The organism is Parafrankia colletiae (assembly GCF_001854655.1).
Classification (GTDB): domain Bacteria; phylum Actinomycetota; class Actinomycetes; order Frankiales; family Frankiaceae; genus Parafrankia; species Parafrankia colletiae.
In genome coordinates, this window is sequence record NZ_MBLM01000002.1 from 57,672 (window position 1) to 288,357 (window position 230,686).

General features: G+C 71.5%; 209 protein-coding genes and 7 pseudogenes (1 of these 216 running past the window's edge). 73 read left to right on the top strand and 143 right to left on the bottom strand.

All coding sequences use genetic code 11. The annotated features are described in order from the left end of the window. Together CC117_RS00315 and CC117_RS00320 are read right to left on the bottom strand one after the other, a co-directional pair. Nucleotides 1-1,699, bottom strand: partial view of a bifunctional diguanylate cyclase/phosphodiesterase gene (locus CC117_RS00315; protein ID WP_071081708.1) — the 5' portion only. Its footprint begins 245 nt before the window's first position; the window shows 1,699 of its 1,944 coding nt (coding positions 1-1,699); the start codon lies at nucleotides 1,697-1,699; its stop codon lies beyond the left edge, outside the window. A 212-nt stretch (nucleotides 1,700-1,911) separates the two neighbouring features. Beyond that, nucleotides 1,912-2,454 (bottom strand): pyridoxamine 5'-phosphate oxidase family protein, encoded by a 543-nt coding sequence (locus tag CC117_RS00320; RefSeq protein ID WP_084131143.1) that lies wholly within the window; start codon nucleotides 2,452-2,454, stop codon nucleotides 1,912-1,914. A gap of 99 nt (nucleotides 2,455-2,553) precedes the next feature. Here CC117_RS00320 and modA point away from each other — a divergent pair, with 99 nt between their 5' ends. The 4 genes from modA to CC117_RS00340 all read left to right on the top strand — a co-directional run bounded on the left by modA (nucleotide 2,554) and on the right by CC117_RS00340 (nucleotide 6,319). Then, a complete protein-coding gene (modA, locus tag CC117_RS00325; RefSeq protein ID WP_071081709.1) occupies nucleotides 2,554-3,381 on the top strand; it encodes a molybdate ABC transporter substrate-binding protein in 828 nt (275 codons plus the stop codon). 101 nt (nucleotides 3,382-3,482) lie between these two features. Next, nucleotides 3,483-4,253, top strand: a complete 771-nt coding sequence (locus CC117_RS00330) for an ABC transporter permease (protein ID WP_084131313.1) — start codon at nucleotides 3,483-3,485, stop codon at nucleotides 4,251-4,253. Continuing rightward, the gene (locus CC117_RS00335) at nucleotides 4,250-5,398 is read left to right on the top strand and encodes an ABC transporter ATP-binding protein (protein WP_071081710.1); all 1,149 of its coding nucleotides are present in this window, start codon (nucleotides 4,250-4,252) and stop codon (nucleotides 5,396-5,398) included. Before CC117_RS00330 ends, CC117_RS00335 begins: the two co-directional genes overlap by 4 nt. Nucleotides 5,399-5,539: 141 nt before the next feature. Further along, on the top strand, nucleotides 5,540-6,319 hold the full coding sequence (locus CC117_RS00340; RefSeq protein ID WP_071081711.1) for a CAP domain-containing protein: 780 nt from the start codon (nucleotides 5,540-5,542) through the stop codon (nucleotides 6,317-6,319). A 117-nt stretch (nucleotides 6,320-6,436) separates the two neighbouring features. Here CC117_RS00340 and CC117_RS00345 read toward each other — a convergent pair whose 3' ends face one another. The 4 genes from CC117_RS00345 to CC117_RS00360 form a co-directional block, all read right to left on the bottom strand. After that, complete coding sequence (locus tag CC117_RS00345) at nucleotides 6,437-6,727, bottom strand: SelT/SelW/SelH family protein (RefSeq protein ID WP_241829704.1); 291 nt, start codon at nucleotides 6,725-6,727, stop codon at nucleotides 6,437-6,439. A 101-nt stretch (nucleotides 6,728-6,828) separates the two neighbouring features. Beyond that, entirely contained in the window at nucleotides 6,829-7,539 is a 711-nt protein-coding gene (locus CC117_RS00350) for an MBL fold metallo-hydrolase (RefSeq protein ID WP_071081713.1), read from the bottom strand. A gap of 71 nt (nucleotides 7,540-7,610) precedes the next feature. Then, a complete protein-coding gene (locus CC117_RS00355; RefSeq protein ID WP_241829705.1) occupies nucleotides 7,611-8,027 on the bottom strand; it encodes a thioredoxin family protein in 417 nt (138 codons plus the stop codon). Between the two features lie 116 nt (nucleotides 8,028-8,143). Beyond that, entirely contained in the window at nucleotides 8,144-8,566 is a 423-nt protein-coding gene (locus tag CC117_RS00360) for a MerR family transcriptional regulator (protein ID WP_071081714.1), read from the bottom strand. Nucleotides 8,567-8,826: 260 nt separating this feature from the next. On the opposite strand from CC117_RS00360, the gene CC117_RS00365 reads away from it, so the two are divergent. The 6 genes from CC117_RS00365 to CC117_RS00385 all read left to right on the top strand — a co-directional run bounded on the left by CC117_RS00365 (nucleotide 8,827) and on the right by CC117_RS00385 (nucleotide 15,800). Beyond that, nucleotides 8,827-9,453 (top strand): MerR family transcriptional regulator, encoded by a 627-nt coding sequence (locus tag CC117_RS00365; protein WP_071082017.1) that lies wholly within the window; start codon nucleotides 8,827-8,829, stop codon nucleotides 9,451-9,453. 245 nt (nucleotides 9,454-9,698) lie between these two features. Then, nucleotides 9,699-11,345 (top strand): FAD-dependent oxidoreductase, encoded by a 1,647-nt coding sequence (locus CC117_RS00370; protein ID WP_071082018.1) that lies wholly within the window; start codon nucleotides 9,699-9,701, stop codon nucleotides 11,343-11,345. 11 nt (nucleotides 11,346-11,356) lie between these two features. Continuing rightward, nucleotides 11,357-11,500: a hypothetical protein gene (locus tag CC117_RS38465; protein WP_241829706.1), complete on the top strand. Its 144-nt coding sequence runs from the start codon at nucleotides 11,357-11,359 to the stop codon at nucleotides 11,498-11,500. 3 nt (nucleotides 11,501-11,503) lie between these two features. Next, nucleotides 11,504-12,985, top strand: coding sequence for an ATP-binding protein (locus CC117_RS00375; RefSeq protein WP_241829748.1), 1,482 nt, complete (start codon nucleotides 11,504-11,506; stop codon nucleotides 12,983-12,985). A gap of 601 nt (nucleotides 12,986-13,586) precedes the next feature. Then, on the top strand, nucleotides 13,587-14,039 hold the full coding sequence (locus CC117_RS38470; protein ID WP_241829707.1) for a hypothetical protein: 453 nt from the start codon (nucleotides 13,587-13,589) through the stop codon (nucleotides 14,037-14,039). 123 nt (nucleotides 14,040-14,162) lie between these two features. Continuing rightward, complete coding sequence (locus CC117_RS00385) at nucleotides 14,163-15,800, top strand: alpha/beta hydrolase domain-containing protein (protein ID WP_116287657.1); 1,638 nt, start codon at nucleotides 14,163-14,165, stop codon at nucleotides 15,798-15,800. A 52-nt stretch (nucleotides 15,801-15,852) separates the two neighbouring features. Here the strand turns inward: CC117_RS00385 and CC117_RS00390 are convergent, their stop codons facing one another. The 8 genes from CC117_RS00390 to CC117_RS00420 form a co-directional block, all read right to left on the bottom strand. Continuing rightward, complete coding sequence (locus tag CC117_RS00390) at nucleotides 15,853-16,098, bottom strand: DUF2630 family protein (protein WP_071081715.1); 246 nt, start codon at nucleotides 16,096-16,098, stop codon at nucleotides 15,853-15,855. Nucleotides 16,099-16,187: 89 nt separating this feature from the next. Next, nucleotides 16,188-16,658, bottom strand: a complete 471-nt coding sequence (gene bfr, locus CC117_RS00395) for a bacterioferritin (protein WP_071081716.1) — start codon at nucleotides 16,656-16,658, stop codon at nucleotides 16,188-16,190. Nucleotides 16,659-16,861: 203 nt separating this feature from the next. Next, nucleotides 16,862-17,056 carry a (2Fe-2S)-binding protein gene (locus CC117_RS33910; protein WP_084131146.1) on the bottom strand — a complete coding sequence of 65 codons (195 nt, stop codon included), beginning with the start codon at nucleotides 17,054-17,056 and terminating at the stop codon, nucleotides 16,862-16,864. Between the two features lie 334 nt (nucleotides 17,057-17,390). After that, nucleotides 17,391-18,221, bottom strand: coding sequence for a family 1 encapsulin nanocompartment shell protein (locus CC117_RS00400; RefSeq protein ID WP_071081717.1), 831 nt, complete (start codon nucleotides 18,219-18,221; stop codon nucleotides 17,391-17,393). Further along, nucleotides 18,218-18,619 carry an encapsulin-associated ferritin-like protein gene (locus CC117_RS00405; RefSeq protein WP_071081718.1) on the bottom strand — a complete coding sequence of 134 codons (402 nt, stop codon included), beginning with the start codon at nucleotides 18,617-18,619 and terminating at the stop codon, nucleotides 18,218-18,220. Before CC117_RS00405 ends, CC117_RS00400 begins: the two co-directional genes overlap by 4 nt. A gap of 201 nt (nucleotides 18,620-18,820) precedes the next feature. Then, nucleotides 18,821-20,020 carry an OmpA family protein gene (locus CC117_RS00410; RefSeq protein WP_071081719.1) on the bottom strand — a complete coding sequence of 400 codons (1,200 nt, stop codon included), beginning with the start codon at nucleotides 20,018-20,020 and terminating at the stop codon, nucleotides 18,821-18,823. Between the two features lie 211 nt (nucleotides 20,021-20,231). Then, a complete protein-coding gene (locus CC117_RS00415) occupies nucleotides 20,232-21,413 on the bottom strand; it encodes a phosphatase PAP2 family protein (protein ID WP_071081720.1) in 1,182 nt (393 codons plus the stop codon). 175 nt (nucleotides 21,414-21,588) lie between these two features. Next, nucleotides 21,589-22,980, bottom strand: a complete 1,392-nt coding sequence (locus CC117_RS00420; protein WP_198541677.1) for a L,D-transpeptidase — start codon at nucleotides 22,978-22,980, stop codon at nucleotides 21,589-21,591. Between the two features lie 637 nt (nucleotides 22,981-23,617). On the opposite strand from CC117_RS00420, the gene pucL reads away from it, so the two are divergent. After that, on the top strand, nucleotides 23,618-24,526 hold the full coding sequence (pucL, locus tag CC117_RS00425) for a factor-independent urate hydroxylase (protein ID WP_071081722.1): 909 nt from the start codon (nucleotides 23,618-23,620) through the stop codon (nucleotides 24,524-24,526). 33 nt (nucleotides 24,527-24,559) lie between these two features. Here pucL and CC117_RS00430 read toward each other — a convergent pair whose 3' ends face one another. The 3 genes from CC117_RS00430 to CC117_RS00440 all read right to left on the bottom strand — a co-directional run bounded on the left by CC117_RS00430 (nucleotide 24,560) and on the right by CC117_RS00440 (nucleotide 27,218). Continuing rightward, nucleotides 24,560-25,405 (bottom strand): SAM hydrolase/SAM-dependent halogenase family protein, encoded by an 846-nt coding sequence (locus CC117_RS00430; RefSeq protein WP_071081723.1) that lies wholly within the window; start codon nucleotides 25,403-25,405, stop codon nucleotides 24,560-24,562. A gap of 16 nt (nucleotides 25,406-25,421) precedes the next feature. Next, on the bottom strand, nucleotides 25,422-26,603 hold the full coding sequence (locus tag CC117_RS00435; protein ID WP_071081724.1) for a CaiB/BaiF CoA transferase family protein: 1,182 nt from the start codon (nucleotides 26,601-26,603) through the stop codon (nucleotides 25,422-25,424). Between the two features lie 111 nt (nucleotides 26,604-26,714). Beyond that, nucleotides 26,715-27,218: a MarR family winged helix-turn-helix transcriptional regulator gene (locus tag CC117_RS00440; protein ID WP_071081725.1), complete on the bottom strand. Its 504-nt coding sequence runs from the start codon at nucleotides 27,216-27,218 to the stop codon at nucleotides 26,715-26,717. Between the two features lie 116 nt (nucleotides 27,219-27,334). On the opposite strand from CC117_RS00440, the gene CC117_RS00445 reads away from it, so the two are divergent. Continuing rightward, the gene (locus CC117_RS00445; protein WP_321572564.1) at nucleotides 27,335-27,985 is read left to right on the top strand and encodes an NADPH-dependent FMN reductase; all 651 of its coding nucleotides are present in this window, start codon (nucleotides 27,335-27,337) and stop codon (nucleotides 27,983-27,985) included. Nucleotides 27,986-28,018: 33 nt separating this feature from the next. Here CC117_RS00445 and CC117_RS00450 read toward each other — a convergent pair whose 3' ends face one another. After that, on the bottom strand, nucleotides 28,019-28,591 hold the full coding sequence (locus tag CC117_RS00450; protein WP_071081727.1) for a DUF3099 domain-containing protein: 573 nt from the start codon (nucleotides 28,589-28,591) through the stop codon (nucleotides 28,019-28,021). A 247-nt stretch (nucleotides 28,592-28,838) separates the two neighbouring features. On the opposite strand from CC117_RS00450, the gene CC117_RS00455 reads away from it, so the two are divergent. The 4 genes from CC117_RS00455 to CC117_RS00470 are packed head-to-tail and all read left to right on the top strand — an operon-like array spanning nucleotide 28,839 to nucleotide 32,884. After that, nucleotides 28,839-30,092: a glycosyltransferase family 4 protein gene (locus CC117_RS00455; protein ID WP_198541678.1), complete on the top strand. Its 1,254-nt coding sequence runs from the start codon at nucleotides 28,839-28,841 to the stop codon at nucleotides 30,090-30,092. After that, on the top strand, nucleotides 30,089-31,258 hold the full coding sequence (locus CC117_RS00460; protein ID WP_071082020.1) for a glycosyltransferase: 1,170 nt from the start codon (nucleotides 30,089-30,091) through the stop codon (nucleotides 31,256-31,258). The genes CC117_RS00455 and CC117_RS00460 overlap by 4 nt, the downstream gene beginning before the upstream one ends. Nucleotides 31,259-31,270: 12 nt before the next feature. Further along, nucleotides 31,271-32,086 carry an SGNH/GDSL hydrolase family protein gene (locus CC117_RS00465; RefSeq protein ID WP_071081729.1) on the top strand — a complete coding sequence of 272 codons (816 nt, stop codon included), beginning with the start codon at nucleotides 31,271-31,273 and terminating at the stop codon, nucleotides 32,084-32,086. Nucleotides 32,087-32,116: 30 nt separating this feature from the next. Beyond that, nucleotides 32,117-32,884 (top strand): hypothetical protein, encoded by a 768-nt coding sequence (locus tag CC117_RS00470; protein ID WP_071081730.1) that lies wholly within the window; start codon nucleotides 32,117-32,119, stop codon nucleotides 32,882-32,884. 64 nt (nucleotides 32,885-32,948) lie between these two features. On the opposite strand, the gene CC117_RS00475 is transcribed toward CC117_RS00470, so the two are convergent. The 4 genes from CC117_RS00475 to fabG form a co-directional block, all read right to left on the bottom strand. Next, nucleotides 32,949-33,464, bottom strand: a complete 516-nt coding sequence (locus CC117_RS00475; protein WP_026310709.1) for a DUF3090 family protein — start codon at nucleotides 33,462-33,464, stop codon at nucleotides 32,949-32,951. A gap of 159 nt (nucleotides 33,465-33,623) precedes the next feature. Continuing rightward, nucleotides 33,624-34,808: a ferrochelatase gene (locus CC117_RS00480; protein WP_071082021.1), complete on the bottom strand. Its 1,185-nt coding sequence runs from the start codon at nucleotides 34,806-34,808 to the stop codon at nucleotides 33,624-33,626. Nucleotides 34,809-34,944: 136 nt separating this feature from the next. Next, nucleotides 34,945-35,250, bottom strand: a complete 306-nt coding sequence (locus CC117_RS00485) for a hypothetical protein (RefSeq protein WP_071081731.1) — start codon at nucleotides 35,248-35,250, stop codon at nucleotides 34,945-34,947. Nucleotides 35,251-35,375: 125 nt separating this feature from the next. Further along, nucleotides 35,376-36,092 (bottom strand): 3-oxoacyl-ACP reductase FabG, encoded by a 717-nt coding sequence (gene fabG, locus CC117_RS00490; protein ID WP_018635524.1) that lies wholly within the window; start codon nucleotides 36,090-36,092, stop codon nucleotides 35,376-35,378. A 95-nt stretch (nucleotides 36,093-36,187) separates the two neighbouring features. Between fabG and CC117_RS00495 the strand changes: the two genes are divergently transcribed. The 3 genes from CC117_RS00495 to CC117_RS00505 all read left to right on the top strand — a co-directional run bounded on the left by CC117_RS00495 (nucleotide 36,188) and on the right by CC117_RS00505 (nucleotide 40,426). Further along, complete coding sequence (locus CC117_RS00495; protein ID WP_018635523.1) at nucleotides 36,188-36,496, top strand: DUF167 domain-containing protein; 309 nt, start codon at nucleotides 36,188-36,190, stop codon at nucleotides 36,494-36,496. 12 nt (nucleotides 36,497-36,508) lie between these two features. Then, nucleotides 36,509-39,355 carry a pyruvate dehydrogenase gene (locus tag CC117_RS37185; protein ID WP_071081732.1) on the top strand — a complete coding sequence of 949 codons (2,847 nt, stop codon included), beginning with the start codon at nucleotides 36,509-36,511 and terminating at the stop codon, nucleotides 39,353-39,355. A 345-nt stretch (nucleotides 39,356-39,700) separates the two neighbouring features. Next, nucleotides 39,701-40,426, top strand: coding sequence for a DUF5701 family protein (locus tag CC117_RS00505; RefSeq protein ID WP_084131150.1), 726 nt, complete (start codon nucleotides 39,701-39,703; stop codon nucleotides 40,424-40,426). 75 nt (nucleotides 40,427-40,501) lie between these two features. Here the strand turns inward: CC117_RS00505 and fabI are convergent, their stop codons facing one another. The 3 genes from fabI to CC117_RS00520 all read right to left on the bottom strand — a co-directional run bounded on the left by fabI (nucleotide 40,502) and on the right by CC117_RS00520 (nucleotide 43,071). Beyond that, nucleotides 40,502-41,275, bottom strand: coding sequence for an enoyl-ACP reductase FabI (gene fabI, locus CC117_RS00510; protein WP_071081733.1), 774 nt, complete (start codon nucleotides 41,273-41,275; stop codon nucleotides 40,502-40,504). A 67-nt stretch (nucleotides 41,276-41,342) separates the two neighbouring features. Continuing rightward, the gene (locus CC117_RS00515) at nucleotides 41,343-42,557 is read right to left on the bottom strand and encodes a cation:proton antiporter (RefSeq protein ID WP_071081734.1); all 1,215 of its coding nucleotides are present in this window, start codon (nucleotides 42,555-42,557) and stop codon (nucleotides 41,343-41,345) included. A 31-nt stretch (nucleotides 42,558-42,588) separates the two neighbouring features. After that, nucleotides 42,589-43,071 carry a cation:proton antiporter regulatory subunit gene (locus tag CC117_RS00520; protein ID WP_018635518.1) on the bottom strand — a complete coding sequence of 161 codons (483 nt, stop codon included), beginning with the start codon at nucleotides 43,069-43,071 and terminating at the stop codon, nucleotides 42,589-42,591. 486 nt (nucleotides 43,072-43,557) lie between these two features. On the opposite strand from CC117_RS00520, the gene CC117_RS00525 reads away from it, so the two are divergent. Next, complete coding sequence (locus CC117_RS00525; RefSeq protein ID WP_071081735.1) at nucleotides 43,558-44,061, top strand: PGPGW domain-containing protein; 504 nt, start codon at nucleotides 43,558-43,560, stop codon at nucleotides 44,059-44,061. A gap of 190 nt (nucleotides 44,062-44,251) precedes the next feature. On the opposite strand, the gene CC117_RS00530 is transcribed toward CC117_RS00525, so the two are convergent. After that, nucleotides 44,252-44,653 (bottom strand): hypothetical protein, encoded by a 402-nt coding sequence (locus CC117_RS00530; RefSeq protein ID WP_071081736.1) that lies wholly within the window; start codon nucleotides 44,651-44,653, stop codon nucleotides 44,252-44,254. A gap of 216 nt (nucleotides 44,654-44,869) precedes the next feature. Here CC117_RS00530 and CC117_RS00535 point away from each other — a divergent pair, with 216 nt between their 5' ends. Continuing rightward, nucleotides 44,870-46,759, top strand: a complete 1,890-nt coding sequence (locus CC117_RS00535; protein WP_071081737.1) for a glycoside hydrolase family 15 protein — start codon at nucleotides 44,870-44,872, stop codon at nucleotides 46,757-46,759. Between the two features lie 79 nt (nucleotides 46,760-46,838). Further along, on the top strand, nucleotides 46,839-48,122 hold the full coding sequence (locus CC117_RS00540; protein ID WP_071081738.1) for an L-2-hydroxyglutarate oxidase: 1,284 nt from the start codon (nucleotides 46,839-46,841) through the stop codon (nucleotides 48,120-48,122). Between the two features lie 46 nt (nucleotides 48,123-48,168). Here the strand turns inward: CC117_RS00540 and CC117_RS00545 are convergent, their stop codons facing one another. Next, nucleotides 48,169-49,164, bottom strand: a complete 996-nt coding sequence (locus tag CC117_RS00545) for a 2-dehydropantoate 2-reductase (RefSeq protein WP_241829708.1) — start codon at nucleotides 49,162-49,164, stop codon at nucleotides 48,169-48,171. A 113-nt stretch (nucleotides 49,165-49,277) separates the two neighbouring features. Here CC117_RS00545 and CC117_RS00550 point away from each other — a divergent pair, with 113 nt between their 5' ends. Together CC117_RS00550 and CC117_RS00555 are read left to right on the top strand one after the other, a co-directional pair. Continuing rightward, nucleotides 49,278-50,639 (top strand): aminotransferase class V-fold PLP-dependent enzyme, encoded by a 1,362-nt coding sequence (locus CC117_RS00550; RefSeq protein WP_084131152.1) that lies wholly within the window; start codon nucleotides 49,278-49,280, stop codon nucleotides 50,637-50,639. Nucleotides 50,640-50,925: 286 nt separating this feature from the next. Next, nucleotides 50,926-51,561 (top strand): response regulator transcription factor, encoded by a 636-nt coding sequence (locus CC117_RS00555; protein WP_071081739.1) that lies wholly within the window; start codon nucleotides 50,926-50,928, stop codon nucleotides 51,559-51,561. A gap of 522 nt (nucleotides 51,562-52,083) precedes the next feature. Here CC117_RS00555 and CC117_RS00560 read toward each other — a convergent pair. Together CC117_RS00560 and CC117_RS37190 are read right to left on the bottom strand one after the other, a co-directional pair. Then, the gene (locus CC117_RS00560) at nucleotides 52,084-52,998 is read right to left on the bottom strand and encodes a hypothetical protein (RefSeq protein ID WP_241829709.1); all 915 of its coding nucleotides are present in this window, start codon (nucleotides 52,996-52,998) and stop codon (nucleotides 52,084-52,086) included. 163 nt (nucleotides 52,999-53,161) lie between these two features. Continuing rightward, nucleotides 53,162-54,172 (bottom strand): hypothetical protein, encoded by a 1,011-nt coding sequence (locus CC117_RS37190; protein WP_071081740.1) that lies wholly within the window; start codon nucleotides 54,170-54,172, stop codon nucleotides 53,162-53,164. Nucleotides 54,173-55,445: 1,273 nt separating this feature from the next. Here CC117_RS37190 and CC117_RS00575 point away from each other — a divergent pair. Both CC117_RS00575 and CC117_RS00580 read left to right on the top strand, forming a co-directional pair. Continuing rightward, nucleotides 55,446-55,877, top strand: coding sequence for a hypothetical protein (locus CC117_RS00575; RefSeq protein ID WP_131802984.1), 432 nt, complete (start codon nucleotides 55,446-55,448; stop codon nucleotides 55,875-55,877). A gap of 1,081 nt (nucleotides 55,878-56,958) precedes the next feature. Then, a complete protein-coding gene (locus CC117_RS00580; protein WP_071081743.1) occupies nucleotides 56,959-57,465 on the top strand; it encodes a pyridoxamine 5'-phosphate oxidase family protein in 507 nt (168 codons plus the stop codon). A gap of 208 nt (nucleotides 57,466-57,673) precedes the next feature. Here the strand turns inward: CC117_RS00580 and pyk are convergent, their stop codons facing one another. The 4 genes from pyk to CC117_RS33915 all read right to left on the bottom strand — a co-directional run bounded on the left by pyk (nucleotide 57,674) and on the right by CC117_RS33915 (nucleotide 62,588). Beyond that, nucleotides 57,674-59,089, bottom strand: a complete 1,416-nt coding sequence (pyk, locus tag CC117_RS00585; protein WP_084131154.1) for a pyruvate kinase — start codon at nucleotides 59,087-59,089, stop codon at nucleotides 57,674-57,676. Between the two features lie 303 nt (nucleotides 59,090-59,392). Further along, nucleotides 59,393-61,597, bottom strand: coding sequence for an ABC transporter ATP-binding protein (locus CC117_RS00590; protein WP_071081745.1), 2,205 nt, complete (start codon nucleotides 61,595-61,597; stop codon nucleotides 59,393-59,395). A gap of 23 nt (nucleotides 61,598-61,620) precedes the next feature. Next, the gene (locus CC117_RS00595) at nucleotides 61,621-62,367 is read right to left on the bottom strand and encodes an enoyl-CoA hydratase/isomerase family protein (protein WP_071081746.1); all 747 of its coding nucleotides are present in this window, start codon (nucleotides 62,365-62,367) and stop codon (nucleotides 61,621-61,623) included. Nucleotides 62,368-62,369: 2 nt separating this feature from the next. Then, entirely contained in the window at nucleotides 62,370-62,588 is a 219-nt protein-coding gene (locus tag CC117_RS33915) for a helix-turn-helix domain-containing protein (RefSeq protein WP_020459808.1), read from the bottom strand. 532 nt (nucleotides 62,589-63,120) lie between these two features. Between CC117_RS33915 and CC117_RS00600 the strand changes: the two genes are divergently transcribed. Beyond that, nucleotides 63,121-64,542 carry a hypothetical protein gene (locus tag CC117_RS00600; RefSeq protein WP_116287667.1) on the top strand — a complete coding sequence of 474 codons (1,422 nt, stop codon included), beginning with the start codon at nucleotides 63,121-63,123 and terminating at the stop codon, nucleotides 64,540-64,542. Between the two features lie 17 nt (nucleotides 64,543-64,559). Here the strand turns inward: CC117_RS00600 and CC117_RS00605 are convergent, their stop codons facing one another. Both CC117_RS00605 and CC117_RS00610 read right to left on the bottom strand, forming a co-directional pair. After that, the gene (locus CC117_RS00605; protein ID WP_071081748.1) at nucleotides 64,560-65,531 is read right to left on the bottom strand and encodes a cation diffusion facilitator family transporter; all 972 of its coding nucleotides are present in this window, start codon (nucleotides 65,529-65,531) and stop codon (nucleotides 64,560-64,562) included. Nucleotides 65,532-65,688: 157 nt separating this feature from the next. Then, entirely contained in the window at nucleotides 65,689-67,302 is a 1,614-nt protein-coding gene (locus tag CC117_RS00610; RefSeq protein WP_071081749.1) for an ABC-F family ATP-binding cassette domain-containing protein, read from the bottom strand. A 330-nt stretch (nucleotides 67,303-67,632) separates the two neighbouring features. Between CC117_RS00610 and CC117_RS00615 the strand changes: the two genes are divergently transcribed. Further along, entirely contained in the window at nucleotides 67,633-68,187 is a 555-nt protein-coding gene (locus CC117_RS00615) for an HdeD family acid-resistance protein (protein ID WP_071082025.1), read from the top strand. A 19-nt stretch (nucleotides 68,188-68,206) separates the two neighbouring features. Here CC117_RS00615 and CC117_RS00620 read toward each other — a convergent pair whose 3' ends face one another. The 3 genes from CC117_RS00620 to CC117_RS00630 form a co-directional block, all read right to left on the bottom strand. Then, nucleotides 68,207-68,938 carry a tyrosine-protein phosphatase gene (locus CC117_RS00620; protein ID WP_071081750.1) on the bottom strand — a complete coding sequence of 244 codons (732 nt, stop codon included), beginning with the start codon at nucleotides 68,936-68,938 and terminating at the stop codon, nucleotides 68,207-68,209. A 65-nt stretch (nucleotides 68,939-69,003) separates the two neighbouring features. After that, nucleotides 69,004-69,888, bottom strand: coding sequence for an SOS response-associated peptidase (locus tag CC117_RS00625; RefSeq protein WP_071081751.1), 885 nt, complete (start codon nucleotides 69,886-69,888; stop codon nucleotides 69,004-69,006). 57 nt (nucleotides 69,889-69,945) lie between these two features. Next, entirely contained in the window at nucleotides 69,946-70,632 is a 687-nt protein-coding gene (locus CC117_RS00630; RefSeq protein WP_084131319.1) for a M50 family metallopeptidase, read from the bottom strand. 307 nt (nucleotides 70,633-70,939) lie between these two features. Here CC117_RS00630 and CC117_RS00635 point away from each other — a divergent pair, with 307 nt between their 5' ends. Further along, nucleotides 70,940-71,662, top strand: a complete 723-nt coding sequence (locus CC117_RS00635) for a lysophospholipid acyltransferase family protein (protein ID WP_071081752.1) — start codon at nucleotides 70,940-70,942, stop codon at nucleotides 71,660-71,662. Between the two features lie 130 nt (nucleotides 71,663-71,792). Continuing rightward, entirely contained in the window at nucleotides 71,793-72,866 is a 1,074-nt protein-coding gene (gene add / locus CC117_RS00640) for an adenosine deaminase (RefSeq protein WP_084131160.1), read from the top strand. 66 nt (nucleotides 72,867-72,932) lie between these two features. Here the strand turns inward: add and CC117_RS00645 are convergent, their stop codons facing one another. Together CC117_RS00645 and CC117_RS00650 are read right to left on the bottom strand one after the other, a co-directional pair. Next, entirely contained in the window at nucleotides 72,933-74,450 is a 1,518-nt protein-coding gene (locus CC117_RS00645) for a cation:proton antiporter (RefSeq protein ID WP_241829750.1), read from the bottom strand. 377 nt (nucleotides 74,451-74,827) lie between these two features. Continuing rightward, on the bottom strand, nucleotides 74,828-76,036 hold the full coding sequence (locus CC117_RS00650) for an alkane 1-monooxygenase (RefSeq protein ID WP_071081753.1): 1,209 nt from the start codon (nucleotides 76,034-76,036) through the stop codon (nucleotides 74,828-74,830). Between the two features lie 190 nt (nucleotides 76,037-76,226). On the opposite strand from CC117_RS00650, the gene CC117_RS00655 reads away from it, so the two are divergent. The 4 genes from CC117_RS00655 to CC117_RS00670 all read left to right on the top strand — a co-directional run bounded on the left by CC117_RS00655 (nucleotide 76,227) and on the right by CC117_RS00670 (nucleotide 79,917). After that, complete coding sequence (locus CC117_RS00655; RefSeq protein ID WP_084131162.1) at nucleotides 76,227-76,544, top strand: hypothetical protein; 318 nt, start codon at nucleotides 76,227-76,229, stop codon at nucleotides 76,542-76,544. A 57-nt stretch (nucleotides 76,545-76,601) separates the two neighbouring features. Then, a complete protein-coding gene (locus CC117_RS00660; RefSeq protein ID WP_071081754.1) occupies nucleotides 76,602-77,504 on the top strand; it encodes an AEC family transporter in 903 nt (300 codons plus the stop codon). Between the two features lie 289 nt (nucleotides 77,505-77,793). After that, nucleotides 77,794-78,699 (top strand): 3-hydroxybutyryl-CoA dehydrogenase, encoded by a 906-nt coding sequence (locus tag CC117_RS00665; protein ID WP_071082030.1) that lies wholly within the window; start codon nucleotides 77,794-77,796, stop codon nucleotides 78,697-78,699. 54 nt (nucleotides 78,700-78,753) lie between these two features. Next, nucleotides 78,754-79,917, top strand: coding sequence for an acyl-CoA dehydrogenase family protein (locus CC117_RS00670; protein ID WP_071081755.1), 1,164 nt, complete (start codon nucleotides 78,754-78,756; stop codon nucleotides 79,915-79,917). Between the two features lie 132 nt (nucleotides 79,918-80,049). Here the strand turns inward: CC117_RS00670 and CC117_RS38475 are convergent, their stop codons facing one another. The 22 genes and pseudogenes from CC117_RS38475 to CC117_RS00765 form a co-directional block, all read right to left on the bottom strand. Continuing rightward, nucleotides 80,050-81,411 (bottom strand): tyrosine-type recombinase/integrase, encoded by a 1,362-nt coding sequence (locus CC117_RS38475; RefSeq protein ID WP_084131165.1) that lies wholly within the window; start codon nucleotides 81,409-81,411, stop codon nucleotides 80,050-80,052. 116 nt (nucleotides 81,412-81,527) lie between these two features. Beyond that, the gene (locus CC117_RS00680; protein WP_198541679.1) at nucleotides 81,528-81,803 is read right to left on the bottom strand and encodes a helix-turn-helix transcriptional regulator; all 276 of its coding nucleotides are present in this window, start codon (nucleotides 81,801-81,803) and stop codon (nucleotides 81,528-81,530) included. Between the two features lie 566 nt (nucleotides 81,804-82,369). Then, on the bottom strand, nucleotides 82,370-83,731 hold the full coding sequence (locus CC117_RS00685; RefSeq protein ID WP_321572565.1) for a YfjI family protein: 1,362 nt from the start codon (nucleotides 83,729-83,731) through the stop codon (nucleotides 82,370-82,372). Continuing rightward, nucleotides 83,661-83,981: pseudogene (locus tag CC117_RS39995) on the bottom strand (DUF3987 domain-containing protein); the annotation flags it as partial. The gene CC117_RS00685 and the pseudogene CC117_RS39995, both read right to left, overlap by 71 nt. 164 nt (nucleotides 83,982-84,145) lie before the next feature. Beyond that, the gene (locus tag CC117_RS00690; RefSeq protein WP_071081757.1) at nucleotides 84,146-85,042 is read right to left on the bottom strand and encodes a bifunctional DNA primase/polymerase; all 897 of its coding nucleotides are present in this window, start codon (nucleotides 85,040-85,042) and stop codon (nucleotides 84,146-84,148) included. A gap of 590 nt (nucleotides 85,043-85,632) precedes the next feature. Then, on the bottom strand, nucleotides 85,633-86,013 hold the full coding sequence (locus CC117_RS00695) for a hypothetical protein (protein ID WP_131802985.1): 381 nt from the start codon (nucleotides 86,011-86,013) through the stop codon (nucleotides 85,633-85,635). Between the two features lie 93 nt (nucleotides 86,014-86,106). Continuing rightward, complete coding sequence (locus CC117_RS00700; RefSeq protein WP_071081759.1) at nucleotides 86,107-86,349, bottom strand: hypothetical protein; 243 nt, start codon at nucleotides 86,347-86,349, stop codon at nucleotides 86,107-86,109. A 79-nt stretch (nucleotides 86,350-86,428) separates the two neighbouring features. Beyond that, complete coding sequence (locus tag CC117_RS00705) at nucleotides 86,429-87,136, bottom strand: hypothetical protein (RefSeq protein ID WP_071081760.1); 708 nt, start codon at nucleotides 87,134-87,136, stop codon at nucleotides 86,429-86,431. Nucleotide 87,137: 1 nt separating this feature from the next. Continuing rightward, nucleotides 87,138-87,356 carry a hypothetical protein gene (locus tag CC117_RS00710; protein ID WP_071081761.1) on the bottom strand — a complete coding sequence of 73 codons (219 nt, stop codon included), beginning with the start codon at nucleotides 87,354-87,356 and terminating at the stop codon, nucleotides 87,138-87,140. Further along, entirely contained in the window at nucleotides 87,353-87,520 is a 168-nt protein-coding gene (locus CC117_RS37195) for a hypothetical protein (RefSeq protein WP_157905331.1), read from the bottom strand. The genes CC117_RS00710 and CC117_RS37195 overlap by 4 nt, the downstream gene beginning before the upstream one ends. 73 nt (nucleotides 87,521-87,593) lie before the next feature. After that, nucleotides 87,594-87,884, bottom strand: a complete 291-nt coding sequence (locus CC117_RS00715) for a hypothetical protein (protein ID WP_071081762.1) — start codon at nucleotides 87,882-87,884, stop codon at nucleotides 87,594-87,596. Between the two features lie 61 nt (nucleotides 87,885-87,945). Next, on the bottom strand, nucleotides 87,946-88,287 hold the full coding sequence (locus CC117_RS00720; RefSeq protein WP_071081763.1) for a hypothetical protein: 342 nt from the start codon (nucleotides 88,285-88,287) through the stop codon (nucleotides 87,946-87,948). Nucleotides 88,288-88,323: 36 nt separating this feature from the next. After that, nucleotides 88,324-88,509 carry a hypothetical protein gene (locus CC117_RS00725; protein ID WP_071081764.1) on the bottom strand — a complete coding sequence of 62 codons (186 nt, stop codon included), beginning with the start codon at nucleotides 88,507-88,509 and terminating at the stop codon, nucleotides 88,324-88,326. A gap of 233 nt (nucleotides 88,510-88,742) precedes the next feature. Continuing rightward, nucleotides 88,743-90,890, bottom strand: a complete 2,148-nt coding sequence (locus CC117_RS00730; RefSeq protein ID WP_071081765.1) for a cell division protein FtsK — start codon at nucleotides 90,888-90,890, stop codon at nucleotides 88,743-88,745. Continuing rightward, the gene (locus CC117_RS00735; RefSeq protein ID WP_071081766.1) at nucleotides 90,890-91,141 is read right to left on the bottom strand and encodes a hypothetical protein; all 252 of its coding nucleotides are present in this window, start codon (nucleotides 91,139-91,141) and stop codon (nucleotides 90,890-90,892) included. Before CC117_RS00735 ends, CC117_RS00730 begins: the two co-directional genes overlap by 1 nt. Continuing rightward, on the bottom strand, nucleotides 91,138-92,286 hold the full coding sequence (locus CC117_RS37785; RefSeq protein ID WP_071081767.1) for a hypothetical protein: 1,149 nt from the start codon (nucleotides 92,284-92,286) through the stop codon (nucleotides 91,138-91,140). The genes CC117_RS00735 and CC117_RS37785 overlap by 4 nt, the downstream gene beginning before the upstream one ends. Beyond that, nucleotides 92,283-92,543 carry a helix-turn-helix domain-containing protein gene (locus CC117_RS00745; protein ID WP_071081768.1) on the bottom strand — a complete coding sequence of 87 codons (261 nt, stop codon included), beginning with the start codon at nucleotides 92,541-92,543 and terminating at the stop codon, nucleotides 92,283-92,285. Before CC117_RS00745 ends, CC117_RS37785 begins: the two co-directional genes overlap by 4 nt. Nucleotides 92,544-92,646: 103 nt before the next feature. Further along, nucleotides 92,647-92,844, bottom strand: coding sequence for a hypothetical protein (locus tag CC117_RS00750; protein ID WP_071081769.1), 198 nt, complete (start codon nucleotides 92,842-92,844; stop codon nucleotides 92,647-92,649). A gap of 113 nt (nucleotides 92,845-92,957) precedes the next feature. Next, a complete protein-coding gene (locus tag CC117_RS37200) occupies nucleotides 92,958-93,098 on the bottom strand; it encodes a hypothetical protein (protein ID WP_157905332.1) in 141 nt (46 codons plus the stop codon). Next, complete coding sequence (locus tag CC117_RS00755) at nucleotides 93,095-93,349, bottom strand: hypothetical protein (protein WP_071081770.1); 255 nt, start codon at nucleotides 93,347-93,349, stop codon at nucleotides 93,095-93,097. The genes CC117_RS37200 and CC117_RS00755 overlap by 4 nt, the downstream gene beginning before the upstream one ends. Beyond that, a complete protein-coding gene (locus CC117_RS00760) occupies nucleotides 93,346-93,564 on the bottom strand; it encodes a hypothetical protein (RefSeq protein WP_131802986.1) in 219 nt (72 codons plus the stop codon). Before CC117_RS00760 ends, CC117_RS00755 begins: the two co-directional genes overlap by 4 nt. Further along, nucleotides 93,561-93,866, bottom strand: coding sequence for a hypothetical protein (locus CC117_RS00765; protein WP_071081772.1), 306 nt, complete (start codon nucleotides 93,864-93,866; stop codon nucleotides 93,561-93,563). The genes CC117_RS00760 and CC117_RS00765 overlap by 4 nt, the downstream gene beginning before the upstream one ends. Before the next feature lie 341 nt (nucleotides 93,867-94,207). On the opposite strand from CC117_RS00765, the gene CC117_RS00770 reads away from it, so the two are divergent. From CC117_RS00770 to CC117_RS00785, 5 genes are all read left to right on the top strand, one after another. Then, nucleotides 94,208-95,107: a helix-turn-helix domain-containing protein gene (locus tag CC117_RS00770; RefSeq protein ID WP_084131167.1), complete on the top strand. Its 900-nt coding sequence runs from the start codon at nucleotides 94,208-94,210 to the stop codon at nucleotides 95,105-95,107. 182 nt (nucleotides 95,108-95,289) lie between these two features. Next, complete coding sequence (locus CC117_RS00775) at nucleotides 95,290-95,673, top strand: hypothetical protein (protein ID WP_071081773.1); 384 nt, start codon at nucleotides 95,290-95,292, stop codon at nucleotides 95,671-95,673. Between the two features lie 257 nt (nucleotides 95,674-95,930). Continuing rightward, nucleotides 95,931-97,751: an NACHT domain-containing protein gene (locus CC117_RS00780; RefSeq protein WP_084131169.1), complete on the top strand. Its 1,821-nt coding sequence runs from the start codon at nucleotides 95,931-95,933 to the stop codon at nucleotides 97,749-97,751. Between the two features lie 925 nt (nucleotides 97,752-98,676). Then, a complete protein-coding gene (locus CC117_RS36960) occupies nucleotides 98,677-99,552 on the top strand; it encodes a hypothetical protein (RefSeq protein WP_131802987.1) in 876 nt (291 codons plus the stop codon). A 527-nt stretch (nucleotides 99,553-100,079) separates the two neighbouring features. Beyond that, complete coding sequence (locus tag CC117_RS00785) at nucleotides 100,080-101,321, top strand: pentapeptide repeat-containing protein (protein WP_071081774.1); 1,242 nt, start codon at nucleotides 100,080-100,082, stop codon at nucleotides 101,319-101,321. A 200-nt stretch (nucleotides 101,322-101,521) separates the two neighbouring features. Here CC117_RS00785 and CC117_RS00790 read toward each other — a convergent pair whose 3' ends face one another. Both CC117_RS00790 and CC117_RS00795 read right to left on the bottom strand, forming a co-directional pair. Next, the gene (locus CC117_RS00790; RefSeq protein ID WP_020459780.1) at nucleotides 101,522-101,815 is read right to left on the bottom strand and encodes a hypothetical protein; all 294 of its coding nucleotides are present in this window, start codon (nucleotides 101,813-101,815) and stop codon (nucleotides 101,522-101,524) included. Nucleotides 101,816-101,867: 52 nt separating this feature from the next. Further along, on the bottom strand, nucleotides 101,868-102,059 hold the full coding sequence (locus CC117_RS00795; protein ID WP_071081775.1) for a hypothetical protein: 192 nt from the start codon (nucleotides 102,057-102,059) through the stop codon (nucleotides 101,868-101,870). Between the two features lie 242 nt (nucleotides 102,060-102,301). Between CC117_RS00795 and CC117_RS40195 the strand changes: the two are divergent. Then, nucleotides 102,302-102,379: pseudogene (locus CC117_RS40195) on the top strand (hypothetical protein); the annotation flags it as partial. A gap of 336 nt (nucleotides 102,380-102,715) precedes the next feature. On the opposite strand, the gene CC117_RS00800 reads toward CC117_RS40195, so the two are convergent. The 3 genes from CC117_RS00800 to CC117_RS00810 all read right to left on the bottom strand — a co-directional run bounded on the left by CC117_RS00800 (nucleotide 102,716) and on the right by CC117_RS00810 (nucleotide 105,287). Continuing rightward, entirely contained in the window at nucleotides 102,716-103,666 is a 951-nt protein-coding gene (locus CC117_RS00800; RefSeq protein WP_071081776.1) for a hypothetical protein, read from the bottom strand. 701 nt (nucleotides 103,667-104,367) lie between these two features. Then, complete coding sequence (locus CC117_RS00805; protein WP_071081777.1) at nucleotides 104,368-104,865, bottom strand: GNAT family N-acetyltransferase; 498 nt, start codon at nucleotides 104,863-104,865, stop codon at nucleotides 104,368-104,370. Nucleotides 104,866-104,993: 128 nt separating this feature from the next. After that, nucleotides 104,994-105,287: a type II toxin-antitoxin system TacA family antitoxin gene (locus tag CC117_RS00810; RefSeq protein WP_071081778.1), complete on the bottom strand. Its 294-nt coding sequence runs from the start codon at nucleotides 105,285-105,287 to the stop codon at nucleotides 104,994-104,996. A gap of 325 nt (nucleotides 105,288-105,612) precedes the next feature. On the opposite strand from CC117_RS00810, the gene CC117_RS00815 reads away from it, so the two are divergent. Further along, entirely contained in the window at nucleotides 105,613-105,954 is a 342-nt protein-coding gene (locus CC117_RS00815; protein ID WP_071081779.1) for a YkvA family protein, read from the top strand. Between the two features lie 123 nt (nucleotides 105,955-106,077). On the opposite strand, the gene acnA is transcribed toward CC117_RS00815, so the two are convergent. Next, nucleotides 106,078-108,861, bottom strand: a complete 2,784-nt coding sequence (gene acnA / locus CC117_RS00820) for an aconitate hydratase (RefSeq protein ID WP_071081780.1) — start codon at nucleotides 108,859-108,861, stop codon at nucleotides 106,078-106,080. A 484-nt stretch (nucleotides 108,862-109,345) separates the two neighbouring features. Beyond that, entirely contained in the window at nucleotides 109,346-110,650 is a 1,305-nt protein-coding gene (locus CC117_RS00825; protein WP_241829710.1) for a glycosyltransferase, read from the bottom strand. A 474-nt stretch (nucleotides 110,651-111,124) separates the two neighbouring features. Here CC117_RS00825 and CC117_RS00830 point away from each other — a divergent pair, with 474 nt between their 5' ends. Continuing rightward, entirely contained in the window at nucleotides 111,125-111,865 is a 741-nt protein-coding gene (locus CC117_RS00830; RefSeq protein WP_241829711.1) for an acyltransferase, read from the top strand. A 76-nt stretch (nucleotides 111,866-111,941) separates the two neighbouring features. Here the strand turns inward: CC117_RS00830 and CC117_RS40000 are convergent, their stop codons facing one another. From CC117_RS40000 to CC117_RS00880, 10 genes and pseudogenes are all read right to left on the bottom strand, one after another. Continuing rightward, on the bottom strand, nucleotides 111,942-112,520 hold the full coding sequence (locus tag CC117_RS40000) for an acyltransferase (RefSeq protein ID WP_084131171.1): 579 nt from the start codon (nucleotides 112,518-112,520) through the stop codon (nucleotides 111,942-111,944). After that, nucleotides 112,517-113,731, bottom strand: coding sequence for a glycosyltransferase (locus tag CC117_RS00840; protein WP_071081782.1), 1,215 nt, complete (start codon nucleotides 113,729-113,731; stop codon nucleotides 112,517-112,519). The genes CC117_RS40000 and CC117_RS00840 overlap by 4 nt, the downstream gene beginning before the upstream one ends. After that, the gene (locus CC117_RS00845) at nucleotides 113,728-114,843 is read right to left on the bottom strand and encodes a class I SAM-dependent methyltransferase (RefSeq protein WP_084131177.1); all 1,116 of its coding nucleotides are present in this window, start codon (nucleotides 114,841-114,843) and stop codon (nucleotides 113,728-113,730) included. Before CC117_RS00845 ends, CC117_RS00840 begins: the two co-directional genes overlap by 4 nt. Nucleotides 114,844-114,916: 73 nt before the next feature. After that, the gene (locus CC117_RS00850; RefSeq protein WP_071081784.1) at nucleotides 114,917-116,311 is read right to left on the bottom strand and encodes a lipopolysaccharide biosynthesis protein; all 1,395 of its coding nucleotides are present in this window, start codon (nucleotides 116,309-116,311) and stop codon (nucleotides 114,917-114,919) included. Continuing rightward, the gene (wzy, locus tag CC117_RS00855) at nucleotides 116,308-117,738 is read right to left on the bottom strand and encodes an O-antigen polysaccharide polymerase Wzy (RefSeq protein WP_131802988.1); all 1,431 of its coding nucleotides are present in this window, start codon (nucleotides 117,736-117,738) and stop codon (nucleotides 116,308-116,310) included. Before wzy ends, CC117_RS00850 begins: the two co-directional genes overlap by 4 nt. A 221-nt stretch (nucleotides 117,739-117,959) precedes the next feature. Beyond that, nucleotides 117,960-119,108 (bottom strand): glycosyltransferase, encoded by a 1,149-nt coding sequence (locus CC117_RS00860; RefSeq protein ID WP_241829712.1) that lies wholly within the window; start codon nucleotides 119,106-119,108, stop codon nucleotides 117,960-117,962. A 107-nt stretch (nucleotides 119,109-119,215) separates the two neighbouring features. Then, nucleotides 119,216-120,457: a glycosyltransferase family 4 protein gene (locus CC117_RS00865; RefSeq protein ID WP_131802989.1), complete on the bottom strand. Its 1,242-nt coding sequence runs from the start codon at nucleotides 120,455-120,457 to the stop codon at nucleotides 119,216-119,218. A gap of 192 nt (nucleotides 120,458-120,649) precedes the next feature. Next, nucleotides 120,650-121,900: a choice-of-anchor P family protein gene (locus CC117_RS00870; protein ID WP_071081787.1), complete on the bottom strand. Its 1,251-nt coding sequence runs from the start codon at nucleotides 121,898-121,900 to the stop codon at nucleotides 120,650-120,652. A gap of 282 nt (nucleotides 121,901-122,182) precedes the next feature. Further along, nucleotides 122,183-122,410, bottom strand: a pseudogene (locus tag CC117_RS40200) (nucleotide sugar dehydrogenase); the annotation flags it as partial. A gap of 35 nt (nucleotides 122,411-122,445) precedes the next feature. Beyond that, nucleotides 122,446-123,102, bottom strand: coding sequence for an acetyltransferase (locus CC117_RS00880; protein ID WP_071081789.1), 657 nt, complete (start codon nucleotides 123,100-123,102; stop codon nucleotides 122,446-122,448). Nucleotides 123,103-123,171: 69 nt separating this feature from the next. Between CC117_RS00880 and CC117_RS00885 the strand changes: the two genes are divergently transcribed. Then, nucleotides 123,172-124,107: a sugar transferase gene (locus CC117_RS00885; RefSeq protein ID WP_071081790.1), complete on the top strand. Its 936-nt coding sequence runs from the start codon at nucleotides 123,172-123,174 to the stop codon at nucleotides 124,105-124,107. After that, complete coding sequence (locus tag CC117_RS00890) at nucleotides 124,067-125,299, top strand: DegT/DnrJ/EryC1/StrS family aminotransferase (protein ID WP_084131183.1); 1,233 nt, start codon at nucleotides 124,067-124,069, stop codon at nucleotides 125,297-125,299. Before CC117_RS00885 ends, CC117_RS00890 begins: the two co-directional genes overlap by 41 nt. Nucleotides 125,300-125,371: 72 nt before the next feature. On the opposite strand, the pseudogene CC117_RS38490 reads toward CC117_RS00890, so the two are convergent. The 5 genes and pseudogenes from CC117_RS38490 to CC117_RS00915 form a co-directional block, all read right to left on the bottom strand. After that, nucleotides 125,372-125,871: pseudogene (locus CC117_RS38490) on the bottom strand (IS5 family transposase); the annotation flags it as partial. A gap of 82 nt (nucleotides 125,872-125,953) precedes the next feature. Next, nucleotides 125,954-127,291, bottom strand: coding sequence for a nucleotide sugar dehydrogenase (locus CC117_RS00900; RefSeq protein ID WP_071081792.1), 1,338 nt, complete (start codon nucleotides 127,289-127,291; stop codon nucleotides 125,954-125,956). Between the two features lie 160 nt (nucleotides 127,292-127,451). Then, a complete protein-coding gene (gene wecB, locus CC117_RS00905) occupies nucleotides 127,452-128,549 on the bottom strand; it encodes a non-hydrolyzing UDP-N-acetylglucosamine 2-epimerase (RefSeq protein ID WP_071082039.1) in 1,098 nt (365 codons plus the stop codon). Between the two features lie 2 nt (nucleotides 128,550-128,551). Then, nucleotides 128,552-129,679, bottom strand: a complete 1,128-nt coding sequence (gmd, locus tag CC117_RS00910) for a GDP-mannose 4,6-dehydratase (protein WP_084131328.1) — start codon at nucleotides 129,677-129,679, stop codon at nucleotides 128,552-128,554. Nucleotides 129,680-129,733: 54 nt separating this feature from the next. After that, the gene (locus CC117_RS00915; protein WP_071082040.1) at nucleotides 129,734-132,085 is read right to left on the bottom strand and encodes a bi-domain-containing oxidoreductase; all 2,352 of its coding nucleotides are present in this window, start codon (nucleotides 132,083-132,085) and stop codon (nucleotides 129,734-129,736) included. A gap of 197 nt (nucleotides 132,086-132,282) precedes the next feature. Here CC117_RS00915 and CC117_RS00920 point away from each other — a divergent pair, with 197 nt between their 5' ends. The 5 genes from CC117_RS00920 (at nucleotide 132,283) to CC117_RS33935 (ending at nucleotide 137,606) form a co-directional block, all read left to right on the top strand. Beyond that, on the top strand, nucleotides 132,283-133,491 hold the full coding sequence (locus CC117_RS00920) for an MraY family glycosyltransferase (protein ID WP_071081793.1): 1,209 nt from the start codon (nucleotides 132,283-132,285) through the stop codon (nucleotides 133,489-133,491). A 14-nt stretch (nucleotides 133,492-133,505) separates the two neighbouring features. After that, nucleotides 133,506-133,832 carry a hypothetical protein gene (locus tag CC117_RS00925; protein ID WP_071081794.1) on the top strand — a complete coding sequence of 109 codons (327 nt, stop codon included), beginning with the start codon at nucleotides 133,506-133,508 and terminating at the stop codon, nucleotides 133,830-133,832. 62 nt (nucleotides 133,833-133,894) lie between these two features. Then, nucleotides 133,895-135,466 (top strand): DUF362 domain-containing protein, encoded by a 1,572-nt coding sequence (locus CC117_RS00930; protein ID WP_241829713.1) that lies wholly within the window; start codon nucleotides 133,895-133,897, stop codon nucleotides 135,464-135,466. After that, a complete protein-coding gene (locus CC117_RS00935; RefSeq protein WP_071081796.1) occupies nucleotides 135,463-136,854 on the top strand; it encodes a phenylacetate--CoA ligase family protein in 1,392 nt (463 codons plus the stop codon). Before CC117_RS00930 ends, CC117_RS00935 begins: the two co-directional genes overlap by 4 nt. A gap of 512 nt (nucleotides 136,855-137,366) precedes the next feature. After that, nucleotides 137,367-137,606 carry a transposase family protein gene (locus tag CC117_RS33935; protein WP_241829714.1) on the top strand — a complete coding sequence of 80 codons (240 nt, stop codon included), beginning with the start codon at nucleotides 137,367-137,369 and terminating at the stop codon, nucleotides 137,604-137,606. A gap of 311 nt (nucleotides 137,607-137,917) precedes the next feature. Here CC117_RS33935 and CC117_RS00945 read toward each other — a convergent pair whose 3' ends face one another. Further along, nucleotides 137,918-138,898 carry a glycosyltransferase gene (locus CC117_RS00945; protein ID WP_071081798.1) on the bottom strand — a complete coding sequence of 327 codons (981 nt, stop codon included), beginning with the start codon at nucleotides 138,896-138,898 and terminating at the stop codon, nucleotides 137,918-137,920. 640 nt (nucleotides 138,899-139,538) lie between these two features. Between CC117_RS00945 and CC117_RS35850 the strand changes: the two are divergent. Beyond that, nucleotides 139,539-139,628 (top strand): annotated as a pseudogene (locus CC117_RS35850) (transposase family protein); the annotation flags it as partial. Nucleotides 139,629-139,711: 83 nt separating this feature from the next. Here CC117_RS35850 and CC117_RS33940 read toward each other — a convergent pair. The 5 genes from CC117_RS33940 to CC117_RS00965 all read right to left on the bottom strand — a co-directional run bounded on the left by CC117_RS33940 (nucleotide 139,712) and on the right by CC117_RS00965 (nucleotide 145,476). Further along, nucleotides 139,712-140,599, bottom strand: a complete 888-nt coding sequence (locus CC117_RS33940; protein WP_084131191.1) for a glycosyltransferase family 2 protein — start codon at nucleotides 140,597-140,599, stop codon at nucleotides 139,712-139,714. 200 nt (nucleotides 140,600-140,799) lie between these two features. After that, on the bottom strand, nucleotides 140,800-142,272 hold the full coding sequence (locus CC117_RS36965; protein ID WP_131802990.1) for a hypothetical protein: 1,473 nt from the start codon (nucleotides 142,270-142,272) through the stop codon (nucleotides 140,800-140,802). Nucleotides 142,273-142,316: 44 nt separating this feature from the next. Further along, nucleotides 142,317-143,327 carry a CgeB family protein gene (locus CC117_RS00955; protein ID WP_241829715.1) on the bottom strand — a complete coding sequence of 337 codons (1,011 nt, stop codon included), beginning with the start codon at nucleotides 143,325-143,327 and terminating at the stop codon, nucleotides 142,317-142,319. Between the two features lie 29 nt (nucleotides 143,328-143,356). Then, the gene (locus CC117_RS00960; protein WP_071081801.1) at nucleotides 143,357-144,733 is read right to left on the bottom strand and encodes a lipopolysaccharide biosynthesis protein; all 1,377 of its coding nucleotides are present in this window, start codon (nucleotides 144,731-144,733) and stop codon (nucleotides 143,357-143,359) included. After that, nucleotides 144,730-145,476, bottom strand: a complete 747-nt coding sequence (locus tag CC117_RS00965; RefSeq protein ID WP_241829716.1) for an FkbM family methyltransferase — start codon at nucleotides 145,474-145,476, stop codon at nucleotides 144,730-144,732. The genes CC117_RS00960 and CC117_RS00965 overlap by 4 nt, the downstream gene beginning before the upstream one ends. 1,103 nt (nucleotides 145,477-146,579) lie before the next feature. Here CC117_RS00965 and CC117_RS00975 point away from each other — a divergent pair. Then, on the top strand, nucleotides 146,580-147,434 hold the full coding sequence (locus CC117_RS00975) for a TylF/MycF family methyltransferase (RefSeq protein ID WP_071081804.1): 855 nt from the start codon (nucleotides 146,580-146,582) through the stop codon (nucleotides 147,432-147,434). Nucleotides 147,435-147,626: 192 nt separating this feature from the next. Here CC117_RS00975 and CC117_RS35860 read toward each other — a convergent pair. The 4 genes and pseudogenes from CC117_RS35860 to CC117_RS00990 all read right to left on the bottom strand — a co-directional run. After that, nucleotides 147,627-147,769, bottom strand: a pseudogene (locus CC117_RS35860) (IS256 family transposase); the annotation flags it as partial. A gap of 996 nt (nucleotides 147,770-148,765) precedes the next feature. Beyond that, entirely contained in the window at nucleotides 148,766-149,974 is a 1,209-nt protein-coding gene (locus CC117_RS00980) for a glycosyltransferase family 4 protein (protein WP_071081805.1), read from the bottom strand. A gap of 139 nt (nucleotides 149,975-150,113) precedes the next feature. Next, nucleotides 150,114-151,370 carry an alginate lyase family protein gene (locus tag CC117_RS00985; RefSeq protein ID WP_071081806.1) on the bottom strand — a complete coding sequence of 419 codons (1,257 nt, stop codon included), beginning with the start codon at nucleotides 151,368-151,370 and terminating at the stop codon, nucleotides 150,114-150,116. Between the two features lie 437 nt (nucleotides 151,371-151,807). Then, complete coding sequence (locus tag CC117_RS00990) at nucleotides 151,808-153,091, bottom strand: glycosyltransferase family 4 protein (protein WP_071081807.1); 1,284 nt, start codon at nucleotides 153,089-153,091, stop codon at nucleotides 151,808-151,810. A 147-nt stretch (nucleotides 153,092-153,238) separates the two neighbouring features. Here CC117_RS00990 and CC117_RS00995 point away from each other — a divergent pair, with 147 nt between their 5' ends. The 3 genes from CC117_RS00995 to CC117_RS01005 all read left to right on the top strand — a co-directional run bounded on the left by CC117_RS00995 (nucleotide 153,239) and on the right by CC117_RS01005 (nucleotide 156,802). Continuing rightward, nucleotides 153,239-154,174 carry an NAD-dependent epimerase/dehydratase family protein gene (locus CC117_RS00995; protein ID WP_071081808.1) on the top strand — a complete coding sequence of 312 codons (936 nt, stop codon included), beginning with the start codon at nucleotides 153,239-153,241 and terminating at the stop codon, nucleotides 154,172-154,174. Between the two features lie 280 nt (nucleotides 154,175-154,454). Next, on the top strand, nucleotides 154,455-155,642 hold the full coding sequence (locus CC117_RS01000; protein WP_071081809.1) for a glycosyltransferase family 4 protein: 1,188 nt from the start codon (nucleotides 154,455-154,457) through the stop codon (nucleotides 155,640-155,642). A 143-nt stretch (nucleotides 155,643-155,785) separates the two neighbouring features. After that, the gene (locus tag CC117_RS01005; RefSeq protein WP_071081810.1) at nucleotides 155,786-156,802 is read left to right on the top strand and encodes a UDP-glucuronic acid decarboxylase family protein; all 1,017 of its coding nucleotides are present in this window, start codon (nucleotides 155,786-155,788) and stop codon (nucleotides 156,800-156,802) included. Nucleotides 156,803-156,866: 64 nt separating this feature from the next. On the opposite strand, the pseudogene CC117_RS40850 reads toward CC117_RS01005, so the two are convergent. The 10 genes and pseudogenes from CC117_RS40850 to CC117_RS01040 form a co-directional block, all read right to left on the bottom strand. Further along, a pseudogene (locus CC117_RS40850) lies at nucleotides 156,867-157,167 on the bottom strand (IS30 family transposase); the annotation flags it as partial. Nucleotides 157,168-157,200: 33 nt separating this feature from the next. Beyond that, a complete protein-coding gene (locus tag CC117_RS01010; RefSeq protein ID WP_071081811.1) occupies nucleotides 157,201-157,437 on the bottom strand; it encodes a hypothetical protein in 237 nt (78 codons plus the stop codon). 35 nt (nucleotides 157,438-157,472) lie between these two features. After that, the gene (locus tag CC117_RS33955; protein WP_084131206.1) at nucleotides 157,473-158,195 is read right to left on the bottom strand and encodes an arsenate reductase/protein-tyrosine-phosphatase family protein; all 723 of its coding nucleotides are present in this window, start codon (nucleotides 158,193-158,195) and stop codon (nucleotides 157,473-157,475) included. 317 nt (nucleotides 158,196-158,512) lie between these two features. Then, nucleotides 158,513-160,801: a putative bifunctional diguanylate cyclase/phosphodiesterase gene (locus CC117_RS01015; protein WP_241829717.1), complete on the bottom strand. Its 2,289-nt coding sequence runs from the start codon at nucleotides 160,799-160,801 to the stop codon at nucleotides 158,513-158,515. Nucleotides 160,802-161,209: 408 nt separating this feature from the next. Further along, complete coding sequence (locus CC117_RS37790; RefSeq protein WP_198541680.1) at nucleotides 161,210-161,368, bottom strand: hypothetical protein; 159 nt, start codon at nucleotides 161,366-161,368, stop codon at nucleotides 161,210-161,212. 8 nt (nucleotides 161,369-161,376) lie between these two features. Next, on the bottom strand, nucleotides 161,377-162,450 hold the full coding sequence (locus CC117_RS01020; RefSeq protein WP_071081812.1) for a class E sortase: 1,074 nt from the start codon (nucleotides 162,448-162,450) through the stop codon (nucleotides 161,377-161,379). 10 nt (nucleotides 162,451-162,460) lie between these two features. After that, entirely contained in the window at nucleotides 162,461-163,207 is a 747-nt protein-coding gene (locus CC117_RS01025; protein ID WP_407673455.1) for an energy-coupling factor ABC transporter ATP-binding protein, read from the bottom strand. Nucleotides 163,208-163,296: 89 nt separating this feature from the next. Beyond that, on the bottom strand, nucleotides 163,297-164,076 hold the full coding sequence (gene cbiQ, locus CC117_RS01030) for a cobalt ECF transporter T component CbiQ (protein WP_071081814.1): 780 nt from the start codon (nucleotides 164,074-164,076) through the stop codon (nucleotides 163,297-163,299). A 40-nt stretch (nucleotides 164,077-164,116) separates the two neighbouring features. Then, the gene (locus CC117_RS01035; RefSeq protein WP_071081815.1) at nucleotides 164,117-164,554 is read right to left on the bottom strand and encodes a PDGLE domain-containing protein; all 438 of its coding nucleotides are present in this window, start codon (nucleotides 164,552-164,554) and stop codon (nucleotides 164,117-164,119) included. After that, entirely contained in the window at nucleotides 164,551-165,366 is an 816-nt protein-coding gene (locus tag CC117_RS01040) for an energy-coupling factor ABC transporter permease (protein WP_071081816.1), read from the bottom strand. The genes CC117_RS01035 and CC117_RS01040 overlap by 4 nt, the downstream gene beginning before the upstream one ends. 417 nt (nucleotides 165,367-165,783) lie before the next feature. Between CC117_RS01040 and CC117_RS01045 the strand changes: the two genes are divergently transcribed. After that, a complete protein-coding gene (locus CC117_RS01045; protein ID WP_071081817.1) occupies nucleotides 165,784-166,764 on the top strand; it encodes a glycosyltransferase in 981 nt (326 codons plus the stop codon). Nucleotides 166,765-167,031: 267 nt separating this feature from the next. Beyond that, on the top strand, nucleotides 167,032-168,327 hold the full coding sequence (locus CC117_RS01050; RefSeq protein ID WP_071081818.1) for a glycosyltransferase family 4 protein: 1,296 nt from the start codon (nucleotides 167,032-167,034) through the stop codon (nucleotides 168,325-168,327). On the opposite strand, the gene CC117_RS01055 is transcribed toward CC117_RS01050, so the two are convergent. The 3 genes from CC117_RS01055 to dnaG form a co-directional block, all read right to left on the bottom strand. Continuing rightward, complete coding sequence (locus CC117_RS01055) at nucleotides 168,328-169,293, bottom strand: class I SAM-dependent methyltransferase (protein ID WP_071081819.1); 966 nt, start codon at nucleotides 169,291-169,293, stop codon at nucleotides 168,328-168,330. 92 nt (nucleotides 169,294-169,385) lie between these two features. Then, nucleotides 169,386-170,564, bottom strand: a complete 1,179-nt coding sequence (locus tag CC117_RS01060; RefSeq protein ID WP_071081820.1) for an RNA polymerase sigma factor — start codon at nucleotides 170,562-170,564, stop codon at nucleotides 169,386-169,388. A gap of 40 nt (nucleotides 170,565-170,604) precedes the next feature. Beyond that, a complete protein-coding gene (gene dnaG / locus CC117_RS01065; RefSeq protein WP_071081821.1) occupies nucleotides 170,605-172,569 on the bottom strand; it encodes a DNA primase in 1,965 nt (654 codons plus the stop codon). Nucleotides 172,570-173,421: 852 nt separating this feature from the next. Between dnaG and CC117_RS37795 the strand changes: the two genes are divergently transcribed. Beyond that, nucleotides 173,422-173,577, top strand: coding sequence for a hypothetical protein (locus tag CC117_RS37795; protein WP_018640427.1), 156 nt, complete (start codon nucleotides 173,422-173,424; stop codon nucleotides 173,575-173,577). Between the two features lie 40 nt (nucleotides 173,578-173,617). Then, nucleotides 173,618-174,157, top strand: a complete 540-nt coding sequence (locus tag CC117_RS01070; RefSeq protein ID WP_026311593.1) for a PH domain-containing protein — start codon at nucleotides 173,618-173,620, stop codon at nucleotides 174,155-174,157. A gap of 248 nt (nucleotides 174,158-174,405) precedes the next feature. Here the strand turns inward: CC117_RS01070 and CC117_RS01075 are convergent, their stop codons facing one another. The 15 genes from CC117_RS01075 to hemW form a co-directional block, all read right to left on the bottom strand. Then, nucleotides 174,406-176,289 carry a transketolase gene (locus CC117_RS01075; protein WP_071082041.1) on the bottom strand — a complete coding sequence of 628 codons (1,884 nt, stop codon included), beginning with the start codon at nucleotides 176,287-176,289 and terminating at the stop codon, nucleotides 174,406-174,408. Between the two features lie 376 nt (nucleotides 176,290-176,665). Continuing rightward, a complete protein-coding gene (locus CC117_RS01080) occupies nucleotides 176,666-177,352 on the bottom strand; it encodes a YdcF family protein (protein ID WP_071081822.1) in 687 nt (228 codons plus the stop codon). Nucleotides 177,353-177,410: 58 nt separating this feature from the next. After that, on the bottom strand, nucleotides 177,411-180,464 hold the full coding sequence (locus tag CC117_RS01085; RefSeq protein ID WP_071081823.1) for a glycine--tRNA ligase: 3,054 nt from the start codon (nucleotides 180,462-180,464) through the stop codon (nucleotides 177,411-177,413). Between the two features lie 64 nt (nucleotides 180,465-180,528). Next, a complete protein-coding gene (locus CC117_RS01090; protein WP_241829719.1) occupies nucleotides 180,529-181,056 on the bottom strand; it encodes an antibiotic biosynthesis monooxygenase family protein in 528 nt (175 codons plus the stop codon). Further along, complete coding sequence (locus CC117_RS01095; RefSeq protein WP_018640415.1) at nucleotides 181,049-181,846, bottom strand: isoprenyl transferase; 798 nt, start codon at nucleotides 181,844-181,846, stop codon at nucleotides 181,049-181,051. Before CC117_RS01095 ends, CC117_RS01090 begins: the two co-directional genes overlap by 8 nt. A 189-nt stretch (nucleotides 181,847-182,035) precedes the next feature. Then, on the bottom strand, nucleotides 182,036-182,761 hold the full coding sequence (gene recO, locus CC117_RS01100; RefSeq protein WP_071082042.1) for a DNA repair protein RecO: 726 nt from the start codon (nucleotides 182,759-182,761) through the stop codon (nucleotides 182,036-182,038). An 82-nt stretch (nucleotides 182,762-182,843) separates the two neighbouring features. Then, nucleotides 182,844-183,761 carry a GTPase Era gene (era, locus tag CC117_RS01105; RefSeq protein ID WP_071081824.1) on the bottom strand — a complete coding sequence of 306 codons (918 nt, stop codon included), beginning with the start codon at nucleotides 183,759-183,761 and terminating at the stop codon, nucleotides 182,844-182,846. Then, nucleotides 183,761-184,153, bottom strand: a complete 393-nt coding sequence (locus CC117_RS01110; protein WP_071081825.1) for a cytidine/deoxycytidylate deaminase family protein — start codon at nucleotides 184,151-184,153, stop codon at nucleotides 183,761-183,763. The genes era and CC117_RS01110 overlap by 1 nt, the downstream gene beginning before the upstream one ends. Nucleotides 184,154-184,157: 4 nt before the next feature. Continuing rightward, nucleotides 184,158-185,546, bottom strand: a complete 1,389-nt coding sequence (locus CC117_RS01115; protein WP_071081826.1) for a hemolysin family protein — start codon at nucleotides 185,544-185,546, stop codon at nucleotides 184,158-184,160. A gap of 15 nt (nucleotides 185,547-185,561) precedes the next feature. Next, the gene (gene ybeY, locus CC117_RS01120) at nucleotides 185,562-186,041 is read right to left on the bottom strand and encodes an rRNA maturation RNase YbeY (protein WP_071081827.1); all 480 of its coding nucleotides are present in this window, start codon (nucleotides 186,039-186,041) and stop codon (nucleotides 185,562-185,564) included. A 22-nt stretch (nucleotides 186,042-186,063) separates the two neighbouring features. Continuing rightward, nucleotides 186,064-187,098 carry a PhoH family protein gene (locus tag CC117_RS01125; protein WP_071081828.1) on the bottom strand — a complete coding sequence of 345 codons (1,035 nt, stop codon included), beginning with the start codon at nucleotides 187,096-187,098 and terminating at the stop codon, nucleotides 186,064-186,066. Nucleotides 187,099-187,298: 200 nt separating this feature from the next. Then, a complete protein-coding gene (locus CC117_RS01130) occupies nucleotides 187,299-188,075 on the bottom strand; it encodes a 16S rRNA (uracil(1498)-N(3))-methyltransferase (RefSeq protein ID WP_084131209.1) in 777 nt (258 codons plus the stop codon). Then, the gene (dnaJ, locus tag CC117_RS01135; protein ID WP_071081829.1) at nucleotides 188,072-189,214 is read right to left on the bottom strand and encodes a molecular chaperone DnaJ; all 1,143 of its coding nucleotides are present in this window, start codon (nucleotides 189,212-189,214) and stop codon (nucleotides 188,072-188,074) included. Before dnaJ ends, CC117_RS01130 begins: the two co-directional genes overlap by 4 nt. Next, entirely contained in the window at nucleotides 189,214-190,233 is a 1,020-nt protein-coding gene (gene hrcA / locus CC117_RS01140) for a heat-inducible transcriptional repressor HrcA (RefSeq protein WP_071081830.1), read from the bottom strand. The genes dnaJ and hrcA overlap by 1 nt, the downstream gene beginning before the upstream one ends. A 267-nt stretch (nucleotides 190,234-190,500) precedes the next feature. After that, nucleotides 190,501-191,730, bottom strand: coding sequence for a radical SAM family heme chaperone HemW (gene hemW, locus CC117_RS01145; RefSeq protein ID WP_071081831.1), 1,230 nt, complete (start codon nucleotides 191,728-191,730; stop codon nucleotides 190,501-190,503). Nucleotides 191,731-191,996: 266 nt separating this feature from the next. Here hemW and CC117_RS35870 point away from each other — a divergent pair, with 266 nt between their 5' ends. Then, the gene (locus tag CC117_RS35870) at nucleotides 191,997-192,164 is read left to right on the top strand and encodes a hypothetical protein (RefSeq protein ID WP_018640400.1); all 168 of its coding nucleotides are present in this window, start codon (nucleotides 191,997-191,999) and stop codon (nucleotides 192,162-192,164) included. Between the two features lie 202 nt (nucleotides 192,165-192,366). On the opposite strand, the gene lepA is transcribed toward CC117_RS35870, so the two are convergent. Then, nucleotides 192,367-194,226, bottom strand: a complete 1,860-nt coding sequence (gene lepA / locus CC117_RS01155; RefSeq protein ID WP_071081832.1) for a translation elongation factor 4 — start codon at nucleotides 194,224-194,226, stop codon at nucleotides 192,367-192,369. A gap of 268 nt (nucleotides 194,227-194,494) precedes the next feature. Here lepA and rpsT point away from each other — a divergent pair, with 268 nt between their 5' ends. Then, nucleotides 194,495-194,764: a 30S ribosomal protein S20 gene (gene rpsT, locus CC117_RS01160; protein WP_018640397.1), complete on the top strand. Its 270-nt coding sequence runs from the start codon at nucleotides 194,495-194,497 to the stop codon at nucleotides 194,762-194,764. 180 nt (nucleotides 194,765-194,944) lie between these two features. On the opposite strand, the gene CC117_RS01165 is transcribed toward rpsT, so the two are convergent. The 4 genes from CC117_RS01165 to CC117_RS01180 are packed head-to-tail and all read right to left on the bottom strand — an operon-like array spanning nucleotide 194,945 to nucleotide 199,914. Then, nucleotides 194,945-195,298, bottom strand: coding sequence for a single stranded DNA-binding domain-containing protein (locus CC117_RS01165; RefSeq protein ID WP_071081833.1), 354 nt, complete (start codon nucleotides 195,296-195,298; stop codon nucleotides 194,945-194,947). Further along, complete coding sequence (holA, locus tag CC117_RS01170; RefSeq protein WP_071081834.1) at nucleotides 195,295-196,332, bottom strand: DNA polymerase III subunit delta; 1,038 nt, start codon at nucleotides 196,330-196,332, stop codon at nucleotides 195,295-195,297. The genes CC117_RS01165 and holA overlap by 4 nt, the downstream gene beginning before the upstream one ends. Before the next feature lies 1 nt (nucleotide 196,333). Beyond that, on the bottom strand, nucleotides 196,334-198,811 hold the full coding sequence (locus tag CC117_RS01175; RefSeq protein WP_084131212.1) for a ComEC/Rec2 family competence protein: 2,478 nt from the start codon (nucleotides 198,809-198,811) through the stop codon (nucleotides 196,334-196,336). Continuing rightward, nucleotides 198,811-199,914, bottom strand: coding sequence for a ComEA family DNA-binding protein (locus tag CC117_RS01180; RefSeq protein WP_241829720.1), 1,104 nt, complete (start codon nucleotides 199,912-199,914; stop codon nucleotides 198,811-198,813). Before CC117_RS01180 ends, CC117_RS01175 begins: the two co-directional genes overlap by 1 nt. A gap of 262 nt (nucleotides 199,915-200,176) precedes the next feature. On the opposite strand from CC117_RS01180, the gene CC117_RS01185 reads away from it, so the two are divergent. Then, nucleotides 200,177-200,737 carry a YceI family protein gene (locus CC117_RS01185; protein WP_071082045.1) on the top strand — a complete coding sequence of 187 codons (561 nt, stop codon included), beginning with the start codon at nucleotides 200,177-200,179 and terminating at the stop codon, nucleotides 200,735-200,737. A 99-nt stretch (nucleotides 200,738-200,836) separates the two neighbouring features. On the opposite strand, the gene CC117_RS01190 is transcribed toward CC117_RS01185, so the two are convergent. The 3 genes from CC117_RS01190 to CC117_RS01200 form a co-directional block, all read right to left on the bottom strand. Then, a complete protein-coding gene (locus CC117_RS01190) occupies nucleotides 200,837-201,682 on the bottom strand; it encodes a transglutaminase family protein (RefSeq protein WP_071081836.1) in 846 nt (281 codons plus the stop codon). Nucleotides 201,683-201,755: 73 nt separating this feature from the next. Continuing rightward, on the bottom strand, nucleotides 201,756-202,700 hold the full coding sequence (locus CC117_RS01195; RefSeq protein ID WP_071081837.1) for an alpha-E domain-containing protein: 945 nt from the start codon (nucleotides 202,698-202,700) through the stop codon (nucleotides 201,756-201,758). After that, entirely contained in the window at nucleotides 202,694-204,331 is a 1,638-nt protein-coding gene (locus CC117_RS01200; RefSeq protein ID WP_071081838.1) for a circularly permuted type 2 ATP-grasp protein, read from the bottom strand. The genes CC117_RS01195 and CC117_RS01200 overlap by 7 nt, the downstream gene beginning before the upstream one ends. A 228-nt stretch (nucleotides 204,332-204,559) precedes the next feature. Between CC117_RS01200 and rfbB the strand changes: the two genes are divergently transcribed. Further along, nucleotides 204,560-205,564, top strand: a complete 1,005-nt coding sequence (gene rfbB, locus CC117_RS01205; RefSeq protein WP_071081839.1) for a dTDP-glucose 4,6-dehydratase — start codon at nucleotides 204,560-204,562, stop codon at nucleotides 205,562-205,564. Between the two features lie 86 nt (nucleotides 205,565-205,650). On the opposite strand, the gene glgA is transcribed toward rfbB, so the two are convergent. The 10 genes from glgA to CC117_RS01255 form a co-directional block, all read right to left on the bottom strand. Then, nucleotides 205,651-206,823: a glycogen synthase gene (glgA, locus tag CC117_RS01210; RefSeq protein ID WP_071081840.1), complete on the bottom strand. Its 1,173-nt coding sequence runs from the start codon at nucleotides 206,821-206,823 to the stop codon at nucleotides 205,651-205,653. Between the two features lie 53 nt (nucleotides 206,824-206,876). Continuing rightward, nucleotides 206,877-208,115, bottom strand: coding sequence for a glucose-1-phosphate adenylyltransferase (glgC, locus tag CC117_RS01215; protein WP_071081841.1), 1,239 nt, complete (start codon nucleotides 208,113-208,115; stop codon nucleotides 206,877-206,879). A gap of 315 nt (nucleotides 208,116-208,430) precedes the next feature. Then, entirely contained in the window at nucleotides 208,431-208,898 is a 468-nt protein-coding gene (locus CC117_RS01220) for a metal-sulfur cluster assembly factor (protein WP_071081842.1), read from the bottom strand. 2 nt (nucleotides 208,899-208,900) lie between these two features. Next, nucleotides 208,901-209,371: a Fe-S cluster assembly sulfur transfer protein SufU gene (gene sufU, locus CC117_RS01225; protein WP_071081843.1), complete on the bottom strand. Its 471-nt coding sequence runs from the start codon at nucleotides 209,369-209,371 to the stop codon at nucleotides 208,901-208,903. Further along, nucleotides 209,368-210,693, bottom strand: a complete 1,326-nt coding sequence (locus CC117_RS01230; RefSeq protein ID WP_071081844.1) for a cysteine desulfurase — start codon at nucleotides 210,691-210,693, stop codon at nucleotides 209,368-209,370. Before CC117_RS01230 ends, sufU begins: the two co-directional genes overlap by 4 nt. Next, nucleotides 210,690-211,466, bottom strand: coding sequence for a Fe-S cluster assembly ATPase SufC (sufC, locus tag CC117_RS01235; protein WP_198541682.1), 777 nt, complete (start codon nucleotides 211,464-211,466; stop codon nucleotides 210,690-210,692). Before sufC ends, CC117_RS01230 begins: the two co-directional genes overlap by 4 nt. A gap of 8 nt (nucleotides 211,467-211,474) precedes the next feature. Continuing rightward, on the bottom strand, nucleotides 211,475-211,846 hold the full coding sequence (locus tag CC117_RS01240; RefSeq protein WP_071081846.1) for a non-heme iron oxygenase ferredoxin subunit: 372 nt from the start codon (nucleotides 211,844-211,846) through the stop codon (nucleotides 211,475-211,477). Further along, complete coding sequence (sufD, locus tag CC117_RS01245; protein ID WP_071081847.1) at nucleotides 211,843-212,988, bottom strand: Fe-S cluster assembly protein SufD; 1,146 nt, start codon at nucleotides 212,986-212,988, stop codon at nucleotides 211,843-211,845. Before sufD ends, CC117_RS01240 begins: the two co-directional genes overlap by 4 nt. Beyond that, nucleotides 212,988-214,400, bottom strand: coding sequence for a Fe-S cluster assembly protein SufB (gene sufB, locus CC117_RS01250; protein WP_071081848.1), 1,413 nt, complete (start codon nucleotides 214,398-214,400; stop codon nucleotides 212,988-212,990). The genes sufD and sufB overlap by 1 nt, the downstream gene beginning before the upstream one ends. Beyond that, nucleotides 214,397-215,170, bottom strand: a complete 774-nt coding sequence (locus CC117_RS01255) for a helix-turn-helix transcriptional regulator (protein ID WP_116287662.1) — start codon at nucleotides 215,168-215,170, stop codon at nucleotides 214,397-214,399. The genes sufB and CC117_RS01255 overlap by 4 nt, the downstream gene beginning before the upstream one ends. Before the next feature lie 277 nt (nucleotides 215,171-215,447). On the opposite strand from CC117_RS01255, the gene CC117_RS01260 reads away from it, so the two are divergent. From CC117_RS01260 to CC117_RS01290, 7 genes are all read left to right on the top strand, one after another. Further along, a complete protein-coding gene (locus tag CC117_RS01260; RefSeq protein ID WP_071081850.1) occupies nucleotides 215,448-216,245 on the top strand; it encodes a hypothetical protein in 798 nt (265 codons plus the stop codon). 115 nt (nucleotides 216,246-216,360) lie between these two features. After that, on the top strand, nucleotides 216,361-217,854 hold the full coding sequence (gene glpK, locus CC117_RS01265; RefSeq protein ID WP_071081851.1) for a glycerol kinase GlpK: 1,494 nt from the start codon (nucleotides 216,361-216,363) through the stop codon (nucleotides 217,852-217,854). A gap of 216 nt (nucleotides 217,855-218,070) precedes the next feature. After that, entirely contained in the window at nucleotides 218,071-218,616 is a 546-nt protein-coding gene (locus CC117_RS01270) for a transcriptional regulator (RefSeq protein WP_071081852.1), read from the top strand. A 68-nt stretch (nucleotides 218,617-218,684) separates the two neighbouring features. Continuing rightward, a complete protein-coding gene (locus tag CC117_RS01275) occupies nucleotides 218,685-219,848 on the top strand; it encodes an ABC transporter ATP-binding protein (protein WP_071081853.1) in 1,164 nt (387 codons plus the stop codon). Further along, on the top strand, nucleotides 219,848-220,675 hold the full coding sequence (locus CC117_RS01280; RefSeq protein ID WP_084131215.1) for an ABC transporter permease: 828 nt from the start codon (nucleotides 219,848-219,850) through the stop codon (nucleotides 220,673-220,675). Before CC117_RS01275 ends, CC117_RS01280 begins: the two co-directional genes overlap by 1 nt. 164 nt (nucleotides 220,676-220,839) lie before the next feature. Beyond that, nucleotides 220,840-221,805, top strand: a complete 966-nt coding sequence (locus CC117_RS01285) for a COX15/CtaA family protein (protein WP_071081854.1) — start codon at nucleotides 220,840-220,842, stop codon at nucleotides 221,803-221,805. Nucleotides 221,806-221,924: 119 nt separating this feature from the next. Then, nucleotides 221,925-222,866: a Fic family protein gene (locus CC117_RS01290; RefSeq protein ID WP_131802991.1), complete on the top strand. Its 942-nt coding sequence runs from the start codon at nucleotides 221,925-221,927 to the stop codon at nucleotides 222,864-222,866. Nucleotides 222,867-223,111: 245 nt separating this feature from the next. On the opposite strand, the gene CC117_RS01295 is transcribed toward CC117_RS01290, so the two are convergent. Together CC117_RS01295 and CC117_RS01300 are read right to left on the bottom strand one after the other, a co-directional pair. Continuing rightward, complete coding sequence (locus CC117_RS01295; protein ID WP_071081856.1) at nucleotides 223,112-223,444, bottom strand: helix-turn-helix domain-containing protein; 333 nt, start codon at nucleotides 223,442-223,444, stop codon at nucleotides 223,112-223,114. A gap of 73 nt (nucleotides 223,445-223,517) precedes the next feature. Next, the gene (locus CC117_RS01300) at nucleotides 223,518-224,561 is read right to left on the bottom strand and encodes a heme o synthase (protein WP_241829721.1); all 1,044 of its coding nucleotides are present in this window, start codon (nucleotides 224,559-224,561) and stop codon (nucleotides 223,518-223,520) included. A gap of 733 nt (nucleotides 224,562-225,294) precedes the next feature. Between CC117_RS01300 and tal the strand changes: the two genes are divergently transcribed. The 4 genes from tal to pgl all read left to right on the top strand — a co-directional run bounded on the left by tal (nucleotide 225,295) and on the right by pgl (nucleotide 230,183). Then, nucleotides 225,295-226,404: a transaldolase gene (tal, locus tag CC117_RS01305; RefSeq protein WP_071081857.1), complete on the top strand. Its 1,110-nt coding sequence runs from the start codon at nucleotides 225,295-225,297 to the stop codon at nucleotides 226,402-226,404. A gap of 128 nt (nucleotides 226,405-226,532) precedes the next feature. Next, complete coding sequence (gene zwf / locus CC117_RS01310) at nucleotides 226,533-228,065, top strand: glucose-6-phosphate dehydrogenase (protein ID WP_071081858.1); 1,533 nt, start codon at nucleotides 226,533-226,535, stop codon at nucleotides 228,063-228,065. A gap of 31 nt (nucleotides 228,066-228,096) precedes the next feature. Then, the gene (locus CC117_RS01315; RefSeq protein WP_071081859.1) at nucleotides 228,097-229,290 is read left to right on the top strand and encodes a glucose-6-phosphate dehydrogenase assembly protein OpcA; all 1,194 of its coding nucleotides are present in this window, start codon (nucleotides 228,097-228,099) and stop codon (nucleotides 229,288-229,290) included. Continuing rightward, nucleotides 229,287-230,183, top strand: a complete 897-nt coding sequence (pgl, locus tag CC117_RS01320; protein ID WP_071081860.1) for a 6-phosphogluconolactonase — start codon at nucleotides 229,287-229,289, stop codon at nucleotides 230,181-230,183. Before CC117_RS01315 ends, pgl begins: the two co-directional genes overlap by 4 nt. A gap of 104 nt (nucleotides 230,184-230,287) precedes the next feature. Here pgl and CC117_RS01325 read toward each other — a convergent pair whose 3' ends face one another. After that, a complete protein-coding gene (locus tag CC117_RS01325) occupies nucleotides 230,288-230,677 on the bottom strand; it encodes an SHOCT domain-containing protein (RefSeq protein ID WP_018640362.1) in 390 nt (129 codons plus the stop codon). Nucleotides 230,678-230,686: the final 9 nt, after the last annotated feature.

Below are 230,686 nucleotides of genomic sequence, written 5' to 3' on the forward strand. Positions count from 1 at the left end.
CCACGGTCCGCACCAGACTGCTGTCGATCTTGACGGCCCACAGCGGGAGGTTCCGCAGCGCGATGACGGCCCCGCTGGTCATTCCGAAGTCGTCGAGCAGAACCGGGCAGCCGGCGGCGGTGAGCTGCTCGGCGAGCCGCCGGGCCGCGTCCAGGTTGGCCACCGCGGCGCCCTCGGGAATCTCCAGGGCGAGCCTGGCCGGGTCGACCCGGCTGTCGCGCAGCGTGGAGAGGATGAAGTCGCCGAAGGCCGGGTCCCGCAGGGAGCGGGCGGCCAGGTTGACGTAGACCCGCCCGGGCAGCCCGCTGACGAGGGCGTTCACGGCCCGGAGCACAACCCACCGGTCGAGGTGCAGGCCCAGGTCGGTGTGTTCGGCCGCGGCCAGGAAGCCACGCGGGCCGAGCTCGGGCCAGACCCCGTCCCGCAGCCGGGAGAGCAGCTCGAACCCGACGATCTCCCGGCTGGCCAGGTCGACGACGGGCAGGACGTCCAGCGACATCTGGCCGTTGTCGAGCGCGGCGGCGACCCGGCTGGTGACCGTCACCCGCAGCGCCGCCTCGTCGTACTGCTCACGGGTGAACAGCCGGACCCGGTTGCGCCCGGAGCGCTTGGCCTCGCGCAGGGCCAGGTCCGCCCAGGCGAAGGCGGCCTCACTGCCCGCCGCCAGCTCGAGCGGGACGACGCCGATGCTGACGGTGGCCTGGACGGCGACGTCCTCGGCGGCGGCGGTGCGGGCCGCGACCGCCGCGCAGAGCTGCTCGGCGACGGCCAGGCCCTCACTGCCGCCCCCGGCGGGGAGGACGACGGCGAACTCGTCCCCGCCGAGGCGCCCGAGGCGAGTGCCGTCGGGAAGCTCCTCCCGCAGGGCCTGGGCCACCGCCCGCAGGACGGCGTCACCGATCGAGTACCCCTGCAGGTCGTTGACGTCGGCGAGATGGTCGATGTCGAGGATCAGCAGCGAGCCGTCCGTCGCCTCCGTGCCCGCGACCCTGCTCTCCAGCTCCTCGGCGAGGGCGTAGCGGGTACTCAGACCGGTGAGGGGATCGATGCCGTGGGTGTCGGGACGGGCCTGCTCGGCGAGCGCGGCAGGATCGGCGAGCGCGGCAGGATCGCCCGCGGCCGCGCCAGTGCCTTCCGGGGCAGCGGTGTCGTGGGTGGGCAGGAGCTCGTCGGCCGCGGTGGGGACGGCTGTCTCCCCCAGGCCCGCGGCACCCGCGCCCCCCAGCACGGCCGCCGCAAGTTCCGCGACGACATCCCCCATGAGGTCGCCCGCCAGGTCTCCCGGGACGCCTCTCGTGGGCTCCCCGGAACCGTCCGGCGCGGGCCCGGCGGCGGACGCGGCCGGCAGGCCGGCGCCGAACGCGGTGATCTCCGCGGTCAGATCAACGATCTCGAACAGCAACAGCTCGGACGGCTGGCCGGCGCTCATGTCCCGACAGGAGGCGCGCAGCAGGCGGGGCGAGCCGTCGGGGCCGGTCCAGTCCAGGACGGCCGGCGGGGCGGACGGGTGCAGCCCGGTCAGCGGCAGGCCGGCCTCGGCGACCGCGAGCCGTGCCTCGAACGCCGAGTCGGGGTTCCGCAGGCCGGTSACGAGCTCGACGAGGGCGTCGTTCACCCAGGCGACCCGACCATCCGCGGTGACGATCAGCATGCCGACCGACGACGCAGCCGCGGCCAGGCCCGCAACCCCAGCGATCACCGCACCTCCCGTACCGCGCCGCCCGGAGTGCGCAGTCTAGTGTCCGCATGGCCCAGGTCTGTCAGTCACCGCGCCGTGTCGACTGTTACGCGTCACAGTGCCGCCGCAGGTTCGGGCGAGACGCCCGACACGGTTAACGGCAGGTAACAGACTGCGTTCTGGGTCACATCGGGTCCGGCGTCTCCGGCCTGTCGGTCGCGGCCGGCCGCGGCTCACAGCGTCCCGAGGACACGGGTCACCGAGATCTCCAGCACGACCCGCTGCGGGTTGACCCGTGGGGTCCGGTACCGCTCGGCGTAACGGCGCTCGGCCTCGGCGACGGCGGCCGGCTCGTCCCGGACGACCGCGAGCCCCTCGAGGGTCGACCACCGCCCGCCGTCGATCTGACAGACGGCCACCCGCGCACCCCCGCGCCGGCGCGGCGGACCGTCGACACCCGCGCCACCATTCACAATTACGGACAATTCGCTATCAATACCTATCCCCTCGGGGTCGGTCTCCGCCGATCGGGGGCCCGGCTCGGCCGACGGTCCGGTCGGGTCGAACGCCCCGCGGGCGGCGACGAGGGCGACCTTCCGCGACCCCCGCATGGTGATCACGCGGGCCAGGCCGACCGCCGGCTCGAGCGTCACGCCCACGGGGACGACGTGTGCCGTGCCGTCCGGGCGCACCGTCGTCAGGCTGCAYAGATGCCGCTCGCGCCAGAACTCGAGGAAGGCCGGGCCGCGGCCGCGCAGGTCCATCGTCACGGGCACAGCCTCTCACCTGGCGCGACAGCGGTTACCGAACCGTAAACGCGGATCTGGAAGCGGGTCGGAAAGCGCGATTGCGGCTGTATCGTGCATCCCGTGTCAATGATCCGTACCGCGCGCAAAGCCCGCGTGTCCCGCTTCGCCGTTCCGTTGGTCCTCGTCCCCGCACTCGCGCTTGTCGCTGCCGGCTGCGGATCCGACGATGACGACGAGACCACGGCCGCTCCGCCCGCTGCCACCACGGCCGCCGCGGAGCCCCACACCATCACCGTCTTCGCCGCCGCCTCGCTCACCGAGACGTTCACCGAGCTGGGCAGGCAGTTCGAGGCCGACCACCCGGGTACGACGGTCGAGTTCTCCTTCGCCGCGAGCTCCGCGCTGGCGCAGCAGATCAACTCCGGCGCCCCGGCGGACGTCTTCGCCTCGGCGAGCACGAAGAACATGACCGAGGTCGTGGACGCCGGCAACGCGACCGACCCGAAGACCTTCGCGACCAACTCGCTGGAGATCGCGGTCCCCAAGGACAACCCGGCCGGGATCGACGATCTCGCCGACCTGGCCAACCCCGACGTGAAGGTCGCGCTGTGCGAGGCGCAGGTGCCGTGTGGCGTGGCCGCCACCACGGTGCTGGAGAAGGCCGGCCTTCAGGTCACGCCGGTCACCTTCGGCCCGGACGTCAAGGCCGTGCTGACGACCGTCGGCCTGGGTGAGGTCGACGCCGGCCTCGTCTACCAGACCGACGTCGCCTCGGCCGAGGACAGGGTCACCGGCATCGAGATCCCGGCTGACGTGAACGCGAAGACCAGCTACCCGGTGGCGACGGTGAACGAGTCGAAGGAGGCGGAGACGGCGAAGGACTTCGTCGAGTTCGTCCTGTCCGACGAGGGTTCCGCGGTGCTGACCGAGGCCGGTTTCGGCCCGCCGGCGTGACCACCGGCCGCCTGGCACGGCCGGTGACCCGGCTGACACGGCCCCGGCCGCCGTCGCGCTCCCGGAGCGAGGCACGTGGGCGCGCACCATGGCCCCTGGCCGTGCCGGCGGCCCTTGCCACCCTGTTCCTGCTGATGCCCCTGCTCGCGCTGATCATCCGGGCGCCGTGGGAGTCACTGCCGGACCTGCTGACCGACCCCTCGACCCGGCACGCGCTGTGGCTGTCCGTCCGGACGGCGACGATCACGACTGTCGTCTGCATGCTGTTCGGCATTCCGCTGGCGTGGGCGCTCGCCCGCGCCAGCTTCCCGGGGCGCTCGCTGCTGCGGGCGCTGGTGACCATCCCGCTCGTCCTGCCGCCGGTCGTCGGCGGTGTCTCGTTGTTGCTCGTGCTGGGCCGGCGCGGCATCGTCGGCTCGCACCTCGACGACTGGTTCGGGTTCACGATCCCGTTCACCACCGACGCGGTGATCATTGCTCAGACGTTCGTGGCGATGCCGTTCCTCGTCCTGTCGGTCGAGGGCGCGCTCAGCGCCGCCGACCGGCGGTTCGAGGAGGCCGCGGYCACGCTCGGCGCCAGCCGGGTGACGGTCTTCTTCCGGGTCACGCTACCGATGATCCTGCCGGCAGTCGCCGCCGGTGCGGTGCTCTGCTGGGCCCGGGCGCTGGGTGAGTTCGGTGCGACGATCACCTTCGCCGGCAACTTCCCGAAGACCACCCAGACCATGCCGCTGGCCGTCTACCTGGCCATGGAGGTCGATCCGGACAAGGCGGTCGCGCTGTCCCTCGTGCTGCTGACGGTCAGCATCGTCGTCCTGGTCGCCCTGCGCGGCCGCTGGTGGAACGGTCGGCACACCGTGGGTCTCACATGATCGAGACGTCCGGCCCGTCCGCACTGGAGAAGGCTCCGCCAGGCGCACCGCGCCGCACCGGGCTCGTCGCCCGGATCGGGATCGAGCTCGGCACGCTCGCGCTGGACGCCGACCTGGCTGTCGAGCCGGGCCGCACCCTCGCCGTCCTCGGGCCGAACGGCGCCGGCAAGAGCACGCTGCTCCGGGCGCTGGCCGGGCTCGTCCCGCTGCAGCGAGGACGCATCGAGCTGGACGGCGCCGTCCTCGACGACCCGCAGGCCCACCGGTTCGTCCCTCCCGAGCGGCGCGGCGCCGGCTACGTCTTCCAGGACTACCTGCTCTTCCCGCACCTGTCCGCGATCGACAACGTGGCCTTCGGGCCGCGGGTGCGCCACCGGGTGCGGCGGGCGGCGGCCCGCGCCGCGGCCCGGGAGATGCTCGACCGACTCGGCCTCGCCGAGGTCGCCCACCTGCGGCCCGGGGCGCTGTCCGGCGGGCAGGCGCAACGGGTCGCGCTCGCCCGCGCGCTCGCGCCGGGGCCGGGCATCCTGCTCCTCGACGAGCCGCTCGCTGCCCTCGACGCCGGCACCCGCCTGGAGGTCCGGGCCGAGATCCGCGCGCTGCTGCCGACGCTGGACGTCCCCGTCGTCATGGTCACCCACGACCCGGTCGACGCACTCACACTCGCCGACGACGTCGCCGTGCTGGAGCGGGGCCGGGTGGTGCAGCGCGGCGAACCCGCCGAGGTGATCACCCGGCCGCGCACGCCGTACGTCGCCCGCCTCGCCGGCCTCAACCTGTTCCCGGGCACCGCCGCCGGCGGCGTGGTCACCCTCGACGCGACCGCCGACCGGCCCGTCACCCTGCCGGCCCCGCCGGGCACGGTGGACGGGTCGGTGCTGGTGGCGCTGCGGCCGTCCGAGATCGGGGTGCACCGCAGCGAGCCCGGTGCCGCACCCGGCACCCAGGTGCTCACCGGCCCGGTGACCTCGGTGGAGACGCTCGGCGACCAGGTGCGGGTGCAGGTCGCCAGCACCCCCGCGGCACGGGCCGAGATCCCCGCCCGGCGGCTCGCCGAACTGCGGCTGGTCCGTGGGACGCCGGTCTGGCTCACCGTCGACGAGGGCCGTTGGGACGTCTACAGCCAGGGCGGCGCGGCCCCCTGACCAGCCAGGCCGACCAGCCAGGTGCACAGCCCGTCCCGCCCGGCCGCTCCGCATGCACGGCGGACCCGCCGCACGCGGGTTCTGTCGGGTTCGCTACAGTTCCAGGCGTTGCGAGGGGGGAGATCACCCAAAGGAGTCTCCATGGCCCCGGTCCGTAAGGCCGTCGCCAGCGCAGCTACCGCGGTCGCCCTGATGGCAGCCGTCGCGTCCTGCCGATCCGGCCCGGGCGGTTCGCCCGGTGGCGGATACCACCCGCCCACCCCGGCACCGAGCGTGAGCGCCTCGGCGTCCACCGCTCCCACACCAGGGACCCCGGGCACGACCACTCCGGCCGCGCCGACGACGGCGCCGGCCACGACCGCACCGGGCGGGCCCACCACGGCGCCGCCGACCATCCCGCCGGCGCCGACGTCCCGCCCACCCGTCCCGACGACCCGCCCGCCGGTACCGACCACGCCGCCGGGCAACCCGCCGACGCAGAACCCCCCGCCTCCGCCGCCGGCCACCACGCCGCCGGCGAACCCGCCGGGGACCGGCACCCCACAGGACGAGATCCTGCGGCTCACCAACGTCGAGCGGCAGAAGGCCGGCTGCGGCCCGCTCCTGTTCGACGCCAGCCTGACCGCCGCGGCCCAGGCGCACTCCGCGGACATGGCGACGAACAACTACTTCAGCCACACCGGCCAGAACGGCAGCACCGCGGGCAGCCGGGCCCAGGCCGCCGGCTGGCCGAACGGCTACGTCGGCGAGAACATCGCCGCCGGCTCGACGACCCCGGCAGCCACCATCCAGATGTGGATGAACAGCTCCGGGCACCGGGCGAACATCCTCAACTGCGCGTACACGCACCTCGGCGTCGGCTACGCCCAGGGTGGCGGCACCTACCGCTACTACTGGACGCAGGCCTTCGGCCGCCGGTAGGCCGAACCTCCGGCCTGACGGACGGCCCGGGGTGCCACGTCGTGGTGCCCCGGGCCGTCCCGGTGCGCGGGCTTCCGGTGCGCGGGCGGTGGGCCAGTCGGCTCGTGGTCGATGGGGTCAGCGCTCGACGTGGCCCAGCGGGCGGTCCGGGGCGACCCGGTCGCGCAGGGCACGCTTCACCGCGGACGGCTCGGGGAAGCCCTGCTCCGCCCGGTCCCAGAGCACCTCTCCGTCCACCCGCACGGTGAACACGCCGCCCGTGCCGGGGACGAGGGCGACCRCACCCAGCTCGGCCTCGAACGTGGTCAGCAGCTCCTGTGCCAGCCAGGCCGCCCGCGGCAGCCACCTGCAGCGGGTGCAGTACTCGATCTCCACCCGGGGGCGTTCCTGCCTGGCCTCACCGGTCACGGCCGACCCCTACCCCGTACGTTCCCGCCCACCCCGTGGGGTCCCCGTCCCGTGCGTTCCCGCCCGTGCGTCGCCGCCCCGTGCGTCGCCACCGCGAGCGGTCAGGCGCCGAGCATGGCGAGCCACTGCTTGGAGCTCGTCGGCCGGAAGACGTAGTTCATCTTGCGCACCACGCTGAGCTCGGCCGAGGACTCCGCCGAGTACCGGTGGCCCGGGTAGACGGTCACGTCGTCCGGCAGCGTACCGAGGCGCCGCAGGCTGTCGTACATCTTCGCCGCGTCGCCGCCGGGGAAGTCCATCCGCCCGCAGCCCTCGAGGAACAGCGTGTCCCCGGCGACGAGGCGGCCGTCGACGAGGAAGCACTGGCTGCCCGGGGTGTGCCCCGGTGTGTGCAGCAGCCGGATGTCCACCGAGCCGACGGTGACCACGTCGTCATCGTCGTGCTCGACGAGCTCGGCCGCGCCCACACCCGTCCCGCGCCGCACCCACTCCGCCTCGTCCCGCTGCAGGTGGATCGGGACGGAGGTGCGTTCCAGCAGCTCGCGGATGCCCTCCAGCTCGATGCCGAAGGCGGTGCCGCCCACATGGTCGGCATGGTGGTGGGTGACCAGCGCCCCGGTCAGCCGCATGTCGTCGGCGGCGAGCACGTCGAGCAGGTCCCCCACCCGGTAGGCGGGGTCGACCACGACGGCCTCCCCGGTCTCCCGGTCACCGATCAGGTAGACGAAGTTGACCATCTGCGTCGCCGCGGGGTCACCGACCGCGAAGTCACGACCGGACAGAAGCTGACGGAAGTACAGGCGCTCGCTCACACCGTGAGCCTACGGAGCCCCGCCCCGCCGCTCCAGAACCCCCGACCACCCACCCGTGGCCCGGCGCAGTCCTACGGCTGCTCCGCCAGGTGGTCGGCGATGTCGTCCAGCAGGCGCCGGCAGCTGCGGGCGCCCACCAGCGTCGCCACCGCCTGGCCGTCGCGGACGACGACCATGGTCGGCATGGCCAGCACGCCGTAGGCGAGCGCGGTCCGCGGGCTGGCGTCGACGTCCACCTCGACGACGCGCAGCCGGCCGGCCAGCTCGGACGCGACCTGGCGCAGGATCGGTCGCATCATCCGGCAGGGCGGGCACCAGTCGGCCTGGAAGTCGATCAGCACCGGGACCGGGGACCGCAGCACGGCGGCCGCGAAGGTGTCGTCGTCGACCTCCCACACCACACCGTCGGCGGCGGATCCGGGCACCCCCGACGCGACCACGGGTACAGACACGGACATCTCGGGCGCGGACATCTCGTGAACAGGCATGAGACAGCTCCCTCAGAGCATGGCCGGCCCGCCTGCCCGCAGCGGCGGGCCGGCGAGACGACAGACGTGATGACAGAGACGACAGACGTGATGACAGAACGGAAACGCGGCGGCGGTCAGGTACCGGGCTGAGCCGGGAACAGAACGCACCCCGGCAGCGCGGGCGGGACGTCCCCCTGGCCGCGGGCACCACGGCACGCCGTGTCGAGCTGGGCGGCCAGCCGCTCCCGCGAGTGCCGCAGCCGGGCGATCTCGGCGTCGACCTGCGCGATCCGGCGGCGGTAGCCCTCGATCGAGTCCACGCAGGCGTCGCTGGTCCCCTCCCCCGTCCGCAGGCACTCGACGAAGGGACGGGTCTCGGCGAGCGCGAACCCGTCCGCCACCCGCGCGCGGATCTCCTCGACCGCGCGCAGGTCCGCGGCGCTGTAGTCGCGGTAGCCGTTGGCGAGCCGACGGGCGGCGAGCAGCCCGCGCTCCTCGTAGTGCCGCAGCGCGCGGGTGCTCGTCCCCGCGAGCCGCGCCAGCTCACCGATGCGCATCCCGGTGACCTCCGCCCTCCACCCGTGGCCGAGCCGTGCCGTGCGGTGCCGCCCGGCCCCGGTCTCGTCGTCGTCCTCGACGCTAGAGGTTCACGCGCACGTCAGGGCAAGCCCGCGCCGGGGGCGATCCGCCGTCGAACAGATCGGCGTCCGGGCAGGCCGTGTCGGGGCAGGCGCCGGAGCAGGCCGCGTCGGTTCAGCTGGACGACCAGGGCGACCTCGGGCGTACCCGGTACAGACCGGACGGTTACATTCGCAAGGTGACGGAGGGTACGCGCCGAACGGGCCGGCCTGCTTCCGCGCCCGCCATCACCGGCGCGACCGTTCGCACACCCGCCTCGCACATCACCCCGCGCCAGCTTGCCTACTGGCGGCGCTCCGGCCTGGTTCGTCCGGGGCGCGGCGAGCTGACCCAGGCGCGGGCGGTCGCCGCGCTGCGCCGTGCCGGCCTGAGCCCGCGGCAGATCCGCCGGGCGGCGGAGCGCCTGCGCCTGCTGACCGGATCCGACTCCGCCGCCGGGGGGCTGTCCGGTGCGTCGCCGGCGTCAGCGGCGTCGCCGGCGGCGGGCAGGCCGGGGACGTTGCGCTTCGCCGTGTACGGCCAGGAGCTCTTCGTCCAGCGCGCCGGCGGGGCCTGGGAGGGGGACCGCGCTCCGGGCCAGCTGATCCTGGACGGCGTCGTCCCGCTGGTCCTGGTCGACGGGGTCGCGGTCGGACCGCTGCCGGGTGGGATCCCGCCGAGTGCCGCGGCGCCGCGCGCCGGCTCCGGCTCCGCGACGGCRCCGCCCCGCACACCGCCGCGGGCCGGTCCCGCCGGCGTCTCCGGCCGCGACCAGATCCGTCTGTTTCTGGACCGACAGCGGGATCTCGACCGACCCGACCACTGACCGCACCGGGCATCCCACGCATACGTTCCGCTACCGGATGAATGGTCCTGAATACCGGGATGGCCAGGCCAGGCGCCCTAGACTGAGCGGGTGACCGATTGCAGTCGACGTCCCGAAGCCTGCCGGCCAGCCCGTCCAGCGGCGCTCTCGGCACGGTGACGACACCCCGTCCGCACTCGCCGGAGCCCGCCGTCGCCGGCTCTGCCTCCACCGGCGGCCGGGCCGGGCGCGGGGCTCCCCGCCCGGTGCTGCTGACCGTCGACGACGACGTGAACGTCTCCCGGGCGGTCGCCCGTGACCTGCGGCGCCGGTACGGCGGCGACTACCGCATCGTGCGCGCCGAGTCGGGCGCGCAGGCGCTGGAGGCGCTGGGCGAGATCAAGCTGCGCGGGGACGAGGTCGCCATCCTCCTCGCCGACTACCGCATGCCGGGCATGAACGGCATCGAGTTCCTCGAGCAGGCGATGGACCTGTTCCCCGTCTCCCGCCGGGTGCTGCTCACCGCCTATGCGGACACCAGCGCCGCGATCGACGCCATCAACGTCATCGATCTCGACCACTATCTGCTGAAGCCCTGGGACCCGCCGGAGGAGAAGCTCTACCCCGTCCTGGACGCCCTGCTCGACGCCTGGCTGGCCACCGACCGGCGGCCCGTCGCCGAGACCCGGGTGGTCGGGCACCGCTGGTCGGCACGGTCCTACGAGGTGCGCGACTTCCTGGCCCGCAACCACGTTCCCTACCGGTGGTACCTGGCGGACGAGCCGGAGGGCGAGCGCCTGCTGGCCGCCGCCGGCGCCTCGCCGGACGCGATCCCCTGTGTCATCACCACCGACGGCACCGCGCTGGTCAACCCGAGCGACGGCGAGCTCGCCAGCCGGGTCGGGCTGGCGACCGCGCCCGCCGGCGACTTCTACGATCTCGTCGTCGTCGGCGGTGGCCCGGCGGGCCTCGGCGCGGCGGTGTACGGGGCCTCCGAGGGGCTGCGGACGCTGCTCGTCGAACGGCACGCGACCGGCGGCCAGGCCGGCCAGAGCTCACGGATCGAGAACTACCTCGGCTTCCCCGACGGCGTCTCCGGCTCCCAGCTCACCGACCGGGCCCGCCGGCAGGCGGTCAAGTTCGGCGCGGAGCTGCTGACCACCGCCGACGTGGTGGCCCTGGAGGCCGCGGGCCCCGCCCGGCGGCTGGTCCTCGGGGACGGGGGCAGCATCGACGCACACGCGGTCATCCTCGCCACCGGTGTCTCCTACCGGCAGCTCGACGCCCCCGGCCTGAACGACCTGACCGGCCAGGGGGTGTTCTACGGCTCCGCGCTCACCGAGGCGCCGAGCTGCAGCGGCGAGAACGTCTACGTCGTCGGCGGTGCGAACTCGGCCGGCCAGGCGGCGATGTACTTCGCCCGGCACGCGAAGTCGGTGACGATGCTCGTCCGGGRCCGGGGGCTGGAGGCGTCCATGTCCCACTACCTCATCGAGCAGATCGCGGCCGTGCCGAACATCCACGTCCGCGCCTGCACGGAGGTCATCTCCGGGCACGGCACCGACCACCTGGAAGGCCTGGTCCTTCGGGACAACGCCACGGGCGAGACCGAGCGGGTCGACACCCAGTGGCTGTTCATCTTCATCGGCGCCGCGCCCCGCACCGACTGGCTGGACGGGGTCGTCGCCCGGGACGAGCACGGCTTCGTCCTGGCCGGCCCGGATCTCGTCGTCGACGGGCGGCGGCCGGCGGGCTGGGGCGCCGAGCGGGACCCCTACCACCTGGAAAGCAGCCTGCCCGGGGTGTTCGTGGCCGGCGACGCCCGGGCCGAGTCGGTCAAGCGGGTCGCCTCGGCCGTCGGCGAGGGCGCGATGGCCGTCGCCCTCGTGCACCGCTACCTGGCGAAACGCTGAGAGGAGGCCGCATGGCGGGCGAGACGGCAGGTGAGCCGGCGGGCGGCGCCCAGGCCGGCACGGCAGACGGCACGGCAGACGGCACGGCAGACGGCACGGCAGACGGAGCCCAGGTCATGGGCCAGGCGTGCGTCAAGGGCACCGCGATGCCCTGAGACATCGACGAGCTGCGCAGCCTGTTCCTCTTCGAGAAGCTCACCGACGACCAGCTCGCGTGGATCTGCCGCAACGGCCACGTCGAGCTGATCGAACCCGGCCCGGTCTTCCTCGAGGGCGAGCCGGCCACCTGCTTCTACGTGCTGGTCGAAGGCACTCTCGTCCTCACCCGGCGGGTCGGCGACGACGACGTCGAGGTCACCAGGACCAGCCAGCGCGGCGCCTACTCCGGGGCCTGGTTCGCCTACCTCGAGGACCGGGTGCCGCAGGTCTACACCAACTCCCTGCGGGTCACGGCCCCGTCCCGGTTCGTCGTGCTGGACGGCACGGCGCTGTCGCGGCTCATGCGCGACTGGTTCCCGATGGCCGTCCACATGCTGGAGGGGCTGTTCTTCGGGCAGAAGAACCTCCAGCAGCTGACCGGGCAGCGCGAGCGGCTCCTCGCGCTCGGGTCGCTGTCCGCCGGGCTGACCCACGAGCTCAACAACCCCGCCGCCGCCGCGGTGCGCGCCACCGTCTCGCTGCGGGAACGGGTAGCCGGCATGCGGCACAAACTGGGGATGATCGCCGCCGGCCCGTACGACCGCCCGGCGCTGGAAGCCCTGATCGGCCTGCAGGAGGACGCCGCCGAACGGGTCGGGAAGGCGCCCGCCCTGACGCCGATGGAGACCAGCGACCGCGAGGACGCCGTCGCGGACTGGCTCGACGACCACGGTGTCACCGGCGGCTGGGAGCTGGCGCCGACCTTCGTCCAGGGCGGCATCGACGTCGACTGGCTGGAACGGGTCGCCATCACCGTCTCCCCGGAGATCCTCGAGGGCGCCGTCCGCTGGCTGACCTACACGGTCGAGAGCGAACTGCTCATGAAGGAGATCGAGGAGTCCACGAACCGGATCTCCGGCCTGCTCGCGGCGACCAAGCAGTACTCCCAGCTCGACCGGGCGCCCTACCGCCAGGTCGACGTGCACGAACTGCTCGACAGCACCCTCACCATGCTCGGCGGCAAACTCGCCGGCATCCGGGTCGTCCGCGAGTACGACCGGACCCTGCCGGAGATCCCCGTCCACRCCGCCGAGCTCAACCAGGTCTGGACGAACCTCATCGACAACGCCACCGCGGCGATGGGCGGCTCCGGAACCCTCACGGTCGCCACCTCCGCGGACAACGACGATCTCGTGGTGGAGATCCGGGACACCGGCACCGGTGTCGCGCCGGACATCCAGGAACGGATCTTCGAGCCGTTCTTCACGACGAAGGCCGTCGGCGAGGGCACCGGGCTCGGTCTCGACATCTCCTGGCGCATCGTCGTCAGCCGCCACCACGGCAACCTCACGGTCACCTCGGTGCCCGGCGACACCCGCTTCCGGGTCGCCCTGCCGCTGCGCCCGGACCTCGACCCCGCGGAGGCCGTCGAAGCAGCCGCCGCTGCGGAACCCGGGACCGGGACTGCGGCCGGGGCAGCGACAGGGGCCACGCGAGGCTGACCGAGCGCGGTCGCGATCTCAGAGCAACGCCCCCAGGACCTCGTTCAGGATCCCGTTCGCCGCCCCAGGAACCCCACGCGCAGCGCGTTGTGCAGACCCGGGTGGCTGAGAACCGCCATGGGCACGCGCAGACCGGGTATTGCGACGGCGGCACGGGACAGCGACATCGGCCCGGGTATGCGCTCAGCCGGAGCGCCGATCCCCCGGAGAAGCCCCTCGAAAGCCTGCCGTTCCCAAAGCCCCGGGCACACCCACACCGGCGGCCTACCGTTCAATGACGACGAGTTCGGTATCCGCCATCTTCGCGGGCTGGCGAGGCGTGAAATGGACAAGGCGCCGGATGTCCGGGCGGTGACGAGCAGGGCGAGGACCACACCGCCAATCACGAATGTTCAAGGACGAGGTCCGGCACGGTCGAATGGAGTTCCTGGATCAGGAGATCGGTGGAGCGCCGAGGGTGGGACTGCTGACATCGTCTCGACCGAGAAGCCGGCCACTCCCCGCCGGGGGCGACCGGAGCACTCGACGTCGTCACGAAGATCACTGACCAGTCGGGCTCGGTCGACGTCTTCTACAAACAGTAGACGGTTACGCGGAGCCGATGGACGCGGTCAGCGCGGCTCTCGACGCCGTGGCGACCGTGTTTCCCGAGGAGCGCCGCGAGCACGCCCGGCAGCGCCAGGCCGTGATCGACGCCAACCCGGCCCTTCAGGAGCGTGAGCTGCTCAAACTCGCGTCGCTGGCCGCTGCGACGGCAGCCGCGCTGCGCCAGCGCGGCGTCGCTGACCCGGATGCCAGCCTCGCCGGAGAGGCAGCCATGGTGGTCTTCAGGATCGCGTTCGCGCGCTGGATCGCGGAGTTCCCTCGGGGCCCGGCGAGGTCGGAGGCGCCGCCCGCAGGCAGCACGCCGTCCGCCAGCCCTGGTCCCGTTCACTCCAGCGCAGGCGCGGCAACGGGCAACCCCGGGGTCCGCGACGGCCACGACGACCGCGACGACCGCGGGGCCCGTGACGGCCGCGATGGCCAGGGAAGGCACGGCGGGGACGACGACTGACCATTCGGGCAAACCCGTAGGAACGCCACGCCCCAGCCGGAGAACGGCAGCTCGATTTGCGGGTGGTCGCCCGTTACGCTGCGCGCGCCAACGGCGACCACCCAGACGAGTCGAGGAGCTCCCGTGCGTCCGACCCGGACCCCCGTCGGCACCCGTCGGCTCCGCCGCCCGCCCGGCCGCATTCCTGTCGCCGGGCGCCGCTTCGTCGGATTCCTGGCCACCGCTGCCCTGACCACCGTGGCCCTGGCCGCCGGATTCTGCCTGCCGGCGGCCCCCGCGGCATCCACCTCCGCGCTCTTTCCCTTCCCGCCCCCGCCAGTGCTCACCACCCCCGAACCCGCACCAACCGAACCCGCGACCTCCGAATCTCCGACCATCGGACTTCCGGCCGCCCAGTCTCCGGTCACCGAACCTCTGGCCGCCGAGCCTTCGGCCGCGGAGCGGGCTGCGCCGGCGACGACCCCGATCACCGGCGGTATGCGGGGACATCCGTTCCTGTCCCTCGTCATCCCGCCGGTCACCGCCGTGGCCGCCGCCGGCTACGAGGAGAGCGAGTACCAGCTCGAAGGCGTGGCCCGCCCGTACCGGACCGCCGGTGCCCGCGCCGCCGACGGCTACTGGCAGGCCCAGCCCGGCGAGACCGCCCCGTACCGGACGAGGCTGCTCGTCGAGCGGCCGCGCGACCCGGCGCGGTTCAACGGCACCGTCGTCGTCGAGTGGCTCAACGTCACCGCCGGCACGGAGACCCCGACCGACTTCGGCTATGCCCACCAGGAGCTGGTTCGCGGCGGCTATGCCTGGGTCGGGGTGTCCGCACAGTCCGTCGGCGTGAACGGCATCCTCGGTCTGCGGGCCTGGGACCGGGGGCGTTACGGGTCGCTGAGCCATCCCGGCGACGCCTATTCGTACGACATCTTCACCGATGCCGCGCGGGCGGTGYGGAACCCGGACGGACCGCTGCGCGGCCTCCCGGTCGCCACGGTGCTGGCGGACGGCGAGTCCCAGTCGGCGGCCCGGCTCCTCGCCTACCTCAACGCCGTGCATCCGCTGGTCCCGCCGGCCGACCGGTTCGACGGGTTCCTGGTGCACAGCCGGGGCCCGTACGCGGCGCCCCTCGGCGACTCGTCGGCGGACGCCCAGGACTCGCTGCGCCCGACCCTGATCCGCACCGATCTGGAGGTCCCGGTGCTGGTGGTGGAGGCGGAGAGTGATGTGCGGGCGGGCCCGTTCACGTACCTGGACGCCCGCCAGCCCGACACCACGTACCTGCGGACGTGGGAGGTGGCCGGCACCGCCCACCTGGACCGCTTCGTCATGGACTTCGTCGACCCGCTGATGGCGCGGGAGCTGAACTCGTCCAGCGGCAAGGACTGTGCCAGGCCGGTCAACGACGCTCCCCAGTTCCTGGTGATGAACAGCGCTGTGCGGCTCCTGGCCCGGTGGGCACGGGACGGCACTCCCCCGCCGCAGGCACCGAGGATCACCACCACACCGGACGGCCGCATCGCCCGCGACGAGGACGGCAACGCGCTCGGCGGTGTGCGGCTGCCTGCGCTGGACGTCCCCACCGCGACGCTGTCAGGGGAGGGTGAGGGACTGTGCGTCCTGTTCGGGGCGACCACGCCGTTTGACGGCGAGCGGCTGGCCCAGCTCTACCCCGATCTGGGCAGCTACGGGCAACGGCTGGCGGAGGCAGCCCAGGCCGGCGTCGACGGCGGCTTCATCCTCCCGGAGGATGCCGCCGCGCTGCTCGGGCGCTGAGCCCGGGGCCCTCCGGCACCGGGCCGCCGGGCGCCGGCAGCTCGACCCGGCGTTACTGCAGGTAGCCCTCGACCTGGGTGCTGGAGCCGGCGCGGGCCTCGTCCGGGTCCTCGCCGGCTCCGCGGGCCGCGCGGCGGCGGCGCAGCAGATCCCAGCACTGGTCGAGGGTCTCCTCGAGTTCGGTGAGGCGGTCGGTCTCCGCGTCGGAGTCGATCTGGCCACTGCTGCGCCGGGAGCGCAGCTCGTGCTCCTCCGCCACCAGGGAGTCGATGCGCGCGAAGATCGCTTTGTCGTCCATCGGCCTCAGCCAACCACGCCGCGGACCGGGGCACCAGTCGGTCCCGGGCCACGGCCGGCGGCCGAGGTCGGCGGCCGGCGCGCCGTCGGTCAGTCGCGGATCTGCTGGGACAGGTACTCGGTGGCGCCGAGCTGGGAGATGAGTTCGAGCTGGGCGTCGAGCCAGTCGATGTGCTCCTCCTCGGACGTCAGGATGTCCTCGAGGAGCACGGCCGATCCGACGTCGCCCTTTGTCCGGAACAGCGCGATCGACTCGCGGAGCAGGTCCACCGCCTCGGTCTCGTGCGTACGGTCGAGACCGAGCTGCTCGGGAACCGTTTCCCCGATGCGCAGGGTGTGCAGTCGCTGGAGGTTCGGCAGACCGCCGAGGTAGAGCACGCGGTGGATGATTCGATCAGCGTGCTTCATCTCGTCGATCGACTCATGATAGTAGTGCTCGGAAATGTGCTTGTATCCCCAGTTCCGCTRCATTCTCGAATGCAGGAAATACTGGTTGACGGCGGTCAGCTCATTCGTCAGAACCGCGTTCAGTCTCTCGACGATCTGTTCGTCGCCACGCACCGCCGGTAACCTCCAGCAATATCACCCGGCGACCCCCATGAAACGTCCCGGCGGATATGCGGCGGCAGCACCTTCAGACTAGGCAGACCCTCGACCGGCATGCCGGAAGGCCGCATGACGAACATGCGGCGGATCCCGCAGACGGCCGCGGGCACCCGCACCGACCCCACCGAGATCACGTCCCAGGAGGCCCCGGTGGGTCTCTAGGCTGATCTGGCAACCGGACGACGCCGACGCGGCATCGCCTCATCGAGCAGGCCATCGATCTCCTCGAGGCAGCCGCCGCACCCTGTGCCGGCGTCACACCTCGCACCGATCTCCTCCGTGTCACAGGCGCCCGAAGCAATCACGCTACGTAGCGTCCGGTCGGAGACAGCAAAGCATGAACAGACGAGCACCGCACCTCACCACGCCCGGAGTCGTCGGGGCCGAAACCACCGAGAGAGTGGACCGTTGCCGTTCCGGGGGACCCCTTCGCACCGAGGTTCAGGCTTAGCTAAGGCTTCCCTTATCGATAGAGTGCCACGGAACGGACGGTGGGCGCAAGAGAGCCTTACCTACCTCACACACGGACCGCGATGATCCGATGCGCAGAGCAACCACACGGGCGCCATTCCGTGGCGGCACGAACAAGGTGTCCGTGCACGACTACCGGGGCGGGGCCGGGCAGTCCGGATCCCGACTGAGCCGGGATCCGGTCCGCGGGCGAGGCCGGGCTGTCAGGCCTGGCTGTCAGGCCTGGCTGGCCGGGCGGTCGGCGCCGGGCACCAGCGCGACCGCGGCGTCCGGTTCGGTCACCCGGAAGGTGAAGCTCTCCTCCAGGTACAGCTCCACCTCGTCCAGCGTGTGGGACGAGTAGCCGGCGGAGAGGTCCTGGCCGGACTCGAAGACGAAGTCCCCGCCCCGCTGGCTCAGCACCACCGCGCCGTGGATCCCCGGCGCCCGCACCACCGGGCCGTCGAGAATCTGCTTGAGGTGGCTGATCAGCAGGTATCCGCCGTGCTCGGTGGCCTCCAGGATCGCGGTGTAGCCGTCGGGGTCGACGGCCAGCCCGTACGGCCCGCCGATACCGGCCCGGTGCAGCAGGGCGACCGCCTTGGCGACTGTGCGCGGGTAGGAGTCGGTGTCCACCCCCAGCTCCAGCTGGGGATGGGAGGACGCCTCGGCGATGCCGACGATGCCGGCCTCGGCATTGCCGTGGAAGACGACCGAGTTCTCGGTCACCGCCACCCGCCGGGCCGCCTCCTCCAGGCCGGAGAAGTCGATGTCGTCGGCGCCCCGGTCGATCGCCTCCAGCTCCCCGCGGTCGACGGTGAACGGCGCCCGCAGCTCCATGACGGGCAGCACCTGACGCAGCCGGGCGCGCACACCGTCACCGAGCCGCGACTGCAGCGGCGCGACCCGCCCGAGCGGGGTGGCCGAATAGGACCAGCCGTGCGGACCGGCGAAGTCGACCAGCTTGCGGGCGGCGAGATTCGTCGTCAGCCGCCCCCGGGCCTCGTCGTCGATGGCCTTCCAGCCCGCCTCGGTCAGGGGTGCATGGCCACGCAGTAGATGGTTCACTCGCTCACACCTCTCAGGCTTCCGATCCCCAGCGAGCCGTCCGACGGCTCCGCGGCCCGCGCCGAGGCGTCTCCGTCAACGCCCTCGTCACTCACCGCCGCCTCCTCGACCTCCGTGACCGGAACCGAGGTGAACAGATACGTACGCAGCTGCGAGTCCAGCACCGGGTCACGGCGACGCAGCCACTCCAGCGTCATCGCCGCGTGTTCCTTCTCCTCGTCCCGGTTGTGCGCCAGCAGCGCGGCCAGCTCCGGGTCCGTGGCCGCCTCGACCCGCTGGTCGTACCAGTCAATGGCCTCCAGCTCCTCCATCAGCGACGCGATCGCCCGGTGGCGGTCGATCGTTCCTGGTGAGAGGGCTCCGGACTGCTCATGCAGCCCCATACTGTTCTCGCCCATAGCGCACTACCTACCACGCCAGGCCCGATCCATCCCCGATCATCGCCCGCTGTTCACCGTGGCACACCGCCGATCGGCGCGACCCGGCATGCCCACGACCGCTGCGTGATCGGCGCGTCACCGGTACCGGTGCGGCCCCGGTCGGGGCGACCTCAGGACGGGCTCAAGGACGGGCTCAGAACAGCACGCGCGGGACGGGGCTCAGTCCGCGAGCGGGGTGACGTCCACCCGCCGGTTCTCGGCCCGGCCGGAGACCGTGGCGTTGTCGGCGACCGGCCGGGCCGGGCCGAAGCCGGCGGCCCGGACCCGCTCCGCGGGCACGCCCCGCAGCACCAGGTACTCACGGGCCGCGCTGGCCCGGTCGACCGAGAGCGCCTGGTTGAGCGCGAGCGGACCGGTGCTGTCCGTGTGGCCCCCGACGAGAACGGTGAGATCACCGGGAAGCAACGCGCGGGCCACCTTGTCGAGGCCGGCGCGCACGGCGGCGTCCAGGGTCGCGTCATCGATGGCGAAGGTCAGGCGCGTGCCCTCCAGCGCCACCCGCAGCGCGGCACGGGTGCCGTCAGCGGTCCCGCCTGTCGCACCGCCGGTTGTGCTGCCGGCCGTGCTGCCGGTTGTGCTGCCGCCGGTGGCGGAGTCAGCCGCCTGGCCGGCCGGCCTGGCGACGCCCGTCTCCGGGTCCAGCACGACGGTGGCGCCGGCCCCGACCGCCAGCCGGTTGTCCAGCGAGGCCCCCGGGAGCCACGGCTGCACCGCGGCCAGCACCTCGGCACCGATCGTCGCGCGAGCCGCCGCGTCGGGCGCCCCGCCCTGCAGGACCAGAGAGGAGCCGTCGATGGTCACCGACCGCGCGCCGGCCTGCCGGCCCAGCGCCGTGGCCACCTCACCGAGAGCCTCCAGGACCGGAGTGGCCACCTGCGGATCGACGGTGACGGTCGCCGAAACGGCCCCGCCGGACGCGTCCGCGGCGGAACCGAGCAGGTCGGCCCGGGTCGCACTGTCCGGAACGGTGGCGCTCAGGGCCAGCCCGGACGGGGCCCCGCCGTCCCCGCTCACCCCGATGACCAGCGGGCGGGAGGGCTCGGCGGCGACGACCGCGTCACCGGCCAGCCGGACGGAGCCGGCACCGAAGACGGCAGCCGCCGCCTGGGCCTGGCGCGCCTCCTCGGTGCTGTCGAAGCGGCCGTGGAGCACGACGTCCCGCCCGTCGACGCTGACCCATGCCCGGGCCGCGCCACTTGCCCGGACGGCCTCGGTCGCCCGATCGGCCAGGTCGCCCTCGATCGGGCCGCGACGCAGCCAGAGGGCGACCAGGGCGAGCAACAGCCCCGCGAGAACCAACGCGACGACAAACGCAACCGGACGGGGGCGCCGGAGGAGCGCCACCGAGGGCGAGGACATGAGGTGCTCCGGGCTCGATGTGGGACGGGACGGAGGTCAGGCTGACCTGCCCGGGGCCGGTGAACCGACGGGTGCGCCGCCGCTTCCACGACGTGCGCGAGGCCCCTGGGCCGCGACGCAGATCATCACATCGCTCCGCAACTTTCGCACATCCCCGACATCGGGAACGCACCGGGTGAAGGTGACGGAAAAAGTGTGGGCGCCGGCCCGCTCAGGCCTCGCTGAGCCGCGTCCGGGTGGGCGCCGGCCGTCCGGTCGGGTGCTGGGCCGCCGGAAGGCGGGCCGCCGGGAGCTCCCCGGAGTGCGCGGTCGCGGCCCCGCCGTCCGCCGGATCCCCGCCGGGCGGCCTGGTGACCGCCTCCGCCTCCACCTCCGCGCCTGCTCTCCCACCGGGCTCGGCCGCCGTCAGGGCCACCCGCTCCGGCTCCGTGGCCTCCGTCGCGGCCGGTGGCGCTCCGGCGACCGGCGACCGGGAGCCGTCGGCCGGAGGCGGCGGGGAGCTGTCCGGCCGCCGGACTCCGCGCCGCGCCGTGACGGCCAGGGCGAGCAGCGCGCTCACTCCGAGCACAGCCCAGCCGGCGACGGCGTCCAGGATGTAGTGGTTCGAGGTGGCCATGACGATGAACACCGTCGCGGCCGGGTACAGGCAGCCGAGCACCCGCACGACCGGCGTGCGGGCGAACCGGGCCAGCAGGACACCGCACCACAGCGCCCACGCGCAGTGCAGGGAGGGCATGGCGGCGTACTGGTTGGCGAGGCCCTCCAGGCCGTCCGGCGCGGCGCTGGCACCGCCGCTCCACCATCCCCAGGCCTCGAAGTGGGACATGGTGTCGACATAGGACGTCCCGGGCAGCAGCCGCGGCGGCGCGGTGGGGAACAGGAAGAACCCGCACAGCGAGATCAGCGTGGTGAAGACCAGGGTCCACCGGGCTCGGACGTAGCGGCCGGGATGGCGCCGGTACATCCAGACGAGCAGCGCCGGGGTCACCACGAAGTGCAGCGTGGCGTAGTAGTAGCAGCACAGGACCGCCAGCGCCGGGACGCCCTGCAGCCAACGGTTGAGGCCGAGCTCGATGTCGAGGCCCAGGCGTTCCTGCAGGTGCAGGATGTCCCAGCCCAGCCGGGTCGCACCGGCCTCGGACGAGTCGGCCGCGCCCCGGGTCGCCGTGTAGGTGTAGTAGAGGGTCACCAGCATGACGGCCTCGACCCACAGGTGCGGCAGCCCGGTCGTCGGGCTGATCAGGCGCCTTCGCCACCGGCCCCGCACCTGGTCGCCCGCCGGCCCCCCGCTGTGGCCCGGTTGGCCGTTCCGGCCTGGCGCGTTGCCGTGGCCTGGCTCGCCGCCCGGGTCCACGTCCTCGTCCAACTGGTCCTTGCGGCTCGTCCGATCCACCGCGCCTCGACTTCCGGTCCGACTTCCAGCTCGCCGTGTCCGACTCGCTTCGTCCAGCTTGCGCCGTCAAGCCAATCACGGGCAGCCGATCACGAACGCAAGGGCGGGTGGCCACGGAGGAACAACTCCGTGGCCACCCGCCCGGGAACCTCAAGCCGCTCGGGTCGTGCCGTGGTCAGTTCCCGGCGGCCGAGGTGGTGGCCCCGGGAACACTGCCGGCCAGCGGCCCGCCGGCCGGGGACTCCTCGACCGGCAGCGCGCTGCCCGCCTTCCAGGTCTCCCACGGGACGGACCACTCGTTCCCAAGCTGGGAGGTCTCCGCCGGCCGCCCGGTGTTGCTGATGTCGATGATGTCGCCGAACCGACTGAAGTTGTAGAACCACTCGGCGTCGGCGGGTGCGGCGTTCACGCATCCGTGGGAGACGTTCGCCCGCCCCTGCGAGCCGACCGACCACGGGGCGGAGTGCACGTACTGACCGCCACTGGTGTAGTGGACGGCCCACTGGACCTCCTCGTAGTACCACTCCGGGTGGCCCTTCGGCACGCCGACGGTGGCGGAGTCCATGATCACCATGGGTGCCTTGCCGAGGACGTTGTGCGGGCCCTCCATGGTGAGGTAGCCGGCCTTGCCGCCGCTGATCGGCATGGTCCGCACCAGCTGGCCGTCCTTGAAGACCTGCATCATGTGCGTCGCCGCGTCGACCTTGCTGATCTGGGCGGAGCCGATGGTGAAGTCCATCGTTCGGTCCTTGACCCCGATCCACCCCGACCCGGAGTCGTAGCCGGCGAGGTTGGCCTCCACGTGCACCCGGGTGCCGGGCGCCCAGTACTGCTGCGGACGCCACGTGACCAGGCGGTTCGACATCCAGTTCCAGGCGCCGAGCACGGGCGGGTCGGCACTGACCGACAGCCGGCGCTGCACCTCGGCACGGTCGGTCACCGGTGCGCTGAAGGTCAGGCTGATCGGGGCGCCCACCCCGACGGTCTGGCCAGCCACCGGCTCCCACGACACCTTGAACGGATTGTCCGGGATGCCCGTCGTGAAGCTCGAGGCGATGTTCGCCGTGCCCGCGATACCGGCGGCCGCCGTCGTCGTGGCCTGGATGTCATAGCGGCTGTCGGAGAACAGGCCACCCGAGGACGTCCACGTCCGATGGTCCGCGGAGAACGTGCCCGCGAGTGTGCCGGGCTCGGTCTTCTCGGCCGCGCTGGCGCCCCGGTTGACGGTGACCACCTCCAGCGGAGCGTTGCTGGTCACGACGACCGACTCGGTGAGCGCGATGCCGGTGGCGCCGTCGGCCGGCGTCACCTTCACCGAGGCCGCGGGAGGCGGCGCCGGGGTCGGTGCGGTGGCGGTGTCGCCACCCCCGCCGCCCGTCGAGCAGGAGGCCAGCAGGACGGCGGCGAGCACCGCGGCGAGCCCGGCCATCCCGCGCCGGGCCGGGGCGGCCCACCCGCGGCCGCCTCCGGATCCGCGAGTGGGCGGCACGGAGCCGGGAACGGGACCGGGAACAGCTGGCGCCGCGCCGCGACGGGCGCGCGCCGAGCTCATCATCGAGCGAGACATGCGATGCCTTCTTCCGAAGACCGGTGCGACCGGGTCGGGTGGGCTTTCCCGCGCGATCGCGGCCGGCCTGACAACACGCCGCAAGGACCAGCGGACACCAGACGGAACGGAGCGACGACAACCAGCGATGCCATCACCGCGGGAGACCGACCAGAAACAGAACGTGCACTTACTCGACCACCCACAGGCGGACGGTACCCACACCCGCGAACCACGTCCCGTCGATCACGGGAAAACCTCGCCACACCGACGAGACAACTACGTTTCGCCAAGATTACGAACTCGGAGAGTAACACTCTCCGGTTGACCGACATGAACCCCTCCCAGCGCCGGTACGTCCGACGCACAACTCATATCCGACGTTGCGCGCCGGCCGGACACCGGGCCCGCGCTGCCGGTATCCGGAGCTGAATGTGTCGGCAGYCGGACAATCACCACCCCCCGGAAGTGCCGGTTAATCACGCCGAGCGGCCCGACTTCGGTGGCCCCTGGCCGGAACAGGCCAGTGCGGCCGGACCGGGAACGCGGGCGAAACGACGCCACAATGAGACGAGCCCGCCGGGCTCCGCGGGCCTCGTGCCCCTCGCACCCCCGCCGCGCCGGCCCGGGCCCGCCGCGCCGACCACGAAAGGTGCCCATGGCCATCGTTCCCGGGCCCAACCAGTACGGCAAGGCCGAGGTCCGCCTCGTCCACGTCGACCGCTCCACCCCGGTCCACCGGATCAGTGACCTGACCGTGTCCACCGCGCTGCGCGGCGACTTCATCGCCGCCCACACCGCGGGGGACAACAGCCACGTGCTCACCACCGACACCCAGAAGAACGTCGTGTACGCCTTCGCCCGCGAAGGCGGCATCGGCGAGATCGAACAGTTCGCGATCCGGCTCGGCCGTCATTTCACGTCCGGTCACGAGTGGGTCACCGCGGCACGCATCGAGATCGAGCAGTCCGGCTGGGACCGGATCACCGCGGACGGGCGCGCGCATGACCACTCCTTCCTCCGGTCCGGCGGGGGCCGGCGGACGACCGTGGTGACCGTCGAGGCGGACACCGTGCATGTCGTCTCCGGACTTGCCGGAGTGGTGGTGCTCAAAACAACCGGATCGGAGTTCCGCGGATTCCCCCGCGACCGGTACACGACCCTCGCGGAGACGTCGGACCGGATCCTCGCCACCGAGGTGACGGCACGTTGGCGCTACCTGGGAACCGGGCAGGCGACCGGCGGCCCGGATTTCGGGCGACTTGCCGCCGAGATACCACGCACACTGCTGGAAACCTTCGCGCAGGTACACAGCCTGGCCCTCCAGCAGACCCTGCACCGCATGGGCGAAGCAGTTCTGGTCAGATTCCCGGAGGTCGCCGAGATACGGCTCTCGATGCCGAACAAGCATCATTTCCTCGTCGACCTGGCGCCGTTCGGCCTGGACAATCCCGACTCGGTCTACCTCGCGGCCGACCGCCCGTACGGGCTCATCGAGGGCACGGTGCTGCGCGACGACGTCCCCGCCGCCCCCGCGGCGTGGTACGGCACGCCGGGCTTCTGCTGATCCTGCTTCTCCTGATGAGGGCGCCCCGGGCGGTCAGAGCGGGGCGATGACCACCCGGTCGCCGGGCGCGAGGCCGAGGGCCCGGGCCGCGTCCCCGTCCCGCCGGGCCACCGCCGCCAGCCCCGACGAGTCTGCGTAGAGCACCAGCTCACCGGGACGCACCGAGCCGAAGGTCACCCCGACCGCGAGCTCGACCGAGCCGAGAGGGTCGCCAGGGTCGCCAGGGTCGAGAGCACGGCTGGGAGGCGGACAGGTGAGACGGGCGCGGGCGCCCGGGCGCAGGCCGGCCTCGGCGAGCAGCTCGGCGGGCGCGGCGAGGGCCACGTTGCCGAACGTGTCGACCAGCAGGACCTCCGACTCCAGCCGGGTCCCGCCCGGGCCGGCGGACACCCGTGCCAGCAGCGCCGGCAGCCGCACAAGCGACTCCGGGTCGACCGGGGTGCCCAGCGTGTCGAGCGGGCGCCCGGTCAGCAGGGCCGCGGCGGCCGGCACGAAGACGTCCCGGCCGTGGAAGGTCGCCGGGGTGCCCGCCGGCACGGTCAGATCCACCGCCGCCAGCACGCCGCCGAGCACTTCGGCGCCGGGGACCAGCAGCCCGTTGTCCGGGCCGACCAGGAACCCCGCCGGGGTGCGGACCGCGAGCGCACGCCGCCCGGTCCCCACACCAGGGTCGACCACGGCGACGTGGGCCGCCCCGGACGGCAGGTGTGGCACCGTCGCCGCCAGCACGGCGGACCCGCGCCGGACGTCGCCACGCGGCACCAGATGCGTCACGTCGACGATCGGTACTCCCGGGGCCAGGCGCAGCAGCACGCCGTGGCAGGCGGCGACGAATCCGTCCACCAGGCCGTAGTCGGTCGTCAGGCTGACGCAGCTCATCGCATCCCCGGGAAGGTCAGATCGCGCCGGCGGCGCGCAGCTCGGCGATCTCCCCCGCGGAGAGGCCCACCTCGCCCAGGATGCGCTCGGTGTGCTCCCCCACCGCGGGAACCGGGTCCAGCCGGGCCGGCTCCCCGGGGAACTCGACCACCGGGCGGGACTGACGCACCGGCCCGACCGGTGAGCCCACCTCGACCCATCGGCCGCGGGCGGCCAGCTGCGGGTGGGCGAGCAGGTCCGCGACGGCGTTGACCCGGGCGTAGGCGATGCCTGCCGCGTCCAGGCCCGCCTCCAGCTCGGCCGTGCGCAGCCTGCCGACGGCGTCGGCGACCACGGCGTCGGTCCGGGCCCGGTTGCGTACCCGGGCCTGGTTCGTCGCGAAAGCGGGGTCCGCCGCGAGATCCGGACGGGCCAGCGGGCCCTCCGCGAGCCGCTGCCACTCCCCGTCGTTCTGGACGCCGATCAGCACCTCGTCGCCGTCGGCGGTCCGGTAGGCGTCGTAGGGGGCGATCGAGGGATGACTGATCCCCGACCGGGCCATCTCCGTGCCGGTGTGCTCCACCGTCTGGACCGGATAGCCCATCCACTCGGTGAGGGCGTCGAGCATGGCGATCTGCAGGGCCGCTCCGGCACCGGAGCGCGCCTGGCGCAGCAGGGCCGCGAGCACCGCCTCGATGACGTAGCTGCCGGCGGCGACGTCACCGGCGGCGAACCCCGCCTTCGCCGGCTGCTCCGGGCTGCCGGTGACGGCGATCAGCCCCGACTCGGCCTGCACGAGCATGTCGTAGGCCTTCCTCGCCCGGTAGGGGCCGGTCGGCCCGTAGCCGGAGACATCCACCGCGACCAGCCCGGGCTGGCGCCCGACCAGGGTCGCCGCGTCGAGCCCCAGGCGCGCGGCCGCGCCGGGCCCGAGGTTCTGGGCGACGACGTCGGCACCCGCGATCAGCCGGTCGAGCACGGCCCGGGCCCCGGGGACCTTCAGGTCCAGGGTGAGCGACTCCTTCGAGCGGTTCAGCCAGGAGAAGTGCGCGGACAGGCCGCCGCGCACCGCGCGGTCGTAGTCACGGGCGAAGTCACCGCGGCCCGGCCGCTCAATCTTGATCACCCGCGCCCCGAGCTCGGCGAGGTGCCGGGTCGCGAACGGCAGGGCGACAGCATGTTCCAGGCTGACGACGGTCACACCCGCGAGCGGAAGCACGCAGGCCAGGCTAGTGCCCGGACCGGGCCCGCCGGGCGGGTTCCGTGCCCGCGCGGAAATCCCACGCGGGCCGCCGGGCGGCGGAACAGGTGTGGTGGTCGGGCGCGGGAATCAGCAGGGCGGCGGCTCGGCCTCGCCGCCGCACGGGGAGGCCTCGATCTCACACGCCCCGGCGGCCTCGCCCGCGGCGCCCACCCCGGCCACGCGGACGAGCAGGCTGTGCAGCGTCGCCCGCTCCTGGGGGCGCAGCGCCGCGAGGAGCTCGTCCTCGACGAGCCGGAGCCGGGCGTTCGTACGGGTCAGCTCGGTGCCGCCGGCGGCGGTCAGCTCGACGATGTGGCGCCGGCGGTCGGCGGGATCCCGGCGGCGGGCGATCAGCCCGAGCGTCTCCAGCTCGTTGAGCAGGCCGACGACGTTGCTGGGGTCGAGCCGCAGGGCCTGGCCCAGCAGGTGCTGGCTGAGCGGACCGCGCTCCTCGAGCAGCGCGAGCGCGAAGTGCTGACGGGGGCGGACACAGCCGGCCATGTGGATACCGGCCGCACGCTGGCCGACCCGGGCGAGCTGGACGATCAGGGGCAGCACCTGCTGATCGAGGATCGGCGGAGGCTCTGCCATCTCTGGAGGCTACCCTGACCATCGACAGGTCAGGTACCGATAGTTTGTCTTTAACAAACTATCGGCGATACTGACGAACGTATCGCGGTTTCCTGCGCACCGAGTGGAGAGTGCTGGTGTCCAAGCTTCTGGTGATCGTCGGGAGCACCCGTCCCGGCCGGGCGGCCGACAGCGTGGTCCCCTGGGTCGTGGCACGCGCCGCGGCGCACGGCGCCTTCGACGTCRAGGTCGCCGACCTGCGAGACTGGCCGCTGCCGATCTTCGCCGAGCACTTCGGCACGATCGGCGACATCAACGATCCGACCTACTCGGATCCGTTGGTCCGCGCCTGGAACGCGAAGGTGAAGAGCGCCGACGCGTTCATCGTCATCACGCCGGAGTACAACCACAGCGTGCCGGGCGTGCTGAAGAACGCCATCGACACCGTGTGGCTGTCGTTCGGCTTCCGGAACAAGCCGATCGCCAGCGTCGGGTACAGCGGCGGCATCAGCGGCGCGATCCGCGCGATCGAGCACCTCGCCCACATCGCCGTCGAGGCGGAGGCGGTGCCGCTGCGCAACACGGTGGTGCTGCCGTTCGTCGGGCAGACGTTCGACGAGAAGGGCGAGCCGGTCAACCCGTTCACGGATGCCAGCCTGCAGATCCTGCTCGACGATGTCGCCTGGTGGTCGTCGGCTCTGGAGAAGGCCCGCGCCGGTGGCGAGCTGGCCCCCGGAGTGTTCCGTGCCCAGGCGGCCGCCGCGGCCGAGACCGCCAAGGCGGGCTGACCCCGCCACACGCGCCGGTGCCGGGCGGCGAGGTCAGGCCGGGGTGACCTCGCCGTCGCGGCGCGCGGGGTCGCTGTCGGCAGCCGCAGGCACCGGTGCCGCGCCGCTCTCCGGAGCCGGCCCTCCGGGGCCCGGCTCCACCGTGACGGATGCGAGAACCACCGAGTCGATCACCTGCGGTCCAGCCGGTTCCGCCGGTCCGACCGGTTCCGCCCGGCCGGACGGCAGCCCGGCAGGGGCGCGGGCGGTGCTGTCGGTCTCCACGTGGACGTCGCCGTCAGCGACGTCCACGTCGACCACCTCGTGTCCGGCGGCGAGGGCGTGCGGGTCGGCCTGTGCCGGCTCCTTCTCGGCGAAGCCGGCCTGGCGGCGGTCGGAGCGCGGCGGCCCGCCGTTGGCGACGACGACAGCGACCCAGGGGAGAATGATCGCGAGACCGACCGCGACGATGCGCAGCCACCCGTCGAGGGCGACGACGGCGAGCACGAAACAGACCACCCGGAACAACATCGTCGCGATGTAACGCTGCTCCCGGCGACGGATCTCCTCCGGTCTGGACTCAGCCGCCGACGTGATCAGTACTGGCTCGCTCCGTCGCCACTTCACATCTACCGCCTGCTCACGTGGGCGCWCGTCTCCCCGGCCGGCCGCACCAGCCGGTCTGGTGCCGGCCCGRCACGGCCGCCGGCCCACTGCTCATCCTGCCCAGCGGGGCAGGGGCGAGACAACGATCCCCGTCGCGAGATCCGCCACCCGGCCCCGAGTTCCCGTCGCACCAAGCTGTATCCGAACGTTTACGCGACGGACGGACTGTAGTCCTCACGTGGGCGTCGGTCGCTGCCACCGTGCTCGTGTGCGAGTCGCGGTGGTAAGTGAGTCCTTTCTACCTCAGGTCGATGGCGTGACGAACTCCGTGTGCCGTGTGCTGGAGCACCTGCGCGACACCGGGCACGAGGCGCTGGTCGTCGCGCCCGCGCCGGCTCCGGCGGCCCGCCGCACCGCGCCACGGAGCTATGCCGGCGCCCCGGTGCTGTGGAGCCCGTCCGCGCCGATGCCGGGTTACCCCGAGTTCCGCTTCGCCACACCCTGGCCGGGCCTCGCGTCGGCGCTGCGCGAGTTCGGCCCGGACGTCGTCCATCTCGCCGCCCCGGCCGGCCTGGGCGCCCAGGCCGCCTACGCCGCCCGGCGCCTCGGCGTGCCGAGCATCGCCGTCTACCAGACCGACATCGCCGCGTTCGCGACCCGCTACGGGCTCGCGGCGGCGGAGCGTTCGATCTGGCGCTGGCTGGCGACCGTCCACCGCGTCGCCAGCCGCACCCTCGCCCCGTCCTGGGACGCGGTCGACACCCTCCTGTCGGAGGGGGTGCAGCGGGTCGCCCGGTGGAGCCGCGGGGTCGACCTCGAGCGTTTCAACCCCGACCACCGTGACGAGAGCCTGCGCGCCACGCTGGCGCCGCACGGGGAGGTCCTGGTCGGCTATGTCGGCCGGCTCGCCCGGGAGAAGCGGGTGGAGCTGCTCTCCGCCCTCGCCGACGTGCCCGGGGCCCGGCTGGTCGTCGTCGGGGACGGCCCGTGCCGGCCCGCGCTGACCCGCGCGCTGCCGGGGGCCGCCTTCCTCGGCTTCCGCACCGGCGTCGAGCTGTCCACCGCCATCGCCAGCCTGGACGTGTTCGTCCACACCGGGATCCACGAGACGTTCTGCCAGGCGGCGCAGGAGGCGAAGGCGAGCGGCCTGGCGGTGGTCGGCCCGGCGGCCGGCGGCCTGCTCGACGTCATCGAGCATGAACGGACCGGCCTGCACTACGCCCCCGGTGACCCGGTCGCGTTCCGCCGCGCGGTGGTGCGCCTGGTGGCGGACGCCGAGCTGCGGACCCGGCTGGCGACGGCCGCGCGGGCGTCTGTCGCGGGCTGCGACTGGCACACGATCGGGGAGGAGCTTCTCGGCCACTACCGGGACGTCCTGGGCACCGGGCTCGCGACCGGACGGCGACCTCGTCTGCGCACCCACGTCCACCGGACCCGCCGCTCCGGCGCCACCGCCCGACCAGGCGATGCGCGAGGCCGGGGGCGTACCACGACCGTCACGACCGACAGGTGGCCAGCATGAGGATTGTGCAGGCGGCGAGTTTCGTCGCCCCGGCGTCCGGCGGCATCCGGACGACCCTGCGGCACCTCGCCGCGGGCTACGCCGGGGCCGGCCACGAGGTGGTGCAGATCATCCCCGGTGCGGCCGACGCCGAGGAGCGCACGGCGCACGCCCGGGTCATCACCCTGCGGTCGCCGACGCTCCCCCGCACGGGCTACCGGGTCCTCGCCGAGCCGCGGCGGGTCGCCGCCGTCGTCGAGCAGGTGCGGGGGGACCGGCTCGAGGTCCATGACCGTGCGACCCTGCGCCCGCTGGGCCGGTGGGCCCGCCGTCAGGGCATCCGCTCGCTCGTCGTCAGCCATGAGCGGCTCGACCGGCTGCTGGGGCTGTGGACGCCCGCTCCGCTGCGCGGGGTGCTTCCGGTCGGGGCCGCGGCCGACCGGTCCAACCGGGCCCTCGCCGCGTCCTTCGACACCGTGGTGGCGACGACCCGCTGGGCCGGCGCCGAGTTCGTCCGCATCGGTGCCGGCAACCTGCGTCAGGTGCCGCTGGGGGTCGAGCTCGACCGGTTCCGCCCGGTCAACCACGACCGCACCCTGCGCCGCGCGTTCGCCCGCGACCGGGAGATCCTGATCGTCGCGGCCACCAGACTCTCGCCGGAGAAGCGGGTCGACATCGCGGTGGCGGCCGTCGCCGAGCTGGTGCGCCGCCGGGTACCGGTGCGCCTCGTCGTCGCCGGTGACGGTGCGAGCCGCGGACGGCTGGAGCGGCTGGCGGCCGGGCTGCCGGTGACCTTCCTCGGTTTCGTCGCGGACCCGTCCCGGCTGGCCGGCCTGCTCGCCACCGCGGACCTGGCGTTCGCGCCCGGGCCGGTGGAGACGTTCGGGCTGGCCGCGCTGGAGGCGATGGCGAGCGGCACCTCGCCGGTCGTCCACCACGCGAGCGCGCTCGCCGAGCTGGTCGCCGGTGCCGGGGACGGCTGGGACGACATCGCCGGCGGCCTGAGCGCCGCGGGCACCGGGTTCACCTTCGCCGACGCGGCCATGGAACTGCTGGAGATCGACCCGGAGCGGCGCCGCACCACCGCCCGGGCCCGGGCCGAGCAGTTCCCCTGGGCATCGACCGTGGAAGGCTTCCTGCACTGCCACGGAGCCGAGGTCACGGCACCGCCGGCCGTGGCCGCCTGACCCTCGTCGCACGTGGACCACAGCACGCCGGAGGCGATCCGGTTCGTCGCGCTCGGCGACAGCCTCACCGCCGGGCTCGGTGACGGGGTGAGCATGGGCCGCGACCGCACCCCGGCGGCGCTCGCCGGCCGCGGCTTCGCCGCGCTGCTGGCCGCCACCCTGGCCCCACCGGGGCATGTCCACTACGAGAACCTGGCCCGGACGGGTGCCACCGCCCGGGAGGTCAGGGTCCGTCAGCTGCCCGTCGCGCTGGCTCTGCGCCCGGCGCTGGCCTGCGTGGTCGCGGGCATGAACGACGTGTTCAAACCGGCCTTCGACCCGCTGCGGCTGCGCCAGGACCTGGTGTGGAGCATCGGCCGGCTCCGGAGCGACGGGGCCGTCGTCCTGACCGCCAGGCTGCCCGACCCGGGCGGGCTGCTCCCCCTTCCGGGCCCCCTCGGACGTCTGCTCACCGAACGTGTCGGACACCTCAACGCCGCCGTGGACGCCGCGGCCGCCCGTGACAAGGGGGTGCTCGTGGTCGACCTGGGCCGGCATCCCGCCGTACGCCGGCGCTCCACCTTCGACGTCGACCGGGTGCACCCCGGACCGCACGGGCATCGCCTGATCGCGCGGGCGTTCGCCGACCGGCTGCGGGAGAGCGGCATGGTGCTCGCCGACATCCCGGAGCCGCGCCACGAGCCCCCGCCGCCGGGGACCTTCGACCACCTCAGATGGGTCGCCACGATCGGAGTTCCCTGGTTGGCGGGCCGCCCACAGGCCCTCCGGGGGGCTCCGCCGCGAAGAAACACCGGTTTCCGGCGACTCGGTACCGCGTCCGGCCGGTGAATTCCCTACCGTAGGCATGTGCTTGCCGACATGCCCGCGTCCCCTCGCTCCGGCGTCGTCGCCGGCTGGGGCAATGCCTGGCTGGCCGGACTCGTCGGCCTGGACGACGTCATCACCCGGGTACACGAGGCCCTGGGCAGCAACGCGCCGCACACTCTCGGCGACGAGCCCCTCGTGCTCGGCCTCGGCGCGCTGCGCCGCGCCGGCGCGGAGCGGCTGCGCCTGGTGCTTCCCGTGCCCGGCGATGTCAGCAGCCTCCCGGGCCCGGCCGACGTCAACCAGGACGCCCTCACCGCGGGTGAGGCGCTCGTGGTGATCGGGCCGACGCCGCCGCTGGCTCTCGTGCCGTCGTTCGTCGTCCACGGCCCTGCGGTCGAGGGCGGGCTGGAGTCCGTCCACTGGCAGGTCCTGCGCGCCTCACGGGTGCCGCCGCCCCCCTCGGGGCTGCGGGCCGCCGACCACGAGCTGTCCGTCGCGATCCGCCAGACCACCGCCGCGCTGATCGACCTCGACATCGCCAGCGCGCGGCCGGAGGTGCTGGCGCTGCTGCGCGACCGGGGCGAGGCGGAGCCCGGCCCCGGCCTGGGCCCCGGCTACCCGCCGAACGCGCATGCCCTCCTCGCCCGCGCCGAGCTGCTCGCGAAGCTGCTCGAGCTCGCCGCGCTCGACGACGGGGCCGCCGTCACCGCGAGCGAGGTCAGCCGCCGCACCGCGGCGCTGCGCGGGCTGTCGGCAGCGGTCCGGCGCGCCTACGAGGCCGCCTACGACGCCTTCGACCCCGCCTACGCCACCCGCTGAGAGGGTCGGGTGGTCCTGGATGCCTCGGAGAGGTGCGGGAGCAGGCGGGACGTGGGACGGGCAGTCAGTTCAGGCGTGGGCAGAAGTGGCCGCCCGGGTCGTCCGGGCGCCCGCACAGCACACAGGGCGGCCGGCCGGCGGCGACGATGCTGCGGGCCCGTTCGATGAAGGCCTTGGTCTGCTCGATCGACAGGCCGACCCGCAGCGAGTCGACCTCGCTGTCGCCCTCGGCGACCCGGGTCTCCCCCTGCGACAGGCCGGCAGCCTCGACGAACACGCGCTGGCCGTCCCAGGAGACGGTGAGCTGACCGAGGTGGAAGTCCTCCTCGAACGGGGCGTCGAGCGGGGCGAGGTCGACGTCGACCTCACCGGCGGTGGGAAGCGGGATCCCCTGGGTCTGGCCGACCTGGCCGAGCAGGGCCGTGAGGCCCTCGGCGAGCGCGGTCACCTCGGTCTTCTCCAGACCGACCGTCACGAGCTGGCCGCGGGCCGCGGCCTGTAGGAAGAACGAACGGTCCCCGGGCTGCCCGACGGTTCCGACCACGAACCGCTCCGGCGGGTCGAACACAAATCGCTGCATGTCTCGGATCGCTCCGTCTGATTCGCCTGCGGATGGGGATACGGGCCGCGACACGCTTGCCCGCTCCTCAACCAGTATCGTCGCTTCGTCACCGGGTTCACCATCCCGGGACCGGCGGAACCGCTGCCAGGGGCCGGTTCCCCACCCCGGCACGCCTGGTCACCCCGGGCCGTGCACGTGCAGGTCGGCGGGCACACCGGCTGCGGCCGGGCGCCTCCTGCCCGGGCTGGCGGGCCCGCGGGTGCCACCCGGCCCCGTCCCACCCGCGGCTGCCGTACCGGTACCCGGGCGCGGGCGCGCGGGATCACAGCAGTGCAGCGGGCAGACGTCGTGGGCAGGCCCCTCGGTGCTCAGCGCAGGCCGCTCCCAGCCGGGGAACCGGCGCTCGGCGAGCAGGTCCGCCACCATGTCGACGAATCGGGGGTCGGTGCCGACCGTGCCTGCCCGGGCCACCGCCAGGCCGTGGCGCCGGGCGGTTCCCGCCGCCTCGACGTCCAGGTCGTAGACGACCTCCATGTGGTCGCTGACGAAACCGACCGGCACGATCACCGCGGATCCGGCCCCGCCGGTGGCCAGCGCCGCCAGGGCGTCGTTGACGTCCGGCTCGAGCCACGGGACGTGCGGCGGGCCGCTGCGGCTGCAGTAGGCGAGCTGCCACGGATGGCGCCCGCCCACCCGCTGCCCGACCCGTTCCGCGATCACCGCGGCGGCGGCGCGCAGCTGCCGCTCGTAGGCGCCGCCGTCCGGCCCGCTCGCCACCGCCTGTGCCAGCGGGAGCGCGTGGGCGGTGAACACCAGCGGAGCGCCGGCGCGGACCGGCTCCGGCAGCTCGCCGAGCGCCCGCACGCAGTGGTCGACCATCGGCTCGACGAAGCCGGGATGGTCGAAGAACAGCCGCAGCTTGACGAGGTCGGGGGCACCCGGCCCGGCCTCGCCCAGAGCGGACGCGAGGTCCTCGCGGTACTGCCGGCATCCCGAGTAGGAGGCGAACGCCGCCGTGACGAAACAGGCAGCGCGGCGCACTCCGTCCGCCCGCATCCGGGCCACCGTGTCGGTCAGGTACGGCGCCCAGTTGCGGTTGCCCCAGTAGACGGGAAGCGGCGCGAGCCGCTCACGCAGCGCGCGCAGCAGCGCCCGGTTCTGGTCGTTGATCGGGCTGCGGCCACCGAAGTGGTCGTAGTGCGCGGCGACCTCGGCGAGACGCTCGTCGGGCACGTTACGACCGCGGGTGACGTTACGCAGAAACGGCAGGACGTCCTGCGGGCCCTCGGGACCACCGAACGACACCAGGAGCAGCGCGTCCACGTCGACCCCGTGGCCGGCCGGTGCGGAGTCGGCGGTCACCAGCACCCCCTCCCCTCGTTGTGCCCGATTCGCCCTGATTCTCCTCGCGGTATCGCCGCGTGTCTCCCGCGTCCCGCACGGCCGACCGGCGTCCCAGCGGCGGTGGCACCTCCGCGCACGGGTGGAACGGGTCGGGTCAGCGCGGCACCCTGGAGCGGATCTCGTCCAGGTATCCCGGGAAGTACCGGGAGATCGTGGAGAGATCGAAGTCCGGCAGGATCGAACTCGCCGGCTCGCGGGCGAGCAGGTAGCCGAACGACTCCCGGACCAGCGCGCTCAGTCCCGCGTCGTCGTCGGGGTCCAGCTCCAGGGCCGCGATCACGGCGTCGTCCACCCGCACCCGGTAGGAGAACGTGCGCGCGGTCGCCCCCGGCGCCGTCTCCTCCGCGATCTCCACCGCGAAGTCGCGGCCCCCATGTGGCTCAACCCTGATCATGCTCACCGCAGCCACCTCCGAGCAGCCCGCACGCCGCCAGGCACGGCGCACCGGTGACGGGCGTCTGGCTGCCCGCCGGTTCTACCGTGGCCCACCGCGCCTGCCACGTCGACCGCGGGCGGCACGCCCCGTCAGTGGCCCATGCCCGCGCCGCCGTCGACCGGGAGCACCGCGCCGTTGACGTAGGCGGCGCCGGGCGAGGCGAGAAAGACCACGGCGGCGGCGACCTCGGCCGGGTCACCCATCCGTCCCGCGGGCGCGTGCGAGATCAGGTACTCCCGCTGCGCGTCGGTCAGCGCGTCGGTCATGTCGGTGCGGATGGGCCCCGGCGCGACCACGTTGGACGTGATTCCGCGCCCGCCGAGCTCCCGCGCCAGCGACCGGGCGAAGCCCACGAGACCCGCCTTGGACGCGGCGTAGTTCGACTGCCCCGGCCCGCCGGAAAGCCCGACCACGGACGAGACGAAGATCAACCGCCCGGTCCGGCGGCGGATCATCGAGCGGGACGCACGCTTGGCCACCCGGTAGGCGCCGAGCAGGTTCGTGTCGACGACCTCCTGGAAGGCGTCCTCCGACATCATCGGCAGCAGGGTGTCGCGAACGACCCCGGCGTTGGAGACGACGATCTCGACCGGCCCGAGCTCCGCCTCGACCTCGGCGAACGCCTTGTCGACGCTGTCGGCGCTGGTCACGTCGAGCCGCACCCCGAGCATCCCGGCCGGCGCCTCRCCGCCGCGGCTGGCCACGGCGACCCGGTCCCCCGAGGCGGCGAGCGCAGCCGCGCAGGCTGCCCCGATCCCTCGGTTGCCACCCGTCACCAGCGCCACGCGACCCTCGTTCTCGACCATGGCCGGGATCGTAGCGGCCGGACGCACCACAAGGAACGCAGGCACCCGTGACACTCGCCGGTCCGGCGCCTCGACCCGTCAGGGACGATAGTGGGATGCGCGTTGCGATCCGGGTGCGTCCCGCGTCCGACCGGACCGCGGTGGGGCCGACAACGGCCGATCCCACCCACGGTCAGCTGCTGGTGGTGCGCGTGCGGGAGCCCGCGGTCGCTGGGCGCGCCAACGAGGCTGCGCTGCGTGCGCTCGCGGCGGCGCTGGGAGTGCGGCGGGCGGACGTCACGCTCAGCCGCTCGATCGGAAAGGTCAAGTTCGTGGAGGTCGACGCACCGCCGGACGTCCTCGCACCCCGGCTCGCGGCGCTCGCGCAACATTCCGCCCCGTCCGCACGTCTGGACTCCCGGTAGTTCGGCGGCGCGATGGGACGGAGACGGGGAGTGCGCAGGACGGACATCCGCGCCGGGGGCGAGTACGTACCGGGCGGGCATGGGCGACATGACGAACTGACGACCGGGCCGCCAGGCCCCACCGGCGGGCCCGGACCGGGGCCGGGGCCCGCGGTGGACGAGGTGGCGCCCGGCGTCGCCGCCGGCCCCGTGGACATCGCGGGCCCGAGCCACAGTGCCGGCCCGACAGCCACCGCAGGCGCCCCCCACCAGCTCGGCGGGGCCGAGAGCGTGGGCGGGGACCGAACGGCGGGTGAGGTCACTCCGCCCGTCGGCGACAGCGTCGATCGCCCCCTCGGCGAGCCCCCTGCCGCCGAGATCGTTCCGGGACCGCCCGGCGGCGTGCTTGATCTGGGCGCGCTCGCCGCGGTCGAGGGTCAGCTGCGGGCGATCGCCGCGGCCGGTATCGACCACGCGGAGTCCACCGGGGCACGCGCCCCGCGGAACGCCGACGCCGACCGGGCGATGTGCGCGGCGGCCTCGACCGTCGCCGCCGCGCTGTGGTTCGACACGCTGCGGGTCGAGGACAGGGTCCTGGTCACGCCGCACGCGGGCCCGCTGCTCGGGGCCGTCCACCAGGTGCTGCGCACCGCCGCCGAGGGGCTTCCGCCGGTTCCCGGCGCGCCGGACACACCCGCATCGGACACACCCGCACCAGACGCGTCACCACCGCCAGGAACAGGAACGTGGGCAGGCGGCGCGGCGACGACGCTCGTCCCCGCGGGTATCGGCGGCACCGGCGGTGCCACCGACCTGGCCGGCGCGGCGCGGCGGCAGGCCCCGCGGGCGACCGGGGCGGGCAACGTCGGACCGACGGGGACGATCTGGTCGGCGCTGGCCGGCCGGTTCGCCGGCACGCGGTTCGACCGGGCGCCGCACGGCCGGCAGATCTGCCTCATCGACTTCGCCGAGCTGCGTGACTCCACCGTCTGGGAGGCCGTGACCGACGAACGGGTCTCGCATCTGGGCGAGCTCTTCTGGGTGGTCCTGGTCACCGGCGCCGTGCCGGGCGAGGCGGCCGGCACGGCCGGCATCCCACCGGGCGGGGTCGGGTCGCCCGCACGGGCGGCGCGGATGTTCGAAGCCGCCGGCTGGCAGGTGCTGACCCTGCGGTACGGCCGCCGGCTCAGCGCCCTGTTCGGTGCCCCCGGCGGCGTCGCGCTGCGCGCCCGGCTCGACGCGATGGCGCCGGCCGAGTACCTCTCCCTGCTCCACCTGGACGGCCCGGAGCTGCGGCGCCGGCTCGCCGGTCCGGGCGCCGCCGGGATCGGGGTGAGCCGCCTGCTCGACGGCCTGACCGACGACGAGATCCACGCGGCACTGCGCGACCTGGGCGGCCACGACCTGCCGCTGATCATCGACGCGTTCGACGAGGTGGCCGCGGACCGCCCCACGGTGCTGTTCGCCTACACCGGCCCGCTCCCCGGGCCACCAGCGCCGCGCTCCGGGGATCACCAGCCGACCACACAGACCCCCGGCCCGGCCCGGGAGACGGCCGCTGCCGTCGCCGGGCTGCCCACCGGCAGCCCCGGGCGGGCCGCACCGCCCGCACCGCCCGCGGGATCCGCGGTCCCTCCGGGGCACGAGCTGGTGCGGCGTAGCGGCGACCGCTCCGCGGCGCCGCTGCCCGTGGCCTCGTCCGGCGGGCGACTCGCCCGGCATGTGGCGTCCTACCTCGACCGGGCACCGCTGACCCTCGCCGCGCCCGCTCCCCTGCCGGCTCACACCGGGCATCCCTATCAGGGGTTCCGGTCGACCCAGGAGATCTTCGGCACCGCGTTGCGGGAGCTGCCCGCGCTCGTCCCGGAGGCGGCCTCAGCGGTCGTGACGATCTCCACCCGGAACTGCGACCGGGTCCTCCGCGGCTGGATCGACGACGCTGCGGGGGCGGTCGCGTCAGGGCGGAACGGTCCGGCGGCCGACGGCGGGCGTCACGTCGCCGGCGGGCTGTCGGCGAGTGCGTTCGGTGGCGTGCTGGCGTCGCTCGGCGTCGCCTGGAGCCGGCTCGGGCTGCCGCTGCTGCCGATCGGCGTCGCCGACGAGATGGCGGTCCCCCGGGTGCTGCCCGGCTGGGCGAGCAGCGGCGCCGGCGACGGGCGGTCGCTGCTCGCCGTCGCGGACACCGGGGTCGACCCGGCCCGCCCGGGCGGCTGGCGGCACGGCCAGGTCAGCGTGCCCGGGATCACCGGCTGGGAGCCGGCCTTCGCGCAGGACCTCGTCTGGTGCCTGTTCGCGGCGCTGGACCGGCTCGGCCGGGTCGACGGGGCGTCCAGCCTGATCAGGCTGAGCGCGCGGCCGGTCGACCAGCGGCTGGCAGCCCTGCCCACCGACACTGCCTCCTGGTGGCGGCGGCGCGCCGCGGTGCTCGCGGGCGGCTACCGGCTGCGCAGCGGCGAGCCGACGGCACCCGTGACCCTGGTCGGCATGGGCGCGGTCATGCCGGAGGTGCTGCGCGCCGCGGACGAGCTCAGCGCGGGGCTGCGCCAGGAGATCGGCGTGGTCTGCGTGACATCCCCCGATCTGCTGTTCGACGCGCTGCAGGCCCGCCGGGGGCTGGCCGACGCAGACGAGGCCATCCTGGCCGAGCTGTTCCCGCCCGGCCGGCGCGGACCGCTGCTGACGGTGGTGGACGGTGACCCGCGCGCGCTGAGCTTCCTCGCGGGAGTGCACGGGGCGCACATCACCACGCTCGGTTCGGCCGCGCCGGGACCGGCATCCGCGCCGGCACCGCCGCCGCCCGCAGGCGAGCGGGTACCGGTGGACGCGGCGACCATCGTCGGCGCGGCCCTCGACCTGATCGACGAGGCGGCCGACAGCTGAGGYAGCCACCACCTGTGCTGGGTGGCCTTCCCCRCCCGAAACGGCAGCCGCCGGAGCGGCTACCGACTGCAGCTACGGACGCGATGGCACCGCTACCAGTTGCAGCGGTGACCAGCCAGAACAGCTACCAGACGACGGGGCAACCACCTGAAACGTCAACTGGCTGAAGCGACACCACCCCTTTCCGTGGCTGCCCGACCCGACAGTCGCCGGAACCCACCGGAACCATGCGCCGTTGAGGTGGGGACGTCCGGTCCACGGCGCGGTCGTGTGCCGAGGGCCGGGGTCACGCACAGCCACACGTCGCACCGCCACACTTCGTCCAGGAAACCGAGGGGATGCCGCATGCCGAGCCGCGCCGCGACATTGGGCACCGCCGCGCGAAGCACCGAGTTCGGGCCGGGCGGGCAGGAACCCGCGGCCTGGGCCGATCCGCTCGATCTGGCCTTCGACCGGCAGGTCGCGGGCCTGGTGCGACTGGGATACCCGGCACTGGCGGGTATGGACGCCGCGCAGTTCGAGGCGCTCTGCGAGCCGCTGCGTGCGGTGGCCCACTCCGCCCTGCCCGGTCCCTACCGGCCCGCGACCCGGTCCTGGATGCCGTTCGTCCTGGTCGTGTCGGGAGAGCTTGTCCGGGCCGAGGACCTCGTCCCGCTGCTCACCCTCGTCGGCCGGGCCGATACCGGGATCGTCGACCGCAACCACGGCGAGGACGGGCTCAGGCCGTACCAGCCGCTGCCGATTCTCAACCTGCCCCACTCCGGGGTGTATCTGCTGACCGACATCGAACGCGGGGAGGAGTTCCGCGGGATCCGTCCCGCGGACGCGCTGCCCGCGGTCCTCGAGCGGGGGCGCTCGCCGCTGACGATCCACGAGGGGATCGCCGTGGTCACCCACTTCCCGGAGGCGCTGGAGAAGAACAACTGCTTCATGCTCTCCGGATCACGGCGGGGTGACCGCCGGGTGCCGGCGATGTGGATCTCCGGCCGGGCGCCGAAGCTGGGATGGTGCTGGGAGGGCAACCCGCACACCTGGCTCGGCACCGCGTCCGCCGCGGCCCGGCACGGCTGACCCAGCCCGCCGGGCGCCCGCCCGGGCGCGGCCGGTGCGGACCGGGTCAGGCCCCGGCCCGCGCCCGGGCGGCGCTCACACCCCGATGGCGTGGAACCCGCCGTCGACGTGCACGATCTCGCCGGTCGTGGCGGGGAACCACTCCGACAGCAGCGCGACGCAGGCCTGCGCGGCCGGCGTCGTGTCCTGAATGTCCCAGCCGAGCGGCGCGCGGGTGCCCCAGACCTCCTCGAACTGGCCGAAGCCGGGGATGGACTTGGCCGCCATGGTCCGCAGCGGGCCGGCCGAGACCAGGTTGACCCGGACTCCGCGCGGGCCGAGGTCACGGGCCAGGTAGCGGGTCGCCGACGCCAGCCCCGCCTTGGCGACACCCATCCAGTCGTAGGACGGCCAGGCGACGGTGGCGTCGAAGTCGAGCCCGACGACGCTGGCCCGCTCGCCGAACAGCGGCAGGGTGGCGCGGGTCAGCGACGCCAGGGACCAGGTGGAGACCTGCAGTGCGGTGCTGACCTCGGACCACGCGGCCTCGACGAACGGCTTGCCGCCCAGCACGGACTCCGGGGCGAAACCGATCGCGTGCAGCACGCCGTCGAGCCCGTCGACGTGCTCGAGGACCTTGGCGGACAGGCCGGCCAGGTGCTCCTCGTCAGTCACGTCGAGCTCGACGACCGGGGCCTCGGTCGGCAGGCGGCGGGCGATGCGGCGGGTGAGCGACAGGCCACGCCCGAACCCGGTGAGGACCACCGAGGCGCCCTGTTCCTGCGCGATGCGGGCAACGCTGAACGCGATGGACGCCTCGGTCAGGACGCCGGTGACGAGAACGCGCTTGCCTTCGAGAAGTCCGCTCATGGAGCGTCATCCTGCCAAACATCGCGGGTGATTCCCGCCACCGGGGCGCAGATTCGCGGCCCGACTTTCAGGCGTCCCGCGGAGTCATGGCCTCCGGGGGCCGCCGGGACCGCCACCAGTTGCGCACCGTCCGCACGATCGGTTCCACGAATCGCGCCGCGAGCGGGCCGAGCACGGCCATCAGCAGGACGTAGCAGGCGGCCAGCGGGCCGAGCCGCGGGTTGACGCCCGCGGCGACGGCGAGCCCGGCGATGACGATGGAGAACTCGCCGCGGGCGACCAGCGCCGCGCCGGCCCGGAAGCGGCCCATCGTCGCGATGCCCGCCCGGCGGGCCGCCCACCAGCCGGTGGCGACCTTGGTGATGACGCCGGCGATCGCGAGCAGGGAAGCGGTGAGCAGGGCCGGTGGGATGTCGACCGGGTCGGTCTGCAGCCCGAAGAAGACGAAGAAGACCGCGGCGAACAGGTCCCGCAACGGGGTCAGCACCTCGCGCGCGCCCTCCGCGACCGGCCCGGACAGCGCGATGCCGACGAGGAACGCTCCGACCGCGGCGGAGACCTGCATCCGCTGCGCCACGCCGGCCACGAAGAGCGTGAGGCCCAGCGAGCGCAGCAGCAGCACCTCGTCGTTGCGGTCCGAGCGGGCGCTGTAGACGAGGAGGGTGACCTTCTCGCTGTGCTTCAGCGCGATGTAGAGGACGAGAACGAGCGCACCGAGCGCCACCGCGACGGTCAGCGACCCACGGGCGACGGTGTGGTGAGCCAGCATCGCGGTCAGCACCGGCAGGTAGACGGCCATCGCGAGGTCCTCGAGGACCAGCACCGACAGCACCACCGGGGTCTCGCGGTTACCGAGGCGGCCGAGATCCCCCAGCACCTTGGCGATGATCCCGGACGAGGAGATCGCCGTCACGCCGCCCATGACCACCGCGGCGAGCGGCCCCCACCCGAGCACGAGCGCGGCGACCACACCGGGCAGGGCGTTCAGCGTCAGGTCGAGCGCGCCGGCGGGCGCCTGTCTGCGCAGGCCGTGCAGGAGCTCCTCGGCGGTGTACTCGAGCCCCAGCGTGAGCAACAGGAGGATGACGCCGATCTCGGCGCCGATCTCGATGAACTCCTCGCTCGCGCCGAGGGGAATCACGCCACCATGCCCGAAGGCCAGGCCGGCCAGGAGATACAGGGGGATCGGCGAGATGGCGACCCGTGACGCCAGGTGACCGAGCACCCCCAGCACGAACAGGACGGCGCCAAGCTCCAGAAAGGTCGTCGCTGTGTCGTGCACCGGTGTCCGGTCGCTCCTTCTGTCAGGCCGGTCAGCCGTCGCGGAGCAGCCGGCCGACCGCGGCGGTGTTCTCCGGGGTGCCCACGACGACGACGATGTCGCCGGCGCGGAACCGGAAGTCCGGTCGGGGAGAGGCGAGCACCTGGTGGTCCCGCACGACCGCCACGATGGACGCGCCCGTACGGGTACGTGCCTGGGTGGCAGCCAGCAGCCGGTCCGCGTACGGCGACCCGGCGGCGATCTCGATCTGCTCCCCGACAAGCCCGGCGAAGGCCCGCGAGATGTCCGCCAGCCGCTGCACGATGTGCGGGGCGCCGAGCAGTTCGGAGAGCACGTCCCCTTCCTCCGGGGTCAGCGTAATCGATTCGCGGGATGCGTCCGGATCCTCCGCGTCGTAGATGACCAGGTCCCTGCGCCCGTCGTGCCGGCTCACCACACCGAGCCGGCGTCCCGAACGGGTGCTGAAGTCGTGCCGCAGCCCGATTCCGGGCAGCGGGGTCTCCTCGAGGTCCACTTCACATCCTCCGTCAGCACTGACGTGGGGCTCCGGGACAACCCGGCACCCAGGGCGGCATTCGACCCCTGAGGCTCACCCGTGACGCCGGGCATCCGCGATGTCCGACGCATCCACGACACCAGCGGCATACCGGGTGGCCCGCCCATTGTGACGTCGGCGCGGCCCGCCCGGTTCCACTTCCCGCCACCCTAGCCCGGTCGACCGATAGGCCCGGGTCGGGCCGAGTGATGACGCGATAGCGACAGGCGTTCCGCCTCCCGACCGGGGACACATCACGCACACTGCAGGGGGGGACGTCCACCACCTGCCGGTTCACCCGCCGGCCAGGCGGGAACGCCCCGTGCAGCACAGGGCGTTGAGCCGGTCGGAAGACGGCGCATGCCACCCGCGGCAGTCACCGGCCCGCCGAGGCAGCCGACCGACAGCGGCCCGCACGCCGGGCGCGAGACTCAAAGGCCCGCTCAGGGCCGGGAAGACGACACCGTGCTCAATCGAAGCGCCCGGCTCGCCCGACGGATCGTTCTCACCGTGCTCGGGCTCGCCGTGCTCGGGCTCGGCATCGCGATGCTGGCGCTGCCGGGGCCGGGGTTCCTCATCATCGCGCTGGGCTTCTTCATTCTCAGCCTCGAGTACGAGTGGGCCCGGCACCGGTTCGAACAGGCCCGTCAGAAGGCTGCCGACCTGGCGGACCAGGCCGCCGCGAACCCGTTCTCCACGGCGTTCACCATCGTCTTCGGGCTCGGCATGATCGCGGCCGGAGTCGCCTGGATCGTGGTCGACACGCTGCCCGCCTCGTCCCCCTGGTCGGGCGGCAGCCTGATCTTCTCCGGCCTGGTGGTGCTGGCGACGATGTTCGTCAGCCTCTGGCAGGCCAGGCAGGCCCGCGAAGCCGGCCTGCCAACCCCGGCCGAGCTGCTGGAGCAGCGCGAGGAGCAGGAGCACCAGGCGGAGGAGAAGCGGGCGCGCGAGCACGAGCGGCAGCGCTGACGGCAGCGCCGCGCGCGGCGGTACCCACGGCACGAGCCGCGCCCACCGCACGAGCGGCAACCGCAGCACCCGCGGTGCGAGCGGCACCCGCGGTGCGAGCGGCAACCGCGGTGCGAGCGGCAACCGCGGTGCCCACGCCTCGGACGGTGCCCGTTCCAGGAGCGGTGCGCCCGCTCCCTGGTCGGGCCGGCTACTGGCCCTGCGTGAACTCGCTCACGCCCACCACCTTCGGCTGGCCCTGCACGCAGCGGTAGATCGCCGCGCGGTCCGCCGACGACGCCTGCGCGATGTCGTAACGCAGCGGGTAGGCGCGGCTGGTGGCCAGGCCGCTGGTGTCGGGCGGCTCCTGCCGGGCGTTCCCGACGGTCGGACAGGCGGCGCGCACGGCCTCCTTCTCCGCGGTGGTCGCCTCGGCGGCGAAGACCACGACGGCCTCCACCTTCGGCGGCGGGCCGTCCAGGACGGCGTAGACACCGAACACGACCAGGCCGACGGTCGCCAGTGCGCCCAGGACCACCGCCGCCCGACGGCGCGGATCAGCCAGGTAGCGCAGCGTCTGGCCCAGCCAGGGGGCACGGGAGGTCGTCGTCATCAGGCGATYCCTGTCACAGCGGGGCACGAAATCTGGTCCGGTGAGCGTCTCGCCGCGGCGGACACCGGCACTGTCAACGTATTCCGTCCAGCGGGTCCGTAAGGTGAACGGCCTTGCGCGGCGTAGCACGAGGAGCCCGCCGGCACCACCCGGTGTGATCTGCGCATCACTGTCAGAGATACATGGTACTGATTCGAGCGAGGAGACCAGAACGCCGTGCCATCCCTGATCGAGGACTACGCGCTGATCGGCGACACCCACTCTGCGGCGCTCGTCTCGCGCAACGGCTCGATCGACTGGCTGTGCCTGCCTCGCTTCGACTCCCCGGCCTGCTTCGCCGCGCTGCTCGGGGACGACGAGTCGGGCCACTGGAAGATCGCTCCGGTGGAGCCGGTACTCGGCGTCAGCCGCCGTTACCGGGGTGACACCCTGGTGCTGGAGACCGACATGACCACGGCCTCGGGCACCGTACGCATCGTCGACGCGATGTTCCCCCGGGCCGGCGCCCATGTCGTGCTGCGGCTGGTGGAGTGCCTCCAGGGCGCGGTCCGGATGCGCTCCGAGACCCGGTTCCGGTTCGACTACGGCTCGATCGTGCCCTGGGTGCGCCGGCTCGACGAGCACTCCGTCGCGGCGATCGCCGGCCCCGACTCGGTGACGCTGTGGACCACCGCCCCGATGGAGGGGCACGACATGGCCACCTACGCCGAGTTCAGCGTGTCCGCCGGGCAGTCGGTGCCGTTCTCGCTGACCTGGCGGCCCTCGCACGAGCCGGCTCCCGCGCCGCAGGACATCCGCCGGATGATCAGCCAGACCGAGGCCTGGTGGTCGGACTGGATGGCCGGCTGCACCTACGACGGCCAGTGGCAGCCGGCGGTGCGCCGCTCGCTGATCACCCTCAAGGCGCTCACCTACGCACCGACCGGCGGCATCGTCGCGGCGGTCACCACCTCACTGCCCGAACACATCGGCGGCGTCCGCAACTGGGACTACCGCTACTGCTGGCTGCGGGACGCGACCATCACCCTGCTGGCCCTGCTCGACGCGGGCTTCACCAGCGAGGCGACCGCCTGGCGGGAGTGGCTGCTGCGGGCAGTGGCGGGTGACCCGTCCCGGGTGCAGATCATGTACGGCGTGGCGGGTGAGCGCCGGCTGCCCGAGTACGAGGTCCCGTGGCTGCCGGGCTACGAGAACTCCTCCCCTGTGCGGGTGGGCAACGCCGCCGTCGACCAGTTCCAGCTGGACGTCTACGGCGAGGTCCTGGACGCCCTGCACGTGGCCCGGGTGGCCGTCGCCAACCGCCGCAACGGCGCGGCCCGCGACCTGTTCCACGCCGGGATCCACGCCCCCGAGGACAACGGCCGGGACGACTCCTGGCCGCTGCAGACCAAGCTGATGGACTTCCTGGAGACCGGCTGGCGCAAGTCCGACGAGGGCATCTGGGAGGTCCGCGGCCCGCGCCGGCACTTCGTCCACTCGAAGGTGATGGCCTGGGTCGCCGCCGACCGGGCGGTGCGCGGCATCGTCGAGTCCGGGCTGCCCGGCCCCGTCGAGCGGTGGTCCGCGCTGCGCGACGAGATCCACCGCGAGGTGTGCGCGCGCGGCTTCGACAGTGAACGCAACACGTTCACCCAGTACTACGGCTCGAAGGAGCTCGACGCCGCCCTGCTCTACATGTCGCTGGTCGGCTTCCTCCCCGCGACGGACCCGCGGGTGGTCGGCACCGTCGCGGCCATCGAGCGGGAGCTGATGGAGGACGGATTCGTCCTGCGCTACCCGACCGCCGAGGACGGCGCCGTGGACGGCCTGCCAGCCGGTGAGGGTGCCTTCCTCGCCTGTACCTTCTGGCTGGCCGACAACTACGCGCTGTCGGGCCGGGTGCACGAGGCGCAGGAGCTGTTCGAGCGCCTGCTCGCGCTGCGCAACGACGTCGGGCTGCTCGCCGAGGAGTACGACCCGAAGCTGGGCCGGATGACCGGGAACTTCCCGCAGGCGTTCAGCCACGTCCCGCTGGTCAACACGGCGCGGACGCTCACCGAGGCCCTGCGCGGGCGCCCCCGCTCCCGGGCGGACCGGGCGCACCCCCCGGGCCACTTCTTCGGCTGACCAGCACCGCCGGGATACTGGTCCCCGGATCAGGGGACCGGTCTGTGCGCCCGGTCCGGAACAAGCGGAGGGGGCACGGGTGCCGGAGCGCATCGCGGTCGTCGGCGGCGGCATCCTGGGGCTGGCGGTGGCCCGCCGGCTCGGGCAGGTCATGCCCGGGTCGACGGTCACCGTGTTCGAGAAGGAACCGGACATCGCCCAGCACCAGACCGGGCGCAACAGCGGCGTCGTACACGCCGGGCTGTACTACAAGCCCGGCTCGCTGAAGGCGACACTGTGCCGCCGTGGTGTCGGCATGCTCCGCGAGTACTGCGAGGCGCGTGGCATCCGCTACGACGAGTGCGGCAAGGTCGTCGTCGCCGTCGACGACAGCGAGCTCGACCGCCTCGCCGACATCGCCCGCCGGGCGGAGGCCAACGGGGTGCCCGACACCCGCATGCTCGACGCCACCGAGCTGCGCGCCATCGAGCCCCATGCCCGCGGCGTCGCCGCGCTGCACTCCCCCACCACCGCGATCGTCGACTACCCGGCTGTCGCGCGGGCGATGCGCGCCGACATCCTCGACGCGGGCGGCGCCGTCCGCACCGGCGCCGAGGTGATCGGCGTCGACGACGACAAGGGGGGCGTCCGGCTGCGCGTGCGGGTCCGCGGCCAGGCGGCGGTCCGACCCAACGGCTCGCACCGGACGTCATCGGTGGACGGCGGGCTGGTGCACACGGTCTCCGAGTCCGTCGGCCCGTTCGACCTGCTGATCTCGTGCGCCGGCCTGCACTCGGACCAGGTCGCCGCGCTCACCGGGGAGGACAGCTCCCCGCGGATCATCCCGTTCCGCGGTGACTACTGGCTGCTGCGGCCCRAACGCCGCAGCCTGGTCCGCGGCCTCATCTATCCCGTGCCGGACCCGCGCTACCCGTTCCTGGGCATCCACCTCACCAAGCGGGTGGACGGGGAGATCCTCGTCGGCCCGAACGCCGTGCTCGCCACCGCGCGGGAGGGGTACACCGTGGGCACCCTCGACCGCGGTGACCTGCGGCAGACCCTGGCCTGGCCGGGGTTCCGCTCGATGGCGAAGACGCACTGGCGCACCGGCGCCAAGGAGATGCTGCGCACCGCCAGCAGGCGGGCGTTCGTCGCCGAGGCCCGGCGCTACGTCCCCGAGCTGCGCGCCGCCGACGTGGTGCGGGGGCCCGCCGGCGTCCGCGCCCAGGCTGTCGCGCGGGACGGCAGCCTCGTCGACGACTTCGTGCTCGCCGTGCGCGGACGGGTCGTGCACGTGCGCAACGCCCCGTCGCCGGGCGCCACCGCGTCCCTGGCGATCGCCGAGCACATCGTGGCCGACGTGGTGCCCGAACGCGCCTCCTGACCCGCGCCGCGTACCCTCACCTCACTCCGGCCTCACCCGGCGTACTTCACCCGGCGCGGTCGTCGTTGAGGGCGGCCAGCAGCGGCAGCAGCGCCGCGCTGGCGGGCGTCGCCACCCCGGTCCGCTGCCCGAGACGGACCACCGTGCCGATCAGCGCCTCGTGTTCCAGCGGCCGGCCGGCGAGGCGGTCGCGCAGCATCGACGTGCCGGCGCCGGGCGGCTGGCGGCGCAGCCGTTCCAGGGTGCGCTCCGGGGCGTCGGTGGGTAGCCGGGCACCGTCCGCGCGGCCGACCGCGGCGGTCTCGCGCATGACGGCCAGCGCCAGCTCGGCGACATCCGCACGGCCCAGCACCTCCAGGCCTCGCCCGGTGAGCGCGGTCACCGAGTTGGCCGCGCTGTTGCTCAACAGCTTCGACCAGGCGGCCGTCACGAAGTCGTCCACGAGGCGGACGTCCCCGGGCGGCAGCACCCGGGCGAACCGCTCGCCGAGCGGGCTGTCGGGAATCTGAAGCACGCCGTACGCCAGGTGGCGTACGACGCCGGGCTCGGGCAGCTCGGCGTTGATGTACACCACCGCCGGCAGGACGGCGTCCCGCGGCACCGGTGGACTGACCCGCTCGGTCTGGCGCACCCCGTTCTGCGCGACGACCACGCCCAGCCCCTCCGCAGAGGCGGCGAGGGCGGCGTGCAGCCAGTCCATCGCGGCGTGGGTCTGGTGGGCCTTGGTGGCCATCACGACCCAGTCGAGCGGGGCGTCCAGCCGGGCCGGGTCGGTGATCACCCGCAACGGCGTCTCGAAGTTTCCGCCCGCCGACTCGTCCCTGACCACCCGGACCCGGTCGTAGGCGCCGCGGCGCACGCACAGCACCACCTCCGCGCCTGCCTGCCCGGCCCGGGCGGCCACGTAGGCGCCGACGGCTCCCGCGCCGACGACCGCGACCCGGGCCGGCCGGACGCGCTCGGCCGGGTTCACGGGCCCCGCCACCCGCCCTCGGAACACCGCCGCGTCGTGGTCCGGAACGGCGCTGGGAGACACAGTCATGTGCCAAGCCTGCCAGGACGGTCCGGACGGCGAGCCCCGGCGCCCGACCCGCTGGCGGCGCCGCCGCGGGGAATCAGCTTTGCTCCCGCCCGCCCCGCTGCGAGACTGAGCCGGTGGATCACAGCACGGGCGACCACGGCACGGGCGACCACGGTGACGCGGCTGGTGGCGCCGTCCCGCCACCCGGCGGCGGCCCCGCCGCGGTTCCGGGGGTGGAGATCGGCCGGCGCTGGCGCGCCGCCCGGATCGACGACGGCATCGTCCATCTGGACGCCGCGGCGGCGGGCCGTCCGACGGTCGCGACGGTCGCCGCGCAGGCCGACCATCTCCAGCGGGAGGCCCGTGCCGGGGCCTACGTCGCCGAGCTGGAGGCCACCGACGTCGTCGCGGGCGCGCGTTCCCGCCTCGCGGCCCTCATCGGGCCGGAGCTGACCGGAGACGACGTGGTGTTCCAGTACTCGGCCACCGCCGGGTTCGCGGCCCTGCTGGCCGCCTGGCCCCTGTCGGCGGGCGCCCGGGTCGGCATCGTGCCCGGCGACTACGGCGCGAACCTGCTTCTGCTGGCGTCCCGGAGCGAACTCGACCTCGTCGAGTTCCCGGTCGACCGGCTGGGGCGCATCGACATCGCCCGCCTCGACCGCGAGGGGATGCTGCCGCTCGGCAGCCACCGCGGGACGCGCGCACCGGCTCGCGGTGTCGGCCTGGAGAACCTGGCGCTGGCGGCCTTCCCCCACGTGCCCAGCCAGCGGGGGGTCGTGCAGCCGGCGGCCGAGGTGGCGGCCCGGTGCGCGGCGGCCGGGGTTGATCTGGTTCTCGACGTCGCCCAGGCACTCGGCCAGGTCGACGTCGGCGGGATCGCGGCGTCCGCCTGGGTCGGCACCGCACGCAAATGGCTGTGTGGCCCGCGCGGCGCGGGCTTCGTCGCGGTGCGCCCCGACGTCATCGATCGCCTGGGGGTCGGGGCACCCAGCCTCTACTCGGCGCACCCGGTCGAGCTACATCCGCCGGCCGGCGGGACGGCGGGACGGGGCGGGGCCGCCGTCCGGCCGCTGGCGGGGCCGGTCCGGCTGTCGGTCGGGGAGGCCTCGGTGGCGAGCCGGGTGGGGCTCGCCACCGCGCTGTCGGAGCTGGCGACCGAGGACGCCGGAGCGGTGCGGGCCCGGATCACCGCCCTCGCCCGTCTCGCCCGGCGAGCCGTCGGCGGCGTCGCCGGCTGGCGGCTGGGCGAGGAGCCGGACTCACCCTGCGGGATCGTGACGCTGTGCCCGCCCGGTGACGTCGACCCGCTCGCCGTCTCCCGGGCGCTCTATCAGGAGGCGGGAATCCTGACCAGCCCGATCCCGGCCGGTCGGGCACCGGAGCTGACCGGGCCGGTGCTGCGGGTCAGCCCGCACGTCTACGCCACCCCGGGCGAGTTCGAACTGCTCGCGGAGGCGCTCGACCGGTGGGGGCGGCCGGGTGCCCGGCCCACCTGATCCCCGTACGCGGGACGGACTCCGATCTCCACCTTTACCCGAACCGAGCATCACCAGAAAATAGTCATAAATTACTACTAAGACCTGCAAAAGCGAGTGATTATCGACGCCCGTCCGGTGCCTCTTGGTGACCGCCGGTGTAGATCTGCTGAAATAACTCCCTTACGGGCATCGTGTCCGGTGGCGTTCCGGTGGGGGGCGGACACGTCATACCTATGCCCGGGAGCGGGCAGAAACGGTGGAGAGCCGTGACCGACAGAGCGGCAAAGCGGGAGTCCACGAGCCGGTGACAACGATCATTTCGGTCGCCGCGGTCGACGATCACCCCATCGTGCTGCGCGGGCTCACCGACGTCCTCGCAGGCCTGGACGGCATCGAGCTCGTCGCAACCGCCACATCGATCCGCGCGCTGCTGGCCGGGCCGGGCCGGGAGGCCCAGGTCACCCTGCTCGACCTCGATCTGGGCGACGGATCGGAGGCACCCGGCAACATCCAGGCCCTCACCGAGGCGGGATCCTCCGTGATCGTCTTCAGCGCGCTCGGCGAACCGGAGGCTGTCCGCGGCGCGATGCGCGCGGGAGCATGCGGCTTCGTCACCAAGACCGACGACGTGGACGAGCTGGGGACGGCGATCCGGGCGGCCAGCGCGGGCAACGGCTGGGTCTCGCCCCACCTGGCCTTCGTTCTGCTCACCGACAAGGCACCGGACCGCCCGCAGCTCTCGCCGCAGGAGATGGAGGCCCTGCGCCTCTATGCCACCGGCATGGCCCTCAAGACCGTCGCCCGGAAGATGGAGGTCTCCCCGGAGACCGCGAAGCAGTACATCGAGCGGGTCCGGATGAAGTACCGCAGGGCCGGGCGGGAAGCCGACACCAAGATCGACCTTTACCGGCGGGCGGTCGAGGACGGACTCCTCGACTGATCCCACGACCCGCTGATCGGGTGATCTGGCCAGCCACCCCCCTTGGTCCGAAACCCGGCTGGTCCGAACCCGGCCGGACGTCCGGTCTGCCAGTGGGCCTGCCACTCGTCAGGCGTGGCGGGCAGGATTCGTGGTGGGTACCAGCTCGGGCAGCCGGTACCCACCACCTGGCGCACGCCGGATCCCCGCGTCCGGCGCATGCCTCGCGCCCCCCCTGTGCCCGACAGAGTGCGCGCCCGGGGCCCGCAGGTGTCATCGGCCGTCCGGTATCCCCCCGGCCCGAACGTCCGATCCCCCGTCACCCGCGTGCCATGAGCACAGTCTGCACGGCGCATCTCCGTACGTCATGACCCAAATACAGCCACCCGCGGTCCCCTGTTCGGGGGTCATGYCGGTAAGGGCGAACCCGCAGGGATAACTGCTCGGACATCCTTCAGCTGTGGTCCCCACACAGTTGTCCTCGCGCTTTCCGTCCCCGGCACTTTCAGTCCCCGGCACTTTCCGTTCCCGTTCTCGGGCCCGTTATCCGGGCCCCCGCCGCCCCGTCCGAGGCGCCGCCGCATTCACCTCCGCCTCGGTGCCACCGCGGATGCCGAGGCCTCGCCCGGAACCCCGCCCGGGCCCGCTCAGCGGGGCCCCAGGCCCCACAAGGGCGGTGAAGCGCACCAGGACACCCGCCAGGAGGAGGACGGCGCCGCTGGCCCCGATGACCCACAGTCCGGGGCCGATGTCCGTCGTGGCATCGAGGCCCGACCCGATCAGCAGGCCGTCGCGGTGCAGGCGGGCAAGATCCACCACCGCCGTCAGAACGAGCATCAGGCCCGCCACCACGGCGAGCATCCGCCCCCAGTCGACCCGCCGGCCGGCCAGCAGCAGGCCGGCCACCATCGCGAGCAGGCCGAGGACCATGGTCAGATGGCCGTGCTGGTCCGGATCCGTCCCCCGGACGGCGAACTCCATCAGGCCGTAGGCGCGGACCGTCGCCCACGTCATCGTCGAGCCGATGACGGCCGCGCCGCCGGCCAGGACGACCAGCGGCGGGACGAGCACCGCCAGACTCCGGCGCGCGCCACGGGCCGGAGTCCGTGCGTACGGCTGTGCGGCCGGCCGGTCCCCAGCGCGCGCCAACGGGCCCACCGCGACCTCCGCCGGGTCGGAACCGGTCTGCCCGTTGGCGGCCGGATCGTCCCAGGGATCCCAGGGCTGGTGCCGTCCCCGGCCCCATCCGCCGTCGCCATCACCTGACCCGTCCGCGGCCCACGGTGACGCGCCACCGGCCCGCTCGGCCGCCACCGACGCCCGGGCCCAGCGGGGATCGGCGGTGGCGGCGGCAGCCGCCCGCCAGGCGGTCAGGTCACCCGCGTTCCCGTCCGGACCAACCGGCGCGGCGTCCTCCCCGCCGACCGGCCGGGCCCACGGGCTCCGCTGCTCCCCCACCCGTTCCTCCCGCCACCGCATGCCCGGGGCCGCCGGCTCCAGCCAACCCCGTCCCTCGGACGTCCTGCGACGGTCGTACCACGCGCAGACACCGACCGCATGCCGCCTACCGCCTGCACGGACCAGGCGGAGGCGGTCCGGACGGCGCCGGACCGCCGGCCCGTCAGCGGTGCCCCGCCCGCCCGCCACGGCCGCCGCCACGGGTCGCCGCGTAGAGCGCCACGACACCGGCCGCCAGGGTGACCATGACCCCCACCTCGGGCCGGAGTTCGAAGACGTCCGCCGAGATGGCACGGAAGGACGACAGCGGCGGTGGACCGAACGCGAGGTCGAAACCCGCCAGCACGATCAGCAGGACGGCGGACAGCCTGGCCGCCGTCCCCCCGGCCAGTACTCCACCTCCCGGCCACCGGGCAGCGCCGTCGGCCGAGCCGCGCAGCCCGGCCAGGCCGGCGGCGAGCAGGACCAGACCCGCCACGAGCGTCAACCGCCCGTCACCCACCGTCAACCCGTTGAACGTACGAGTCTCGTCGCCGCTGGTCAGAGTGCTCCACGGCAGGAAGGCGGCGATCGCGGCCGCGCCTCCGGACAGCGCCAGCAGGGCGGCGTCGCGCCGACGCGGCCGCGGGCTGGCGGCCGGGCCCGCACCGGGAGCAGCTCCCGGGCTCGGGGGCAGCGCTGGTCCCGGTACCTGCACCGGTATCGGATCCAGCTCTGCATCTGGCAGCTGTGTCGGTTCCGCCGCGGCGGGCTGCGGGGCGGACTCCTCCCGGGCCGGCTCCGGGTGCGGGTGCGGGTGCGGGTGCGGGTGYGGGCGGGAGATCCTMTCGCTCTCCCTGCCGGCCGCCGGCCGCGGCACCCCCGTGGTCGGTGGCGCGTCCGGCGCGGCTGCACCTCCACCGCCCGCGGTCGGGTCGCCTGCGTTGCCGCCCGCGGTCGTGGTGCCGCCCGGGCCCCTGGTGCCGCCTTCGCCTCTGGTGCCGGTGACGAACGGGCGGTGGCTGCTCTGCTCGGGCAACGGGAGCGCACCAGCGTCGCCGCCGCCGTCGCCGGCCGGCGACGCGGCGGCCGGCGACGCGGCGGCCGGCGCCCGACGGGTCGCAGCCCGGCGCAGGTCCACCTGCATGGTCGGCGGGTCCACTGCGGCGGGCGGCGTGAACGGCTCCGACGGCACGCCGCGCGGCGTGCCGTCCGGCCGAGGCGCGCTTCGGCTCTGTGCTGGTGGACGAGCGGAAGGCGCCGGCGCTGGCGGTGCGGACGGGCCAGGCTGGCCGGTCTCCCTGCCCGTGCCCGGCGCCGCGGCCGGCCTGTAGGGAGCGAGCGGCGGGAGTGGTGGGAGTGGCGTGTAGGGAGCGAGCGGCGCCAGCGGGCTCGTCGGGGTGCGGGATACGGCCGGAGTGTGGCCAGTGACCGCGTCCGTCCCCTTGCTGACGCCGGGTCCGGGGGCACCCTCGGCGGTCCGCTCGAACCAGGTCGCCCGATCGGGGGCCGGCGGCCGGCCCGGCAGCGGCGCGGGTGAACCTGAGGCGCCGCCGGGGTTGGCCGGGCCACCGGGACCGGTCGAGCCGCCGGGACGGGCGGACGATGCCGGCTGTCCGGACTGCTCGGGCCGGGAGGACTGCTCAGGCCGGGAGGACTGGGGTGGAGCGGAGGCAGCGCCGCGTGGGTTGAACAGGGATGGCGGCCGCTGGGTGTCGCCGCGCTCGCCGGACCGACCGGCGAGCCCGGCGGGCTGCCCCCCGGCGGACGAGGAACCCGACCGCGGGGGGAACGCCGACGGCGCCGCGGATCCACCGGCCGGCGCGGGCGCCTGCCCCTGCTGCGGGCGCAGCGGCGAGGGCCACGGGGACGAGCCCCGCCGTGCGGAGGCGTCCGACGGGCCGGTGGGCCGCAGCGGCGTCGCGCCCGGTGCCTTGGCAGCGGAGGCTGGGGGCGCCGGTTCGCCGTGTGAGGCCGGCCTGGCCGGGCCATCCGGCTTCGCGGTGGAACCGGGCCGCGCCGTGCCCGGGGGGGCCGCCTGACCACCCGGCCTGCTGCCGCCCCCCGGCCTGCTGCCGCCCCCCGGCAACGCCGCGCCGCCGGCCGGGTTCGCCGCACCACCTCGCTGCTGCGCCGCACCACTTCTCTGCTGCGCCGCGCCGTTCCCCGGCTGCCCAGTGCCGCTCCCCGGCTTGGCGGTGGCGACGCCTGGTCTCCCCGCGCCGGCCGCCTGCTCCGGCTCGGTCCTGGCCGCGCCACGGTTGCCCGCGGCTGGCGGTGCTGTCACGCCGGCTTTGTCCCCGGGGCCCGGCGTCGCGGCGCCGGACCCACCTCGGGGCGGGCCGCTGCGGGCCGCCGGGCCGGATGCCGGCCGGGGCGCGGCCGGCGGCGTCGGCCCTGCGGACCCTCCGGTTCCCGCGGCCGGCGAGGCGGGTGCACCGGAGGCTGACGCGGACGACGGAGTGGCCGTGGACGTCCGCGCAGGCGCGGCAGGGATGGCCGGGGCGGCCGGCTGCGCCCGCGCAGTGGCCCCGGGCCTTCCCGGTGCCGGTGAAGCCGGACGGACGGGGGCCGCCGGGCGGGTCGGCGCACCGGGTGCCCCAGGCGTGCGAGCGCCTGACGCGCCCGACACCCCGGAGGGCGCCGGTCCGCCGGTGGTGCCGGGTGTCGATGACGCTGTGCGGGATGGCCCGGCAGGTGACGCCTTACCGGACGGTGCCGTCCCGGCGGACGGCGTCGCGGCGGACGGCGTCGCGGCGGACGGCGTCGCGGCGGACGGTGCGGCAGCCGATCGTGGGGTGGAGGACCGTGCGCCGGTCGGGGGCGTGGCGGGGGCAGCCGGCGTGGCGGGCCGGCTGGCGGGCCCGGGCGAGGACGTTCCTGCCGTCCCCCCGCCTTGAGGTGGCAGCACTCCGGGCCGTGTCCGTGCCACCGGCCGGGCCGGGGCCGCGGGGCTGGAGCCGGATCCGGGCGCGGCGGTGGTGGCCGAGGTGGGCGCGGGGCCAGCGGCACGGCCGCCGGCGGCACGGCCGCCGCGCTCCTTCCTGACGGCATCCGCGGCGGTCCTGGCAGCTTCCGCGGCGGCGGTGGACGGCGTCTCCCTCCGGGCAGTCGCCGGCGGGGCGGGGTCGGTGGGGCGGGAACGACCAGAGCCGGCGGGTTCGCCCTTCCCGGTGCCGGTGTCGGGCGTTGCGCCTTCCGCCGGGTCGCCCTGGTCGGCCAATGCACTCACTCCTGACGCGCGGTGCTTCCATCCGGCGGTCCTGACGGCTCACCGGCGAACCGGGCGACGGTATCCGTCCTACGCCCGCCGCCAGCACGCGGGCCGGACAAAACGTCCCCTAAGTACGCGGACGCCCGACCCGCCGCCCGGTGGCACGGACTACCGCGCCCGCCGGCTTCGGTGCGGATCGCGGATCAGCAGCCCCCGGCGAGGACCGGGCCCACGGGGCTCACCAACATCACTGGGACGGCCAGGCGCGCCGACGGTAGCGGATGAGGTCGGCGGCGACAACCCACCACCGGACCCGCACCCACCTCCGTGCCATCAACGGAGCAGGCCCCACACCATGCTCCAGCGGCCATCCGGCCCACCGTGCGGGACCAATTACACAGGGCGTCGACACCAGGGTGGCAATTACCATACCCGCACAGCGTGTTTCCAATCTGTGACAGATATGCGGCCGGCGGGGCCGATTCCGGCGTTTTCGCAGTTCCCGGCCCGGTTTTCCCCTTCGATCCGCGAGCCCCGGCCCCGTCGAGCAGCAAGGAGACAACGCGCAAAGCCGACGACAGGCGTGACGGAGGACACGTCCACTACAAATGCGTTTACTGATTTCACTTCGTGATCAAAGAGCGAAGATCGGAAGAAATTCCTGAACGACGGTCAGCCAGCTGGCCACCCGCCGGCGATACTTCGGTCCCAGCCGGTGGGAGTGCGGTTCACGTTGCAGGGCACACCCGACGATTGGGAGGATTCCCGTGTCAACGTCCACATCCAACGCAGTCTCCGCCGATCTGGCCCTGACCCGGGACTACGTCCGGGACGGAAAGGTGATGCAGATCGCGACACTGGCGGCGGACGGCGAACCGGTGGTCTGCAACCTCTGGTACGCGAGCTCGTTCGACCCCGACCGGCTCCTGTTCATCTCGCGCCCCGACCGGGTGCACTGCCGGAACATCCGCGCCGACCGGCGGGTGGGCGGCGCAGTCCTGACCATCGAGCTCGACGGGCTCGGTCAGGAGGTCCAGGGGGTGAGCTTCGCGGGGACGGCACGGCAGGTACCCGAGGACGCCGCCGACGACCTGCTCCCGATCTACCACCGGCGGTGGCCGGCGGGCGCCTCGCTGGCCAATGTCGAGCGGTGGCGCGAGGACGCCGACGCGCACCGGCTCTATGAGATCCGGGTCCACCGGTGGACCCTGTTCGACGAGATCAACCATCCGGACGACCCACGGCGCGTGATCGACCTCGGGTCGGCGGCCTGACCGTCGCACGCGCCCAGGCCGCTGCCACCCGGTAGGGCGGCCCGCGGCCGGTGCCGCTGAACAGTTGTCGTCGTGCCCGCCGCCGAAGCTGCAGTTCGACGACGCGCCGGCGTGACTGGCACCGGCGGGGCCGGGCCGTGAGCGTTGTCGGCACCGCCACGGCCGGCCCCACCACCATCGGGGCGCGGGGGCCGGCCTGGCTCGGCGGTCAGACCGCCTCACCGATGCGGTGCACCCGCATCGCGTTGGTCATGCCCGCGACGCCGGGCGGCGTCCCGGCGACGACGACCACCAGCTCACCCGGCTGGCAGTAGCCGTTCTTGCGCAGCGCCGTGTCGACCTGCCGGACCATCTCGTCGGTGCTCTCCGCGAACGGCACCAGGATGGTCTCGACGCCCCAGAACAGCGACATCTGGTTGCGCACCGCGGGCAGCGGCGTGAACGCGAGGACGGGCACGGAGCTGCGGTAGCGGATGAGGCGACGGGCGGTGTCCCCGCTCAGGGTGTGCGCGACGAGGTACCGCGCGCCCACTGCCTCCCCGACGCTCACCGCGGCCTGGGCGATCGCGCCGCCCAGCGTCCGCGGCTGGGTGCGCAGCGGCGGGATCCGGCCGAGGTCGGCCTCGGCGGTCTCGATGATCCGCCCCATCGTGGCGGTCGCCTCGATGGGATAGGTGCCCACGCTGGTCTCGGCCGACAGCATGATGGCATCGGCGCCGTCCAGCACGGCGTTGGCGCAGTCACTCGCCTCCGCACGCGTCGGGCGCGGCGCGCTGACCATCGACTCGAGGACCTGGGTGGCGACGATGACCGGCTTCGCCCGCTCGCGGGCCTGGCTGACGGCCCGCTTCTGGACCAGTGGGACGTCCTCGAGCGGGAGCTCGACACCGAGGTCACCACGGGCGATCATGAGGCCGTCGAAGGCCTCGATGATGCCGTCGAGCTCGTCCACCGCCTGCGGTTTCTCGATCTTCGCCAGGACCGGGACCCTGACCCCGACGTCCTCCATGATCGAACGGACCGCCTGGTAGTCCTCCGCCGACCGGACGAACGACAGCGCGATCATGTCGACGCCCAGCTCCAGGGCGAAGCGCAGGTCCGCGGCGTCCTTCTCGGACAGCGCCGGCACGGTCAGGGCAGCGTTCGGGATGTTCATGCCCTTGTGGTCGCTGACCTTGCCGCCGATCACGACGGTGGTGCGGACGTCGGTGTCCTCGACGCCCTCGATGCGCAGGTTGAGCCGGCCGTCGTCGACGAGGATCGTGTCGCCGGCCGCGACGTCCCGGGGCAGGCCCGTGTAGGTGGTGCCGACCTGCTCCTGATCACCCAGGACGTCGCGGATCGTGACGGTGAAGTGCTGGCCGGGCAGCAGCGTGACTCCGCCGTCGGCGAACTTGCCGAGACGGATCTTCGGGCCCTGCAGGTCGGCCAGCGCGCCGACGCTGCGTCCGGCGGCCTCGGCCGCCTCCCGGACCAGGGCGTAGGTGGCGGCGTGCTGCTCGTGCGTTCCGTGCGAGAAGTTGAGCCGGGCAATGTCCATTCCGGCGTCGACGAGGGCCCGGACCATCTCAGGCGAGTTGGTGGCCGGACCGAGGGTGCAAACTATCTTGGCTCTTCGTGGCACGGTCAAAGCCTAGGTAACGAACGCACGGGATTGGCCGCGGCCCCTGGTGACACCCCCGCCCCGCCGGTTCTGCACCGCTTGGCCCGAGCAGGGTCTGTGACCGTTTCCGGCCCGGGCGTCCCGATACATGCTGCGCGCAACGGCACCTCGGGCGTACCTTCGCAGGGTCGGCCCGCAAGTGGGGCCGAACAGACAGGTACGGGAAAGCTGGCAACGGCGCCGAACGATCCCGGACATCCAGACAGCGGTCCGGAACCGCCCTGAACCAACCTGGAGCCCGGCCATGACCAACAATCCCGCAATTCACCGGCGCGCGTCCGGTGACATCGACATCGCCGTCCCCCACGACGGTCCGGATCCGGCGGGCGACGTGCCCGGCCCCGGGCTCGCCGGGGGGACATCCGTACTGGCCGGACCGGGGGGCGTCGTCACCGGTGTGGCCGCCGTCCCGGAGGCTGCCTGAACAGTCGCCAGGGTGACGCCGGCGCTCCAGTCAGCTTCGGGAGCGCCGGCGTCGCCGTGAGCGGCACCTTCATCCCTGTTCCTGGCCGCCCCGCTCACGGCCGGGGCACCCCCATCCCCGCCTGTGGCAGGCTCGCTCACGGCCGGGGTGGCCTCGGCCTGGGGAGGGGTGGCGTCGGCCTCGGGGGCGAACTGCGTGCGGTGAAGCTCGGCGTAGAGCCCGTCGCATGCGATCAGTTCCTCGTGCGTGCCCGCCTCGACGATCCGCCCGCCGTCGACCACCAGGATCCGGTCGGCCGAGCGGATCGTGGAGAGCCGGTGCGCGATCACCAGCGACGTGCGCCCGGCGAGCGCCGCGGTCAGCGCGCGCTGCACGGCCGCCTCCGACTCGCTGTCCAGATGGGCGGTGGCCTCGTCCAGAACAACGACCGCCGGCGCGGCGAGCAGGAGCCGGGCGAGGGCCAGCCGTTGCTTCTCACCGCCGGACAGCCGGTAGCCGCGGTCACCGACGACCGTGTCCAGGCCACCCGGCAGGCCCCGTACCGACGCGCCGATCTGCGCCGCGTCCAGGGCCGCCCACATGTCGTCCTCGGTGGCGTCCGACCGGGCGAACAGCAGGTTGGCCCGGATCGTGTCGTGGAAGAGATGGGCGTCCTGCGTGACGATGCCGACCCCGGCCCGCAGTGAGCGCCCGCGGGCCTGGCGGACGTCCACCCCGCCGACCCGGACGGTGCCGTCGGTCGCGTCGTAGATACGCCCGACGAGGTGGCTGATCGTGGTCTTTCCCGCGCCGGACGGGCCGACGAGCGCGACCAGTTCGCCGGGGCCGACCCGGAACGTGATGTCGTGCAGCACCGGCTCGCTGGCCCGGGTCTCCAGCACCGCCGTCGACTCCAGCGAGGCCAGCGACACCTCGGCCGCGGCCGGGTAGCGGAACCCCACGTGGTCGAACTCGACGGCCAGCGGCCCGGCTGGCAGGTCGATGGCGTCCGCCGCGTCCTCGATCGCCGGCCGCAGGTCCAGCACCTCGAAGACCCGCTCGAAGGAGACCAGCGCCGTCATCACGTCGACGTGCACGTTCGAGAGCTGGGTCAGCGGGCCGTACAGACGCGTCAGGTAGGCGGTGAGCGCCACGATCGTCCCGACCTGCAGGGTTCCCTGCGCGGCGAACGTCCCACCGAAGCCGTAGACGATCGCCGTCGCCAGCGAGGCGACCAGCGTCAGGGAGACGAAGAAGATCCGTCCGAACATGGCCTGCGTGATCCCGATGTCGCGCACCCGCCCGGCCCGGCCACGGAAGGCCGCCGCCTCACGGTCCGGCTCGCCGTGGAGCTTGGTGAGCAGGGCCCCGGCGACGTTGAWCCGCTCCGTCATCAGTGTGTTCATCTCGGCGTTCAGCCCGTAGCTCTCCCGGGTGAGCGCGGCGAGCCGCGGCGCGAGCAGTCGCGCGGGCACCACGAAGACCGGCAGCAGCACCAGCGCGACCACGGTGATCTCCCAGGACAGGCTGAGCATCGCCGCCAGCACGAACCCGACCGAGAGGATGTTCGACAGCACCGCCGACAGCGTGTTGGTGAACGCCGACTGCGCTCCGAGGACGTCGTTGTTGAGCCTGGTGATCAGCGCGCCGGTCTGGGTCCGGGCGAAGAAGGCGAGCGGCTGGCGCTGGACGTGGTCGAAGACCTGCGAGCGCATCTCGTAGATGAGGCCCTCGCCGACGCGGGCGCTGAACCAGCGCTGGGCCAGGCCGAGGAGCGCCTCGACTACGGCCAGACCGGCCACGACCCCCGCCAGAACCTGCACGACACCGGTACGGCCGGGGACGACACCGTCGTCGATGATCGCCTTGAGTAGCAGGGGGGTGACGGCGCCGGTTGCCGCGCTGAGCACGATGAGGACGCCGAATCCGGCCAGCAGCCGGCGGTACGGCCGGGCGAAGCCGACGATCCGCCGCACCGTGCCGGGCCGCAGGCGGGCCTGGGTGACGGAGCGGTCCCGTTGGAAGGACCGCATGGTGGACCAGTTCTGGCCCGCGGCTGTTCTCATGTAATGGTGTAAGTGCCGGGTTGCTACCCAGCATTCCGTGCGGGTGTGCCGAGCAGACGGGTGAGAGCGTCCGTCTCCGCCTCGCGCTGTCGCACGGCTGCGGGCCCGCTCCTGGCTGCCACCCCGGCCAGCAGTGCCTTCGTCTCCGTCGCGGCGTCCCGTGGGCCGGCGAGCAGGTGGGTCGCCAGCCGATCGGCCTCGGCGTCCAGCTCATGTGCCGGGACGACGCGGGCGGCGAGACCAAGACGAGCGGCTTCGGTCGCGGTCACCGGCTCGCCGGTGAGGCAGAGCCAGAGCGCGTTGGCATAACCGACGGCTCCGACGAGGGCACTCGCGGTGCCCAGGGCCGGGACGCGACCCGCCCTGGTGTCGGCGAGGCAGAGTGCGGCGTCGTCGGCCATCACCCGCAGGTCGCAGGCGAGAGCGAGAGCGAGCCCGAGGCCGGACGTCCGCCCGGTGAGCAGGGCGACGCTGAGCAGATCCGCCCGTTCGGACAGCCGCCGGGCCACCCGTGACCACCGTCCGAACTCGCCGGAGTCATGGTGCTCACGCAGATGGTGCAGGTCGTGGACCAGGACTATGCGGACGTCCCCGGGCAGGCCGCGCAGGCAGTCCTCCATGGCCGCGGCCAGGTCCGGCGAGCCGGACCTGGCGCCCGAACCACCAACCGTCGAGCCATCACGCAGGGTGAACGAAATACAGGGCCCGGCCACTTCCACGACCAGCCCGACCGCCGCCGCGGCGGACGCAGCGGCGGCCGGCACGCTCATGGTCAGGCGCTTTTCTTCTTGGTGCCTCGTGTCGCACCACCGCGCCCGCGCAACGTCGTTCCCGATTCGGACAGGATCCGATGGACAAACCCGTACGAACGACCCGACGACTCGGCCAGCAGACGAATGCTCTGTCCAGACTCGTACTTCTTCCGAAGTTCGGCAGCGAGCTTGTCCCGCTCCGCCCCGGTGATCCGGGTTCCTTTCCTAAGCTCGGCCAATGTGGCCCCCTCCGTGTTCGATGATCTGCGAACCGATCTTCACCCAGCTTCGGTGTCAGCGCCACTCGAAGCCCATGTGATCCATCACACGCGGTTCAGCTGTCGCCGAGACAGCCTCGCACGCGTCCGCCACCAGAGCTCCGGCCGCGCTCCCACCCGGGCTCATAGCCCCTGACCTGCAAATCCACGCCCAGCAAACGGATCCGGTGCCGGGACAGGGCGCCCCCGGGTCACCGGCACGGGAAGCCGCGCGGACTCCCGCGCACCCTGCCGAACATCGTTACCGACGGTACATCCACATCGGCCCACCCACGTGGATCCACAGCCCGCAAAGACTGGTTACGGTGCATGCATGGTCAACGGCCGGCCGACGCGGACGGCAACCCCCTCGACGGCGCCGGCCCCCGCAGCACCCCCGGGACCCGGCGAGCGCACCCGAGCACGGAACGTGACGATGAGACGGATGCGTCTCCGGGGGACCCGCGGGCACGGCGGCGGTCCGRCCACCGGTCCGGCCACCGGTCAGCACTCCGTGCTGTCACGTCCCCGCGCACGCCCAGGCCCGGTCACGCTTCCGCGCGCGCTCATGGTGCCGCGCCGCGGCACGTGGGGGCCCGCCACCCGCACACAGGCCGTCGACCTCGGGATCTGGGCCGTCGCGGCGGCAGCGGGCCTGCTCCTGACAGCGCTGATCACCGCGAGCGGGGTGGACCTCGGCGCCCGATCCGACCATGCCGCCGCACCGTTCCAGCAGGCCTGGCGCACCCCCGCCGTCGCGCCGGCCGTGCTCCTTCCGATCCTCGTGGCCGTCGTCACCCTGCTGCTCGCCGGTCGGAGCACCCACATCCGCTGGTCGGCCCTGCTGGTCGGCAGCTTCGCCGGATCGCTCGGCTGGAGCCTCGCGCTGGCCACCGCGGCCGGCCCCGGCCTCGCCGGTGGGCTGCGGCCACCGGCCGCCTACCTCGGCGCCGCCGACGCCGTCGGGGATGACCCCCTCGCCTACCTGGCCAGCTGGACGTCCCAGGTCTCCGACCTGGGGCCGGGCCTGGACGGATCAGGAGTGACGGGCGGCGGCGGCAGTCAGCTCGCCGRCCATCCACCCGGTCCGGTGCTGTTGGTCTGGGCGCTGGACCAGCTCGGCATCAGCGGCGCGACCACACTCGGACTGGCCCTCACTGCGCTGACGGCGCTGAGCGTCCCGCTGGTGGCGATCGCGGTGCGCTCGCTGTGCCACGAGACGGCGGCACGCCGGGCCGTGCCCGTCCTCGTTCTGACACCGTGGGCACTGTGGGCCGCAGCCTCCCCCCACGCGGTGACCATCCTGCCCGCGGCGGCGGCGCTGGCCGTCGGCGTGGTCGGGTGCGAGCCAGGCCGGCGGTGGCGCCTGCTGTGGGCGCTGGCCTCCGGACTGCTGCTGGGTGTCACCAGCCTGTTCGACTACCCGGCGGTCTGGCTGGGCGTCGGTGTCGCGGCCGCGTACTTCGTCCGTCGGCGACCGCTGATGAACGTCCTCACCGGCCTCGGGGCACTCCTGCCGTTCTGGCTCTTCCTCGCCTGGGGCTTCTCCTGGTCGGACGGCCTGGCCGCGGCCCAGGTCGACGCCGGGATCGCCACCATGCTGGCCTGGCTCGCTCTGGACGTCGTCGTGGTGCTGCTCGCCGGCGGGCCGGTACTGGTCCGGGCGCTGCGTCGGCTCCGGCTGACGCCCGGGTGGCCGTTCCTCGTCGGGGCGGCGGCAGCTGCGTTGTTCAGCCTGTGCGCGGGGCTGGCCTGGGGCGGGACGGAACTGTCCTGGCTGCCGCTGGCACCCTGGCTTGCGGTCGCGGCGCTGGCGCCGCGACCGCGCCCGGAGGGGCCCGGGGACACCATCCGCGCGGGCGATCTCCCACTGCTCCTGGTCGGCGCGGGTGCGCTGGTCGCGGTGGTCCTGCGGATGTGCCTCAGCAGCACCTGAACCCGCGACGCCCGCGGCTACGCGCTCCCCTCCGGGGCCGGGGATGCTCCGGCGCCGGGGACGGCTGGCTGGCCGGCGGCGACCCGCAGGATGTCGGGCTCCAGGTAGACCCGGCGCGCCGCGGGCACCGCCTGCCGAAGAAGCGCCTCGGCCTCGTCGATCGCACCGGCGACCTGGGCCGCGGTCAGGTCGGGCTCGATCCCGATCTTGGCTGCGACCAGCAGCTCTTCCGGGCCGAGGTGAAGGGTGCGCATGTGGATCACGGCGGTGACCGCGGGCGCGGAGGCCAGCGCCCGCCGGATCGTCTCCACGGTCGGCGGGGCGGCTGCCTCCCCGACGAGCATCCCGTAGGTCTCGATCGCGACGATCACCGCGACGGCCAGCAGCAGGATACCGATGGCGAGCGTGCCCGCGGCGTCCCACAGCGGCTCGTCGAGCAGCAGGGTGAGGCCGACACCGCCGAGCGCGAGCAGCAGCCCGCAGAGCGCGGCGAGATCCTCGAGCAGAACAACCGGGAGCTCCGGCGAACGGGCCTCGCGGATGAAGCGCCACCAGGTCAGCGGGCCCTTGGCATGCCGCGACTCCCGGATCGCCGTCCGGAAGGAGAAGCTCTCGAGAACGATCGCGATCGCGAGGACCACGATGGCGACCACACCGCTTTCCAGCTCGTGCGGGTGGCGCAGCTTCTCGACTCCCTCGTAGACGGAGAACAACCCGCCGACGCTGAACAGCACGATCCCGACCAGGAACCCGGCGATGTAGCGGGATCGGCCGTAGCCGAACGGGTGCTCCTCGTCCGCGGGCTGCCTGGCCTTCCGCTGGCCGAGCAGCAGCAGGGCCTGGTTACCGGAGTCGGCGACCGAGTGGATCGACTCGGCCAGCATCGAGGACGACCGGGTGAACAGGAACGCCACGAACTTCGCGACCGCGATGCCAAGGTTCGCGACCAACGCCGCCACGACCGCCTTGGTGCTACCTTCCGCGCTCACACGCCCCCGCTCTCGTCTCGATAGCCATGCCTGGGGCCGGCTGGCCGCAACGGCAGCCGGACTGACTGACCGCCCAGTCTGTCAACACACCGCCCCGGAGGCTGCGGCGGGTGCCATGCCGGGCGGCGGCGCGGGCCAGCTTCCCGCACGCCCGCGGTCAGGCCAGGGTGACGAGGTCGGCGAGGTCGGGCGACCACGTGTCCTCGACGCCGTCCGGCAGCATGAGGACCTTGTCGGGGTTCAGCGCCTCGACCGCGCCCGGGTCGTGCGTGACCAGCACCACCGAGCCCCGGTAGGTGCGCAGTGCGCTCAGGACCTCGTCCCGCGACGCCGGGTCGAGGTTGTTCGTCGGCTCGTCCAGCAGCAGCACGTTGGCGGAGCTGCACACCAGCCCGGCGAGCGCCAGCCGCGTCTTCTCACCGCCGGAGAGCGTCTCGGCGAGCTGCTCGACGGTGTCGCCGCTGAACAGGAAGGCGCCCAGGATGCGGCGCAGATCCACATCGGACGCGGTGGGTGCGGCCGCCCGCATGTTGTCGAGGACCGAGCGGGAGGTGTCGAGCGTCTCGTGTTCCTGGGCGTAGTAGCCCAGCCGCAGGCCGTGCCCCGGGTGCACCTCGCCGGCATCCGGCGGCTCGTGGCCGGCGAGCATCCGCAGCAGGGTCGTCTTGCCGGCTCCGTTGAGACCCAGGACCACGACCCGGGTGCCACGGTCGATCGCCAGGTCGACTCCGGTGAAGACCTCCAGCGAGCCGTACGACTTCGACAGGCCGGTCGCCGTGAGCGGGGTGCGCCCGCACGGCGCCGGATCGGGAAAGCGCAGCTTGGCCACCCGGTCGGCGACCCGGACATCGGCGAGGCCGGCAGCCAGGCGCTCGGCGCGGCGGTCCATCTGGTGGGCCGCCCGCGCCTTGGTGGCCTTCGCGCGCATCTTGTCGGCCTGGGCTCGCAGCGAGTCGATCTTCTTCTCGGCGTTGGCGCGTTCCCGCTTGCGACGGCGCTCATCCTGCTCGCGCTGGGTGAGATAGGTCTTCCAGTTGACGTTGTAGACGTCGAGGGCGGCGCGGTTGGCGTCGAGATGGAAGACCTTGTTCACGCTCTTGTCGAGCAGGTCCACATCGTGGCTGATCACGATCAGGCCACCGGAGTGGGCGCGCAGGAAGTCGCGCAGCCAGGTGATCGAGTCCGCGTCGAGGTGGTTGGTCGGCTCGTCGAGAAGCAGCGTCGCATCGGAGTTGCCCGACCCGGCGAACAGGATCCGGGCCAGCTCGACCCGGCGGCGCTGGCCGCCGGAGAGGGTTCCGATGGGCTGCGCGAGCACCCGGTCGGGCAGGCCGAGCGACGAACAGATCCGCGCCGCCTCCGCCTCGGCTGCGTAGCCCCCCAGCATGCCGAACCGCTCCTCCAGCCGGCCGTACCGGCGGACCGCGCCGTCACGGGCCGACTCGTCGACGAGTTCGGCCATCTCGACCTGGAGCTTCTCCATCTCACGGAGGATCACGTCGAGGCCGCGGGCGGCGAGTACCCGGTCGCGCGCGGTGTCGGCGAGGTCGCCGGTGCGCGGGTCCTGCGGGAGGTAGCCCAGCTCTCCACGGAGGTCGACCTTGCCGGCGAACGGCAGGTTCTCTCCGGCGAGCGTCTTCAGCAGCGTGGTCTTGCCGGCGCCGTTGCGGCCCACGAGCCCGATGCGATCGCCGGGCTGCACCCGGAAGGAGACCGGCTCGATCAGTGTGCGGGCTCCGGCCCGGAGCTCCAGCTCGGACACGATGATCATGAGGGTCGGCCTCTTTCGTACATCGGCTTCGTGCGGGCATCAGGTGTCAGCGGGGAGCCGCCGCGGGCACTGGTCCCCCGGGTGCCGCCTACCGGGCAGCAGGTACCGGGTATTCGGGGGGGACCGGGGATCGCCTGCCTCACGACGCGGCAGAGGTCATGCTCTCCAGGGTACGGGCCGCGGCCCCGGGGCCCGCGGGCGTCCCGGGCCGCCCGCGGTGACTCCCCCTGGCCACGTGCGTCCGCACCCTGTGGCGGGTACGCCTTCTCCCAGGTCACGGGCGCGGCCGCCGGTGCACGGCGGCCAATGCTCCGGACACGGGAGGTCACCATGACAACGACGTACCGGCAGCAACGCGAGACGCACCGCCCAAGCGCACTGTGGTCAAGCCTGGTCCTGCTCGGGATCGCCGCCACCGTGCTCGGGCTGTTGCTGATCATCAACCCCTTCAGCACCGCGGGCGCGCTGGCCGTGCTGGCCGGGGTGGCCCTGCTGGTGTCAGGTATCGGCGAGGTCGTGTCGGCGGCTCGTGCCGACCAGGGCAACACGACCGTCCTGTACGGCGTCCTGACCGCGGCGGCCGGCGTGGTGATCCTCGTGTGGCCGAATGTGACACTGAACGCCATCGCCCTCGTCGTGGGTGCGGCCCTGATCATCGCAGGCGTCATCCGGGCGCTGCTGATCCTTTCGAGCCGGTCCCGCCGCGCCGACGGCGCTTCCGGGCGCACCCGGGGGCTGCTGATCGCGGGCCTTGCCGTGGTCCTCGGCATCCTGGCGGTCACCTGGCCGTCGGCGACGGTCGTGGTGCTGGCCGTCCTGTTCGGCATTCAGCTCATCGTGACCGGGGTGACCGAGGTCATCCTCGGGCTCGCGCTGCGGCCCTGACGAGCGGACCGGCCGGAGGTCACTCCACGATGCGCTTGCGCCAGTGCCTGATGGAGTCGGGGCTCGCCCCGTGGTCGAGCAGCCAGCCCTCGACCCCGGCCGGATGCCCGTCGATGATCTCCAACACCGCGCCGACCGCCTCCATCGAGACCTCGCTCGCGCGGCGCTCCCCGGTGCGCGCGCCGGGCAGGAGCGCCTGCCCCTTGAGCCGCCGCACGATACTGGGCATGTTGGCCCCGGTCGCCATGTAGTCGGCGACCACTGCCTCCGGGACGACGCCGGCGAGGCGCAGCAGGAGCGCGACGACGATTCCGGTGCGGTCCTTGCCGGCGGCGCAGTGCACGAGCAGTGGGCCCGGGGCCTCGGCGGCCAGGTCGAGGATCTCCACCAGGCGCGGTGCGGCGACGTCGAGGATCACCGGGTAGAGCATGCGCAGGCCACCCGCGCGGACCTCCGCGGTCACGGACTCGCTCACAGTGTTCCTGCCCTCACCGATCAGCGGCTTGACGTGGATCTCCGAGCCGAGCAGAGACAGCGGATGGGGCGYGTCGCCCCGCTCCATCGACGCCCGCAGATCCACCACCGTCGGCGGAGGCCAGGTGAAGGAGGCATCGGGGCGCTCATCTCCCACGCGGGRCATGTCGCTGCGGTAGAGCACGCCGGCTCTGATCAGCTGGCCCGAGGTGGTGGCCATCCCGCCGACGTCGCGCAGGTTGGCCAACCGCTCCGTGCGAATCTCGCCTGTTTCCATCCGCTGCCCCTCCGACCGTCTGACGCACCGTCACGCGGGGGCGGGTCCCGCGGTGTCGTTCACCGTCACCGCCGCGCGTGTGACCTGGCATCATCCTCGCTGACGAGAACGGCCTCGTGCTGCGGGACGGAGTTCCCACCGCCACCGGAAACGGAATCCGCGGCCAGCGCGGCCAGATCGTCGGACACCTCCACCGGGTCGATCAGCTGCGGGGCGTTGTTGCGGACGCTGCCGACGGCGGCGGCCACGGGGTGGGCGGTGAAGACACCGGCTGGCGCCGGCCGCAGGACGCCGGCCAGCGCGGCCGGGTCGCGCACCGCCGGATCGATCCACCTGGACCAGGCCGACCGTGGCACCACGACCGGTGACCGGTCGTGGATGAACTCCAGGCCCGGGGCGGCGTCGGTGGTGATGATGGTGAACGTGGTCAGCGGCTGCTCGCCGTGCCGCCAGACCTCGTAGAGGCCGGCGAAGGCGAACAGGCCGTCGGCGGCGGGGTGACCGGCGGGGTGGATGTAGTAGGGCTGGCCCTTGCGGGACCCGCCGATCCGCAGCCACTCGTAGAAGCCGGTGGCCGGAACCAGGCAGCGCCGTGCGGCGAACGCCGCCCGGAACGCCGGTTTGGAGGCGACCGACTCGGCCCGTGCGTTGATCAGACGACTGCCGATCGCGCGGTCCTTCGCCCAGGACGGCACCAGGCCCCACGTGGCCAGCCGCACCACCCGCCCGGGCTCGTTCTCGGCGCTGCGCTCACTCGCACCGCCCCCGGCCCTGTTCTCGCCCTCCCCCTCGCCCCCGGGGCGTGGGTGCCGCGGGACCACCACGATCGGCATCTCGGTGGTCGGGGCCACGTTGTAGCTCTCCCGCAGCCGGCCGCCCGTCTCATCCACCGCGGACATCGCCGTGGCGAGGTCGTCGGCGTTCAGCGTCTGGGTGTACCTCCCGCACATGGCCCCAGTCTCGCAGCCGGGTGCGACAGTTCCCGCCGACCGCGGTGGGACGACCTGTCAGACGACGAGGGCGGCGGCGGCCGCCGCGAGGCAGCCCAGGGACACCGCGCCGAACGCGCCGACCCAGAACGTGCCCGGCAGACCGGTGAGGCGCGCCAGCTGGTCGGGGTCGGAGTCCCACGCCCGCCGGCGACGGCGTTGGCGCTGCACCTCGACGATCGGCCGCACAGCACCCACCAGCAGGAACCAGGTGGCGTAGGCGGCGAAGCCGGCCTGGACGTCGTCCGCGGCGAACCACGAGACACCGAGCACCACCGCTGTGCTGACCAGCACCGACAGCACGCCGAACCCGTTGCGGACAACGACCAGCATGGTCAGCAGCAGCGCGACCAGGAGCTGGAGCAGCAGGGTGACCCGCCCGGTGGCGAGCAGGCCCGCCGCCCCCAGGCCGAGCAGCGACGGGGTGGTGTAACCGGCGGCGACGGTCAGGATCACGCCCGGCCCGGTCGGGCGGCCCGACGAGACCGTCACCCCCGAGGTGTCGGAGTGCAGCCGGACTCCGGCGAGGCGGCGTCCGGTGGCGACGGCGACGAGGGCGTGCCCGCCCTCGTGCGCGATCGTCACCACATGCCGCGCGGTCGGCCAGACCCGGTCGCTGGCGACGGTGAGCAGCGCGACGACGCCGGTCACCACGAGGATCCAGTGGGCGGGGGCCGGCTGCGCGTCGAAACTCCGGCTCAGCAGATCGGACGTGGCTGCTCCTTCCCTCGTCTTCCGTCGTCGGGTGTCGCCGCACCCCCGGCCGGGTGGGCTCGTCGGTGGGCGTCCCGATAATCCCGCATTTCCCGCCCGCCGGGCGACACCGTGACAGAGACGGGGCAGTTCGACGAGCGCGGCCTCGGGGACGAATGCACGACTCGGGCCGCTGACTGGCGCACGATGGTCCGACGTCCACCGCCGGCCGGCGCGGACGGTGGTCCCGCGCCCGCCGGTGACGTCCTGATCGGGACGGCGCGACGGCAAGGCATCTGGATGGGGAGGAATCCGCGGTATGGCGGAATACGTGTATCGGCCGGTGCTGCACACGGCGCTCGGTCTCTTCCGCGCGCTGCGGCTGCAGCTGGACGTGCGCGGCGAGGAGAACGTGCCGGCGGTCGGCGGCGGCGTCGTCCTGATCAACCACGTCTCGTACCTGGACTTCGCCCTGGCCGGCGTGCCCTTCTGGTGGTCCCAGCGCCGGATGGTCCGGTTCATGGCCAAGAAGCAGGTCTTCGATCACCGGGTGAGCGGGCCACTGATGCGCGGCATGCACCACATCCCGGTGGACCGGGCGGCCGGCGCCGGGTCGCTGCGCGCCGCGGTGCGCGCGCTGGGCGACGGGGAGCTGGTCGGGGTGTTCCCCGAGGCCACGATCAACCCGAGCTACTGCCTGGCGCCGTTCAAGTCGGGCGCGGCCCGGATGGCCGCCGAGGCCGACGTGCCGGTCATCCCGCTGGTCCTGTGGGGCAGCCAGCGGGTCCTGACCAAGGACCGGCCGCGCAACCTGCGGGCGGCGGTCGGCACTCCGGTGTCGATCACCGTCGGCAAGCCGGTGCCCGCCTCGGCACTGCAGGACGCCCGGGCCGGAACGGCGCTGCTGGAACTGACGATGAAGGAGATCCTGGACGACGCCCAGCGCCGCTACCCGGCCCCGCCGCCCGGCGAGTCGCCCTGGTGGCTGCCCGCCCACCTCGGCGGGTCGGCTCCGGAGCCGCCGGCGCGACCCACGCCCTGACCCGGTCCGCCAGGATGGATCTGGCGGCCCGGCTGGTGCCGGTCTGCCATGGCCTGGGCCGCCATGGCCTGGGCCGCGAGGTCTGGACCGGCGAGCTGGAGCCGGCGGAGTCGACGGAACGGAGAGCGGCGTGAGGGATGGCGACACCGGCGCGGTGGTCACGGACGAGGAGTTCGTCGATGCGCTGCCCAAGGTGGAACTGCACGTCCACCTGGAGGGGTCGATGCGGCCGGGCACCCTGCTCCAGCTGGCCCGGCGCCACGACCTCGACCATCTGCCGACCGATCTGGAGGCCCTGCGGGCCTACTACGAGTTCCGTGACTTCGACCACTTCATCGAGGTCTACCTGGCCGCCGTCCAGGTGCTGCGGGACGAGGAGGACTTCCGTCTGCTCGCCCGCGAGACCGCGCTCGGCCTGGCCGGGCAGCGGGTGCGCTACGCCGAGATCACGTTCACGCCCTGGCTGCACGTCCAACGCGGGGTCGACCCCGCGGCCGTGTTCGCCGGGGTGGAGGCCGGCCGGCTCGACGCCGAACGGGAGGCCGGCATCCAGGTGCGCTGGATCACCGACATCCCCGGGCTGCCGGGAACCGACAACGTGACGTCCGGTGAGCGCACGCTGGAGCTTGCGCTGGCCCACGGCGGTGAGGGTGTGATCGCCCTCGGTCTCGGCGGACCGGAGGTGGGCGTGCCGCGGCCCCAGTTCGGGCCGGTGTTCACCGCCGCCCGCGACGCCGGGCTGCACTGCATCCCGCACGCCGGCGAGACGACCGGACCGCGGACGATCTGGGACGCTCTGGAGTTCCTGCACGCCGAGCGGATCGGGCACGGCACCAGTGCGCTGGACGACCCGGCCCTGGTCGAGCACCTGCGCCGGCACCAGATCCCGCTGGAGGTCTCCCCGACGTCCAACCTGTGCACCGGCGCGGTCACCAGTTACGCGGCGCACCCACTGCCCGAGATGATCGCCCAGGGACTGGCCGTGAACCTGAACAGCGACGACCCGCCGATGTTCAACACGACCCTGCGTGCGGAGTACCTGCACGCCCTGCGCTCGCTGGGGCTCTCCCGCCAGCAGGTCTTCGAGACAGCCGCCGCCGCGGTCGAGCACTCCTTCCTGGACGAGGCCGGCAAGCGGCGGCTACGGGACGAGTTCGCCGCCGCAGCGGTGGATCTCGGGGTCAGGGCGGCGCCGGCCGCCTGACCGCCCGCCGGAGGCCGCGGGACAGGTCGAGGCAGGCCGGGATGGGCCCGGGCGGACGCGGGCTGGCTACACGCCGCCGGGCGCGAAGCTGCGCCGGTCAGCGAGGTCCAGCTCCCGCAGCTGTTCCTCCGCGGTCTGCTCGACCCGGCGCATGGTCGCCCGCAGAATGGGCGGCGTCATGATCGACGTGACGATCGCCACCAGCACGATCACGGTGTACATGGCCGTCGAGAGCACACCGAGACGCAGCCCGGTGCCGGCCACGACGATCTCGATCACACCGCGGGCGTTGAGGCCGGCGCCGAGGGACAGCGCCTCCCAGTGCCCCAGCCGGCTGATCCGCGCACCGATGTAGGCGCCGGCGAACTTGCCGAAGATCGCCAGGGCCAGGATGATGATTCCGGCGATCGCCACCTCGGCCTCGGCCAGGGCCGTCAGGTCGATGCGCAGCCCGGCCGAGGCGAAGAAGATCGGCGCCAGGACGCCGACGACCACCAGCCGGAGCGGTTCGAGCCGGCGGAGGTCGATCGTCGGCGTCGAACCGAGCAGGATGCCGGCGACGAAGGCACCCAGGATCGCCTCCAGCCTGAGCGCATGTGTTCCCGCCGCCGCGGCGAAGACGAACAGGACGACGACCGCGACGCCGGATGGGGAGCCGCTGGCCGGCACTGCCCGTCTGCCGGTCTCAACCAGCCCGGCCGCCCCGACGGCGCCGACGGTCGGTGCGGGTCCGGCGGCCGATGCCCCTCCGGCGGTCGGTGCGGGTCCGGCCTCACTGGCGCGGGGAGAGCCTGCTCCGTCCTCCGGGGCCACCGGCTTCGCCGCGGCCCGCGCGCCGGCATCGCCCGTCTCGCCGGTCGGCTGATGGGCCAGACCTCCCAGGGCGACCGCGAGCCGGGCCAGCGGCCGGCCCAGGACCAGCGCGAAGACGATGACACCGAGCACGCTCAGCACCGGCCAGGCGATGTCCCCGCCCCGCACACCGGTCGTGGCCATCGCGGACACCACCGACAGCAGTGACCAGCCCACCGCGTCGTCGACGGTCGCGGAGGCGAGGATGAGCTGGCCGACGTTGCGGTGCAGCATCCGCATGTCCAGGAGGATCTTCGCTGCGACGGGGATCGCGCTGACGCCCATGGCCACACCGAGGAACAGCGCGAAGGTCGAGCGGTCGGCACCGTCGGCGACAAGCGAATCCGGCACGAGCAGGCCTGCCCCGACACCGAGGCCCACCGGCAGGAGGAGGCCCGCGATGCTGATCCGGGCGGCGGTGGCGCCCCGGCGCCGCACCATCCGCATGTCCATCTCGAGGCCGGTGAGGCCCACCAGAAGGATCACACCGATCTGGCCCACCGCGTCGAGCAGGTGCATCTGGTCCGGTTCGGCGGGCAGCAGCCAGCCCGCGAGGTCGGGAGCCGCCGAGCCCAGCAGCGACGGGCCCACCAGCACACCCGCCAGCAGCTCACCGACGACCGAGGGCAGCCCGATCCTGGCCACCAGCCGCCCGAGGCCGACCGCGAGGGCGAGCAACACCGTCAGCTGGAGAAGAAAGACAAGCAGAGAATGATGCGACAACGGCGCCACCGGGGCTGCCACTATCGTCGCCGCTTCTGTCGTGTACAAGGTCGGTCGCTCCCACCACCGCGAAGTACCTTCGGCCCGGGGCCCGTCCCTGATACCGCGGGATGTCCGGGCCCCCGAAACTCCGGCCGACCGTCGGTCCGGGTTTGTGGGCACGCCCAACCGCGAGGTTCCGCGGCGTGTGAAGGCCACCGACACGAGAATAACCAGCGGACGAAGATCCTGAGGTGGTCCGCGGAAAGAAGCGGCACGCGTTCGCCGGTGGTCAGACGTGGTGGCGTGACCAGCGAGAAACCGCGTTACGTGCGTCCGGGGTGAACGATCCACCGGCACGGCCGTGTCTGCTGGTTACCGGTCTTTCCCGCAGCGTGTGGGAGCGGTCAGCCGACCGGGCGGGCCTCGGCCGTACGGACGTTCCCGACCCGCGCGCCGCCGTGGCGGGCGAGGATCTGTGACCGCCGGCGGGGGTCGATGTTGGCCCTGGTGACATCGCCGCCGTAGTGCGCGACGACACGCGGGTCCATCACCCGGAACCAGAATCGGGGAACGAGAGCAGCCAGGATCATCGATCCGTAGCCAGCCGGCAGCTGCGGCGCGGAATCGAACGAGCGCAGCGACTGATACCGCACCGCCGGAAACGCATGATGGTCACTGTGCCGAGGCAGATGGTAGAGCGCCAGATTGCTGATGACGTCGTCGCTGTTCCAGCTGTGCCGGGGCTCGACCTTTTCGTACCTGCCGGATTCCAGCCGGGCCCGGGCAAGCCCGTAGTGCTCGATGTAGTTGACGGCTTCGAGCAGGGAGAAGCCGACGACGGCCTGCAGGGCGAGGAAGAGCAGGGCCGGTGCGCCGAAAGCCACCGCGAGGGCGGCGAAGAGCACCACGCTGTAGGCCCACGCGCTCAGCACCTCGTTGTGCCGCGACCACGGTGATCGTCCGCGCAGGCRCAGCCGGCGTGCCTCCAGCTCCCAGGCGGAGCGCAGGCTGCCGCCGACGGTGCGCGGCCAGAACCGCCAGAAGCTCTCCCCCAGTCTGGCGCTCGCCGGGTCGGCGGCGGTGGCGACGCGGACGTGATGGCCCCGGTTGTGCTCCACGTGGAAATGGCCGTAGACGGAGGCTGCGAGCATGGCCTTGGCCAGGACACGCTCCAGCCTGTCCCGCTTGTGGCCCAGCTCGTGGGCGGTGTTGATGCCGATCCCGGTGACGGTGCCGAGAGCGAGGACCACGGCCACCCGCTCGACCGGGGAGAGGTCGCCCTCCGTCCAGGCCCAGCACCCGAGGGCCAGGGCGACGCCTGCCAACGGCAGGTAGAGGTAGGTGCACCAGCGGTAGTAGCGGTCGGTGTCCAGCGCCGTGCGCGTCCAGTCCGGCGCGCTGACCGGGTCCTTCGGGGACGTCGCGTCGAGCAGCGGCAGCAGCCCGAAGACGAAGAGCGGGGTCAGCCACCACGGCAGCCCGGAACCGGTGCGGTGCCAGAGCCCGAAGGAGACGATCGGCAGGAGCGGGGGGATCAGCGCGGTCAGCCACATGTACCGCTTGCCGTCGCGCCACCTCGCTCCGGTCTGGTCGACCAGCACTGGTGCAGCCATGCCCGTTGCCCTTCCGCCCGCCCGCCGCGGGCCGCATGCCGGGCGGGCCACGCCCCGCCCGGGCACCGGCGCGCCGGGCCTGGTCCGCTCTGTCACCGCAGTGTCACATCCACCATCGACAGGAACAATCGCCCATCACGCGGTGAATCGCCGCCCACCCGTGGCGGCCGCGCGGTGCACACTGGTTCCTGTGACCGCGCAGACCGAGCCGCCGCCCGGCGCCGCCCCAGCCGCGACACGGGCGCACGGGTCGATGACGGACGCGCCGCCGTGGATCGGCGGCGTCACGATCGGCACGCTCTTCCTCGCCGCCGCCGTCCTGATCACCTACACGCTCCTGCCCCTGCCGGGTCAGCGGTCGCTCGGCGACGTGAACTACCTCGTCGCCGGGCTGCTCTTCGTCACGCACATCACCTTCAACCGGCTCTACCGCACCCGAGTCGCGCGCCGAGCCGCCACCAGGGGTCAGCAAAGCCGACCGGAACGCCCCGACGCCCCTGGCGAGTGACGCAGGCGACGTCGCGGGGCGGGTCGCGCGGCGCTGCCGGGCTGAAACGATGCGCCGGTGTCCGCCCTGGTCGTGGTGCTTGTCGGTCTTGTCGCGGGCATCGCCGCCCAGCGCGCGCACCGGTTCGCCGAGGACGCACCGCGGGCCCTCGGCATCTGGCTGCTCGACATCGCACTACCGGCGCTGACGCTGCACGTCCTGCACGACGTCGACATTCCGTCCGAGATCGTGCTCGTCGTCGCGGCCCCGTACCTGCTGTGCGCCGTCACGGTGCTGATCTACCTGGTGGCGGCACGACTGATGCGGCTGCCCCGGCAGGTCGTGGCCGCGCTGATCGCCGCCACCGCGGTGGCGAACACCTCGTTCGTGGGCATCCCCATGGTCACCGCGTTTCTCGGCGAGTCCTGGGTGCCGGTCGCGCTGCTGACCGACCAGCTCGGCTCGTACCTGATCCTCAACACCGTGGTCCTGGTCGTGGTGACCGCTGCTTCCGGAGCTGTCACGGCGCCGTTGGCCGTGGTCCGCAAGGTGCTCGTGCGGCCCTCGCTGATCGCCCTCGTGCTGGCACTRGCGCTGCGGCCGGTGGAGTATCCGGTCTGRCTCGATGAGGCGCTCGCCTCGATCGGCGGCACGCTGACCCCGCTGGCGCTGTTCTCCGTCGGTCTGCAGCTTCGGCTGCCCGCGGTGCGCGAGTGGTGGCGGGAGCTGGCCCTGGGGCTCACGGTCAAGCTCGCCGTCGCCCCGGCGCTCGTGCTCGCGCTGTACGTGGCCGGCGGCCTGTTCGGCGCCCCGGAGGTCAGGGTGGCGCTGTTCGAGACGGCGATGCCACCGATGGTGGCCGGCGCGATCCTCGCTGACCGGCATGGCCTGGCCCGCCCGCTGCCGAGCCTGCTGGTCGGCGTCGGGGTGCCGCTGTCCATCGGCACACTCGCACTGTGGTCGCTCCCCCTGCATCCCTGAGCCTGGTCCGCCGGTTATAGCCGGTCGGCCGGATGGCGTCAGCCGGATCGCAGAACCGGCAGCCAACTACAAGGGCGTCCTATAGTTGGATAGGACCAATATCGCTGGGTCGCAAACGCCGGGCCGACCGGAGACACTCGCACCGGACCGACGCGGCCGGCCAGCCGGCGACCAGGTGGCCGCCCGACCGGCCGAACGCACCTGGTGCCGTGCCGGGCCAGCCGCAGGCGGTGGTCGGCGGTCGGCGGTCGGCGCAGTGACGGAGCAGCGCGAGAACGGAGGCGGCCACGTGGCCGAGACACAGCAGGTACAGGCCTCGCCGGAACCGCAGGCGACAACCGAGATCCGCCGGATCGGCGTGATCGGGTGCGGCCTCATGGGCTCCGGCATCGCCGAGGCCTGCGCACGGGCGGGGCTCGACGTGCTGGTCCGGGAAGTGGACGCGGGAGCCGCCGAGGCCGGCCGCAAGCGGATCACCACCTCGCTCGACCGGGGTGCCCGCAGCGGCAAGCTCACCGAGGCCGACCGGGACGCGGCGCTGGGCCGGCTGAGCTTCACCACCGACCTCGGCGACTTCACCGACCGCCAGTTCACCGTCGAGGCCGTCGCGGAGAACGAGCAGGTCAAGACCGAGATCTTTGCCGCGCTCGACAAGGTCGTCGTCGACCCGGCGGCGATCCTCGCGTCCAACACCTCCTCCATTCCGATCATGAAGCTCGGGATGGCGACCGGCCGCCCGGAGCAGGTGCTGGGTGTGCACTTCTTCAACCCGGTGCCGGTCATGAAGCTGGTCGAGCTCGTCCCGTCCCTCCTCACCTCCGAGGCCGCCCTCAGCCGGGCGCAGGAGTTCGTCACCTCCGCGCTGGGCAAGCAGGTGATCCGCTCCCAGGACCGGGCGGGCTTCGTGGTGAACGCGCTGCTCGTTCCCTACCTGCTGTCGGCGATCCGGATGCAGGAGTCCGGCTTCGCCTCCCCCGAGGACATCGACCTCGGCATGGTGCTCGGCTGTGCCCACCCGATGGGCCCGCTGCGGCTCATCGACCTGATCGGGCTCGACACCGTCAAGGCCGTCGCCGAGTCGCTCTACGACGAGTTCAAGGAGCCCCTGTACTCGCCGCCGCCGCTGCTCCTGCGCATGGTCGACGCCGGACTGCTCGGGAAGAAGAGCGGCCGCGGCTTCCACCGCTACGCCTGACCGGTCACGCTTCCGGACCGGTCACGACCGACCTAGGACGAGGACGACACCGCCGTGGATCCGAACTTCGACGCCTACCGGCTCAACGACACGCACGACGCTRTCCGTGAGGCGGTCCGCGATCTCGCCGAGAAGGAGATCGCCCCGTTCGCCGCGGACGTCGACGAGCGTGAGAGGTACCCGAGCGAGGCCCGGGATGCGCTGAACCGCTCCGGGTTCAACGCGGTCCACGTCCCGGAGATCTACGGTGGCCAGGGGGCCGACTCGGTGACGACCTGCATCGTCATCGAGGAGGTCGCCCGGGTCTGCGCCTCCTCCTCCCTCATCCCGGCGGTCAACAAGCTGGGGACGATGCCGATCCTGCTGTCCGGGTCGGAGGACCTGAAGAAGCTCGTCCTGCCCTCCCTCGCCAGCGGTGAGGCGACCGCCTCCTACGCCCTCTCGGAGCGGGAGGCCGGCTCCGACACCGCGGCCATGCGCACCCGGGCCCACCTCGACGGGGACCACTGGGTCCTCAACGGCACCAAGACCTGGATCACCAACGCCGGCGAGTCCACCTGGTACACCGTCATGGCGGTCACCGACCCGGACGCGGCGAAGCCCGCCAACGGCATCTCCGCCTTCGTCGTGCGCGCGGACGATCCCGGTTTCGAGGTCGGCTCCAAGGAGCGCAAGCTCGGGATCAAGGGCTCCCCCACCCGCGAGATCCACCTCGTGAACTGCACGATCCCGGCGAACCGGATCATCGGCGAGCCCGGCAGCGGCCTGCGCACCGCGCTCGCCACCCTCGACCACACCCGCCCGACCATCGGCGCCCAGGCCGTCGGGATCGCCCAGGGCGCGCTCGATGCCTCCCTCGACTACGTGCGCGAGCGCCGCCAGTTCGGCCGCGCGATCGCGGACAACCAGGCCGTCCAGTTCATGCTCGCCGACATGGCGATGAAGATCGAGGCCGCCCGGCACATGGTCTACGTCGCCGCGGCCCGCGCCGAGCGAGGCGAGCCGAACCTGGGCTTCATCACCGCCGCCGCGAAGTGCTTCGCCTCGGACGTCGCGATGGAGGTCACCACCGACGCCGTCCAGCTCTTCGGCGGCGCCGGCTACACCCGCGACTTCCCGGTCGAGCGGATGATGCGCGACGCGAAGATCACCCAGATCTACGAGGGCACGAACCAGATCCAGCGGATCGTCATGTCCCGCGCCCTGCTCAGGGGCTAGGAACTCGCCATTCTCCCTGGCAGCAGCCATGATCTGCCCGCTTGATCGATCATGGTGGGCCGGCCGCGTTCCCGACTACCACCGGGTGATCATGGCTGCTGCCGAGTGTTTGTGGACGTGGTGTGGATTCGATCAAGCAGCGTCAGGCTCGTCGTCGTCCAGGCGCAGGGCTGCCTCGATCCTCCGACGCGCCGCTTCGTCCTGACCGACGATGCACCGGGCGTAGGTGTGCAGCAGTACCGCGACCGAGTGGCCCGCCCACTGGGCGATCTGCGTCGGGGCAACCCCTGCGTTGAGCCACTCCGACACGGCGGCGTGCCGGAGGTCGTACGGACGGCGCGCGAGTGGCGAGGCGGCTTCGGCGGCCGACAGCGCACGCTTCCGGGCCTGGCCCCAAACGGTTCGGTGCCGGACCGCCGTGACCGGTCCCCCCATGAGACCCCGGAACAGCCGTCCGTCGGCGGTCGTACCGAACTCGTCCAGATGCCAGAGGTAGAGCTTCACCAGCAGCGGGTGGATGGGGACCTCTCGGGTGTCGCCGGCCGCGCGGTGCTTGAGCTGGCGAGCCGCGCGCGTCCCCTCGTCGGTCCACCCCCCGGCCATTTCCGGGTTGTTGCCGACCAGCATCGCCGTGCCCCACGCGCCATCCTTCTTCGGTAGCCGCAGGTCGGCTTCACGCAGCTCCTGCATCTCGCCAGGCCGCATCGCCGCGTAGTACATCGACCCGTACCAGGCCACGAGGTTCGGCGCGATGGGCCGCACCCCGTTCTCCAGCAGGCGGCGGGCCTGGCCGTGGTTCACGCAGACCCGGCGGTCCACCTGCTCGCGCGTCTTCGGCCCCGACCGAGACGACTCCGGCAGCGGGTTGCGGGCCAGGTCTCCCCGTTCAACCGCGTAGGCCAGGCAGGCACCGAACGCGACCCGCTTACGCAGCACCGTGTTCGGGGCGGCGGGCTGGCCGTCGAGCCTGCGCGAGAGGACATTCAGGCAGGACCGGATCAGCTCCGGATCGGCCAAGTCCTCGATCGGGCGGGTGTGGTTAGTGAGCCACTGCACCGCCTTCTCCAACTCTGCCGGCGGCGGGTTCTCCGCCCACCTGCCGTCGCCGGCCGACCGGCGACGGCGCCCGGACTGAAAAGTCCACCCGAACAGGGCCTCACGAACACAGGAGGCGATGGCATCCGGCGGGTCGCCGAGGAGAAGTGCCGGGGTGACAGTCGCCAGGGCGTCGGCCAAGGCGCGCCGGGTGCCAGGGGCAAGCCCCTCATCCCATTTGGCGTCGGCGAAGTCGCGTGCGTGCTCCAGCCAGGTGCGGCGTGACGTCGCCTCGGGTTCGGGCACCGCGGTACGCAATTCGGAGACGGGAAGGCCGGTCTCGATGTCGAACGCCTCTCCCCTCTTCGCGGCGGCGAGCAGTTCGGCGCGGCGCGAATCGGCGAGACGGACCGTGGAGTAGTTCCGGCTGTGCGACTTCGGGCCGACCTTCCACCGCACCTGGTGGGTCGTGCTCCGACTCTTGTTGGTGATCTTTTTGACCGACCAGACACGAACGTCAAAGGAAGTGGGCCGGCCACCCTGGTCTGGGCGGCCGGCGCCGGACGGCGTCGTAGTCATGCGGCGGGACTCTGGACGCGGCTGTCGATCCAGGCGTTGAGGTCGGCGCGGTCGACGCGCAGTTGCCCGTTCGGCAGCTTGATGACCTTGGGTGCGACCCCGCGGGCCCGCCAGTCGTCGAAGGTGCTTCGGGCGAGCGRCCCGTGCTCGTCTCCGAGTTCAGCCAGGACGACGGTGAGGGGAAGCAGCTCCCGGCGACCGTGGCGGGTCGGCGGAGGTGACTGTGTGGCCTTGTTGCTGGTGGGGTTCCGCTGCTGTGTGGGTGTGGTCATCCTTGGGGTGCTCCTTCTGAAAGGGAGTGTGGCCCCGGCGGGTTGCTGGCCAGCTGGTCGCCGGGGCCGCTTCGGGTGTGCGGCTCGGGTGTGGTCGTCACCTGGTGGGCCGCGAACCCCGGTGACAGCGGTGACACGGTGACAATCGGCCTTCTGGCGCCTGTTTCCGCAGGTAAGACGAGGTCCGAAGGTGTCACCGGCCCCGGTGACAGGGCGGTGACAGCGGTGACAGTTGGGCGGCCTCGCTGGGGAGAATCCCCGGACCCCGGTGACACGGTGACAATCGCGGTTTTGGCGGCTGTTTCCGCAGGTCAAGGTGGGTGTAGGGCTGTCACCAGGGGTGGTGACAGGGCGGTGACAGCGGTGACAGCCCGCCCCCTGGGGCAAGGGCGGCCCCGGCGGGTGTTCCCCCGCGAACGCCGGAACCCCGGTGACACGGTGACAATCGCCGTTCCGGCGAGTGTTTCCGCAGGTCAAGGTGGGTGTAGGGCTGTCACCAGGGGTGGTGACACCCCGGTGACAGCGGTGACAGTCGGGCGCGGTCTGCCGGGTGGCTGTCACCGGTGTCACCAGCTCTCGCCGGGGCCGTTACCAGGGCGTTCGGTGTTCCGCCCGGCGGTGAAGGCGCTTTCGATGGTGGCTGTCACCGTGTCACCGCTCTCGAGAAGCTCGGCGGCGCGGGGGTGGACCTCATAGCGGCCGTCGGGGCGTGGGCGGGTCCAGCCGAGCGCGGTGAGGGTGTCCAGGACGGTAGCGACGTCACTGGCCTTGGGGAGTTGCCGGCGTAGGGAGCGGTGTAGGTCCCGGCGGGTGAAGTCGGTGATCTTCTTGTCGGTGAGGAAGCGCAGGGTGCGGCCGGCGGGTCCGCTGGCGGGGTCGGCGGTGATGGTGTGTAGGGCGGCGGTGTAGTGGGCGGCGAGGACGTCGGCGAGGTGGATCGCGGCGGCCATCTGTGCGGCGGCGATGGGGTGGCGCCAGCCGTCGTGGGGGTAATGCGCCATGTGGAGGAGGCCGGCGAGGCGCAGGGTGGTGCCGGCGAGCTTGTTGGCCCATTCGCGCATGTCGTGGAACTGGCCGCCGGGGCGGAGCTGGACCTCGATGCGTTCGGCGTGCGCGAGGCGCAGGGCGGTGGCGTCGGGGGTGAGGGTGATCACGGCGGGGTCGTCGCCCCATTCGGCCAGGGTCGCGGCGAGGTCGTGAACGGTGCGGTCGTACTGGTCGGCGACCTGCGGGGGGACCGGGGGTGCTTGGACGTCGCGCCAGCCTCCGAGGGAGGTGGGGATGACGAACAGGAACCGGGCGACCAGGCCGCGGCCGGCCAGCCCGCTGTCGGCGCCGAACTTGCGGAGCACGACGGGTTGGATCATCACGCCGACGGTGAGGGCGGGGGCGGGGATGTACTCGGGGGGTCGGCCTTTGCGGTCGACGCGCATGGGTTCGCCGGGGTGGCCTTTGAGGTAGGGGTCGAGGTTGGGGGCTTTGGAGTACTGGCCGGCGAGGATGTCGAACACGCCGCCTTCGGGGGAGAGCAGGGCCATGCGGCCGCCGTGTTCGGCCATGAGGCTGGTCAGTTCCTCAGGGGTGACGTTGTCGCAGAGCAGCCGGGGCAGGGTGGGCACGGTGATCGCCTCGGCGGCCAGGGCGGCGGCGAGCGCCTCGGCGACGGCGGCGTCTCGCTTGTCGCTGGGGGCTTTCGCGGCGGCGGCCTTGGCCTGTTCGGCGGTGCGCTGAGCGATGTCGAGCAGCTCGAAGTTCTCCCGCGCCAGCGGCCCGATCCGTGCGGTGAGGGTTTGCTCGGCGGCTTGGAGGGGGGGCGGTGAGGGCGGCGTGGACGGGGCTTTTGCGTTCGCCGGGTTCAGCGACGGTGGCGAGGAAGAGGTTGACCGGTTCCCGCCAGCGGTCCGCCGGTTCGACCTGGAGGCGCCCACCCGCGCAGGCGGACAGGACGGTGAGGGCGACGGCGCCGGCCATGGCGGGGTCGGTCTGGGTGAAGGTGGCGACGGCGCGGACCATGTCGGCGAGCCAGTCGGGGAAGACCTCGATCGGGAACGCCGGTGGTGGTGCGGGCCGGGTGAGCGGGACAGGCAACTCCCAGGGCGGGCCGCCGTTGGCGGGCGGGGTCAGGGTGGGGTCGTGGGGGCGGATCGGGCGGACGGTGGCTGGTGGTGGTGCGGTCATGGGCACCTCCTACGAGGATCAGACAGGCCCTGACGGGCCAGTGGGCGGCGGGACGGGTGATGTGGTGGGTGGCCGGGTGGGGTCGGTGGCGGGCTTCTGGCGAGGCCCTGAGCGGGCCGTAGCGGCCGGTTTTCGGGTGGTCTGGTGTGGTGGGTTGGGTCGGGTTAGAGGGGTGAGGTCAGGCCTTCGGCTTCGAAGCCGCCTTTGATCGCGCCGCGGATGTCGCGGGTGCTCTGGCCGTTGCGTTCACCGGTCGTGGTGAGGGCGTCGACGGCGGCGGAGGCGGTGAGGGCGTCGGCGGTGACCATGCGGGCCAGGCCGCGGGCGGCGCCGTACAAGGTCACCCGCCGCCGGCCCTGCGGCGCCTGGTCGACCGCCGCCAGCGTCGCCGCGAGCAGCGCATCCGGGTAGGAGATGGCCCCCGCCCCCGCCCCCACAGCGGTAGCCGAGCTGGTCTTGGCGGTGCCGGTCCCAGCTGGGTCGGGAGCCCCCGTGCGGACCTGGCAGAGCCGGAGGAGGCGGGGGGCCATCTCCTCGACGGGACGGGCCGGGGAGGTCCATCGGTAGCCGCGGGGGGCGCCGGCCGGTGTGGACGGTGGTGCGACGACGAGCCCGCCGTCGGTCTTGATGTCGATCCCGGGTCGGCCGGGGAGCTTGCCGGGCAGTGCCCGGCCGGGGTGTTGGTAGTAGAGGTGCCAGCCCCCGCCGGGGGTGGCCACGGTCGCGGTCGGGTTCATCAGCGCCCGGTCGAGCTGCCCGCCGTTGCGCGGGTCGATGTCCACAATCGTCAGGCCGGAGACCGCGCCGGTGCGGATCGCGAGCAGCCCGTCGGGGACCGCGGTGAGCATGGCGGCGATGCGGTCCGGGTCGAGGGTGGCGGCGTAGAAGCCGTGACACGTCAGGCAGGGGCAGGCCTCCCGGTCGTGGTCCGGCCCGGCGTGTGCGCAGGGCTCGCAGTTCGCGACCGGCCGCTTGGTGCGTCCGAGGACGAACACGTGCCAGCCGCGGGCGATGTAGCCGCGGGCGGCAGTGAGCAGGGCCAGGGAGTCAGGGGTAGTCACGGTGCTGCCTTCCCTTCCAGCGCGGGCGGTGGTGGCCGGCCGGTGCCGGGTTTGACCGGAGGTGGCCGGGAGGGTCTGCACGTAGGGAAGGGGCCCTGCGCGGCCGCGATGCGACAGTGAGGCAGCGCTCGATCCGTCCGAGGGGCCAGCGGGCAGGCCGCGGCGCGGGAACCGCCGCGGCCCACGCCGGCGGTGGTGGGATCCCGGTGGGAGCGGCGGGAGTCGACGACGCGCCCACCACGGGGCGAGAAGACATGTCGGGTGCGGCTGAGCTGGTTGCCTGGCCGGGGTGGCCTGGCCTTTCGCGGTCCGGCGGGGTGCTGTCGCAGCAAGCACGGCAGCACGTACGGGACCAAGCCTGGTGGCAAGTACGGGAGCAAGCACGGCGGCAAGCGGTTCCGGTCGTCTGCTCGCCGGGCCCGTGGGCGGCCGGGTCTGTCAGGGCCAGGTCGCAGGCAGGTTGCCTCACCGCCGGTGGGGTGGTTGCCCAACTCGTGTTGTGCCAGCTCAGAGGAGTGCAGGCGGCCGCGTGGGCCGYTGCGGCGGAAGGTCCGGGCATGCGGTCTCCTCGACCGGATTCGGTGGGGTGGTCAGTCGGTGAGGTCGGCCCAGATCCCGACGGCGGGGAGTTCGCGGCCGGGTTGGAGCGCTTCGGCGTCGGCGATGTAGAGGTCGGTGGCGAACACGCGCAGGACGGCGGCGGCGGTGGTGACGTCGGGGATCAGTTCCAGTTCGGGGCTGGTTGCCAGGTCGTTCAGCCTGATCGCGAGGGCGTGGCCGGCGCGCTGTTCCAGCTCGTCGATCAGGTCGAGGCACTGGTCACCGAGGTCGAGCAGGTGGGCGACGCGGGGGTCGGTGTCGGGCAGGTCGAGGCCGGTGGCCCAGTACTGCTCGACAGCGGTCAGGTAGGCGAGGTCCGCGGCCCAGAGCTGCCCGGCCAGGTCAAGCGCGGGAGTGGTCGTAGACACCATCGGGTTCGTCTCCTCCGGAACGTTGGGGTGGGGCCGGCCGTGCGGGTGGGGGTGCCGCACGGCCGGCGGTGGGTCACTGGACGGACGGCAGGTTCATGGGTCGATGTGCGTGATYTCGCCGACCCGACCTGAGGCCACCCGGTAGAGGATCCGGGCGCGTGGCGCTGTCAGGCCGTACCAGGCGTTCAGTTCGAAGGCCGCTTCGGTCTCGCTGTCCACTTCGGCGCAGATGTTGACGACCTTCCGCCAGAACCGTTCGGGGTCGGTACCGGTAGGGGTGACGCTGGTGATGAACTGGCGGATCCCGGGGCCTCGGGGAATGCTGGTCGTGCTCATGACGCGGCCAGCGCGCGGCGGAGTTGGGTGACGTCCGGGGTCAGATCGGCGATCTTCCGGTGGAGGTTGGCGGCGAGGGTCACTTCGGGTCCCAGCGTCCGACCTGCAGCGGGGTGGCGCGCGGGTCCTTGGCGCGCCGGTCGATCCAGATCTCGCCGTTGTCCTTGAGGACGACTTCGTGCGGTGCGATCTTGTCCGCCTTGTAGCGCTCGCAGACCTGGGCGACAACCTGGTTGCGCACCGCGGCGCGGGGGTCGTTCTCCTGGCCTGCGCGGGCGGTCCTGCGTCGGGCGACGGCTTCGGGCCCCCACACCTCGCGGTCCATGTAGCGCGAGGAACGGGCGATGTCGGTGTCGGTCATCCGTCCAGCCCGCCGCTGGTCGATGTCGATGTCGTTCAGCGCCGCGCGGACCTCACGGCGGTTGCCGTGCGGATGCGCCTTGATCTTCTGGCGGGCCTTCAGGCGTGTCCCGGTGTCCGCGCCGTGGCGGGCTTCCCACAGGAGGGTCTCGATGGGCTCAACGGGGGTGGCCGGGGGCGTCTTCTTCGGTGCCGTGGTGCTGGCCGTCTTGGTCTTGCGGGGCGGGGTGGTCGTCGCAGCAGCGGCGGTCCTGCGGTTCTTGGCCGCGGGCGACGGTGTGGCGGCGGTCGCCTTCGTGTCCTTCTTCGCCGCGGGCGGCTTCGGTGCCGCCGGCCGCTTCTTCGTACCGGTGGTCTTGGTGGTCCTGCGCTGCGCGGGCGGGGGCGGCGGTGGGGTGGGCTTCTTCTTCGAACCGAACAGGCCCATGTCAGTTCTCCTTGCTGGTCGTGGCTCGGTCGGGGGTGCGGGCGTGCGCACGGGTGCGGCGAGTGGCCTTGTCGCGGGCGCGGCGGGTCTCCGCCGGTGTGACGAAGTGGCGGGTGCCGTGTTCGCGCTGGTGGGTCCGGCACAGGGATTCGGTGTCGTAGAGGTGGGTGGCGAGCTGGTCGCAGTAGTCGCAGTGCTCCGGGCCGGGGGTGGCGGTCATGGGGTGTCCTGGCGCAGGTCGGCTTTCGCGCGGCGCAGGGCGGCGAGTTCGTCGCGGATGATCAGCCGGGTGTGGGGGCAGGTCTCGCGGGCGAGCCAGGTCCGGTGCTCGTCGGTGGCGCGTTCGAGGGCGGCGAGTTCGTCGGCGGGGGTGGCCTCGGTCATCGGGGGCGTCCTTGGGGGGGTTGTGGCGGTCGGGCCGCCGGTCCGGCCGTGGTGGCCGGACCGGCGGGTCTGGTCAGTGCTGGTGGAGACCGGCGGGTCGGTGCAGTGCGACCTGCTCGCCGTCGTCGAGGGGGATTTCGGCGGGGGCGCCGGTGCCGAGGTGGCTGCCGTGGATGACCCACGGCGGTGGGGAGTCGGCCTCGGCCTCGGCGTCGTCGGAGCCGGCGGCGGTGGTGTCGGGGCTGGTGGGGGGTTCGATGCGGCCGACGATGATCAGGGTTCGGCGGGTGTGGGGGGCGGCGATGATGTCGCCGGGGCGCAGGGTGGCGGGGTCGACCAGGGGTGGGGTGCGGGTAAGGGCCAAGGGGTTCTCCGTCCGAAGAGGTGCGGTCGTCTCGTGACGGCCGGCGGGTCGGGGGTGGGGATTAGCGGCGGGGGTTGCAGCCGTGGCCGGGCAGGCAGCTGGTCTTGCCGCGGGAGTTGACGTTCAGCCAGGTGGTGGCGCCGCAGCTGCAGACGTAGCCGGAGCCGCCGGACGGCAGGCCGTCGGAGGCGCGGATGGTCCGTGATCCGCGGCTGGTCGACGCGGTACCGAGGTCGGTGAGGCGGATCGCGCGGCCGTTGAGCCGGTTGGCGGCGCGGCGGGCGGCACCGGCGGCGATGTCCCCGAGGGCGCTGGAGGGGTTGCAGGCCCGGCAGAGCTGGGCGCCCTTCTTGCCTTTGCCTTTGCAGTCGGGGCAGATCTTGCTCTTGGTTGTGCGTGCCATGGTCGGGTCCTTCCGTGAGGGTGGGGTGGTTGGTGGTCAGCGCTTGGCGGGCTGGGCGGGCTGGTAGCCGCGGGGGCCGATGACGGGGCAGAGCGGGGTGCCGTCGCCGTGCGCCCACTCGGGGGTCTTCAGCCCGTGGGCGGCGTAGTCGGTCCGGTCCTTCCAGGGCCGGCGGTGGACGGCGAGCTCGTGGCATTCGGGGCAGATGTGGGGGCGGGGCATGGAGGTCCTTCCGAAGATCGGTCACTCTGTGTGACTGGTTTTGGGCGTGCCGAACGAGGCTCGCGGGCAGTTAGATCGCCGRAAGCGAGTTAGATTTCTAACCCGGCGGGTTCAGGGGGCCCGTGACGGTGCTGAGCTGGGGAAAGTTAGAGGAGTGGGGCCCTGGCGAGGTGGTTAGAGCGGCCCGCTGTGAGGGCCGGCAGGGGCGGTTCGGAGGGGCGCGGCCGGCTCACTCACTCGTCGAGGTCGGCGGTGGCTCGCCGCCCGATCTCCTCACGGACAGTGACCGGATCGAGGGGGTAGCGGTTGGCGGTGGACGGCACCTTGATCCCCTCGGCGGCCAGGAGCTTGACCAGCGCGGGGCCGGTCAGGCCCTTGTAGGCGGGCCAGGTAGGGGCGAGGTTGAGCAGCAGCGGCGGGACCTTCGCGATCGGGATGACGTCGGTGCCGAGCACCTGGTCGAGGTCGTCGAGCAGGTCCCGGTCCTCGGGCTGCGCCTGTTGGCGGGGAGCGCCGGGGACGGGCAGGCCCTTGCGGTCCAGTTCGTCGAGGGAGCGCCTGATGAGGGCGGGGACCTGCTTGACGTCGATGAAGTAGGTCTGGGCCATGACCGAGCGCTCCCCGGTGAACCCCTTGACCAGGGCGGTGCCCCGGTCGGTGCCCGGGATCAGTTCGGTGGCCCGGTGACCGGCCCGGTAGGCGCCTTGGCCGAGCAGGGCGTCGTTGGCGACGTGGTCCCCGACGGCGTAGGCGATGCCGTTGGAGCAGTTACGGGTGACGTCGCGGGGCATCGAGTCCTTCGTCGGCGCCTGCGTGCTCACGATCATGTGGATGCCGCGCTTGCGTCCGAGCTTGACGATGTCGATGAGGAGTTGGGCGATCTCCTTGCCGTAGACGGGGTGCTGGATCGCGACGTGGGCTTCTTCGAGCAGGCAGAACAGCGGGTGCAGCCCCACCCCCTGACTGGCGATCTTCCGGTTGACGACATCGATCTCGTGATCGACAAGGAGCTGGCCGCGGGCCTGGACTTCGGCGTGCAGCTCACGGAGATCGTCGAGGATCTGGCGGATCTTGTCGTCCTCGACGCCCATGACGTAGCGGGAGCAGCGGGGCTTGAAGTACTCGAAGTCGAAGTTCGTGTCCGGCACCCAGATCCGCAGTTCCGCGGTGATGTCCAGCGACGCCCCGGCCAGGATCGTCCGGGCCGAGGAGCTTTTGCCCTGGCCGGGCTGACCACCGGTGATGGTGTTGCGTTCCATCACCGGCGCGACCAGCGCGTCCCCGCGCAGGCTGCGGCCGAACGGCACCCCGCGGAACACGTCGACRAACCCGTCGGTCAGCAGCGGGTATGGCCCGGCGCCCTCCTTGAGCGCGCCCGGGTCCGCGATCCACACATCGAGCAGGCCGGCGTCCTCCCCGGTGCGCAGCCACACCTCGTTGACCCGCCGATGCAGACTCGCCGCGATCGATTCCCGCTTCGCCTGCGCCTCGACGTAGCTGGCCGGCAGGCCGCCGGGCAGCCGGATCAGCGCGTAGGTGCCCCGGCCGTCCTTACGGGCAGGCACCACGTACTGCAACGGGGCCTTCTTGAGGTAGTCGGTGATCTGCTTGATCCGCAGCGCGGCCAACGCCTGAGTGAGGGCACGTTCGTCGATGACGATGTCCACGTCGTCGTCGGTAGAGGTGGCAACCCAGCTCGGGGCGTCCGCGGCCCGCCCGGCCCGGTGGGTGATGACCAGCCAGGCCGGCACGACCCCGGCGGCGGCGAGCGGGACCAGCACGGTGACCGCGGTGACCAGCAGGCCCAGCAGCCAGCCCACGAATCCCCAGTAGTCGCCCCAGCCCACTCCCAGGGGGTGGACCACACCGACGAGGATGCCGGCGGTCAGCACCACCCCGACCACGACCACCAGCGCGGCCAGCGTCGAGATCCCGGCGGCCTTGAGCACCGCGGGCAGGGTCGCCACCCGGGCCCGGCGTTCGGCCTTCGCCACCCGCAGCCGGTCCAACCACTCGGCCAGCTCCGCCGCATCCCCCCGGGCGCGGGCCCCGCGGATCTGCTCCCGGATCACCGCATGGGTGGCGGCGTCGGCCGCGCGGCGGGCGAGTACGGCGTGCCCCTGGGCGGACTGCACCACCACCCGGCCCGCGGTACGGGCAAGCTCCTTTCCGCCGGCCGGCAGCGCCGGCAGGGGCACCGACCCCGTGCGCCGCGCGGGCGGACCAGCGGGGTCGGGGACGACCACGTTGCCCTGCTGGTCGAGCACCTCACCGTGCAGGGCCTCGCCCTCTCCCCCGGGAGCGACAGTCGGGGTCCACGGGCCAGGCACGACAACCCCACCAGGCTGGGAGTCGTTCAGGGCATCAGGCTGTTCGGTCATCACTCACCTCCCATACGGGTCCAGTCAGGGGCAGGAACAGCGGTGGAGATCAGCCAGGACGACGCGCCCAGCGGGGTGATCCCGGCGCGGATCGCGGCAGCGACGTCGAGGCGCTCGGCGGTGGTCACGACCACGGCGACGGCGAGGCCGACCGCGCGCAGCGCGAGGACGACCAGGGCGAGGACGGTCAGGGCGACGGCGACCCACCAGGGCAGCCGGCGCAGGTCGTCGTGCACGCTCCCGCGGGTCATGACGCGGCCTCGGTCTTCACCAGCGACAGCGGGTGACGGCGGGTCGCGTGCTCGGCCAGGAGCCGCTTCGCGCGGGTCTCCCCGATCGCCAGGTACGCCGCCGCACCCCGCACCGACAGGCCCGCGGCCGCGTCGCCCAAAGCGTCGAGGGCGGCGAGCAGCTCGGCATCCGTGCGCGCCGCGGCCTGCGTCGCCCGGGCGGCGCGCGGCACCGGAACTCCGCGGTTTGGCCGCACCGCAGGGCGGCTCGCGGGCTGCTTCGCGGGGCGGCTCGTGGGCTGCGGCGCGGTGGCCTGTTCCACCAGCTCACCGCCAGTTCGTGGCAGTGCTTCATCCGTACTGCCCACCGCCCCCAACGCCGCACTGCCAACCACCCCGTCGAGGCGCTCCACCGCGGCCGCGGGGGCCGCGTCGAGCGCGACGGCCGGCGCTGCGCCAGACGCTGCGACGCTGCCCGCCGGCGGGTCGGCGGTGGGCAGCGCGGCGGGTGCCGCACCGTCGGCGGCGAGGACGGTGCCGAACGGCGGGCGGCGCGACGCTTCCATCGCGAGGAGTTCGGCGGCCGCCCGGTCCTGGGCGCGGGCAACCTGGCGACGCACCGAGGCAACCGCCAACTGCGCACTCGCGTTCGAGATCTGGGCGGCGACCCACTGCGCGTCATCCGCCGTCAGCTCCGGGCGGGTCGCATGCCCGAGCGTCCACCACAGCGCCTTCGCAGCGATCGACACGGACGCGCCGATGCACGCCATCGCGATCCCGCCAGACTGGTAGCCCTCCAGGCCGATCGCGGTCACCGTGACCGCGAGCAGCGCCCACCCGACCCGGTCGACCACCTTGCGGCGGTCCGGGCGGAACCGCACGAGGTAGGCCATGCCCAGCGCCGCGCACCAGGCCAGGTCGAACACGGACGCGGCCAGGTACGCCGTCCACGTCCCGTCCAGCAGGTGCGCGATGCTCACCGTCGACCACGTGATCGACACGAGCGTGAGCGCCAGGACCAGGCCAACCACCGCCCGCACAGCCAGGGCGTCCCAGTCACGCGGCAGGACCGGCACCGCTATCCGGCGGGTGCGGGCGACCGGGGCGGTCACCCCGTCGACGGTGTGGGTGTCGGGATACTCCTCGGTTTCGATCCGGTACTTCATGTTGGATCACCCACCTCGACCACCTCGGCCGGCGCTGGGATGTCGGGGGTGAGCAGGGCGCGCAGGTGCGCGGTGACGACGAACACCCGGCCGCCGAGCTTCTTCGACGGCAGCTCACCGGCCTTGATGTAGCGGTAGGCCGACGCCCGGGAAAAGCCCATGACCGCGGCGGCCTTCTCCACCGAGATCAGCGGCGGCAGCTCCGCCAGCGGATCGACCGAGGCCGCGGCGTCGGGGGTGGTGGTCAGGACGGTCATCGGGGGTCTCCTGGACGGACAGGTGAGGCGGGGGTGGGCTGGGCGCTGGCGCAGTACGTGGCGGCGACGTGCAGGACGAAGGCCAGGGGCGGACGACGGAGGGTCATCGCGAGTCCTTGCCGAGGAGCCGGTCCAGCGAGCCGTAGCGGTACTCGAAGCGGTGGTGGCGGAAGCCCGGCACGTCGCGCAGCGAGTTCCGTAGCTCCTTAAGGTCGGGCAGGGTTTGCGCCGAGGTGTACAGCTCTCCGTCGATGAACAGATGCCACGGGAACAGGGCCTGGTCCTGGTCGATCTCGGTCATGGGGGTGCTCCAGGGAAGGCGAAGAGGGCCGGCCGGCAGAGACGGGACCTGCCGGCCGGCAGACAACAAAAAAGGGGTGGGTTAGCGGCGACCGGACGCGGCCGGCGCGGGGGTCAGCCGCCGGTCCGGGAGCACAGCTGGTCGTGCCCGACACCGTCGAACAGCACCGACAGGCACTCGGAGCAGACCGTGACCTTGGTCGTCGGTGCGGCCGGCGGCGGGGTGGCCGGGGCAGCAGAGGGGGCGGTGATCATGCGATCCGCCTCCGGGTCTTCCTGCCACGGTCGGCCTGGGCGTAGCTGATCTCGGACTCGGCGCCGAGGAAGGGCGCGAAGCCCTTCCCGCGCAGCCAGTAGTGGGGCTCGTCGAGGCTGTTCTCGTCCGGCGCGGTGATGCCGGTCGAGTCGGACTCGCCGTCCCGGGCGAGACGGAGGACCTCCACGTCGAGGAACTCGCCGTCACCGAGGTCGTAGCGCGCCCGCGCCCCTCGCCTATGGCGGGTCATCGCCGGCCCGTCCGGGTCTTGCTGCCCTTGGTCTTCTTGCTGGTGCTGGAGAGCGCGTCGGCGAAGACGTCGACGACGTCCTGCATGACGAACGCGGCCAGGTCGGCGGACTTGCGGGTGTGGTCGAGTTCGTCGACGTCAGCGGCCAGCTCCCGCTCCGCGGCCACCATGTCGCGGGCGGTCTTGAGCGCGGCGTCCATACGAGCGCGGTTCACGCCGCCACCCCCAAGCCCTCGGCGTGTGGCGTGTCGAGGTCGGTGCGGTCGTCGATGAGGGCGGCGAAGAGCTGGAGCGTGGCCTGCACGGTCGTGGCGACGGCGGCGGCCTGCGCGCGGGTGACGGCGGGCAGCGCCGGGTTGTCAGCGTCCCGACGGTGCATCGTCACCAGGTGCCGAGCCTGGTCGAGCGCACCCGTGAAGGCCAGGTAGCCGTCCAGAGACAGGTCGCGCAGCACCGGCAGGTAGGAGTCAGGGCCGTCCCCGGGGTCCGGGGCGGCGGTCAGCACAGGAAGCGTCATGAGCGCTGTCCTCCCGATCGGTCTCCTGACCCCGGAAGGTCAGGAGACGCACCAACAGACAGGTGCGGAAGGCGCCACGACGTGCACAGACACAGGTACGCTCGAAGAGCGCTGTCAGAGGCGTGTCTGGCCCGGTGTGGGTTGCCTCCCACCCGGGCCTTCTTCATGTCCAGAAGGCCCGGCTGCTTCGACGGGTTGCCTCCCGTCTCAACACTCATAAAGCTAGACGCTAAGCGCTTAGCTGTCAACGTGAAGCCGCTAGCGTTACGAGCTGTCCGCTACGTCACGGTTTGTCGCTCCAGACGTCTAGCGCTAGGTGTCAGCGGCCTAAGCTTTTGAGTATGAGTGAAGAAGAGACCCAAGATCGGCAGCAGCGGCTCCAGGGCGCGGGAACCTGGCTCAGGAATCAGCGCGAGGCGCGGGGCTGGAGCGGTAGCGACCTCGCGCGACGGCTCGGACTGAACCAGACGCGCGTGTCCGCCTACGAACGAGGCCAGTACGAGGTCTCCAGCGAAGCGGCCGAACAGATCGCCGCCACGCTTGAGATACCGCTCATCGAGACCCGTCGCCAGCTCGGCCTGTGGACACCGAGCACACACGACCTATCGGGCTACGCCAGGTACGTCGATCCCACGCAGATCAGCGACGACGTGCTGATCGGAGAGGTCGTCCGGCGCTACCAGCAGAACTCCGCCCGCGAGATCATCGACGTCTACCCCACCCGATCCAGAGTCCCAGGTGATCTATGGGACCAGCTCATCCGGGACGCCCAGACCGAGATCCTCCTTGGCGGCTACACCAACTACTTCTTCTGGACCGAACGCCCCAACTTCGCCGAAACGATCCGTGAGAAGGCCGAGTCCGGCGTCAACATCCGCATCCTCCTCGGCGACCCGGAAGGCGCGGTCACCCGGYGACGCCAGGAGATCGAACACGCACAGCTTGACCTCACCACGCGCATCAACATCACCCTTGACGAACTCGGAAGGCTGGGCCAGCTCCCAGGCCTYGAAGTGCGGTTGTCCAACATCAACGCGGAGGCCCACGTTTCTCGATCAATCTTCACCTTCGACCGAGAGTCACTCGTTTCCGAGCACATCGCAGACCGCCTAGGACATGGCAGCTTGACCTTCCACCTACGCCGCAAGCAGGACGGCGGCGCGTTCGACCAGTACAAAGCACACTTCGACCATCTCTGGGCCGGGGGCCGCGAGTGGCGGCAGCCAGTCGACACGCCCTGACTGCCCGTCGCTCATCAACCCCTCCGCGGAACCGGGGACGAGCCGGCGCCAAGTGTCAGATCATGGAGTCCGTGTATCAACACATCCGTACCGGGCGCCGGAGAGCTGGGGGCGCCTGGATACAGGCCGTCCTGCTGGTCCGCCATGGTCTAGAGGGTCGAGCCGAACCTGCGACGATCGTCTTGGAGTTCGAGCCGCGAGGGCTCTACGCGGACGATCCGGACGACATCCATCCCGAGGAGGCGATCGATCGGCGCGTGCTCCTGTGGCGGCTCCCACAGGTGGAGAGTGAAGTCGTGAACCATCCCAAGGCCGTCCCCCTGCTGGATGACGACTGGTCGAGCTCGCTGAGCTCAGGTTGGTTCGTCATCGACCGCAATTCAGACTTTCGGTGGGACTGCTCCCTGTCGGGGCTCTCTGTCGTGGAGAAAGCCATCCGGACGCACGGCACGCTGCTTCTGTTCGGCGGACCAAACGCCGGTGACGACATCGAGGCGGCGGCGGCAAGCCAAGCACTCTACGGTGGCCGCCTGCCACCGGCCGGGGAGCGCGACGAGTTTCTCTGAGCTGCGGAAACAGCCGCCAGAAGGCCGATTCTCACCGCTGTCACCGGGGTTCGCGGCGCGGATCTGCCGCACTCCCGCCCCGTCGAGGAGATGGCCCCCCGCCTCCTCGACGCCTGCGAGAGCCGCTCGGGGGCACCGGTCCCAGCTGGGTCCGGCACCGCCAGGACCAGCCCGGCTGGCGTCGTGGGGGCGGGGCCATCTCTCACCCTGCGCCCCCTGCCGACCCAATGTGTGCACAGTGTGGATGATTGCTCGCTATGAGCGTCAACGGGGGACGTGGGAGAGCACCGCGGCCGATCTGGCTGATAGCCGGCGGCGCGGCCGTACTCGCCGGCGTAGTGGGGCTGCTGTCCGGGCAGCCAAACGGCTGGGCTGTGGTGCTGGTCGCGGTCGGAGTGCTGCTCCCGGTCGCTGCCCTTCTCGCGGACAAGGCCGCTGCACGCTCGGGTGACCTCGACATCGAGAAGGCCGCCGACCGGCTCGCCAACCTGGTCTACGACCAGTGGGACAAGGAAGCGACCCGCCGTGGGGTGGGCCGCCCACCGCTGGAGGTGTTCTGGCAGGCTGCCGACGCCGACTTGGTCTACACCTGGCCTGAGCTGCTTGCACAGGCTGCGGTCGGACGCAGCGGGCCGGCATCGGCGGCCCCGGGCAGCGGCCGGGACGACCTCGCGGGCAACGGAGCTCTGCTGACGGCCTACGACCGCAGTCCCTGCGGACGCCTCGTTGTGCTCGGCGAGCCCGGGGCCGGTAAGACGATCCTGTTGCTGCGGTTCGTCCTCGACGCGCTCGCCCGCCGCCAGCCTGGCCAGCCCGTGCCGCTGCTGGTGCCGTTGGCGTCGTGGAACCCTGATGGCCCGAGCCTCTACTCCTGGCTGGAAGGCCAGATCCTGCGGGAGTACCCGCACCTGGCCGCTGTCGACAGCTCCACCGGTCGTAAGCGAGCTGGAGCGCTCCTCGACGCCGGACTGATCCTGCCCGTCCTCGACGGCCTCGACGAAATCCGCGCCGGCGGCAKAGACAAGGCCATGCGCGCCATCAACGACGGCCTGCGCAGCAACATCGGAGTCGTCCTGAGCTGCCGCCCCGCAGAGTTCCRCACAGCCGTACAGCAACGCCCCGACCTACGACCAATCCACCTCAACGGCGCCGCCGCCATCCGCCTGACACCCCTCACCACGACAGCGGTCAGGGACTACCTACTGGCCGGTGCTGGCGCTGACGGTCCAGCCCGATGGGCACAGGCACTGACCGCCCTCGCGAATCCCGCCTCACCCGTCGCCCAGGCGCTCGCCACCCCACTGGCCGCTTTCCTCGCCGGCACCATCTACAACCCCCACCCAGGCGAAACCACCCTCGGCCTCCCCAACCCCACCGACCTGACCGCCCTGCCCACCGCGGCCGCCGTCGAACAGCACCTACTCGCCGGCTTCATCCCCGCCGCCTACCGGCCCCACCCCGACCAGTCCACCCGCTGGACCGCCGAGCAGGCCACCGGCTACCTCACCTTCCTCGCCCGCCACCTCGAACACCGCCTGCACACCACCAGCCTCGCCTGGTGGGAGCTTGATCGTGCCGCGCCGCGCATCTTGCCTGCCATTGCGTTCGGGCCCCCGGCCGGGCTCGCGACTGGAGTCACATTCGGGCCAGCGTCCGGCCTCGCGTTCGGGGTTGCAGTCGGGCTCACTGGCGGGCACGCGGATGGGTTCGGCCCCGATGCCGCCAGGGATATCCAACGTGAGCCGACCCCGAGAATCTTTCTTGCCGGCAATCGGACAAAAACGCTGGTGGCTGCTCTCATAATTAGCCTCGTGATCGCCCTCGCGGCCAGCTTCACAATCGGCCCCGCAGGCGGGCTCGCATGCGGACTCGTGGCCGGGCTAGCGCTTGTCGGACGTGGCTCGGCCTGGGCGCGATTAGGACTGGCCCGGCTGTGGCTCGCCGCCCGCCGCCAGCAACCCCTGCGCCTCATCGCCTTCCTCGAAGACGCCCACGCCCGCGGTGTTCTGCGCCAGGCCGGCGCGGTGTGGGAGTTCCGGCACGCGAACCTCCAGCGATACCTCGCTGGGCCGCCGTGACCCGGGCGCGCACCTTCCGCGCCTGTCACCGCTGTCACCGGGGTGTCACCACCCCTGGTGACAGCTCCGCAGCCGCCCTCGCCTGCGGAAACACTCGCCAGAAGGCCGATTGTCACCGTGTCACCGGGGTTCGGGACTTCTCCGGCGTGGGGCCGGACGGCTGTCACCGGTGTCACCGGCCTGTCACCGGCCCTGGTGACAGGGTCGGACCCGCTTTGACCTGCGGAAACAGCCACCAGAAGGCCGATTGTCACCGTGTCACCGGGGTTCGGGACTTTCCCGCCGTGAGGCCGCTCGCATGTCACCGGTGTCACCGCCCTGTCACCACTCCTGGGTGACAGCACTTCATACCCGCTGACCTGCAAAAACAGCCCTTGAAACCGCGATTGTCATCATGTCACCGGGGTTTAGGCGTTCGCCGGGCGGGGCCCGTAGGGCCGTCGCATCGGTGGCCGCGGGCGGCGCCAGGAGGATGCCCGCAGCCGGCAAGCTCTTCTTGCCGAAATACTCGCTCTCAGATCRAGCGCGGCGCAGGACCTACGCCGCGCGAYGGCTGCGCGTGGCGCTGGCGGCCCATGCTCGCCGGCGCGTCGACGCCCCGCACCGCCACTGTTCACTGGCGGCCAAGCCAAGGTACCGAGGACCGCGCTGCGGCATGGGCCCTCCCCTCGCACGACTCCCAGCGTTCGGGCGGGTGCGACGTATTCGATAGGCCATCGGCCAACTCTCGCGACCGGCCGCGGACCATCCCGRCCAAGACCCCAATCCAATGCACACCTATCGGTTGACCTAAAATAGACCCTTTGATCATGGTATCGGGGGGCGAATGACTGCCGACGCGGCCGAAAATTTCGACAATGCGCAAACTTCGCGACAATTTCTGGCTTGGGCTTCAGCGAATCCCGCCCTGAGTATTGCCGCAACCTTGAGCGTCTTTCTGACACTAAGAATACTTCTCATATCAAAGGGTAAGTCGAACGTTGCGGCCGCACTTCTCRCCGAATCGACTGCGTCAAAAGTAGGATTCTGGATAGCTACAGAGGCGCTCCCGATAGTCGCAGCCATGATCGTGATTACCACTTTCACGGCGTATGGGTTTAGGGTGATCTTCTTCAAGAAGACACACATGCTGCTGCCTCTCTCTTTCGCGGTTGCAATTATGCCGGTCACTGGAGTTGGAGTAACGGCACTCTACGTTGTTCTATACTTCTCACGCAAGGCAGGGCATGCCTTCAGAGGTTGGAGAACTAGGCGCCACTCAGAATCGCCCGATAGCGCCGACAAGCTGGGGATGGAGGAGGCCTCAGCGCGTATCGTCAAGATAAACGCCGAGGTGYGCAAACTAAGATTCACCGAGGATCCAGATTCGACTGCAGATGAGATTGATGGCCTACTGAAGGAGCGCGCTTCACTTCGAGAGCATCTCGCAAATCTAGCACCCACTCCGATTAATTCGCCCGACAAGGGTCGCGAGCTGGCGTTCCGCAGGAGCGACGGCACTCTTAATCCATACCTAAAATCTCAGCTGCTCCTGATTGTCGGAGTTGCCTCATACACTCTTTTCTCCGGCACCACCCCTTGGCTCCCAAGGGAGACAATAAAGTTGACGGGAGAAACAACTACCGGCTACGTAATCTCATCGACTCCCGCTTGGACGACGATCCTTGTTGACGATCCACGGGATATCAAATACGTAAAGACTTCGGTGGTTCTGGAGCGCACGGCGTGTGACACCCACGCCCCATGGTGGACTATCTCAATAATGAGAATTAGGTCAGGCGAAGGCGCTCGTTGCAAGTAGTTGCGGATTGACTCTCCTCAGTTTGCAGATGACACYGGCTACACCCTGCTCCGCCTGGCAGGGTGTAGCAGCGGCTGTAGCAACGACCGCGGATGTCGGCGGACGACCATGGACACCGGTGGACGTCGCGACCTCTGCAAGTTCCGCTGCCGCAAGGATCGGACTGCGCCTTACAAGCGAACGGTCATCTCCACCCCGTCTACCATCCATATGCCCAAGCTGACGGACGTCGGTTGGACCGCTGGGGAGCATCGTGGGCAGACAGATCGACTCCCTTCCGTCCCGGTGGGCGCCCCTTCGGTGCCCGGTCGACCGCAGCCAGCGAGCGTCGCCGCGAGCAGCGCGTCCGGGTGGGAGATGGCCCCCGCCCCCACAGCGGTAGCCGAGCCGGTCCTGGCTGGTGCCGGTCCCAGCTGGGTCGGGACCCCCCGGCGGATCTCGCAGGCCTCCAGGAGGCGGGGGGCCATCTCCTCTACGGGGCGGGGGTGTCCGTATCCCACCTGTCACGAGGGCGTACAACCCTGCCTATGGCTGACAACGGGGGGGCACGTCGGCGAGCAAGCCGGCGGTGGCTGTGGATCTGCGCTGGGATCGCCGCGGCCGGAGCCGTGGCGGCGGTGTTGGGGATCTGGCATCTGCCGGACCGGATGTACCCCGGAAACAGCGACGGGGCGGTCCAAGCCCGCGCGGCGTTGCAGGGCGGGCTGTTGACGGCCGCTGCGGCGCTAACGGCGGTGGCCGGCGGTCTGATCGCGCTGGACGAGACCCGACACGCGAACGCCGAAGTGAGGCGAGCGAACGAGGAGACCCGGCGGGCGAACGAGGCAGCCGACTCCCGGGAGCGGGATGCGAACGCTAACACCCATGTGCGGGAGCTTTACACCCGCGCGGTCGACCAGCTCGGCACGAGCGACAACGAAACGGTCCGTTTGGGCGGCATCTACGCCTTGGAGCGTATCGCCATCGATTCCCCTGCCGACCAACGGACTGTGGTGGAGGTACTGTCCGCCTTCGTCCGGATCCGGAGCACTGACTCGGACTTACGGCAAGCTCCAGCCGAAGAGAGCGATGCCCTGGCAGTGCGGCCGGCAGCTGATATCCGCGCCGCTGTCCAGGTTCTCGCCCGGCTTCCGGTCCGTGACGACGTCCCGCGATGCGATCTGTCCGGTGCCAATCTCAACGGCCCTGCCAGCCTCGCCGCTATCACCCTCACCGGCACCAACCTCGCCGGAGCCGACTTGGACGAGGCCGATCTCACGAGCGCGCGTATGGGAGGCGTGGACCTTACCGGCGCATCGTTGAAGGAATCAGACCTGACCGGCGCGCAAATGGGCGCGGCGAACCTCACCCGTACCCGGCTCGATTGGGCAATTCTCACGGATGCTCGATTGGCCAACGCGATTCTCGCTGACGCACAGTTGGGCGGGGCACGACTCGTCGACGCCTTGCTAGACGGGGCAGTTCTCGTCGGCGCCCAGCTTGGTGGCGCAGACCTCACCGATGCCCGTCTGGTCCGCGCAGATCTCACCAATGCTCGTCTTGTTCGCACAAATTTCACGGACGCCCGGCTTGGCGAGGCCGATCTCACCGGCGCTCAGATGCGAGGGGCGAAACTCGTTCGCACCCGCCTAGACGGGGCCGATCTCACCGGAGCAGTGGGATTGGACCAGACGCAGCTGGATGTCGCGGAGGGGGACGCGGAAACGCGTTTACCCGCGGGCTTGGTACGGCCGGCGTCCTGGACCTCAGGCGGCACCGGCGGGGCTTGACCGGACTGGGGTTCGGCTCCCAGCCCACCTTGAGCGGCGGCTCCCACCCCGATGGTCCCCGCCCACCGCACTGGCCGGCCTGGCGGCACCAGCCCCAGCTGGAACCGGGTCTGGCAGGCGTCGAGGAGGCGGGGGCCATCTCCTCTACGGGGGGGGTGGGGAAGTCCACCGGCATTGCGGTGACGGGACAGTGGCGACGGCTATCGGCTTTTGTAGATGTCGTGGGTGCCGATCCGCAGCCAGCGGACATGCGGGCCGTCGCGGCCCGGAACGGGCTCGCCGTACTCCCACAGTGCCCGGCCGTCCTTCGCCCAGCGCAGCTCGAATACGCCCGGCTCCGAGCGGAAGCCCTTCACTCCGAGGCTCGGGTGGAACTGACCCGTCTCCAGGCCCTCACGGAACAGTGCGACCGCGCGGCGGAACGCTCGCCGCTGCTCGGGAGTCAGCCGCGCGTACTCCGCCATGAAGCGGGCCACCTGCTCGTACGTGGGCACGTGGTCACGATAGTGCGGTGATCGCCTGCCCTGGTGAGGAGGTCGCGGCTACTCAGCTTGCCTTGGGGTGCTCCTCGGCGGCCAGCTGGTCGAGGAGGGCATCGAACGCCGCGTCGGACAGGCAGAGGACGGTACGGCCCGCCTCGACGTCCTCGTGGGCCTCGTCGATCGCGCGCTTGGTGTCAGCGTCGGGTTCATCAACCCACTCGTGTGGCGCAGGGTAGGGCCGCGTCGCCGGGTCCATGGTCAGCCTCCCTACCGATGCGCACCGCACCAACCCAACCGTAGCTTCATCCATGATGGCTGACCGTGGCGGCCTGGGCGACCCCAAGGGGCCAGCGCGCCCGCCCGGACGCCAGGGACGGTCCCTGGGGGCAGAGTTCGGGCCGAAATCAAGCCTGCGTGGACATGGCGTGGATTCGGCAACGCCCACCAGGTGCGCGACACCTTAAACGCGCAGGTAGAAGGCATGATCAGCCCACATTAGCGAAGATCACCCAGATCTACGAGGGCACGAACCAGATCCAGCGGATCGTCATGTCCCGCGCCCTGCTCAGGGGCTAGCGCTCTCGCGTTTCCCCTGGAAGCAGAGACGGTACCCGGCCCGGGCGGCGGGTCGGTAGCCCGACCGCCCGTGYCGGCGTGCCGTACACGAAACCCATCGACACAGCCGCAGCCAGGCTCGGTTCTGCTCGGAGCGGCGCCTCGGAGTTCGAGATGGCCCCCGCCGCACGAGGCCGGTCGACCCGGCAGAACAGGTTCCGGTCCCAGCTGCGTCCGGCGCCCCCGAGGGGGGCGTTCCTGGAACGGGCGTGGCGCAGTCAGGCGCCGCCAGGGTCAGGGCGGCGCCCGTTGCGCTCGCGCCACGAAAGCCGGTGTTCCCGACCGGCTGTTCAGCTGCTAGATCAGCGGCGCCGACGTCTGCTCAGGCAGGTACGGGTACTGCTGGCCGCTCCACGGGTTGGACTCGTACTTGTCATACTTGTCGTGCTTGTCATACTTATCGTGCTTGTCGTGCTTCTTCTTGGAGTTGAACCAGAGAACCCGCTCGACGGTGATCCTGATCTTCTTCTTCACCAGGTTCCCGTGCTTGTCGTAGCCCAGCTTGTACRCGGCCGGCTCGTAGGCGGCGGGGCCGTAGGCAGCGGGCCCGTAGGCAGCGAGCTCGCTGGCAGCGGGCTCGACCGCAGCCGGACCAAAGCCAGCGCCGGAGTCCTCCACGTCGACCGGGTAGCCGAGGGACTCGTCGTCAGACTCTGACCAGCCGTCCTTCTGGTCCTTGCCGTCCTTCCAGCCCCAGTCGTCCTTCTCGTCGTAGTCCTTCTCGTGCTTGGGCCACTCCTTCTTCGGGTGCTCCTTCTTGTCCTTGTCCGCGAACCAGAGGACGCGCTCGTAGCTGATAGCGTCCTTGCGCTTCGAGATCTCGCTGTGCTTCTTCTTGTAATCGTCCCGCGGGCCGTAGGTCGCGCTCGGGTCCAGGTCCGCGGAGGGCTCACCGACGCCGGGAGCGAGGCCGGAGTCGAGCGTCGAGTCCACGAAGTCGTCGTTCAACCCGAAGTCGGCCAGACCGGCCGGGTCAACGAAACCACCCGGCTCGTCGAAACCTACCGGGTCCACGAAGGCACCCGGCTCCTCCAGATCGGCCGGCCCCCGGCCGAGGGCCGGGTCGTCATAACCGTCCTGACCGGCAGCCGCCTCGTCGTACCACGGCCGTTCCTTCTTCTTCGAGTGGTCCTTGCCGTAGTGGTCCTTCTCGTGCTTGGGCCACTCCTTCTTCGGGCGCTCCTTCTTGTCCTTGTTGTCGAACCACAGGACGCGCTCGTAGCTTATCGATGTGCTGTCCTTCTTCACTTCCGGTTTGTGCACTCCCGCAGGGCCTTGGGGCGCAGCCTGCGCAACGCCCGCACCCGCCCCCAGCACCACCGCGACAGAAACCATCCCCGAGGTGGCCAGAACAGCAGTACGCCGTCCCATCTTGTTTGTCATCTTCGACCTTTCAAGGCGATCGTTTTCCTCAGCTGCTCGGGGACAACATAGCCGTCGAGAGCCGTCTCGATCGCAGGACGAAACAGGCGTGTCTCAGGGCTCCGCCAGCGCCCTTTCAGTAGTATTCCGATGGACACGGGAACGCCCCGACCCGATGCACCCCAGCCACACGCGACGCCTTATTTTCTGCGGGAAACCAACTTTGGGGTCAAGACGCACGACCCGGGCCCGACATCTCGGCGGAAAATCCAGCCACCCGCCGGGAAAGCCACCCACGAAAACTGGGCAGAAGCGGCACCGCAGAGCCGTCTGACCCCGGACCCGGGTAAGCGCATATCGCTCACGGCGACCGGACGGAACAGCTCCGCCGGAAATCCCCTATCGGGCGCCCACGAAGCGCGCACACCTTTTCATCCGGGCCGGGCGCGCTAATAGCCGCCGGGGCCCGGGCAGTGGCGCAGGAGAATGTGTCTACAGGCGAACGAGCGGGCCTGACCTGTCACCGGTGGACGGTCCTGTCGTCACCGGTGGGCCCGAACCGTCCCCGGAGCCGGTGACCGGCGCGGTCAGGCCGGCGGGCCGGCGGCGTTCTGCAGCGGCAGCAGGGTGAGCCAGGGATCCACGGCGCTGGGCCTGAAGCCGAAGTGCCGGTAGAAGGCCTGGCCCGCGGGTGCAACGGCGTGCGCACCGAGCAGTGGCGTGCCCACCATGCGCCGCACTGTGAGCGCCCGCATCGTGGCGTCGCGGACAAGCCGGGCGCCGACGCCCCGGCCCTGGTGACGGACGTCCACTGCGAGCCGGCCGAGCAGCATGAGCGGCACGGGGTCGGCGGGGCGGCGTGAGCGCCACCGGGAGGGCGTCGAGACTCGTTCGATGGCCCCGGTGGCCAGGCAGTAGAAGCCGGCGATGGTGGACCCGTCGAGGATCACGAAGGTGTTGGTGATCCGTTCCTGCTGGTGGTCCTTCGCATGGTGGCGCAGCCAGCTGTCCACAGCAGGATCACCGCAGCCGAACGCGACCGTGTCGTGATTCTCCGTCAGGGCCGACGGTTTCGTGAGCGACACGGATCGGTTCCCCCTTCAGCCATGGCCGATCAGATGGTGGTGGAGCTGGCCGCTCACGGCACCGGTATCGGCGCGCGGCGCGCGGCGCGGGAGCAGGCGCCAGCGTGATGCGGGTGCTGCTGACGGTCCTAGGCGTCCTGCGGGCCGGGAGGCTGCTCCTTGCCGGGCTCCTCGTCGAGGAGCCGGCGCAGCCGCGGGTTGTCGGCCGGGGGCGTCTGCAGCATGGCCTCCAGCTCCGCCCAGGCGGAGTCGGAGACGCGGAACAGGCGGCGGTCGGCCAGCACGTCACGGGCGTGGCGTCGCATACTCTCGGCCGCGAACATGCTCAGGCTCAGGCCCTCGGCCTCTGCGGCGGAACGGATGATCTCCGCGTCCTCCTCGGGCAGGCTGACCRTGATGTTCTCGTCCGCGGCGGAGCTCATGCTGGCAGTCTGCCGTTTCCGTCCACGAGATGCGACGTCGGGTCTCCTCCGCGCCGGCACGGCCGAAAGGTGGGCGGGAGATCCGATCGGGGCGCTGCGGATGTTCGAACCTGCGTGCGGGTGGGCATCTCCTGGATCACCCTCATCCCCATCTCCTCCCCTTCCACTCTTCCCCTTCCACCGGAGGAACGGTGAGCATCACGATGGCCTACCAGCCAGGGACACGGCGGCGGCCGGGCCTGTTCGCGCCCGTCGGGCGCCGCACGGAGCGCGGACGCGGCCCCGCGGCACGTCGACCCGCGGCACGTCGACCCGCGGCACGTCGATGAGCGACGATCTCGGCACGACGCTCGTGGTCATCCTCGGGGTGATCGCGGTGGTGGGAGTGGTGCTGGTCGTCGGCACCGTCTACCTGCTACGGCGCTACCGGATGCCGATCCAGGGGGTGGCCGCGGCGATCACCAGCCTGGTCTACGTGGTCTCGCCGGTCGACGCCGTCCCCGAGTTCCCGCTGGGGCCGGTCGGGCTGGTCGACGACGTGGCGGTGATCCTCGGCGCGCTGTTCTACCTGCGCAGGCTGGTCGACTCCCGCCGGGCCGTGCCCAGAGGTGGCGAGCCGAGGATGCTGGACGCCCGTCCACGCGGCCGCGGCATCGGCCGGCGCTGACGTCACTCCCGGCCGGCCCGGCATGGCGCCGGCCCACCCGGGCGGCGCCGCTGCCCGGGTGGGCCGGGGTGTGGCCCGGGGAGGCCCGATCGGGCCTCCCCGGGCCACACCCCGGCACGCGACTCAGATCAGCGAGCGCAGGACGTAGAGCAGGATCCCGCCGTGGCGGTAGTACTCCGCCTCGCCGGGGGTGTCGATGCGCACCACGGCCTCGAACGAGATGTCCCCCGCCTGGACGGTGATGGTGGGGGTCTTCTCGTCGATGTCGGCCAGGCCGGTGATGGTGAAGGTCTCCTCACCGGTGAGCCCGAGCGACTCCGCGGACTGCCCGACCGGGAACTGCAGCGGCAGGACGCCCATCCCGATCAGGTTGGAGCGGTGGATCCGCTCGTAGGACTCGGCGATGACCGCCCGCACGCCGAGCAGCGCGGTGCCCTTCGCCGCCCAGTCGCGGGACGAGCCGGAGCCGTACTCCTTGCCGGCGAGGACCACCAGCGGCACACCGTCGGCCGCGTACTTCTGGGCGGCGTCGTAGATCGCCAGCTGCTCGCCGTCGGGCAGGTGGCGGGTGATGCCGCCCTCCACGCCCGGCACCAGCTTGTTGCGCAGCCGGATGTTGGCGAACGTCCCGCGGATCATCACCTCGTGGTTGCCGCGGCGCGACCCGTAGGAGTTGAAGTCGGACGGGGCCACCCCGTGCTCGGTGAGGTACCGCCCGGCCGGGGAGTCCTTCTTGATGGAGCTGGCCGGGGAGATGTGGTCGGTGGTGACCGAGTCCCCCAGGTAGGCCAGCACCCGGGCGCCGTTGATGTCGGTGCGCGGCGCCGGCTTGGCGGTCATGCCCTCGAAGTACGGGGGGTGGCGGACGTAGGTGGAGTCCTCGACCCAGTCGAAGGTCTGGGACACCTCGCCGCCGTCACCGATGGGCAGGGCCTGCCAGCGGGCGTCACCGGAGAGGTCGCCGTAGCCGTCCGCGAACATCTTGGAGGCGATCGAGCTGTTCACGACCTCGGCGACCTCGGCCTCGCTCGGCCAGATGTCACGCAGGTAGACCGGCTCGCCGGCGGTGTCGGTGCCCAGCGGGTCGGTGTCGAGGTTGATGTCCATCGTGCCGGCCAGCGCGTAGGCGACCACCAGCGGCGGGGACGCCAGGTAGTTCATCTTGATGTCCGGGTTGATCCGGCCCTCGAAGTTCCGGTTGCCCGACAGCACGCTGACCACGGCCAGGTCGGCGCCGTTGATCCCGGCGGAGATCTCCTCCTCCAGGGGGCCCGAGTTGCCGATGCAGGTGGTGCAGCCGTAGCCCACCAGGTTGAATCCGACCTTCTCCAGGTAGGGGACGAGGCCGGCCCGCTCGTAGTAGTCCATGACCACCTTGGAACCGGGAGCCAAGGTGGTCTTCACCCACGGCTTGCGGGTCAGGCCCTTCTCCACCGCGTTCCGCGCGAGCAGCGCCGCCCCCAGCATGACCTGCGGGTTCGACGTGTTGGTGCAGGAGGTGATCGCCGCGATCGCGACCGCCCCGTGGTCGATCTCGAAGGTGGTGCCGTCGGCCAGGGTCACGCTCGTCGGGTTGGACGGGCGTCCGCTGACGTCACCGGCGACCCCGTTGGCCGAGACCGGTGCGTCCGACGGCTTGTCGCCGAACGCCGCGGCCGAGTCGGAGGCCGGGAAGGACTCGGCGTCGGCCGCGTCCGCGCCGCCGTCCACCAGCGTGGTCGGCTTCGCATAGTCGGCGAGCGCCTTGCGGAACGACGGCTTCGCGACGGACAGCGGCACCCGGTCCTGCGGGCGCTTCGGCCCGGCCAGCGACGGGACGACCGTCGAGAGGTCGAGCTCGAGGGTGGTGGTGTACTTCGCCTCGTGGCTCGGGTCGTGCCACAGGCCCTGCTCCTTGGCGTACGCCTCGACCAGCGCGACGAGCTCGTCGGGCCGGCCGGTGAGCCGCAGGTAGGACAGCGTCTCGGCATCGATCGGGAAGATCGCGCAGGTGGAGCCGTACTCGGGGCTCATGTTGCCGATGGTGGTGCGGTTCGCCAGCGGGACGTTCGCCACGCCCTCGCCGTAGAACTCGACGAACCGGCCGACGACGCCGTGCTTGCGCAGCTGCTCGGTGATGGTGAGCACCATGTCGGTGGCAGTGGTGCCGGGGGGCATCTCGCCGGTGAGCTTGAAGCCGACGACGGTCGGGATCAGCATGCTGACCGGCTGGCCGAGCATCGCGGCCTCGGCCTCGATGCCGCCGACGCCCCAGCCGAGCACACCGAGACCGTTGATCATCGTGGTGTGGCTGTCCGTCCCGACGAGGGTGTCGGGGTAGGCCAGGGTGCCCTCCGCGGTCTCCTTCGTGAAGACGACGCGGGCGAGGTGCTCGACGTTGACCTGGTGCACGATGCCGGTGTTCGGCGGCACCACGGTGAAGTTGTCGAACGCCGCCTGGCCCCAGCGCAGGAACTGGTAGCGCTCGCGGTTGCGCTGGAACTCCAGGGTCGCGTTGAGCTCGAAGGCGTCCGGCCGGCCGAAGTGGTCGGCGATGATCGAGTGGTCGATCACCATCTCGGCCGGGGCCAGCGGGTTGATCTTCGACGAGTCGCCACCCAGTGCGACGACGGCCTCGCGCATCGCGGCGAGGTCGACGACGCAGGGCACGCCGGTGAAGTCCTGCATGATCACCCGGGCCGGGGTGAACTGGATCTCCTGGCTCGGCTCGGCGGCCGGGTCCCAGGCGGCGAGCGCGCGCACGTRGTCCGCCGTGATGTTGGCGCCGTCCTCGGTGCGCAGCAGGTTCTCGAGCAGAACACGGAGGCTGTACGGCAGGCGGTCCGCCCCGGGCACCGCATCCAACCGCCTGATCGTGTAGGTACGATCACCTACCGCAAGTCTGCCGGTGCTGCCGAAGCTGTCCATGGCCTTCGTCTCCTCCTCGTCACCTCACCCACCTCTCGTCGGCGGGGAGGTTCGACACCAGCAGCGATCACAGATGACCGACCCCGAGTTCGTCACGGTCGACCACCTCTCGCCCCATCCTGGCACTCCCAGGGGTGACAGCGACGGCCAGAGCRGCCGGTAGCTCTCGAGCAAGGGCCGCTGGGGGTGTGACCATCGCCTCCCGGACACCGGCACACGGCCCCGGCCATCCGCACCACCATTTAGTTAGCAACGCTAAAAATATCAGGTGGTCCGTCCGGACGTGCACCTCGTGCCCACCGGCCGGGCGGCACGGGACGTTCGGCATCCTGCCAGCACGCCCCGAACGCACCCCGGCACGAGGTGGGATGTCCCACCCCGGCCGGGTCCACCTTGGACGGGGTCGGGGGCAGGCCACCGGCCGCCAACGGCCACGCTACGACCGCGGGAGGGCCGCGGCTACCGCTACCCGCTACGGCTACGGCTACGGCTGCGGCTGCGGCTGCGGCTGCGACCAGACGGCGGTGATGTCGCGCTGCCAGTTCTCCATCGTGAACGGCGAGCGCCGCAGCCGGCGCATCGCCTCCCGACGCTCGTCCAGAGTGGGCGGCACGATCGCGAGATCGGCCGCGGTGCTGGCCCAGATCTCGTTCGGGGTACTCAGGGGCAGCATGGTGATCCCGGGCAGCACCCGGGCGATCTCCGCCACGCCCGGCAGGTCGGACGACAGCACCGGGGTACCGACGGCACAGGCCTCGAGCACCACACTCGGCAACCCCTCGCGCAGCGAGGTCACCAACAGCAGCGACGAGTTGACCAGGAGCTTCGGGACATCGCCGCGCTCCCCGAGGAACTCGACACGGTCGGACACGCCCAGCCCGCGAGCGAGCGTCAGCAGTCCCTTGGTCTCCTCCTCGGACTGCCGCCCGACGACCCGCAGCCGGGCGTCGAAACCGCGGGTGCACATCGTCGCGACGATCTCGACCGCGCGGGACCGGTTCTTCACCGGGTCCGGACGGGCGATGTGCAGGACGGTCAACGGCTGCGTCACGACGTCGCCGAACTCGTCCAGTTCGGGGAGGGACGGCATGGGACGCTGGCCCGCGATGGCCACACCGAACGGTTCCAGCTCGACACCGTTGTAGATAACGCGGCACCGGGAGTCCAGGCGCCAGCTCTCGCGCCACTGGCCTCGCATGGCCGCCTCGCTGACCGCGAGCAGGTCGGTGGCGAAGGCATCCAGCAGCACCCGGCCGGCGGTGCGCCGCAGGCGCCCGCTGACGGTGTCGCCACGCCGGTCGGTGGTGGTGAAGAAGTGCGCGACCCGCCGCCGCACACCGGACCCGCGGGCCACCGCCAGGACCACGCCCGAAAAGGCCGCCACGCCCGCATGAACGATGTCGGGCCGCACATCGCGCAGCAGCCGGCGAAACGCGAAGGGGAACCGGAGGTCCGCGCGACAGTAGTAGACCTCGCCACCGAGGGCCCGGATTTCCTCGTCCATCGAGCCGGGAGCACCCGAGGTAACGCAGAAAAGCAGCCGAAACTCGGTCGGGTCCAGGCGGCGCAGCAGGTTGACGACGCGGATCGTCTCACCGGCCAGGTCCATCCTCGGCAGCACCTCGAGCACCGTCACCGGGTCGGTCCGACGGTTCGGAGCGGGCACCGGGTTCACCTGCCCTGCCGTAGGGGGCGACTCCCGGTCGGTGCCCGCCGCGAGGTGGGAAAGCTCGGCCTCACCCGCCGGCAGCGGATCGGCCCGTGCACCAGCCATGTACCTGCCACCCATGCGCATGCCACCTGCTTGTCTGCCCACTGATTCGTCCGCCGATGTCCCGTCAGCCACCGATGCCCGCCAACCAGCTGAATCGCGACCCTCCGCTCTTCGGGTCGGCTGCTGCGCATTGGACCGGACGCCTGACAACTCCCGTCAACCTACAGAGAGATCTCCACTACAAGGAGTTATGACACTCGGGAGCGCGAAACGCGGTGGCAGGCATCGCCAGGCGTCGCTCGTCCCGGCGCAGGCTCACGAAGGCCGATCACCGCCGGAGCGCCCCAGACCACCCCGGACCGTGGGGTGGGAGACGAGCCGCCAGCCCACCTGGTTGCCGGAACGCGGTCCACGGCACCCGGGCCACGGTCGGTCGCCGAGGACAGCCAGCCATGTCCACGCGCGAAACTTACTATAAGTAAGATCATAATTACGCCGACGGGTACCGTTCGGGACGCGGCACGAGCCGCGCAGGGAGGGATGAGAACGTTGCGTTCAAGCCGACTGTTCTCCACGGAGACGACAGCGTCCGCCGACGGCGCGCGCACCGGCCTCACGGCCAGCTACGCGCGCCTCGTACGGCGCGGCGCCCGCTGTGCCGCGGTGGTCGCCTCCTGGGCCAGGATCATCCTGGTACGGATGACGCAGCCCGGGGTCAGGGTGGGGTTCGACTCCTTCATCGGGCCCGGGTGCACGATCCGCTGTGCTCCCCACGGCACAATGGTCATCCGGCGTACCGTCCTCATCCGGGATGTCTACCTGGAGGCCGCAGACGGCGCGGTGCTCACCCTGGACACGGACGTTCTCGGACCTCACTGCATGGTGGTGGCCCGCGAGCGGGTGGTCATCGGCGCCGGTTGTCTGCTGGCCGAGATGAGCGTGGTCCGCGACCAGGACCACGTGGTTGCACCCGACATCCCCAGTATCGCGATGCTGTTCTCCGCCACGCCGGTGACCCTCGGCAGCAACGTGTGGCTCGGCGCGAAGGCGACTGTCCTGCGCGGCGTGACCATCGGGGACAATGCAGTGGTGGGCGCGGGCGCCGTGGTGACCGCGGATGTTGCCGCGGGCGCCAGGGTCGGGGGCGTGCCGGCAGTGCCGTTGCGCACGTCCCGTTCCGGGGCGGCGGCCGATGTACGCCCGGATGACCGCTCCCCCGACGCGACTGCGGCCGTCCTGCCCGCACAGCGCTCCGCGGCTCGGGCGGACTTCACCTCGCCGGCACGATAACCGGTCTGATCGGTCGATGATCGGCGAGGCGGGCGGGCGGGCAGGCAGGCGGGTCGCGTACGCGACCCGCCCGGCCTCAGCGGTGCTCGAACAGTTCCCTCAGCCGCTCGTGCTTCTCCTGCTCGGGCAGGAGGCCCGTCCCCACGGACGCGGCGAGAATCCGCGCACTGAACTCCGCGAAGGACGACACGACCCGCGCGGGCATCCCAGCCACCACCGAGCCCGCGGGAACGTCCCGGTTCACCAGCGCACGCGCGCCGACCACGACGTCGTCGCCGATCGTCACCCCGGGCATGATGAGCGCACCAAGCCCGATGAAGACGTTCGACCCCACGGTGATCGGGGCGACGACGTCACTCTCGGGATGATCGTCACGCAGCACCCAGACGGCCCCGTCATGGGTCACGAACCTCACCTCGGCCGCAACCACCACGTGGTCACCGAGGCGAACCAGGTACGGCTCGCTCCCGAACGTCGACCCGCTGACACCGATCAGGCAGCAGCGATCGCCCATGCGGACACCAATCCTGCGGGCGTAGCCGATCGGGTCGGTCTTCTGCTGATAGCGCTGGTGAAGTCCCGAGGGGACTCGGCGGGCCATCGCCATGATGTCCTCGACCCGGTGCTTCCTTCGCCCGTGCCCGTTGCCCGTCACGACCTGCGCTCCGCCCTGGACGACCGGGCTGCACCGACGATGGCGTCGGCGATGAATCCTCGGTTCTTCTCCTGATCAAGAAGGTGCTCGGCGCGCCTGCGCGCGGCCTGTCCCCGTAGCGCCAGGCCATCCCCGCCGTCATCGCCCCGCAGCGCGGCCTGGTGCAGATCGAAGACCGTGCGCAGGGCGACGGCGAGAGCCGCGGGATCGTCAGGCGGCACCAGCCAGCCGGTGTGGTCGTCCACCAGCTCCGGCAGCCCACCCACGGCCGTGGCGATGCTCGGAACCCCGCAGGCGGATGCCTCCGCCACGGCGCCGTAGTTCTCCGACAGCGACGGGCTGACGCTCACATCGGCCGCAGCGTAGAACGGACGTACGTCTGACACAGCACCCGCCCAGAGCACCGACCCGGCGGAGGGGAGCCCCGCGGCCTGCGCACGCAGATAGTCGCGATAGGCCTCGCCGCCCGAGCCGTGCCCACCACCGACCAGGACCAACGTCGCAGGGCCGGAGTGCTCCCTGAAGCGGGACCAGGCCTGGAGCAGGGCGTCATGTCCCTTGATCCCCCTACCCCGGTGCACCAGCCATTTCGGCGGGTAGAAGTAGGCGACACAGACCACGACGAGGGCGGACGGATCCAGGCCGAGCTCCGCCCGTGCCTTTGCCTTCGCGTCATCGCCAGACGGCGCGAAGGAGCTGAGGTCGACCCCGTAGGAAGCCGTCGGCAGCCGCTCGGGGGGCACCCCGAGGTCGAGGTACCGCTCACGGATGTGCCCCGACGAGCAGACGACCAGGTCGTCCGCCCGGACGAAGCGCCGCTCGACCATCTCGATCAGCGGATTCTCCAGGTAGAGCGGACCGGGCACCATGTGCACCCGGGCCGGCCGCCGGGTCGGGCCACGTCCCAGGGACGCCAGCCGCGAGAGCACCGCGGCGGCGTACAGGTGGTAGTGCAGCACATCCGGGTCGAGGGCACGAAGCAGGCCACGGAGCCTCCACACGCTGACGGCCTGCCGAAACGGCGAACGCGACCGGACCGGCGCGGGACTTGGCACGACACGGATCCCGTTCTCCGCGCACCGCCTGGCGAGGGGACTGTCCACCTCGGGAAGCAGAACCACCACGTCGTGGCCGCAGGCAGCCAGCCGGGTCAGGATGGGGATCGTCCACAGACARCCATGACCGGTCTTGAGAACAGTCACAATCCTCACCGCAGGTCCACCTCTCGCTCGCCGCCACGCTGTTCGCCGATCATCGTTGTCGCCCTCTTCTCCTGATCCGCCGCCGCGCCCTCGTTCAACGGAGGTATCAGCGACACGCCAGTCACACTCAACGGACGTCGGGCGACCCAGATACAGCTCGCTCCCCATCGGCGAAGGACGGGCAGACTGTCGACCGTGAAACCGAGCAGCCGACCGAGCCATCCGGGAAGCCGACCAAGCCACGGAAAGGACCAGGTGGCCAGTGTGAGAAGGGTTCCGTGCAGGCGGACGTCCACCACCTCGAAGCCGAGGCCGCGCAGGATCGCGGACATTCCCTCCGGGGTGAAGGCATACTGGTAGAAGTCATTCCATGGCGCCTCGGATGCGGGTTCGGATGCAGAGGTCACCGGATCAGTGCTCCGCTCGCCCTTTCCGGTGGCTTCGTACGGCAGCACCGATCCGTTCTCGTACAGATGCCGCCTGCGACGTAGATACTCGTTGAGACACGGCGTGGACACAATCGCGATGCCACCCGGTTTCAGAACCCGGTAGGTCTCGGCAAGAATCTGCTCCGGTCCCTCCGCGAAGTGCTCGCACACCCCCGGCGAGTAGACGGCGTCATAGCTGGCATCCGGGCAGTCGAGCCGTCGGACATCCGCCAACCGCAGCGGCACGTCCGGGAGCAGTGCGCGAATCCGGCCAAGCGTCTCCGGCGCCCAGTCGACACCTTCCGCCGCGAAGCCGCGAGCCCGAGCCGCGACCGTGAAGTGCGCCAGACCGCAGCCGGCTTCCAGTACGCGCCCGCCCGGGGCAACCCACCTCAGAAAGGTGGACCGCAGCTGATAGGGCAGGTGCCCCCGCCGGCTCCGGCGGTAGGACAGTCCGAGGTCACGCCAGACGATGTCCCAGTAGGCCGCATCCGTGCATCCGGAGAAGAAGGCGAGACGGCCGCCGTGGTCCCCCGCCTGCCACACCACCCGGAGTTCCCGGCCCGCCGCGGCGATCCCCGCTCGATGGCCGCCGCCGCGCCAAATCCTGCCGACCCCGGCCCGGCCCGACGCGTCGCGAGCATCCTCCGGTCGGGCGGCACCGGGTCGGACCAGGGTCCGCTGAGCAGGCATGGCAAGCTCCCCTCTTCGTGTACGGAAGTCGGCTGCCCGGGATGGGGCGGTACCAGGTCGGGATGGGGTGGCGCTAGGTGGCGAGCCGCTCGGGTTCGGTCAGTGCAAGAGTCATCGAGGCGTCCCCTGCCTTCCGAGGCCCGCGGACCATCGCGACTCTCGTCCACAGACTCACGATCGCGTAGGCGATCACGCTGGCCCAGGCCGCACCCACCAGGCCCGCGATCGGGATCAGGATGACATCTGCGATGCCGACCACGGTCAGGCCGACCAGGCCCGCCGCGCCACACGCCTTGGTCCGCCCCTGGCCGGTCAGTACCCGGGCATCGATCTGGAAGGCCACCAGGAGCAGTTCAGCAATCAGAAGCACCCGTAGTGGTGTGACCGCGCTCTGGTAGGCATCACCGAAGAAAAGCACCACGAGGTGCTCCGCGGCGAGCCAGATACACGCAGCCACTCCGGCCATCACCGCGAGTACGCGGACCAGTTCGACGAAGACAGCCCGAGTTTTCATCGTACCGTTGGCCACCCGGAAACAGAGAACCTGACCCCAGGAGGACGGAACCAGCCGGAGGACCTCGCTCGCGGTCGCCGCCACGCTGTAGACACCGACGGCTGAAGCCCCCGATATCACTCCGATCAGATAGCGGTCGAGCCGGAATGTCATGGACATCGCGGTGTTCATACCGAGCGCGGGAATTCCCTTACGGATCAGCAGCCTGGACGCGGCACCGTCCAGGCGGAGACGCGTGACCAGGCCCGCCCGGCGCAGGAGAAGAAACGCTGCGAAACACTGCACCATGCCCACGGCGACAGACACCACGAGAACCGAGACCACCTGCAGCGTCCCGGTCGATTCCGCCAGCACGACCAAAACTGCCAGCTGCAGCACGGAACCAGCCATGCTGACCACTGCCGAGCCGATCATCTGACCGACGGCATTCAGGGTTTCGAGCAGCTGGATGCCCAGAAGTGTCGACATCGACAACAGCCCGGTCAGCACCAGGATGTCCGTTCCCCGCTCGGGCGCGTCGGCCAGCCAGAGAGTCGGTCCGACCACACAGGCCGTCAACAGGCACTGCGGCACCGCCAGCAGAACACTCAACCCGAGAACGTGGTCAACCGAAACCCGGGAGTCCCCACGCCCGAGGTAGAACCGAGCCGAGGTACCCGTGCCCAGCGCGACGAACATCCCGGTGAGACCGGTGATCGTCGTGATCAGGACGATCTCGCCTCTGCCTTCGGCGTTCAGTTCGCGCGCTGTCATCACCGCGACGACCAGGTTCGTCATCGCGGCGGCGATCGCCGCGGCGGATACCGCGGCAGCAGGGCGGGCGACACCGGACGTCTGGGGCTGCCGCCTCCCGGTTGACCGGCGCCGCCCGCCACCGGAGGGAATGGCGCCATGAACGGCACCCCCGTTGGTGTCGTCACCGATGGCAGATCCTGGCCGGTTGACGCCGCTCATCGGGAGACCAGCGCAGGCAGCTCGGCACGTGCCTCCCACGGAACTCGTTGCGCGGGAGGCACAGCGCCCCCCTCGGGGTGCTGGCCCATCCCCGGCACGCGACTCTCCCGATCAGGGGAGGCCTGCTGCCACCAGTAGGCAGCTGCTCGCACCACGACCAGCACCACGGCGCCACCCAGAACCTGCATCGGCAGCGGAGTGAAGTCGTTGCGCACTCCGATCAGCAGCGGTACAAGCACGACGCTGCGTGCCGCGTCAGCCCAGGTCGACCTCCAGACATCCAACGTGCCGCACAGCAGGCCGATGACGAAAAGAACAGCCACCACTCCGGGAAGACCGAAGTTGTAATAGGCCTCGGCAATGGGCGAACCGCCGATCGGACCGGATCGTTCTCGAATGATGCTGTTGAACAGCCGGTCATCGATCTCGGCCGGTGGCTGCGGGATGCCGAACAGCCGGCCTTCGATGACCCGGACAAGCTGGCCCGTATAGGTTCGGYCACCCGCTGCGGGTTCGCCGTACCCGTCTCGCCACGCGACCACCTCCGCCAGGGGACGAAGGGAGGCTCCCATCTCCGCCAGGCCGTCGAGGGGACCGAAGCCGATCTGACTCATCGTGACGTCGGCAAGGCCATGCTGGCGGACATCCCGAAGCGCCCCCACGGCGCTCAGGACGAGGACCCCCAGAGACAGGGCCACAATCGTACTGATCCGGCGGTGTCGATCACGTCGTCCAGCTCCGTCCTGCGCAGCTGGGGAATCCCGGGAGGGTGGAGCACCCAGGGATTTCCTGAAAACCCCGCCGGTAGATCCGGTCGACGGCGGAGCGGAAAGGTCGCCGGACCGGCGCACCATGTAGACGGCGGCCGCCGCGAGCACCGGGAACAGGATCGTTCCTCGCATGCCCAGCGGCAACGCAATCAACGAGAACAGCCCGAACATCGCATAGCCTGTCCGGCGCAGCCGCCGCCCGGCGTCGACGGTCAGCAGCATGAGGCCRAACCCCAGGCCGAAATCCAGATAGGGGATCAGCGGGTCGCGATACGCCAAGGTGATCAGATCCTCGTACGACCCGAACAACAGGGCAGTCCCGCCAGCCCGCCTGATCGACAGAAGCATCAGGGTGATCGAGGCCGCAAGAATCGCAAAACCGACCACGCCTGTCGCGGTCGAACGCGTCGAGCCCGCCGGTGCACCGACGGCGTGGCTCTCCGGGGCCGGCCGACCGCGACGCACACGGCCAGGCAGGGAAGCACACACGGACATGCCCGCCGAGGCTGCCGTCACGCCGACCGCCGCGATCGTCAGGATCCGTCCGGGCGAGCCGGACAGGACCCAGTCGAAGCCGAGCTGCCTGTCGCTCGAGACCAGCGGACGGTCCAGAGCAAGCGGCACCGCAAGCCCGAGATGAAACAACGCCAGCGGCACCAGATAGACCGCCGAGCAGGAGAGAGCTCCCTGCGGACGTGCCCGGATGCAGAGCACGATGACACAGAGGACCACGCTGGAGGTCACCGCCGCGGCGCGGGTGGGAGTGAGCGAGGAGATCTCCTCCGAGAACGCCAGCAGTGTCGCGAGAAGGATTCCGGAGCCCACCCGGAACGCCAGCACCCGCAGGTCGATCCCGCGGCCGACGGACACGCCGGCTGTCACTGATYCCACACGCTGGTCATGCCGCGCCGCCAGTGCTCCACGACGAAGGGAGAGGCTGCGAACGCACGAAACGCCCGTACCCGCTGCGCCGATGTGGGAGGGGCGGTCAGCATTCCGGCCGCGGCCGCACCCCAGATCTCGACACGGGAACCCTGCGGCACTGTCGTGACGCCTCCGAGCACGCGCCCGATCTCCAGGACTCCCGGCAGGTCCACAGAGAGCACGGGGGTGCCCACGGCGCAGGCCTCGAGGACGACGGTCGGCAGCCCCTCGCTCCGGGAGGTGACCAGCAAAAGGTCTGCGCCAGCCAACAGAGCGGGGATGTCGAACGACTCGCCGGTGAGATCGAATGCGTCCGCGACCCCGCCGAGCTCGGCCCGGCGACGCAGATCCGCCGACTCGCGGGCATCCTCCCGTCCGACGACACGCAGCCGGGCCGGGACACCGCATCGCCGCAGTGCGATCAGGACGTCCACGGCCGCGGCCCGGTTCTTCACCGGGTCAGGACGACCTATGTGCACGATGACAGGCTGCCATCCTGGTGCCGCGTCGCTCGCGGTTCGCGATCGTTCCGCCGGACCTTCGGCGATGCACGAGCTTCCCGTCGCCGCGGTGGTCACGACCGCACGCTCGAACGGTGCGGGGTCCAGCCCGTTGTAGAGCACCCGGCAACGGCGCTCGTTCCGCCAGTCCGACCGCCACAGGCCGGTCATGGCGGCCTCGGCGACCGCGACGAGATCGGTGGCGAACCAGTCGATCAGCTGCCGCATCACCGCCCGTTGGAAGCGCCCCCGCAAGCTGACACCGTGGCGATCGCTGGTGCTGTGAAAGTGCGCAACCCGGCGGCGCACACCGGCGACCCTTGCCATCAGCAGGATCGCGCCGGAGAACGTGGCCACACACGAATGCACGACATCGGGCCGAAGTGAGCGCAGCAGCCGGAAGAACCGCACAGGAAAACCCAGGTCAAGACGGCAGGGGTACACCGAGCCGCCCAGTGAGCGAATCTCCTGGGCCAGTGCGCCGGGGCGGCCGGTGAGGGTGACGAAGACGAACCTGTACCGATCAGGGCTCAGGTGCCGCAACAGCTCGACGGTGAGCAGTTCTGCTCCGGCCCGGTCCATGACACCGAACACATGCAGCACGGTGAGGGGCCGTGTGATCGAACCGCCCTCGGGCTCGGTGTCCGTGGAACATGGAGCGTGGTGGGCATGAGCCACAGGCGATCCCGCCGGCACCTGGTCCGCGGCTCTCATTGCCCGGACCAGACGGACGGCCCGGCGAGATCGCGGTGACCAGCCCCGCTCCCGGCCGGGCTGTCCGTTCCCGCCATTCCCGCGGTGCGCTCCCACAGCGTCCGATGAAAGGAAAGGATGGCCGGCCGAATCCTGTCGGACGAATGCTCTCGAGCGGCCGCGAGATTCCGCTCCGAGGCGGCACTGTACCGTTCCGGACTCGCGATCATCTCGCTCAGCGTGTCGGCCAGTCGGCCGGCGTCATCCGGTGGCACAAGGTCACTCGGCGGCAGGAACTCGACCACTCCGCCGACCGCGGACGCGACTGCGGGCAGAGCACGGGCGGCAGCCTCGACCAGGACACGCGGGAGGCCCTCGGTCCGGGAGGGGAGCACGAACACGTCGGCGTCGTCGAGTGCCGCTCGTACCTCAGCCCGGCTGGCAAGCCAGCGGACGAAGCGCACGCTCTCGCCGAGGCCACGCGCCATCGCCCGATGCACGATCTCGTCGTGATGACGGCCGTCACCGACGATGGTCACCGTCAGCGGAATGCCCCTGGACCGCATCAGCGCGACCGCGTCGACGAGGACATCATGGCCCTTGTACACACGCTCCTGTGAACCGATGGTCAGGAGGCGGACCGGGCGGCTCTGGCTCGGGCGCGGGTGTCCGGCCCCCGTCATGCTCCACATGTCCGGGGCCCGGCGTGGTTCCGGGACGAAATCCTCGTCCCGGAGCAGCGCCCCGGGGCAGCTCACCATCGGCACACCGGGTCGGGCCGGATACCTGCTCTGCAGGACGTGCCGGGTGACATAGCTGACGACAGCGGCGTCGCGGCACTGGCGGGCGAGCAGCTGGCCGGCGAGCATCGCAGCGAGGCGGTGGTCGGCGAGCACCTCAGCCACGTCTCCGACGACTTCGAGTCCGAAGGGAACCTGCTGTCGGCGGAGCTCGCTCACCAGAACCGTGCCGACCAGACCAGGAATCCGGGCTATGAAGGCGGTGTCCGCGGCCGGGCCGCGCAGTTCGGTGACGGCGCGATGCACCGCGTACCGGAGCGCGGGCCAGCGGCGCAGATAGGCGGGGACGCCCTGGAACGTCGGCAACGGGACCACCCGGACGCCGGCGCCCTCCACCGGAACGCCTTCCTGCTCGTCACCCGCGCCGCGGGCGACCCGGGCAGCCAGCAGCACTTCATCGAAGACACCGAGATAACCAGCCCAGGTCGGGTATCCGGCCGCGGGGTTGGGTGTCAGCACACGGCCGTCTTCGTTCTGATACAGCCTTGCCTCGGTGGCGACAAAAATCCGCATGTTCTCCCTCGGCCCGACCCTCAGAGGAATTAGTCACTAATCACACCCGTTGAATCACTCAGGGCGACGTAACCCGGGTTGTGTCGCGGGGTCTCTGCGACCGCTGCCACAGAGACCCCGCTCCCGTTAGTGGTGGGGTCAGGTCAGGCAGGCCACCGGGTCCGCCTGGTCGGCACAGATCCTGCTGATCGTGTCGGCCTGGTCAAGCTGCGTCGACAGCGCGACCTGGCCGTCAGAGGCGGCATTGATGATGGCCCCGCCCACCTGGATGACCGAATAGGTGGGCAACGTGCCACCRGGCACGATCTGGGGGCCGGTCAGAACCAGCTCGAGCGCACGCACGCTGAGCGACGAGGGGTCGGCGATCTGCCGGTTGATGTACAGCACCCCCACCCCAGGCACGGGGATCGGGGTGCCTGGCGTCACCGGCCCGAGATAYGGGACTCCACCAATCGCCAGGTCGGCGATCGTGGTGCCCGTCGCGTCGAAGGTCGTGACACCACCGGCGTAGGTGGCGTTGGCCTGTGCGGTGATCGCGCTCGCGGTCACCGCACCGTTGAGCAGGTTCACTCCCGCCACCGTGCTCGTGGTCGAGCCGGTCGTCGTCTCCCCTACCGTGGCCTGACCGGTCACAGTGACCGCGCCGGTCGAGATCACCCCCGGAATGTTGACGCCAAGGGCGGTGGACGTGGATGTACCGCCCGTGCAGGGAACGCCCGTCGCAGCCACAGGCCCCACACTGAGCGGCCCTGCGGACAACAGGTTGCTGTAGGYGACTCCAGAAATGATCACAGGTGTCGGAGGCCGGTAGAACGCATGGGTGTAACCGACCGTCACGGACGTTCCCGCATCGAGCCCCAGCGAGATGTCCAGCGAGAGCCCGATGGTCACCAGACCGACATTTCCTGGGACGGGGATCTGCCGGTTGATCGTAAGAGTGCCGATTCCCGGGACAGAGATCCCGGTATTCGGCGCGATCGATCCGTTCAGGACGGTGAGGCCGACCCGGAGATTTGTTACAGTCACCGAACCTGTCGAGGACACCGTCCCGTCGGCCGCACTCGTCGCCGTCGTACTGATCGCGAGCGCGTCGGCGGAAATCAGACCGCCGGGAATCAGATCGTTCAGCAGCTCCACGCCAAGGAGCTGACTGGTCGAGGTCTCCTGCTGCACGGCCCCGACAGCGATCGTGGAAACGGTGTTGGTACTCGCTCCCGCCGAGACGAACCCGGGAACGGACACCGCTCCGCCATTCGTGCGACTTACGCCGCTGGCCGTCGTGCATCCGAGCCCCTCGGGGAATGTGGCCCCGGAGTCAATCACGCCGCCGACGGCCACCTGCGTCGAGAAGGCGAGCGCGTCATAGACGGCCGGAGGCGAGGCCGCCATGGCGCCACCCCCGGTCAGAACGATCGTCGCTCCTGTGACAGCGCTGGCAAGAGCCGCGCCGACCGGCCGTGCGAGCCTGAACCGCCCACCCGGACGACCTCTACGAACTTCACCCATTTAGTCACTCCACTTGACCATACAAAGAACCGACTACGTAGAGTCGATCAATAATCAACCTGGAGTGAAGGTAGCGAAGGTCACGCCGAGTAGCGGTCCGCCTCGCCGACGGAGGTCCGAAACCGCCTTGGACGATCCCGCCAGGTCAGTCGACGTTCGGGTCGGCAGATCGGCCAGCAGCGCGGACGCCCGGGCCGCCGGCGACTCTCGCAGGTCCGCGGAGTTCTTCGTGTACGCCAGCCGGAGCAGAAGGATGCGATTGCCCTGCACCGACCGCCCCTGCCGGTTGAGGATGTCGGTGACGCGACCCACCGCATGGTCCGGCATGTGGTCGTTGATGCCGTTCGCCAGTTCGACGAACCGGAAGCTGCGGCCCAGCCGACGGTGGCACCGTCCGCGCTGCACAACCCCCGTGCGAGACCTGGCGCTCAGCCCGGACCGGGACCCTGTGCGGGCAGACGAGGGCGAGCCGGCACACCGATGGCCACCACCTCCGCCGGCAGCTCCCGCACCACGACCGCTCCCGCTCCGACGGTCGTCCCCGCGCCGACGTGGACCCTCTGGATCACCACCGCGCCGGTTCCGACCGTCGCACCGTCGCCGACGGTCGCCGCACCACTGAGCCGGGCACCGGGGGCAAGCGTGACGTAGTCACCGAGCCGGCAGTCATGCGCGACTGTGGCTGCCGTGTTGAGGAGAACGTGGCGGCCGATCCGCACATTGGTCGTGACGCTGGCGAACGCGAAGACCACGGCGCCAGGCCCGAGCGTGACCCGTCGTCCCACGATCGCCCGCGGATGGACGAGCGTTGCCGCACGCCGCCCCCACTCCGTGGCTGCCAGGTCGACCCGCCGACGGGCCTGGGCGGACCCGATCGCCACCACATAGTCAACGTCGRGCCCGGCAAGCAGATCCACCGGCCCGAGGTGACATACCCCGTAGGCAGCAAGCAGATCCGTGTCGGGCGCACCATCGTCCAACACGCCGCGGAGACGGTAGGTGGGCCGCGCCGCGTTCACCGCCTCCACCAGCTCCAGCACCTCCCGACCGTGCCCGCCTCCCCCGATCACAACCAGTTCCCTCATCGCTAGGGCCACACGTCCTCTCTGTGTCGCTGCAAGTCACCACGACTACTCTCAGTTACGCTACTCAGCGTGAGCAAGCCCGCTGACCTCGCCTCCTCCACGCATGAACGGACCCGTTCCAGCGCGACCCGCGAGGTGCAGGCAGCCGACGACGGCCCCCCGCCGCCCTCGGCCTGGTTCGTGCCTCGCCAGCGTGAAAGCAGCCCGACGGAAACGACACCGGCGTCCGGYCTGCGGCCACCCCCGGTAAAAGCGGCGGACGTTCCACCGGAGCCGACAACAGGATGCGTCCGCTGCGCCCGGCGGGACCAGCGGGGGAAGCGTGTTGTCGACGTCTCCGGTGCGCTGGTCGGACTGGTCGCGGCATCGCCGCTGTTCCTTCTCGCCGCGGCGGCGATCCGGGCCGAGGACGGTGGGCCCGTCCTTTTCCGGCAGGAGCGGATCGGCGAGAACGGAAGACCCTTCACGATTCTGAAGTTCAGAACGATGACTGCGCACACGGAGCACACGGGCACCGGTCTCGTCACCTACCGACATGATCCACGCATCACGCGCGTCGGCCGGACGCTTCGTGCGACGAGCCTCGACGAACTGCYGCAGCTGCTGAACATCCTGCGTGGGGAGATGAGTCTCGTCGGTCCCCGCCCGACCGTGCGAAGCCAGGTCGAGCGGTACACGCCCTTCCAGCAGCGACGGCTCGTGGCGCGCCCCGGCCTGGCCGGCTGGGCGCAGATCAACGGCCGGAACAGTATTCCCTGGTCGCACCGGATTGAGCTCGATGTCTGGTACGTCGAGAACCGCTCCCTCCGCCTGGACCTGCTGATCATGCTGCGGACCTTCCGGATTCTGGTGTCCGGTAGCGGCGCCTACGGCGCGGACGGACGCAACGCCGACCTCGACGGCACGGGCACGGGCACGGGCACCACACCCCAGCGAGCCGGAAACAATCTCCGAAGGAGTCCTCGTGTCCGTCCGGTGTTCCCCAGCCCGGCCGTTGGCAGTTGACGGGGGCGTCCCCGTCCGGTCAACTCCGCTGCCGAGCTGGCCATGGTTCTCCACGGACGAGATCCGCGCGGTCGAGGAGGTGCTCCGCAGCGGCCTGGTCAACTACTGGACAGGCGAACAGGGCCGCGCCTTTGAGCGCGAGTACGCCGCTGCGACCGCCTCCGAGCACGGGGTGGCGGTCGCCAACGGTACGGTCGCGCTGGAACTGACACTGCGCGCCCTGGGCATCGGCCCGGGGGACGACGTGGTCGTGCCCAGCCGGACCTTCGTCGCTTCGGCCAGTTGCGTGGTCGCCGTCGGCGCCCGGCCGATCTTCGCGGATGTCGACCGCGACTCGGGCAACATCACCGCTGACACTGTCGAGGCCGCGGTCACCGAGCGGACCCGCGCCGTCATCGTGGTGCACCTCGGCGGCTGGCCGGCCGACATGGATCCGCTGATGCGATTCTCGTATGGGAAGGGCCTGGCCGTCGTCGAGGACTGTGCCCAGGCCCACGGGGCGCGTTACCGTGATCGTCCGGTGGGAAGCTTCGGCGATGCTGCGGCCTGGTCGTTCTGCCAGGACAAGATCCTCACCACAGCCGGCGAGGGCGGGCTGGTGGCCACCGGGAGCCGGGCGATCTGGAAGACGGTGTGGTCCTACAAGGACCACGGCAAGGATCCCGACATACTCGCGGCTCCGCACACCGACACCGGCTTTCGCTGGACCCACAGGTCCATCGGAACGAACGCCCGCATGCATGAACTGGCGGCGGCGGCGGGTCGGGTCGCCCTGAGGAACCTGCCCACCTGGTTGGAGCAGCGCCGCGCGAACGCCACCAACCTCGTCACGCGTCTGAGCCGGACGCCCGGTCTCCGGGTACCCACACCATCCGGTGATCCAACGACCAGCGCTTCCTACTACCGCGTCTACGCCTACGTCCGACCCGACCTTCTGCGCCCTGGCTGGAGCCGGGACCGGGTRGCCGCGGCAATCCGCGCCGAGGGAATTCCCTGCTCGGTTGGTAGCTGCGGTGAGGTCTACCGGGAACCGGCGTTCGCCGCCGGGGCCCGACCGGCAGATCGGCTCCCCGTCGCCGCGGAACTCGCCGACACCTCGCTGGCCTTTCTCGTCCATCCCACTCTGAGCCGTCACGACATGGATGACACCGCCGACGCGGTGGAGAAGGTTCTCACCGCCGCCTCGGCCTGACGCCCGCCACCTCGGCCTGACGCCGCAGTGCGCTGTCCGCTGGTCCGGATCGGACTGTCGGTTGATGCATCACTCGACGGTGTTGCGTCGTTTGTAGGCCTCAGCGTCGAAGGACGAGGGACGCCCACCGCGGCGGTCGCGGCGACGCCGGTTGGCTTTGATCGCGGTGAACCGAGTGGTGTCGGCGACCTGTCCGGCAGTGATCAGAAGACTGACCGGCCGGCGATGCCCGTCGGCACTCCGATGAATCTTGGTGGTGAACCCGCCGCGGCTGCGGCCGAGCCCTTCCTCGGGTGCATCGTTCAGCGGCGCGTGGCTTTCCCCGGTACCCGGGGTCGCAGTTTCGATGCCCCGGCGGCGTGCTGGTAGGCACGGCACACCGACGAGTCGATCCCCAGCTCCCACGCGCCACCGGCCTCGACGGGTGGGGCGCCGTCCCCGCCACGGCGTAGCTCGGCTGCCAGCCGGTCCCAGGTCCCGTCCGCTGACCAGCGACGATGCCGCTCTTACACGGTTTTCCACGGGCCGAACCGCTCCGGTAGATCCCGCCACCGCGCCCCGGTACGAACCCGCCGATGTGCGACCTGTCGCCAGATCGGTAATGAACCCGCGCCTACCGAAACAACGGGCTCCGGTCAGGTGACGGGAGGCGGGTCACAGCGGCTCCACCATGAGTGGCTCGGCCCCGACGCGCTGCGCCGGAACGCCTGCTCCGACCGTCCCGGTCGCCGTCGCCGTCGCCGACTCCGACGACAGCCAGCGGCGAGTGTCCAGCACGGCCCGGGCGTGACGCAGCACGACGTCACGCGGAAAGACATCGTGATCGACGAGCAGGACGACCAGGTCAGCGGCCGCCGCCTGCTCCGCGTCGGCCTCCACCAGCAGGATCCGCCCCGGAATGTGCGCGGGGTCCACGTGCGGGTCGGCGGCGCGGACCTCAGCACCACGATCGGCCAGCAGCGTGGCCACCCGGGTCGCCGGGGACTCACGAGAGTCGCCGGTGTTGCGCTTGTAGGCCAGCCCGAGCAGGAGAATACGGCTGCCGCGTACGGCGCATCCCCGCCGGTTGAGGATCTCGGTCACCCGGCTCACGACGTGGTCCGGCATGTGGTCATTGATGTCGTTCGCCAGCTCGACGAACCTGAAACTGCGGCCGAGCCGCGACCGGACCCGCCAGGAAAGATAGGACGGGTCGATAGGCAGACAGTGACCACCGACCCCGGGCCCCGGCCGGAACGGCATGAAGCCGAACGGTTTGGTGGAGGCGGCGTCGATCGCCTCCCAGACATCAGCCCCCAACTCGTGCGCAAACATGGCCAGCTCGTTGACGAGGGCGATGTTCACATGACGGAAGGTGTTCTCCAACAGTTTGGTGAGCTCGGCGGTTCTCGTGGAGGCGACCGCGACGGTGTGGTCCACCAGCGAGGCGTAGAAGGACTCCACCGCCCTGAGCGRGTCCTCGTCCACCCCGGAGACAACCTTCGGGGTGTTGTCCAGGCGCCAGATCCGATTGCCCGGATCGATACGTTCGGGTGAGTAACCGAGCCGGAAGTCGACGCCCGCCGTCAGCCCGGACCCCTCCTCCAGCAGCGGCCCGAACAGCTCCTCGGTCGTCCCGGGGTAGGTCGTCGACTCCAGCACGACAGTCGCGCCGCGCGTCACCAGCGGCGCCAGTCGCCGCGCGGCATCGGTGACAAAGCTGAGGTCAGGCGCGCACTCCCGCAGCGGGGTCGGGACGGTGACGACCGCGACGTCAAACGCCGAGGCCGCGGTGTAGTCGGCTGTGGCCTCGTATTTCCCGGAGGCGAGCGCGGCCGACAGCTGCCTGTCGGTGATGTCCTCGACGTAGGACTCACCCACACACAACCGTTTGACCCGCCGGGCGTCGATGTCGACGCCGACCACCCGCCACCCGACCTCCACCGCGCGCATCGCGAGAGGGAGACCCACATACCCCTGACCGACCACCACCAGCTTTCCTGAAGAAGTCATGAGTACAGTGTGACGCAACAACTACTCTCAGCTATCAATCAGAGAGTTCGTGTCACACCCAGTGATCAGGCAAGCTGCCAGATGCCGCAAACGGCGGGTGGCCGTCGGCCGCCGCGCCCATCCGAGGGACACCCCCGTCCACGCGGACGGGACCGCTCCCCTAGCCGCGGCTGCGGCCGTCGAGGCTCCGGACCAGCACGGACGAGATCCGTTCACCGGCCTTTCCGTCCCACAGCGCGGGACATCGCGGCGGAGGCGGCTCATCCAGCCACTCGAATGCCGCGGCCACGACCGCGGCCGGCGAGCATCCCACAACACGGTTGGTGCCCTCGGTGACCGTGATCGGCCGCTCGGTGTTCTCCCGCAGCGTCAGACAGGGAACCCCGAGAGCTGTCGACTCTTCCTGCACCCCGCCCGAATCGGTGAGCACCAGGCGCGCGGCCATCTGCAGCGCGACACAGTCGAGGTAGCCGAGCGGGCCCAGCGGCCGCACGCCGTCCGGGAGTCGCCCAGCCAGTCGGCTGGCGGTGCGCGGGTGGACGGGAAAGACCAGCCGGCAGCGGGTGGCGACCTTGCCCAGCGCCGCGAGAAGACCGTCGAGCACCGCGGGATCGTCGACGTTGCCGGGCCGGTGAAGTGTCACCAGCCCGTACTCGCCGGCCTGCAGGCCCAGATCAGCCAACGTGGATCGCGCGCGGGCCCGCTCACGGCATGCCAGCAGCGTGTCGACCATCACATTGCCGACCAGGTGCACCGTCTCCGGGCGCGCGCCCTCGGCGAGCAGATGGTCCACGCCCTCCGGACTGGGCGCGAACAGCAGGTCCGACAGCCGGTCGGTGACGATCCGGTTGATCTCCTCCGGCATCGTCCGGTCGCCGCTGCGCAGTCCGGCCTCGACATGGGCGACTCGGATGTTCGCCTTCGCCGCGACCAGCGCGCACGCGAGCGTCGAGTTCACGTCGCCGACCACGACGACGACATCGGGAGCCAGGCGCCCAAGCAACGGCTCGAACGCAGTCATCACGGCGGCGGTCTGCACGGCGTGGGAGCCGGAGCCGGCCTCCAGGTGGTGGTCCGGAGGGCGCAGGCCGAGATCGGCGAAGAAGACGCCGCTCATCGCGTCGTCGTAGTGCTGCCCCGTGTGCACGAGCGTGGTCCGGACCCCGTCGGCCGCCAGCGCGTCGAGCACCGGCTTCACCTTGATGAAGTTCGGCCGGGCCCCGGCGACGACGACCGCGTGCGGCGCGGTCGCGGTCACGGTCACGGCGCAGCCGTCCTGCCGCGCTCCAGACCGTCGGACGCCACGCGCACGGCGGGCACCTTCGGCGAACCCGGCACATCCGAGCAGCCCTGGTCGGCCTGGCCGGCCTGGCCATCTCGGCTGGCCAGTCCGTCCTGGTCGGCCCGGCACGCCTCGGACCGCTCCAGGGCGAGGTCGGCGTCCACCATCATCTCCACCAGCTCCCGGAAACCCACCCGCGGCTTCCACCCGAGCACCTCACGAGCCTTCGAGGCATCACCGACGAGCACGTCGACCTCCGCCGGCCGGAAGAACCGCGGATCGGTCCGCACATACCCCGACCAGTCCTCGATCCCCACCCGCGCGAACGCCACGTCCAGCAGCTCGCGAATACTGTGCGTCTCCCCCGTCGCCACCACGAAGTCATCCGGCGAGTCCTGCTGCAGCATCCGCCACATCGCATCCACATAATCCCCGGCAAAACCCCAGTCCCGCCGCGACTCCAGGTTCCCCAGCGACACCGAGTCCTGCAACCCCAGCGAGATCCGCGCCACCGCCCGCGAGATCTTCCGCGTCACGAACTCGATCCCCCGCCGCGGCGACTCGTGATTGAAGAGCATCCCCGAACACGCGAACAACCCGTACGACTCGCGGTAGTTCACCGTCAGATAATGCCCGAACGTCTTCGCCACCCCGTACGGCGACCGCGGATGAAACGGCGTCGTCTCCCGCTGCGGCGTCTCCCGCACCTTCCCGAACATCTCCGACGACGACGCCTGGTAGAACCGCACCCGCGACAGATCGTTACCACCCGCGATCCGCAACGCCTCCAACACCCGCAACACACCCATACCCGTCGTCTCCCCGGTCAGCTCCGCCTGCTTCCACGACAACCCCACAAACGAGATCGCGCCCAGGTTGTACACCTCGTCCGGCTGCGAGATCTCCACCGCACCGATCAACGACGGAAGATCCGTCAGATCACCTTCCAACAGCACCGCTCCCGGCACCAGCCGCTCCACCGTGGCCACCTTCGGGTTCGACTGCCCACGCACCAGCCCGAACACCTCGTAACCCCGACCCACCAGCAGCTCGCCCAGATACAGGCCATCCTGTCCGGTGATTCCCGTAATCAGCGCGCGAGGCACGGTCATCCTCCTCTTCCTGGTTTCCCGGTCCGTTCGGATTCCCGCGTAGCGGGGTCAGATCTCGGATTCCTTGGAATGGACCGGAGAAACCGGGAGATCGGGGCCGCCGTCCGGTTCCGCCGCTCGGGCCGCCGGCACCGCGACCGCAGCCGCCGTCTCCGTGCTCAGGTCCTTCTCCGAGTCCGGGTCCGCCGGGTCAGGACCTGCCGCGCCGGTCAGGAACGGAAGGCCCACGCCAAGACTTGCAGCCGCAGCAAGGGTCGCTCGGGACGACGCGAGCAGCTCGGCCGTCACGTCGGCGGCGCCGCCACGGCACATCCGCAGAAACGCTGCGGCCGCGGCCCGGTGCCCCTTGTCCTGCGAGCCCTTCCATGCCGAAGTCCCGTCGACCACCAGCTCGCGGAAATCGTCGATGCGCAGATGCCGCCGGCCGGCAAGGGCCTCGACCGTCTCCTTGCGGCAGGCCCGGGGGCGGGCCGAGCTGTACGCGATGGTCGACAGAGTGCCGTCCATGTGCCGCAGCGTCACGGCCAGGTCTTCGGCCAGCAACGCCTCGCCGTTGCGGCTGGGCAGCGCGGTCACCGCCTCGACCCGGCTGCCTGCCAGCGCGGCGCAGGTGTCCACGAAGTGACAGACCTCGCCCAGCAGCCGACCGCCCTCGATCCGGTCGCTATACCAGTGGTCGGCCGGAACCGGGCCGGCCGCGACGCGATAGACCACACTTAGTGGACCGTCCCGTTCCGCCAGGCGCCGCTGGGCCTCGACGACCGCCGGCGAGAACCTGCGGTTGAGGCCGACCATCAGAACCCCGCCGCCCGCGGACGCCGCACGCTCGACCATCGCCAGTTCGGCCGCATCGAGCGCCAACGGCTTCTCGCACCACACATGTCGGCCTCGCTCGAGAGCCGCCGCCGCCAGCCGGGCGTGCGTCGAATGCGGCGTCGCGATCACCACCACGTCGATATCGTCGTCGTCAAGCAGTTCGTCGACGCCGGACGCCGCCCCGTGGAACCCGTGCCGGTCGGCGAAGGCGCGGGCCGACCGCCCACCAGCCGACGCGACGGTGGTGAAACGGTCGAAACCAGCGGCCCGGAAGGCAGGCAGCAGCACGGAGCCGGAGAAGTTCCCGGCGCCGATCCAGCCGACCCGGTCGCCCCGGCGCCGGCTGGGCGTGCCGACCCGAGCCGTCGCCTGCGGCGTGTGTTCCCCCCGCTGCCGGGCGCCCCTCCGATCGGCGGCCTCCGCCACCACCGGGCGTCCCGCCGGACCGGCCGTCGGATCGACGCGGTGCGGGTAGTCGAACCGAATCGCCAGGTACGGCTCGCGGCGTGTGGCAACCAGGTCGTAGGCGGCTGCGGCGCGCTCGATCGGGAACGTGTGGGTCACCAGGTCGCCCACGGTGAGCCGACCGGCGGCCAGCAGATCGAGCACCGCCTCCTGGTTTCGGCCTTCCGTCCAGCGGACCTGGCCGGCGGGGTAGTCGACGCCCCACCTCTCGTAGCCGCGCTCGTACCGACCGGGACCATACGAACGTGCGAACCGCAGGACGAGCTCCTTCTCGTAGAAGGGGCCGCGGGCAAGACCGAGCGGAACGTCGCCTACCACGACAAGCTGTGCCCGGTCGCGGGCGAGCTCCGTCGCCCGCATCACCGGATCACCGGACCGACCAGCAGCGCAGATCAGCACCGCGTCCGCGCCCCGCCCCCGGCTCCACTCCCGCACCTCGGCAGTGGTCGCGTCGCCGGACTCCCGCAACGCCCGTACCCCGGCCGTCGCGGCCGCGGCCAACGGCAGATCGGCGATGTCCACACCGGCCACGTCGCATCCACTGGCCAGCGCGATGCGCGCGGCGAGCTGGCCGATGAGACCGAGCCCGACCACGACCACCTTCGCGCCCGGCCCCACCTCGGCCAGGCGCAGCCCGTGCAGCGCGATGGCGGCGATGGTGGCGAAGGCGGCGTCGGTGGCGGCGACCCCATCCGGCACCCGCGCGCACAGCAGCCCGGGCACCGCCTGGTACTCGGCATGGTTCGCCCACCCGGCGCCGCCAGTGGCTACCAGGTCTCCGGGACGGATCCCCGCGACGGCCGAGCCGGCCCGCAGGACCCGCCCGGCCCCGCTGTAGCCGAGCGGTAGTTCGGAGGTAAGGCGGTCGCGTACAGAGCGGACCGCCTCGCCGATGCCATCCGCCCGGGCCTTCTCTCCCACCCGGCGGACAAGGTCAGGACGCGCCCGTGCCTTGGCCAGCAGCCCGGAGCGGGCCAGCGTCGTCATCGCCCGTTCGGTACCAGACGACACGATGGTGGCGATGGTCTCGACAAGCACCTCGGTCGCCTCGATGGCGGGGACCGGGGTCTCCACGACCCGGACGTCCCCCCCGCCAGCGACCTGGACAACCTGTTTCATCGCGGGACCCTGGCCGTCATCCGGAGGTGTTCCGCCGAAGATCCGTGGCTGTACGTCGAGCCAGACACCCGCGTTCGCATCATGCAACGGAGAGTAGTTGATGAACTACATTTAGCGACGGAGGCCAGCCATCCAACCGCCGGAGTGTCTCGAACCGCTCGGCGGGCTTGAAACAACGTTGAGATGGAGGAAACGGCATGCTCGGAGCGGGCGCCGCGGCACTGCTGGTGGCCCTCACCGCCACCCCGGTCGTGCTCGGCGCCATGCGCCAGCTGGCCGCCATCGATCACGTCAATGAACGGTCCTCGCACCAGGTGCCGACTCCGCGCGGTGGCGGCATCGCAGTGGCGCTCGGCCTGTTCGCGGGCGTGCTCGTCCTCACCCTCTCCCGCAGCCAGGCCGACGCACCCGACCTGCTCCCGATGACACTCGGGGTGACGCTGTTCGGCCTCGCCGGCCTGGCCGAGGACGTGGTCGGGATAGCCCCGCTGCGCCGGCTGGTGCTGCAGCTGCTCGCCGCTCTCGCGGTGGCCGCCACGATCGTCGTCGACGTGGCCCTCGACCCTGAGGCGACCCGACCGGGGATGCTCCTGCTCGCCGCCGCGTTGGTCGGCCCGGTATGGCTGACGGCGTTTGTAAACGCATTCAACTTCATGGACGGAATCAACGGTATCTCCGCCGCGCAGGCGGCGGTGGCAGGCGGCGCCCTCGTCGTCGCGGGCAATCTGCACGACGCTCCGACGCTGGTAGCGGGCGGCGCACTCGTCGCGGGTGCGGCGCTCGGGTTCGCGCCGTTCAACTTCCCCCGGGCGCGGATCTTCCTCGGGGACGTCGGCAGCTACACGCTCGGTGCCGCCCTCGCCGTTCTCACACTGCACGCGGTGGTGATCGGGCTCCCGGTCGAGGCGGCCCTCGCGCCGCTGCTGCTCTACCTCGCCGACACCGGCGTGACGCTGCTACGCCGGATCCGTCGCGGCGAGCGCTACTACCTCCCCCACCGCACCCACACCTACCAGCAGCTCACCGACCTCGGCTGGACGCACACCCGGGTCACGCTCACGGTCACCGCTCTCGTCGCGGCGCTGTCAGCGCTCGGGCTGCAAGGCACCCGGGGCGGCCTTGCCACACGCGTCGCAGCCGACCTGGGGATCGCTGCCATCCTCGCGGGCTACCTCGCGGCGCCCCGGTTGGTCGCGTCCGCCCGCACCCGGCGACCAGGATCCAGCAGAGCGCTGGCCGCGCAGCCGCCGGCGCAGAACCCGACGGACGGGAGCACCAGGCACCTAGTGCCCCAGCAGCGGCAGCAGGACGAACTCCGACCCACTCGCGCCCTCCGGTCACCGGCCGGCCCGGAGAAGGCCGAGGCCGAGCGCCTCGGCACCGAACGCCGTCAGCCTCCGTCATAGGACACGCGAATGTCGTGGTGATCACGGCGGCGGCCTCCGGCGGYGGCGCCGAGCCGCCCGTCATCGCGCTCCAGCCCTACGAGGGCCAGACGGTGCGTTCGCCGTACGAGACGTTCGCCCCCGGCCGGCAGATCCGCCGGGTGCCCGAACCGGCGGTGCGGGGGGCGCTGCGCGCGACGCAGCCGGCCGCGACCCGGCTGTCGCGGGTGGCCTGGATCTCCCGCCGGATGGAGCTGCTTCTTCCAGGCCAGCAGACCGCACCCACCTGGCTCGACCGAGCCGGCTTCCGCCCCCTGCTCCGCACGGAGGCGTGGCCCCAGCTCGCCGGCACCCTCACCTGACACCGCAGACACAGGGCAGCTGCATGGTTGCCTTCAGCGAGCAACCTTGCAATTGTCGCTCTGTGAAATCATTTGCATCCGCAGCGTCGCTGGACGGGATGCCCTACCGGGTTGCCGTGACCCGCACCGAGCAGGCGGTCTATCCGTCCGTTCTCCCGTTCTCSCCGGACATCGCCTATCCGGAGTACGGGTTCGGGCACCTGGACAACGAGCCGAACGCCGCCTACGCGGCCGTCCGGCGGGTGTTCGCTCTGGCCGGGCTTGACCCGGCCGGGGTGGGAACCACCCGGTGGAACCCGCTCGGCGAGTTCGTCCCGCCCGGTGGGACGGTGGTACTGAAGCCGAACCTGGTGTGYCAGGCACATCCCCGCGATCCCGCGGGCTGGCGGTGGGTGCTCACCCACGGCTCGGTCATCCGGGCGGTGGCCGACTACGCGCTGCGCGCGGTCGGGACGGCGGGCCGGGTGGTCGTCGCGGACGCGCCGCAGACGGACTCGTCCTTCGCCGGCATCATCACCGTGCTCGGGCTGGATGGGCTGCGCCGCTTCTACCGGGAGCGCGGCTACACCTTCGATCTGCTCGATCTGCGCCAGGAGGAGTGGACCTCCCGCGGCGGGGTGGTGGTCGCCCGGCGGCGGCTGCCCGGCGACCCGGCCAGCGCGGTGGCCTTCGACCTCGGCGCGGCCAGTGAATTCGCCGGCCATCCCGGCACCGGCCGCTACTACGGAGCTGACTACGACTCCCGGGTGGTCAACGGCCACCACACCGGAGGCCGACACGAGTACCTGCTCTCCGGCACCGTGCTGCAGGCAGACCTGGTGGTGAACCTGCCCAAGCTGAAGAGCCACAAGAAGGCCGGCATCACCCTCGGGATGAAGAACCTGGTCGGGGTGAATGCCGACAAGAACTGGCTGCCGCATCACACCGAGGGCTGGCCGGGCAACCACGGCGACGAACACCCCCGCCCGGGCCCCGCGCACCGCCTGGAGCGTGCGCTGGCCGGCGGGCTGCGCTGGGCCGCGCTCGCCTGGCCGCAGCTGGGCACCGGCGCCCTACGCGTCGCCCGCCGCGGCGGTACTCGGGTGTTCGGGGACGGCGACACAACAATCCGCAGCGGCAACTGGTGGGGCAACGACACGGTCTGGCGAATGTCGCTGGATCTCAACAAGATCATCGAATATGGCTGGCCGGATGGGACGCTGGCCGAGCGGCCACGGCCGGGCCGGCATCTGGTGCTCGTCGACGGCATCGTCGCCGGGCACCGCAACGGGCCGATGGACCCGGACGCACTGCCCGGCCGGYTGGTCGCCTTCGGCACGACGCCCGCCGCAGTGGACGCCGCCGCCACCGTGCTGTTCGGCTTCGACCCCGACCGGATTCCCACCGTCCGCCAGGCGTTCCGCTGCCGCCGACTGCCGCTCGCCGCCGGCGACTGGCGCGACGTCGAGCTGGTCGGGGACGACCCCACCTGGCAGGGCCGGATCGGCCTGCTCCGGCCGGCGGCCTCCCTGCAGGCCGAACCGCACTTCGCGTGGAGGGGACAGGTGGAACTACCGGAGCCAGAGCCCCCAGCACCCCGGAGACAGGAGCCTGACGGCCCGACGCCGGCCTGGGCCGAGGCGGGTGCGCCGTGATCGGGACAGGGTTGCTGCGATCTCGGGCCGCGGCGGCGGCGTTCCGCGCCGCCTGCGCCAGCCCGCTCGTCACGGCGCAGCAGCAGGCCCTGGCCCGGTTGGAGACTGCCGAGCCGGCGGAGATCGCCGAGTGGCAGCGCGCGCGGCTGCGCCGATTTACCGACAGGTGGGCCAGCGCGGTGCCTTACTACCGGCGCCACCCCGAGTACCTGCGGTGGGGGAATTCCGGAGGGCCGGTGGGCGCGGAGGGCGCGCAGCCGGGGGACGGGGCACCGCCGGTGCTGTTGAAGGACACCGTCCGGCTGGCACCCGCGGACTTCGTCCACCCCCGGGTGCCCGGCCGGGGCGTCACGACCGGGGGGACGGGCGGCCGGCCGCTGAGCCTGCGGGTCTCGTACTCGTCCTTCTTCACAGAGTGGGCGCATATCGCCTACGTCTGGTCGCGGGCCGGGGTCAGGCTGGACGATCCAAAGATCACATTTCGCGGCGGCAGCCTCGGCACGGGTTTCGAGGGGCGGCCGATGATGTACCAGCGGCCCTACAACCACCTCGTGGTCTCGCCGTTCCACCTCTCGGACGATGTCTTCGCCACGGTGATCGACCGGGTCCGCGAGCTGCGCCCGGTCGCGATCTGGGGATACCCGTCGGCGATCACCCCGTTCGCGCGCTGGGTGGCCCGGACGGGGCCGCATCCCGAGCTCGCCCGGGTGCGGGCGGTGCTGCTGGCCAGCGAGGGCGCTCTGGACTGGCAGCTCGATCTGTTCCGCGAGGTGTTCGGGGCACCGCCGATCCGCTGGTACGGGCAAAGCGAGCGAGTGGTCTTCGGTGGGGAGTGCTCGCGGGTCCCTGGCTCCTACCACGTCCTGCCCACCTACGGGGTTACCGAGGTCGTCGAAGGCCGGATCGTCGGTAGCGGGCTGACGAACGCGGCCATGCCGCTGCTGCGCTACGACACCGAAGACGGCGCCGTCGCCGGGCTGCCGGGAGCGGTGGGGACAGCCGCCGGCGGGCGCTGCGGCTGCGGTTCCTCCTTCCCCGTCCTGCGCGACATCACCGGCCGCTGGGACCAGTCGCTGGTGTACGGAGTGGCGGACGAGCCGATCTCGTCCGCGGCGCTGAACTTCCATGACGAGGCCTTCGCCCGGTTCGACCGCTTCCAGTTCCGGCAGGTCCGCCCGGGGGAGGTCGAGCTGCGGGTCGCCTCCGCAGGCCGGACGCCCGACCCCGGCGAGCTGGCGACGGTGCGCAGCCTGCTGCAGCGCCGGGTCGGCGACCGCCTAGCCGTGACGGTGACGACCGCCGGCATCGAGGATCTACTGACCCGGCGCGGCAAAATCGTCATGGTCGACCAGCAGTACCGGCCGGACGCCGCCACGGTCGGACCGTAGGCGGGGACCRTGGGCGGGACATCGGGCCGGATGGCAGACGGAGCATCGGCGAAGATGGCGGGTGGGCCGTCGTGAGCCCTTGTCCGCCGTCGGCTGGCGTAGAACATGACCGGCACACTCGAAATCTGTGGCTACAACCACGACCATCGCCATTCCGGGATCGGGTTCCACACCCCCGCCTCGGTGCACTTCGGCACCGCCGACGAGGTCCAGGCCCACCGCCAGGCCACCCTCGACCGCGCCGCGTACCCCGAGCGGTTCGCCCGCCGGCCACGGCCACCCCGTCTACCGAGACCGTGTGGATCAACCAGCCAGTTCCAAGCCAGCCGAGCACTCACATACAGCACGACCCACGGGGCGTCGCTGTGGGCCTGCACCGCCTTGACCACGAGGGCCCAGCGGACTCCGTCGAAGAACGCCTGGATGTCGAGGTCGACGACCCACTGGATCAGCTGGCCTCGGTGGTCGGCGACGGCCCATTACCGTCGCCGCCACCGGCAGCGTTGCTGACGGTGTTCACACAGGTCAGAGACCCGAGGAAACGCCGCGGGACGAGGCATCGGCTCCCGGTCCTGCTCATCCTGGCGACGTGCCCCGTTCTCGCGGGCGCCCGCTCGTTCACGGCGGTCGCCGAGTGGGCCGCGGACGCCGGTGAGGCCGTCTGGCCGGCACTGGGGGTCACACTGGGTGTGTCAACTCCGCCTGGCCCCACCGTGACGACTTGGCTACGCCTCTGGCTCCGATCACCATGATCGACCGGACACGGCCTGGCAGGTGTGACAGCTGGTCGTCGGCGCCCAGGTCGGCGGCCTGCAACCGGACCGCTTCCCGGCAGGCACGATCCTCCGCGATAAAATCCACCGCCATCCGCTCGCCTCACACCTCCGGTATAAGGCGATTGCGATCCACCCATACCCGGCCAGACCGGATGTGATCGACCAGACCCCGACTGTTCAAGATCTGTGCTCGCAGTTCAAAGACCTGCCGCTGACGTCGGACCAGCTCCGACAGACACGTCGACCAGCCCCTTCCAAGCTCCGGGTCCTCGTCCTTCCCGCCGCATTCATCGGTGCGGCCGCTGCAGGAGGCAGTCGAAGTAGCGGCCCGGGTCGAACGGGGCCGGATCGGCCTGCGGAGCCGCCGTCAGTGCCGCGAACATCGCCGCGGCCACCTCGTGGGCAACCTGCCGTGGATACGGGACCAGTGCCGGGCCTGCGACCTCACGGTTGTGTGGCGTATCGAGTCCTACAACAGGTACGCCCATGGCACGTCCCTCGGCCAGCGGATACCCGAAAGACTCGAGCTCGGTGGGGAAGAGGATCGCCGAGCAGCCTAGCACCATGTCCTCGACCTGCGCGGCAGTTCGGGCACCGACAAAGTTGATGCGGGGATGGCTCACCACAGCACGTTTTCGGAAGGTATCCGGTGACGCCGTCACATCGATCACTACGTTGATCCGGTGCGGTGGAGCGGCCAGGATATCGGCCGCTTCCAGGGCGATGGCCAGCCGTTCTTCGAGCATTTTGTAGGAAAACGGGACGATCGGGCAAACGAAGCGGGGAGAGGCGGGAGGACTACGCCGCGCCTGCGGCACCGAAACTGGATTGTGAAGGACTGTCAGACGCTCACGGGCGCCGGGAACCACACGCGTTATACGCTCGACCATGCTCTGTGCCGGAACGATGACAACGTCGGCCCGCAGCAGCGCCCGCCGCACGACCTGTGCCTGTACGTGCACGGCTGGATGAACCCGTCGACCCAACGCCACCGTTTCTGCCGGGGTCAGGAAGTGCAGCGCGTTGTGGACGATGACCGTCCGGCGCTCCCCCGCTGTCAGAAAACTGACATTGTTCATGGCAACCGACCGCCTAGGACGCCGAGCGGCGCCTTCGCGCCGTACCAGCCAGTACGACGTCAGTGCGCGATCGCGCCCGATCACGCGGAGGTCAACCTCACTCGACCCGAGCAGGTACCGGTCGAACTCGTTCAGCAGCCGCTTCGCTCCACCGATCCGGGCCCCCGCACAGTCGACGACTGTCGTCATACGCCCGCCCTCCTGCCAGACCGCTGGATCCGCTGGGTCGCGGCCCACCAGCCAGGACCTATTCCTGCTTCTCCACGTCACCGCCGTCTGACCCAAACACTAGTCCGGACTATGGTCAAAGACATTCCAGAGCCTTCGCCGGGAATCGGGGACGGCGCCGGGAAAACCTGGGTCAGGGAAATTTCTCATACGTCCGCCAACTCGCCCCACCAGACTGGGGGTACAGCTGACGACGGCGGATCCTGTTTTATTTCGAGCCCGCACCGACACGGTGCCTCGGCATGTCCGCCCGGCCAAACTACGGCGCCGGTCAGCGGGTGTCCAGGACGTCACTCGCGGGCGCGTCGAGTTCGGCTGCGCACTCCCGGGAAATCACGGCATTTCGGATGCTTAAATCACCGGCCGCATGYCCCGATCATCCGGTGCTGGGACAACCTCAAAACCCACCACAGCCAGGCGATGCGCAGTTCTGTCAGGCCCACACGGACTGGTCAAGATCTGTAACCTACGCCGGACGCATCTCTCTGCCCGAGTCGATCGGGGACTTCCTGACCGAATGCCTCCGGGCCCGCCGGGACCAGCTGGGTACCTGGCACAAACCTGCCGACCTGCGAGCAGGCGCTGCTCGTGTCGCGTACCTCGCAACGGCGACACCTACGAACGCCTCGCCGACGGGTTAGGCATCGGGGTGGCGACTGTCTGCCGCTACGTCCGCGAGGCCGTCGACCTGACGCGCGGCCCAACCGCTGCCCGGCGGGCGCCGGCCTGGACCTACGCACCCACGCCGCTACCAGAGCTCACGGTGAATCTCCGTTATGTTCCAGCACTGGTCCACGAGTCCCAGAGTCTCGGGCGAGGCTCGTTCGGCATCAGTTCGTCTGATCTTGGCTGCGCTGCCAGCCCATCTCGAATTCCATGGAGAATCATCCGGAAACGTCTGTGTGACTGTTTTGAAACTGTTTCTTGGACAGCAGCGTGGGGTGCGACGGCCAAGGTGAGCCATGCCGCGGTCAAGGCCACCGTCGAGGCACTCCGATGCGACCGGGCAAACCAGAGTCTGTTCCGCGCGAGATAGTAGGCGAAGCCAGCTCCAGGAAGCGTTCCACCGCCGCTGTGCCAGGCCTGTGCCGGGCTGACTACAACCCTCCAGCCGGCAGCTCTGACCCGGTAGCAGTAATCAGTATCCTCATATCCCAGAAAATATTTAACCGGCATTGGTACCCGGCGAAGACAGTCCCCCCTGACAAACATGATCGCGCCATTGATCCAATCCACGTCATCAATTTCTGTCGACGGAATTCTCCGCTTTTTCGGAACCGATGCCACCGGGGTCAACCTGCCGCATCCGGTGTGGATCCCGTCGGCGTTCACCTGCGTCGGCCCTACAATTCCGACTCGCGGATCAGCGAACACGTCCAGGCATTCCCTGACCGTACTTTCGGTGAGCCGGACATCGTTGTTAAGCAGGAGATAGATGTCTGCCTCAGGCACCGCCTCATATCCGGCCATAAAGCCGCCACCGAACCCGCGGTTGGCATCCGGGATGATCCACGARGCACGGTCGAAGGACGGAGGACGTGGTTTTCCATCGTTCGCGACCGCGATGACACAAGAAATCAGAGAGATCTCATCCAGCTGCCTCGCGAGCTTGATCGTCGGYTCGACCGCGCCCCAGTGGACGATAACTGCAACGACATTCATGATCGGCTCTCCGTATGCAAGGACGGCTCGCTCCGCGAAACAGCCCGATAGCTGTCCCCGATAACATCGGATCAGCGATGCCACACGCCTACCAGTCTAGTTCCTCCTCACGTCGAGCTTTCGCACCGTTCACCGTGTCTCCAAATGGCCGGCAATGCATCGGTGGGCGCCGCACCAGACCACGAAAATCACGTTGTCGACTATCCATGAGATTTCCYTTTCACCCCACCGAAAGCGAACCGAYATACCATAAGGGACATGCAGAACTCGAGTGGGAGACTTGCGATGATATTCGAGTACGGCCGCTCGTGAGTGACGAGGAGCAGCATCATCGGGACGAAGATCACTACATACCGAGGATCCGAAAATGGGTGCAGCACATCGTCGATCAGCCTGCTGAATCCACCAAGAACGAACATCCCCACCGCAACCACCAGAATCCCGCCATAACGGTAGAGGTCGGCTATCGGGGAAATCGCGCCGGCGGTGTACAGGCTCGCGTCGGTGCCATAGTATWCTCGATTGAAGGTGTATCCATCCACCGCTATCGGCTTATTGGGCCACAGGGCCCGTGGTACAGCTCTTAGTGCCGGCTCCAGTACGAGTTCCTTGACGTCACGGTAAGGAACTATGGTCGGAGTACGCTGAACTACGATCGCAATGCTGTCTATTCCACGCAGACGCGCAGACAAATACGTTGTCGGGCCATCCGGCTCGGAGGAACCCGACCTCCGGTCACTGACTGTTCTAGACAGCAGATCTGGCGCCGAACGCAGCGCGGCGCTTGTTCCGAGGTGCGATTCAGGACCGCGGACCAGGCCCCGATATACCGCGTTGAAAGGGACCACCACAAAGACAAAAACAGCTGCAGCCGAGCAGAGCAGGCGAACCGGGAGCCGTCTGCGCATCGCAACATAGGCGACGCAGGCGCTCACGACAGTTATAACGAACTGCCCTTTCATGCCGCTGATCAACGCGAACACGGTCTCGATGAGGGCGAGCGCTGCCACGCACGTGCGGCGGCGGGCGCCACCATGTCGGCCCAGGTCGGCCACCGCGATCATCAGACCGGCCACGCCGAGGTTGGCTGCCATCGACAGTGGATAAGCGAAGGGGCTCGAATCACTTACGCGCTTCGACACGTCGCCCAGGTACCCGTACTGGCCGAGTGCCAGCAGCACGATCCTGGCCGCCGTGGCAACGAATTCCAGGATCCACGGAACCGCAGGTGAGCGCAGGCGGAAAAGGGAACCCGGTGCCGCAAACCTGCCGAAGTTCCGTGCCACGGCCGTCGCCGCACGCCCCAGAGTCAGTAGATATCCGGCTGTCCAGATCGCGACGGCAAGGCTGACGACCTTGAGAGCCTCAAGCACACTCACACGGTCGATCTGGGCGACAAGTCCCAGCTGCGGCGCTGTCCATGTCGTCGTCAACAGCCCAAGGACCAGGCCGGTCCATGCCAGATACCAAGGCCCGAGGCGAATCTCACCAAGGCCGCTGCTTCGGCCGCAACGCGCGCCGACCAGCATGATCGCGCTGACGCATTCCAGCGTCAGCGCGACCGACCGCAGGATGATCCTGGAGTTTTCGGAGAGACTCCATAGGCCTTCTGCTGACCATAGCACCACACTTGCAGCCGCCAACGGAACCCAGGCCACGGGGATGGCGGCCACTACCGGTGACGAGCGCCGTCCCTGCGGCAGCGTCCCGATTGGGCTTACCACAAGATTTCCAGTAGCCGCGTGAGACGAGCCTGATAGGTGTGATCCCGGTGGCTTCGAACGGTCGCGGCATCACYGACGGAACGCGCCGCCGGCAGATCGTCCATGCACCACTTGATGCGCCCCAGCAGTTCTTCGAAGGTCGTGAACCCAAGGATCTCACGCTCCTCGTCATACAGGCTTTCCAGCGGAGGTCGACGTTCGCACAGGACAACGGCACCRCACGCCGCCGCTTCGAACAGGCGGCAGTTGACACTGGTCATCTCCGCCGGATGCAACGCGTTCACGACCGCGAGTGYCTCGCGGAAGACGCTTGCCTTCTCTGCCCCTGTCACGTACCGGCCCGTGTGCCGCTTGACCAGTCGCTCGTCCCGGAGCCATCTCGGAATCGGCGGGCCGTAGATCTGGACTTCGACGCCGTGACGGATCAGTTCTGTGATCAGCCGGGCGCGGCTCGGATACATATTGCCGACGAACACTACATGGCGCTGCCCGTTCGCCGTCTCCGGCGGCCGGTGCCGGGCGGGGTTGCAAGCCTCCGGCAGATAGTACGCTGGAAGGCGGAGGACGTCGGCGAGCCTGGTCGTCAGCAGAGGGTCCTTGAAGAAGAGGGCGTCGTAGTCGCCCAGCAGAAACTGCTGACGACCCAGGTTGGCGACACAGTCAGGAAACCACAGGCACACGCGGATCCCGCGCCGTCTGAGGTTCTGGACCGTCTGGGGCAGAAGCGCCTGGACGGCTATTACTGTGCTGACGCGCTCGCGTTCTGCACGTGCCACGATCTGTCGCTGGTAAGTCACGTCAACCCTGTCGACGGCACTGCGCAGGGCAAGAACGGGCCCCCGCGGCCAGCCGTTCGGCATTGGAATCGCGGGTCCGAGAGCCACCGGCTGAACGCCGATATCGGGAAGACAGTTCATGATGTTTTCAGCGAAGCCATCAAACCCCAGCGGGCCGACCACGCCTACACGCTCTCCGCTACCGGAGACTCGATCGTCGGTCGCCACGGGAGCTTCCTCCACGTTCCTCGCTCCAGTCATACACCGTTTCCTCTTCCGGTACTTGTGACGGTCTTCCGCATAAGCTGCCCGCGCCGTGCGGAAATCAGCTGTCTGAATCTCACCAGAACGGTGTGTAGCGGTGTGTCGAGGACTACCAGCACCGAACGGAGAAGCAGAATGAAGGTGATTCCGCTCGCGATGCTGGAAGCRATCGCCGCGCCATAGATCCCCATGGTGGGCGTCAATCCGGCCAGGAGCGCGCACTTGGCAATCAGGTCAACGAGCTCGCACCGTGCTACCGCAAGGTTCTCACCCAGGCCGCGCAGGATCTCGTGCATCGCACGGTTGCAGCCGAAGAGTGCGACACCGCCCGCCATGAGCCAGAGGAGGTCGATGCTGTCTCGGAACTGTTCACCCAGCAATGCCACCAGAAGGAAAGGAGCTACAGCGCTGATCGAAATCACGAGTACGGTTCCGCTCAGGAGGCTCGCGGCTACCGCCGCGAAGGTGATCCGAAGAATGCCACTCCCGCGCGACGCCGGGGTGGTCTCGCTCGACCTGGATGCGGCCAGGCGGGRCATCGCGACGAGGCCGAACGCTGAACAGAGCGGAATACCCACGATAATTATCGAGTTTGCGACTGTGTAGCGACCGAGCTGTGCAGGCTCCACCAGGACAGCCAGCAACAGGACGTCGAGCCGCGATGCCAACGCATGTGGAATGGTCGACAGCATGGTCGCGGAGCCGTAGCGAGCGAGGTCCACGCCGACGTCACGGCGCAGGTGGCCTCTCCCCGGCAGCGTCCGACCACCAAGCATCGCTGCGACCAAGGTCTGTACGACGAGAGATGCGATCATGCACCATACGGCCAACGTGACCGTAAGCGTGGCCCCCAGGACGACCAGAAAGATCAATATACTGTAGGCGGCTGGCTGTATGACGCGCGCCAGGTTCCAGGCGGGAATGCTTGTCGCCTGTAGTGCAAATACCCAGCACGAGCCGGCGAAAATAAGCGGTTGCGCCATGAAGGCGATACGGAACGCGGCGACCGCCTCGGAGTCACCTGTCGTGATCCACGGCGCGGCGATTATCCCGGCGACAGCCACGACCACGCCGATCACGAAAAGTATCAGGGCGCCGGTTCTAACCACATCCCGACCTTGGGACGGGTTTTTCGCCACGAAGTAGCAGATGGCTGCGGTGATTCCCCCTTCGCAGATGGTGGCTGCTGTCAGCGTATAGGCGATGATCGTCGCGTAGGTGCCTCGTCCAGACGCTCCCAGGACACGTGCCAGAAAAAGTCCGCTGAGGAGTCCGAAGAGCGCTATGAGCATGCTGCTGCCAGCCGTCGACCGAACCGCCCTGAAATACCCGCCATCTACACCCGGGCGCCGACGCCGCCTCCCTGTCACGTTGTCTGGTTTCTAGGAAAACGGATCCGCTTCAGTTCTGCCACGACGTGATCAAAACGTTCCCATTTCGGCGTCAGAGCAAGAACATTGGACGAGAAACTGCCCTGACCGGACAGCCCGTGCCGACTCAGGTTCAGAATCCGGTAGCCGAGGCCGGCGAGGTTGTCAACGATGTCGGCTACTGTCATCCCGCGTCGCTCGAGATGGGTCGGCAGAAGCTCCAGCAGCACTGCCGGGCGTGCTGTCGAGAGGAGGTCTGCCGCGCCCTGCAGGACGTCCAGCTCAAATCCCTCGACGTCGATCTTCACCAAAACGGGGGGCCGCCGGGTGGCGGCGTAGGCGCTCAGCGTGGTCAGTGGCACGCTGACATCAGGCTGACTGCCGTCAGTCACCGGATGGGCGAGCCCGGAGGCGTTCCGGTGTATTCTCATGCCGAGCTCTCCCTCGCTGGCACCGACGGCGGAGCGCGAGATACGCACATTCTGCAGCTGGTTCTGTTCGACGAGTGCCGCGAGTGTCGCTCGGGTCCCATCCACCGGTTCGAAGGCATGAACCTCTCCGTAATCGCCCACGAGCCCGGCCGCCCACAGGGTGTAGACGCCGATGTTCGCACCGACGTCGTAACAGCAGTCGCCAGGCTCGAGAATGGCCGAAAAGACCGACGCAAGGGCCGGCGGCCGGTAGCAGAGCGACACGAGGGAACTGACCGAACCGTCTCGGCAGTGGTCCAGAGAGAAGGTCATGCCATTTGACAGCCGACCAGACAATGGCCCTGTATATTGCATGCTCGGGCCCCGCACCAGAGACGTCAGTCGGTCCCGACCCCTTATTTCTGGCAGCCGTGCAGCGAGCTGGGTGGCCACCCGCCAGCGCATCGGACCACTCACACGAAGGTCTACATTAGATGAGATCTTCAAGCCCTCGTCAGACACGCAGTCTTCGTACCACGCTAAACGTTCGAAGTAGCGGACCCGACGAGTGTCGCGCAATGTTGATCGCCTGCCCGCCGGGGCTGTTCTGAAAGACAGCAGAATCGCCACATGTCTCGACTGCGGCAAAAAGGGAGGCATAAGCATGCCCGTGAGGTGGCACCCGGACGCGGCCTGGATGACCGGCCACCACAGGGCGGCACTCGCCCGCGGCACGGCGTCGTCCCCTACCCGCCCGGGTCAGCGTGCTGACGTCCGAGACGGCGCTGGTCGGCGTGCCCGAACAGCCCTCGGCGCGCCTCCACTGACGGCGGTGACCGGCGCCTACCGTCTTCCCTCGCAGCCCGACTGGGGGCAGTTGGGGATGGCCACCGAGACCGAACTGCCCGCAACGAACACCGAGGAGAGACAGGGCCCGTGCCTGCCGGCAGACCGTCCACCACGGCTGGCCGGCCGCCCGCCTGGCTTGCGCCCACCGCGCTCCAGGTAGGGCCGTGCCGGCCGGATGGGCCCTTCGACCGTCCTGCTCACGGGCGACCGCAGGGAATCGACCGGCATCGCGTGGTCGTCGTAGCCAACGGGGTCTCGGCGTCCGACCGCGAACAGGACGCAGCGGGGACGCTGCTCGCCCGGTACGGCCTCACCGGCACCGCTGTGTGCTGTTCTCGCCCGACTGCACTGGATCCAGGAAGTGGATCTGCTCGTCGATACGTTCATCTTGACGGTCCCGGCCGGTCCGGCTGGCGGTGCGCGGCGAGCCGGCGTCACCGACCAGCGGGTCGGTCCAGCAGGTGATCTCGTTGATCCGCGTCCTTGGTGTCGGAATCTTTTTCACCGGAGCCCTGCCCGGCGAGCGGACGCATGAACTCCTGGTCTCGGAGTAGAAAACTTTCCAAAAATACCAACAGGAGCCCAGAATGGCTTATCCGACAACTACCACCAACGCGAAGCATATAGCTGGTTCATCCGAATTGACCGAACAATACCTGAACCTTCTCCAGGACACTCTCACGTTCTCCCTGTGGGACAGCGGGGACGGGCAGGTCTGGTATCCCACCAGCGTCGCCAAGCGCGCGCTCGCACGGTTCCTGGAATCGTATGGCCTGGAGATCACCCGGCCCACCACGGCCGAAGTACGCAACTACGGCGGGGACTGGCCACGGCTCGCCCACACGATGACAGGTTCACTGAGGATGCGGAACCTTCGGGACAGCGTGGAGACTGTGCTCGCCGAGGGTGTCCCAGGCGACCTCATCGAGACCGGAGTGTGGCGCGGCGGATCATGCATCCTGATGCGAGGTATCCTCCTCGCGTATGGAGTCGATGACCGCACCGTGTGGGTGGCCGACTCCTTCAGGGGACTACCCAAGGCAGATATCGCGCGCTACCCCGAAGACGCCGGCGACCGCCACCACGAGCAGGTTGCTCTCGCGGTGAGCGAGGAGGATGTCCGCGAGAATTTCCGGCGCTACGGGCTGCTCGACGGCCAGGTACGATTCCTCAGCGGCTGGTTCCAGGACACTCTGCCCACCGCRCCGATCAAGCAGATCGCCGTGCTCAGGCTCGACGGGGACATGTACGGGAGCACGATGGACGCGCTTGAGGCGCTGTATCCACGCCTCGCCGACGGCGGATTCTGCATTGTGGACGACTATGGCGCTGTGGAGGGATGTCGCCGCGCGGTGGAAGACTACCGGACGCGGCACGACATCACGGAGCCGCTCACGAAAATCGACTGGGCTGGAGTGTACTGGCGTCGAAAGTCCGGCTGATCATCGCGGATCCCTTGACGTCCCTTTTCGGGTGGACCGAGCTGGGACCGGCTGCGGTCACGGGCCCGTCTCACGGTTACGGGCCCGTGTCCGAGAGGTCTGGCTGCGGCCAGGGCCCCGGCAAGTTCGCTGAGGAAGCGACCCGTGGGCTGTGTCGGGGAGAAACAGTCGGGACTTGGTGATGGGTGGGGTGGTGGGGCGTTCGACGAGCTGGCCGCCCTCGAAGACGGTGCCAGCGCGGATGAGAGCGACGAGGTGGGGTGCGTTGCCGCCCGCCAGCGGGCCTGAGCGGCCTCGATCAGCTTGAACGCCATCGCCGGGCCGACGGCCTGTGAGATGGCCGTTACGCGCGACGCGCTCTTGCTCACCCTGACGACCTGCGCCGCCCTGACGGCAGCCCGATCGTTCACGGCGGTCGCCGAGTGGGCCGCGGACGCCGGTGATATCGGGGTCGGTGCAGGGCGCTGCACAGGACCCCGGGCGGGGCTGGTGCGCCGTCGACTGGCCAACAGCGGTGGCTCAGCCGGCAGCCCAGCCGCACGGCTCCCGTCGTCTCCCGGCAGCCTGGCTGATCGTCTCCTGACATTCAGCCCGACGTCGGCCGTCGCCGGCCGTCGATGAGGAGGAACCAGCCCAGCCGGTCTCCTCCCAGCCGGGAGATCCCTGGGGCGCAGCGCCGGTCCCAGTAGGTCGACACGGGTCGCACCCGCAGGTCGACCAGCAGATCCTCCAGCAGGGTCTGGAGCTCGGTGACCGTGAACCCTCTGGTTCCCGGGCTCTCGATGTGGCTGATCGCCTCTGCCGGCGACGTCAGAGGTCGACCTCTGAGTAGCCCGAACCGGGCCCCCGCCGCGGCCGCTACCCAGGACCGACGGTGGTGCCGTATTCACCGCGTAGCATCCGGCCGGACGTAGGACCCCCGCCGGCAGCCTGCCGACGCGATACTCGCACCGGGCGATCTCGGTGAATCCAGYGGTCACCAGCAGCTCCCTGACCAGGCGCTCGGTGGGCTGCCAGTGGTGCGGGCCCGAGGCCACCAGCGACCGTACGCGAGACCAACCGGCAGGTCGGCGCTCTGGGTGGGAATAAAGTTCGGTGTTGAAGCGCCGCCCGCTATCAGGCCCTCCCGCTATGAGCGTGCGGGCGAGTGCCTCCGCGTCGGGAAGCGCGAGCCGGAGCACGCTACCCGGTCCGACTACTCGGTGACACTCACGCAGAACGCCCTGGGCCTCCGAATCAGACCACCGACCGTGCTGCCACCCGTGGTTCCTCCCAGGGCGGGCGGTCGATCAGGCCCTTGCACATGAGGTTCACGGAGCCTGTTCCTTGTTCTACGCATTGACCAGCTGCCCGGACAGCTGTGCCGTCGCGGCCTCGATTGCGGCCGCCTCGTACCCACGAGCTGTCGCCGTGATCGAGTAACGGTCCACTCGTTCCCTGATGCGTGCCGGCAGTCCGGGGTCCGTAAGGCTGTCAACCGCCGCGGTCAGGGCGGTGACGAGATCCGTCACGTCACCGGTGCGGAAGACACGTCCCAGACCGCGCACGAGGTCGGGAGCGCAGCCGACGCTGTCGCTGACGACCGGCAGCAGCCCGCAGGCCATCGCCTCGTTGACGACCAGACCCCACGGCTCGTGCGACGACGGCAGAACGAGGATGTCACCGAGGCTGTAGACGGCGGGGATCTCAGACTGGTTGACGAATCCCACGCAGGCGGCTGCCAGCCCCTGGCAGTCCTGCTCCACCTCGGCCCGCACAGGGCCGTCCCCCATGATGATCAGGGCGACTCGATCACCCATCGACCTGACCGCGGACACAACGTCAAGCGGGCGCTTCCGCTCCTGCAGCTTCCCCGAGAACAGCACGACGGGACGGTCCGTGGGCAGGCCAAGCTCCGCCAGACGCGCGGCCCGGCCCGGGCGAGCGGTCGCCGCCGCCACGGAGAACCGGTCGTTGTCCACCGAATAGGGCGCGAAGAACTGGCGCGCGACGGAGAACCGCTCGTAGAAGGCCGCGTTGAGCTCACCGATCGCGAGGCCCGCCGCGCAGTGACGCACCGACGCGCCCGCGACGACATCCCGCAGCCGCGCCTTCCACCCGCCCGCCGCGCAGTGCTGCCGGGCCTCGCCGCGCAGCAGGTACGGCCGCCCGCTCGCACGGGCCAGGACGCTGCCCGTGAGCATCCACGGATTCGCATGACCGTGGATGACGACGACATCCTGCTCACGGATCCAGGAACGCAGGTTTTGGCTGACCGTCCCGATATTCCCACGTCCCCCCTTTCCCGCGTCCAGGAACCGGTGTGGGTAGCCCTCGAGCAGATCGATGTCCCACGCGACGTCCAGGCCGAATCCCTTGTCCCGGTAGCTGCGTGCTCCGGCCGCGGACAGGAAGGCCACTTCCAACCGGACGCGCTGCCGGCTGGCAATCTGCCGGTACAGGGGCGCCTGGTACTGGATCAGATGCGTGGCGAGAACCCCGAGCCGGGGCGTTGTCGGATCAGTGGATCCATACCGGATGGTTCCCTCGGGTATGCGCATAGACGCTCCTTGTCCCTTGATTCGGGGATCTTCTGCTCTGGGTGGGCGTACCGGCGCCACTGACTGGAATCAGCTCGGCAGGAACCCGCAGCCGTCTCACCGCGGCTCGGTTGTCGTTCCGAGGGGTGCCGCGGCCGTCTCAGGCACTGGCCGCTGGAATCGGTCTCAGYCGGGTGACCAGCGTGACCGGCAACCGGGTGACCAGCCGATAGACAGCCACGTCGTGCACGACGGTGCGGTTCCACCCGGACGCCGCGAGCGCGCGTTCCACCTGCCAGCCGCCCCGCCGGGCGCTGTCGTCGGTGCAGATCACCAGCTGTCCACCGCAGCGATGTCGAACAAGCACACCGTCATCAGTCCCGGTCACGCGCACTGCGGGATCCAGGGGAAAGACCGCTTCGATCTGGTGACGCCCCCTCCCCGTCAGCCGATCGGACACCGTCACCAGCTCCGGGCCGACATCCCATCGCCGCTGGTGCACCACCGGGTCGCGCAGGTACCGGTACCCGTCATGCCACGCCGACAGGACCGCTCCGCCGTCGGCTCGCGGGCGCAGCGTCGCCTCGCGCACCCGGGACCGCCGCCCGGTCCGGAAGGCGCCCCAAACCTCGCTGGAATCCAAGCCATCCACGCACACCGTCGGGTGGGCTCGAGTGGAACGTTCGAACGCCCGGCGTGGGCTGGCCTCGTAGGTTGAGGTGCCCGGGTCCATGACGAAACGACGGCCGTCCAGACGCAGCTCGAATCCGAGGGTGCCCGCGTGGCTGTGCCCACCCAGCGGGCCCGGCCCGGGTCCGCCGACGTCTGCGACGAGAGCGAGACGGTCGGTACGCAGAACCGCGAACCCGGAGTCCGCCAACAACACACTCTCGTCACGGGTCCGCTCGCGGACAAGATGTCGAACAAGCGAGGGCGACACCGGAAACCCATCGTTCAGCGCGGGCAGGTACCCGTCCGGGTCGGCGATGGTCGCCAGCCAGTCGCTCATCCTGTCCACCGCGGCGCCGATCGCGTTCGGCAGTGGCACAGCCAGGGCGCCGAGGAGACCGGCCACATCCGTCAGGTCGGCGAGAACCTGGACGTGATAGGACGGTGAGCGCTCGATGTGGCCCCCGTCCTGCAGGACCTGTGCACGTGCCTGAGCGGCGAGGGCCTCTGACCACCTGGCCAGTTCGGCCCGGTCGCCGGCCGCGGCGGCCAGCCCCAGCAGTGCCTTGAGGTTCTTGAGAAGATGGTTGCCGCCCAGATCGCGTTCCAGGTTCCGGACGAGGAACCGCTGGTGTGCCCTGAGGTCGGCGCGGATCAGCTGGCCCAGCCCGTCGTCCCGGCCGAACACGGGCTCCAGCGCGCACAGCGTCCACGCGCGCAGCGACGCGACGTAGGGGGCCCAGGCCACCCGGCCCGCCTGGGGGTGGCTTCGCCAGGATCTGTAGAGCCCGCCGAATCCGGCCTGGGCGGCCGCCGTATCCGGCCACCGGGCCAACGCCCAGGCCCAGTCCCAGTAGTGCAGATGGAAACGCCAGAGCAGTGGAGCCCCGTGCTGACTCCAATCAGGTGGGCGACCCCATGGTCGGGTGTGGCCCAGGAGGGTGATACGTCCATCCAGGATCTCCGTTCCCGACGGCCACAGGTCGGACAGCCGACCGTCGATCGGGGTCCAGCCAGCAGGCCACCCCGGCCAGGTGGAGGACGCCCTGACCGGTTGTCGTAGCAGCGGGCTGTGTCTGCGCAGCACGGCAGCCTGCGCGCAGTGGCGGCGGATCCGATGGGCGAGCTGGCTCGGAGGCGTTGCCAGGACCGTTCGCGCCAGGCGACCGGGATGGACCGGAGCCGTCATGCCGGTCGTCCCGTCTCCATCAACGACCGCAGCAGCGTGAGATAGCGGTCTGCGAGCACCGGACGGTCGTAGTTCGCTGCCACGTGCTCCCGGCCGATCCGCCCCGCTTCGGCGCGTGCGGCGGGATCGGCGGCCAGTTTGCGAATGGCGGCCGCGAGTTCGACCGGGTCCTCGGGGGCCACGACCGTCGCGCCCGCGTCGGTGAGTATTTGGGCCGCCTCCCCCCGCACCGCACCGATCACTGCCTTGCCCGCGGCCAGGAGCTCGAACATCTTGGAGGGGACGAAGGTCGAGAACAGCGGGACGTCCCGCAGCGGGACGAGGCAGATGTCGGCAGCGGCCAACAGGTCGGGCACCTCGTGGCGGCCCACGTTCCCCAGCATCGAGACGTTGGACAACCCGAGCCTGGCCACGCGTTCACGCAGGCGTTCCTTCACCGCCCCTTCGCCGACGAGGGCGATGCTCATGTTTTCGTTCCGCAGCTCCGCGGCCGCATCGATCACGGACTCCAGACCCTGCGATATTCCGTGGGTGCCGAGATAGAGGACGAGGGTCTGCCCGTCGGCGGCGCCGAGTCGGCGGCGGGCTTCGGGTCGTGCGTCCCGCGGCTGAAACGACGCGACGTCGACGCCGTTGTGGATCACGATCACCTTGTTGCGCCGAATCCCCCGCCGCACGATGTCAGCCCGGAATCCCTCAGTGACCGTCACGACCGCGTCAGCCGCGCGGTAGGCCGCCAGCTCAAAGCGTTCCAGCATCGCGATGACGAACTTGTTGCGCAGCACGCCGAGGTCGACGAAGATCGCCGGCCAGAGGTCACGTACCTCGACGACAAGGCGGGCCCGCTTCGTCCGGGCGAGCAGCCATGCCGAGGCGATCGGGAAGAAGGGGCCCGAGGACACRACCACGACGTCGGCCGCTCCGGCCCGGCGGGCGCCGAGCAGGACTGCCGAGACTGCGAAGGAGATCTGACTCAATGTCTTCGGCAGCAGTCCGCCGGCGGTCGTCGCCCACAGCCAGGTACGCACCAGCCGGTAGCCGTCGGTGTGCTCGACGCGCAGGGTTGCTCCCCGGTACTGCGGCGGGATGACCCCGGTCGGGTAGTTGGGCATCCCGGTAAGGACGGTGACGTCCGCGCCCGCGGCCGCCCARTAGCTGGCGAACTCGCCGAGGCGGGCCTGCGGCGCACCGACCTCGGGCGGGAAGTAGTGGGTCACGAGCAGGACCCGCGGCCGCCGGCCTTCGCTTGCGGCACTGCCGAGGTGTGGGTTCCGGGGCACGTCGACTCCTCACCGTTCTTCGACATCAGCGGACCCCTGTCTGATCACACACAAACAGTGTGACTACTGTAAGCATTGACTCAGCTACTATCTGCATCAACACGCCGGCGGGGATGCGGCCTCGCCCGCACACGAGGAGGCTTCGGCATGGCGAAAATCCGGATCTTCGGTGCTGGCGGGTTCGTCGGGACGGCAGTGCGAGGTGCCCTCGACGCCAGGGGGCACGAGACCGCCGTGGCACCCGCCCCGCGGCTGAGCCGTCATCGCGACGAGGTGACGGACATCGGCCGGGCGCTGGCCTCCGAACCGGTTCAGGACTCGCTCGTCGAGCAGCTGTGGGGTTGTGACGTGGTCGTCAACGCCGCTGGCCTGGCGACGCCCCAGTCCGCGGCGACGCCCGAACTCTACGGCGCCAACAGCCTGTGGCCGCTGGTCCTGGCGAATGCCTGTGAGCAGGCGGGGGTACCGCGGCTGGTCCACATCAGCTCGGCGGCGGTGCAGGGCCGGACCGGCCGCCTGGACGAACGCCCCTGGCAGGAGCCGGTCAGCCCCTACGCGGAGTCGAAGGCGCTCGGAGAACGGCTGCTGCTGGCACAGGCGCAGGACGTCGGACTCCGGCTCACCGTCTACCGGCCGACGTCCGTGCACGGATCCGGCCGAGCCCTGACCCGCTCGTTCGCGAGGTTCTGCCGGCGGTGGCCGCTCGTCGTCGCCGGCAACGGAGATCAGCCTGTTCCGGCATGTCTTGTGGGCAACGTGGGCGCCGGGGTCGCCACGGTCGCCGAGGCGCAGGAGCCACCCCTGATCGCTCTCCAGCCCTACGAGGGCCAGACCGTGCGTTCCCTGTATGAGACGTTCGCCCCGACACGGCGGATACACCGGGTACCCGAGGCCACCGTCCAGCGGACACTGCGCAAGGCGGCCCCGGTCGCGTCGCGGCTGTCTCCCGTCGCATGGATCTCGCGGCGAGCCGAGCTGCTGCTTCTCGGGCAGCAGGTGGCCACCACGTGGCTCGATCAGGAGGGGTTCCGTCCCCCGCTCGGGGCGGAGGGATGGTCGCAGCTCGCCGCGGCCGTCCAGTGACCGGGGCGGTCCGAGGTCCGCCGCATCGTCCAGTCACGGCGCCGGGTCACCGGCCTCCGTCGCCGCCGTCACCTCCGTCCCAGCCGTCACATCAGCGATCACCACCAGGCCGCCCGGAGCAGCCAATATCCCGGTTTCGGCCGATCCGAAGGGTGGCGCGAGAAACACTTAATCCGCACCGGCCGGCCTGTATCAGTCGATAATCCCGCTGAGGTCGACGACTCGCCGACCCAGTCCGAGAGAATTCATCCCGGGAAATTCGATCAGTAGGATCACAGGCATGCTTCGATCTTCCTTTCGCCGCAAGGTCGCGACGAGAGAGCCGACCCAGACTCCCTGCCGGGTTCTGCTCCTCGCGCCATCCCAAGGTCTTGGCGGCGGCATCGAGCGGTACCTGTCGACCGTGGAGGAATGTCTCCGAGCCGGCGGAGCCGAGGTACACCGGATCGACATGCTACGCCCGGAGCAGAGCCTCACCGCTGCCCACAGAATCCGCTTCGCTCTCCGCGTGGTATACACCGGCCTGCGATTGGGACAGATGGACTGTGTGACAACCGGTCATCGCAACATGATCCCCCTGGGAGCTGTGGTCGCCAGAATTGTGGGCGCCAGGATGGCCCCGATCGTATTCTACGGTAACGACATCTGGGAGCTGCGGCGGTCATACCGTGCGCTGGTTTCTCGGAGCGCTACCCTTTTTCCTCTCACCATCAGTTCCTACAGCTCCGGGGCGTTGTCAACGCTCGGGCTCGCGCCGATTCTCCCGCCGGGTATCGCACCCGCCTGGCGCACGACGCTCATCGAGGAGGGCCGGCGGCAAAGAGCGCCGGCGGCCGTCCCGACGGTGCTGAGTGTGTTCCGACTGCCAGCCTGGGAAGACAAGGGCCTGCATGTCCTGRTCGAGGCACTGGCAGCGATCAGACAGCGCACCGGGCCGGTTCGCCTTGTTGTCGCGGGCCACGGCCCGCTACCGGGGGCGCTGCGGGATTTCACCTCGGCTCACCCGGAGCTGGAGTTGCATGAGAACCCCGATGACCATTTCCTGGCCAGTCTGTACGGCGAGGCCGATCTCTTCGCGCTGTGCACTCGCACCATACCTCCGAGCACCGGCGAGGGCTACGGAATCGTGCTGCTCGAGGCCCAGCTCGCGGGATGTCCGGTGGTCGGTCCCGCATTCGGCGGATCRTACGATGCGTATCAGGAGGGCCTGACGGGGGTGACGCCTGCAGACGAATCCAGCGAGGCCCTGGCTGCCGTACTGCTGGACCTGCTCACCAATAGGCCCCGGCTTGCCCGGATGAGCAGCCGGGCAGCCGAATGGGCGGTGGCCACGACYGATCCCGCCGAATACACCCGAAAGGCCGTCACCGCGCTTACCGGAACTCCGCCGGCAGACAGGCCACACCTCAGCGTTCCCATGCAGCGGGCGGCCGTCGAGCGGCTGCTCGATGGTCTCACCCGAAGCTGACCATAAAGCACCTTCCTCAGCCGGGCGGACACGGGCCATGGTCTTTTTGGAATGGTGTTCCGTGATGGCGCGAGGACGCTTTCGTACAGCCGTGGCTGGGCATCGGTCCAGGCGAAAACAACCCATCCAGCAGGAGGTCCGCCGTGCGTGTAGTGATAACCGGTGGCGCCGGATTCGTCGGCAGCCATCTCTGTGATCGCCTGTTGGCCGAGGGACACCACGTCATCTGCTTCGACAACTTCCTCACCGGCAGACACTCGAATGTAGCACACCTGCGGAGCGAGCCCCGTTTCGAGTTGCACTGCCAGGACGTCACGGATTCCGTTGACGTGGACGGCCGGGTGGACGCAGTACTTCATTTCGCCTCACCCGCCTCGCCCGTCGACTACCAGAGTTTCCCTCTGGAAACTCTGCGGGTCGGCGCCCTTGGCACCCTGCGTACGCTGGAACTGGCAGAACAGCATGGCGCCCGGTTCGTCCTCGCCTCAACTTCCGAGGTCTACGGCGACCCGACGGTGCACCCCCAGCCGGAGACATACTGGGGAAATGTGAATCCGATCGGCCCACGCAGCATGTACGACGAGGCAAAACGGTATTCGGAAGCGCTGACGACTACCTTTCGCGCGGCGAAGGGGACGAACACCGCTATCATCCGCATCTTCAATACCTACGGTCCGCGCATGCGCCCGGATGACGGCCGGGCAATACCGACGTTTGTGACCCAGGCGTTGAGCGGAAACCCGGTCACGGTGGCCGGCGACGGCCGACAGACCCGATCGGTGTGCTACGTGGACGACCTCGTCGAAGGTATCGTCAGGACGCTGGCGAGCGACGTTGCCGGGCCGCTGAACATCGGAAACCCGCATGAGATGAGCGTCCTCGAGCTGGCACGCCTCGTCATCGACCTGTGCGGCGCCGACGTACCGATCGTCTTCGTGCCCCGGCCTGGCGATGATCCGATGGTTCGACAGCCGGACATCGTTCGCGCACGCACCGAACTCGGCTGGAACCCCACTGTCGACATTCAGAGCGGGCTCCTGCGCACCATATCCTGGTTCAGGGCAGATGCTGTCGCGGCGGCGTCTCTCATGACGGACGTGCCGCTCCCTCGGCAGGAATCTGCCCAGCCGGCACGCGCGCCACAGGCGTCGGGCGGGTGATTGCGCGAGTGTCTCGCTGGCGCAATCACACACATCCGCCGCTTCAGCCGCGCCCACGCGCCCACGCGAGAACGGGGAGCATGACTGCCAGCAGCACGTCGGCGCCGTGCCCGGCTGGCAGGTGGACCAGGCGTAGGTAGCGGCTGGTGCGGTCGACCAGCGTGCCAATCGCCGGCCGGCTGGCGGTGCCGACGACCAGGTCTCCTTTCCAGCCATCCGATGCGGGCGCGGGTTTCGACCGTGGCGGGCCGGCGGGCGATCGACACCGCCGGGGCGACGAAACGAACCTGACGCTGCTTCGGTTTCCGTCGGCATTTGCGCAGCCGCCGGGTGACTTCCCTGCTCAGCCCGCCTTTCCCGTGGAATTTCGTTCTAGTACTCCAACCCGACTTCTGTGATCAATTGAGTTGTAGGGCTGCGACCTGGCGGTGATAGTGGCTGGCTTGTGCGTGTGCCTGGTGGCGGCGTCGCCACCAGGACCAGGACGGCACGAAGCCGGTGGCCGGGTCGGGTCGGGGTATCGCGAGCTGGATGATGAGGTGGCGGACCTCGTTGACGGTGAGCGGGATGAGCCCGTCGGCGGGTTCGGTGTCAGGCGCCCCGGCGGTGGTGAGATGGTCCACCTGCCCGTTCACGCCCCTGACTGAACCAGGTCGAGGTCCACTTCTCCTCAGGAATGGTGTGCAGGCGGGGCCGCTTCGGGAGTCTGGCCTGGGCCACGAGGCTCCTCTGCGAAAACGGTCAGCCACCGGATCAACGGGTCCAGCGCCCTCTCGATAGAGTCCGCGCAGGCCCGGAAGGCGTCGAGGTCACGGCCAAGAGGATCTTCGAGGTCGTCATCGCCCAGGCGTACGGGAGGTACTGTCCCGCGTGCCGACGCACTGGCGGCGACAAGCGCGCTCCCCGCAGACCGCAGGCCTCCCTGCTGGTTGCAGGCAGCAAGCTGGGCTTTGACTGCAGTCGGGTGATCCGGTGTCAAAACCGCCGTCAGACGTGCGAATTCGAGCAGGGTGAAAGCCCGTCTGACGGCCCGCGGTGTCTGCGCGACGACGTCGGCCCGGTGGGCACGCGTCATGCAGAGAATCAGGTCCGCCTCCGCCACCATGGCAGGCGTGACCTGACGGGCGCGGAAACCAGCGCCCACCACTCGCCGTTCGGCCAGCACGGTCGCCGCATGCGGATCCATCGGATCGCCGACCAGTGCGCGCGTCCCCGCACTACTGACAATCACCGCACTCTCACCCTGCTCTGCCCTGCTTGCCAGCGTTGCCAGGCGATTCAGGCGGGTTGCGGCGAGGCGTTCCGCCATCGGTGAACGGCAGATGTTGCCAGTACAGATCACGAGGATCGACCAGGTGGCCCGGCCCTTATCCTCGTCCGGAAACCTAACCATCCCGCGGACCCCAACCTCACCATCGATATCATATCGACCAGGTAACAGAAATCCATAATCCAAGCGCGACAAGTGAACTTACTATAGATCACGAAAGCAGCCCGGCTACAGAGGGTTCATACCACAGAGTTTCCTGGAAGCCTTTGACAGCGCGGATCACCGTGGCCGGGAGAGGGAAGCCGGCAGGGAGGGTGGTGCGGAAGAGATCACTCTTCCGCACCACCCTCCCTGCCGTACCGCAGCCACGACAGCGGTCGCCTCTGTCAGCCAGAGAACTGTATGCACGATTCAGCCGCGCGTGGGCCGGCGGACGAGTGCTACGCACTGCGACATGAGGAAGCCCTCAGCCTCAGTTCCGGGTCGCTGTCCGGTGCGGGGGACGGATGACCGAAAGACGAGGACTGAGCACCCCTGGCCACCACGCCCTCACCCGAGGCCACCGATGAAGCCGTCGTCACCCGACCGATGTGTCCCGGCTCCGGGCCGGTACGTGGGGCCGGGCCGACCGGTGACGTGACGCCCTTCGGCGGCAGGTATCGCGGCGGGATCGCGGCGGCCGTCGATGGGCTCGGCCCAGGCTGCCTCCCTGCGGCTGCACGTAGGGATGTCCCTCCGGTGTCGCTCACCGACTGCCGGCGGGACCCACGGGGTCCGATGGTGACTCTGATCGGCCCTGTCACAGCAGGCTCACCCACCTGCGGCAGCCACCGGAGTCGGTCATCCCACTCCGTCAACCAGTCCAACATCCGCTCCGCTGTGAGCGGACGGGAGACGAAGTAGCCCTGCACCTCGTCGCACTGCCAGGYCGCCAGCGAGGCCCAGGAACGCGACGTCTCGACCCCCTCGGCGACGATGCGCAGTCGCAGCGCGTGCGCGAGCGAGACCGTGGACCGAACAATCGCCGCTGCCGAGGAGTCCCGGTCGATGTTCCGCAGGAACCGCTGGTCGAGCTTCACCTCATCGGCAGGCAGCTCCAGCAGGTAGGCCAGTGAGCACAGGCCGGTGCCGTAGTCGTCGAGACTGATCCGCACACCATGCTGCCGGAGACGGGCAAGAGTTCGCTGCGCCCGCTCCAGCACGGTGATGAGGCCGTCCTCGGTGATCTCGAGGACGAGCGCCGCCGGCGGCAGGCCGTGACGCTCCAGGACCTGGCGGACGACGTCCACGAAGTCCGGGTCGACGATGACCGAGGGCGGCACGTTCACCGACACCGCGAGCGCGGCACCGGCACCGTGCCAGCGCGCGCAGTCGGCCAGCGCGAGATCGAGGACCTGCCGGGTCAGTCGCCCCATCAGCCCCGCGCGCTCGATCTCGGGCAGGAACAGATCCGGTGGTCGCAACCCGCCTGCGGGATGCCGCCAGCGCACCAGTGCCTCGACCCCGCTGATCCGTCCGCTGCGCATGTCGACCTTGGGCTGGTAGCGCAGCTCGATCTGGCCGGCCTCGAGCGCATCGCGCAGCTCCGCGCGCAGGCCGAGGCTCGCCCGGCTGCCGAGCTGGCAGTCAATGTCGTAGACCCGCTGGCCGCTGTGGCTGCCCTTCGCCGTGTACATCGCCTCCTCCGCCCGGCGCAGGAGCTCGCCGACACTGCGCCCGTGCTCCGGGGAATGCGCGATCCCCACACTGACCTCTGCCGGTATCCGCAGGCCGGCCAGGTGCACCGGTGCCTGGAGCACTTCCCGAATCCGCCGCGCGGCGGCCTCGGCACCGGCGAGGTCGACTCCGCGGAGCAGCGCGGCGAACTCGTCACCGTCGACCCGCGCAAGCAGGTCCTCGGGCCTCAGGACGGAGCGGATCCGCTCGCTGACGGTACGGAGCAGCTGGTCGCCGTGCTCGTGGCCGAGCGTGCCGTTGATGTCCCGGAGGCGGTCGACGTCCACCACGACGAGCGCGGCGGAAGGCGCGCCGCCTGGGCGGTGCCCCCCGACCAGCCAGTGGCTGGCCGTCGCCGTGAACCGTTGGCGGCCCATCAGACCGGTGAGCTCGTCGGTGCCGTGTCTGCGCTCTCGCAGGACGCGGGCCGCCCGGTCCCGGAGCCTGAGGACGGGCAGTCCAACCGTGACCGCCGTCGTCACGGTGAAGGTCAGCGTCCCGGACAACAACCCTCCACCGCTGCCGATGCACCAGACCACGCTCGCGATCACGAGAAGACCGGCGAGGGCGAGGAACGCGACGGGCGGTGCCGCGGAGACCCCGGCACCGCCATCGCGGATGCCGGCATCCACGCCGTGCGAGACCGCACCGCGGGTGTTTGCGGTGTCCGAGCCGTGCACGGGCGCGGCGATGCCGGCGGGGGCCGCGGGGACGCCGCCCGCCCGGGTGCAGCCCGCACCGACTGCGACCCCGTCAGAGCGGCTCGCGTGGGAGATGCCAGCGTCTGCCGTGGCTTCAGGGGCCGGTGAGCGGCCCGTGCTCGCTCCCGGAGCCAGGGCTACGGGGGCCGGCGGCAGGTCTGCGCGCGACACTGGCCAGCCCGCCTGCCCGGAGGTCGGTGCGGCCAGCGTGGCGGAGATGGGCGGCGTGGCGCCGGGCGGCATCACCCGGCGCGCGCTGTGCCGCCTGGACCTGCGGCCGGCCCGTGCCGAGATCGTCCGCGCCGGGGTCATCACCGGCGTGCACCTGGAGATCCGAACAGAGAAAAGATTTGCCTCACCATACGATTCGCCCCCGATGTCGAACCGGTTCCCAGGGACCTCACGCCCCCGGGCACCCGGCCCGCTGTCACAGCTGCTTGTGTCCGGTTCGTTCGCCCCTGCGGTACGCGAGCGTAACGCGCACGAGTTGGCAGGTTATCGGACTCCGCGGCTTATTGGTCCGACCGCAAACAAATCCGACCCGGCCGCTCGTTCGCCGGCACCCAGCGCGGGTCGGATTTCCTGATTAACGGCCACCGTTCGACCCTTCAACGGCGTATCACGGCATGATGTGGCCGCCTGTGATCTGCATGTGGTCCCATATCCAGTGAAACGCCCGGCGCGGGTACCACACGAGGCAACAGCGCCACCCTCCCGCGGCTAGTCCCCGACAGTTACGCTCGTAGCCGGCAGATGCGACTCGACCAGCGGGAACACCAGAAACAGCAGAATCGCGGCGGCGGTAAGCGCCAGCAGCACCGCCAGGGGGATCCGCACCCGCGCCGGCCCGGGCAGGTGCCTGAAAATCCAGCTGTACACAGTTCCTCCTACCTGTCCGCGAGTACGGGTGGCGCTCCCTGGCTCTTGTCTCTCGTCTCGTCCAGCTCGGCGTACACGATGAGCCGGTTCTTGGCGGAGAAGCGGGGGTGGCACGTGGTCAGCGTCATCAGTGAGCTGGTCGGGATCTCGCCCAGATGGCCCGGCACGGGATAGGTCACGTCCAGGCGGTGCGGGTCCACAATCTCGGAGCCGGTGACCCGGTAGGTGAAGTACCGGTCAGCCACCTCGACCACGATGGGGTCTCCCACCTTCAGCTCGTCGACGCGGCTGAACGGCTTGCCGTACGTAGTGCGGTGGCCCGAGACGACGAAGTTCCCGATCCCGCCTGGCAGTGCCGTTCCCGGGAAGTGTCCGGGACCTCGGCGCAGCGCCTCCGTCGTGACGCCCTCGACGACGACCGGCGCGTAGTTCGCGCCGAAGCGCGGCACGCGCAGCACGGCGATCCCGTCGCCGAGCTCGACCGGCGGCACCGCGGGCCGTGGGGCCGCCGCCGGCCCGCCGGGCTCCGGCCCGGGCACAGCCTGCCGGGTCCAGGCCGTCGTCAGGTCGTGGCGGATCTGGTCCTGCGCCCTCGACGCGAAGATGTCGGTGATCCACAGTTGGTAGGCGAGGAAGAGCACCACCACCACTCCGGCGGTGATCATCAGCTCGCCGACGCCCCGGGCGATCCGACCGCTGATCGGGCGGGGTGGCTCCGCCGGCCCCGGGTTGCGCCGGTTCCCCGGCGCGGTGGCCGCGCTCCACCTGCCCTCGGCGTGCCGTGCGTCGTCGTCCCGAGTACGGGCCGTCTCCGCCGTCTCGACAGYGCCTGCCGCGTCAGGGCCGGGCCGGGCGGTCGACGGGTCCGCCCGACCCGGGCGTCCGCCCTGCGCCGGAATGTCGGCTGCGGCGACCGCGCCGGTCGATCGCTCCGGGGAGCGCGGGGGCCCGAGGAGGTCATCAAGCCTGTCCAGGCCGCTGTGCCCGGCCCGGGCGGTCGCGGGGGCCTCGGGGTGTCCGTCCAGCGCTGGCAGGGGAGTCCGTGGGTGCCTGTCCTCGCCTGGGATCCCGCCAGCACTCATGTCGGCAACCCTAAGGCATGACACCGCCACTATCAGTGAGAACATGGCGCGGGTTGAACCCAAAGGGCAGCTCCAGACGGTGAGCGGACATCAACGTCTCGTCACTCAGGAGCGAGGCCGTCGAGCCGTCCGCCGCGATCACCCCCTGGTCCAGGATCACCGAACGGGGGCACAGCTGCAGCGCGTAGGGCAGGTCATGGGTGACCATGACCAGCGTCAGGTCGAGGCTGCCGAGCACCTCCGCCAGCTCCCGGCGGCCGGCGGGGTCCAGGTTGGCCGACGGCTCGTCCAGCACCAGGACGTCCGGCTGCATGGCAAGCACCGTCGCCACGGCGGCCCGGCGGCGCTCCCCCAGGCTGAGGTGGTGCGGCGCCCTGTCGGCGTACCCGGCGAGCCCGACCGCCGACAGGGCGCCCGCCACCCGGTCCGCCAGCTCCGGCCCGCGCACACCGAGGTTCGCCGGTCCGAAGGCCACGTCCTGGCCCACCGTGGGCATGAACAGCTGGTCGTCCGGATCCTGGAACACCAGGCCCACCCGCCGCCGGATCTCCCGCAGCTGCGGTCCGGCGACCGGCAGGCCCTCGACCCGGATCGATCCCGCCCCGGCCGTCAGGATGCCGTTGAGGTGCAGCATCAGTGTGGTCTTGCCGGCGCCGTTGGGCCCGAGCACCGCGACCCGCTCGCCGCGGGCGATCGCGAGGTCAACCCCGAAGAGCACCTGGCGCCCGTCGGGATAGGCGAAGGCGAGCCCGTCGATCTCGACCGCCGGCGGCCCGGTGCCGGCCGGCCCGCCCGACCTCGCCGACCCGGGTGACACAGCCGACCTGGGCGGCTCCTCGCCGGATGTCACAGCGCGCTCAGGCCGGTGCCGCGGGCGGTCACGGCGACAGCCGCGCCGAGCACGACCAGGCCACCGGCGAGCGTCCACTGGACCGGCCTCGGGGCGGCGGTGGGCAGCGCGCCGGGCAGGGTGCCCGAGTAGCCGCGGGCGAGCATCGCCAGGTGAACCCGCTCCCCGCGCTCGTACGACCGGATGAACAGGGTGCCGAGCGAGGCGGCGAGCACCCCGGTCGCCCGCAGCGAGCGGGGCTCGTGCCCGCGGGACCGGCGGGCCACCGCCATCCGCTGCATCTGGTCGACGACGAGGCCCGCATACCGGATCATGAACGAGGCGACCGCGATGATCACGGGTGGCAGCCGCAGTCGTTCCAGGCCGACGAGCAGGTCACGAGCGGGTGTGGTGGCGGCAAGCACGATGACGGTCATCAGCCCGAGCGTAGCCCGCGCCAGCAGGCCGAACGCCTGTTCCAGGCCGGGCCGCGAGAGCCCGGCGCCCAGCACCTCGACGCGCGGGCCCGGGACGACGAACGGCAGCGCTGCGGCGAAGGCGAGGAACGGCAGCTCCAGCGCGAGCCTGCGGATCACGAGCAGTGCGCGCAGGCGCGCCACCGCGCACAGGGTGACCAGCACCAGCAGATGGGCCCCGAAGGCCCAGCCGGCGGTGACAGGCGTGACCACCACGCAGATCACGTAGCCGAAGGCGGCCACGATCTTGCACTGTGCGGGCATCGCGTGCAGGACACTGTGCCCGGGCTGGTACGGATCAAGGACGTGCACACCACCCATCGCGCGACAGACCCCTACCCCGCCACCGCGGGAACCCCGCTCACGGCCGGGGGCCGGCGCCCGCGGCCTCCATGACCCGGTCGCCCTCGGTCGCGCCGACGCGGGACCGCGTCCGCAGCCGCATGATGCCTCCGACGAAGACCACACCCACGAGGAAGGTGATCGACACCCCGATGACGCCGGCCACTCCCCCCGCGAGCCTCTCGTCGCCGATGCCGGACACCGCGTAGTCCGCCAGCGGCCAGTCCGCGAACGAGTGGTCCTCCGCCTGCTGGATGAACCCCTTGTCCTCGGCGACCTTCTCCAGCCCGTCCGGGTGCGAGCTGGAGTAGCCGGAGACGAAGCCGGCCAGGACGAAGGCCACGAACAGGCCCGCCACGACGAAGACCGTGTTCCGGCGGTGGCGGCGACCCGGACCGGCGCCGTCCTGCGTTGGGGAGGGGGRCACGCTGTGGTCGGCGCTGTTCGGCCTGGTCATGAAACGCTCCTGTCGTCACGGCGGTCAGCCAGCTCGGGCCCACCTGCACCGGCCACCGCGGGTGCCAGGCCCACGGTGCCGGCGGAGGCCACGCCGGCAGCCCCTTGTCCGGTGGGGACCGCAGCACCTGCCGGTTCGAGGCGCCGGACTGTCAGGTCCCGCGCCCGGTGCAGGCCCCGGGCCCCGTACACGAGGTCCGGACGGGTACCGAGGACCAGGCTCACGGTCGCCGCGGTGATAGCGGCCTCGCCGATCCCGATCAGGCAGTGCACACCGATCATCGCGCCGGCGACACCGTCGAGCGGGAGGTCGACCGTTCCGCCGAGCGCGAACTGGAGCACGAAGGCGCCCGCGGCGAGCGGCACCGAGGCGAAGGCTGCGACGGCCGCCGCGATCACCACCGCCGATGCTCGCCGGGGCAGGACCCGTCTGGCCAGGGCGAACAACCCATAGCCGCCGACGGCGCCTACCAGCGCCATGTTCGTGATGTTGAGCCCGAGTGCGGTGAGGCCTCCGTCGGCGAACAGCGCCTGCACGCCCAGCACCACCGCGATCCCGATCGCGCCCAGCCAGGGCCCCACCAGCACGGCGGCGAGGACACCGCCGAGCAGGTGCCCGCTGGTGCCCATGGCTACCGGGAAGTTCAGCATCTGGCCCGCGAAGACGAAGGCGGCGACGAGGCCGGCGAGCGGGGTGAGCTGATCCGCGTTCTCCTCGCCGGCCCGTTTCACGGCGTAGCCGACCCCGGCCACGGCGACGACACCGAAGGCCGCGGACGTCGGGGCATCGATGAACCCGTCCGGGATGTGCATGATTTCCCCTCCCACACGGCGTCTCACCCACGGCGAGGTACCTCGTTCGACCAGCGGCGCGGGCACGCCATTGTCGCTAAGAATACGCATCTGCGACTGATTTGCAGAAAAAAGCGCCGATCCCGCCGCGGGCGGCAGTCCCGGCCGTCTGACACGGATGTCAGGCGCGAACCTCGGACACGGACAGTGGTCACTGGCGGCAGCGAACACCACTCATTCGCGCCACGCAGCCGCAACGTGATACTCCGAGTTATCAACTCACTATGATTAGCGATCATCTCGTGGCGATGGAGCCGCCTACCCGGAGACATCAGCCACCCGGAAAGACCACATCATCAGGAGTCGCTCGCGCGCCCGTCGCGAGCAGAATCCGACCATCCCACCGCGCGCCCGCGCCAGTCCGGACGAGGTGAGGCCATGAAGACCATCGCGGTGATCATCCACCGGGAGACGGTGGGCCGGACGGCGGATCTCGCGACCCATCTGGACATGTCCGCGCATCTCGACCAGGTCACCGTGGTGGCCAACGATCTCTCCGAGCGCCCGGCCGGGCTGCCGGCGGGCGTGAGCTGGCTCGTCCCGCCGCGGGACCTCGGGCGCGGCGGCGCCTTCCGGCACGCGGTCGCGGCGATGCCGGCGGCGGCCGCCTACCTGCTGGTCGAGAACAACGTGCGGATCGACGACGCAACCATCGGTGCCTGCCTGGAACTGCTCGCCGGCGCGAACATCGGGGTGGTGGCCCCCACCCTCGTGGACGAGGCCGGGGCCCGGTCCCTGCCGGCCCGGCCGACGCGCTATCTCGTCCTGCCCCGGATCCTGGGGAACGCCCCGACGGACCGCCCCAGCGAGGCCAACTGGGTAAGCGGAGCGGTGATGTTCGTCAAGGCCGAGTGCCACCAGCGGGTGGCAATGGACGGCCGCTATTTTCGCGGCCTGGAGGACATCGACTTCTGCTACCGGGTCCGCGACGCGGGTTGGAGCGTCGTGGTCTGCCCCAGGACGGCCTGGAGGTCGGGCGCGGACCCCGACCCGGGCGTCCTGCGCGGCTACTACGAGGTGCGTAACCGCCTGTGGCTCACCCGGGTCCGCGGCTGGCGGGGGCGCACAGCCGCGGCGGCGCTGTGGACGCTCACCGTGAGCCTGCCGCATGCGATCGCCTGCAGCCGCCGATCGGAGGACCACCGGCCCGGGCACACCGAGGGCCAGCGCCCCGACCGCGAGCAGGCCGGTCGCGAGCAGGCCGGTCGCCGACAGCACCCAGCCGGTCGGCTCGTGCTGCGCGGCCTGCTGGACGGCCTCGGGCCGCTGCCTCCGAGCGGGGACCCACGGCCGGACGAACCGCGGACCGCCTGGTGGACGGCGCCSGGGCCGCGATCAGTGGCTGGCCGTCGCGGCTGATCCGCCCGGCACCGGGCTGCCCGCCGCGGCCGCAGGCTCGGCGGCGCGGGGTGCCGGCGAAGAGGCGCAGGTGGGTGTGGAGGGAGACGGGGCGTCGCGCACCACCGCCAGCTGCCGCGAGAACCCGACCAGGGCTGACACGGCCACGCATCACTACAACTACGGAGAGACTAACTACTATCACTTTCCGTGCCCCTACCTCGCAGATCGCCCGCCCCGACCGCCCCGACCGCGACCGCGACCGCCCAGGATGAGGCCGCCCCGCGGGTGCTCCTGCTGCACACCACCGAACCCCCACCGGACGCCGCGCGCAGGCTCACGGCCATCGCCGCGAGCCTGCGGGCCGGCGGCGCCGAGGTCATCCAGCTCACGACCGGCGGGCGGGACGGACAGCACGCACGCACCGGACACGTCGAGCAGACGGGGCACACCGCGCAGGCCCAGCCGGCCGGGCCCCCGGCGGCAGCCACGACAGCGGCCCGGCTGCTGCGCCGGGCAGGTCGGCCGGGTGCCGACCTGATGTCCCGGGCCCGCACGGCCTGGACGTCCGCCGCGGGAGCACGGGTGCTGGGGCCTCTGGACAGCGTGGTGGCCGGGCAGGTCGACCTGGCACCGGCCGGGGCAGCCGCCGCCCGGCTCACCGGCGCAGGCCGGGTGCCCGTCCTCTTCCACGGCGTCGACATGTGGACGATGCGCCCACATCTGCGCCTTCTCCTCCGCCACGACCCCCTGCTCTACCCGGTGACATCCAGCTCGTTCAGCGCGGGGGCGCTGTCACCGGTACGAATGGGAGCGATCATCCCGCCAGGTCTGGAGCACCGGTGGCGCGAGACCCTGCTCGCCGAGGCCGCGCGCCGCCGGCCGCTGCCGCCGATGCCCACGGTCCTGAGCGTCTTCCCGCTCGGTGACTGGGAGTCCAAGGGGCTGACCACCCTGGTCGACGCACTCGACAGCGCGGCCGCCGTGCTCGGGCCAGTGCGGCTGGTGATCGCGGGAGCCGGGCCGGCCCCCGGGGCGCTGCACTCCATCGTCGCCGCACGCAAGCACACGGCGCTGTCCGAGGACCCCGGCGACGCGGCCCTCGCCCGGCTGTACGCGACCGCTGACCTGTTCGCGTTGTGCACCCGAACCCGCACCAGGCCGCCGGTGAGCGGCGAGGCGCACCCGACCGCGCTGCTGGAGGCGCAGCTCGCGGGCTGTGCGGTCATCGGCCCCGCCCAGGGCGGGTCACCGGACGCATACCAGCGGGGTGCCACCGGATGGACCCCGTCCGACGAGTCGGTGCCGGCGTTGGCCCACATCCTGGAGGATCTGCTCGCGGACCGTGCGCGGCTGGCCCGCGCCGGCCGACTGGCCAGCGACTGGGCACGGAGTGTCACCGACCCCGACGATCACATCCGGGCCGTCTTCGCCGCCCTGCTCGGACGTCAGCCACAGCCGCGCACCGACAGCGAAGCCGCAGGCCAGGAACTCACCGGCCCGCCTGCCCCCCGCTCCCCGGAATCTCCCGCGCCCCACGGGTCCCGGGGGCCGGCCGAGGAGGCCCCGGCCGGCCGCTCCTGATCAGGCCTGGGCCGCGGCCTGCCGGACGAGCTCCGGCACCCGCGGGAACACGGCCTGCTCGTAGCGGCGGATCGCGACCAGCAGCCAGCTGCCCGCCGCGTCCGCCGGGGCCTGTCCGGCAGCCGGACGGCCGTCGAGGTTCTGCAGCCGGACGTCGCCGAACCCGGCCAGCTCGACCAGTTCGACCAGGTGGCCTGCTTCACGCGGGTGGTGTTCCGGGAGGTACCTGCCCTGCGGGCGCGCCCCCGGTGCTGCGGACGGGAGCGGGGGTACGGGCGGCGTGGATGCTGGCCGCGTTGTCGGTGGCCGCGTTGTCGGTGGCTGCGGGCGGCTGCCGGCGGGGCCCGACACGCTCGCCCGGAGGACAAGGCACCCGCCGGGACGCAGGCTTGTCCACACCGACGCCAGCAGGGCGGAAAGATCCTCATCGTCCAGCTGTGTGGCGAGGGTGAGGGAGACCGCGATGTCGACCCGGCGGCCGGATCCGAAGAACTCCCGGGGAGTCCGGTAGTCGATGTTCACCGCATGGTTGAGGACGCGCGCGCAGGCGAGGACACCACGCGAGACATCCACCGCCTCGACCGACCAGACCCGGCCGGCCACCGCGCGCGCCAGGTAGCCGGGGCCGCAGCCGACCTCGAGCAGGTCCTGCTCGGGCGCCAGGTACGGCTCGAGCACATCCCGGACGAACATGTCGTGGGCACCGCGGTCGCGGTGCGCGGACCGGTCCGGGCGCTGGCCGCGGGGGTGGTGGGCGGCGAGGCCCACCAGCCGCAGGGCGAGACCTGGCCGCCGCGGAGCGGGCGTCACGGTGAGGAGCAGGCGGACCCACCTGGCACCGAGGAAGGTCCGCCCGCCGGTTACCGCGAGAAGCAGTGATCGGAGATAGGAGACGCGCAGGTGTGCCGCACGATCACCGTCAGTAGGCTGCAGGTCGCCGTCGCTGTCAGGGAGTCCGGGAGCCACAGGTCCTTCCGGACTGCCTGACCGCTGCCTCACAGGGTCCGACCCTGACAGGACGGACACATGAAGTCAACGAACAACTACAGCGAGTTTGACTACTCCAGGTAGTCGCGGAGCTTCTGCGACCGAGAGGGGTGGCGAAGCTTGGACAGGGTCTTCGACTCGATCTGCCGGATGCGCTCCCGGGTCACGCCGAACTCGCGGCCGACCTCCTCCAGCGTCCGCGGATGGCCGTCGGTGAGGCCGAAGCGGAGCTGGATCACCTTCTTCTCCCGGTCGGAGAGCGTGTGCAGGACGGAGTCCAGCTGCTCCTGCAGGAGGATGAAGCTGGCGGCGTCCACCGGCACGACCGCGTCGCAGTCCTCGATGAAGTCGCCGAGGTGGGAGTCCTCCTCCTCACCGATCGGCGTCTCCAGCGAGACCGGCTCCTGGGACACCTTCAGGATCTCCCGGACCTTGTCCGGGGTGAGGTCCATCTCCTTGGCGATCTCCTCCGGGCTGGGCTCCCGGCCCAGGTCCTGCAGGAGCTGCCGCTGGATGCGGATCAGCTTGTTGATCGTCTCGACCATGTGCACCGGGATGCGGATCGTCCGGGCCTGGTCCGCGATCGCGCGGGTGATGGCCTGGCGGATCCACCAGGTGGCATAGGTGGAGAACTTGTAGCCCTTGGTGTAGTCGAACTTCTCGACCGCCCGGATGAGCCCGAGATTGCCTTCCTGGATGAGGTCCAGGAACAGCATGCCGCGCCCGACGTACCGCTTCGCGATCGAGACGACGAGCCGGAGGTTCGCCTCGACGAGCTTGCGCTTGGCGATCTGCCCGTCCCGCTCGATGGCCTCCAGGTCACGGCGCATCTGCGGGGAGGTCTTCTTCGTCGCCACCGCGAGCTTCTCGGAGGCGAAAAGGCCGGCCTCGATCCGCTTGGCGAGGTCGACCTCCTCCTCCGCGGTCAGCAGCGGGACCTTGCCGATCTCCTTCAGGTACATCCGTACCGGGTCGGAGGTCGGGGCCTTGAGCGCGAGCTCCTCCTCCTCCCGACGCCGACGGGCCAGCAGGTCCGCCTCGTCGGCGTTCTCGCCCCCCGCCTCGAGGACCTCGATGCCCTCGTCATTGAGCACCTGCAGGACGGTCTCGGCCTGCTYAGGGGGCAACTCGGCCGCCTGGATAGCGACCGTGACGTCCTCAGTGGTGAGGAAACCGATCTCCTTGCCACGGGTGATGAGGTCCTTGACCTCGTCCACCTGGGCCTCGCGGGGTAGGACGGTAGGACTCATGGGCGGAATCTCGTCACTTCCTTCTCGGGATCGACCCAGGTTACGCGGCACCTACGCCCCGCTCCCGGAGTTGGAGCTTGTGCTGTTCCAAAGCAATCAGCTCACCGAACGCACGGTTGAAGGCATCAGTGTCGGATGTCGGGTTGAGCCGCTGTACCTGCGACTTCACTTCCCTGATCCGACGGGTCACATGCAGCTCCTGAACACGCGACATCTGTTCGTCGACGTAGCGGTCATCCACATCGTGGTCGCACAGCACTCCCTCGACCGCGAGCGCGAGGACGAACCGCCGCAGCTCCTCGTCCGGAATCACGTCCACGACCGCACCGGCCCAGCCGAACGGGTCACCGGCCGCGTACAGCCCCGCGCACACCCCACCCGCGGCGGCGATCGCCTCGCGGACCGCGCGATGCGCGGGAACAGTGAACAGCTCGGCGGCGAGCGTGTCGAACAGCGGGCCGRCCAACCCCGGGTACTGCAGGGCGAGCTTGAGAGTCTCCCGCTCGACGATGACGGCCGCCTCGTCCGGCGCGGCCTCGAGCTGCCTGCGCCCCGCCGGGCGCGCCCCGCCACCACCGCCGGCACCCGGGGCACCACTCTGGCCGCCCGTGGCCACGGCACCGCTCGCGCCGGAGGGCCTGGCCACGGCACCGCCGCCGACCGGAGCCTTCGAGCGGTGCTGCCCGACCCGGTCGACCACGAACCGTTCGTCCAGGAAACCGAGCCAGCGGTCCAGGTTCACCGCGTAGCGGTGCCGGATACCGGTGTCCTTGAGCCGGTTCACCAGCGGCGCAGCGGCGTCCAGCGCGGCGAGGCGGCCCTCGGTGGTGTTCAGGTCGTAGCGGTCGATCACGCCGCGGATCGCGAACTCGAACAGCGGCTGCCGGCTGGCCACGAGGTCGCGCACCGCCGCGTCGCCATGCTGCGTCCACAGGTCGCACGGGTCGAGCCCGTCCGGTTGTACCGCGACGTAGGTCTGGGTGACGAACCGCTCCTCGTACTCGAAGGCCCGCATGGCGGCGGCCTGCCCGGCCTTGTCCCCGTCGAAGGTGAAGATCACTTCGCCGGGGCGGGAGTCCGAGTCCATCAACAGCCGGCGCACGATGGCGACGTGGTCGCCGCCGAAGGACGTCCCGCAGCTCGCGACGGCCGTGGTGACGCCCGACAGATGACAGGCCATGACGTCGGTGTACCCCTCGACGACCACCACCTGGTAACGGCGGGCGATGTCACGCCGCGCCAGGTCGGCACCGTAGAGAAGCTTCGCCTTCTTGAACAGGGGCGTCTCCGCCGTGTTGAGGTACTTCGGCCCGGCGTCGGGACCGTCGGCGAGGCGCCGGCCACCGAAGCCGACGACCTCACCGCCGAGATCACGAATGGGCCACAGCAGCCGGTGGTGGAACCGGTCGATGAGCCCGCCGCGCCCGCCGCGCTTGGCAAGACCGGCCAGCTCCAGCTCCTCGGCCGTGAAGCGGCGCGCGAGCAGGTGCCGGGTCAGCTCGTCCCAGGACGCGGGCGCATAGCCGAGGCCGAACCGCTCCGCCGCCGACCGATCGAAGCCGCGGGAGGTGAGGAACTCCCAGCCGGCGCGCGCATCCGGAGCGGAGTAGAGCTGCTCGGTGTAGAACTCGGCTGCCAGCCGGTGGGCCTCCAGCAGGCGCTGCCGCTGGCTCGTCACCGCCCGGCTGGTGGTGCCCCCGCCCTCGTAGGTCAGAGTGATCCCGGCCCGGCGGGCGAGGCGCTCGACCGCCTCCGGGAAGCTGAGACCGTCGATCTTGCGGACGAAGGCGTAGAYGTCGCCGCCCTCGTTGCAGCCGAAGCAGTGGAAGAACCCGACCGAGGGCCGCACGTTGAACGACGGCGACTTCTCGTCGTGGAAGGGACACAGCCCGACCAGGCTGCCACCGCCGACCGGGCGGAGCTGGACATGGTCGCCGATGACGTCCGCGATGTCCGACCGCTCCCGTACGAGAGCTATGTCAGCGTCGCGGATGCGCCCGGCCACCGAATCCCTCCCTGGTCACGTCCGGCGGGCCCGCCATCGCGGGCTCCGATGTCACTGGATAGACGGCGCCACCCCGCCTGGGGTTGCGCACCGCGGGTATCTCGTGTCCGGTCACCTGGTACGACGCGGCCAGCGGCTCGGCCCACCCGGGGCGCCCTCGCCGCCGACCGGACGGAACCGCTGATGACGTCGGTGTCAACGGTCCTTTCGCGTGATGGTACTTGTCATCCGACCGACAGTGTCGATCATGCCACGCGCGGAGCCGGGAGCGACCGCCCCTCGCCCCGACAGACCGCGCCGTCCGGGTCGCACCGCCCGAGCCGCGCCGCGGGACGACGTCCGACACTGTCCGGCACACCCTCGCGGAGACCATGATGCGACACAGGCCACATCGGAAGCCACCGACGAACCACGCTCATCACTCCAGTGTCGCGCCACGACCCCATCCCATCCCAAACGCAGCCGGYAGCGATCACAGCGTACGTCGTTTTTCGCTGGTCACAGCGCCCTCTGCGGTGGCCGGCCCGTCAGTGCCCCACTCCGGGGGCCCGCGGGCCCCCGGAGTGGGGCACGCGAGGGGAACCACCCAACGGGTTGACGACCTGTGTTCTCCCACTGTGCGGACGACACGCCGGTGAGCGCGGGACGAACCAGACCCGTTCGAGGGTGTTCAGTCTCTCGCCCAGAGTGAGATTCCGGTCATTGGGGCAGGTCACAGGCCCGTGTCAGCGGGGTCATACCACTCACTGACCACGAAGCTGAGCGTATCGAGGCGATTCTCGTACCTACGTCGATCGCAACAACGATACTTTGGGCGCACCCCGTTCCCCCAACTCGGCCCGGAGGCCCGCCGTGGACAAGATCGTCAAGTACGGTGCGATCGCGTTCCTCATCTTTTTCATCGTCACCGCACCGGACAGCGCCGCGAGCATCATCGACCGGGTGTTCGGGTGGCTTGAGGACATCGGGAACGGAGCGTCCGAGTTCGTGACAGACACAGCCCTGTGATCCGACCCCTCCCCGGCCCGGCGTCTGCGACACTTCGATCGTGGTGAGACTCCAGCTTCCAGACCCAGCGCTGCGGGACACCAAGTACCTCGCGTCCCAGGAGCGCCTGGTCATGATGGTGCGGCTGCACTGGGCCATCATGCTGCCGGTCCTCCTGCAGACACTGGGCGCGGCGCTGCTCGCCCTCGCCGTGAACGTCCTCCTGACCTTGGAGGACATCGATACGGGCCCCATCACCACACTGCTGTGGTGGTTCGCGCTCTTCATGATCCTCCGAATGCTCTGGAAGATCGCGGACTGGCACTTCGACCACCTGATGATCACGGACAAGCGTCTGCTGAAGGTGTCGGGCATCTTCTTCCGCAAGGTCCAGACGATGCCACTGTCGAAGATCACCGATCTCACCTACAACCGGGACCCGCTCGGGCGGCTCCTCGGGTACGGCGAGTTCGTCGTCGAGTCAGCCGGCCAGGACCAGGCTCTCTCGAAGATCAGTTTCCTTCCCCGGCCGGACCGGCTCTACCTCACCCTGGTCGACATGACCTTCGGTGGCGGCCCGTCCCCGGCCGGCGACGACTGACCCCTCGCGGTCAGCCGCCGCCCTCGCCCCGCCTCCGGGCCAGCCCTCGTGTCCGAGGGCCGGCCTCCTGCGTGCGCCGAGCCCCTCGTCCCCGACCGGCCGAGGGGCTGGCCGCGCACGCAGAAAAGCCCCGCCTGGCACGGCGGGGCTCTCATGGAGCTTTCATGGGACTGGAGACAGGAAGGGGTCGGCTGTCACGGGCCTGGCCCCGTCGGCGCACCCACGAGGGCGCGCCGACGGGTCGCTGCTCAGCGAAGCAGACCGCGCGCGGCCTCGACGATGTGCGGAGTCGAGATGCCGGCGAAGTCCAGCAGCTCGTCGGGAGTACCGGACCCGGGCAGTTCGGTGACCGACAGGTGGGCGAGCCGCACGGAGACGTCGCCGTCCCGCAGGGCGCTGGCGAGCCCCTCCAGCACGGCGCCGCCGATGCCGCCCTCGGCATAGTGGTCCTCGGCGACGACCAGGCGGCCGCCGGTCGCCCGCGCGGCCTCGGCCAGGGTCGCGGCGTCGACCGGCTTGATCGAGTACAGGTCGATCACCCGGGCCGACACACCCTCACCGGCGAGGACGTCCGCCGCGGCCAGGCAGTGGTGCAGGGTGACGCCGGCGCCGATCAGCGTGACGGTGTCGGCGTCCGAGCTGCGCAGGACCTTGGAGCCGCCCGGCGCGAACTGCTCGTCGGGCCCGTAGAGGACCGGGTAGGCACCGCGGGTGGTCCGCAGGTAGCTGACACCGCGCAGGCCGGCCATGACCTCGACCAGCTTCGCGGTGGACGTCGCGTCGCTCGGGTACAGCACGGTCGACCCGCCGACCGCCCGCATCATCGCGAGATCCTCGAGCGCCATCTGGGACGGCCCGTCGGCGCCGATCTCCACGCCGGCGTGCGACCCGGAAAGCCGGATGTCGGACTGCGAGATGGCCGCCATCCGGATGAAGTCGTACGCCCGGGACAGGAACGCCGCGAAGGTCGAGGCGAACGGCACGTAGCCGCGCACCGACAGCCCGACCGCCGCGGCGACCAGCTGCTGCTCGGCGATGAAGATCTCGAAGAACCGGTCCGGATGGGCCTTGGTGAAGTCCTCGGCGTAGGTCGAGTTGCTGACCTCCGCGTCCAGGGCCACCACGTCCGTCCACGCCCCGATCGCGGCCAGGGCCTGGCCGTAGGCCCGCCGGCTGGCGACCTTGGCACCGAGCTCGTAGGTCGGCAGCGTGAACGCCGGGCGGGCCTGGTGCTCCGGCCGCGCCAGGTCGGCGGGCGGCACCGGGCCGCGCACGCGCAGGTTGCGCTCGCCGCCCAGCTCGACGATCGCCCGCTCGGCCATGTCGCCGGTCAGCGGCTTGCCGTGCCAGCCCTCGACGTCGGCGACCTCGGAGAAGCCCTCTCCCTTGCGGGTGCGGGCCAGGATCACGGTGGGCCGCGCCGCGTCCTCGGCGTCGGCGAGGGCGGCGTCGATCGCACCCAGGTCATGGCCGTCGACCACGAGGGCGCGGGCACCGAAGGCCTCGACCCGGCGGGCGTAGGCGGCCATGTCCCAGCCGAGCTCCGTCGGCCCACGCTGGCCGAGCCGGTTGACGTCCACGATGGCGATCAGGTTCGACAGGCCATAGAAGGAGGCCTTGTCCAGCGCCTCCCACATCGAGCCCTCGGCCATCTCGCTGTCGCCGCAGACCACCCAGACCCGATAGGGCGTCTTGTCCAGGAACTTGCCGGCGAGCGCGACCCCGACGGCGTCCGGCAGGCCCTGGCCCAGCGACCCGGTCGCGACGTCCACCCACGGCAGCACCGGCGTCGGATGACCCTGCAGACGGTGGCCGAACCGGCGGTACCCGGTCATGAGCTCCTCGTCGGAGACCACACCGACGGCCTTGAACATCGAGTAGATCAGGGGCGACGCGTGCCCCTTGGAGAAGATCAGGTGGTCGTTCGCGGGATCGTCGGGGTTGTCCCAGTCGTAGCGGAGGTGCCGCGTGAGCAGCACAGCCATGACATCCGCGGCGGACATGGAAGATGTCGGATGGCCGGAGCCCGCCGAGGTGCTGCTGCGTACCGAGTCGACGCGCAGCTGCTGCGCGAGTTCCCGAACCGTCTCCAGGTCGGCGACTCCAACCACTTCGGACACGGGAGTTGCCACACCAGTCTCCTTCGTCAGCATTGTGCTGGTCTTCGGTCGTCCTGGTCGGGCCGGTGAGGCCAGCCGGCGCCGCCGGCTGACACCGCAGCCGTCGTGACGCGGCCCCACGCAGGTCGAGTGTCGTCTGTGCCGCGGGCCGGCCGACCCGGCGTCTGACGCCTGTCGCACTACCCCGTCACTCCGCGACCCGAACCGTACCAGCACGCAGGGCCTGTCACACCAGCGGAAAGCCGGCCTTCGTCACACCGGCGACACCCCGGCGGCACCCGGCCGGAGGTCGAACGCCCCGTCGGGCCCGGGTCCGGTGGCCCCGGGTGGCGGTGATCACCACCGGCGGCGCGTGCCGTCGCCTGGACGGGGGTGCCAGGCCGCGGGGTCAGACGGCCGGAGTATGGGCCCCGGCCGGGGAGGCTCGGTGGAACAGCTGGTAGAAGCGGTAGCCGATGCCCTCGCGGAGGATGTAGCGGACCTGGGTCCCGAAGCCGCGGTTCGCCGGGCCCTTCGTCGCCGGGGATGTCACCGCCTCGATCCCCAAATCCGTCGCGATCGCGCGGGAGCGCAGGCTGTGCCAGCGGTCGGTCACCACCACCGCGGACCTCCACTGCCGGCTGTCCATCAGGCCGGCCACCGCGGTCAGCGACGACAGCGTGTCCCGGCCCTGCGGGACAGCCATCACGGCACCCGCCGGCACGCCGTGGTCACGCAGGTAGGCCGCGGCGGCCTCCGCCTCGGTGAACCGGTCGCCCGGCTGGTTGCCCCCCACGGTGATCACCCGGGGCGCGACGCCGGCCCGGTAGAGCTCCAGTGCGTGGTCCAGCCGGGCCGCGAGAATCGCCGACGGGCGGCCGTCGTACTGCGAGGCGCCCAGCACGATCAGCGCGTCGGAGGCCCGACGGTCATCGTCCCGACCGACCCACCACACGTTCCCGAAGGTCGCGGCAGATCCGACGACCAGCAGCATGACGATCATCAGGACGACCCGCAGGGTCCAACGCCACCAGGGCACCCGGAACCAGGACGCCGAGGGCGGACGGGGCAGAAACCGCCGAGGGGACAGGTCCACGCGATGTCACGTTAGCCGCAACGGACCTGTTCAAACCCCCCGGCCGCATCCTGCGCCCTCAGGTGCCGTCGGCAGCCCTCGCCGGCGTGATCGGGAGAGTACCGAGCGCGTCCCAGTCGAGTACCTCGGCGGCGACGTCGCGGATCTCGGCGAGCAGCCCGAGCCGGGCCGCCCGCACGGCCGGGTCGTCGGCCATCACCATGACGGCGTCGAAGAACGCGTCGACCGCCGCCGGCAGCTGGCCCGCCACGGCGACGAAGTCCGCGAGCTCCGGCGCCCGCCCGGAGCTGCGCACGACCAGCTGCCGGGAGAGCTCGGTGGCGGCCTGCGCGAGCCGGTGATCCGCCGGGTCGACGAGATCGCCGATCACGATGCCCGGGGTGGCCTCGGCCGGGACGATCCGGCGGACCCGACCGACCGCGGCGGCGAGCCGGGCGAAGGCCGGGCTTTCCACCAGGGTGCGCAGCTCACGCAGGGTCGAGGCCGCGCGAGCCGGCCGCCCGGTCAGCGGGCGCAGCGCGCCGACCAGCCGGTGGTCGGCGCCGGCGTCCAGCAGCTGCTGGGTGAAGCGGGCGCGCACGAACGCGTCCGCCTGCTCCAGGGCGGTCTCCGACACGGGCACCGGGAGGAGCTTCGCCGCCTCGGCCAGCATGTCCGCCACGGTGAGACCCGCGAACTCGGGACGCCCCGCCAGGATCGCGGTGACACCGAGCGCGGCCCGGCGCAGCCCGAACTGGTCCGAGCTGCCGGTCGGCGCCGCGTCGAGCGCGAACAGCCCGGTGAGCAGGTCGAGCCGGTCGGCGAGGGCGAGCAGCGCACCGGGGACGGTCTGCGCCACGGCCCCGCCGGCGCGGCGCGGCAGTTCCATCTCGTACAGCGCCACCGCGACGGCCTCGGGCTCGCCGGCCCGGCGGGCGTACTCGCGGGCCATCGTCCCGGCGAGGCTGGACAGCTCGATCACCATCTGGGTGGCGAGGTCGAACTTGGCCAGCTCACCCGCGCGGTCGAGGGTGGCCCGGTCGAGCGCGGACAGGCCGGTGCCAGCCGAGCTGCCGAGCCGGTCGGCGAGCCGGCCGGCGAGCACGGCGATGCGGTCCGCCCGGTCGGCGACCGAGCCGAGCCGCTGCTCGAAGGTCAGCTTCGCGAGACCCGCCCGGAAGGTCGCCAGGGGCACCTTGAGGTCGGCGTCGAAGAAGAACGCCGCGTCCTCGAACCGGGACCGCAGCACGGCCTCGTTGCCCACGCGGACCAGCGGGACGTCGACCGCTCCGTCCGCCACCGTGACGAAGCACGGCTGCAGCGCCCCGGCCGTGTCCCGCACCGCGAGGTAACGCTGGTGCTTGTGCATCACCGTCGTGAGGATCTCCGGCGGCAGCTCGAGGTAGCGCCGTTCGAAGGAGCCGAGCACCGGGCGCGGGTACTCGACGAGGTTGGTCACCTCGTCGATGACGTCCGCCTCGAGCTCGAGGTCGATCACACCGTGCTGCTCGGCGGCCAGCTTCGCGGCCTCGTCGACGATCAGCTCCCGGCGGGCGGCCGGATCGAGCAGGACGGAGCTGGCGGCGAGCAGCTCGGCGTAGCCGTCGGCGCCGCGCACCTCGATCGGCGGCGACCCGGCACGCCGGTGGCCGCGCGACGTCGTGCCGGCCGCCAGCGTGGACACGGCGACCGGTACGACCGATCCGCCGAGCAACGCCACCACCCAGCGCACCGGGCGGCTGAAGGAGAGCTCGGGGTCGTTCCAGCGCATGTTCCGCTCGGACCGCAGACCGGTCAGGACGGCGCCGAGCACCTCGGCCAGGACCTCGACCGCCGGCCGGCCGGTGTCGGTGCGTACCAGGGCGACATGCTCGACGCCGCGGTGCTCGACGACGGTCAGGTCGGCCACCGCGGCGCCCTGACCGCGCACGAACCCGGTTGCCGCCTTCGTCGGCTCGCCCTGCGCGTCGTAGGCCGCCGAACGGCGCGGGCCCCGCACGACCTGCTCGACGTCGGGCTCCCGGGCGGCGACCTCCTCGACGACGGCGACGATGCGCCGCGGGGTCCCCCGCACCAGCACGGAGCCGTGTGCGAGGCGGGTGCCCGCCAGCCGCTCGACCAGTGCGGCCCGGACAGCCTCGGTCTGGCGGCCGACCTCCGCGGCGGGCAGCTCCTCCGTGCCGATCTCGAACAGCAGTGTCGCCGGCCCGGACGGCACCGCCGCCGGGTCCACGGCGGCGGGAACGGCCGGCGCCGGCCGGGGAGTCTCCCCCAGCGGACTGCCCAGCTCGACCCGCCGGTCCCGCCAGAGCGTGGCGACCTCGCGGGACATCCCCCGCATCTGGGCGAACGAGGCCGCCCGCTCGGTGGTGGAGACCGCGCCGCGGGAGTCCAGGATGTTGAACGCGTGCGAGCACTTCAGCACGTACGAGTGGGCCGGGACCGGCAGCCGGGCGTCGAGCAGCCGGCGGGCCTCCGCGGCGAACTCGCCGTACATCCGGCGGACCGCGTCGATGTCGGCCTCGTCCAGGTAGTACCGCGACATCTCGAACTCGGCCTGGCCGAACACCTCGCCGTACGAGACCCCGGGGGCGTAGGCGATCTCGGTGAAGTGCCGGACCTCCTGCAGCGCCATCATGATGCGCTCGATGCCGTAGGTGATCTCGACGCTCACCGGGTCCAGCGACTGGCCGCCGGCCTGCTGGAAGTAGGTGAACTGGGTGATCTCCTGCCCGTCCAGCCACACCTCCCAGCCGAGGCCCCAGGCGCCCAGGGCCGGCGAGGTCCAGTTGTCCTCGACGAAGCGGACGTCGTGTGCCTCGGTGTCGACGCCCAGCGCGCGCAGGCTGCCCAGGTACAGCTCCTGCGGGTCGCCCGGATCCGGCTTGAGGATCACCTGGAACTGGGTGTGGGTCTGGAGCCGGTTCGGGTTGAAGCCGTAGCGCGAGTCGTCCGGGCGCACCGAGGGCTCCACGTAGGCCACCCGCCACGGCTCGCCGCCCAGTACCCGCAGGATGGTCGCCGGGTTGTAGGTACCGGCACCGACCTCGGTGTTGAACGGCTGCACGATCATGCAGCCACGCTCGGTCCAGTAGCGGGTCAACGTCAGCAGGGCGTCCTGCATGGTCAGCATCGGGGCAGCCTCGGCAGCTCGTGATCGGGTGTTACCCCGCCGAGGCTACCGGGTGGCGGTGCCGCTACCGCCCGCCCAGCCTCCACACGCCGGCCCCGATCCCGGGAGCCGCACTCCCCGGTGCCCCGCTCCCGGGTGCTGCCCTCCCGGCGCTCCCCGGTGCCGTGTCCTCCCTCGAGCCGGTGCCCGGCGCGGCGGTGTCCGCGTCGGGCGCGCGGGCCGACCCGTGCGAGAGCGCGGGCCCGCCCGTCTCGCGTTCGTGCAGCACCTCGAAGGCACCCGGGGCGTCCTGCGCCCAGCCCAGCAGCGGCGTCAGCTCACACCGGACGTCGAACCCGGACAGCGCCCGCCGCCAGGCCCCCGGACCGGACCACTCCGTGACCAGCAGCCAGGCAGCCGGCTCGTCGACGGCCCGACCGACCCGGCCCGATCGGAAGCCGCGCTGTGCGGCCAGCGCGGCCAGCACCCGCTCCCCGGCCGCGGCGAAGCCGGCCCGTTCCGGTTCGGGCACGTCGAACCGGAGGACCGCCACCACCGGCGCGCCGAGCCCGCCGGTGGTCGCCGGCGGGCGGGCAGCCTCGCGCTCAGGCACGGTGGGCGACGATGCCGCCGTAGCGACGGTCCCGACGGGCGTACTCCTCGCAGGCCAGCCACAGGTCGCGGCGGTCGAAATCAGGCCACAGGGTGGGCACGAACGAGAACTCCGCATAGGCCGCCTGCCAGAGCAGGAAGTTGCTCAGCCGCTGCTCCCCCGAGGTCCGGATCAGCAGGTCGACATCCGGCATGTCGGGCTCGTCCAGGTAGCGCGCGATGGTCTCCTCGTTGATGCGCTCCGGGCGCAGCAGGCCGGCGCGCACGTCGCGGGCGATCGCCGCGGCGGCGTCCGCGAGTTCCGCGCGCCCCCCGTAGTTCACGCACATCACCAGCGTGAGCCGGTCGTTGTCCCGGGTCCGCTCCTCCGCCGACTCCAGCCGCCGGATGACATTCCCCCACAGCCGTGGCCGCCGGCCGGCCCAGCGCACCCGTACTCCGAGCGAGTGCATGTCCTCGATACGCCGCCCGAACACACCGTCGGTGAAGCGCATCAGAAACGCGACCTCGTCTGGTGAGCGCTTCCAGTTCTCCGTCGAGAAGGCGTACACCGACAGCCAGCGGACACCCATCTCGATGGCGCCCTCGACGCAGTCGAACAGGGCGTCCTCACCGGCCTCGTGGCCCTTGGTACGCGGCAGGCCACGCAGCTTCGCCCAGCGTCCGTTCCCGTCCATGACGATCCCGACATGGCGCGGGACGAGGGCCGGCGGCAAAGCCGGCGGCAGCGCTCCGGACGGATGGGGACGCGGATCGCGGTACCGCCTGCCCACCTCTTCACGCAGGCTCACAGCCGACATCCTCTCGTCCGGGCCGGCGGTTCACCGACCGACCCCCGCCAGCCCGGGGACACCCGGACCACCGGTCTCGCAGCACACATCCCGTCCCGCTCCTCACCCGGTCCCCTCGCCCGCCACGCACGCCTGTGCCCGACCCGGGACACCGCCTCCGCGCCCTCCGGCCACACATGCCCGTGACCCTCACGTCCGTTCAAGATGCGGCAGGGCGCGCAGTGCCCGTTCGAGGTGCCACTGAAGGTAGGCGGCCACGACCCCCCCGGCCTCCCGGCGGGTACGGACGTCCGTCGCCTCCGCACCGTCCCAGTCGCCGTGAAGAAGGTCGGCCAGCAGCCGCACCGCGGCCGGAGACGTCGACGCCGCACCGCGCGGTCGACATTCCGGGCACACTACGCCGCCGCCCGGAACGGACAGCGAGTGGTGCGGTCCGGGCTCGCCACAGAGCGCGCATTCATCGAGGGCCATTCCGTATCCGGAAACCGTGAGTGAGCGCAGCAGGAACGCGTCCAGGACCAGGGACGGCGGCCGCTCACCGGACGCAAGCGTACGCAGGCCGCCGACGAGCAGCAGAAACAGCCTGAAGGCGGGCTGGCGCTCCTCGCTGGTCAGCCGCTCCGCGGTCTCGAGCATCACCGCCGCCGCCGTGTACCGCGCGTACTCCTGCGCGATCGTCGCGCCGTACGGAGCGAGGATGTCTGCCTGGGTGACCGTGTCCAGCGAGCGGCCCTCGTGCAGCTGCAGATCGACATAGGTACCCGGCTCCAGCCGCGCGCCGAAACGCGAGGACGTCTTCCGGACCCCCTTGGCCACCGCCCGGACCCGGCCGTTACGCCGGGTGAGCACGGTCACGATGCGGTCCGCCTCGGCGAAGGGCGCCGTCCGCAGGACGACGCCCTCATCGCGATACACCGGCACGTTCCCATGGTTACATGCCTGCCCGGACGGCCTGGCGGGCCGCCTTCCGTCTCCGGTGCGCGGCGCGCCGACGCCTTCAGAAACCGAGCCGGCGAAGCTGCTTCGGGTCCCGCTGCCAGTCCTTGGCCACCTTGACGTGGAGGTCGAGGTAGATGGGCGTGCCCAGCAGCGCCTCGATCTGGGTGCGGGCCCGGGTGCCGACGTCGCGCAGCCGGGACCCACCGGCGCCGATGATGATCGCCTTCTGGCTGGGCCGCTCGACGAAGACGTTGACATGCACGTCGAGCAGCGGTCGGTCCGCCGGGCGGTCCTCCCGCTGGATCATCTCCTCGACCACGACGGCCAGCGAGTGCGGCAGCTCGTCCCGCACGCCCTCCAGCGCCGCCTCACGGACCAGCTCGGCGACCATGACCTGCTCCGGCTCGTCGGTCAGCTCGCCCTCCGGGTAGAGCCGAGGGCCCTCCGGCAGCCGGGCGACGAGGACGTCGGCGAGTGTGCCGACCTGGAACGACGACACCGCGCTCACCGGCACGATCTCGGCGAAGTCCCCGAGCCCGGTGACCTCGAGCAGCCGGGCGCCCACCCGGTCCGGGTCGCCGACCTTGTCGACCTTGGTGAGGATCGCGACCACCGGGGTGCGCCGGGCCAGCCGGCCCAGCTCCTCGGCGATGAAACGGTCCCCGCGCCCGAGCGGCTCGTCCGCCGGCATACAGAAGCCGATCACGTCGACCTCGGACAGCGTCGCGCGGACGACGTCGTTGAGCCGCTGCCCGAGCAGCGTGCGCGGGCGGTGCAGACCCGGGGTGTCGACCAGGATGAGCTGGGCGTCCGGCCGGTGGATGATGCCGCGGATGGCGTGCCGGGTCGTCTGGGGACGTCCCGAGGTGATCGCCACCTTTGTTCCCACCAGGGCGTTCGTCAGCGTGGACTTGCCCGCGTTGGGACGCCCGACGAGGCAGGCGAAGCCCGAGCGGAAGTCGGTCGCCAGGTCCACTAGCTCGACACCCGATCGCGCGCGACGCCGTCCGGGCCGGCGAGGAACACGGGCACACCCGCACCGAACTCGGCGAGCACCGCCAGGTCGTCGGCACCGATCTCGGCGGAGTCGGTCACCACCGCGACGGCCTCGAAGCGCCGGGCGCCGCTGGACGCCGCCGCCACCACCGCGGCCCGCAGTGCCGACGTCGCGAGCTCGGGCCGGGCGTGCGCGACGGTGGCGGCGGCGTAGGTCCGGCCGTCGGTGTCGCGCACCGCGGCGCCCTCCGCACGCTGCCCGGCCGGTGTGTAGGCGCGCAGCCGTGCGGCGCGGGCCAGCACCACCAGCTTGGTGTCCTCCGCCTCCAGGACGAGCCCGGCCGGGCCGGGAGGGGGGGTCGACGACGTCACGATGTCACCTCTCTGCTTGGGGATCCCGGGCGGTGGCGCCGGGTTTCTCGCCCGCGCCGGCCGGTTCCCCGGTACTGCCGGTGGCCGGCCGATCCGCGCCGTCCCCGCTGCCGTCCTGGCCGCGGGTGGAGGGGGAAAGCCGCTGGACCACGACGGTGCCGATCTGGTTGCGCCGACCGGCGGCCCGCTCGGCGGACAGCCGCAGCCCGGCGATGTCGGCGGTGGCGCCGGGGATGGGCACCCGGCCGAGCACCGTCGCGAGCAGGCCGCCGACCGTCTCGACGTCGTGGGCCTCGGGCACCTCGTCGACGCCGAACAGCTCGGCGAGATCGTCGACGTCGAGGCGGGCCGTGACCCGGGCGGTGTTCTTGTCGAGCCACTCGACCGGCGGCGCGGCGCTGTCGTACTCGTCGGTGATCTCACCGACGATCTCCTCGAGGATGTCCTCGATGGTCACCAGACCGGCGGTGCCGCCGTACTCGTCGATGACGACCGCCATGTGGGTGCGGGAGGCCTGCATCTCGCGCAGCAGGTCGTCGGCGGGCTTGCTCTCCGGGACGAGGGCCGGCGCCCGCATGATCTGCGCGACCCGGCTGTCCTCGGGGCCCTCGCGCTCCCAGCCGACCATGTCCTTGAGGAAGGCGATCCCGACGACGTCGTCCACGTTCTCGCCGATCACCGGGATGCGGGAGAAGCCGCTGCGCAGAGCGAGCGAGATCGCCTGCCGCACCGTCTTGTCGGACTCGATGAAGACCATGTCGGGGCGCGGCACCATGACCTCGCGGACGAGGGTGTCGCCAAGCTCGAACACCGACGCGATCATGTCGCGCTCCGCCGGCTCGATGACGTCGTTCTCCTCGGCGAGGTCGACGAGGTCCCGCAGCTCCGCCTCGGAGGCGAACGGGCCGTCGCGGTAGCCCGGGCCCGGCGTGACGGCGTTGCCGAACGCGATGAGCAGGCGCGGCAGCGGCCCGAAGATCTTCGCCAGCCGGATGGTGAGCCCCGCGGTCGCCAGTGACACCGCCGGGGCATGCTGCCGGCCGAGGGTCCGGAACATCACCCCGACCAGGATGTAGGCGACGAGGGTGGACACCAGCGCGCCGAGCCCGACGGCGGCGAAACCCGCCCCGTAGGCGTGCACGGCCAGCACGGTGATGCACGCGGCAGCCGCCATCTCGCCGACGATCCGCAGTAACAGCAGCAGGGCGAGGAAGCGCCCGGGGTCGGCGACGACCCGGGCGAGGTTCGCGGCACCCGCCTTGCCGGCCCGGGCGAACTCGTCGACGCTGACCCGGGAGACCCGGGTCAGGGCCGCGTCGACCGCGCCGAGCCCCGCCGCGGCGAGTGCGGCGACGGCGGCGATGAAGACGAGCAGGAGATCACCGGATGCCATGACGGACCGGGCCCCTCAGGAGGTGGCGGCGCCGGCCGCGGTGTCCCAGGAGGCCAGCAGGCTGTTCTGGAGCTTCCACATCTCCCGTTCCTCCTCCGGCTCGGCGTGGTCGTAGCCGAGCAGGTGCAGGATGCCGTGCGTGCACAGGACATGCAGCTCGCGCTCCATGTCGTGACCGGCCCCCGCGGCCTGCCGGCGGGCCACCTCCGGACACAGGACGACGTCGCCGAGCAGGGTGGTCGGGTCCTCCTCCACCGACTCCGACCAGGACGRCTCGAACGCCTCGTCCTGGGGGAAGGCCAGCACGTCCGTCGGCCCCTCCTCCCCCATGTACCGGACATGCAGGTCGGTCATCGCGTCGATCTCGACGAGCATCACCGACAGCTCCGCCAGCGGGTTGACCTTCATCGTGTCGAGGACGAACCTGGCGAGCGCGGCCAGCCTGACCTCGTCGAAGTCCGTCACGCCCGACTCGTTGGCGACGAAGACCGCCATCAGACGTCCCCTCCCGCGGCGCTCACCGGCGCTCCCGGCGGGTGGCCCGGGCCGGCCGGGTCTCGGCGGGGGTCGGGCTCGCGGCGTCCCAGCGCGCGTAGGCGTCGACGATGTCGCTCACCAGCCGATGACGGACGACGTCCGTGCTGGTCAGCGCCGCGAAGTGCACGTCACCCACGCCGTCGAGGATCTCGCGGACCACCCGCAGGCCGCTGTGCGTGCCGGAGGGCAGGTCGACCTGCGTGATGTCACCCGTGACGACGATCTTCGAGCCGAAGCCGAGCCTGGTCAGGAACATCTTCATCTGTTCCGGCGAGGTGTTCTGTGCCTCGTCGAGAATGATGAACGCGTCGTTGAGCGTGCGGCCGCGCATGTAGGCCAGCGGCGCGACCTCGATCGTCCCGCTCTGCATGAGGCGCGGGATGGAATCCGGGTCGATCATGTCGTGCAGCGCGTCGTAGAGCGGACGCAGGTAGGGATCGATCTTCTCGAACAGCGTGCCCGGCAGGAAGCCGAGGCGCTCCCCGGCCTCCACTGCCGGCCGGGTGAGGATGATCCTGTTGACCTTCTTCGACTGCAGTGCCTGGACGGCCTTGGCCATCRCCAGATAGGTCTTGCCGGTGCCCGCCGGACCGATCCMGAACACGATGGTGTGCTGGTCGATCGCGTCGACGTAGCGCTTCTGGTTCAGCGTCTTCGGCCGGATCGTCCGGCCACGGTTGGACACGATGTTGAGGGTGAGCACCTCGGCGGGCCGCTCCCCCTCGCCGCTGCGCAGCATCGCCACCGAGTGGTCGACATGCTGCGGGCTCAGCTCGGTTCCGGCGTCCAGCAGCGCGACGAGCTCGGAGAACAACTTGGCGGCGAGCGCGTTCTCCGCCCGATCACCGGTGATCGTGATCTCGTTGCCCCGCACGTGGATGTCGGACGAGAAGGCCTTCTCGATCACGCGCAGCAGCTGGTCCTGATGGCCGAGCAGGCTCACCATGCTGTGCGGGCCGGGGACGACGATGCGCGTGGTGACCCGGGAGTCGGGGGGGGGTTCGGATTCGGGCATGTGTACGGCCGCGCGGGCCGGCGTACCTCTCACTTCAGGACTGGGACGAAGGTCGCCCTCAGACGACGGCGGGGCCCACAGGCGCACTACACCGTGGTGCTCACGACGTCATGGTGGTGCTGTCACATGGTGGTGCCGGTACTCACATGGTGGTGCTGTCACATGGTGGTGCTGGTACATGGCGCTGGTGACAACCCAGTCTATCCGGCCAGGCGGCCGATGTCGGCGAGTACCAGCGCGGCCGCCACGACACCCGCGGTGGACGTCCGCAGCACCGTCGGGCCGAGCCGGCCGGCGATGGCACCGTTGCCCGTGARCGCGGCGAGCTCGTCGTCCGCGACCCCGCCCTCCGGCCCGACGACCAGCAGGATCTCCCGCGGCTCGCCCTCGCGCCCCTGCTCCCGCATATCTTCCTGCTCGCGCACCGGCACGGCGAGGCCGGCCAACGGCGTCGACGCCGTCTCATGCAGGACGACGGTGAGCGCGGAGCGTCGGGCACGCTCGGCGAGCTGCCGGGTCGTCACGAGCCCACCGACCTCCGGCCAGCTGAGCCGGCGGGACTGCTTCGCGGCCTCCCGCGCCGTGCGGCTCCACCGGGCCCGCGACCGTTCACCGCGCTCGCCGTCCCAGCGGACCACGCATCGAGACGCCGCCCACGGCACGATCTCGTCGACGCCGACCTCGGTCATCATCTCGACCGCCAGCTCGCCGCGGTCACCCTTGGCGAGCGCCTGCGCCACGACCAGCCGCGGCGACGGGAGGCCGACCGACCTGCGGCGCAGGACGATGCATTCCAGCTCGTCGCGGCCGACCGACCGGACCTCGCACTCCAGCGCCGTACCAGCACCGTCGGTCACGTCCAGGCGCTCACCGGCCCGCAGCCGCCGCACAGTGGCCGCATGTCGGCCCTCCGGGCCGCCGAGCACGAAGACCTCGGCCGGCGGCAACGGATCCAGGTGGAAGACCGGCGCGGTCAGCGGCTACGCCGCCCGCTGCGGCGCCGGGAGAACAGACCCGAACCACCGGAGGCACCGCCCACCACCGCCGGGGTCTCCTCCTCGCGCAGCTTCGCCAGCTCGCGCAGCAGCCGTTCCTGCTCCGTGTCCAGCTTCGTCGGCGTCTCGACGACGATGTGGATGTGCAGGTGGCCACGGCCGACGGCGCGCAGGTGCGGCACGCCGCGCCCGGCGAGCCTGATCACCTCGCCCGGCTGGGTACCCGGCTTCACCGTGATCGTCTCGGAGCCGTCGAGGGTCTCCAGCGTCGCCATCGTGCCCAGCGCCGCTGCGGTCATCGGCAGCCGCAGATCGCAGTGCAGGTCGTCACCCTCCCGGGTGAAGACGGCGTGCTGCCGCTCGGAGACCTCGACGTACAGGTCCCCGGGCGGGCCGCCGCCCGGGCCGACCTCGCCCTCGCCGGACAGCCGGATGCGCATGCCGTCCTCGACCCCCGAGGGGATCTTCACGGTCAGCGTGCGGCGCTTGCGGACCCGGCCGTCGCCGGAGCAGTCCCGGCAGGGGTGCTCGATGACCGTGCCGGTGCCGGAGCACCGCGGACACGGCCGCGAGGTCACCATCTGCCCGAGGAACGAGCGGGTCACCTGCTGGACCTCACCACGGCCGTGGCAGGTCGAGCAGGTGGACGGCTGCGTGCCTGGCGCCGCGCCCGCCCCGGAGCAGGTCGCGCACACCACCGCGGTGTCGACCGTGATGTCCCGCGTCGCGCCGAAGGCGGTCTCGGCCAGGTCGAGCTCCAGCCGGAGCAGCGCGTCGTTGCCGCGCCGGACCCGCGAGCGCGGCCCGCGGCTCGCGCCACCGCCGAAGAAGGCGTCCATGATGTCGCCGAGGCCACCGAAGCCCGCCCCGAACGGCGAGCCGGCGCCGGCCGCGCCACCACCGGGCGCGAGCGGGTCACCGCCGAGGTCGACGATCTGACGCTTCTCGGGGTCCGAAAGGACCTCGTAGGCGTTCGTCACGTTCCTGAACCGCTGCTGCGCCTCCGGATCGGGATTGACGTCCGGATGCAGCTCGCGGGCCAGCTTGCGGTAGGCCCGCTTGATCTCGTCACCGGTGGCGTCACGCCGCACACCGAGTGTCGCGTAATAGTCCACTGCCATCAGTCGGCACCCAAGAGTTCACCCACGTACTTGGCGACGGCCCGCACGGCCGCCATCGTTCCCGGATAGTCCATCCGCATCGGGCCGACGACTCCCATCCCGCCCAGTGCAGCCGGGCCGAGACCGTACCCGGTGGCGACGACGGAAGTCGATCGCAGGGCGTCGACGTCCGTCTCGCGCCCGATGCGCACCGTCACAGTACCGGTCTCCCGGGCCGAACCGATCAGTTTGAGGAGCACGACCTGCTCCTCCAGTGCTTCCAGGATGAACCGCAGCGAATCGGCGAAGTCCACCGAGGCACGGGTGAGGTTCGCCGTGCCCGCGAGCGCGACCCGCTCCTCCTGGCGCTCCAGCAGCGCCTCCAGCACGACCGTCGTCAGCGTCGTCAGGTGCGGCCGCAGGTCGGGCCGTGCCGAGTCGGGCAGGTCGGCCGCGGCCTCGGTGGCGTCGGCCATCCGCCGGCCCCGCAGCGACCCGTTGAGCAGGCCCCGCAGCTCCCCCACGACCCCGTCGTCGACCGGGGTGGGGATCTCCACCACCCGCTGCTCGACTCGGCCGGTGTCCGTGATGAGGACGAGGAGCAGGCGGTTCGGGTTCAGCGTGACGATCTCGATGTGGCGCACGCTGCTCGAGGACAGCGAGGGGTACTGCACCACCGCCACCTGCCGGGTGAGCTGGGCGAGCAGCCGCACCGACCGGCGCACCACGTCGTCGAGGTCGACCGCGCCCTCCAGGAAGCTCTGGATGGCCCGGCGCTCGGCGCGTGACAGCGGCTTGACGCCGGACAGCCTGTCCACGAAAAGGCGGTAGCCCTTGTCCGTGGGGATGCGGCCGGCGCTGGTGTGTGGCTGCGTGATGTAGCCCTCTTCCTCCAGCGCGGACATGTCGTTACGCACCGTGGCGGGCGACACCCCGAGGGCATGCCGCTCGGCGAGCATCTTGGACCCCACCGGCTCGTTGCTGAGCACGAAGTCCTCGACGATCGCCCGCAGGACCTCCAGGCGCCGTTCTTCAAGCACGTGACCACACCCCCTTCGCCGGTTCCGTCAGCCAGGCGGGGCTGGCGACGCGTACCGGGCCGGTCACCCCGCCCTGGCACTCTGCCACCGTGAGTGCCAAGTGTAGCTTCCTACCCTGGTCGTGGCAGCCATCGTGAGCAGACAGGCCTTCCGGCCACGGCGCACCCGCCGCCGCGGGCACGATCCCGACCAGCCCCCGACCAGCACACGGCCGGTCGGGCGGGCGGTTGCTGGTCAGGAGCTGGTCGCCGGGCGGGCAGCAGAGCGTCAGTCGGGCAGCAGAGCGCGGACCACGGTGTCGGTCAGCAGCCGGCCGCGCCGGGTGAGCGCCACCCGGCCCGCCGCCAGCTCCGGTCCGGCGACGAGGCCGTCCGCGGCCAGCTCGTGCGCGGCCGCCACCCCGCGCTCGCACAGGGCGTCCACCGCGAGCCCCTCGACCAGCCGGACCCCGAGCATCACCCGCTCGACCCGCCGCGCCGCGGCGTCCAGGACCTCCCGGGCGGCAGCCGGGCTGCGTCCCGCGCCGACCCTCGTCGCGTACTCGGTCGGATGGCGGACGTTCCACCACCGGACCCCGCCGACATGGCTGTGCGCGCCCGGCCCCAGGCCCCACCAGTCGTCGCCGCGCCAGTAGCCCAGGTTGTGCCGGCACCACGAGGACGCGTCCCGTGACCAGTTGCTGATCTCGTAGTTGAGCAGCCCGGCGGCGGCGAGGGTCTCGTCCGCCTGGAGGTAGCGGTCGGCCAGCAGGTCGTCGTCCGGCTCCAGGAGCTCGCCACGGCRCACCCGGCGGGAGAGCTTCGTCCCCTCCTCGACCGTCAGCGAGTAGGCGCTGACGTGGTCCGGCTCGAGCTCGATCACCGTGCTCAGGCTGGCCGCCCAGTCGGACTCGGACTCGCCTGGCGCACCGTAGATCAGGTCGAGGCTCAGCTGGTCGAACCCGGCCCGACGGGCCCAGCCCACGACCTCCGGGACCCGCCCGGGAGTGTGCTGGCGATCCAGCGCGGCGAGCACGTGTGGACGGGAGCTCTGCATGCCCAGCGAGATGCGGGTGAACCCGCTCGCCCGCAGATGCTCCAGCGCGGGCAGGTCGACGGACTCCGGATTCGCCTCGGTGGTGACCTCCGCGTCGGCGGCCAGCCCGAAGGTGTCGTCCAGGATCCGCAGCACCTTCGCCAGGTCGGCGGCCGGGAGCAGGGTCGGGGTGCCGCCGCCGACGAAGACGGTCGACACGGGCAGTTCACGCTCACCCAGCACAGCCCGGGCGAGGCGGGCCTCGGTCGCGATCGAGTCGACGAAGGAGGCGGCCCCGCCCTGACCACCCGCGCCGAGCTCGGCCGGGGTGTAGGTGTTGAAGTCRCAGTACCCGCAGCGGGCCGCGCAGTACGGGACGTGCACGTACACGCCGAACGTCCGGGTGCCGACGCCGGCGAGCGCGGCGTCGGGGAGCGCGCCGTCGACGGGCGCCGGCGCCCCTTCGAGAGGCTTGGATGGCATGACCCCAGTGTGCTCCCAACGAGTGCCGAGACCGCAACGCTCTGTTTGTCAACTGGTCTCATAGGTCTCATCCGGGCGGTACCGGACTACGTCTGGACCAGTATCAGACAAGGTGCGCCGCGCGCCGCCCGAATGYGCCATCCGAGGCACCGACGGACACCACCCCGGGCCGGGACCCCCGCGTTTGCGGTTCGTTGACAATCGTAGGGCCAAACCATGGGCAATTGGTCATGGATCAGTCGAGGTGGGTACGAAATGATCCAGGTATGCAGGAGGAGCTCACCAGCGGAGTCGTGACCATCGAGGAACTGCTGCCGCCACGAACCACCGAGTACCGGTCGGGATCCGTCCTGGCCCTCGGCTTCGCCCAGGCAGAACCGGTCACCGAACCGATCCGTATCCCCCGGATGAACCCGGCACCTGATTCCGCCTGACCGCGGCCGTCACCCCGTCCGAGAAACCGGCGCACGAGAGAACGGTGCGCCCACCCCGACCCCGATCCCCCGGCATGCACGCCGGCCCGGCCAGGCCGCAGGGAGCTGCCCCAGGTCCGGACCGGTGTGCCGGGGGCACGGGGCCGGCCAGGCGCTGCCCGGCCAGCGCGCCCGTGAAGCGGGCCCGCCGCGGGCTCCGGCCTCAGCGGCCGGTCTTCGGCGCCGGCGTCTTCGGGCTCTCCGTCGTCGACAGTGCCGCGATGAAGGCCTCCTGCGGGACCTCGACCCGCCCGATGGTCTTCATCCGCTTCTTGCCCTCCTTCTGCTTCTCCAGCAGCTTCCGCTTCCGGCTGATGTCACCGCCGTAGCACTTGGCGAGCACGTCCTTGCGGATGGCCCGGATGTTCTCGCGCGCGATGATCCGGCTGCCGATCGCCGCCTGGATCGGCACCTCGAACTGCTGGCGGGGAATCAGCTCACGCAGTTTCGAGGTCATCGCGACGCCGTAGCTGTAGGCCTTCTCCCGGTGCACGATCGCCGAGAACGCGTCGACCGCCTCGCCCTGCAGGAGGATGTCCACCTTGACGAGGTCCGCCGCCTGCTCCCCCGCAGGGTCGTAGTCGAGGCTGGCGTATCCGCGGGTGCGCGATTTCAGGGCGTCGAAGAAGTCGAAGATGATCTCCCCGAGCGGGAGCGTGTACTTCAGCTCGACCCGGTCCGTGGAGATGTAGTCCATGCCCTTGAGCACGCCGCGACGTCCCTGACACAGCTCCATCACCGCGCCGACGAAGTCGGTCGGCAGCAGGAGCATCGCATCCACCACCGGCTCGTACACCTCGGCGATCTTGCCGCCCGGCCAGTCGCTCGGATTGGTCACCGTGACCTCCGAGGCGTCCTCCATGACCACCCGGTAGACCACGTTCGGCGCGGTGGAGATGAGCGTGAGGTCGAACTCCCGCTCCAGCCGCTCCCGGACGATCTCCAGGTGCAGCAGGCCGAGGAAGCCACAGCGGAAGCCGAACCCCAGTGCCGCCGACGTCTCCGGCTCGAAGGTGAGCGCGGCGTCGTTGAGCTGCAGCTTGTCCAGTGCCTCACGCAGGGCCGGGTACTCGCTGCCGTCCAGCGGATACAGACCCGAGTAGACCATCGGCCGCGGGTCCCGGTACCCGCCGAGCATCTCGGTCGCGGGCCTGCGCGCGGACGTCATCGTGTCCCCGACGCGGGCCTGTCGGACGTCCTTCACGCCGGGGATGACGTAGCCGACCTCGCCCGCGGACAGCGACCCGGTCGGCCGCGGGTCCGGCGAGATGACGCCTACCTCCAGAGTCTCGTGGCTGGCGCCGGTCGACATCATCAGGCAGCGGTCGCGGGTCGTCAGCGTCCCGTCGACAACCCGGACGTAGGTGATCACACCGCGGTAGATGTCGTACACGCTGTCGAAGATCATGGCGCGCGGCGGGCCGGCCGGGTCGCCGCCCGGCGGCGGGATGCGGCGGACGATCTCGTTGAGCAGCTCCGGTACACCCTGCCCGGTCTTGCCGGAGACCTTCAGGACGTCGCCCGGGTCGCAGCCGATGATCGACGCGATCTCCTCGGCGACCTTCTCGGGCTGCGCCGCCGGAAGGTCGATCTTGTTCAGGACCGGGATGATCGTGAGGTCGTTCTCGATTGCGAGGTAGAGGTTGGCCAGCGTCTGCGCCTCGATGCCCTGGGCGGCGTCGACCAGCAGGACCGCACCCTCACAGGCCGCGAGCGAACGGCTCACCTCGTAGGTGAAGTCCACGTGACCGGGGGTGTCGATGAGGTGCAGGATGTAGTCGCGGTCGTCGTCGGCCTTCCAGGGCAGCCGGACGTTCTGCGCCTTGATCGTGATACCGCGCTCGCGCTCGATGTCCATCCGGTCGAGGTACTGCGCGCGCATGTTGCGGGCCTCGACCACACCGGTCACACCGAGCATGCGGTCGGCGAGGGTGGACTTGCCGTGGTCGATGTGGGCGATGATGCAGAAGTTGCGGATCGACGCCGGGTCGACGGTGGTTGCCTCGGTCGGAGCTTCGGACACGCGGGCTGGTCTCGTTTCGCTGCTCGTCGGTCTGTCGGGCACTCGGGCCGGTCGCCGCCACGTGCGTACGTACGGGCTCGCGTCCTCCCATCGTGCCAGGCCTCCATCGTGCCAGGCACACGGTGGCCCGCCCGCGTGGCCGCGCCCGGGTGCGGCAGCCCACGGGCGCGGGTTTGATAATGTCAGTGCTGCTTCGCCGTGAGCCCTGGTCGGGGCGGACGGCGCATCCTCCGAACCATCCCGACTCGACACCCAGAGGTTCTCCCGCGTGGCCAACATCAAGTCGCAGATCAAGCGCAACCTCACCAACGAGAAGCGACGGCTGCGCAACAAGGCTGTGAAGTCCGAGCTGAAGACGCACGTCCGTCGCTTCCGTGACGCCGTCGACGCCGGTGACGCCGAGCGCGCCGAGAGCGCGTTCCGTATCGCCGCCAAGAAGCTGGACAAGGCCGCCAGCAAGGGCGTGATCCACCCGAACCAGGCCGCGAACCGCAAGTCCGCGATGGCGAAGGCGAACGCGGGCATCGGCGCTTCCTGACCCGCAGCAGGCGGCCACCGCCCTGCGGCGGGCCCGGGGCCTCTGCCCCATCCCACAGGACCGGAACTCCTGATCGACGGAGTTCCGGTCCTGGGCGTTTCCACTCGGGACTCGCCGGAATCACCGGCGGCATCAGACGGGCTTCAGACGGCGGGTTCAGGCAGCGGCGGGTTCAGGCAGTCAGTGCCCTGGCCCCGACTCCCGGTCTACCGGGTCCGCCAGCGTGCGTTCGAGGACCTCGGCGTAGGCCGTGAGCGCCGCGACCACGAGCGGGAGCACGCCCAGGACCCAGGCACTGGCCAGGTCGCCCATCGCGACCACGAGAGTCACCAGCGCCGTGACGGTGGCGAGGGCGCCGCGCATCCACCCGGCCGGCAGTACCCGCAGGCCGAAGACTCCACCGGGCGGGATCTGGTCATCGTGCACCGGGCGGGAACCGCCGGCCCCGGCGCTGCGGCCGCGTTGCGGGCCGTCGCCGGGCTCTCCGCGCGCGGGCCCCGCCGCACCGTGGTGCCCGCCGGGGGAATCGCTCATCGCCCTCGTCCTCCCCTGCCGGCGAACTCGGCACTGCCGCGGTCCTGGGCGCCGCCCGACCGGCCCCGGGCCCCTGCGACCTCCTGGAGCAGCCGCTCCAAAGCGTAGCCGGCGTTGACGGCCGCGCCCTTGACTCCCGCGTCCGCGACCGCGACGGCGCGGATCGCCCGCGCAAGTCCGGCATCGGACCAGCCCCGCGCCGAACGCTGGGCCCGCTCGACCTTCCAGTCCGGCATTCCGAGGGCCTTCGCGATGTCCCACTTGGACCCGCCGCCCACGGAGGAGACCCGGGCCAGGTCGCGCAGACCGCCGGCAATGGCACTCGTGACGAGGACCGGCGCCGTCCCGCCCTCGAGGGCCTGGCGGAGCAGGGCCAGTGCTGCGGCGAGGTCGCCGGAGATGACGGCGTCCGCCACGGCGAAACCGCTGGTCTCGGCCCGCCCGCGGTGATAGCGCGCCACCGCGGGCTCGTCGATGACGCCGGCCGTGTCCGCGACCAGCTGGTCGCAGACCGCCGCGATCTCCCGCAGGTCACCGCCCACGGCGTCGAGCAGCGCGCGGACCGCGTCCTCCGTCGCCTTTCCGCCGAGCCGGCGGATCTCGGCGACCGCGAAGTCATGCCGGTCCCGCGGGCGCGTGATTCTGGCCGCGGAGACCACCCGGGCGCCGGCCTTCTTCATCGCGTCGACCAGCTTGCGGTTCTTCACCACGCCGCTGTGGACCACGACAAGGACCACGTCGTCGAGGGGGTGCTCGACGTAGGCCAGCAACGCGTCCCGGAGGTCCTCAGGAAGGTCCGCCGCGCCCCGGACCACCAGCACCCGGCCGCCGCCGAACATCGAGCTGGCACCGAGGTCGATCATGTCGGCGTCGGTCAGCTCACCGGGCGCGCGGTCGACGATCTCGACCTCGGGGTCGCGGGCCCGGGCGGCGTCGCGCACCTCCCGTACGGCGCGCGCGACCAGCAGGTCCTCGTCGCCGCTCACGACGACGAGCGGCGGCGGCGCGGCTGGGGACGGCACGTGGATCAGCATGTCACGCCCGCGCCTCGGCCTCACGCGCACCGGGCCGGCGTGCCACCACGGCAAGCCGGCCCGGCGCCGCGCGGACGACCGCCACCGCCCCGTGCAGGTCGGTGCGGGCCACCATCACACCGGCCGCGCGCAGCCTCGCGATGGTTCCCGGCGCCGGGTGGCCGTAGGTGTTGCCCGTGCCGACGCTGATGACAGCGACCGCCGCCGTGGTCGCGGTGAGGAAGTCGTCGGTCTGCTCCTCGGCGCCGTGGTGCGCGACCTTCAGCACGTCCACCGCGACCGTGCCGTGGTGCGCCAGCTGACGCTGCTCGGGGAGCTCGGCGTCGCCGGTGAGCAGCATGGTGACCCCCGCGACCTCGGCGAACAGGACGAGGCTGGCGTTGTTCGGGTCACTGGCCGTCCCGCGCAGCACCCGCTCCGGCCCGAGCACCCGCCAACGCACATCCCCGGTCGAGCCGGCCGAGCCGGCCAGGACGGTCCGCACCGGCACCCCGGCGGCCTGCGCGCCGCGCTGGACGGCGGCCCACTGCTGCGCCGGTTCGGGCAGGGGGCTCACCACCAGCTCCCCCACCGGAACCCGGCCCAGCACTCCGGTCAGGCCCCCCGCGTGGTCGGCGTGCAGGTGGCTGAGGATCAGCACCGGTACCCGCCGGATCCCCAGGCCCTTCAGGCAGGCCGCGACCAGCTCCGGGTCGGGGCCGACATCGACCACGACCGCGGAGCCGGGCCCGGCCCGCAGGACGAGCGCGTCGCCCTGCCCGACGTCGCAGGCCACCAGCCGCCAGCCGGGCGGCGGCCAGCCGTCCAGCCGCGGCAGCAGGAACAGGCGGGCGACCAGGAGGCCGACCACGATGGCCGCGAGCAGCCGACGGGTCGCCGGCCGCCGCGCCATCGTGACGGTGAGCACGACCACGACCAGAGCGAGGGCCGCGCCGACAGGCCCCGCGGGCCAGCCGACCGTCGCGCCCGGAATGCCGGCCGCCCGGTCGGCGACCACGACCAGCCACCGACAGGGCAGCGCCGCCAGGCGCGCGACCGGCTCCGCGGTGGGCGGATGCACCGCGGCCAGGCCCATCGTGAGCAGGCCGAGGACCGTGGCCGGCGCCACCGCCGGGGCTGCGGCCACGTTCGCGGGAATGGCGATCAGGCTGACACCGCCGCCGAGCCAGGCCAGGACTGGCGTGCAGGCGAACTGTGCAGCGGCCGCGACGGCCACGGCCTCGCCGACCCGGCCGGTGGCCGCGCGCAACCGCCGGGAGGCATCCGGCCAGCGGGCTCCCGTCCGCCGTTCCAGGGCCTCGCCCCACCCTGGCCCCCACACCACCATGCCGACGGTGGCGAGCACTGACAGCGCGAAGCCCGCCGACAGCGCGAAGGTCGGGTCGGCCGCGATGACCGCGAGGACGGCGCCGGCGAGCGCGGCCAGCACCGCGCGGGGCCGACCCAGCGCCAGCGCGGCAAGGCCGACGAGCCCCATCGCCCCCGCCCGCACCACGCTCGCGGACGGACGCGCCAGAATCACGAAGGCGGCCAGCGCGACCGCGCCGGCAAGCGCCCGGGAGCGCGGACCGAGCCGCGTGCGCCCGAGCATGACCAGCACCGCGCCGGTGGCGATCGCAAGATTCGCGCCGGAGACAGCTGTCAGATGACTCATCCCGGCCGTGCGGAAGTCGTCCTTCAGCCCTGGGTCGAGCTCCGAGGTGTCACCGACGACGAGCGCCGGGAGCAGGCCACCCGCGGGCTGCGGGACCACCGCCGCGGCCGCGTGCAGCCGGGCCCGCAGCCAGCCGGCGGCGCGCTGGGCGGCGGGCGGGCGCCCGCGGGGCCGGGGCGGTGCCCGGGCGAACAGGACCGCGGAGATCGTGTCTCCCGGCCTGGGCCTCGCCAGCGTGGCACGGACGTCCAGCCGCTGGCCCGGCAGGTAACGCACCAGGTCCGCCGAGGGGCCGACCAGCAGCACCGGGACGGAGCTGCGCAGTCTCCGGCCGGGGCCGGTCACCGCTTCCAGGCGCGCGCTGGCGGTTGCCGGCGGCGCACCGCGGGCCGGGCCGGTTGCGCCGGTTCGCGGTGGGGAGGGCTTCGGGTCGTCGGTGAGGACGACAATGGCCTCGACCGTCCGCTGGGCCCGCGCCAGCTCGGCAAGGGGGCCGGTGGTGCGGGCGCGACCGGCGAGACCTCCGACGAGCAGGCCGGCGGCGAGGAAGGCCAGGGCGACGCAGGTCGCCAGACCGGGCCCGCCGAGCCCGCGGTGCCCGGTCGCCCGGCGCTGCGCGCCGAGGAGCACCGCGGGCACGCAGCAGGCGAGGGCGGCGCCGGCGCATCCCAGCAGCACCGGGCCGGGGACCCAGCGCCCGGCCAGTGCCGCGGCGCCCCAGAACACGGCCGCCGGGACAGCCAGTCGAAGGTCCGCGCGGCCGCGGCGGGCGCCCCGTTCGTCGGCGGGCAGACCGAGGCCGGCCTCCATCACGACAGCGACCATCAGACCCGCACCAGCGGGAGGAGATCCGCCAGACGGCGGTCACCGACGCCGGTCACTTCACCCAGCTGGTCAGGCGACGTGAACGGACCGTTCTCGGATCGCCAGTCGATGATCCGCTGCGCGAGTACCGGGCCGACACCGGGCAGGTCGTCCAGCTGTGCGGCGGTGGCGGTGTTGAGGTCCAACGGCTGCCCGCCGGCGCCGCCCGGCTCTCCCGACACCGCGGCCCTCGGGGCGGGGTCGGCACCCGCCCCGAGGGGTGGTGGGGCGGGGCCTGGCCGCCCGTCGACGAGGATCTGTTCGCCGTCGGTGAGGACCCGGGCCAGTGCGATCCCGCTCGTGTCGGTGCCCGGCAGCGGACCTCCGGCGCGGGTGAGGGCGTCGACGACTCTGGCGCCGGCGGGCAGCCGCACCACCCCGGGCCGCACGACGCGACCGGCGACGTCGACGACGACCTCGCTCCCGGCGGTCGGCTCCGCTCGCTCCGATCCCGTCTCCGGGCCGGCCGAGCCGGCCACTCCCCCGGCACCTGCCACCTCCGGCGGCACCGTTGCCCGCGTACCCGGGGTTGCCCCGAGCGCGCCGGCAGAACCTGCGCCGGGCACGCCCTCGGCACCGGATCGAGCCGGTACAACCGAACCCAGGGATACCGGACGGTTACGCCAGGTCATCCAGCCGGCTGCAGCCGCCGCGAGGACAGCGACTACGACGAGGACCAGGGCTGCTCGCACGGTAGGTGCCAGGACCGCGTCACGCAGCGTGGGTGGAAGGCGTTCGGATCCGCGCCACCGCGGCCGCCTCGGGCTCCGGGAGGAGCCGGTCGGGCCGTCGGCCGGGTCGTCGGCCGGGTCGGGGCGCACCCGACCGGCGTCACCGGCGAACTCGTCAAGCCAGTCGTCGATCTGGTCAGGCTCGTCGACACCGCCACCGACGTCACCTCCGTAGGCACCATGGCCAGCCCGCTCTTCAGACCTGTGGCCATCCCGGGCTTCGAGCCCGGGCCCGGGCCCGACGTCACCGAACTCGCCGTACCGGATCCGAGGCCCGCCCGGACGCTCGTGCGGCGGCGGCGGAGCCCAGGATCGTGCCAGGGGTTCGGTCACGGGATCGCTCGCCTCAGGGAGCTGCTGGTCCGACCGCGGCAGGCGTCTGTCCATGCACGCAACGTAGGCAGCGTCGAGACGAACCGGACGCCTCGGCGGCTCGCTGTGGACAACCGAATCTCGTCCACAGCGGGGAATGAGCCGGCCGCAGGTTTGGTTGACCGCGCAAGTAACCTACCTCTGGCAGTCGGATCCGACCGCCGCCCGGCACCACGGCGGGCCGGCGCCGGACATCCCTGAACAGGCCTCGAAGGAGATCACCATGAGTGCTGCAGTCAGCGACCTGACCGAGCTCACCGGTACCTGGGCCCTCGACCCCGCGCACACCCGCATCGGCTTCGCCGCCCGTCACGCGATGGTCACGACGGTGCGGGGGCAGTTCACCGGCGTGCAGGGGACCCTCGAGCTCGACGGCGCGAACCCGACCGCCTCCAGCGCGAGCGTCACCATCGACACGACGACGTTCGACAGCGGCGTGGCCGACCGGGACGCGCACGTGAAGTCCCCTGACCTGCTGGACGTCGCGCAGTTCCCGACCATCACCTTCACCAGCACCGGTGCGAAGGCCAGCGGTGACGACAGCTATGTCCTGACCGGGGATCTCACCATCCGCGGCGTGACCCGCCCGGTGGAGATCGCCATCACCTTCGAGGGCTCCTCGAAGGACCCGTTCGGCAACGTCCGCGCCGGCTTCACCGGGACGACGAGCATCAGCCGCAAGGACTTCGGCATCTCCTTCAACGCCGTGCTCGAGACCGGCGGCGTGCTCATCAGCGACAAGGTCAAGATCGAGCTGGACGTCTCGGCCATCAAGGCCGTCTGACGGCGGCAACACCCGACCCGTCGGCACCGACCGACGGTGCGTGCCGTGCTCCGACCTGGCTCCCGGAGCACGGCGCGCCGCCCTCGGTGTGAGCGGCGCTCAGCCGAGCCGGGTGACGGCGACGGTGACCCCGAGTGAGGTCGATGTGCCTCCCGAGTACACGCCCAGCATGGGCGGCACGTCGCCGTAGTCGCGTCCGCGGGCGACGACGACGTGCGGCTCCCCGGTCGGGATCCCGTTGGTGGGGTCGAAACCCAGCCAGGTRCCGAGCCAGCCCTCCACCCACGCATGGCTCTGCCCGCTGACCGTCTCGCCGACCTCGGCGTCCGCCGACGGGTGCAGGTAGCCGGAGACGTACCGGGCGGGCATGCCGGCGGCCCGCATCAGCACGAGCGCCAGATGGGCGAAGTCCTGGCAGACCCCGACGCCCTGTTCCCAGGCCTCGACGGCCGATGTCCGCACCTCGGTCGTCCCGGGCCGGTAACTCAGCTTCTCGCGCACCCAGTCGCCAACCGCCGGGAGGAAGTCCGCCGGGCTGTTCGCCGCCGCGAGTTCCAGCGCCGCCGCGCGCAGCTCCGGATGCTCCGGGGTGGAGACGGTGGGCCTGACGAACTCGACGAAGCGGTCCGCAAGGCTGTCGTCGGTGAGCTGATCCCAGCTCGGGACGTCCGCCGGGCGCGGCGGGGCAGCCGCTGTCTGCACGACCGAGCGCCCGGTGACGACCAGCTCGGTGTGCGGGGTGTGCAGGTCGAACGCGGTGACCTGGGTCCCCCAGTAGTCCCAGTACCGGTAGGTCGAGGCGGCCGGCTCGGTGCGGACGGTGGCCTCCAGGGTGAGCTGTGACTCCCCCGTCTGGGGGATGATGCGCGCCTCGTTGTAGGAGGAGACCACCGGGCTGGCGTACCGGTAGCCCGTCGAGTGCTCGATGCGGATCTGCCAGCTCATGGTGCGCCTGCCTCCTCGTCGTCTCCGGTGCCGGTTGTCGCGGCGCTGGTTGTCACGGCGCCGTCGATGGCGGTCAGGCGGGCACCTCGCTTGCCCAGGTGTGCGGGCTCTCCCGGGCGAAGTAGCGGGCGGTGACGGCCGCGCTGACCGCCGAGCAGGTCCGCTGCAGCGCCACGAGCAGGTCGGGCATCTGGGCGGCCAGCTCGTCGATGCCGCGGAACTCCAGCTCCGTCCGCGCCCGGCCGACGGTGCGGCGGGCCGCGTCGTCCACGGTCGAGCGGGCCAGGCCCCGCCCGGAGTCGAGCTCGGCGAGGATCTGCTCGGCGAGTGCGAGCGACCAGTAGACCGATCGTGGGAACAGGCGGTCCAGCAGGAGGAACTCGGAGACCCGGGCGGCGTCCACCGCCCGCCGGTAGGTCCTCAGGTACGCCTCGTGCGCACCGCAGGAGCGCAGCAGACTGACCCAGCTCTGGGAGTTCGGGTCGTCGCTGATGCTGGACGACAGCAGCCGCGCGGTCATGTCGACCCGTTCGAGGCTGCGCCCGAGGACCAGGAACCGCCATCCGTCGTCGCGCGCCAGGGTGGCGTCGACCAGCCCGGCAAGCATCGCCGTACGCTCCCGCACGTAGCGGAAGTAGACGTGCGGGCCCATCCGGCGGGCGAGCTCCTCGGTGTGCGGGAGCTCGTTCCAGGTGGCGTTCAGGCACTCCCAGACATCGCTGGAGACCACGACACGGGCACCGCGCGCGTTCTCGCGGGCGGCGGAGAGCGACCCGCGGATGCTGGACGAATTCGTCGCCTCGTAGGCGAGCACCTCGGTGACGTACCGGGCGTTCGCGGGCTCGGAGCGGTCGACGACCCCCATCACCGCGAGCAGCTCGGCGCCGGCGGACGTCTCGTCCAGGGCGGGGTCCTCAAGCACCCGGTGCACATGGACGTCGAGGATGCGCGCGGTGCTCTCGGCCCGCTCGGCGTAACGGCCGATCCAGAACAGCGACTCGGCGATGCGGCTCAGCACCGGCCCGCCTCCCGTCCGGACTGCTGCTCCTGCTGCTGCTGCTGCTGCTGCTGGGATTGTTGTTGCTGCTCGGACTGCTGTTGCTGCTGCTCGTCCGAGGAGTGCGGGCCGAGATCGGGGCCGGGGGCGACCGACGGCGCAGGTCCGGAGCGGCGGCCGAACGGCGTCGCACCCTCCCGCTCCTGCAGGTCGGGGGCGAGGACCCAGGTGTCCTTGGAACCGCCGCCCTGGCTGGAGTTCACGACCAGGCTGCCACGCGGCAGGGCGACCCGGGTGAGCCCGCCCGGCAGCACCCAGATCCGGTTGCCGTCGTTGACCGCGAAGGGCCGCAGGTCGACGTGGCGGGGGCCGAGCCGGTCGCCGGCGAGGGTCGGGGAGGTGGAGAGGCGGACCACCGGCTGGGCGATCCAGCCGCGCGGGTCGGCGAGGACGCGGGCACACAGCTCGTCCAGCTCGGCCGCCGTCGCCTGCGGGCCGATGACGATTCCCTTGCCGCCCGATCCGTCCACCGGTTTGACGACCAGGCTGTCCAGGTTGGCCAGGACGTGCGCGCGCTGTTCGGGGTCCTCCAGCCGGTAGGTGTCGATGTTGCGCAGCACCGGCTCCTCCCCGAGGTAGTACCGGATGAGGTCGGGGACGTAGGTGTACATCAGCTTGTCGTCGGCCACGCCGTTGCCGACGGCGTTCGCGATCGTCACGTTGCCGGCCCGGGCGACGTTGAGCAGCCCGGCGCAGCCGACCACCGACTCCGGCCGGAAGTGCAGCGGGTCGAGCCACTCGTCGTCGATACGCCGGTAGATCACGTGCACCGGGTGCTCACCCTCGGTGGTGCGCATGGTGACCCGGTTGTTGCGGACCGACAGGTCGCGGCCCTCCACCAGCTCCACGCCCATCTGGCGGGCAAGCAGCGCGTGCTCGAAGTAGGCGGAGTTGTAGACGCCGGGGGTCAGGACGACGACCGTGGGGTCGGCCACCTCGGGCGGCGCCGCCGAGCGCAGCGCGTGCAGCAGGTGGGTCGCGTAGTCGCCGACCGGCCGTACCCGGTGGGTCGCGAACAGCTCGGGGAAGACCCGGGTCATCGCCCGCCGGTTCTCGACGACATAGCTGACCCCGGACGGGACGCGGACGTTGTCCTCCAGCACCCGGAAGTCGCCGTTCTCGTCCCGCACCAGGTCGATGCCGCTGACGTGGGCCCGGACCCCGTTCGGCGGGTCGATGCCGTGCGCGGCGCGGTGGAAGTGGGAGCACGAGAGCACCAGCCGGCGCGGCACGATGCCGTCGGCGAGGACGTCGGCACGCCCGTAGACGTCCGCCAGGAACGCCTCCAGCGCCCGCACCCGCTGCACGACGCCGCGCTCGATGACGTTCCACTCGTCGCCGTCGAGCAGTCGCGGCACCAGGTCGAGCGGGAACGGACGCTCCTCGCCGAACAGGTTGAAGGTGATCCCGGCATCCCGAAAGGCACGGTCCAGGGCCACCTTGCGCGCGGCGAGGTCGGCGCTGCTCAACGGCTGGAGCGCGTCATGGAGGGCGGAGTACACATCCCGGGGGCGGTGGGCCGGGTCGAAGACCTCGTCCCACGCGGCCGCCGCAGCGACCTCCGCCGCATACCCCTCGAACAGGTCGGCCACGCGCTGGAGCGTAGGGGCTCGGTGTTACTTCCGCATGACGTCACCGTGGGAGGCGGGGGCCTCACCAACAGCCCCGCGCCCGGACACCGCGGAACGACACCGGACGACACCAGGCGACACCGGACGACGTCGACTCGCCGCCCTCGCCCACGGACCGCACACGCGTAGGCGATTATGTAGGGGCGACCGATGCGACGACGCACCGCATGACGCACCGAAAGGCGAACGATGACGACTCTGCTGGTGACCGGAGCCGCCGGATTCATCGGATCCAACTTCGTCCGGTACTGGCTGGGCACGCACCCCGGCGACCGGCTGGTCGCGCTCGACGCGCTGACCTACGCGGGCTGCCGCGAGAACCTCGTCGACGTCCAGAGCGGCATCACGTTCGTCCACGGCGACATCCGCGACCGCGAGCTCATCGAGGGCCTGCTGCGCGAGCACCGAGTGGACATCGTGGTCAACTTCGCCGCGGAGTCCCACAACAGCCTGGCGATCATCCGCCCGGGCGACTTCTTCTCCACCAACGTCATGGGCACCCAGAACCTGCTGGAGGCAGCCCGCACCGTCGGTGTCGCCCGGTTCCACCAGATCTCCACCTGCGAGGTCTACGGGGACATGGCCCTCGACGACCCGGGCGCCTTCACCGAGGACTCGCCCTACCTGCCGCGGACGCCCTACAACGCCGCCAAGGCCGGTTCGGACCACGCCGTGCGCTCCTACGGGTACACCTACGGCCTGCCGATCACGATCACCAACTGCTCGAACAACTACGGGCCGTTCCAGTTCCCGGAGAAGGTCATCCCGCTGTTCGTCACCCGTGCGCTGCAGGGCGAGTCACTGCCGCTCTACGCGTCGACGAAGAACCGGCGCGAATGGCTGCACGTCGTCGACCACTGCCGGGCCATCGAGGCCGTTCTGGAGCGGGGCACGGTCGGCGAGACCTACCACGTGGGCAGCGGTATCGAGGCCGACATCGAGACCATCGCGGACCTGATCCTCAGCGAGCTGGGCCTGCCGGCGTCACTCAAGACGATCGTGCCCGACCGGCCCTCRCACGACCGCCGCTACCTGCTCGACTCCGGCAAGCTGCGGACGGCGCTGGGCTGGGAGCCGCGGATCAGCTTCGCGGACGGCATGAAGGCGACCATCGCCTGGTACCGCGACAACGAGGCCTGGTGGCGGCCGCTGCTCGGGCGCTCGCCGGTCTCGGAGACCGCCTGGCAGGGCTAGAGCTAGGAAGCCCGACGCACCCTGGTCTGGCTCGCCCGTCCGACTCGCCCTGCCCGGCCTCACGCGGCCAGGCAGGGCGGGCGGGGTCAGGCGCGTCCGTCCACCAGGTGGTTGTAGAGGCGCGCGGTGCTCTCGGCCACGGCCGGCCAGCCGAACGCGGCGACGGCGCGCTCCCGGCCGGCCCGCCCCATCCGGGCGGCCCGCGCCGGGTCGGCCAGAAGCTCGTTGACGGCCGCCGCCAGTGCCGCCGGGTCGTCCGGCGGGACGAGCAGGCCGGTCTCGCCGTGCGCCACCACCTCCGGGATCCCGCCGACCCGGGAGGCGACCACCGCGGTACCGCAGGCCATCGCCTCCAGGTTCACGATGCCCAGCGGCTCGTACACCGACGGGCACACGAACACCGCCGCGTGCGTCAGCAGCTGGATGACCTCCGGCTTGGCCAGCATTCCGGACAGCCAGACCACCCCGTCGCGGCTGTCGCGCAGGCCGTTCACTCCGGCGGTGACCTCGGCGTGCAGCTCCTCGGTGTCCGGCGCCCCCGCGCACAGCACGAGCTGGGCGGACGGGTCGAGGTCGGCGGCCGCCCGCAGCAGCACCGGCAGCCCCTTCTGCCGGGTGATCCGCCCGACGAAGACCACGGACGGCCGGTCCGGGTCCACGCCGTGGCGTTCGAGGACGTCCGTCCGCGGGTCCGGGGCGTACTCGTCGGTGTCGATGCCGTTGCGGATGACGTGGACGCGCCCGGGGTCTACCTGCGGGTAGGCGTCCAGGATGTCGGCGCGCATCCCGTCGCTGACCGCCACCACCGCCGCCGCCGAGCTGATCGCGACCTGCTCGGCCCAGGACGACAGGCGGTAGCCGCCGCCGAGCTGCTCGGCCTTCCAGGGCCGCCGCGGCTCCAGCGAGTGCGCGGTCATCACGTGTGGGATGCCCTCGACGAGGGCGGTCAGGTGCCCCGCGAGGTTGGTGTACCAGGTGTGGGAGTGCACCACGTCGGCGCCGCCGGAGGTGTTGACCGCCGCCGCCATCGACAGGTCCATCGAGGCGATCCGCAGGGCGTCGTTGGCGCCGTCGAGCGCGGGCCAGGGCCGGTGCCCGACCACCACGGGCGGCACGGCGGCGGGCGGGCGTGGCTCGCCCTCGCAGTGGACGGTGAGCTCGACCAGCCGGGCCAGCTCGCGTGCGAGGTACTCGACATGCACGCCGGCGCCGCCGTAGACGTCCGGTGGGAACTCCCGTGTGAGCAGCGCGACGCGCATCCGTCTCTCGATCCTCCCCCTGGTTGCCGTCGCCGGCCGGGCGCCGGCGACGGTCAGTCCGCGATGGTGACGCCCTTGCCGACGACGGTGACGCCGGCCTCGCTGACCTGGTAACCACGTGCCCGGTCATGGTCCTTGTCGACCCCGACCATCGCCCCCGGGGGGACGACGACGTTCTTGTCCAGGATGGCGTTCCGGACGACGGCGCGACGTCCGATGACGGCGTTGTCCATGAGGACCGSGCTGTCGACCGCCGCCCACGAGTTGACCCVCACCCCCGGGGAGAGCACGGACCGCCGCACCGTCCCACCGGAGACGATCACGCCGTTGCTGACGATGCTGTCGGTGGCGACGCCGACCCGGCCGGGGCTGTCATGGACGAACTTCGCCGGCGGCACCGGCGGGACGTTGGTGTAGATCGGCCAGTCGCGGTTGTACAGGTTGAAGACGGGATCGAGCGCGCACAGGTCCATGTGCGCGTCGTAGTAGGAGTCGAGCGTGCCGACGTCCCGCCAGTAGCCGCGGTCACGGTCGAGCGCCCCGGGCACCTCGTTGCCGGCGAAGTCGTACACCGCCGCCATGCTCTGCCCGACCAGCATCGGCACGATGCTCCCGCCCATGTCGTGCACGCTGTCCCGGTCGGCGGCGTCGGCCCGCAGCGCGTCGATGAGGACGTCGGTCGTGAAGACGTAGTTGCCCATCGAGGCGAAGATCTCGTCCGGGGTACCGGGCAGCCCTGGTGGATCCGCCGGCTTCTCGAGGAACTCGGCGATGGAGATCCCGTCAGGCGCGGGACGGATCACCCCGAAGGCGGAGCCCTCCGAGCGGGGGACCCGCAGGCCCGCGACGGTCACACCGGCACCGGACTCCAGGTGCTGCGCGACCATCTGGCGGGGGTCCATGCGGTAGACGTGGTCGGCGCCGAACACGACGACGATGTCCGGGGCCTCGTCATGGACGAGGTTCAGCGACTGGTGGATGGCGTCGGCGCTGCCGGAGAACCACTGTGGGCCGAGGCGCTGCTGCGCCGGCACCGGCGTCACGTAGTTGCCCAGCAGGTTGCTCATCCGCCAGGTGGTGGTGATGTGGCGGTCCAGACTGTGGCTCTTGTACTGGGTCAGTACCGCGATACGCAGGTATCCGGCGTTGACCAGGTTCGACAGTACGAAGTCGACCAGGCGGTAGATACCGCCGAAAGGAACGGCCGGCTTCGCTCGGTCCGCGGTCAGTGGCGCCAGGCGACTGCCGGCACCCCCCGCCAAGACCAGGCCCAGCACCCGAGGGCTGCGCATTCTTCGGCCCGGCTCCCCGTCTTCCGCCCGGATCCGGGGTGGATCCGCCCCGGCTGCGACCGGTCGCCAGCGGTTCCGGCACGTGATCGGGCATGTGCCGTGTTGTGCTGGATTCCGGTCATCACGGAGCCTACAAGGCGGTCGGGAGGCGGCTCGCTTCGCGTCAAAAACCGCTGGCCCGGGACGCCGATCCGGCCGCTCCCGCGGGTGGGGAGCGGCCGGATCACCCGGATCACATCGGCGGCCGCAAGGCCGGCCCGGTCACGGACAACCACGACGCGGGACAGCCATGACACGGGCGGGCGGGGCTGGCGGTCAGACGTTGAAGCCGAGGGCGCGCAGCTGCTCGCGGCCGTCATCAGTGATCTTGTCCGGGCCCCACGGCGGCATCCAGACCCAGTTGATCGTCACGTCGTTGACCAGGTTGTCCGGGCCGTCGACGAGCGCCGAGCGGGTCTGGTCCTCGATGACGTCCGTCAGCGGGCAGGCCGCCGAGGTGAGCGTCATGTCGAGGGTGACCGTGTTGTCGTCGGCGATGTTGATGCCGTAGACGAGGCCGAGGTCGACGACGTTGATCCCGAGCTCGGGGTCGACCACGTCCCGCATGGCCTCCTCGACATCGTCGAAGGAGGCCTTCTCCACGACGACGGCCCGCTCGGTGGCGACGGCCGGCGCCGCCTCCGACGGGGCCGCCGCCGCGGGCTGCGCCGAGGTGCCGGTGGGCTCCTCGGCGACGGCGGGCTCCGCCGGGGCGGACGCGGTGGTGGTGGCGGTCTCGCTCATGGTCATGTCTCCTGCTTCGGGACGGCGGTCCGGGTGGCGGCACCGGTGGCCTGCGCGGTGGCGTCCTTCCAGGCCATCCACGACAGCAGGGCGCACTTCACCCGGGCCGGGTACTTGGAGACGCCCGCGAACGCGACCGCGTCCTCCAGGACCTCCTCGTCACCCTCCTGGGTGCCGCGCGACTGCATCAGCGCCAGGAACTCGCGTTCGAGCTCCAGCGCCGCCGCCACCGACTTCCCGATCACCAGGTCGGCCATCACGCTCGCCGACGCCTGGCTGATCGAGCAGCCCTCGCTCTCGTAGGACACGTCCGCCACGACACCGTCGGCGACGCGGACCCGCAGGGTCACCTCGTCGCCGCAGGTCGGATTGACGTGGTGCACCTCGGCGTCGAACGGGTCCCGTAGGCCGCGGTGGTGCGGGTTGCGGTAGTGATCCAGGATGATCTCCTGGTACATGGAGTCGAGCTTCACCTCAGGAAGAACCTCCTGACCTGCCCGAGACCTTCCACCAGCGCGTCGACCTCGGCGGTCGTCGTGTAGAGGTGGAACGACGCCCGGGTCGTCGCCGGGACCCCGTACCGCAGGCAGACCGGGCGGGCGCAGTGGTGCCCGACCCGCACCGCGATGCCCTGCTCGTCCAGGATCTGGCCGATGTCGTGCGGGTGCAGCGGCCGGTCGTCGGAGTCGCGCAGGGCGAAGGAGATCGCCCCGCCGCGGTCCTGCGGCGTCGGCGGGCCGATGATCCGCAGGCCCGGCACGGCCGCCAGCGCGTCGAGCGCGTAGGCGGTGACCTCGTGCTCGTGCGCGGCGACGGCGTCCATGCCCAGGCCGGTCAGGTAGTCGACGGCGGCGCCGAGCGCCACCGCCTGGGAGATCATCGGCGTGCCGGCCTCGAACCGGTGCGGCGGGGCCGCGTAGGTCGAGGCCTCCATCGTGACGACCTCGATCATCTCGCCGCCGCCGAGGAACGGGGGCATGACCTCGAGCAGCTCGCGCCGGCCCCACAGCACACCGATGCCGGTGGGCCCGCACATCTTGTGCCCGGTGAAGGCGAGGAAGTCCACGCCGAGCGCGACGACGTCGATCGGCATGTGCGGCACCGACTGCGAGCCGTCGAGCACGGTGAGCGCGCCGACCTCACGGGCCCGGGCGACGATCGTCGCGACCGGGTTCACCGTGCCCAGGATGTTGGACTGGTGGACGAAGGAGACGACCTTCGCCCGCTCGGTGATGACCTCGTCGAGGTGGGCCAGGTCGAGCCGGCCGTCCTCGGTGAGGCCGATCCAGCGCAGGGTGGCGCCGGTGCGGGCGCACAGCATCTGCCAGGGCACCAGGTTGGAGTGGTGCTCCATCTCGGTGATGACGACCTCGTCGCCGGGCCCGAGCCGGAAGCGCTCCGCCTCCGCCCCACCGGAGACCGCGTTGCTCATCGCGTAGGCGACCAGGTTCAGCGCCTCGGAGGAGTTCTTCGTGAACACGATCTCGCGCCGGTCGGGCGCGCCGACGAACGCCGCGATCCTGTCCCGCGCGTCCTCGTAGAGGGCCGTGGCCTCCTCGGCGAGCACGTGGATGCCGCGGTGCAYGTTGGCGTTGTGCCGCTCGTAGTAGGTCCGCTCGGCGTCGAGGACGGCCAGCGGCTTCTGCGACGTCGCGGCGCTGTCCAGGTAGACCAGCGGCAGGCCGTCGTGCAYGGTGCGGGCGAGGATCGGGAAGTCGCGRCGGACCCGCTCGACGTCGAACCCGGGCGTGGTCACCGTGTCGGCTCCCGGCTGGCGGGTCTCGATGACCGTCATGAGATCGCCGCCGGCTCTGTGGTCTTCACGTACCGGTCGTAGCCGGACTCCTCCAGCGTCGCCGCGAGCTCGGGGCCACCCGCGTCGACGATCCGCCCGCCCGCCATGACGTGCACGAACTCGGGCTTCACGTAACGCAGGATGCGGGTGTAGTGGGTGATGAGCAGGATGCCCGTCTCCCCCTTGGCCCGCACCGCCTCGATGCCGGCCGAGACGATGCGCAGAGCGTCGACGTCCAGGCCGGAGTCGGTCTCGTCGAGGATGGCGATCTTCGGCGCGAGCAGCTTCATCTGCAGGATCTCGTGGCGCTTCTTCTCACCGCCGGAGAAGCCCTCGTTGACGCTGCGCTCGGCGAACGCCGGGTCCATCTCCAGCCCGGCCATCGACTCCTTGACCTCCTTGACCCAGGTGCGCAGCTTCGGGGCCTCGCCCCGCACCGCCGTCACCGAGGAGCGCAGGAAGTTCGACACCGAGACGCCGGGCACCTCGACCGGGTACTGCATCGCCAGGAAGATCCCGGCCCGCGCCCGCGCGTCGACGGACATCGCGAGGACGTCCTCGCCGTCGAGGGTCACGGTGCCCTCGGTGACCTTGTACTTGGGGTGGCCCGCGACCGAGTAGGAGAGCGTGGACTTGCCGGAGCCGTTCGGCCCCATGATCGCGTGGGTCTCGCCCTTGCGGACGGTGAGGTCGACGCCGCGCAGGATCTCGCGCGGGCCGTCCGTGTCGGTGTCGACCGACACGTGCAGGTTGCGGATCTCGAGAACAGACACCGCTGTCGTCACCCTCGCTTCGGGTTCGTGTGAAGGTCGACGAGGATGTCGTCGCCGTCGATGGTCACTGGGTAGGTGGGCACCGGGTCGATGGCCGGCAGGCTCGTCGGCTCACCCGTGGTCAGGTCGAACTGGGAGCCGTGCAGCCAGCACTCGATGCGGCCGTTCTCGACCTCGCCCTCGGAGAGCATCACCTCGGCGTGGGAGCACTCGTCCCGCACCGCGTAGTACCGGCCGCCCGACCGGACGAGGCACACCGGCTCGCCGTCGATCTCGACGCCGAGCGCGGCCTCGTCAGCCAGGTCGGAGACGGCGCAGGCGCGCCGCCAGGAAGATCCCGCCGCGCTCTGGGCGGCGCCTGTGCTGCTCGGTGTGGTCATACGCCCACCGCCGCCAGCTCCTCCTCGACCCGCGCCATGATCCGCTCACGCAGTTCGGGGATGTCGATCCGGTCGACGATCTCGGCGAAGAACCCGCGGACGACCAGCCGGCGTGCCTCGTCGGCCGGGATGCCTCGCGACATCAGGTAGAACAGCGACTCGTCGTCGAACCGCCCGGTCGCGCTGGCGTGGCCGGCGCCGACGACCTCGCCGGTGAGGATCTCCAGGTTGGGCACCGAGTCGGCGCGGGCACCGTCGGTGAGCACCAGGTTGCGGTTCAGCTCGTAGGTGTCCGTGCCGACGGCGTCGGCACCGATCACCACGTCGCCGATCCACACCGCGTGCGCCCCGGCGCCCTGCAGGGCGCCCTTGTAGACGACCCGGCTGCGGCAGTTCCGCGCCTGGTGGTCGACCAGCAGGCGGTGCTCCTGGTGCTGCCCGGTGTCGGTGAAGAACAGGCCGTAGAGCTCGGCGTCGCCGCCGGGCCCGCGGTACTCCACCGTCGGGTTGAGCCGGACGAGGTCGCCGCCGAGGGTCACGGTGAACGACCGCAGGCGGGCGTCCCGGCCCACCGAGAAGGCGTGCGAGCCCAGGTGGACGGCGTCGTCGGCCCAGTCCTGGAGGCTGACGAAGGTCAGCGCGGCGCCGTGGCCGATGAACACCTCGACGGTGCCGGCGAACGCGGCGCTGCCGGTGTGGTCGAGCACCACCGTCGCGGAGGCGAAYGGCCCGAGCTCGACGAGCACGTGCTCGTAGGCGACCCCGCCGTCGCCGTGCAGGCGCACGATGACCGGCTCGGTCAGCGCCGCCTCGCCCGGAACGGTGACGGAGACCCCACCGTCCGCGCGGGCCATGGCGAACGCGGCGGGGCGGTCGGCCGGGGTCAGGACCCGCCCGATCCGGGAGTCGGTGGCGGCGAGCCGCTCGACCTCCACGCCGTCCGGCGCGGCGACCGAGACGTCGATCTTGGTGTCGCTCGGCGGCCCGTTCAGCAGGCCGCGCAGGCGGCGCAGCGGGGTGAACCGCCACGCCTCCTCCCGGCCACCGGGTACGACGTGGTCCTCGGGGTCACGGGACCGGACGGGACGCGGTGCCGCGCCAGCCTGCGCGGGAGGGCGTCCCGTGGCATCGATGACGGCCATCAGCCGACTGCGCCTTCCATCTGGAGCTCGATGAGCCGGTTGAGTTCGAGGGCGTACTCCATGGGCAGCTCGCGCGCGATCGGCTCGATGAAGCCGCGCACGACCATGGCCATCGCCTCGTCCTCGGACAGGCCGCGGCTCATCAGGTAGAAGAGCTGGTCCTCGCCGACCTTGGAGACGCTGGCCTCGTGCCCGATGGAGGCGTCGTCCTCGCGGACGTCGACATAGGGGTAGGTGTCGGAACGGCTGATCGTGTCGACCAGCAGCGCGTCACACTTCACCGACGACCGCGAGGCGTGCGAGCCCTCGTTGATCTGGACCAGGCCACGGTACGAGGTACGGCCGCCGCCGCGGGCCACGGACTTCGACACGATCTTCGACGACGTCCGCGGCGCGGCGTGCACCATCTTCGCGCCGGCGTCCTGGTGCTGCCCCTCACCTGCGAAAGCGACCGAGAGCACCTCGCCGTGGGCCTGCTCGCCGAGCATCCACACCGCCGGGTACTTCATCGTCACCTTGGAGCCGATGTTGCCGTCGATCCACTCCATGGTGGCGCCCTCGTGGCAGGCGGCCCGCTTCGTGACGAGGTTGTAGACGTTGTTCGACCAGTTCTGGATGGTCGTGTAGCGGCAGCGCGCGTTCTTCTTCACGATGATCTCGACCACCGCGGAGTGCAGCGAGTCGGACGAGTACACCRGTGCCGTGCAGCCCTCGACGTAGTGGACGTACGCACCCTCGTCGACGATGATCAGGGTCCGCTCGAACTGACCCATGTTCTCCGTGTTGATCCGGAAGTAGGCCTGCAGCGGGATCTCGACCTGCACACCCGGCGGGACGTAGATGAACGAGCCACCGGACCACACCGAGGTGTTCAGCGCGGCGAACTTGTTGTCGCCGACCGGGATCACCGAGCCGAAGTACTCCTGGAAGATCTCCGGGTGYTCACGCAGGCCCGAGTCGGTGTCGAGGAAGATGACACCCTGCTCCTCGAGATCCTCACGGATCTTGTGGTAGACGACCTCGGACTCGTACTGGGCCGCGACACCGGAGATCAGCCGCTGCTTCTCCGCCTCGGGGATGCCGAGCCGGTCATAGGTGGCGCGGATGTCCTCCGGCAGCTCGTTCCACTCGGCGGCCTGCTTCTCCGTCGACCGGACGAAGTACTTGATGTTGTCGAAGTCGATCCCGGACAGGTCCGCGCCCCAGGTCGGCATGGGCTTGCGCTCGAAGAGCTTCAGCCCCTTGAGCCGCAGGTCGATCATCCATGACGGCTCGTTCTTCTTCGCCGAGATGCTGCGAACAACTGCTTCGGAGAGGCCGCGCTCCACGTCGACGGCGTAGGCGTCCGCATCTGCCCAGCCGAACCGGTAGGAGCCAAGGCCCTCAAGGGCGGTCTCGGCAGAGGTGGTCATAGGGAACCTTCCGAAAATGAGGATGGTTGTGATGTCCGCCCGGACCCTGACGAGGCCGTGTCGGGCGGTGCACCCGGCGATGGCGTGGGCTCGGCTGCCGCGGCACTCCCGACGGGCGGGAGCACCGTGATCGCCTCCACGGGGATCACCGGGATATGGGTGGTGCAGACGCCGTCGCCGTGCGCGATCGTCGCCAGCCGCTGCACGTGGGTGTCGAGGAGCCGCGCGAGCATCGCCGTCTCGGCCTCACACAGCGCCGGGAACCGCTCGGCCACGTGCTGCACCGGGCAGTGATGCTGGCAGATCTGGGTGCCGGTCGGCAGCTCGGAGACGCTGGCGGTGTACCCGGCCTGGGTCATGGCCGCGGCGATCGCCTCCGGCCGCTCGGCCGGCGGAACCGCGACCACCTCGTCGCGGATCTGGCGCTCGAGATCGACCCCGCGGGCCCGGGCGAACTCGGCGACGGCCTCCGGGCCGCAGGCGTCCGCGAGGAACCGCAGCGCGCCGGCCGCCAGGTCGGAGTATGCCGTCGGCCCGGCCTGATGCCCGGCCTCGGTGAGCGTGTAGCGCCGGGCCGGACGGCCCCGCCCGCGAGGGCCACGCACCCCGGTCGAGGTGGTCGTGATCGTGCCGTCCGAGGTCATCGCGTCGAGATGGCGGCGGACGGCGGCGGGCGACAGCCCGAGCTCGTGGGAGAGATCGGCTGCCGTGGAGGGGCCGCGCTCGAGCAGGAGGCGGACGACGCGGTCCCGGGTGCGGCCGTCGGCCACGCCCGATGGAACCTCCTGCCCGCTTTTCACAACACCAGTGTGCCCTATTTCCGTGACGCGGTCGAACCGAGGAGCCGCAGATCACCCGACCGTCCGGAGATCTCTTTCACAGCGTCGGATCTGCGACACAGCACCGTGATCCACCCGGGCACGCGACCCGCGGTTTCAGCGCCGCGGCCTGCCTCGGAGCCGGCTGTGACCCACCCGCCACGCAGCACACCGCGCCCGGGATGGGACACTTTCGGGCGGCATGCGACGTACGGGAAGGTGCTGCGAGATGCGGACGATTCGCACGATCGGCCCCGGCGGCGCGGTCATGGCCGCCACGAGCCTGGCAGGCACGGGACAGGCCGGCACCCCGGCAGCCCGGCCGCGGACACGCCGCCGGCTGGCCTCCCCCTGGCGCGGCGCCGTCGCCACGGTCGCCCTGGCCGTCGTGGCTGCGGGCGTCACCGCCTGCGGCGGCGACACGGAGACCAACGGCCTGGAGAAGGCCTCCCCCGCCGAGGTCGGGACACGGTCGGTGGAAGCGCTGCGCGACGCCGGCAGCGTGCGCGTCCTCGGCACCGTCCAGGACCCGTCCAGCGACGGCACGACCACCTACGACCTGGTGATGGCCGGCTCGTCGGCCCGCGGCACCGTGACCTCCGGGCAGATCGTCGCCGAGCTGGTGAAGGTGGACGACGACACCTTCACCAAGGGCAGTCGCGAGTACTACGAGTCGATCGGCGAGGGTGACGCCGCGGAGCTGCTGGCCGACCAGTGGGTGCGACTGTCCACGGAGGCGGCGGCCCAGTACCGCTTTTTCAGCATCGAGGGGTTCGTCCAGGCGCTCGGCGAGTACGTGGCGGCGCTCGACGGTGAGGTGACCACCGAGGAGGTCGGCGGGCGCCGTGCCGTGGTCGCGGGCAGCCCGGGAGGGACCCGCCTCTGGGCGGCGAACACCGGCGAGCCCGTCCCGCTGCGGATGGACATGCTGGACGGCGAGGAGGGCCGGATGGAGTTCTCCGACTACGACGCCGCGGTCTCGATCACCGCCCCGACGAGCTCCGTGGACCTCTCCTCCCTGTCCTGACCGGCGGGCCCCACTACCGTGGTCGGACCGCCCGGCGCGGCGCGGCGCGGCGTGGCGACCAGGCTGCACGCAGGGCGACGATGGCCGGACGGCCCGTGGGCGGAGGGACTCGGACATGCTTGTCGCGGCGGTGGACCAGGGCACCAGCGGTACCACGGTCTGTCTGCTCGACGCCGAGGCCACGGTCGTCGGCCGCGGATACCGCGCGGTCGAGACGTCCTTCCCCCGGCCCGGATGGGTCGAGCAGGACCCGGAGGACCTGCTGGCCAGCGTCGTCGGCGCCGTCGCCGACGCCCTCGCGGACGCCGGCCGCCGCCCCGCCGACCTGGCGGCGCTGGGCATCACCAACCAGCGCGAGACCACCGTGCTGTGGGAGCGCCGGACCGGGCGCCCGCTGTACCCGGCCATCGTCTGGCAGGACCGGCGCACCGCCGCCGCGTGCGAGCGCCTCGCCGCGGCCGGCCATGCCGCCCTGGTGCAGGAGCGCACCGGCCTGGTCCTCGACCCCTACTTCTCCGGCACGAAGGCGGCCTGGGTACTCGACCACGTGCCGGGCGCGCGGCAGGCGGCCGAAGCTGGCCGGGTCGCGTTCGGCACGGTCGACTCCTGGCTGGTGTGGCGGCTGACCGGCGGCCGGGTCCACCTGACCGACGTCACCAACGCCTCCCGCACGATGCTCTTCGACCTGGCGAGCGGCACCTGGTCGGAGGAGATGCTGGAGCTGCTGGGCCTGCCCGCGGAGCCGTTGCCGGAGATCGTGCCGAGCTCCCGGGTCTACGCCCACACCGACCCCGGGTCCTTCCTCGGTGTCGGGGTGCCGATCGCCGCGGTCGTCGGCGACCAACAGGCCGCGCTGTTCGCCCAGGCCTGCTTCGCCCCCGGCCAGGCCAAGAACACCTACGGCACCGGCTCGTTCGTCCTGGTCAACACGGGCACGGCGCCGCCCGCGCCGCAGACGTCGCTGCTGCGGACGGTCGCGTTCGGGCTCGACGGCGAGCCCCTCACCTACGCGCTGGAGGGCGCGATCCTGTCCACCGGCTCCGCCGTCCAGTGGTTGCGGGACGGGCTCGGCGTCATCTCCGACAGCGCGCAGACCGCGGAGCTGGCCGGGTCGCTGGCGGGCAACGACGGCGTCTACTTCGTCCCCGCGCTCGCCGGGCTGGGCGCACCGCACTGGGACCCCCGCGCCCGCGGGATGATCATCGGCCTGACCCGCGCGACCAGCCCCGCGCACCTGGCCCGGGCGGTGTTGGAGGCCATCGCGTACCAGACCCGGGACGTCGTCGAGGAGATGGCGGCCGGCGCCGGCGTGACCGTCACCGAGCTGCGCGCGGACGGCGGCGCGGCCCGCAACCCGTGGCTGATGCAGTTCCAGGCCGACATCCTCGGAGTCGAGGTGGACGTCCCGGAGAACACCGAGACGACCGCACTCGGCTCCGGCTACCTCGCCGGGCTCGCCACCGGCCTGTACTCGGGCCGCGCCGAGCTGGACGCCCTCCGGCGCACCGCGCGCCGGTACCGGCCGTCGCTGGGCGCGGACCAGCGCGAGGACCTGTACGGCCGGTGGCTGCGCGCCGTCGAGCGGTCGCGCGACTGGGACCGCGACTGAGCGGTTCGCCACTCCGGCTGGCCTGGCCGTTTGGCCGGGATCCGTCCCGGCAGCACGCGAGGCCTCACACCAGGACAACGATCCAAGCCCACTGAAAGACAACACCGACTGGCCGCCGATTGGGAAAAGTGGCTGTCCCACGCCATGATTCCTGTCAACCTGTACCCCGGGGGCGGTTGGCGTCTCCCGCCGCGCACATCACCCCGGACGGAGACCGTGACCGACGCGGACTACGCCCTGGAACTGGGCCGCCGCCTCCGAGCTGCCCGCAACCGACGCGGACTGTCCCTCCTCGACGTCCAGGAACGCACCGAGGGGCGGTGGACTGCCGGCACGCTCGGCGCCTACGAGCGAGGCAGCCGGACCCTGCGGGTGCACCGCCTGGTCGAGCTCGCCGAACTGTACGACGTCCCGGCGACACTGCTCGTCCCGCCGCCGGTCGAGCGCCGTGAGACCGACGACCTCCCGCCGCTGGTCATCGACCTGCGCCGGTTGCGGAAGCTGCCGCCGACACGGACCGGCCCGCTGCGCCGGTGGATCGCCATCGTGCAGGTGCTGCGCTCGGACAGCTCACGGGACGTGCTGCGGCTCCGGCGCTCCGACCTGCAGTCGCTGTCGCGGCTGTACAGCACCACTCCCTCGGTCCTCTACGAGCGGCTCGTGGCCTGGGGCACGCTGGTCGACCCCGGTGAGGCAACGCCCACCGGGGGGCGCCGCCGGCCGCCGGCGTTCCGGCCCCCGCAGTCACCCTCCCGCCGGTAGTCCACCCGCGCACGGTCAGCGTGATCGGCCCGACCGGGCACCGCTGCGCAGTCCGTAGGATCAGCGGCGTGACCGAGGTCCTGGCAGTCGAGGTGACCGATCTGGTCAAGACCTACCGGCGCGCGCCGGCCGGGGGGCAGACACGGCCGCGCTACCTGCGCGCGGGAGCGCCGGAGCCGCCAGCCGGCCCRCCGGCGCAGCGGCGCCGCGGTCGCCAGCGCACCCGGGTCCACGCTTCGAGCCCGACCGATCGGGCCGATCGGGCCGATCCGCCTGGCAGCACCGACCGGCCGGGCGCCGCCACCCTCGCCGACGTCAGCACCGAGGCCAAGCCGGACGAGGCCCCGGCGGTCACCACCCACGTGCATGCGGTGGACGGGCTTTCGCTGCAGGTCGCCGCGGGGTCCGTGACGGCGGTGCTCGGCCCGAACGGCGCCGGCAAGACCACCACCATCGAGATCTGCGAGGGCTTCCGGGCCGCCGACAGCGGCGAGGTCCGCGTGCTCGGGCTGCACCCGCTGCGCGACGCGGCGGCACTGCGCCCACGGGTCGGCGTGATGCTGCAGGCCGGCGGCATGTACCCCGGTGCCCGCGCCGGCGAGATGCTCCGACTCATCGGTTCGCACCACGCCCACCCGCTGGACGCCGGCGTCCTGCTGGAACGGCTGGGGCTGGCAGACGTCGCCAGCGTCCCCTTCCGCCGGCTGTCCGGCGGGCAGCAGCAGCGGCTCTCCCTGGCGATGGCCGTCATCGGCCGTCCCGAACTGGTCTTCCTCGACGAGCCCACCGCCGGGCTGGACGTCCAGGGCCGGCGTGACACCTGGGAGCTCATCGAGGAACTGCGCCTGTCCGGCGTCACCGTGGTGCTCACCACGCACGCGATGGACGAGGCCGAGCGGCTCGCCGACCAGGTGGCGATCGTGAACCGGGGTCGGGTCGTCGCCGCCGGCACCCCGGCCGAACTGACCCGCGGCGGCGCCGAGGGCCAGCTCCGCTTCCGCGCCCCGGCCGGCCTCGACGTCAGCCGCCTGCTGCTCGCACTGCCCGACGGCACCACCGGGTGGGAGGACCCGCCCGGGCACTATCTCGTGCAGGGGACCGTCGACCCGCAGCTGCTCGCCGCGGTCACCGCGTGGTGCGCGGGCAACGGCGTGCTCGCCGAGGACCTCCGCGTCGAGCAGCGCACCCTCGAGGACGTGTTCCTGGACCTGACCGGGACGGAGCTGGAGTGATGAGCCCCCTCGCCGAGACCCGCCCGGCGGAAAGCCGCCCGGCCGGCGCCGTCCTGGACCTGCGCCCCGCCCCCGGGGCCGCGTCCCGCCGGCGCATGCTGGCCGCGCAGACCCGCCTCGAGCTCACCCTGACCCTGCGGCGCGGCGAGTCCGTGCTGCTGACCCTGATCATCCCGATCGGGCTGCTGGTCTTCTTCGCCGCGGTGGACGTCCTGCCGACGTCGGCCACCGCACAGCGCTCGGTGGACTTCCTCGTCCCCGGCGTGCTGGCACTGGCCATCATGTCGACGGCGTTCACCGGCCAGGCGATCGCCACCGCGTTCGAGCGCTCGTACGGCGTCCTCAAGCGGCTCGGCGCCTCCCCCCTGCCCCGGTCGATCCTGCTCGCGGGCAAGTCGCTGGCCGTCCTCGCGGTCGAGATCGTCCAGCTCGTGCTGCTCGTCGCGGTCGGGTTCGCGCTCGGCTGGGAACCGCACGGATCGGTCGCCTCGGTCGGCTGGGTGGTCCTTCTCGTCCTGCTCGGCACCGCCGCGTTCTCCGGCCTGGGGCTGCTGATGGCCGGCACCCTGCGCGCCGAGGCCACGCTCGCCGCCGCGAACGGGGTCTACCTGCTGCTGCTCCTGATCGGCGGGGTCGTCTTCCCGCTCGAGGAGCTGCCCGGGTGGATGCGGGTGGTCGCCGAGGCGCTGCCCACCGCCGCGCTGTCCGACGGCCTGCGCGCCGTGCTCGCCGAGGGTGCCGCACCGGGGGCCGGCAACCTGATCGTGCTGGCCGCGTGGTCCGTCGGCGCGCTCGGCCTGGCGTCCCGGCTGTTCCGCTGGGAGTGACCCACCGACCGGCGGGCCGCACCCGGCGGCCGGGGCTCCGGCAGGTGRCACCCCGGTAGTGGCGGTGCACACCCGAACCGGTCGGGGCGGGCGGATTACCATGGGCCGCGATGCCATCTTCTACCACTCGTCGGAGCAAGGTCCGCGCTGACGGCGACRCCACCGTGGCCGGCTCTGGCCGGCTTCCCGTGATCGGGCTGCGCGCGTTCCGGCGGCTCTCGCTTGCCAGCGTCGTCCTRCTCGCGGCGATCGTCGTGACCGGCGGGGCCGTCCGGCTGACCGGTTCCGGTCTCGGCTGCCCCACCTGGCCGCAGTGCGGTGACGGGTCCTTCACTCCGCACGCGGCCTACTCGCTCAACGGAGCGATCGAGTTCGGGAACCGGCTGATCAGCATCGTGGTCGGCCTGGTGGTGCTGGCCCTGCCGATCGCGGCGCGCCTGCTCCGGGAGAAGCGCCGGGACCTGCTCCTGCTCTCCCTCGGGCTGTGGCTCGGCTTCCTCGGCCAGGCCGTGCTCGGCGGGATCACCGTGCTGGTGAAGCTGCACCCGGCGACGGTGGCCRCACACTTCCTGCTGTCGATGGTCCTGCTGTTCAACGCCGTCGCCCTGCACCGGCGGGCCCGGCAGGCGGCCGGGCCGACCCCGCTGGCGGTCCGCGGGGAGCTCGCCTGGCTCGCCCGGGTGCTCGTGGTGGTCGCCGCCGGCGTCCTCGCTCTGGGCACCGTGGTGACCGGCACCGGCCCGCACAGCGGAGACAGCGAGGAGACGAAGCGCTTCGGCTTCGACATCGTCAACGTCGCCCAGCTGCACGCCGACGGCGCGATGGTGCTCACCGGGCTGACCCTCGCGATGGTCTTCGCCGTCCGGCTGGCCCCGGCGCCCGCCGAGGCCCGGCGCAGTGCCAACGCCCTCCTGCTGGCCGTTCTGGCACAGGCCGCGATCGGATTCACCCAGTACTTCACCGGCATCCCGGCGCTCCTCGTCGGTCTGCACATGGCCGGCGCGACGATGATGTGGATCGTCACCATCCAGCTCTGGCTGGCGATGGGCGAACGGGCCCCCGCCACCGAGGCCGCCTGGGCCGGGTCCACGTCGCGCGTCCAGGCACCCGCGACCCCGGTCACCGTCTGACCGGGACCGTGACCGGCTCGCCAGAGCCCAGCGGGCTCCGGGCAGCGGCGGGCGGACTGTCGTGACGAAAATGTTCGGATCGGAGCGATCCGTCGACGGATTCGCCGCGAACTCCGTGCGTGGCAGGGACTGAACGGCGCGTCAGCCGAGTGTGGAACGACGGCGCCGCCTACGACATGGTCGTGCCGGAGCCCGTCGCCGGGCTGGCGGGCGTGCCGGTGATGACCGCGGTCGCGGAGCGCATGCGGGCACTCGACGCTCTTGCCGCCCGGCCGGGGACTCGTGCGCAGGTGCGGGCACTGCTCGGCGTGGAGTGTCTGTCGTCGCGTCAGTTGACCAGGATGTCAGCCGGCGGGCCGGCGGGCTCCAGGCCGGTCGGCGACGGGCAGCTGCGACGCTTCACCCGGGCCTGCGCGGCTGGAGTTGCGGCCGGGCAGCTGGGCCCGGCGGAGCTGCGCCGTGCTCACCGCGCCGTCGTGYCGGGCGGGGGGACCGTACGAAGCGGCACGGTGTGGGTCGGCGGAGTTCCGACTCCGTCGCGGGCGGAGTTCGTCCCACCCCCGCCTGAGGATCTCGGTCGGCTGCTCGCCGATCTCGGCGCCTTCCTGATGCGGGATGACCTGTGCCCGGTGGCGCAGACGGCCATCGGCTACGCGCAGCTGGTGATGATCCATCCCTTTCGTGACGGCAACGGCCGGGTCGGCCGCTGGTTGTTGCAGGTGATGCCCCGTCGGCGTGGCCTCGTCCACGAGCTGGTCGCCCCGATGGGTCTCTACTTCCTTGCCAACGCGCAGGCTTACATGGCCGCGCACGCAGCCTTCCGGGCGGGGGGCCTCGAACGGTGGTGCTCCTTCTTCGGGGACGCGGTGATCCGCTGCTCCGCCGCGACGGAGCAGTTCGTGGGGAGCTCCCCCGGCGAACGGTTCGGGAGGGAGACCGGGGCCGCAGCCCGAGGCGCCGCCCCAGAACCGACCAGGCGGCGTGGCGCCGGCGTCATCCGGCACCCGGTGACCGCAGGCCGAGAAGGGGCGCGTAGTCGCGGCGGCGGACGGGCATGGTGAGGATCGGAAGACCGGGCCGCCGGCAGGCTGGCCAGGATCTGGGTCGGAGCCAGCAGCCAGCAGCCAGATCGAGCCCGTCGGCGGGGTCGACGCCCAGGTGGGCAGTGAAGGACGCCCGCGCGGTGGTCACCTCGACCTGCTGATGGGGCCGTCCGCCGTGGCGGTCACCGGCTGGATAGACGACGGGAAGGCCTTCGTGGAACCGTCGGGAGAGCTCGCGACCGGACACGCCCGCTGCGGTGCTGTCAGGCGATGTTGAGCTGGATATTGCCGATGCGGGCGACGATGTCGAGCTGGCCGCCGAGACCGGTGATGTAGGAGCGCAGGACGTCAAGACCCGTCGCGGACCCGTTCTCGATCTGGCTGATCCTCGCCTGACTCAGACCGGTGGCTTCGGCGAGCTGCGCCTGGGTCATCCCGAGCTGCCCGCGGATCTCAGCCAGCTGCGCACCGCTGACAGAAGCAAGCATCCGTCCTCGCAGTTCAGCACGATGGGCCGTGCGTGCCGCGCTGTCCCACTCGGGATCGGCCGCCCGCGTGCGCGCCCTGACATCACGCCAGTTCGACGGACTGGCCATGAGTCCTCCCGTTCCGCATGCGTCGAGGGTGGGAGTCCCTCCCCCGACGCATGCGCTGGGACCGGTCAGGCCGTCAGAGCAGAGATGCGGCGGCCAGCGCTGCGAACAGCAGCGTCAGGTACGTGATCGACATGTGGAACAGGCGCATCGRCTTCACGTCCTCGCCCCGGCGGGCGCGGCCGGCCATCCGGTGCGCCTCGGCGATGAACCAGGCGCCGAGGATCACCGCTGGCACCGTGTAGACCAGGCCGATGTCGGCGACCGGGCCGACAGCCAGCGAGACCGCGACCATCAGGTAGGAGTAGGCCACGATGCGGCGGGTGACGACCTCGACGGTCGCCACCACGGGCAGCATGGGCACTCCGGCCGCGGCGTAGTCGTCCTTGAAGCGGATGGCCAGCGCCCAGAAGTGCGGCGGCGTCCAGAAGAAGACGACCGCGAAGAGCAGCACCGCGGACCAGCCGACGGTCCCGGTGACCGCGGACCAGCCGATGAGCACGGGGAAGCAGCCGGCGGCACCGCCGATGACGATGTTCGACGGCGACCGCCGCTTGAGGCCCAGTGTGTAGACGAAGACGTAGAAGGCGATCGCGCCGACGGACAGCGCGGCCGAGATCCAGTTGACCAGGAGCCCGAACATCAGGGTCGAGACGATGCCCAGCACGATGCCGAAACGCAGCGCCTGGGCCGGCTTGACGACCTCCTGGACGAGCGGCCGGCGGCGGGTGCGACCCATGAGCTGGTCGATGTCACGGTCGACGTAGCAGTTGATGGTGTTGGCGCTGCCGGCGGACAGGGTGCCCGCGACCAGCGTCACCACGATCAGCCACCAGGACGGCATGCCGCGTTCGGCGAGGAGCATGACCGGGACGGTGGAGACCAGGAGCAGCTCCACGACCCGCAGTTTCATAAGGGCTATGTACGAGCGGGCCCGGCCGGCCACTCGTGCCCATCGGCCACGGGAACCGGCCAGGACAACGTCGGTGGGCTCAGCCGGTACGGCCGGTGCCGCGCCGGCTGGCAGCCCGGCGATGGCAGGCAGCCCGGCAGCGGTGGGCAGCCCGGCGATGGCAGGCAGCCCGGCCACGGCGGGTGCCGGGACGGCGGCGGAGGTCACAGCGGCGCCTGACGGCTGGACCGCGCCCGGCGCGGGGACGCGCGGGGCGGATCCCGCCGTGGCCGGACGGCCACCGCTCGACGTCACCGGGCGACGGCGAAAGCCCTGCCGGTGGCGAACAACGGCCTCGGGAGACAGAACGACCTCGCGATCGGCGCGGTCATCCAGCGAACCGCGCGGGACGGCGCCCGAGAAAGGGCGTGGGTGGTGTTCTACGACGTGTCGGAGTCTAGCTGTCGGGAGGGGGCGAGTGCGCGTGGGCTGCGTCCCGACGTGGTCCTGTCGGAGCCGCTCTCCCGCATGTGGGTGACGCCCGCCGGGGGCCCCGGGCTGGCTGTGCGTCCAGCGTGTGGATTCGGCCACGGGAGGCGGGCCGGCCGGGTGACGTGCCACCCGGCCCGGGCAGGCCGGACGTCCAGTGTTCTTCGGCACGTTTCCCGTGGGACACCTGGACACAGACTCTGGGGTGAGGATCACGCGGCAGGGTAGGGCCGAGGACAGGGACATCTGGCACGGTCGCCGTAAGCAGTAAGGAAGGCGGCGCGAAGGCAGTGGCGCGACCGGCCGGGGCGCCCCATGTCGGTGGCGCGCGGACACGCCGGGGCGACCCGGGCGGTGCGTGGGCGCGCGTCACAGCGGCGGGGAACCGTGCCTCCAGATGCGATCATTGGTACCACCGGACAATGAAGACCACCGCGGCGCGACGACACGGCCGCGCAGAGGAGGACGTCCGATGAGCAAGCCACTGTCCGACCTGTCAGCTGCCGGTGTGGCGGTCTGGCTGGACGACATCAGCCGCGAACGGCTCCGAACCGGCAATCTGGCCGACCTCGTCGGCGGCAGCGGCGTCGTCGGGGTGACCAGTAACCCGACGATCTTCCAGAAGGCCATCGGGGGCGGCGAGACCTACCAGGAGCAGCTCCGCGACCTCGCGGTGCGTGGGGTGGACGTCGGCGAGGCGGTCCGTGCGATCACCGCCGCGGACATCCGCGAGGCCTGCGACGTCCTGCGACCGGTGTACGACGCGACCGGCGGCGTGGACGGGCGGGTGTCGCTGGAGGTCGACCCGCGGCTCGCGCACGAGACCGAGCGCACCGTCGCCGAGGCGCGCGCGCTGTGGTGGCTGGTCGACCGGCCCAACCTGTTCATCAAGATCCCGGCGACCCGGGCCGGCCTGTCCGCGATCACGGCGACGCTGGCCGAGGGCATCAGTGTGAACGTCACGCTGATCTTCGCGCTGGACCGGTACGAGGCGGTCATGGACGCGCACATGACCGGCCTGGAGCAGGCGCTCGACGCCGGTCGTGACATCTCCGACGTGGCCTCCGTGGCGTCCTTCTTCGTCAGTCGGGTCGACGGCGAGGTCGACCGGCGGCTGGAGAAGATCGGCACGCCGAAGGCGGCGGAGCTGCGTTCCAAGGCCGCGATCGCCAACGCGCGACTCGCCTACGAGCTGCACCAGAAGGTGTTCGGCACCCCGCGCTGGGAGCGGCTCGCCGCGGCGGGCGCGAAGCCGCAGCGTCCGCTGTGGGCGTCGACGTCCACGAAGGACCCGTCACTGCCGGACACGTTGTACGTGACGGAGCTGATCGCCCCGGGCACCGTCAACACGATGCCGGAGGCGACCCTCGAGGCCTTCGCGGACCACGGCGTCGTCCCCGGCGACACGATCACCCCCAACCTCGGGGCGGCCCACGCCGTCTTCGACCAGCTCAGCGAGCTGGGGGTGGACATGGCCGACGTCGTCGAGGTCCTCGAGGTCGACGGCGTCCGCAAGTTCGAGGACTCCTGGAACCAGCTTCTCGGCACGATCCGCGACCAGCTCGGCGCCGTCGCCCCCTAGGCTCGGCGGACCCGGGCGGCCGGACCGGCAGCCAGCCGGGCGGATCCGGCTGGCCGGCGGCAGTATCGGCAGCGCGGCTGTATCGGCAGGGCTGACTCGCGAGCACCACGAACTGTGAAGGGGGAACGGTGGCGTCCACCGCTAGTGGCAACCCACTGCGGGATCCACGGGATCGGAGGCTGCCACGGCTGCCGGACAACAGTGCTCTGGTGGTCTTCGGCGTAACCGGTGACCTGGCCCGCAAGAAACTCATCCCGGCCGTGTACGACCTGGCCAACCGGGGGCTGCTGCCCCCGGGCTTCGTTCTGGTCGGGTTCGCCCGGCGGGAGTGGAACGACGACGAGTTCGCCGCGTTCGCCCGGGAGGCGGCCGAACGCGGCGCCCGGACCCCGTTCCGGGAGGACACCTGGGAGCGGCTGGCGGGCTCGCTGCGCTTCCGGTCCGGGTCGTTCTCCGACGATGCGGCCTTCGACGGCCTGGCCAGTCTGCTCTCCGAGCTCGAGCAGAGCCACGGCGTCCGCGGCAACGCGGCCTTCTACCTGTCGATCCCGCCGACGGCCTTCCCCGTCGTCCTCAAGCAGATGCAGCGGACGGGTCTGGCCTCCAACGACGCCGCGGGCGGCTGGCGGCGCGTCGTCATCGAGAAGCCGTTCGGCCACGACCTGGATTCGGCGCGCGAGCTCAACGCCCTCGTGGACGACGTGTTCACGCCGGGTGACGTGTTCCGCATCGACCACTATCTGGGCAAGGAGACCGTCCAGAACCTGTTCGCGCTGCGCTTTGCGAACACGCTGTTCGAACCGATCTGGAACTCGCACTTCGTCGACTCGGTGCAGATCACGATGGCCGAGGATGTCGGTATCGGCACCCGCGCCGGCTTCTACGACGAGACCGGCGCCGCGCGGGACGTCCTGCAGAACCACCTTCTGCAGCTGCTGGCGCTCACCGCGATGGAGGAGCCGGTCAGCTTCAGCGCCGAGACGATCCGCACCGAGAAGCTGAAGGTGCTGCGCGCGGTGTCGGTGCCCGACGACTTCGGGACCTTCGCCGTGCGCGGGCAGTACTCCCAGGGCTGGCTCGCCGGCGAGCGGGTCCGCGGCTATCTCGAGGAGGCGGACATCCCCGCCAGCTCGACCACCGAGACCTTCGTCGCGGTGAAGCTCGGCGTCGAGACCCGGCGGTGGGCCGGCGTGCCCTTCTACCTGCGGACGGGCAAGCGCCTGCCACGGCGGGTCACCGAGATCGCGATCACCTTCACCAAGGCGCCACACCTGCCGTTCGACGTCACCGACACGGCCGAGCTGGGCAACAACCAGCTGGTGATCCGGGTCCAGCCCGACGAGGGTGTCACGCTCCGTTTCGGCTCCAAGGTTCCCGGGTCGGCCATGGAGGTCCGGGACGTCGCCATGGACTTCCTGTTCGGCGAGGCGTTCACCGAGGCCCTGCCCGAGGCCTACGAACGTCTCATCCTGGACGTCCTGCTCGGCGACGCGACGCTGTTCCCGAACAACGCCGAGGTCGAGGAGTCGTGGCGGATCATCGACCCGCTGGAGGACTTCTGGCGGAAGACCACGCCGCACACCTACCGGGCGGGCACCTGGGGGCCGGCGGCCGCCGACGACATGCTCGCCCGCGACGGCCGCCGGTGGCGCCGGCCATGACCCACCACCGCCACGCCGAGGGGAGCCAGGCATGACCACGCTGTGGGACACCACCGGATCAGCGGTGGTCAAAGCACTCGCGGCCGAGCGGCGGGCCGCCGGCGCGCTGGCGTTCGGGCTCGCGCTGACACTCGTGGTGGTCGTGGACGAGCAGCACGTCAGCCAGGCCGAGAGCGCCGCGACGGCGGCCGCCGCCGCGCATCCCTGCCGGCTGCTGATCGTCGTCCGCCGCCAGATCGACTCGCCGCACCCGCGGCTGGACGCCGAGGTGTCGATCGGTGGCCGGCTGGGGCCCGGCGAGGCTGTCGTGATGCGGATGTCCGGGCGGCTCGCGCTGCACGCGGAGTCGGTGGTCCTGCCGCTGCTCGCACCGGACGCACCGGTGGTCACCTGGTGGTACGACGCCCCGCCGGAGAAGATCGCCTACGATCCGCTCGGGGTCTTCGCCGACCGCCGTGTCACCGGCACGTACGCGGCCACCGACCCGGTCGCCGCGCTGCGGCAGCGGGCCGAGGACTTCGTCCCCGGCGACACCGACCTCGCCTGGACCCGCATCTCCGGCTGGCGCACCCTGCTGGCGGCGGCCTTCGACCAGGTCCAGGCCTCCGAGGCCGCCGGCCCGGCGACGGTCGTCAGCGAGCCCGGCAATCCCAGCGCCTGCCTGTTCGCCGGCTGGCTGCAGGCGAGGCTGCAGGTCCCGGTGACGGTCACCGACGCGCCCGGGCGCAAGGGCATCCAGGGTGTGCGGCTCGCCGTCGGCGACGGCGAGCTCGAGCTGGCCCGGACGGACAGCCGGTCGGCGGGCATCACCCGCACGGGCTTCCCCACCCGGGTCCTGCCGCTGCCGGAACGCGGGCTCGGAGACCTGCTCGCCGAGGAGCTGCGCCGGCTCGACGACGACGTCGTGTACGCGGAGGCGCTCTCGGCCTGGAGCCACATCCCCGATCTGAGCCGCCGGCCGCGGCACCGCGAGCACATCTGGCGCGACCCGGCGCTGGAACACGCCGCGGCCACGTCTCCCGCCGGAGCCGCCGGAGCGACCAGAGCGAGCGGGCGGCCCGGAGCCGCGCCGCGTTCCGGAGCCACGGAGCGCCCCGGAACGGCAGGCAACGACGGGGCGGCAGACAGGGGGAAACCCACGGAGCACGCCGAGGTGGCTGAGCACGCCGGGGCCACTCCGACAGCACCGCCYGCGGCTCCGACAGCACCGCCCGCGGCGTCGTGACCGCGCGGGACCCCGGGTCGGCGCCCGCGCCACCACCGGCAACGGTCGTCGTGCACGCGGATGCCGGCGTGCTCGCACGCGCGGCGGCCGCCCGGCTGCTCACCGCCCTTGTGGACGCCCAGTCCGAGCGGGGCGAGGCCAGCCTCGTGCTCACCGGAGGCGGGATCGGCGTGGCGCTGCTGCGGGCGGTGCGCGACAACCCAGCACTCGATGCCGTCGACTGGTCCAAGGTGGACGTGTGGTGGGGCGACGAACGCTTCGTCCCGGCGGACTCCCCCGACCGCAACGACCGGCAGGCCTGGGACGCGCTGCTGGAGCACATCCCGCTGGACCCGTCGCGGGTGTTCCCGGTCGCCGCCCTCACCCCGGCCCGGGCCGGGGGTGACGTCGAGTCCGCGCCCGCCGCCGCGGGAGAGGGGCCCGGGTCCGGCCGCGCGGGGCTGGCCGYGATCCGGCCGATCGGGACGGCGGAGGCGGAGACCGCCGCCACGCAGTACGCCGTCGAACTCTCGGCGCGGGCAGCCCCCGGCGCGTCGGTCCCCGCCTTCGACGTGCTGCTCCTCGGGCTCGGGCCGGAGACCCACACCGCGTCGATCTTTCCCGGGTCGCCGGCCGCCGTGGCAACCGAACCGACGGCGGCCGTCCACGACTGCCCCAAGCCGCCGCCGACGCGGGTGACGATGACGTTCCCGACCCTGCGCTCGGCCCGCCAGGTGTGGATGGTGGCGGCGGGTGAGGAGAAGGCGGAGGCCGTCGCGGCGGCACTCGCCCCGGGTGCGGACCCGGTGACCTGGCCTGCGGCAGGGGCGGTGGGGCGTGAGCGAACCCTGTGGCTCGTCGACCAGGCCGCGGCATCCAGGCTCGAGCCGACCCGAGCCGGCTCCGCGGGCTGATCAGGCCCAGCCCGGCCCAGGCTGGCTCGGCCCGGAGCCGGAGGCCGGCCGTCAGAGCTGACGGCCGGGTCCGGGCTCCGGGCTGATCAGGCCGGAATCGCTGATCAGGCCAGAATCTTCGTCTTCTCCCGTTCGAACTCGTTGGCGCTGATGACCCCGTGGTCACGGAGGTCTGCCAGCCGGGTCAGCTCGTCGGCGGGGCTCGGCCGGCCGGCGGCCTGGCGGACCTGGGCGCGCCAGAGATCCGCGGCGGCCGCGGCCTGGCGGGCCTGTCGCTCGTGCATGGAACTACCGCGGATGATCAGGTACGCCAGCACACCGACCAGCGGCAGGATGACGATGAGGGCCGTCCAGCCTGCCTTGCCCCAGCCGGAGAGGTCGTGGCTGCGGAAGACGTCCGCGACCACGGTGAACAGCAGGAACAGCCATAGAACGAAGCAGAAGAACCACAGCATGTAGAGAAACACGCTGAGCAGCGGGTAGTCGGAATCCACCTTGCCTCC

What these genes read in the sequence shown, in the direction of transcription:
- CC117_RS38465 (WP_241829706.1), top strand. Translation starts at nt 11,357, where the DNA reads ATGGCGGGCGAGACGGCAGGTGAGCCGGCGGGCGGCGCCCAGGCCGGC.
- CC117_RS00595 (WP_071081746.1), bottom strand. Translation starts at nt 62,367, where the DNA reads ATGAGCGTGCCGGCCGCCGCTGCGTCCGCCGCGGCGGCGGTCGGGCTG.
- dnaJ (WP_071081829.1), bottom strand. Translation starts at nt 189,214, where the DNA reads ATGGCAGTGGACTATTACGCGACACTCGGTGTGCGGCGTGACGCCACC.
- CC117_RS01175 (WP_084131212.1), bottom strand. Translation starts at nt 198,811, where the DNA reads ATGGTCGCTGTCGTGATGGAGGCCGGCCTCGGTCTGCCCGCCGACGAA.
- CC117_RS00750 (WP_071081769.1), bottom strand. Translation starts at nt 92,844, where the DNA reads ATGACCGAGATCGACCAGGACCAGGCCCTGTTCCCGTGGCATCTGTTC.
- CC117_RS01220 (WP_071081842.1), bottom strand. Translation starts at nt 208,898, where the DNA reads ATGAGCGAGACCGCCACCACCACCGCGTCCGCCCCGGCGGAGCCCGCC.
- holA (WP_071081834.1), bottom strand. Translation starts at nt 196,332, where the DNA reads ATGCTGATCCACGTGCCGTCCCCAGCCGCGCCGCCGCCGCTCGTCGTC.
- CC117_RS01240 (WP_071081846.1), bottom strand. Translation starts at nt 211,846, where the DNA reads ATGACCACACCGAGCAGCACAGGCGCCGCCCAGAGCGCGGCGGGATCT.
- CC117_RS37200 (WP_157905332.1), bottom strand. Translation starts at nt 93,098, where the DNA reads ATGATCACCGCCCCCTCTGCTGCCCCGGCCACCCCGCCGCCGGCCGCA.
- CC117_RS01280 (WP_084131215.1), top strand. Translation starts at nt 219,848, where the DNA reads ATGAGCCCCCTCGCCGAGACCCGCCCGGCGGAAAGCCGCCCGGCCGGC.
- CC117_RS00440 (WP_071081725.1), bottom strand. Translation starts at nt 27,218, where the DNA reads ATGGCAGAGCCTCCGCCGATCCTCGATCAGCAGGTGCTGCCCCTGATC.
- CC117_RS00745 (WP_071081768.1), bottom strand. Translation starts at nt 92,543, where the DNA reads ATGACCGTCCTGACCACCACCCCCGACGCCGCGGCCTCGGTCGATCCG.
- CC117_RS00615 (WP_071082025.1), top strand. Translation starts at nt 67,633, where the DNA reads ATGACAACGACGTACCGGCAGCAACGCGAGACGCACCGCCCAAGCGCA.
- CC117_RS00735 (WP_071081766.1), bottom strand. Translation starts at nt 91,141, where the DNA reads ATGACCCGCGGGAGCGTGCACGACGACCTGCGCCGGCTGCCCTGGTGG.
- CC117_RS01085 (WP_071081823.1), bottom strand. Translation starts at nt 180,464, where the DNA reads ATGCTGACCATGCAGGACGCCCTGCTGACGTTGACCCGCTACTGGACC.
- CC117_RS01185 (WP_071082045.1), top strand. Translation starts at nt 200,177, where the DNA reads ATGAGTGCTGCAGTCAGCGACCTGACCGAGCTCACCGGTACCTGGGCC.
- CC117_RS00610 (WP_071081749.1), bottom strand. Translation starts at nt 67,302, where the DNA reads ATGATCATCGTGTCCGAGCTGGAGCTCCGGGCCGGAGCCCGCACACTG.
- CC117_RS00635 (WP_071081752.1), top strand. Translation starts at nt 70,940, where the DNA reads ATGGCGGAATACGTGTATCGGCCGGTGCTGCACACGGCGCTCGGTCTC.
- CC117_RS00710 (WP_071081761.1), bottom strand. Translation starts at nt 87,356, where the DNA reads ATGACCGCCACCCCCGGCCCGGAGCACTGCGACTACTGCGACCAGCTC.
- CC117_RS00460 (WP_071082020.1), top strand. Translation starts at nt 30,089, where the DNA reads ATGAGGATTGTGCAGGCGGCGAGTTTCGTCGCCCCGGCGTCCGGCGGC.
- CC117_RS35870 (WP_018640400.1), top strand. Translation starts at nt 191,997, where the DNA reads ATGCAGGAGGAGCTCACCAGCGGAGTCGTGACCATCGAGGAACTGCTG.
- CC117_RS01040 (WP_071081816.1), bottom strand. Translation starts at nt 165,366, where the DNA reads ATGCACATCCCGGACGGGTTCATCGATGCCCCGACGTCCGCGGCCTTC.
- CC117_RS00945 (WP_071081798.1), bottom strand. Translation starts at nt 138,898, where the DNA reads ATGACGACAGTCGTCGACTGTGCGGGGGCCCGGATCGGTGGAGCGAAG.
- CC117_RS00420 (WP_198541677.1), bottom strand. Translation starts at nt 22,980, where the DNA reads ATGTCTCGCTCGATGATGAGCTCGGCGCGCGCCCGTCGCGGCGCGGCG.
- CC117_RS00920 (WP_071081793.1), top strand. Translation starts at nt 132,283, where the DNA reads ATGCTCGGAGCGGGCGCCGCGGCACTGCTGGTGGCCCTCACCGCCACC.
- CC117_RS00785 (WP_071081774.1), top strand. Translation starts at nt 100,080, where the DNA reads ATGGCTGACAACGGGGGGGCACGTCGGCGAGCAAGCCGGCGGTGGCTG.
- cbiQ (WP_071081814.1), bottom strand. Translation starts at nt 164,076, where the DNA reads ATGGGTGGTGTGCACGTCCTTGATCCGTACCAGCCCGGGCACAGTGTC.
- tal (WP_071081857.1), top strand. Translation starts at nt 225,295, where the DNA reads ATGAGCAAGCCACTGTCCGACCTGTCAGCTGCCGGTGTGGCGGTCTGG.
- CC117_RS00505 (WP_084131150.1), top strand. Translation starts at nt 39,701, where the DNA reads ATGCCGAGCCGCGCCGCGACATTGGGCACCGCCGCGCGAAGCACCGAG.
- CC117_RS38470 (WP_241829707.1), top strand. Translation starts at nt 13,587, where the DNA reads ATGGACGCGGTCAGCGCGGCTCTCGACGCCGTGGCGACCGTGTTTCCC.
- CC117_RS00845 (WP_084131177.1), bottom strand. Translation starts at nt 114,843, where the DNA reads ATGCCTGCTCAGCGGACCCTGGTCCGACCCGGTGCCGCCCGACCGGAG.
- glgA (WP_071081840.1), bottom strand. Translation starts at nt 206,823, where the DNA reads ATGCGCGTCGCGCTGCTCACACGGGAGTTCCCACCGGACGTCTACGGC.
- CC117_RS00995 (WP_071081808.1), top strand. Translation starts at nt 153,239, where the DNA reads ATGGCGAAAATCCGGATCTTCGGTGCTGGCGGGTTCGTCGGGACGGCA.
- fabI (WP_071081733.1), bottom strand. Translation starts at nt 41,275, where the DNA reads ATGAGCGGACTTCTCGAAGGCAAGCGCGTTCTCGTCACCGGCGTCCTG.
- CC117_RS00335 (WP_071081710.1), top strand. Translation starts at nt 4,250, where the DNA reads ATGATCGAGACGTCCGGCCCGTCCGCACTGGAGAAGGCTCCGCCAGGC.
- CC117_RS00495 (WP_018635523.1), top strand. Translation starts at nt 36,188, where the DNA reads ATGCGCGTTGCGATCCGGGTGCGTCCCGCGTCCGACCGGACCGCGGTG.
- CC117_RS00965 (WP_241829716.1), bottom strand. Translation starts at nt 145,476, where the DNA reads ATGACCTTCTCTCTGGACCACTGCCGAGACGGTTCGGTCAGTTCCCTC.
- CC117_RS01295 (WP_071081856.1), bottom strand. Translation starts at nt 223,444, where the DNA reads ATGGCCAGTCCGTCGAACTGGCGTGATGTCAGGGCGCGCACGCGGGCG.
- CC117_RS00815 (WP_071081779.1), top strand. Translation starts at nt 105,613, where the DNA reads ATGAGCGACGATCTCGGCACGACGCTCGTGGTCATCCTCGGGGTGATC.
- CC117_RS00695 (WP_131802985.1), bottom strand. Translation starts at nt 86,013, where the DNA reads ATGGTGTCTACGACCACTCCCGCGCTTGACCTGGCCGGGCAGCTCTGG.
- CC117_RS00850 (WP_071081784.1), bottom strand. Translation starts at nt 116,311, where the DNA reads ATGAGCGGCGTCAACCGGCCAGGATCTGCCATCGGTGACGACACCAAC.
- glpK (WP_071081851.1), top strand. Translation starts at nt 216,361, where the DNA reads ATGCTTGTCGCGGCGGTGGACCAGGGCACCAGCGGTACCACGGTCTGT.
- CC117_RS00390 (WP_071081715.1), bottom strand. Translation starts at nt 16,098, where the DNA reads ATGGACGACAAAGCGATCTTCGCGCGCATCGACTCCCTGGTGGCGGAG.
- pucL (WP_071081722.1), top strand. Translation starts at nt 23,618, where the DNA reads ATGGCCATCGTTCCCGGGCCCAACCAGTACGGCAAGGCCGAGGTCCGC.
- CC117_RS00475 (WP_026310709.1), bottom strand. Translation starts at nt 33,464, where the DNA reads ATGCAGCGATTTGTGTTCGACCCGCCGGAGCGGTTCGTGGTCGGAACC.
- CC117_RS00705 (WP_071081760.1), bottom strand. Translation starts at nt 87,136, where the DNA reads ATGGGCCTGTTCGGTTCGAAGAAGAAGCCCACCCCACCGCCGCCCCCG.
- CC117_RS00360 (WP_071081714.1), bottom strand. Translation starts at nt 8,566, where the DNA reads ATGCGCATCGGTGAGCTGGCGCGGCTCGCGGGGACGAGCACCCGCGCG.
- CC117_RS00825 (WP_241829710.1), bottom strand. Translation starts at nt 110,650, where the DNA reads ATGGGTGGCAGGTACATGGCTGGTGCACGGGCCGATCCGCTGCCGGCG.
- CC117_RS00545 (WP_241829708.1), bottom strand. Translation starts at nt 49,164, where the DNA reads ATGACTGTGTCTCCCAGCGCCGTTCCGGACCACGACGCGGCGGTGTTC.
- CC117_RS00530 (WP_071081736.1), bottom strand. Translation starts at nt 44,653, where the DNA reads ATGACGACGACCTCCCGTGCCCCCTGGCTGGGCCAGACGCTGCGCTAC.
- CC117_RS00765 (WP_071081772.1), bottom strand. Translation starts at nt 93,866, where the DNA reads ATGACGCTTCCTGTGCTGACCGCCGCCCCGGACCCCGGGGACGGCCCT.
- CC117_RS00470 (WP_071081730.1), top strand. Translation starts at nt 32,117, where the DNA reads ATGCCCGCGTCCCCTCGCTCCGGCGTCGTCGCCGGCTGGGGCAATGCC.
- modA (WP_071081709.1), top strand. Translation starts at nt 2,554, where the DNA reads ATGATCCGTACCGCGCGCAAAGCCCGCGTGTCCCGCTTCGCCGTTCCG.
- CC117_RS00755 (WP_071081770.1), bottom strand. Translation starts at nt 93,349, where the DNA reads ATGACCCGCCATAGGCGAGGGGCGCGGGCGCGCTACGACCTCGGTGAC.
- CC117_RS00720 (WP_071081763.1), bottom strand. Translation starts at nt 88,287, where the DNA reads ATGGCACGCACAACCAAGAGCAAGATCTGCCCCGACTGCAAAGGCAAA.
- CC117_RS00625 (WP_071081751.1), bottom strand. Translation starts at nt 69,888, where the DNA reads ATGTGCGGGAGGTACACCCAGACGCTGAACGCCGACGACCTCGCCACG.
- CC117_RS01165 (WP_071081833.1), bottom strand. Translation starts at nt 195,298, where the DNA reads ATGAGCGATTCCCCCGGCGGGCACCACGGTGCGGCGGGGCCCGCGCGC.
- CC117_RS37185 (WP_071081732.1), top strand. Translation starts at nt 36,509, where the DNA reads ATGGGACGGAGACGGGGAGTGCGCAGGACGGACATCCGCGCCGGGGGC.
- CC117_RS00795 (WP_071081775.1), bottom strand. Translation starts at nt 102,059, where the DNA reads ATGGACCCGGCGACGCGGCCCTACCCTGCGCCACACGAGTGGGTTGAT.
- CC117_RS00915 (WP_071082040.1), bottom strand. Translation starts at nt 132,085, where the DNA reads ATGAAACAGGTTGTCCAGGTCGCTGGCGGGGGGGACGTCCGGGTCGTG.
- CC117_RS00980 (WP_071081805.1), bottom strand. Translation starts at nt 149,974, where the DNA reads ATGCGCATACCCGAGGGAACCATCCGGTATGGATCCACTGATCCGACA.
- CC117_RS00340 (WP_071081711.1), top strand. Translation starts at nt 5,540, where the DNA reads ATGGCCCCGGTCCGTAAGGCCGTCGCCAGCGCAGCTACCGCGGTCGCC.
- CC117_RS37785 (WP_071081767.1), bottom strand. Translation starts at nt 92,286, where the DNA reads ATGAAGTACCGGATCGAAACCGAGGAGTATCCCGACACCCACACCGTC.
- CC117_RS00355 (WP_241829705.1), bottom strand. Translation starts at nt 8,027, where the DNA reads ATGCCTGTTCACGAGATGTCCGCGCCCGAGATGTCCGTGTCTGTACCC.
- CC117_RS33955 (WP_084131206.1), bottom strand. Translation starts at nt 158,195, where the DNA reads ATGGTTAGGTTTCCGGACGAGGATAAGGGCCGGGCCACCTGGTCGATC.
- CC117_RS01115 (WP_071081826.1), bottom strand. Translation starts at nt 185,546, where the DNA reads ATGGCATCCGGTGATCTCCTGCTCGTCTTCATCGCCGCCGTCGCCGCA.
- CC117_RS00405 (WP_071081718.1), bottom strand. Translation starts at nt 18,619, where the DNA reads ATGGGCGAGAACAGTATGGGGCTGCATGAGCAGTCCGGAGCCCTCTCA.
- CC117_RS37195 (WP_157905331.1), bottom strand. Translation starts at nt 87,520, where the DNA reads ATGACCGAGGCCACCCCCGCCGACGAACTCGCCGCCCTCGAACGCGCC.
- CC117_RS00430 (WP_071081723.1), bottom strand. Translation starts at nt 25,405, where the DNA reads ATGAGCTGCGTCAGCCTGACGACCGACTACGGCCTGGTGGACGGATTC.
- CC117_RS00410 (WP_071081719.1), bottom strand. Translation starts at nt 20,020, where the DNA reads ATGTCCTCGCCCTCGGTGGCGCTCCTCCGGCGCCCCCGTCCGGTTGCG.
- CC117_RS00725 (WP_071081764.1), bottom strand. Translation starts at nt 88,509, where the DNA reads ATGCCCCGCCCCCACATCTGCCCCGAATGCCACGAGCTCGCCGTCCAC.
- CC117_RS01260 (WP_071081850.1), top strand. Translation starts at nt 215,448, where the DNA reads ATGCGGACGATTCGCACGATCGGCCCCGGCGGCGCGGTCATGGCCGCC.